This window comes from Pseudoalteromonas sp. DL-6 (assembly GCF_004328665.1).
GTDB lineage: Bacteria > Pseudomonadota > Gammaproteobacteria > Enterobacterales > Alteromonadaceae > Pseudoalteromonas.
On sequence record NZ_CP019770.1, the window covers coordinates 1,960,831 to 2,191,516 of the forward strand.

The window sequence follows — 230,686 nt, forward strand, 5'->3', positions numbered from 1 at the left end:
CCAAACTTAAAAATTGAAAAACTGATGATCCCTGGCACCAAGCTATCAGCCTTCGTTGTTGATGATTTTCTTTTAGATACCAGTAGTGTAATGAATTTTGCTCACAACATAGCCTACTTTAACCCTATGTTTTCAGACAACTCCTTCTACCCTGGTATTCGCGACAATATGCCGCAACCTTATTTAAGGGTTTTACATGCATTTTTTCAAAATGAAATACTGCCTAAAATAGACAATAAAGATTATCAGCAGTCTGTTCTTCATAAAAGTTTACTTTCATTAGTTTCATGCAAACCCGCGAATTTAATTGTTGATCAAAAAGTACCGCATATTGATTCTTGTGATGAGAGAGATTACGCATTTGTGCATTACTTATCGCCAGAGGAGCTTGGTGGAACAAGTATTTATAAGTATATACCTCAAAACATTATTGAATTTAAACAACAGCACAAGCCACTGCTCGCAGATATAGTTAATGATGTTAAAAAGAACCCTAATGAGCATCAAGGCTATTTAGCTGGCAGCACAAGTTTATTTGAACAGGTTTTTAAAGTTGATGCTAAATTTAACCGCCTTGTTATTTACCAAGGTAACTTATTACACAGTGCCAATATTTATTCTGAACAAAGCTGCTTAGCGGATGCTAAAAAAGGCCGTCTTTCGATAGCCTCTTTCGCAAGTGTACGATGATCTTTGTGAATATAGCGCTTAAACCTTTCACAAATCATTAGATTGACTGCAGTCCATATTGTTTAATTTTATCTAAAAGCGCTCTGTGATTGGGTAGCTTATTTATTAAGTATTGATCTATCTCAGCTCGTTGTTGTAAACGTACTAAACAGTGTTCATGTTCTGCACTGGTACAAGGCGGTGCCTTAGTGTTGAAATGCATTCCATAAAGTACAAATAAAAAGTTTTCTAAGTAAAACACTTCAAACTGGCTGAAAAAGTCATCTCTAACCGGAATGAACTCTTCCCACAAACTAAGCTTTTCTTTTAATGACTCAGAAATAGTGTCATCACTTTTATTAGCCACCCAAAAAGCTGAATCTGTTCTATCTGAAATACAGTAGTGCAATTTAATAAAATCAATAGTACGTTCCCACGCATACCCCATAGCGTGATTAAACCGCGTTTCTAACTGTTCAAGCTGCTCAGTTGATGATGGAAAACGTAGGGTTAAAAACTTCGCTGAAAAATCAGTTAATAAAATAGAGGTTGCCTCTAATGGTTCTAAAAAGCCTTGCGCTAAGCCAAGCGCGACACAGTTTTTATGCCAAAACTTTTCACGATAACCTACTCTCATGGGGATTTTTCTATAACTAAGACCTTGCTTACTTGCCCCTAGGTAACGATCCAATTTTTCATGTGCTTGTTCATCGGTCATGTGGTTATTTGAATAAACAAAGCCCACTCCCCGCCTATTAGTGAGCGCAATGTCCCAAATCCAGCCAGCTTGATGAGCGGTAGCAAGTGTATAAGGCGGAATATCATCGTCTTCTTTTGTAGGTACTTGCACAACTAAGGCGCTATTAATAAGTAAAGTGTCAGACACATCAACGAAAGGGACTTTTAAAGCTTTATCTATGAGTAAAGATTCAAAACCCGAACAATCAATATAAAAGTCAAATTCAAGTTCACCTTCGCTGTCAGTCACTAACGCTGCTATTGTGCCATCATTAGCAAGCTTTACTTGAGTTACATTGGTATGTACGTGAGACACCGAAAACTTATCTTTTGCATTACACGAGAGCAGTTGCGCAAATTTCCCTGCATTGAAATGGTACGCATAAGCTAACTCGCCCTCATATTGGGCATTAGTGATACTTTTGGGGGCTAAACCAGCCTCACAAATAGCGTGCTGAGAAGATAAATACTGCGCATGACTTTTTGATTTTTGCTTATCGTTTAACCAATGTTGAGTTAAATGTTTAGTATCGTAGGGGTTTGGCACATCAAACAAGTGATGAAAAAAGTTACCTTCCCCATGCTTTTTCTTGTCCATCCAGTTAACAAATTTTATCGACTGCTTAAACGTCGCATCACATTGGCGAATAAATTCATCTTCACGAATACCAAAAGTTTTTAGCGTGTTTCTTATGTCGGGTACTGTGCCTTCGCCTACTCCAATTGGCGGTATATCGGGTGACTCAATTAAAGTCACTGAAACACCTTTGCGCTTCAGCAGCTCTTTGCCAATGTGGTTTGCAGCTAACCAACCAGCTGTTCCACCACCTAAAATTGCCACTTTTTTTATATTCATAAATCACCAATGATGTTTAATCTCGTAAAAAAGCCCAGCAATGCTGGGCCTAGATTACTTTTATTAACTCAGCGTATTAGAAACGCATTGTTACACCAAGTTTATAACGTGCTTCACCTTCAAAGCTCCACACTGGGAAGTCATTGAGTAGATCAGGGTTTGGTAATGATGTTGATGCATCATTATTACCAAGCTGAATACTGTCTTCCTCTGTTAAGTTAATACCTTCGAAAGTAACATCTAAGTAGTCAGTGACAGAGTACGTTGCACTGAAATCTAGCTGTCCGTAGGCTTGATGCTCACGGTTACCATACCAACCTGGTGCTTCACGAATAATAAACTCTGAACGCCAGTTATATGCTAAACGTGCAGAAAAATCATCATTTTCATAAAAACCAACTACGTTGTAGCTATTTTTCGATGAATCAGAAAATACACCAACACGGTCCGGGTAGTTCTCTGCTGGAGCCTCAGCATCTGAATAGGTATAGTTAAATGAATAACCAAAGCCGTTATCAAACGAATCTTGAATTTGGAACTCAATACCTTCAATTGAACCACCTGTACCATTGGTAGAAGAGCTCACTGTCCAACAGTCATATTGCTGCGCGCCACATGGTGGTTCGCCTGCATCTGGGTTGGTTGTATAAACTGGGATATCAATACCAATTTGTTGATTCGTTTGTTGTTGTGTAGAGATAAACGAACTTACTTCTTTAGTAAAGTAAGTGACGCTTAACATTGCATCGTCATCAAAATACCATTCAACACCGATATCAGCTTGGAATGCTTTAAACGGGCTTAAACCAACGTTACCAGTATTTAAAACTTCATTTAAAGGGCGATTATCTGTATAGCCAGCTAGATTACGCGTTGCAAATAAGTCAGCGTAATTAGGACGAGAAATAACTTGTGCTGCCGAGGTACGTAAAATGACGTTATCAGCTAAGTCCATAACGACGTTTAAGCTTGGTAAGAACTCACTGTAATCTGCTTTATCTGTAGATAAGGTAGAATCGTAAACACCTTCATCGCTTAAGTCATAGTAATCTGACGAAATATCAGTTGAGATGTAACGCACACCTAAATTACCGCGAATACCACCTGCGTCAAAATCAGCCATCGCATAGATTGCTAAATTTTCTTCTTCAATGGTGCCATAAGCTTGTGGGCGTGCAGTATAACCTTCAGTCATTGCTAATGAATCAGCAATCATTAAATCCATATCAGGTTCAGGTATAACAAAGCCACCGCCCGCAGTCACTGTACCAGGGTAGTATGCAGATGCATTTCGCACAGGCACTAAATCTGGGTTTACAATAGCAGCATTACCATCTTGAACAACTTTATGATCGGCATATCTTAAACCAGTTTTAATAGCAGTAACCACACCAAGATCAAGTGGAATTTCGAAATCTAAGTTTAAGTAGCTTTCTTCATCTGAATCAGGGTTATATTCAGGCGCCCATGTTTGCGGACTGATGGTATCAGGTAAAATGCTCGCATCGTAAGATTGGTTTGCTAAATTAAATTTAGTCACATCACCAGTCATATCCATAGAACCATTTAGGTCACTATTATTATTAGCAAACATACCATAGTTTGCAGTTGTTACGTCACTATCAGCACTGGTTTTACCTACACGGCCTTTAAATGTGAATGACTCTGCATCATACTGCCAGTCTAAATCAACAGTATCAGACTTCATGCTTGCTTTACGCGCCCATGTTTGGAAAAAAGCAGTACCAGTGCCATCTATGTTGCGAGAGACACAGTTACCAGATGCGTTAACTTGCTCACATGAGCCCTCACCTGGGAAGATAATGATTTGCGAGTTAGCATTATTAGCATCTAACTCTAAGCTAGTGTAAGTCAAGCCTAATACAAGTGAATCTGACGGCTGATATTGCATGGCAACATTGTACGCCATACGTTCACGCGCTTGTTGGAATGTTGTTGGCGCCATACCGCCACTCCAGCCACCTGATGATTCAATACCGTTACGTTGGTAATCTACTTCAGATAATGAGCCTGCCGCTAGGATACCAAATGTTTCGTTATTGTTTTTCCAGCTGTATAAGCCAGAAAGTTCAGGATCTGTCTCTTCAGAAACTGTACCATAATCAGCTTTTACACTTGCAAACACAGTGTTTGCTTCTAAATCTAGTGGTTTTCGTGTTTTAACGATAACCGTACCACCAATACCACCTTCAACTAGATTAGCCTGTGACGACTTATAAACTTCTAAGCCACCGACTAATTCTGAAGGTAATAATGAGTAGTTGAAACTGCGGTCTACTGCTTGTTGGTCAAACCAACTTGTTGACGCAACAGTATGGCCATCAAGTAATGTACGTGTAAGTTGTGCTGAAGCACCACGTATTGATACTTGCTGACCTTGTCCAAACTGACGAGATACACTGACACCAGAAATACGACCAAGAGACTCACCTACATCGCCATCAGGAAACTTACCAACATCTTCCGCTGTTACTACGTCGACAACAGCATTAGAAAAACGTTTTCCGTTTAAGTTTTCTTTATTTGAAGCGCGAATACCGCGTACTTCAATAACTTCAACATCATCTTGAACTTTAACTTCATCGGCTGCGAATGCAGCACCAGTAAACCCAGCTCCCACAACTAAGCCGATATTTACTGCTAATAAGCTTTTTTTAAAATTTTTAGCTAACACAGGATTCCCCTCGAATCATTTTATTGGTTTTGTTTATCATTTTGCCTAACCGCCATGACAGCGCTGTCATAGTAGTAACAAACCATACATGCTAAATTACAATTTTGCTACATTTTTCCGCGCTTTTTGTATGAAATTTAACTCATTTACAATTAAGCCATTGGTTTAAAAGTGATTAATTATTTCATGAAAAAGTAGAGTTCGACTGGTAATTACTCTTCATACCAAGCATGTAAATAATGACGTTTTTTATACTTAATGTATTTAAAGTAGATGACTGCGCGGATAGCAGATGCGATTAAAACGCTATATTGCTCAATTTCAACCATGTGATAACTAATTGTTTTAATTGATAAATAAAGATTTATTCAGTGGTTTTAGGGAGTTGTAAGAGGATTTAAAAGGTACTTAGTTTTAGGGTAATATTTAAGCTTCAAAATTTTTTACAACACTTTGTTGTATAAATTAATCAAGAGTGAAAACAACTCACCAATAAAAAAGGCCAGTAGCAAAAGCGACTGACCTTTCATTAAACCATCAATTCAACATGGTTTTAAAGCAGCTAGTTTAGACTAAATTAAGGTGCCCAATACACTTCAATGTTGATCTCAGGATGGTTCAGTACTGCACGTAACGGCATATCATTCACATCACCACCCGCTAAAGCTTGTTTATACACAGCCAGCTTTTCATCGCCACTAATGAGTAATTTAACTACTTTAGATTGTGAAATTGCATTTAGGGTTAAGCTCATGCGCTCGGTAATACTCCCTGTTACATCACTCTCAATTGCATTAATGGCGCACACAAGTTGACTTGAATCTAAGCCGTTTTCTAGCCCTTGAGCATGTGGAAATAACGAAGCTGTATGTCCATCTGGGCCCATACCTAAAATAGTCACATCAAACGGACGCTTTAATGCTTGAAACTGCGCTTCACACGCATCAACACCTTGCTCTGCAGTGGCTGCTGCATTTTTCATGCTAATAAAATTAGCCGCTGCACCATGGTTTTGTAGCAAGGTACGCTTAATGAATGCTTCATTACTCTTTTCGTGACTTGCCTCTACCCAACGTTCATCAACCATAGCAACATCAACATGAGCCCAGTTTAAATCAAGGGTTGATAAATGCTTGTACGCAGGTTCAGGTGAAGAGCCACCTGAAACCATTAGCACTGCACGGCCATCAGCTTCAATACCATCACGTAAGGCCTGCTCTAATGACTGAGATAATTCATCAGTTAAAGCGGCTTTATCGTCAAAAAACTTTTCTACTATTGTTGCCATTACTTATGCCTTATCACCGGTGTTAAACCAAACATGGTTATTCTCTGCTAATAAATCATCAGCGTCTTCAGGACCCCAACTACCCGCTCGGTACAATGAAGGTTTACCCTTCTCTTGCCAACGCTCAATAATTGGATCAATCCATTTCCACGCTTGGCGTACTTCGTCGCGGTGAATAAATAATGAAGGATTATTAGCGGCCGCATCAAGCATTAAACGTTTATAAGCATCAGAATGGAAACCATTACTATACGCTTGTGACAACTCAATATTCATCGTTACAGGTTCAAGTTGCATATCTAAGTTATCAAGACGCTTTGACATCAGTGTTAACTGAATGCTTTCTTGAGGCTGTAAGCGAATAATCAAACGATTTGGTTCAATATTGCCTACGCTGTCTTCATACACGTTATGCGATACTTTTTTATATTGCACTACAATTTCAGCGCAGCGCTTCGCCATGCGTTTACCGGTGCGCAGATAAAAAGGCACGCCCGCCCAACGCCAGTTATCAATATGCGCACGAATAGCAACGAAAGTTTCGGTTTTACTCGCCCCTTCGTTTAGCTCTTCAAGGTAACCTGGGACTATTTTACCGTTTAAATCACCAGGTACGTACTGACCACGAATAATATTATTATCAACATCTGTGCCTTCAAGTGGACGTAATGCTTCTAATACTTTTAATTTTTCGTTACGGATGCTGTTAGCGTTTAACTTATGTGGTGACTCCATAGCCACTAAACAAAGTAGCTGTAACAAGTGGTTTTGCACCATGTCACGTAAGGCACCCGCTTTGTCATAAAAACCAGCACGGCTTTCAAGCCCTACCGTTTCTGACAAGCTAATTTGAATATTATCAATCGATTTAGCATCCCACATGTTCTCAAATAATGAATTTGAAAAACGCAAGGCCATTAAGTTTTGAACCGTTTCTTTACCTAAGTAGTGGTCAATACGGAAAATTTGTTCTTCGTTGAAGTACTGTGCAATTTTCGCATTAATCACTTCGGCTGACTCACCGCAGTAACCAATCGGTTTTTCTACTACAACGCGCGAGTTAGCAGTAATTAGTTTTTTAGTTGATAATATTTCACAACAGGTGCCATAAACAGCAGGTGGAAGAGATAAGTAAAATACTCGCGATTTATCGCTGTCGTCTTCATCTAGAATTTTTTTCAATACATCCCAGTTATCATCCGCTTCGGTAACATTGCTCACTACGGGTACTAAAAAGCCTGAGAACGATTTCCAATCTTTTGCGTTATATTCGCCTTCGCTTAAAAATTCTTGTAATGCTTTGTGTGCAGTATCGATGTATTCATCGCATTTACTTTGTTCGCGCACGGTAGGCAAAATACGTGAGCCTTGCGGTAAGTTACCTTCTTGATATGCTCGATACATTGCAGGAAGTAATTTGCGTAACGCAAGATCACCACCGCCCCCAAAAATTATAATATCAAAAGGATTAAGCATAGTTACTCTCTACGTTTATGCTACCTGCCACTACCGTATTGGTAATCAGTTATAGCGGTTTATTATCTGGATAATGCAGACCTCAGCGCAAGGCCTGCTAATGTTGTTAGTTATCTGCGCGATTAAAAAATGGGTCTAGGGACACTGTAATTCCTCTCACAAAAATACAGGCCCTAGGACTCCAGCGCTACCCGTTCAAAGGTATTTGGTTACTTATTGTGTAATAAGTGAAAATGTTACTGCGTACGGTGTTGTTTGTAGTACGCCATTAAGCCCTGTGTTGAGCTGTCATGCTCATTAACCACGTTATCATCAGTTAATTCAGCTTCAATTTTAGATGCTAAGCCTTTACCAAGCTCCACGCCCCACTGATCAAATGAACATATTTGTAAAATAATACCGTGACAAAAAATCTTATGTTCATAAAGTGCAATTAATCGACCGACCGCTTTTGCATCAACCGTGTCTAATAATATAGACGTTGTTGGGCGGTTCCCTTGGTGAATTTTATGCTTAAGTAGCATTTCAATTTGTGCAGGCGTTTTGCCTTTAGCTGTTAGATCAGCCGTTATCTGCTGTGCATCAACCCCGTTCATTAGTGCTTCGGTTTGTGCAAAAAAATTCGATAATAAAATATCGTGATGCTTATCTACGTTAACCTGCGGCTTTACAGAGCCAATAAAATCAGCAGGAACAATCACATTACCTTGGTGCAAACATTGATAAAACGCATGCTGACCGTTTATTCCTGTCATACCCCAAATAATAGGCACGGTAGTGTAAGGTACGGTTTGCCCATCAAAAGTGACGTGTTTACCGTTACTTTCCATTTCACCTTGTTGTAAATACGCTGGCAACATATGCAGTGCCTGGTCGTATGGTAAAATAGCTTGCGAATCAAATCCTAAAAAGCTGGTATTCCAGATGCTAAGTAGCGCCATAAGCAAAGGAATATTTTGTTCAAGCGGCGCCGATTTAAAGTGCTCATCAACTTCAAATGCTCCCTCTAGAATGTCCTCAAACGCTTCAAACCCAGCATAAAGTGCAATAGGTAAGCCAATGGCGCTCCAAAGAGAAAAACGACCACCAACCCAATCCCACATGGTAAATACGTTTTCGTCACTAATACCAAATGCAGCGGTTTTTTCTAAATTGGTGCTTACTGCAACAAAATGCTTTGCTATAGCGCTGTCATCTTTTGCACTATCTAAAAACCAATCAACCGCTGTTTTTGAGTTAGTCATGGTTTCTGAGGTAGTAAATGTCTTTGACGAAATTACAAACAACGTGGTTTCAGGGTTTACTTTATCTAGTACAGACGCAATTTGTACGCCATCTGCATTTGAAACATAGTGAACGTTTAATGGCTTATCAACCACTGCTTTAAGTGCTTCTGTTGCCGTTTGTGGCCCTAAGTTTGAACCACCAACACCAATGCTAACCACATCTTTTACCGCTTTTCCGGTATAACCTAGCCATTGGCCACTACGCACTTTTTCAACAAAGGTCTTAATTTTGGCAAGTTCACTATCGACCGCTTCTGTAATATTTTCGCCGTCAACAATAAGCGGTGTATGGGCGCGATTTCTAAGTGCGGTATGCAATACGGCACGGTCTTCGGTGATATTTATTTTCTCACCGGCAAACATTTTTTCACGCCACGCTTCAATATCACACTCTTTAGCTAATGAGATTAATTGGGCAAATACGCTTTCGTCTATACGTTGTTTTGAATAATCAAACAATACACCAGGAATTTGAGTAGAGAATTGAGAAAAACGAGAATCGTCTTGTGCAAATAAAGTTTTCAGATGTGTTTGTGCCATCTTTTGTGCACTATTTTCTAGTGCTTGCCAACTTACTAACTCAGAACGGCTCGCCATGTAAACATCCCCTAATTTATTAATCTATTGATTTAAAGCGCTTTATTTAATTTTTTACGACGCAAAATAACCGAATTTTGTAAAAAGCAAAGCCCAATATTATAGCTTAAAAAGTCTAATTTGCGTTATTTTTATAAGCTTTGATGCAGATAATAGCGCAATTTTTTGCTTTTGACACCGGTATCATAAAATTAAAAATTGAAATTAACAACAGTTCAACCCCTCTGAACAATGAAGATTTTATTAATTTCTAATTGAAGCAGACAAAAAAAAGACCGACACATGTCGGCCTTTTTCCTTTATTAGGGTATCAGCCTGTCAATGCTAAACCACCTGATAAGTTAAAAACACTGCTATAACCAAGTTCAATTAAATTTGCTGCCGCAATTTTTGAACGGTTCCCACTTCGACACACCAGTATATATTTATTTTTTTTATCTAGTTGGTCTTGGGTAAGTGCATAGGCCATTCGACTTAAGGGGATATTTAAAGTTTTAGCCTCGGGAACATTGAGCAATGCACTTATATTGTTTGCGCCATGCTCATAAGGTTCTCGGGTATCAATTAAATACACATTATCATGTAAGAGCATGTCCTTTGCTTGATTAAAGCTAAGCTGCGAAGTGTTTACCGCAGGCTTTGCATTAACATAGCCACAAAGCGAATTTACTCGGGCCTGTTGTGAATCGGCTTGTTGTTTTTGCACGGCAAATTCAGCATGACTGATATCACCTTTAATAAGCGCTTTTAATAAAGGTGTTTGCTGCTGTTGCACAGCCCAATTCATGGCAAAACACTGTTGATAATCATGTCCAGAACACACCACACTTTGCGGATTAAGCTCTGCCGCTAACTGAGTCAGAGAGTGTGCCATCTGCATCGCATCTCCCCCATCAAGTACTGTATTACCAAGCCCTGCAGGTAAAATTAAATCACCACAAAAGCAGTACTGCACATCGCCATTATTAGCGTTTAATAAATAACTCACGCTATCTTGGCTGTGCCCAGGCGTCGCTAACTTTTCAAGTACATGCTCGTTTAGTTGCAACTGTTCGCAGTTAATAGGCCAACCTAATTGATCAACTTCGCCAGCAACTAGGTTTGCATTCAGTGCACTGCGCATTAAATTAAGTGCACAGTGACGATCTTGGTGCTCATGCGTGTTTAAAATAGCAGTAATAGTTAAATTTTGCGTATTCACTATTTTTTCAAAGCGAGGGATCAGTTCAATAATCGGGTCAATAATAAATGCCTGTTGATCGTCAGCTACATACAACCAACTGCAAGCACCTTGATGTCTAAATTGGGTAAGACCCAAAGCACACACTTCTTGGGCCACAAGGCTGCTATCAGAAATAACCAAGCAATTTGCTTGTAATACCGTTTTGAGTGCGCGAATTTGCTCACATGCATAGTCTATTTGCGCCATAGTGGCGGCAGGTCCAAATGATAAACGAATCGCGTTTTCACTTTGCCATTTTGAGGCTCCCATCGCATCAAGTACAAAACTTTGGGTTGCCCCCGTGCTACAAGCTGAGCCACCGCTCACCCTGATACCGGCAGCATCAAATAAATCAATAACTTCTTTACTGGTTAAATCATTAACTGCAAAGTTTAACGTTGTAGGCACAGAACAAGCAAAATCATGGTTAAAGGTAATAGAGCCGAAGGTATCAACCAAGGCATTATGCAGTTTATCGCGATACAAATTAAGTATATCTGTTGATTTAAAAGTATCGTCTTGTTTATCAAGCAGCAAACTAAACAGCTTATTAAGCCCTGCAATACCGGGCAGGTTCTCTGTACCTGAGCGCATGCCACTTTCTTGGCCTCCACCAGCTATAAACGGCGTATATGGGCTACCTTGACGAATATACAATAAGCCGATGCCTTTAGGTGCATAGAGTTTATGCCCTGAAAATGGCGCATAATCGATACTTGTTTCACTTAGGTTAAGTTGTTGCTTGCCCAGTGCTTGTACGCAATCAACCATCCAAGTGACATCATTATTACGACTACGAATCACCCTCTCTATAGCACTTAAATCTTGATATACACCGGTTTCATTATTAACAGCCATAGTACAAATCATTAGGGCGTTATCAATATGCTGAGCAATAAAGTCTAAATCTAAAATACCATTACGGTTAACCGGTATAGCAATAATTTCAGCATTAATTTCAAGCACGGCATTCCAATGTTTTAATGTATTAGGCACCGCTTTATGCTCAGTTGCTCCATACAATAAAACCGGTTTAGATTTTGTGTGCTGTTTGGCATTAATTAGCGTTGATACGATAGCAGTTTGAATACCTTCAGTAGCACCCGAGGTGAATAAAATATCGCCTTGCTGCGCGCCAATAACGCTGCGCGCTTTTTGCCTAGTTTGTTCTAATAAGTGCTTCGCTTGAATGCCTGTTATATGGGGGCTTGAGGGATTACCAAAGCAAATTTGCATCGCATGGCACACCACCTCTGCAATACATGGCAATACAGGTGTGGTCGCATTCGCATCGAGATAAACTTGATCATTGGGTTTATCTGGCAATAAAAAATCTGACATTAAAAACGCACCTTATTACTAAAAAATATATCTTATTCCCAATAATACATAGTTTTAATAGGAATGAATAATAATCTTTAGTTTTAAGGATGCGTTTACTATGCTTTTTTAGTTATCGAGCTCTTGTGCGAGTTCTTCATGTGTGGATGACCACGCCTTGATCAGCGCTTTTACTAATGATGCTAACGGAATGGCAAAAAACACGCCCCAAAAGCCCCACAGCCCACCAAAAAATAACACGGCGACAATAATAAACACCGGATTTAAATCAACCGCTTCAGAGAACAACAAAGGAACCAACACATTACCATCAAGCGCTTGAATAATGCCGTAAATAATTAAAATGGTCCAAAACTGTGTTTCTAAACCAAATTGAAACAGCGCCACCGCCGCCACAGGGATAGTAACCAGCGCGGCGCCAACAAACGGAATAAGTACTGAAAAGCCAACTAATACACCTAACAGAGCCGCATAACGTAAGTCCAATACAGTAAAGGCAATAAAAGACACCGAGCCAATAATTAAAATTTCGAAAACTTTGCCACGAATATAATTCATTATTTGCTGATTCATTTCATGCCACACTTGCAAAATTAAGCGTCGTTGGCGCGGGATCAGTTTAGCAATGCTGGCACTGAGCTCTACTTTGTCTTTAAGCATAAAAAACACCAGTAGTGGTACTAAAATAAGATAAATCAACCACGCAACAGCATCTTTTAATGAATTGAGCGATGCCGACAGCACCACTTGGCCAAATTCCAACACTTTGGTTTCTACCGTTACCACAATAGACTGCACTTGCTCCGCACTAATAAGGCTGGGGTATTTAGCTGGTAGGTCGAGTAAAAACGATTTACCTTGCTCTACCATATGCGGGGTTTCTTGTACTAAGTTACTACTTTGCTGCCAAAGCACCGGGCCTATAACTAGTATTAAAGTAAGCATAATACCAATAAATATAAGCATCACTATGCTAGTAGCGGTAAAGCGCTTTAAGCCAAACCGCTCCAAGTGAACCACGGGCCAATCTAATAAATAAGCAATGATCAGTGCCACTAACACAGGCACAATTAATGGGCCAAAAAAGTACAACATGGCAACCAGTGCCAATAATAAAAAAAGTAAAGTAACTGAATTAGGATCAGAAAACTTTTTTTCATACCATGCTTTTACATATTCAAACACGCAACGGCTCCACTAATAACAACGATTGTTGTTTATTTAACTTGTAATAATACATTTTTTTTTGCAAATATCGTTCAATATCGTCTGTGTTTTGCTCGCTTGAGATATTAAAGGTAATTGCTTGTCTTAACGATATTGCCTCACGCAGCCCTAATTTAAACTGAATAAATTGCTGTGGGCATTTATAAGCGCGCAAATCTAGCTCTAGCATACTCGTTTCGCTACCTGTTCACATTAATAATAAGTCCTATACCTGGGCTAATTAAGATTAACCGCAGTTAAATTTAACTTTTTCTTAAAACAACCTCTGCAATGGTTTATCCTTATAGCATAGTTAGCTAAAAGGATACGTTAATGTCTAATTCGCATAATAAAGCGCAATTGCCTAGCAATCCAACTCTCAAAGAAATTAATTGGTTTAAAAAACAAATTAATTGGGGGGAGCTGCCGCATTTTTATCACTTAGTAGCTTCGTCAGTAAGCGAGTGTGAAAGCATTTTTGATCATGGATTTGATAATGCCATAAAGCGTATTACCGACAAGCGCAATTGGAACCTCAAGGCGTTAGGCATAGACCCTAATGAGCTTTTTGAGAAAGAGAGCAATAACAAGCCACGAATTTCATTGCATCAGGTATTTACAGAGCGCGGCTTTGAACTACAAGCGTTCCCTTTTTCTCATGATACTGCCATCGATAGATACGCACGACATGATGAGTCAATGGAGTTTATACTGTGGGATCCATTGACCATGAAAACCGTTATTCGCATTAATCAGTTACATAAATTTATTGGCTTTTACTTAGACCAAGGCGATGAAGCAGACAAAGCGCTTATATTACATTCCCATAAAGTGGTTCATAAGATTATTGCTTTTTTACAAACTCAATTGAACATTGTTAAGGTTGATGGGGTCTCAATTAAGGCGTTTTATCAACTATGTGAAAAGGACAGCCGTTTATACACAGATGATACAGCTAGTGCCCCTGATAAAAAATAAACAAGGAATATAATGCAGCTAAAATCAGCCTTTATCACTTTATGCAGTGCAGTGCTTACATTTAGCCTACTAATAAGTGAGCCGTTAAAGGCACAAACAAATCTTCAATTGCCCGACTTAGGCACGTCTGCACTGCAAGCTTTGCCGCTCGAAAAAGAAAAAGCAATTGGTGAAGTGATGATGATGCAGATCAGAGGCTCTTCGCCATTAATTAACGATCCGGTGCTTGATGAATACCTAACAACTTTAGGCCGAAAGTTAGTTGCGAATGCCAATGATGTGCGCTTTGGTTTTTCATTTTTTTGGTTAAATAACCCCGAAATTAATGCCTTTGCATTTTATGGCGGTCATGTAGGTGTGCACACGGGCTTAATTGCTCAAGCCGATAACGAGAGTCAATTTGCCTCAGTGCTTGGTCACGAAATTGCGCACGTTACACAGCGCCACCTTGCAAGGCGCATTCAGCAACAGCAAGACAATAGCGGTCTTACTATTGCCGGTATGATAGCCGGTATTTTAGCAGCCGTTGTAGCCCCAGATGCAGGCATGGCGATAATTTCAGCCAGCCAAACACAGTCGGCATTTAGCCAACTCACCCATAGCCGTTCGGCCGAACAAGAAGCCGATAGAATTGGTATGCAAACTCTTAATAATGCAGGATTTGATGCCCGAGCTTCCAGTGAATTTTTAACTAAACTTGCAGCGCAAATTCGCTATAAATATAAACCCCCGGCATTTCTACTGACTCACCCGCTGCCAGAAAGCCGCGTGTCGGATGTACGCTTGCGCGCCGAGCAATATCCAAAACGCCAGATAGGCTCAAGCCTTGATTTTAACTTAGCAAAAAGCCGTGTATTGGCACGTTACGATAACAAACCCGAAAACGCAGAGGCCTTATTTAGAAAGTTAATGCGCGAAAATACCTACAATAACGTAGCACTACAGTATGGTTTAGCGATTAGCTTAGTTGATCAAAAGAAAACGGATGAAGCACAGCCTATCCTGGATAAGTTATTGGCAAGCGATCCTAAAAACTTATTTTATATTGATACAAAAACAGACTTGCTAATTGCACAAAAAAAAGCAGCTGACGCAGTTAGTTACTTAAGCGAATTAAACAACTATCGGCCAAACAACCAAGTAATCACTTTAAATTATGCAAACGCCGCGTTAGAAGCTGAGCAATATGAGTTAGCTGAAAACATACTAAAGTCGTTTTTATTAGAAAAACCAGATCACAGTTTAGGTAAACAGCTTTTAACCGACGCCTATAAAAAGCAAGAAAAGTTGGCCGCGTATCATGAAGCTAACGCCGATGTGTTATCGCAATATGGCGCATATTTAAAAGCCGCTGACGAAATACAAAAAGCGCTTAATTTTGTAGAGCCTAGTGAAAATGTAAAACAACAGCGTTTAAAAGCGTTACTCACACAATATCGGTTATTGCAAAAAGAGCTTGCAAGGCTTTAAGTCTTTGCTGAGTTCACCTAAAATAGCCGCAATTTATACTTTGGATGCACCTTTTATGTCAGTTACTATTTACCACAATCCGCGTTGTTCAAAATCACGTGAAACACTTAACCTATTACAAAGTAAAAACATTGAACCAAGTGTTGTTGAATATTTAAAAACACCGCTTTCTCATGAGCAAATTAGTATCTTAGTTTCTCAACTGGGGTTTAATTCGGCACGCGATTTAATGCGCACCAAAGAAGAGCAATATAAAGCCCTTAATTTAAAAGACGAAAATGATGAGTCGGTTCTTATTACTGCCATGGTCGAAAACCCAAAATTAATTGAACGCCCCATTGTTGTTAACAACAATAAAGCGGCCTTGGGTCGTCCGCCAGAAAACGTATTAAGCGTTCTATAATGAGTACAACCATTGTGGTGCTGTACCACTCAAGCCATGGCTCTGTAGAAGCTATGGCGCATGAGATTGCAGAATCAATAGAGCAACAAGGCGCAACCGCCTTACTGCGTACGTTTGTGGCTAAAAACCCACATGACATTGTGATAAATAAAGACGATTTAGTCGCTTGTGATGGGCTTGCATTTGGTACACCTACCCGCTTTGGCATGATGGCCGCACAAGCAAAGACATTCTGGGAAACCACCAGCGATCTTTGGCTTAAAGGTCAACTTATCGATAAACCTGCTTGTGTGTTCTCATCATCGAGTAGTATGCATGGGGGCAATGAAGCAACCCTACTTAACTTATCACTGCCGTTATTGCATCACGGGATGATGTTAATGGGGGTACCTTACGATGTACCAGAGTTACTTGGCACCGAGACAGGAGGCACACCTTACGGCGCTTCCCACGTAGCAGGCAGCAGTAACAGCTCTACCCTAAGTAAAGATGAAATTAAAATATGTCAAAGCGTAGGCAAACGCTTGACTCAAGTAGCGAGTAAACTTAAATGACCCAAAATAGCGAGTCTGCTAAAAAGCCAGTGACCGTAAAATTTCAGCGCCTAGCCCTATTTGGTTATTTTGGCCTGCTTATTTTAATGCCACTATGGATGTTTGTATTAGCACCAAGAGAAGGCCACAGTGACGCCTTTCTCTTTTTAGTCTATGTGCTACCGCTATTATTACCTTTAAAAGGCATACTACAAGATAAAACCTACACCTATGCATGGGCTAACTTCATTGTTATGTTTTATTTTATCCATGGTTTTACATTGCTGTGGGTTGCTCAAGATGAGTTAGTATGGGTATTGCTAGAGTTACTATTTGCCTCATCTATGTTTATTGGCTGTACTTACTATGCACGCCATAGAGGACAAGAGCTTGGACTTAAGATTCGTAAGCTTAAAGATGAGCTTGCTGAAGAAAAAGCAGCGCATGAACACGATAAAAACAACTCATAGCTATCAGCTCAGAACATAAAAAACGCGCTTTATTAGCGCGTTTTTTTATAATTAAGTAAGTGGTTAAACTAACTCACTTAAAGCTGCTAGTCCCACTATACACGCTAAACCTAGCTGGGATACAAGGCTAAAAACCGACATCATTCTTAATAAAAACAACCCCCAAGGGTGCTTTACGTGCGGATACAACGAACAGCGCTTTAAATTTGTTGCAAAGAAAAAACACACCACCGCCGTCATGGTCATAAAAAGAGTGAGCTCACTTTTTATAGTGATATTTTCATCAAAAAAGAAAAACAACTGTAGCGGTAACAATAAAGCCACAACCGCATGTAATACATGCACTTTTTTAATTCTCTCCAACTGCCCTTCTGGCGATAATTCTTTAATACCAAAATCACGTTCAAGGCATTTAACTAAGTTACTGGCTTTGATGCTTACAGCTAAACGGTAACAACTTAATCCGTCGTTATTACGCGCTCTAAAATCATACCCTGCTTTAAGCAATAAAATCATTAACGATTCATTTTTACTCATCACCGCGTAATGCAGCGCTGTATTACCTTTAATGTCTACGGCTTTTTTATCTTGGTATTGCAGGAGCATTTCTATTACATTTACATAGCCTTTTTCTGCAGCCCACATAAATGCTGTTTTGTTATCTTCATCGGTCAAGGTACCCGTCGCACCTTGTTCAATAAAGCGCATGGCCATGGTTTGCTTAGCTTTTTTCTTGTTTAAATGGGCAAGTAAGGCATTTTCTAACAACACAATAGAATCAACATCAGGCGAAACCTGAGTTAATAAAGTAAAGTAATCTTTGCCTGCAGCTACCTTTTCGCTAGTAAGCTCTGCTAAATATTCAATGTCTGCAATCGACTGAGGAATATGCGCACTTAAACGCTCTCTAAAGTCGACCTCTTGCCAAATAGATAAGGTATCTGCAGCTGACAGCTTAGCACCCTGTTCAAGCGCATGTTCTATCAAAGTAAAAAAACGTTTACTAAAAAACAGACTGATTAATGAAAGCGGCGTTTCAATATTATTTTGTGCCGATACACTTGCGTATTTTTCAAGTCGCTGACACAACATTAAAACAATATTTTCTATACTGTAATCATTGGCAAAATAATGCTCTTTAAGTGCAGCAATATAGACTTGTGCATCTTCATCATATTCACAGATATGCTGAAAATAACATTCTTCAAACGGCTCTAGGGGGGTTAACCAGGTTAAATAATAAATTGGGGGCAAAACCGTAGTACAAACACCATCATCTTCTTCAGTAGAGCGACAGGCAGGCCAAGCTTCTAAAGCATCTAAAATGAAGGCACCGTTTTGTTCAACCAGCCCTTTGACCAATAACGGGTATTCCTTTGGCCAAATTAGTACATTTTCCATTAAAACAACACAACTCCAGTGTAGCTCGGGTGAGTGGTCAGTTATAACAGTTTTTAGCTGACACCACGCTTAATCAAAGAAGTCATATTCTAACACAGCTTGGTAGTCAAGCTAGCGTAAACTCATGCAATATAGACCAAAATACAAAAGCAGCTAACGACATGCGCCATCAGCTGCTTTTACGGTTGGAGCTTTTAATTGCAAAGGAACTAACTTTGCTGCAGTTCAGCTGTGACTTGGTCTAATCCCACATCAGAAATTCGTTGAATGATCTCTTTTTGCTTAGCACTGAGTAACGAAATTCCCTCAGCAACAATATCGTATACTTTCCATTGCTGATCATTCCCCAAACGCAGTTTAAAGTGCAGATCTATGGTGGGTTTATTAGTTTCAATAATTTGCGTTTTAACAGTGGCAAATTTAGAGTCGCTTGCAGCGGCGTCTTGCTCAAATATTACATCTTGCCCTGTATACTTCATTAGTGCACTCGCATAAGTACCCGTTAAGTAATGCTCCACCGCACCAATAAACGCAACGCCCTGCTCGCGGTTGATACCTTTAATATGTTTACCTAATAATTTAAACGACACAAACTTAATATCAATATGTGGCATCAAACGCTGCTCAACAATTAAAGACATCGCTTCTTTGCTGGCATTACCTTGCGCATTTACCTGCCCAATATCGTTAAATAATGATTCGGCTACAGTTTGCAATAATTGTTTAGGTGACGGCTGAGTTTGTGCATACAAAGCACTACTGAAAAAAACAGCAACAACCACTAAAAGCTTTATAAGTTTCATAATAAATGGATAGTTTAAATAATTAAGTTTAGCGTAATTTACGCAAATAACAGGCAACAAAAAAGGAATAAATAAGCACCTTATTAATGCCCAATTAGCACCAATATAATTAGTTAAATAAATTCAATCAGTTAAAGTGTTCAGTTAACAAGCCATCTACAAGCGGATTTTTGTCCTCATTGAAAACAGTAATTCACCGCCCTTATCATTTAATTACTAATTTAATTTCCCCCGTAGTTGGCGTTATGAAAACCTCATATAGTATGATTTCTATTATTGTTTTTTGTTTATTTTTACTGACAACTCATGCAGCCTATGCATCACCAAACCATGGCTACGCTGTAGACTTATTAAAAGGCGAAGGCAATGTAACTGGAGTAAAGCTTGCGTATCAGTATCATCCAGAGGGTGCGCAAAACTTTGTGGGTGATGCCCGCTTTTACCTTGAAAGCAGCATTAACCTGTGGCATTACCGCCATGATCAACAGTCACAATCAAACCTGGTGTTAGCTGTTTCGCCAGTAGTGCAGTTCCCAGCATTTAGCCTATACAATACGCCATTTTATGTAGAGGCTGGTATTGGCTTTTCCTTGCTTGATGAACGCTATTTTGCAGATAAAAACCTAAGTACTCACTACCAGTTTGAAGACAGAATAGGTCTAGTGGCGGATTTTGGTGAAACCAATGTAGCGCTGCGAATTATTCACTATTCAAACGCCGGATTTAAATCTCCCAACCCAGGGATTAACTTTTTAACCTTGTCGGTGGCACAACGTTTCTAATTGCTTATTTACAGCCCTAGAGAGCATTGCAGCTTTTATTTAATGTGGTCATAATAACCGCTTAATAAAATATAAGAGCATCGTAATGCAAATTTGGCAAATCGTACTCGTTATCTCGATTGTACTGGCTATTGTTATCGGCAATTTAGTACTGCTGCGCTTAAGTGCAAAAAGCGAGTTTAAACCCTCAGTATCAATTTCATCAACGCAAGACAAAGAAACAAAAAAGCCCTGAATATTCAGGGCTTTTTCAACTAATCAGTCACTCTAGCCAACTAACCAGTGCGCCATTAAGGCAATAACTGGCAAGGTTACTAAAGTTCTGAGAATAAAAATAATAAATAACTCAAAAATATTAACCGGTATTTTACTACCTAATAAAAGTGCGCCCACTTCAGACATATAAATAAGTTGCGTTACACTCATTGCCGCAATAATAAAACGTGTTACATCGCTTTCAATTGAGCCTGCGGCTAAAATAGACGGAATAAACATATCTGCAAATCCCACCATAATCGTTTGCGCCGCCATTTCAGCTTCAGGTATTTGTAGTAATTCTAAAAATGGAATAAACGGCATACCTAAATATTGAAATATCGGAGTGTACTCAGCAATAATTAAAGCAAATGTACCCACAGCCATTACCACAGGTAATACTGCAAACACCATATCAAATGCGTTGTGTAAGCCCTCTTCAATTGTGCCTTTTAAGCCTGGTGCTTTTTCTGCTTTAGTTAATGCAACATCAAGTGAATGCTTAAATAATGTTTTGCCTTCAGGAACTAGCTCGGCGTTGCCATCAGGTTGTTCACCATCAATAAGCACGTCCTTTTTAAAACGCAGTGGTGGTAAACGCGGAACAATTATCGCAGCCACTACACCGGCCAAACACACGGTTAAGTAAAACGGAGCAAACAAATATTCTAATTTAACTTGGCCAATAACCACCAAACAAAAGGTAATTGAAACAGCAGAAAAAGTGGTACCAATAATAGCAGCTTCACGTTGAGTGTAGTATTTATCTTCGTACTGACGTGCAGTCATTAAAATACCGACGCTACCATCGCCTAACCATGAAGCAACACAATTAACAGCACTGCGCCCTGGCACCCCAAACAATGGACGCATTACTTTAGTAAGTAAGGTACCCACTAGCTCAAGTAAACCAAAATTAAGTAATAACGGCAGTAACAAGCCCGCTAAAATGAACACCGAAAACAACACCGGCAATAAATCTTTTAATACTAGCAAGCCAGTATTTTCTGAGGTAATAGCATGCGGCCCAACTTGAAAATAAGTTAAAAGCACAAACGCCATACCAAACAACCGTGTTACTAACCAAATCCAACTCACATTAAACAAATGATTTAATAAGCGAAATTTGGTTAAGCTTTTCGGTTTAAAGACACTAAACACCAGCGACATAACGCCAGTAATACAAATAATGGTAGCTATTAGCCCTAGCGCTATTTCACTGAATGAGGCTTGAATTGCCTTGGCCATTACCGCGATAGGAATCGTCATTATTTCACCAGACGGTACTGGCGTCATAAACAAAAACACACCGATTAAAGAAGGAATTAAAAAAACCAACCAAACTTTCAAATCATAACTTTTTTGAACGGGTGCTGGGCGTGATGAATCTAACTGAGACATATTTTCAACCTGTAAAAACCACAAAAAGAGCTAAGTGCTCTTTTTGTGGTAAATATTTATAATTATTAAATTTTAATACCGCGCTTAATTAACGCCGCTTCTAATGCTTGTTGCAAACCATTCATGGTACCTGGTTCAAGCGTTTCGCCTTTGTCATCCATCCACGTTAGACTGGTGCCACCTTGCTTGGTTTTGCTAACCAAAATTTGGTATTGACCTTCATCAATTGGAAGCTCTGTTGGTTCATCGCCCCAAATTGAATCCCACACACTGCTTTCTACTTTCGCATAATCTGCTGTAATTAAACCTGTCTCTTGGTTTATTTCAACAATAGTAAAAGATAAGCGCTCTAAGAATCCAGAAAAGCGATCGAATACCGTATCGTAAGCCTGCTCAGTAACAAGTGCTGCATTGCCTTTGTTGTCAAATCCAAGTTCTAATGAAATTATTCCTTGGCGCTTACGCATATCAACTTCAAGTTGACGATAGCGATAATCAAATTCACTCACCACTTGATTAAGGGCGCGCACTTCTAGCTGTTGTTTTAATAAATCAGTCAGAGGTTTATCACCTTTGAAATCAATAAGCTCAGCCGTTAATGATGCTGTGCGTTGATGCTCTTTTTCTTCAATAGTAAATTTAAAACGCTCTAAATCAACACTTTCATCATCGCCCCATAACCAGCTTTCTTCTGGCTTAACAATGGCGTACCAATCTGTTTCCAGTGTTCCTTGCATTTTGTTTTGTTGTGTCGCGCTAATGTTGTTATCAGCAAGCACTGCTTGAATCGAGTCCCAAATGAATACATCTAAATCGTCAATGCCATCATTTTTATCAAAATAAATACGTGCTTGTTTATCTGCTTCCTCAACCCAACTGCCTTTAGCAATGGTTAACACTTGCGCCGGCGGGCGATAGTTTGTTGCCTCCGGATTATTATCATATTGACCCACATCCATCTTATAAACAGGATCTTGAGCGGGTTGTGATAACGAAGCAGGTGTTTTAACCGGCTCATGCGCGCGGTAATTACGCTCATTATGGGCATCACTCGTAAATACACTACACCCTGACAAACTTACCAATACACTTACTGCTAGTGCTTTTGGGATCCAATACTGCACAGATAATTCTCCTTAGCATACCCTTAATTGTTTTAACAAATATATGAGTGGGTAATACCGATTTGGTTCAGTGTAAAATCAATATTAACTTTACATTTATAATTTGCTTATCTAACTGCATTAAGCCAACAAGATGACCGACAGACTAGGCTACAAATAGACACATTTTTGCTATGGTACTTTCACAAGCTTGTAAAAACAAGAAACACTGCACTATTAACCGTCTAAAATTAACCGTCACTGTAGTTTAACGCGGGTTTTGTGTTAAACTTTGCCGCCGTGCAACGCTACGTGTTTATTTTTTGTTGCCAAGTCGGTTGTTATCATCCAAGTAACTTAGGTACTTTAAAACCCATGACTGCATTTTCAAATCATCAAATTGTTTTAACCGCAATTGGCGAAGATAGATCGGGCATCGTTAGTGAGCTTACGCAACTCGTCAGTGATTGCCACTGTAATATAATAGATAGTCGCATTGCTATTTTAGGCAACGAACTTACTTTTATTATGCTACTGAGCGGTGATATGTCGGCCATTAGCCGTATTGAGCATACACTCCCTACCAAAGGTATGGAGCTTGGCCTGCTTACTATGATGAAACGTACTTCAAGCCATAATCAAAGCGAGTTTTGTGCAGGCTACACCCTAGAATACACTGGCATAGACACCCCTGGCACCTTGAGTAAAGTAACACGCTTTTTTGCCGATAATAATATTAATATTTGCTCATTAAAATCAGATACCTACGAAGAAGAAACTGAACTTAAAATGCGCTGTGAACTTGAATTTAATATTCCCGTTGACGTTGACATTGACCAATTTAAAATTAGTTTTGAAAACCTTTCGCACGTTTTAAACGTAGATTACATCTTTCGACGTATTCGCTAAGGAGTTTAGCATGAACAAAATTACCCCATTACAAAGTGGCGACACAGCACCGGCTTTTAGCTTACAAAACCAAAATGACGAAACCGTTGTGCTCAGCGAGTTATTAAAAGAAAAACAAGTGCTGGTATACTTTTACCCTAAAGCGTCAACGCCTGGCTGTACCGTACAAGCCGAAAACCTGCGTGATCAACAAGCCGAGCTTGCTAAATTTAACACTCACGTGGTTGGCATAAGCCCAGATCCAATTAAGCGCCTTAAAAACTTTGAAACTAAAAAAGAGCTTAACTTTGACCTACTTTCTGACGAAGATCATGCTATTGCTGAAGCATTTGGGGTGTGGGGCTACAAAAAGTTTATGGGTAAAGAGTACGATGGTATTCACCGCCTCACTTTCTTAGTAGGCCAAGACGGTAAAATTAAACACTTATTTGATAAGTTTAAAACCAAAGATCACCACCAAGTGGTGTTGGACTATTTAGCTGCTGAATAAAGGCTAAACAAGATAAGAATAAAAGCGTTGCTCAAGGGCAACGCTTTTTTGTATTTGCTTATTTATAATTTAACTAATAACGGTGATTGTGGAATACCTACTCGAGGAAGTAGAGCCGGTGTTACCGCAAAGGCTGCTGGTAAACGTCCTTTTAACTCAGCCATTTTTGTTTGATTATTTTGCTGATCAAAAATGTAGTATTTTAAAACATCACCATAAGCACTTCCCTCTAAACTAGCTTGTTGCAGTGTGTCTAATGCTTTATCGTAATCTGCGCTATAAATATAAGCTAATGCTAAGTTTCCAGCAGATCCTGCGTGTAAGTTACCGTTAAGCTCTTTAGATAATTCCTCTAACTCAGCAATAGCCAGTTCATAACGACCAAGTTGTATGTAGGCATGAGCAAGTGAGTTTTTTGTAAAATATGGCGGATTACTACCTGCTGGGTACCATGTTTCGTAAGCACTTAAAATATCTTCATATTGTTCAAGTTTAGAAAAAATATGAACTAGTAAAGTATAACTTTCTAATTTAATTTCTCCCTCTTCAAAACCTGATAGCACATCTCTATTTGCATACCATTTTTGAATATTTTTTGCCGTTTGTATTAGTTGTGTTGGTTGATCACTTTTTGCATCACCAGCTACCTCTAAAAGTTGCGCTAACTGTTGGTTATACTGATTACTAGCTGCGGGCTGTTTTTGCGCACTATGTTGTTCATTCTTTGGATTTTCATCAACAATTTGTGCTGCTGCCAACGCGCTAAAAGACAGTGCAGCCAAAGCCATTACCATATGTTTACTTTTCATTGTTTTTTCCTTGTTTAACATTTTAATCCTTTGAATATTAAAACTCTTTGAGTGTTCAATATTCAAAAGAGGGGGAGTGAAAAAGTTATATTTAGATTTTTTTTCATGCTCAGAGAGTAACAAACTAGCTAAATCTAATTGGTACTTACCTTTGAGTTTACGCATACATTTTTCGTCACAACTAAGCTCTAACTGCTCTTTTGCCAAACGCGCTAATTTTAAGCATATTGGATTCCACCAAAAAACACTTTCTATAGCGCAAATTAACCATGTCCAATAAATATCACCTTGTTGTAAGTGCGTTAATTCGTGCTCAATAACAGAGTTTAATTCTTCACGATTTTTCATATCAGGTGTAAGCCAAATAACCGGGTTAACTATCCCTGTTGCAAAAGCAGGCCCGCCAATTGAGGTCAATCTAATTGGATAGATACCGTTTGAACGTTTTGAGGTTTTGTATAGACTTGAATTAACTTGTAACTTTTTCACTAGTTTTACGTACAGCATGATACGTAATATAAACAAGCCGATTCCGCTAAGCAGCAATACAGTCAAAATATGCTTTAATGATGGTAACCAACTCACTGGTGCAATAATGCTACTTTCTGATGTTATGACCTGCGCATCGGTAGGGGCTATTAACGTATTTAAAAAACTAAACTCAGCAACATTAACAGTATATTGCGATGTACTTTCAAATAATGGCAATTGAGAAAAGTATTGCCAAGGAACAAACCAGGCTATTAAAGCCAGCATTATTACGTAAAAATTTAATCTAGAAGGGGCACTTTTCATCCCTAATGATGCAAGCAAACAACACACACTAATAATTGTGCAAGTTACAAAATAATCCATCATAACCTTCTCCTTTAATCTTGCTTTTTATTTTTCAGTAGCGATTGTAGGTACTCAATATCCTCGTCATTCAGCTTTTCTTCTTTAATAAAATGGGCAATTAAGCTGCGAGAGTTACCTTTAAAAAAACGCTGCATAAAGCTAGGCATTGCTTGTGCTGAAAATGCGTTTTGAGTGATCACTGATTTAAATACAATCGCTCTCCCCTCGTTCCCACAGCGTACTATCGCCTCTTTTTGCTCTAACCTATCAACGATTGTTTTTACTGTAGTGTAAGCTACTTGCTTATCTTTTTTTGTATCAGCAAGTAGGGCTTTATGTAACTGGCTAGCAGTACAAGGCTCGTGCTGCCAAAGCAACTGCATTATGTCTAATTCAAATTCACTAAGTTTCATTTTAACCTCTATTACTACAATTGTAGTTTTCACTGTTACAAATGTAGTAATAAGCGTTCAGTGTGTCAATATAAATTTTAAAATAAGAAAATAAATTTAGAGGTGGGTAAATACATTAGCGTTACAAGGCATCATTATCAAAGTGAACATATATAATGAGGTGTCATTTTTTGTATTTATTGCTTTAGCCCTTTAGCATCGTGGCCGATAGCTAAATTAGTAACCTATAACATTATGGATAATACGCAATGATACAGCTAAATAAACAATCAGCCTTTGAGGTTAAAATTACAGCCGATAAAGCTAATATGGCGCAACAAACAAAAGAGCCTACAAAAAATCAGGACAACGCTGATTATCAGTTATCAGACAAAGAGCGCAATGAACTCTCCTCAAAAGGTGCTGATCAAAACGTTGAAAAAGCCACAAATTCAGAGATGCCAGAGTATATTGCAAAAATGATAGAGCAACTTAAAGAGCTCAAACAGCGACTTGAAGAACAAAAAGAGCAACTCACTCAATTACAAGCTCAATCGGACCAAGAAGACGAGGCTATACAGGCACAAATTGAAGCACAAGCTAATATCGTTTCAACAATACAGTCGCAAATAGTTACGCTGGTGCAAACAATTAGCCAAGCAATGAAAGACGCTGGTGTTACTGATGCTGGCGCACTTGTCAGCGCCATGGTTTAATTTTTACATCAAGTATTTAGCTTCATATAACCGGTTTTATTAAAGCACTTTTTTCCAAGCACTTATTGTTTTATAAGAATTAAGTATACGCTAACTGGTAAAAAGACACGTTATGCGAACGCTTTCAATATGCATCTAACAATGCTTGCTTATAGATTTTATTAAACTGTGCCAAAGGTAAATCAGCTGCATATTGATATATAAGCGATTTGTATTCATCACTTTGAATTAACGTTGCAACCGAGTGATTAAAATCAAGCATGAAGCGAATATTGTCTTCACTTCGTTGACACATTAAATGCCCAACAGTAAACGGTGTTTTTAATTTCAAGTCAAAGGAGTGAATGTCAGCATGTGTGATCTCATGCCAATACGTCGCAATATCACTTGGGTATTCAATAGAAGCGTCAAACTCTTTTAACCTAGCTAATTGCTCTAACCTAGAAAAAGTATTAATGGCTGCGCCTTTAATTTTAGATTCGTCAACATCGTCAATACGCGACATAATATCCTCAGGAAATACTCTAAGCTTTGACAAACCCAATGTTAAGCCACTGCGTGCTATAAGCTCGTTTAACATGTTTGTATTATTAAATTGACTCAAGTCTTTAGGAGAATATAACCGAGGCGCAAGATACAAAGAAAATGGCTTCGATATTAAATAACGCTGTGCTCGTTCTGGAGTGTTAATTTTATTGGCATAGCAATGATTGCTACCATACTGTACCTCGTTATCAGTATCTGGCGCTTTTACAAACTCAATTCTATAGTCACTCATTGCAGCCAAAATAAGCGTGTAAAGCTTTGCATCTAGTGACTTTGCGTTGTTTGCTGAATTGAACCTAAGTAAAGATTCATCATTAGTGCTCAGTACAACTTTTATTTTATTTGCGTCAAAATTTTCAAATCGCGTATTTTTATAATCTGATTTATATAATTGCTTTAACCGTCCTGAGGATTTTAATTTTGGCATTGCTTGGTCAAATTTTTTCGCCAATGCTTTACCTTTTTTACTATTTGAAAAAGCCAAATAAATAGGCCTTGCCGGCACCACTTCCACATAACTTAATTTTGATTTGTATTCTTGTGGGATGTTGTAGTCAAAATCAACGAAAGCGTCGATGCGTTTATTTAGTAGCAAATCCATGGCTTTATCAATAGCCGATATCGGGTAATAATCGTGTTTATACTCAATATATTTATCAAAGTTATAGCCATCAAACCAGCTTAATACTTTATTGTTTAAATCAGATAACTTATTAAAGTTATGAGTAGAATTTAAAAAATAGGCATTAATTGGATAATCATAATCTAAATACCAATGAGGATAATAAGCTAAGGGGACATCTTCTTTGGCAACACCCACTACAAAGTCATACTGTTTTTGTTCAAATAAATTGGTAATTCGTTTGTAAGTACTAAAATCAAACTCGAACTGTTCATCTGTATAAACTTCTTTGAGTAGTTCTATATAAACGCCTGTCTCATCCGGGTTGGTGAAATCAACCCAATGAGTTACGCCAACTTTTACACTTGCAAAAGCCGAGTTTATACAAACATAAGAAAAAATAATCAACAGTAGTAAGTATTTAGCCAAGCGCATTCCCCCAATCACTTAGCTTAATATATGCACCACCAGTGCACTTTGCAAACTTAGGTGTTAGTTTAGTAGTTTAATAAGATTTCTTTGTCTAAAATTAAGTGGCTAAATACCAGTCTGTTTGATACAAAAAGATAAAAAAATAGGAGAGCTTAATTTTGAGTAAGGCAATTAAGTTTAGAGTGTATTTAGTCACTTTGATTATATGTGTTGTTGGCTTTATATTTTCACCAGCGAGTAGCCAGTTTTATACAAACCCGTTTTATATTGGCAGTTTTGTTTTTGCAATCGCGCTGATTGTAATTGTTATTAATTACTTTTGCCCAAATTGTAGAAAAAACCAAGTAATACAATCAGCTACAAACTATCGCCTGCCCACAAATAAGTGCTATCACTGCGAAGAAGAAATTAATTAAGCTTGTCGGATTGCGCTTCGCTTATCCGACCTACATGTTTGAATAAGCAGGTGTGGTGCTTGATATAAAGAGTGCTTGGAAAGAGTGAGCAATAGAGTTGTGCTGTTAGGTTTCGCTGCACTCAGCCTAACTTAAGATAACTTAACGCCGAGCAGCTTATAGCTAACCACTTGCGGCTGCGCTTGCTCTTTAACTAATACCCAAATACTTATGTACTTGAATTGATAAGCGCCAGTTTTTGGCGATACAGGTATCAATGGCTAATTTAGTTGCCGATGCTTTTTGGCTAATTGGCTGTAGATATACCAGTTTTGGGTTTACACCGGTGGCGGTAAATAGCTCTTCCAGTTCTTCTACGTGCTTTTGCATAGCAATTGGGTGTTTAATTTCATCGGCGCGTTGCATAGCACTGCTCAATACTTTGTAACCACCACGCATATTAATTTTTGGCGATACCGTAACCCACGTTTGGGCAGGGGCGAGAATTTCAAAGGTGCCACTGGTTTCTATTTGCGTGCTAAAGCCATGATCATGCAATAAATTACACACTGGATTTAAATCGTACATGCAAGGTTCACCACCGGTGATCACAACATGCTTGGCGGTATAGCCACGGGATTTAAATAATTCCAGGACCTGCGCGGCACTTGCCTCAGCCCAATGATCTGAGTCGGCTTTTTTTTCTACCGTGTCATCTAGTGATACTTTATATACATTATCAACATCCCAGGTTTGTTTAGTGTCACACCACGAACATCCCACAGGGCAACCTTGCAGGCGTAAAAATATAGACGGCGTACCGGTAAAGCTCGCTTCACCTTGAATGGTTTCAAACACTTCATTAATTTTGTACAAAAGAAATCTCACTTACAACCTGACGGCAAAATTGTTACTATTAAAAATCGCAAAGCACGGTGCAAAAATTGTCATTTATGCCTTGGCCGTGTAGTATATCGCGCCCTGATATAAACCTCTATCAAAACTAAAGAGCAAACCACGTATGACGCAAAAAGTAGTTGTTATTTATTCCGGCGGTATGGACTCATTTACTGTATTAAATAAAGCCTTGCAGCAAGGCCATGATGTTTATGCCCTCTCGTTTGATTATGGTCAGCGTCATGTTAAAGAACTTAAAGTTGCCGCCAACGTATGTGAAAAGCTAAATGTCCCGCACAAAATTGTTGATATATCAGCAATTAATCAGCTTATTGGTGGTTCGTCGTTAACAGACGATATTGATGTGCCAGAAGGCCATTACGAAGAAGAAAGCATGAAAAGCACCATTGTGCCTAACCGCAATATGATTTTACTTTCCTTAGCGGTAGGTTATGCGGTGTCACTTAAAGCGAGCAAAGTATATTACGGCGCGCATTCAGGCGATCATGCAATTTATCCTGACTGTCGTCCTGAGTTTGTTAAAAAGATGGATGATGTATGTCGTATTGCGAATTACGATGCAGTAGAAATTTTTAGCCCGTATTTAAACAATACTAAAATCGATATTTTAACCGATGGTATTAAAATGGGTTTAGACTACAGCCAAACATGGACCTGTTATAATGGTCGTGACAAAGCGTGTGGTAAATGTGGTGCCTGCCAAGAACGTTTAGAGGCCTTTGAGCTTAACAACGTGACAGACCCGCTTGAATATGAGTAAAGTTCAACGTTAATACATTAAAAGGCTACCTAGGGTAGCCTTTTTTGTTGCGATAAAATGTTAAAGCCAGCGCTTTACTCGTGATTTATAATCGTCAAATTGCTCACCAAATAATTTGTGGAGCGCCCGTTCCTCTGGGATTATTTGAAATAAGGTAATGTAAGCAATAAACCCTGCTACACCTAAAAAAGCCCACATTGAACCCAGCCACACACCCCAGCCTGCTAATATAAACGCAAAACCTAAATACATCGGATTACGAGAGAATTTATAAACACCTGAGGTAACTAAACTAGACGCTTGTTCTGGTTTATTAGGTAGTACTGTTGTTTTAGCAAACCGGAAACTCACGACCCCAGCAATACAAAATATACACCCAGTAGCGACAAGTGCTAGCGAGAGATAAGTAATAAATGCGCTAAAATCAATCACGGTATAATGTGCAATCAGTGCCATTACAGCAGCAAAAAACACCACAACCACAACCGGTGGAATTTTATTATTTAACATACCTACTCCTTGTATCGATTAAAAAACTTCATAATTACTATATGGTGGCGTGACAAATAATAACAATGACTTATCGAATATTTATAAATACAAATAAAGTTACAATTAATTAGCTTTATGAGCGTTTAATTATGGTTATAATTTAAGCTTAAATAAAAGTTAAAGGAAGTAATTATGTCTGGCACAACAATGATAGTTCTCATTGTACTTATTTCTGTAGGTTCGGGAGTTATTTACGATATGTATAAAAAGCACCTTGAATTTAAACATAAAGTACAGGACAACAATCAAGACGCACACAAACAACTAGCTGAGGTAACCGCTCAAGTGAGTGAACTTAAACAACGAGTACAAACACTTGAAGCCATTGTTACCGACTCAAGCTACAACGTAAAACAAGAAATAAACAAACTTTAATGTATACGTTACAAGTAATTTGGGTATAAATGTGCGTTTTCAGGCTGCTCAATGCCATGGGCAGCTAAAAAACCACCAATTGCTTGACCACACCCTTGTGGCGCTCGGCCACTGTCTATCTCAAAATTTAACTGATTCGCCTCTTGTTTACCCATTGAGCACAAACTAACTGAACTTGGCGAACGCATAGAAACACTTAACTCGCCTATTTGCTCCGCCTGCACATGCTTACTAAAACGTGCAAAACCTTGGTATTTAAAATGCTCGCTCACATAATCATTGCTTATAGCAACCAATGCGGCAATAAAACTATGTAAAAAGCTATTTGTTGTTGTATCCGGTGCTAAAAATGACAAAGTTTTGTTATTAAACTCACTCAGCTGGCAACTATCGCAATGAAGTTTAACCGTATACACCTGCTCACCGGTAATTATAGCTTGGCAGTTAATTAGCTCTATTTGGTTATCCGCAAACACAAGGCGATCTATCAGCTCGTTCAATGAAATATTTTTAAACGATGAACTTTTAACAAGCTCGGGATTTTGTGCCATAACGGGTAAGTCATGATGATTATTAAATGGCGTACTGGTTGCGCCTTGGTGTTGCAGCTGAAAAAGCTCTCTTACCTCATGCTCACGCGCCACTTTTAACGCTAAAAATGCAGTTTGAATAAGCTCCGAGGTAGGCAGGTTCTGCTCTACTGGCCAACGGCGACCAAACAATAGTTTTTTTGCTTTATTATCAGCGCGATAATTGTCGGGACTCAGTACTGCTACTTGCAAATAAACATCACTATTTTTTTCAGCTGCTAACACGCTAAAGTGGTTGGAAAAACTAATGTCGTTAAGCACTTCATTAACACTGGCCAGTGTATGCTTGTAACGCAAAAAATGCTGCGGAACAATCCAATTTTTATTAGCCAGTTGTACTAGGGGCGCATACGAAATCGGTTGCTCGTAGCTGTATTGCCATTTTTGCCCATCGCCCAATAATGACTCAATTTTTATATTGTTATCTGACATATATAAACCAAATAAATCTGCCTATCGGCAAGATATTAACTATGAAGCACTTTACGTAGTTAATCATAAAAAGCGATCACACTTTTTGGCAGTATTTAGCGTTCAAATACGCGTTGATACTCTGTTATAACTTTTTGATAGTAAACTCTATCTTTATTGAGCATTCGAGTATAATGGTCAAGCAATTGTTGCTGATATTGATGATGTTGAGGGTTATGTTTATCCCACATATGAGCCCCCGTTTTAGTAATAGTGCCGGTGGCTTTAAAACTGACTTGTAGCACTTCGTAAAAACGCTTGTTTTCAACAATAATTTGCTCGCTATCGAGCTGCAAATTACAGGCTTTTAAACCCGCACGTACTTTATAGAGGTGCATAATAGGGCAAATAATAAAACTTAGTTGTTTAAGGCTGTGCGGATTATTAGCAATAATTTGCTCAATGAGCTTTAAGCATAAATCGCCCCCCACTCCCGCAATAACGATTACTTGCTTAGCACCTGTTGGCAGTTTAATTTGCGCAACATCTTCGCAGCGCACTTGCCATGAAGGCAAAGACTTTCCTTGCTCAAATTGTTGTAGCGACTGCTCAAGCGCTTCCATTAACTCTGGAATAATATCAACAAAGTTTATTTGTTTGGCTATGCCGCGCTCAAGTAATGCCATACCTAAAAAGCCATGATCGCAACAACAATCCCAAACAATATCGTAAGACTGTGTAATTAACGAATTGATGGCGTTTAAACGTTTACTCAGTTTCATTTAACTCACTATATTTTTGTTTTGTACACCAATGCTTTTAAGCTTTTATCGCTATCAATTTCAATAAAGCGATCGGTAGGTTCTAGGCGTTTAACAAACTCAATAGCACCTTGAGTATGCTCTTCAATAAGTGCTTTAAAATCGTTTTCTGTAAGCTCAGGGCTATTAGCGCATAACAATAGCTGTGTAGTATCGTTTAAAAGATCAGGAAGTCTGCGCAGCACTTTTTGATAGTCTTTGGTTAAAATAAAACTGCCTTTTTGAAAACTGGGCGGATCAACAATAATTAAATCAAACGGTGCGGCTTTTTTTAGCTTACCAAACGACTTTAAAATATCGTGCGGTAAAAAACTGACCCCACGATCGACATTATTGAGTTGGTGGTTTTGCTTACCCACTTTTAACACACCTTTGCTCATATCCATGTTCATCACATGATCTGCGCCGCCGTGCATAGCCGCAACCGAAAAACCACAGGTATAAGAAAACAAATTAAGTACTTTGGCGTGCTTACTATTTTGCATGACAAACTCACGGCCTTTTCGCATATCAGGAAAAATACCGGTGTTTTGCTTACTCATTAAATCAACCAAAAAACGCACCCCGTTTTCGGCTACGCTATGACGAACTGGCAGTTGGCCGTGAACAAGGGTGTTATGGCTTTGTAGCCCAGCTCGCTGTTGATACACCAATGCAGTAATTAACTCTGGATGATGTTTTTGTGCCCATTGCCATAACGTATCGGTGAGTGCAGCGAGTGTTTCCTCGTCAATTTCACTGTATGACACCAAAAACAAACTTGGTGGGTAAAAGTCTAAGTTAATATGACTAAGCGCTTCCACACTGTGGCCACGCCCATGAAATACGCGGCAAAGCTCATTATCGGAAAAAGGCGTGTCTGCCAAAGCATTTATAAGGGGAGTAAAATCGGTTGTCATTTAATTAATCAACTGTTGTTGTAGTTCATGTATTTCGTCGCGCACTGAGGCGGCTTTTTCAAATTCTAAATCACTGGCATACGCATGCATTTTGGTTTCTAACTGCTTAATTTGCGTTGCAATTTCTTTAGCGCTGAGGATTTTTTTAGAGTCTTTACGAATAAGCTGTAAGTTGTCTTGCGGTGAAGCATCTTGGCCTACATCCATTACATCAAGTATCTTTTTAACTAATGCACTAGGTTCAATACCATGCTTAACATTATAAGCATGCTGTATTTCTCGGCGTCGGTCGGTTTCTTCAATGGCTTTAGCCATCGATTTAGTCACTCTGTCACCGTATAAAATAGCGCGGCCATCAAGGTGGCGCGCAGCACGCCCTATTGTTTGAATAAGTGAGCGTGCTGAGCGTAAAAAGCCTTCTTTATCGGCATCTAAAATAGCCACTAGTGCCACTTCTGGCATGTCTAAGCCTTCACGTAGTAAGTTAATGCCTACTAACACATCAAATACACCGGCACGTAAATCACGAATAATTTCTACCCGCTCTACGGTATCAATGTCAGAGTGTAAATAACGTACTTTTACATTGTGCTCACTCAGGTAGTCGGTCAAATCCTCAGCCATACGTTTGGTAAGCGTGGTTACCAGCACTCGCTCTTTTAATTCAACACATTTGTAAATTTCTGAGAGTAAATCATCAACCTGATCGCCTACCGGGCGCACTTCAATAACAGGGTCAAGTAAACCAGTTGGACGAATAACTTGCTCTGCAACTTCGCCGTTGCTGCGCTCTAATTCAAAGTCACCCGGGGTGGCCGATACATAAATGGTCTGTGGTGCAATAGCCTCAAATTCTTCAAAACGCAGTGGCCTGTTATCCATAGCTGAGGGCATTCTAAAACCGTATTCAACGAGGTTTTCTTTACGGCTTCTATCGCCTTTGTACATGGCGCCAATTTGCGAGACGGTTACGTGCGATTCATCAATAATCATTAATGCGTCGTCAGGTAAATAGTCCAGTAATGTTGGCGGTGGGTCGCCAGGTGTACGCCCCGATAAATAACGGCTGTAGTTTTCAATACCAGAGCAATAACCAAGCTCGGTCATCATTTCTATATCATATTGGGTACGCTGAGCTATGCGTTGCTCTTCTACTAACTTGTTTGCGCTGAGCAATTGTGCTCTGCGCTCTTTGAGTTCGGCTTTAATTTTTTCGATAGCTTCGAGAATTTTTTCTCGTGGCGTTACATAGTGAGTTTTAGGATAAATAGTGGCACGCACTATGTGTTTTTCTACCGCACCGGTTAAGGGGTCAAAAATACTTAGGCGTTCAACTTCGTCATCAAACATTTCCACACGCACTGCATAGGTGTCTGATTCAGCGGGGAATATATCAACCACTTCACCACGTACGCGGTATGTACCACGACTAAAATCAATATCATTTCGCGTATATTGTAGCTCTGCAAGACGACGCAGCATATCTCGTTGGTCGACCTTTTCACCTACTTTTAAGAGCAGCATCATTTTCATGTATGAATCAGGATCGCCCAAACCATAAATTGCCGATACTGAGGCAACAATAATGGTATCGCGTCGCTCTAAAAGCGCTTTAGTGGCACTGAGTCGCATTTGCTCTATGTGCTCATTAATAGATGCGTCTTTTTCGATAAAGGTGTCGCTGGCTACCACATAGGCTTCAGGTTGGTAGTAATCGTAGTAAGATACAAAGTATTCAACCGCATTGTGTGGAAAGAACTCTTTCATCTCGCCGTACAATTGCGCCGCTAAGGTTTTATTGTGCGCCATAATAATAGTCGGCCGATTTAAATCACTAATAATGTTAGCCATAGTGAATGTTTTACCGGTACCCGTTGCGCCTAATAATGTTTGCTGAGCAAGTCCGGCTTCTAAGCCTTCACACAATTGAGCAATAGCGGTTGGCTGATCCCCTGCGGGTTTAAATTTTGATACTAGCTGAAAATGATCGCTCAATGACTACACTCCTGTAATGCTTGACTGCTTAACGCTTTAATTTCTTTCATAAACCACTTGTAGGCTACAAGGGCTGTGAATAAATTACCAATGGCCGCGCCAATAAACAAGCCGATTAAGCCTGCGAGTTCGTTTCCGATATACGCAAAGGGAATATAAAAAACAAACAATCGAATGACGCTCAAAACTAAGGCGTTCATGGGTTTGTGTAAAGCGTTAAACGAGGAGTTTGATAAAATGATCACTCCTTGTAAGCCATAACTTAGAGGAATGGTATAAATAAACAGTTTGATGACATCAACAACCGCTTGCTCTTTACCAAATATTTCACTAATAACGCCTGAAAAAATAATTAATACAATATAAATAATGAACTGCCACAACATTACAAACTTGAGCGTACCCAAGTAGGCGTCTTTTACGCGAGAAAAATGACTCGCTCCAAAGTTTTGGCTAATAAAAGGTGGCAATGTCATCGACAAAGCTAATACCACTAAACTCGCTATTGATTCTATTCGACTCCCTACTCCAAAAGCAGCAACGGCTTCGGGACCATGATGAGCAACTAATGCGGTCATAACGGCCATAGCAACTGGGGTGAGCATGTTAGCACCCGCTGCAGGTAAACCAATTTTTAAAATTTTACGGATTGCGCCAATAACGGTTTGCTTGCCCGCTTTTAAACTAAGCAACCGCTTTTTAACTATTAATATGTATAAAATAATTGCCACCGCAACTGCCCAGGCTATAACGCTGGCAATGGCAGCCCCTTTAATGCCTAATGCGGGAATGGGACCAAAACCAAAAATAAGCATCGGATCGAGCACAGCATTAATAAGCCCAGCCCCGCCCATAATAATGCTTGGTGTTTTAGTATCACCGCTAGCACGCAATACTGAGTTTCCAATCATGGGGGTAATTAAAAACACACTGCCCAAAAACCAAATACTAATATACTGATGAATTAGTGGAAGTACTTGCTCCCCTGCCCCAAGCAAGGTAAATATTGGGTCAATCAATAAATAGCCACAGGCAGATAAAACCAACACTAATACGATCGCCACCAACAACGAGACACTGGCATCAAAACGCGCTTCTTCAATATTGTTACTCCCTAAGGCCTTTGCAATTACTGCCGAGGTCCCTATACCTAAACCAATCGCTAAACTAATGACGGTAAAAGTAACAGGAAATGTAAAACTCACCGCGGCAAGCGGCTCAGTGCCAAGCAAACTAATAAAAAAAGTATCAACAATATTGAACATCATCAGGGTGAACATTCCAAAGATCATCGGAACGGTCATTTTTTTTAATGTAGGCAAAATTGGGGCGGTGAGTAAATCAGGGCGAGTATGTGATTGAGAATGTGCGCGCATAAAATAAATAAGCCTCTTTTACTGAACGGCATATTTTAAAGCATCTGGGCTGTTCAAGCCATGCTTTATTAAATCTAAACAATTAAACCAACCTTTAATCTAAAAACTGTTGGTTTTATGCTGTTGTAAACAAATTTCGCACAAACACAACAAAAACCAAATTAAATACATTTTTATAACTTTTGCAACATTTACCTTTTATGTTTTGTTGCTTTATTACACAGTAAGCGATGATGTTTTATCGTCACGAAAAATTTTATTTATCGTTTAGGTGGCTGTTCAAGCTGAATCATAAGTCTTTGTTTTTTAATATTTAAAAAAAAAGCTTTTTAATACTTGAAATCGTTGAAGCACCCTACACCGCTGGGGGTGCTGATGTTCTTAAAGTTTCATAAACAGAGTTATCCACAGAAACCGTGGATAACTCATTCAACCCCACGTTTATAAAGGGCTACAACGCGGTGTGAATTTAACAGTGCGGTTGATTTTTTTCGTTAGCAATATGGAAACAGCGTTAAATGGTTTTGTAACGACTTAAAACATCGTTATATGTTTATTTAGTGCTAAACCGCATTCATGCTGCATAAATAGTCAACCCATTGATTGCCTTGTTTTTATACAAACTCTCGAAAGTTCAGCAACCATTCTGCTTTGAACAAAATACAAAGCATCATTACGGTTCTCATCTAGATTTAGTTCAACAAACTTTAACGAGGTAAAATAAAAGTGAGGTAATTATTTTAAATACGTTTATTAAGACTTTATAAAAATACAGGAAATAGAACACTTTTTTATCACTAAAAGCTGCTTTATTAAATTTTACTGTAAGTTTTATTGGTTAAAGTTACTCACTTGATTCAAATATTGCGCTGTTTTTATAAAACAATATCACTGACCTTTACTCAAATAGAGTCACAAAACGCGCAGATTGCACATAAAAACAACGAATAGACCTCTTTTTTGAATTTATGATCTTTTATATGTTGACACTTTGCTATGCGGTCATTAATATTTCGCCCCGTTGAAAGGCAAGACGCTTCCCCCTTAGCTCAGTTGGTTAGAGCGACGGACTGTTAATCCGCAGGTCCCCCGTTCGAGTCGGGGAGGGGGAGCCAAGTTTTTCAGCCATAAACGATTCCCCCTTAGCTCAGTTGGTTAGAGCGACGGACTGTTAATCCGCAGGTCCCCCGTTCGAGTCGGGGAGGGGGAGCCAAGTTTATGTTTATGATGTAGTTCCCCCTTAGCTCAGTTGGTTAGAGCGACGGACTGTTAATCCGCAGGTCCCCCGTTCGAGTCGGGGAGGGGGAGCCAAGTCATAAAAAGTATATTTTAGTTCCCCCTTAGCTCAGTTGGTTAGAGCGACGGACTGTTAATCCGCAGGTCCCCCGTTCGAGTCGGGGAGGGGGAGCCAATTTACTACACTCCCATAGACATATCCTTAGAATTGCACTACCATTTCTCTTTTAAAACAAAAACTTTTTGCTTATAAAACTAACTATTTGATAACTTTACCTATCAAGCTATAATTGGTTTAATAATCATGAGGTTGTGTCCTCCCCTTTGACATATAAAGATTAAATAATGGCAGCTTTTAAAAAACTTATTTTTATACAACTGATGGCTTGGTTGATTCTTGTAACCGCTGGCTGTTACTTTATAAGCCAAAATTTTGATAGCGCTATCGGTAATGCGCAAAAAAATGCACAAGCTACTGTTGAGCAATACATTAAAAACTTATCCGCAACTGATATTTCTGCTGATAACTTAAAAAGCACACTCGCAACCAGTGAAACATTTTCACGTTTTACTCTACGTGATTATCAAGGCGCAGAAGTGTTTTCAATTAGCAACACACCCAAGCTGCCTTTTATTGCTGAGCTTATTCAATCTAACTACAACTCGGTACGCCCTCAGTACGCCACTAATAATAATGCCGATATAAAAGTTGAATTTAAATTAAACATTGCTTACTTGGCTGATCAGTTTCAAACCGCATTTTTTATTGTATTTGCTATAAGCACCCTACTCGCGTTGATCCCCGTTATATTAATGAAGTCTATTGTTGAACACATTAATACCAATGTGTGCATGGGCGTTGCAGATGTTATTGACATATATATTAATCAAAACCAACTCAGTGATGATTTCGCAACTAAATTTGATTCTAGCCAATTAGAAAAATTAGGAAAAAATTTAATTCCCAGTTTTAATCGTTTATCGTACTTTTTAAAAAATAAAAACGACGATATTAAAACCGCCGCTCATACTATTAAGCGCGAAGCATATAAAGATGGCATTACTGATTTAGGTAATCGCAACATGTTTGTTGATTACTATGAAAAGCATATTGAAAACACTGAAGTGAGTACCTTTGGCTCATTGGCATTGGTGCGCTGTAGCGAGCTACAGTCAATTAATCAAAGCCGTGGCTATCAAAAAGGCGATGAATATATTAAAGCTGTTGCTGATATTATAAAAAGTATTAGCGGTACCTATACCAGCAGCCAGGTATTTCGAGTAAACAGCTCTGACTTCATAATTATATTGCCAAACACCCCACTAAAAGAAGCCGAGAGATTTGGTGAAAACCTACAATCTCGGTTTACGCAATACATGCAAAACCAAGAACTTAGCTCGGTTGCAAACACGGGGATTGTCGGTTATGAAAAAGCCAAACCACTAGGCGAGCTGCTCTCTATTGTTGATAATGCAATGAGTATGGCGCAGTCAAAACAAGTTAATGCTTGGCACGTACAACGGGATACAGATTTAGTTAATAACGTCAGCGCAGGGTTTGGTAACCAAAACTGGCGTAAAGTGATTAACGAAGTTATTGAATCTCGAAGTGTGCATTTAGTAATGCAAAATATCATGCCTTTGGGCAAAAGCATTAAAGCCTATGCTGAAATTCAAGCCCGCTTTAAAACAGAAGAAAATCAAGCTTTGCCTACTGCCTCATTTCTAGCGATGGCTGAAAAGCTCGATATGGCGATAGAAATTGATAAATTAATTATTGAATCCTCTTTAGAGAAAATTAAATCGAGTAATTTATCTGAAAAGTATTTTGGCTTAAATATTACCCCTTCAAGTGCGCACAGCGACCAGTTTATGATTTGGTTAGAGCGCCGCTTACTAAAAGATACGCATATTGCTTCTAAATTAATTTTTGAGGTGAGTGAGTTTGGTCTTCAACAAAACATTAAAGCAAGTAAACGCTTTATTGACATGGTGCATCGCGTTGGTGCCAGAATTACTGTTGAACGCTTTGGTGTAGGACTCACCTCATTTAAGTTTTTCAGAGACTTAAAACCAGACTTTATTAAAATGGATGCAAGCTATACTCGAGGCTTAGAAGACGATAAAAATAACCAATACTTTATGCGGTTAATGGTCGACCTTGCACATAGAATAGGTGTCAGTGTTTTTGCTGAGGGTGTTGAAAGCCAAGAAGAAAAACACATTGTAGAGACGCTATGCCTTGATGGCGTTCAGGGTTATTACATTGAAAAGCCTAAAGACATCTAACCCATCCTAACTCAGATAAAAAAGAGCATTTATGCTCTTTTTTACGTTTTAAAGTGTGCTTTTGCTATTGTTCAGCCGTTAAAATGCAGACCGCTTTTTAATTGCAAAGCTCTTAGATTTTGGCCCTTTAGAATTAGCCCGTTATTTTACGTTGTTTATTTAACTGATAATCACTCAACGTGTTGTTAATCACAGTAGAAAAAAGGATAATACACGGGATTTTATTAGCGTGAGGCACACATGACAGAATACGTCTTGTTATTAATTGGAACAGTGTTAGTTAACAACTTTGTATTAGTACAATTTTTAGGCCTTTGCCCGTTTATGGGGGTATCAGGGAAGCTTGATACAGCCATAGGTATGTCTTTAGCAACCACCTTTGTGCTAACGCTTGCCTCTGTGACCAGTTATTTAGTAAACGAGTATATTTTATTACCGCTGGATATCACCTACTTAAAAACAATGAGCTTTATTTTAGTCATTGCTGTGGTTGTTCAATTTACTGAAATGGTTGTCAGAAAAACCAGCCCAACGCTTTATCGTTTACTGGGGATTTTTTTACCCTTAATAACGACTAACTGTGCAGTACTCGGGGTTGCTTTATTAAATATCAAAGAAGATCACACCTTTTTACAATCTGCCGTTTATGGCTTTGGTGCCGCAGTGGGTTTTTCATTAGTATTGGTTTTATTTGCAGCATTGCGCGAACGTTTGGCCGCAGCCGATGTACCCACTCCATTTAAAGGTGCCTCAATCGCAATGATAACGGCAGGTTTAATGTCAATGGCCTTTATGGGTTTTACTGGATTAGTGAAGTTTTAATATGACCTTGTTGTACGCTTTAATAGCGCTGGGTTTACTGGCGTTAATATTCGGATTAATTTTAGGATTTGCAGCCGTTCGCTTTCGAGTGGAAGGTAACCCTGTAGTGGAGCAAATCGACACCATTTTGCCACAAACACAATGTGGTCAATGTGGTTATCCTGGTTGTCGCCCATATGCAGAAGCCATTGCCAATGGTGATGAAATAAATAAGTGCCCACCTGGTGGTGATGCCACCGTTAAAAAGTTAGCTGATTTGATGGGCGTTGAAGCTAAACCCTTAGCCGGCGGCGAACAAGCAGAGCCGGTTAAAACGGTGGCTTACATTCGCGAAGACGAATGTATTGGTTGTACCAAATGTATTCAAGCCTGCCCTGTTGATGCCATTGTTGGTGCAACCCGACAAATGCACACCGTTCTAATTGACGAATGTACAGGCTGTGACTTGTGCGTTGAACCTTGTCCGGTCGATTGTATTGACATGCTACCCGTTGCACCAACAAAACAAACTTGGAAATGGCAACTAGACGCTATTCCTGTTACCCAAATAGATTAGAGGTTTGAGTGGAAAAGTTACTTGAACAAATAAAAAAAGGCACCGTTTGGGCATTTCCTGGCGGCGTACACCCTCCTCAGCAAAAGTCATTATCTAATAATGCGCCTATTGCGCGCCTTCCTTTGCCCGAAAAACTCGTTCTGCCTTTAAAACAGCATATTGGCGCTAGCGGTAAATTAATTGTAGAAAAAAGCCAGCACGTATTAAAAGGTCAACCATTAACTAAGCCCTCTGCTAACTGGTCGGTACCTGTGCATGCACCTACATCAGGCACTATTATTGATATTACGCCTATGCCATCAGCACACCCTTCTGCTTTGCCTGAATTAAGCATTATTATTGAACCCGATGGCAAAGATACCTGGTGTGAACTATCGCCTTTAGCAAACCCAGCCAATGCATCACACGATGAACTCGTTGATGTTATTCATAATGCGGGTATTTCTGGTATGGGAGGCGCAGGTTTTCCAACCTACGTTAAAGCAGATATTAAGCAGCCGATTGAATTTTTAATCGTGAACGCCGTTGAGTGTGAACCTTACATCACGGCTGACGATACTTTAATGCGCGAACATGCCGCTGAAATAATCAAAGGTATTGAGCTCATGCAACAGCTGCTCAATCCTACCCTGTGTATTATTGGCATTGAAGACAATAAGCCCGAGGCTATCACAGCCATGACAGAAGCGGCGAAGCATAACGAGCACATTTTAGTGCAAACCGTGCCTACTGTTTATCCCTCTGGCGGTGAAAAACAGCTGATTAAACTACTCACTAACCGTGAAGTCCCTAATGGTGGCATTCCTGCTGATATCGGCATTTTAGTACATAACACCGGCACTTTATTTGCGATTCAGCAAGCTGTATACGAAGGCAAACCGTTAATAGAGCGCGTAGTAACAGTAACGGGTAATACTATACATAAGCCCGGTAATGTATGGGCGCTGTTAGGTACTGAGATAAAACACTTACTTGATTGTCAGGGGTTTTCACCCGTACCACAACAGCGCGTCGTTATGGGCGGCCCTATGATGGGCTTTACCTTACCCACGGTTCGTATTGGCGTTGTTAAAACAACAAACTGTATACTTGCACCAGATCATAAAGAATTAGCAGAGCCTGGCCCAGAAAAAGCCTGTATTCGCTGTAGTGCCTGTGCAGATGCGTGCCCCGCGTCATTACTACCACAGCAGTTACAGTGGTTTGCTAAATCAAAAGAATACGACAAACTCCAAGAACATAACTTATTTGATTGTATTGAATGTGGCGCGTGTGCCTATGTTTGCCCAAGTGAAATACCACTCGTTCAGTACTACCGTGTTGCAAAAGTTGAGATTAAAGAGCAAATTGCCGAGAAGATAAAATCTGATCGCGCTAAAGAACGCTTTGATGCACGTAAAGCGCGTTTAGAGCAAGAACAAGCTGAGCGAAAAAATCGCCACAAACGTAAACCTGCAGCTAAATCTACCGAAGAACAGCAAAAAGTAGCCGATGCCCTTGCCCGCGTTAAAGACAAAACCAGCGATGGTGACAATAAATCAGCTGTAGCAGCGGCAATTGCGCGTGCTAAAGCTAAAAAGCAAGGTGGCGAACTTGAGCCAGATAACAGTGAAGTTGCAAAAGAACGCGCAGCCCGTAAAGAGCAAGCTCGCCTTTATAAAGAGCAAAAAGCACAAAGTAATGGTGATGACGAAGCTGTAGATGACAAAAAGTCAGCAGTTGCAGCCGCTATTGCCCGCGCTAAAGCCAAAAAGGCAGCACAAGCTAATGAGCAAACAGCAAGCGATGACGCTGCAAGTGAATCTCCAGCTGCTGCAGATGATAAAAAAGCCGCCGTCGCTGCAGCCATTGCCCGTGCTAAAGCCAAAAAAGCAGCACAAGCTAATGAGGAAACAGCAAGCGATGACACTGCAAGTGAATCTCCAGTTGCTGCAGATGATAAAAAAGCCGCCGTCGCGGCCGCTATTGCCCGTGCTAAAGCTAAAAAGGCAGCACAATCAAATGAGCAAACAGCAACTGATGACACAACAAATGAATCTCCAGTTGCTGCAGATGATAAAAAAGCCGCCGTCGCTGCCGCTATTGCCCGTGCTAAAGCAAAAAAAGCAGCGCAAGCTGATGAATTAGCAAAACAAAGTGAAAACACTGAGCCACAAAGCAACGATGAATCTTCACAAGGTTCACAGCAAACAGCTCAAGAAAAAAAGAAAGCCGCCGTAGCCGCCGCTATTGCTCGTGCTAAAGCTAAAAAGCAACAAAAAGAAGGAAATGATCAGTCATGAAACTAACCATGGCCAGCTCACCCCACAATCATAGTCACAAGTCTGTGACACGGTTAATGTTAACTGTGATTGCGGCTTGTATTCCTGGTGTTATTGCACAAGTTGTATTTTTTGGCACCGGTGTCCTTATCCAATTATTATTAGCGTTAGTGTGTGTAAGCGCGTTTGAAGCAGCCGTTATGTTAATGCGTAAGCGCCCTATTTGGCCTGCATTAAGCGATGGCAGTGCATGGCTTACCGGTGTGTTATTGGCAATAAGTATTCCGCCTTTAGCGCCTTGGTGGATTATTGTTATAGGGTGTTTGTTTGCTATTGTTATTGTTAAACAGTTATATGGTGGCTTAGGATTTAACTTATTTAACCCCGCAATGGCAGCCTACGTGCTTTTATTAGTGTCGTTCCCTGTGCAAATGACTGCTTGGTTACCCGTTACAGAATTACTTAATACGGGCATTACTTTTAGCCAACAACTAAGCCTAATATTTAGTGACTTTACTGCATTAGGATACAGTTTAGATCAGCTTCGAGTCACAATAGACGGCAGTACAATGGCTACCCCACTTGATACCTTAAAAACAGATATTGCTCATGGGCTAACGGTGACAGAGAGCATGCAAAAGCCTATTTTCAATGAATGGGCTGGCCTAGGTTGGGGATGGGTTAACTTAGCCTTTTTACTTGGCGGCCTTTACCTGTTAAAAACAAAAGTAATTAACTGGCATATACCAGTGAGCTTTATTGTAAGCTTAAGCCTATGCGCAGCAATTGGTTATATTGCCTCGCCTGGTACAGAGCCGGGTGTAGTGTTTCACTTATTTAGTGGTGCGACTATGCTGGGGGCCTTTTTTATCGCCACCGATCCTGTATCAGCTGCAACCACTAATCGAGGTCGCCTTATTTATGGTGCAGCAATTGGTTTTATTGTGTATTTAATTCGCACCTTCGGTGGTTTCCCTGATGCAGTTGCATTTGGGGTGTTGCTAATAAACATAGCGGTACCGCTTATCGATTACTATACACAACCAAGAACCTATGGCCATGGAGCAGTAAAATGATTATTTCTTCAATGGTAAAAAATGGCGCAATATTGTGTGGGTTTGCGTTACTAACAACTGGACTCGTTGTCACAATTAATACACTTACCGCTGATAAAATTGCAGAGCAAGAGCAGTTGCAATTAACTAATCAGCTTCAAGAAGTATTGCCGCATTCCAAATACAGCAATGAGCTATCGCAAGATTGTGTAATTATATCTGATCCATTACTAGGGCCATACGATAACCAAGTTATTTATCGTGCCCGAAAAGATAACGAACCTGTGGCATTAGTCATTCGTCATGTCACCCCTAGCGGCTACAGTGGTGATATAAACTTACTCAGTGCAGTATATCGTGATGGTACCATTGCGGGTGTAAGGGTAACCAAACATGAAGAAACGCCAGGTTTAGGTGATAAAGTTGAAGTAAAAAAATCAGACTGGATCACTACATTTAATGCAAAAACAGTAAAAAGCGAAAGCGACGATCGTTGGGCCGTTAAAAAAGACGGCGGCCAGTTTGATCAGTTTACTGGCGCTACAATTACACCTCGTGCCGTTGTAGGCTCAGTCAAAAACGCGGTACTTTATGCACAAGATAACTTTGATGCTCTGTTCACAGCAGCAAACGCATGCCCAGAGGTAACGCCATGAGCGAATTAAAAACCCTTTACAAAGAAGGCTTATGGGGAAATAACCCCGCCTTGGTGCAGTTATTAGGTTTATGCCCTTTACTCGCTGTTACCTCTACAATTACTAATGCGCTAGGTTTAGGCTTAGCAACCTTATTGGTATTAGTGGGCTCTAATATTACCGTATCAATAGTGCGTAACTGGGTACCTAAAGATATTAGAATACCTGTATTTGTGATGATCATTGCCGGTTTTGTAACAATAGTGCAGCTGTTAATGAACGCTTACACTTTTGGCCTCTACCAATCTTTAGGGATTTTCATCCCGTTAATTGTAACCAACTGCGCCATTATTGGCCGTGCAGAAGCGTTTGCCTCAAAAAACCCAGTACATTTATCTGCCTTTGATGGCTTAATGATGGGCTTAGGCTTTATGTTGGTTCTGGTTGTACTTGGCGCTATGCGAGAGCTGATTGGGCAAGGTACATTATTTGATGGTGCCGATTTATTACTCGGGCCTTGGGCTGCTATATTGCGCATTGAAGTATTTAGCTTTGATAGCCAGTTTTTATTGGCCATTTTACCACCGGGCGCATTCTTAGGGCTTGGTCTGCTGATCGCCGCTAAAAACGTAATTGATGCACAAATAAAATCAAAACAAGTCGCACCGCCAGAAGCTGAAAAAGGCCCTCGAGCGCGTGTTACTAGCTTAACTTAAGGGGAAAACGCATTAACTTAATAAAGCTAATGCGTTTTAAGTTACATGAATAAAGAAAAACGTCACCAAATACTTACTCGCTTACGCGACGACAATCCACATCCTGAAACGGAGCTTGAATATTCAAGCCCGTTTGAGTTATTAGTTGCCGTTACGCTTTCAGCACAAGCAACCGATGTTGGGGTAAATAAAGCCACTCGTAAATTATTTCCGGTTGCTAATACACCACAAGCCATTTTAGATATTGGCCACGACACACTGCGTGATTACATAAAAACCATCGGCTTATTTAATTCAAAAGCAGCCAATGTATATAAAATGTGCCAAATATTGGTAGATCAGCATAACGGTGAAGTGCCTGAAAATCGTGAAGCTCTAGAAGCACTCCCTGGCGTTGGCCGTAAAACTGCTAACGTAGTATTAAATACGGCCTTCGGCTGGCCGACAATCGCTGTAGATACGCACATATTCCGTGTATCAAACCGTACCAAGCTTGCTATGGGTAAAGACGTGGTAGCGGTTGAACAAAAACTCGAAAAAGTGATCCCCAAAGAATTTAAAGTCGATGTACATCACTGGCTCATTTTGCATGGTCGCTATACCTGTGTTGCCCGAAAACCTAAATGTGGCAGCTGTATTATTGAAGACTTGTGTGAGTTTAAAGATAAGACTGAAATTTAAGTCACACTAATTAGTATCTAATTTGAACTTACTTTACTGCTGAATTAAAGCTTATCAGGGAGAGTTATAAAACTCCCCCATCTAAAAAATACTATTGAAAAATTTAACTTGGAAGCGCTTTTAACTCAGTGTTGCCCTGATTGAATGGATTCAAGCTTGTACCATAAGTTTGTTTTATCCACTTAGCTTGCTTTTCAACTAATGACGAAATATCAGGGTTTCCAGGTAGTGGATAATCATCTGGTTTATAACGTCCTAAGTTGGGTTGTTTTAATAATAAAAATCTGTGTTGCCAATATCGATAATGATGCCTTTTAGTTAACCCCAACCCTTGCTCATAAATAGTTTCGAAATCTAAACCATCAGCTTTTTGTAAAAATCGAGCATAAAAATAAAGAGCTTGCACATAATAAAACTTAATATGGCTTAAGTCTGGTAATGCTGATTGGTAATACTGAATTATATTCTCATTCAGCTCATTATGTTCTAGCTCAGATGACTGCTCATGCTCGCATGAAAAAGCATACATCAGCTTTTTTAAACCTCGCGTATAAGGGTTAACGCTAACCAACTTATCTATAGCCTCATAGCTCACATAAGTTTCACGCGATTTAAGATAAGTTAACTGCACCCTTTCCATATGCTGATTTTCATATAGATCATCAATTGAATGATTTAGTTGATTTAGATTGATTGCACCATATAAGTAACCTTGTGCCTCGTAGTAACTCGAGTTAGTTGCAACAAGGCCCATTAAGGGTTCAACATTCGTTGCAACTTGCACATTCGATGAAACAGAAGTGACGTACTGATATATATTCAACTTTATGTTATGGGCAACCCTGTCAAGTGCATAACCTTCCATCTCATATAGATTCATTGCAATATTATAAACAATCCTTTCGAGTACTCGACCTCTCTCATACTTTCCTGAAAGAGCCGATAACGACTCAATTGTCATTAAAGATTTTAATTCCTCATAAGCAGCATCAAACTCTCCGTTATAATAGCGCGCTAGAAGCTTTATGAGTTTCCATACCTGCCTTACCTGAAATTCATTACTTTTTGTTATAAGTCCTTCAATATTAATTGCTTCGTAGGCAGCTAAAAATTCAGGACCTAGATTTAACTTAATAATTGAAAAAACACCAATGTGTTCAGCCATCTCAAAGTAATCTTCTACTTCATCTTCACTTCTGATTACATTGCTCTTAGTGCCATAAGTGAGCGCGGCTATCAGATTATTAAAAAGAGATGAGAAAATTAGATTCGACTTTTTATTAGTGTCCCGAAGGTTGTAAATAAACTCCATAACTTGCTGATTATAACCAAATGCTTGTTTAAATAATTCAAGCTTATCTTTTTCTGCCGTATGTTGTTCAAACTGAAAGCGAGCAAAACGTTGAATAACCGACTGCAATGAATAAAACCCACCATAAGCTTCGACTAATGATTTATTTGTAAGTACGGCAATATCTTTATCACTCATCGGCTTTTTCAATTTATTTGCCTCTTCGTTTCTACCCCCTTTTTTGCTTTCTATTATTATGCGTTTAAACGTATCGAGATCTATTCCGTCAGGAAATAACGAGAAGGATTCAAATGTGCGTTTCTGATGTTCCTCCAATGAACCGTAAGAATAAAGAATAGAAACATAAAGAGACTCTTGTCGATTAATATTCAAATCAACTTCATCGTCAAACATTAAAGTTAAGTCTTCTTCTTTAACCTTATCAAAAAAGTCGTCTTCTAACTCTTGCTTTAACTCTTTTAAGCTTTTACCAGCAGGCATACCATCACAAATTAACTTAATGGCTAACGGGTTATTATTTAGTAGTGGTTCTAGAATTTTTCTGCGCGCAAACTCTTGATCTTTATCACTGCAATAACCGTTTTTAGTTAGGCGATTAAATAATGCTAACGCTTCTTCAGACTCCATTTGCCGAAATGGCAACACATCTTCCCATTCTGCATTAATACTTTCTCTGGAAGTAACCAACACATTTGCGTACATTAGGGTTTGCGATAACAATAACCTAACTTGTTCTACTTCTTGCTTGTTTTGACTTTTATTCGCTTGTTTTAAATACAATAAACTTTCTAAGTTATCAAAAATCAGTAAACGCTCTCGCTGATCATAATGTTTTGCTAAGTGGCCAAATAAATCATCAGCGGCACGTAAGTTAAAGGCACTGCCGATGTGTATTTCAAGCTGATTGCTACTTGAGATATGTTCACAATCAATAAAATTCACACCTGCATCAAAATGCCCGCGATTCGCTAATTCCAATGCCACTTTTTTTGCTATTGTTGTTTTACCTAAGCCACCACTGCCTTTAATTGTTAATAACCTTTGTTTGTTGGCTGCTTTAGCAAGCTTTTGGCTGATATCCGCTAAATCAGATAAACGCCCTGTAAAGCCTTGCAATTCACTTGTATTAATACCTTTAGGTAGTAATGGTTGATCCTTATGCCAATGCTGACGGTTTTCTGGTTTCAGAGATTCTAATAACTCACCGCTAATATGCACCGATTGAATATCACTTTTATCAATGAAGTGTTTAACATCCGGCCTTTTAAATAATTGATGCGCTAATTTATCAAGAGGTTTAAGATCTTTGCCTTGTTGATTTAACAGAGGAAAAACCAGTAATGGAAACTTAACTTGTTCTAGTTCTTGCTTATTCAATAGTTTATCTGTGATCAACACTGTTATTTTAGCATTAATTGGTAAGCTACTTTCTAGTTCATCAATTGCTAAGTAATCACTACAAGCGTTGTCGTCTTCAATCAACAACCCACTACTCGTTGTTTTGGCTAATAAAAATAAAATGGAATAATCATCAGCCTCCATTAAGTTACTTTCAGTAAAAGCTTGTTGATGAATTGGATATTTAAATTTTTTGAGCTTTGCAACAATATCTGAATCATTTATTGGTTTATCTAAAGGTGATGCTGTGAATAAACTAATTTTATCGTATGGTAGCGGACAAGCTTCATAGTTCTCGGATGACTTTTCGACTATTTGCTCAACTAACTGCTGATCTTTTATAATTTTACATTCAGCTAATTGATGTACAGCATCAATTAATGGCTGACCAAACTCGCTAAAAGGTATAGTTTTGACATGGCAACCTGTTAACTTAGCGTCAATTACTTGCTTGTCACTTTCTCTCACCAACGCATAATGTGGTCCGGTATTCCCATCGAACAATTCATTTTGCTTTACTATCTCAGCGAGTAATTCCGCATCATCTAATGAACAGCCAATAAATAAAATAACTTTATTACTTATCAACTCTCTAAACTTCATAAGTGCTGATTCATAATGCTCCTCAGCATCATCTTGATATAAACGGTGGTAGGATTGAGGAGTAAGAATCATATGGTGCGGAGCTTCTATTTTACCGTGCAAGTGCCATAGCATTTCTTGTTTAGTCGGTCTTGCAAACGCTGCGAGCTGCTCAGAATTGGAGTTATCAAAAACACATAAGTTGGCAGACTCTTCATGAGCCCACTCAAGAACCTTATCGTAATTTAAAGTAACAACCCTATTACTTAATCGCCAAATTGCTTTTGGTAACTCTTTAGACTTATGGTCTAATTCACTGAAATTAATAGAAAATTGAGACTTAAGAAATTCAAACCACTGACGGCCCGGTAGATTTGATTGAACAACTCGGGCCGCCTCTTGATACATACCGGTATCTACTTGCAAATTTACCATCTGAGAATGTTTTACCAAATTCTCATCTTCTAATTTACTAGCGGCATTTTTGAGTAATTCGGGCCATGATGGAAAAGCCCTATTTCCTTTGTTAGTTTGGACTGACATGGAAACACCTGCACCAATTAAAGGAATCACCTCATTATTAGTTATGAGTGTTTTTAAAGAAGAAGGTAGTTTTATTTCAGTCATTAAGAAAATTCCATTTAACTATTATATAAGCACTATCTTACTTTAAAGACACTAAAATCAATAGATTAATTAAGACTCTTTTCAAAAGTGAATAAATAATGTCATTTAAAAATGAACATAGACACATATATATCTCATGCCTCCATCCATACTGAACTCGCTATGTAGAAATATAGCTGAGGAAGAAAAAAGCTTGAAAAAATAGTGCCTGTTGAATTTATAGTAGACGTGCATCATTGATTTATTCTTCACCGGCGCTTTACCTTTGTTGCCCGAAAACCTAAGTGTGGCAGCTGTATTATCGAAGGCTTGTGTGAGTTTAAAGATAAAACTGAGTAACTATATGGCGAGTGTTCTTCTATCAAAACGTGCTATTTCTTAATGTGGGTGACTAATTTTGGCACCTTGCACTTTCTTATACTGCAAATTAATTAAATAAACGCTTATATCTGCACCCGTACTAAAAGCAGTTATAGGCACATTTTCAAAGTATTAATTTCACAAGTCTTAATTCATTAGTTATGCTACTGAGCATAATAAAATTATAGTGCGACCCTCTATGTTACCCTTACTTCGTATATTACTGATTGAGCAAGACCCTAACACCTTAAACGAGCTTTCGACGAATCTGTCAAAAGTTATCCCTAATTTTGAGCGAAACGATATTCATATCGATATTATTGAACGTCTTGAACTTAAAGAAGCGCTTGAGTGTGTAGAAGAAGATGGCGATATTCAAGCTGTTGTACTTAGTTGGGATGTGCAAAATAAAGTAGGTGAGAAAATGTATAGCCGCTTTATCGAGCAACTAAAGAGGATCCGCCTTGAGTTACCTGTGTATGTTATTGGAGACGACACAGAGGGGCTAGAAATCGTTAATGAGTCGGAGGAGATTGAGTCATTCTTCTTTAAAGATGAAGTAATCTCAGACCCTGAAGCAATTTTAGGTTATATGATCAACGACTTTGATGATCGCTCAGAAACGCCTTTTTGGACAGCGTACCGCCGTTATGTTGGCGAGTCGAACGATTCATGGCACACACCTGGGCACAGCGGTGGTTCAAGCTTTAGAAATTCTCCCTATATTAAAGATTTTTATCAGTTTTATGGCCGTAATGTGTTTGTGGGTGACTTGTCGGTGTCAGTCGATTCGTTAGGATCATTATCAGATAGCACCAATACCATTGGACGTGCCCAAGAGTCAGCTGCTGCTACGTTTGAGGTGAAGCACACTTACTTCGTCACTAATGGGTCATCCACTTCAAATAAAATCATCTTGCAGACACTGCTTCGCAAAGGCGATAAAGTGATTATTGACCGTAATTGCCATAAATCTGTGCACTATGGCATTTTGCAATCAGCCAGTTTACCCATTTATTTGTCGAGTATTTTAAACCCTAAATATGGGATTTTTGCGCCACCGTCATTGGCTGATATCAAACAAACAATTGAGCAGAACAGCGATGCGAAATTGCTGGTACTAACAGGCTGTACTTACGATGGCCTACTGAGTGACCTTAAACAGGTAGTCGAGTTTGCTCATCAACATGGTATTAAGGTGTTTATCGACGAAGCGTGGTTTGCTTACTCGCTGTTTCATCCAAGCTTACGTTACTATTCCGCCATTCATGCTGGCGCTGATTATGTAACTCATTCAGCGCATAAAGTGGTATCGGCGTTTTCTCAGGCATCGTATATCCATGTAAACGATCCTGATTTTGATGCTGACTTCTTTCGCGAGATTTACAGTATTTATGCCAGTACATCGCCGAAATATCAGCTTATCGCTTCTCTTGATGTGTGCCAAAAACAATTGGAGATGGAAGGCTATAAGTTACTCAATGCCTTGTTAAATCATGTAGACGAATTTAAGCAACAGATGGCATCACTAAAGCAGATTAAAGTGCTTGGTAAACAAGAGTTTATGGAAATATTCCCGCACTTTAGTGGTGATAACATGGGCCACGACCCGCTAAAAATTCTTATCGACATTAGCGAATTACCCTATTCATTAAAAGATATTCATAAGTATCTGCTGGATGAAATTGGCTTAGAAATAGAAAAATACACCCACAGTACTATTTTGGTGTTACTGACTCTTGGCGGCACGCGCTCGAAGATCATTCGCTTATACAATGCGTTGAAAAAACTCGATAGTGGCAAGGTAAAACTAGCCACATCGACACGACGTTCTCGCTTACCGGAGAATTTACCAGCTATAGACTTAGCCTGTATTCCAAGCGAAGCTTTTTATGGCGAGCGCGAATCGGTACCTATTAGCAAAAGTAACAACCGCATTTGCGCCGGTTTAGTTACGCCCTACCCGCCAGGCATTCCGCTTTTGGTTCCGGGGCAACATATTACACAAGAGCATATAGACTATCTGAAGGAGCTTGCAGGACAAGGGTTAACGATTCAGGGCAGTTTTGATGGCGAAATATATGTTCTTAAAGGTAAAGTTGAGAAGTAAAAATATCGCGTAATACAGTTTTATGATTAGGAATTGCTTATAATCGTACTTTACAGATTTCAAAGAATAAATTGAGGTAAATTTAAATGCGTTTACTACATACTATGTTACGGGTTGCTGATCTAGATAAATCAATTGCCTTTTACACTAATGCGCTAGGTATGAAAGAGTTACGTCGTGCTGATAATGAAGAGTATCGCTATACCCTTGCCTTCGTCGGCTACGGTGATGAAACTGATACAACAGTACTTGAACTGACCTATAACTGGGATACTGACAGCTACGATTTAGGTAATGCCTATGGCCATATAGCGATTGAATTTGATGATATTTATAAGGCCTGTGAGGATATCAAAGCAGCTGGCGGTAACGTTAGTCGTGAACCAGGTCCAGTAAAAGGTGGCAAAACGGAAATTGCATTTGTTAAAGACCCTGATGGATATGCAATTGAACTTATTCAGAAAAAATCATAAATAATCACGGGTAGTATTTTACCCATAAAAAAAGGTGCCTTGAGCACCTTTATCGTAATTGACTATCTTTACTGCCACGGCGATTAAACGCGTTAGCATTACTTGGTAGCCCTTCTAATTCCGCTTGGCATGAAATACAGTAGCGCACGCCTGGTAATGCTAACCTTCTTGCTTGTGGTATTCTCTCGTCACACTCATCACAAAGCTCAGCGCTCGCTCCTGAAATTAGGTTACTTCTTGCGTATTGCACTGCATCATTAACACTTGCATCTATTTGATCTTGAATTGCGCCATCTCGCGCCCATCCACTTGCCATAAATCCTCCTCATTTTTTGGAAGTTTTATGTAGATTAACAAGTAGAATATTTATAAGCCCTGAATAAAAAACACAGATACTTTTAATTAAGTCTTTTGAGGTTGAACAATACTTGAGTGAATATCGTGACTCTAGGCTTTGATAAACCTAAATACTTAATTTAGAGAGGTATTTTATAGACGAACGTAAGAAGCGCTTGAACAGAAAGTTTTTTATCTTAATAACACATACCTACTTTAGAAAAAGTAAGTGGCGTCCCCAAGGGGATTCGAACCCCTGTTACCGCCGTGAAAGGGCGGTGTCCTAGGCCTCTAGACGATGGGGACGCAGAAATTGGTTTGCAAATCACTGATTTGCTATTTCTGCGTAAGATGAGCCGAGCCTGCGAGGCGAATGGCATTATCTTCTCAGAAACATTTTCTGTGTCACTAGGACAACTGAATGGTTTAACTCGTTTCAGGCGAGTTGCTTAATAACACTGCACTTCCCTATTAGAAATAAGTAAGTGGCGTCCCCAAGGGGATTCGAACCCCTGTTACCGCCGTGAAAGGGCGGTGTCCTAGGCCTCTAGACGATGGGGACACTAAAAAGTGTCACTAGGACAACTGAAAGTTTAGACTCGATTCAGACGAGCTTTAATAACACTACCCTACTGTATAATAGTAAGTGGCGTCCCCAAGGGGATTCGAACCCCTGTTACCGCCGTGAAAGGGCGGTGTCCTAGGCCTCTAGACGATGGGGACACTAAAAAGTGTCACTAGGACAACTGAAAGTTTAGACTCGATTCAGACGAGCTTTAATAACACTACCCTACTATATAATAGTAAGTGGCGTCCCCAAGGGGATTCGAACCCCTGTTACCGCCGTGAAAGGGCGGTGTCCTAGGCCTCTAGACGATGGGGACACTAAAAAGTGTCACTAGGACAACTGAATGGTTTAACTCGTTTCAGACGAGCTTTAATAACACTACCCTACTTTGGAAAAAGTAAGTGGCGTCCCCAAGGGGATTCGAACCCCTGTTACCGCCGTGAAAGGGCGGTGTCCTAGGCCTCTAGACGATGGGGACACTAAAAAGTGTCACTAGGACAACTGAAAGTTTAGACTCGATTCAGACGAGCTTTAATAACACTACCCTACTGTATAATAGTAAGTGGCGTCCCCAAGGGGATTCGAACCCCTGTTACCGCCGTGAAAGGGCGGTGTCCTAGGCCTCTAGACGATGGGGACACTAAAAAGTGTCACTAGGACAATTGATTAGTTAAACTCACATCCTGAGCTTTAAGGTAATGGCGTAATAGTACAAATAAAGACTCGAGCTTTATGTGTTACGCTATTTTCTCGGTAAAACCGCCTTTAACTAAAAGTTAAGTGGCGTCCCCAAGGGGATTCGAACCCCTGTTACCGCCGTGAAAGGGCGGTGTCCTAGGCCTCTAGACGATGGGGACACAGAAAACTGCTACCCTAGGACAAACACTAAAAATTGGTGGAGCTATGCGGGATCGAACCGCAGACCTCTTCGCTGCCAGCGAAGCGCTCTCCCAGCTGAGCTATAGCCCCAACTTATTCAATACGCTCGGTGATAACCACGTCGTGTATCGCTTAGTGCGGGGCGCATTCTATGCACCCCCCAAAATAAAGTCAACAGTTTTTTGTGCGACATTATTTAAATGGTTTAATTTTCAACAAACTGGCTATCATACATGCTAAAAAGTAGATTTTCATAGTATTTAGTAACCATGAGTTACGTTAAGTGTGCCACATTTGCGTTTGAGTTGAGAATAACGACTTTATAATACTAAAAGTACCTATTCACATCGGACTCAAAAGGTATACATTTATATGCAAATTGAGTTACCACCGCTTTTTGCCTAAAACTGGCCTACTTCCATCATAACCTAGCTGGATTTTATTAAATGCTAATTGTAAAGCTTAACTATGCTAAGCGATAAACAACTTGCTAATTTGAGTGGTTTAAACAATTGAATAATATAGGCAGGATGATCTGAACTAGAAAGCTTTACTTTGATTTCTTGGTTGCAACCCTGGCTCGGTAAATCAATTACCACTAAATTGAATTAATTTTCATCCTTAAAAAGCAACAGAGCCCTATCAAGTGAATATGAATGTAGTTACATTAGCGCCCAGCCATGCATGCTTATTGTTCGTTTTATGTTACCTTGTTGATAAAGTGAACACTATTTGCATTGCATTGATTATAAAAGCTTCATTCAGCACATTTTTATCATTCAAGTGTTGACACATTTACAAGTCTATCTATAATAGCGCCCCACAACAACGCAGCAATGTGGTGTTGTTTAGATGCGGGTGATTAGCTCAGTTGGGAGAGCATCGCCCTTACAAGGCGAGGGTCACTGGTTCAAGTCCAGTATCACCCACCACATTCTAATGTGTCGTATCTAAGTTCTATATGGGTAATTAGCTCAGTTAGAAATAATAGAGTGTCATCGTTATTTACAAATAACGGCGAGGTTCACTGGTTAAAGTCCAGTACTATTTTTATAATAGTTTAGTTTGATTTATATGTGGGTGATTAGCTCAGTTGGGAGAGCATCGCCCTTACAAGGCGAGGGTCACTGGTTCAAGTCCAGTATCACCCACCACATATAAAAACTGTTATTATATAAGTAGCTATTTGTTTTAAATTTGTAATATGGGTCGTTAGCTCAGTTACAAGAAATGAGAGCATCACCGCTATTTGCAAGTAACGGCGAAGTTCACTGGTTAAAATCCAGTACTATTTATTATAATAGTTTTGATTAATTTATATGTGGGTGATTAGCTCAGTTGGGAGAGCATCGCCCTTACAAGGCGAGGGTCACTGGTTCAAGTCCAGTATCACCCACCACATATAAAAATTATTATACAAATAGTTACATGTTTAAATTTGTAATATGGGTCGTTAGCTCAGTTACAAGAAATGAGAGCATCACCGCTATTTACAAGTAACGGCGAAGTTCACTGGTTAAAGTCCAGTACTGTTTATTTTAATAGTAGCGTTTTAATTTATATGTGGGTGATTAGCTCAGTTGGGAGAGCATCGCCCTTACAAGGCGAGGGTCACTGGTTCAAGTCCAGTATCACCCACCACATATAAATTCTATTATTATGTTAATAGTCATGTGTAAATTTGTAATATGGGTCGTTAGCTCAGTTGGGAGAGCATCGCCCTTACAAGGCGAGGGTCACTGGTTCAAGTCCAGTACGACCCACCATTCTTTGAATGGTGCATATTACAAGATATCTAAATGGGTGATTAGCTCAGTTAGAAAAAGAGAGCGTCACCGCTATTTACAAGTAACGGCGAGGTTCACTGGTTAAAGTCCAGTACTATTTATTTTAATAGTAGCGTTTTAATTTATATGTGGGTGATTAGCTCAGTTGGGAGAGCATCGCCCTTACAAGGCGAGGGTCACTGGTTCAAGTCCAGTATCACCCACCACATATAAATTCTATTATTATGTTAATAGTCATTTGTAAATTTGTAATATGGGTCGTTAGCTCAGTTGGGAGAGCATCGCCCTTACAAGGCGAGGGTCACTGGTTCAAGTCCAGTACGACCCACCATTCTTTGAATGGTGCATATTACAAAAATCTAAATCCTCCAGTACCACCTTCCATTTTAATATTCATTATCCTCCACTCTTTTAGTTCAAGTTCAGTATTAATTACCATTTAGAAATTCGTTACCAAGTAATTCTTCGGTTTCAAAAAATCAGTATTCCAATCACATACCAAAAATTTATCTTTCGAGTTTTATTATCTCCAAAATCATTTTGTTTAAACTTACTTTATTACGCGTGCTATTCATTTACTTTAAATGGGTTTTTAGCTCTTTTAAGGTAAAAATATAAACCTTTAGAATTAATTTGCTTAATAAGCTCTCATCTTCGAGGCGAATCTTTAAATTACCTTGTAAGCGTCTAAACTGTTGATTATAGTCTGTGTTAAATTCAATTACGCTTAAGCCAATGTCTAAAAATATTTTCAATGAAGCAAAAATACTGATTGTAGAAGAGCAGCCACTTGCTCAAAGCTACATGAAACAGTCGCTCGAAAAAATTGGCTTTGGACATATGCGTTTTGCAGATCATGCTCTAGCGGCAAAAGAACAATGCTTACATGAAGAATTTGACTTGGTAATTTGCTCTTTTAATCTAAGCAAACGCCAAGATGGCTACCAGCTTTATGAAGAATTACGCGCTAAAGCATTAATAAAACACTCTACTGGGTTTATTTTTACATCTGCGGAAACTAGCGGAGAGTTAGTTCACAGTGTATTAGAACTCCAACCCGATGACTTTTTAGTAAAACCCTTCTCTGTACAAGAGTTAAGAGTGCGCATAGAGCGTATTCTCAAACGTAAAAGCGACTTAAAAGCTATATACACTTTAATTGATGACGATAACCAGTCTAAAGCATTGAAACAAATTAATGCCCAGCTCGATAAAAGTAATAAATACAGCCCTATTCTGCTTAGATTAAAAGGCAACATTTTACTGGCGCTAAAACAAAACCAAGAGGCGAAAGACTTTTTTAAATCAGTTTTGAATATCCAAAAGTTTGCATGGGCAAAAGTAGGATTAGTAGAGGCTTTAATTGCTAACAATGAGCATATTTTGGCTCAGCGCATGCTTAAAACAATGCTTGAACGTAATGAGACTCGACTTATAGCCTTAGACTTATTAGGGCGTTTAGAAATAAAACTAAACCAATTTGATTTAGCCCAAGACTTTTTACGCCAAGCTGCACATATTGCCCCACGTAATATAGACCGTCAAAAATCACTTAACAGCGTATCGCTCATTAATAGAGATTACGAAACCAGCTACTTAACTCAAAAAGATATTGCCACTTACGCTAAGTACTCTATGCATGATAGCCCAGACATTTATTTAAATGCTGCTCGTGCTGGGATTGATTTTGCATTGACCACAGATCAAACTGACCAAATAAACAGGATCTCTCGTCAAACAAATAAATATATCAATGAGCTAAAAACACAATTCCCAACCAGTAATGCGCAAACCCAAATTGATGTGCTCAATGCTCGCCTTTATTATTTAAAAGATGAACATAAAAAAGCGAAACAGCTCATTGAGCAACTTGATGACAGCGATACTCAAATACGTTCAGTAGATGGTGCCCTAGACAAGGCAAAAGCACTGCATGAATTAGGTTTTCACCAAAAGGCGCAAGCGCTATTTAGCCAAATAATTGATCATTGCGAACGTCACCCAAGTAGAAGCGATGCTACTTACTTGCGTTATATACAGCAACAGCAAAGTGAAAGACGTGATATTAAAATGGGGCCGAAAGAGCTCAATAATCATGCTGTTAAGCAGTTTGAGCGCGGCCAATTAAATGTTGCCTTAGAGGCATTCAGCCAAGCATTTAGAGTCATGCCACACAATCCCAGTATTGCGCTTAATTTATTGCAATGTTTAGTGGATAAGTCAAAAAAACATGGTGACTCTTTCAATAGTCTGTTGGCCCAAAAGTGCTTTAAACTATTAAAAAAATCCCCCTTAGCAGAAGAGCAATCAGAGCGGTTCGATAAACTACTTCAGATTGCTAAAGAAATGAAACTAGAGATTAGTTAGAGCCTGTTTGGCATTAATGCTACGGTATCGCCTATTTATGGTGAGTAACCACACCATATAGGCGCTGCCTTGCCTAAATCCCAAACAGACCGCTGCAAATTTAACCTTGAAAGATCAACAGACCCTAGAGCTTTTTCATTGCCAGTGCGTTTACACAGTAGCGTAAACCAGTAGGAAGTGGCCCATCAGGGAAAATATGCCCTAAATGCGCATCACACACATTACAAACAACTTCAACTCGCTCCATGCCATGACTATTATCCATGACATAACCAATAGCTTCCTCAGTTGCCGGTTGGGTAAATGAAGGCCAGCCGGTGCCACTATCAAACTTTTCATCTGCATCAAATAGTAAGTTGTCACAACAAACACACACATACTTACCTGGATCTAACAAGGTACAAATACTCGAACTATTTGGTCGTTCAGTTCCCTTTTTACGGGTCACATAATATTGCTCTTCGTTTAACAGTTCGCGCCATTGCTGATCTGTTTTAACCACTTTTCGAACCGGTATTGGATTACCATGGTTGGCAAAATTAACAATATCGTTCCACTTCAACATAACAACCTCATTACGTTATTAATTTAACTAGCAATCATTTACTTGTAGTCTGGTACGCCTGTGGCTAATCCCACGATCAACGCTATCTAAAGACTATAGTGTGCTTTTCTGTTGCTGTAAGTATACGGCTTACATAGGCATGCAATTGGGCTTGACTGCCAGGAATGCTCACGCTTAATTGTCTGTCATTATTACTGTGCACTATTAGTTCATCGTTTCTTATTTCTATCGACTCAATATTACTGATGACTAACCAATGCGGACCATTTTTTTTATCAAACAGCCCTGTTAAACTAAAAACAAATAAGTGCTGCGCATCGCGTTGAATAAAATTACGCAGCGGATTGCGCATTTTAAACAACGGCGTTAATCGGTAACAACACGAACAAAACACCACAACCCACATTACTAACCCAGCTTTAAACCAAAGGAATTCGCCTAAAGAAAAAAAATAGCCACACGCTATAATTACGAGCCCTATTAAAGCAATTACTTGTGCTATTTTTTTATTGATACTGTGCATAAGCCCTCTTACTTTTTATCAGTTGCTTTTTCTGTCGGCTCGGGCCAATCACTAAAGAAAACACTTAAGTAACGACTTTTTGCCAAATACCACAACACCCATAATACAATCACCATTTGCACAGCTAAAAACAATGAGAAGCGATAATGGCTATGGGCTGCCTGAATACTCAACCACGACAAATCAATTAATGCACACGCAATCAGCGGCCAACGCATATACCGCCAAATACGCGCCAAGCGCTGCGTAGCTTGATGCGAGTCTCTTGGTCTGCGTAAACAAAATAAAATAGTAGGTACAATCGCTACTGCACCGATCGCTATAGCAATAAAAAAATCATTTTTTGATCTAAAAAACAATGACATTAAATCAAGCTCAGGTCGACGACTCAACGCGGCTATCACCCAAATAAAATAGGCACGCAATAGTACTAAAATACTCAAGTGGAATGCTAATGGCGTACGATAGCTACCATATTTATCCCAGTATTCAGGCCCATATCGACTCACAACTGATTTTTCCTATCGGCAATAGTGCCCAAAATAAAAAATGCCACTAATAAGGTAAGCGCTAACCACTTAGTGCCAAAAAACAGTAAAGCTTTAGTTAGCAGTGGGCTTAACCACACCACTAACAAGCCAAAGCCAAACGCAGTTATCAACACAAAACACGCCACCCTAATAATAAAGTGGCGCCTAGCTACGACGCCTTTGGTTAACTTTAAAATGTCATCCGCATACAGCGACACTAAGCACACCATTAAAAGCAGTGATAAATGCGGCAAATAGCCCTGTAACCATTGGCCTAGGTCAATTAACAAGGTATTAAGTATATTTGTAAAACTAGCCATTATGAGTCTCTAACAAAGTAATTAAATCATCCTCTGTCAGTATTTCTATACCAAGCTCTTGCGCTTTGGTGAGCTTAGAGCCAGCCTTTTCGCCCGCCACTAAGGCATCTGTTTTTGCTGAAACACTGCCAGAAACCTTGGCGCCTAATTGTTGTAGGCGCGCTTTTGCATCATTACGATTAAGCGTATTAAGCGTCCCAGTTAGCACATAAGTTAAACCCGCTAGCGGCTGTTCTTGCTCTGATGGCGCTGTTAACTGTGGCCAGTTTACTCCTTGCGCTATTAATTCGTTTACCACTGTCAGGTTATGCTCTTCAGTAAAAAAGCCGCGAACGTGTTTTGCTACTATTTCACCTACATCGCTCACTTCTATTAGTTGTTCAATGCTGGCATCAATCACGTTTTCAAGCGTTAAAAAGTGATTAGCCAAGTTCTGAGCTGTGGCCTCTCCGACTTCACGAATACCCAGTGAATATAAAAACTTTGCTAAGGTAGTGGTTTTAGCATCATCAAGCGCCGCAACTAAGTTTTTTGCTGATTTTGGCCCCATTCGTTCAAGTGATTCAAAATGTCCCTGCTTTAAAATAAATAAATCAGCAGGGGTTTTGATCAGCTCTCGGTCAACCAATTGATCAACAATTTTGTCGCCTAAGCCGTCAATATCTAATGCCTTACGTGAAGCAAAATGTTTAATCGCTTGTTTGCGCTGTGCTTGACATACCAAGCCGCCTGTACAACGTGCAACAGCTTCACCTTCAACCCGCTCAACGTGCGAGTCACAAATTGGGCACATAGTTGGAAACACAATCTCTTTTGCATCGCTTGGGCGTTGTTCAAGCACTACTTGGGTAATTTGTGGGATCACATCTCCAGCGCGGCGAATAATCACAGTATCGCCCACTTTAACGCCTAAACGGGCAATTTCATCAGCATTATGCAGCGTTGCATTCGATACCGTAACACCACCAACAAATACCGGCTCTAGTCGCGCAACAGGGGTAATAGCCCCAGTACGCCCTACTTGAAACTCTACATCTAATAAGTATGTTATTTCTTCTTGCGCCGGAAACTTATAAGCAATAGCCCAGCGCGGCGCACGCGCAACAAAGCCTAGGCGCTCTTGTAGGGCTTTTTTATTTACTTTTATTACCACGCCATCTATTTCATATTTTAGCTCGCTACGACGCGTTAAAATGTCATTATAATAGGCAAGCGCGGCCTTTGGGCCTTCAACTAGTTTTGTTTCTGGGCACAGTGGTAATCCCCAATCAGTAAGCTTGGCAAGTTGCTGGTAATGATCTTCAGGTAATGTGCCATCGGCGACCAATCCGGTGCTGTAGGCATAAAACATCAGTGGCCGTTTTGCGGTAATTTTTGAGTCGAGCTGGCGTAAACTGCCCGCTGCCGCATTACGTGGGTTTACAAAAACTTTGTCACCGCGCTTTTCTGCTTCGACATTTAATTTTTCAAAGCCCGCGCTATCCATAAACACTTCACCGCGCACTTCAAGCTCACGCGGGTAATCATCGCCGCGTAACTTTAATGGCACATTGCGAATTGTTTTTACATTTTGGGTAATATTTTCGCCAGTAAAGCCATCGCCACGAGTCGCTGCTTGCACTAATACCCCATCGCGATAAATAATCGATACCGCTAAACCATCCAGTTTAGGCTCACAGCAAAATGTAAGCTCGTCGGTGCTCATTAACCGCTCTTTAATACGACGATTAAAACCACTAAATTCGTCTTCACCAAAAGCGTTATCTAGCGATAGCATAGGCACTTGGTGTGCTACTTGCTCAAACTTGGCAAGCGCTGCCCCACCTACTTTTTGAGTAGGTGAATCTGCAGTTAAAAACTCAGGGTGCTGGGTTTCTAATTCGCTCAAAGTACGTAATAAGCGATCATATTCGGCATCGGGTATGCTGGGTGTATCAAGCACGTAATAACTATAATTGTGTTGCTCAAGCGTGGTACGAAGATGATTAATTTGCTCACTAATGCTGCTTGCCATGTAGACCTCAAAAACATAAAAAAAGCCACTTTGACGTGAACGCCCAGTGGCTTACAAAATTTAACTTATGCGTATATTACGCAGAAAATGCGCGAACCTGCTCAACATATTGACGAATACGCTCTACCGTCATTTCGTTTCGCTCAGCATCCAAGATTTCAGCTCCAAATTCATCTGCTAGCTTCTTAGCGGCGCTGTGCAGCATATTAAACGCAGCAAGGCCATCGCCATCACATGGTAGTGTCATAAATAAACTAACACCTGCGGTGCTAAACTGTTCCATATTATCAATATCGAACGTGCCAGGGTTATACATATTTACCAGTCTAAATAACACCGGTCCTTGGCCTGCTGGGTCCAAATGGCGATTAAAAAAACCTTCTTCTGAATACTTAAAGCCTAACGTGTTAACCGCCGGTAGTAATTTACTACCTTGCATAGTTAGCCCTTCTGGCATTTGAATATGTACAATTACAAAGTCAGCAATGTCTTTAGGGGCGTCTTGTTGTGTATCTGCAGCCTCTTCTGTTGCTACTTCAAGGTCATCCTCAATAGCTGTATCAGCTGGTCTAACGTCTATTTGTGGCTCATCAGCGCTGAAGTTTAACTCGCTCATTTGTGGCTCTTCGCGTTGCGCTAACATAGGCTCTTGCGGCTCAGTATGCAAAGATGAAGGCTGCTGTTCTTGAACAGGTTCAACTCGCTCGCTTGCAGGGAGTTCAGCATTCTCTTTTTTTCTTACTGACCACAAACCGTGTATTAATAAGCCACCAATGACAAACACACTGATCACAATTAAAACCCATCTTAATTCTTCGGCCATCCCCTCACCTTTTATTATTAATATGCCTAACAGCCATCATTTTACCTAAAATAACTAGCAAATGACTATAAAATTATGCATGTGCAAGTTGCACCGCTTGTTCAATATCCACAGCAACCATGCGCGACACGCCGGGCTCTGCCATGGTTACACCCGTTAATCTACCCGCCATTTCCATTGCAATTTTATTATGGCTTATATAAATAAACTGCACAGATTGTGACATTTCTTCAACCAATCGGCAAAAACGGACCACATTGGCATCATCTAATGGGGCATCTACCTCGTCCAGCATACAGAATGGAGCTGGATTGAGCCTGAATATAGAAAACACCAATGATAATGCGCTCAGCGCTTTTTCTCCACCACTTAACAAATGAATTGTCGAATTTTTTTTACCCGGAGGTCTTGCCATTATACTAACACCACTTTCGAGTAAATCGTCACTGGTTAATTCTAAGTAAGCACTGCCGCCGCCAAATACTTTTGGAAAAAGCTGGCCAAAATCGTGATTCACTTGATCAAAGGTAGACTTAAAGCGCGTTTTTGTTTCACGATCTATTTTATGAATAGCGCCTTCTAAAGCTGTTAATGCTTGGGTTAAATCATCCAGCTGATTATTTAAATAATCACTTCTTTGCTTAGCTTGTTCAAATTCATCAATGGCTGCAAGGTTAACGGCTCCTAGTTGCTCAAGCTGATTACTGACTCCAGCAAGTTGATTTTGCGCCGCATTTAATGACAACTCTGCAGGAAGCTCTGCTAAAACCTGTTTTAAATTTTGATTAAGCTCGCTAAGTGGCTCAAGTACCGCTTGCGCTTTTATTAATAGGCTTTGCTCTTCAATGCTCAGCTTCTGGTGTTGCTCTTGTAATGCCACCAGCTCAGTTTGTGACGTTTTTAAACTCGCTTGTTTGGTTTGTAATTCTTGTTTTGCTTGAGCTAACTGCTGTTGAATATCCACAAGGGTTTGTTCGCCTTGTTGGTGCTGTACTAATAATTGTTCAATACTTAGTGCAAGCTCTTGCTCAGGAATAAGTAACGCCTCAATTTGCTCTATTAGCTCTTGCGTTCCTTCTACAGCCATTGTTAATGCTTGTTCGGCATGGTTCAACTTGGTTTGACTGAGCTGCCACTCACTACGCACTTTTTGCTCATTAAGGTTTGCCTGATGTGCTTGCGTTTTATATTGTTCAGCATTATTCAAAGCTTGTTTGTAACGTTCATCACTATTTATTAGTGTGCTATCGGCTTGGTTAAGCTCTACAGCTAAGGCCTCTAACTGCTCTGCAAGCTGTTCATTTTTATCAAGCTCTTCGCCCAACAATTCGCTTAACTGCTGTTGTTGTTCTAGCAGAGGCTGACGCTGTTGTTGTAATTTGATCACCTGTTGCTGATGTTGATCAGCTTGCGCTTTGAGCATATCACCACGCGTTGTTGCTACAGCAAGTTGTTGTGCTAATTGGTGAATAGTGTCTTTGCGCTCGTTTTGCTGCTCGGTTATTAATGCAGCCTGCGCTTGATGTTCTTCAAGTGTGGAGTGTGCGTCCGTCAATGCCTGTTGTTGTTGCTCAAGTAAGGTTTCTTGCTGTTTGAGCTTTTTGTGCATTAATAATAAGGAGTTTTCTGCATTTTTTTCGCCACTAAGATGCCAATTTCGACCATGTAACGCTCCTTGCTTGTCCATCACTGCAATATAACTGGCATCGTTAAGATGGTGTGTTTGACCCTCGGCATCATAAGCAATATAGTTTAATAGCTCTGGGTAGATACCAGCGCTAATAAAGGCTGCAATACTATTGCTTGCCACAGACTGTGAGGGTATTTGCCACGTGCTATTTTCTGCTTTACCTGGTGAAACATGAATATGCTCAAGTGATGACAGCGCCTGCTCTACTAAAAACTCATAACCAGGCTGAACAGTTAACTGCTTGAATAAAGTTAAAGTTTTATCGCTGTTTTTTTCAAGTCCAAGGGTAGTTTTTAGCCCTGCTATACCGGCTTTTAGTTCATTAACTTGCTGAGATAAATGCTGCCATTGCTGCTGAGCTTCATCAAGCTGTTGCTGCTGTATTGCCTGAGCACTTTGACCTCTACTATGAGCAGTTTGCGCGTTAGCCAGCTGCTCTGTTAGCGTTTGTCTGTGCTGCTGTTGCTGAATTAATTGCTGCTCTATCTCACTGCGTTTTAACTCATCTATTTGCTCATCAAGCTGCGTTAGTTGTTGCTTAACATAACTGATTTTCTGCTCTGTATGTTTTACTGCATTTGCATGCGCTAACTGCTGATTATTTAATTTTTGATAGTCTTCTGTTAACGATTGCCACTGTGATGTGTCGGTATTTTTAATCTCCAGCAGCCGGTTAACCTCATCGGTAAGCTCCATAACCTGCTCGCTGCACATTAAGTTATACTCTACAGCCTGTTGCAAGCTGTCATCTAACTCTTGGCAGAGACTTTGTTGCTGCGTTTTAGCTTCTTCACTTTGGTTTTTTTGTTGCTCTAACTTGGCTAAATTTTGTTTCAGTGACAGCGTTTGTTGCTTAATGCTAATCTGCTGCTGTTCGCTGCGAGTCAATTCAGTATGCGTATGATGCTGCTGTTGCTGTGCATCATCGAGTTTATCTCGTTGAGCTTGCACTTGAGCATCAAGGCTTGCCAGAACATCATCATGGCCTGAATGCGCCGTTTTAAAGAAGCTGATTTGTTCATCCAGCTTTTTGATTTGCGCACTTTTATCAAGCTGTTGCTGATGCAGCTTTTGCCATTTTAATACCGCTATTTGCCCCTTTAAGGTGCGTTCTTGGGTTTTAAATTCACGGTATTTTTTAGCCTCAACCGATTGTACCGCCAGTTTATCAAGCTGGTTTTGTAACTCTTGACGAACATCAAGCAGTCGCTCTAGGTTTTCTCTGGTGCTTTTTATGCGTGTTTGTGTTTCACGGCGGCGCTCTTTGTATTTAGAGACCCCAGCGGCTTCTTCTAAGAAAACACGTAGCTCTTGCGGTTTGCTCTCTATTAAACGTGAGATCATCCCCTGTTCAATAATAGCGTAGCTTCGCGGCCCAAGACCCGTGCCTAAAAATATGTCGGTAATATCACGTTTTCGGCATTTACTGCCATTTAAAAAGTACAATGACTGACCATCGCGAGTCACCAAACGCTTAATAGCCACTTGGTTACGATCAGCAAAAGTATTAGGTAACTTACCTTGGGTATTATCAAATATTAGTTCAACGGAGGCTTGCGAAATGGGCTTGCGGTTAGTAGAGCCATTAAAAATGACATCAGTCATGGCATCGCCACGTAAATTTTTAGCTGAACTTTCACCAAGCACCCATCGCACCGCATCAATGACATTTGATTTGCCACAGCCATTAGGGCCGACAACACACGTCATTTGATCTGGAAATGGAATTTTAGTGGGCTCTACAAAAGATTTAAAGCCCGCTAATTTTATAGTGCTTAAGCGCATCTGGTTGTTTTACCGATTTTTATTATTTTTGTTAGTTGATACAATTTAACCTATTTTTAGGCAAAAGGTTAAGCTTGGCGTTTAAAGTTATCTAAAATAATGCCCGTTGCCATTGCCACGTTCAGCGATTCAGCACCGCCAAAAGCCGGAATGGTTATTTTGTTGCTCACTAATTTTGCACACTGCTCGCGTATTCCATGTGATTCACTGCCCATAAGCAATACACCTTGGCCACTAAATTTAGTGCTATGCACACTTTGGCCATCTAAAAATGCACCATAAATAGGCATGTTTAATGTATATAAGTATTCAGGCAATTCAACTTGGCTTACCGATACGCGAACGAACGACCCCATTGTGGCGCTAATTGTTTTTGGGTTATACGGATCGGCACTGTCAGTGCTGGCAACAATGTGTTTTATACCGTACCAATCAGCCACGCGAATGATGGTACCTAAATTACCCGGATCAGACACACCATCTAAGGCTAATATTAAGCTGTTTTCATCTGGTAATACGGTGCTTGGCATATCAACAATTGCAATAGCCGCATTATTACTTACCAAAGTACTGGCCTTTGTTAACTGCTCTTCATCTGCTGTAATAAAATGCGTTTGAGGATATGAGCTTTGGTTATTATCAATAAAGCTTTGCGTTGCAAATACATCGTTTACTTTTAATGGGCTATTTAATAACTCCAGTACATTTTTTTCGCCTTGTACTAAGTATTGGTTAAATTGCTTGCGATACTTTTTTTGGCCAAGCTGGCGAATAAGTTTAAGTTGGTTTTTTGAAATCATGACAGCCCCATTAAATTATCTGCACAGTATACCAGAGGTGACTTAAAGTGCAGCCCTATAAACAGTAAAAGCAATAAAAGTAGCCTACTTACAATCAGCTAGCTAATTATAAAGATTGTTTTTATTTTCTAAAAAAGGTAAATTCACAAAAAAACAACATGGATATCTTTTTAAATGGAATCAGTAAACCCAACTTCACCTGAGTCAAATCAAACACCCTCCGCTATTTTTAGCGGTAAAGTACAATTTAGCGGCAAAGGCGGCGAATTTTTTGGTATATGGATTGTTAATATACTACTAAGTATTATTACTCTCGGAATTTATTCTGCCTGGGCAAAAGTACGCACCTACCGTTATTTTTACGGTCATACGCGTATTGACGGCCATAGCTTTGACTATCTAGCGACCCCAATACAAATTTTAAAAGGACGCATTTTAGCGGTCATTGTATTTTTAATTTACACCCTACTTAGCAGCCTAGCACCGACGATAGGTCTTGTGTTTGCTATTGGCTTTTTATTTTTATTGCCATGGATCATTAACCAAGGCATGCGTTTTAATATGCGTATGACCCGCCATCGTAATGTACGCTTTGCTTTTTCAGGTAATTACGGCGATGCATTTATTAACTTTGTTTTATTGCCTATAGCAAGTGTTTTCACATTATACCTATTACTACCGTATGCATTAAAACGAATTGATCAATATATGCATGAAAACATCAGCTATGGAAATAAACCACTTACGGTAAATCTTCAGGGCGAACGCTATTATATTGCTGCACTTATTACCCTAGGAGTCGCAATTGGTGGCTTAGTTATTTTTGGCATCTTTGCTGGCGCAAGTGCCTTAACTATCGATAACTTAAACATACAAAACGTTAGCCTTTCAACAATTGTAGTGCCGCTATTAATTGCTGCGTTATATATTGCATTTTTAACACTGGTAGGCGCTGTTTATCATTCGATTATTCGAAATCATATTTTTAATAACAGCGAATTTACAGAGGTTGCTACCTTTGAGTCGAATTTAAAAGCCATTGACTACGCTATTTTACTATTTACCAATGTACTGGCAATTATGTTTACCTTAGGGCTTGCCTACCCTTGGGCTAAAGTACGTAGAGCAAAGCTGTTAGCATCGGTTACAGAAGTCTCTATTTATAGCGGCGCACTTTCGTTAATTGATGTTGCACAAAATGAGCAATCATCATTTGCTGAAGAAGCTGCCAATGTATTTGATATTGATATTTCACTTACCTAATGAGTAATTATCCTATTTTTGGCTGTTATTATTACCCTAATAGCAGCCAACATATCAAAAGCTATGCACACCTTTCCCATGAGCAAATAACACTTGTTGACTCTGAGAATACGACGTTACTTTCATCAACAATAGACGATTGCCAGCTTGATAGTCCGTTATCTGGCATGGCGTCTGAGTTGAATTTTGCTAACGGTGGGCGATTTATTCCTCAAGATGTGGAATTTAGATGGCCATTCGCGCTTAAAAAGCATGGACTGAGTGAACGACTCGAAAAAAATAAAATGCTTATTGTTGCATCTGTGCTGCTAATTCCCCTATTGCTTTGGTTAATTTTATCCCGCTTAATACCATCAGTAGCCGTTTATAGCGTTAACTTAGCACCTACCTCGACAATTGAAACGATGGGGGAGCACACGCTCAATGTGATAGAAAAAGTCGCATTAGAGCCATCTCAACTTGCTGCTAAAAAGCAAATAGAAATTCAGCAGCAATGGCGCTTAATGCTTAACTCGCTCAATTTAGACAGTGCAAAATTTAGACTTTCTTTTTATCAGTCAGACTATTTTTCAGCTAATGCGTTTGCTCTTCCAAATGGTCGGGTTGTTGTAACTGACGAACTTGTTGAACTATTAAAAAATGATCCTGATGCCCTGCGTGCTGTTTTACTTCATGAAATTGGTCATGTTCAGCACCATCACAGCATTCGCCTTGCAGCACAAGCTGCAGCTAGCACCGTTGTATTTGCAGTTATCTTTGGTGACTTAGAAGGTATATTAGAAGTCGTGCTTGGCTCTGGTTCATCTTTTTTACAACAAGCGTTTTCGCGAGATATGGAACAAGAAGCCGATATATATGCGATTAAAAACCTTTTAAAATTAGGCTATTCTAACCACGACTTTGCTGATGCAATTGAAGCACTGGAAAAGAATTTAAAAGCGCGAGAAGGGACCTATGATGAAACTTGGTTAAAGTATTTATCAACGCACCCAAGTTCCCAAGAGCGAATAGAATATGCGAGGCAATATAAACCACAATGACCCCTGAACTGAATTTATTGTTATTAGTTATCATTATGATAACGCTTGGCTACGGATTTATTTATCCGCGCTTTGCAGGCAGCAGCTTTAAAAAAGTATCGGTGCAAGATTTATTTGCAACAGGCATTACGCTATTAATTGCATCTACCCTTTATTACAACTCAGGCGTGCAATTTAGCTGGTTAATATTTGAAGTTAATTGGTTTTGGTTTACTTTTTTAACTTACGTCATAATCGAAATTCCGGTGTTTTTTATTTATGCTAAAAAGCACAATATGCAGTTTTAATCGTCTTTTATTTGCATACAAAAAAAGCGCCAAATCGGCGCTTTTTAATCTACATTAACACATATTAATATTTATGCTTAAGTGCCCACAAATGCAGTAATTCACTGGCAATCGTTGCAGCGGCAATGGCGGTAAGCTCACTTTGGTCGTACGACGGGGATACTTCAACCACATCCATTCCCACCATATTAATGCCTTTAAGTGCGCGTAAGATTTTAAGCACTTTATCAGAGGTTAAACCACCACACACGGGTGTGCCCGTACCTGGTGCAAAGGCGGGGTCTAAACAATCTATATCAAAGGTTAAGTAAACCGGTAAATCACCCACTCGCTCAATAATCTGAGCTGCAATATCGTTCGCATGCAGATCATTGGCTTGCATGGCATCAATCACTGCAAACTCATGCTTGCTTTGATCAAAGTCAGTACGAATACCTAGCTGAATACTGTGATTAACATCAATTAACCCTTCCATTGGCGCATGATAAAACATGGTGCCGTGATCAAAACGCGAACCGTTACTGTAAGTATCAGTATGCGCATCGAAATGCACTAACGCCATTTTGCCATGAATTTTTGCATGTGCGCGCAATAGCGGTAAGGTTACGAAATGATCGCCGCCCAAGCCTAGCAATGTTTTACCTTGGCGAAGTATTTGCTCTGCAGCCATTTCTAGTTGCGCGGTAAAATATTCAGGGTCGCCTACCGGATAGGTAAAATCGCCAGCATCCGCCACGGTTAAGCGCTCAAACAACGGAAATGTCCACGGGTACTTCGTATCTTCCCACGCTAAATGCACTGACGCTCTGCGAATAGCATCAGGTCCTAAGCGGGCACCAGGGCGCCCTGAAGTAGCCAAATCAAACGGTAAACCCAGTACCACTACATCGGCTTCAATCGAGTTAATGTTTTGTACCATAGGACGACGTAAAAACGTCATCCCATTTGAGTACAATGAGTGGTCAACACAACCAAACAAGCTAGACATTTCTTATAACTCTTCTAAATAAGTGTAGCCATCAAGGCCGCTTTGCAACTCGTCTAAAACGCTTTGCTGTTCATCAGGTGCAATTTTTGCGCTCACTAACTGCGCATATGACTGCTGAAAACCTTCAACATCTAAATGTACATAACGCATCATGTCAGCCACAGTATCACCATGATTAATTTCTGTAATACTAGCAACACCTTGTTCATCCATATTGATAATAGCACTGTGCGTATCACCAAATAAGTTATGCATATCACCTAAAATCTCTTGATAGGCACCTACTAAGAAAAACCCCATCAAATATGGTTTATCTGCTGTGAACTCAGGTACTGGCAATGTACTTTCAATACCTTGACCATCAACATAGTGCTCTAAAGCGCCATCAGAATCACAAGTAATATCCAATAACACAGCCCGTTTTTGTGGAGCTTGCGTTAAACCACTTAATGGCAATACCGGAAACACTTGGTCAATACCCCACGCGTCAGGCAATGACTGAAACAATGAGAAATTTACAAAAAACTTGTCCGCTAAACGCGCATTCAGTTCATCAATAATCGGTCGATGAAAGCGGTTTTTGTTATCCATTAATTTGTTTAGTTCATAACACACACGCAAATTAATTTGCTCGGCCCATGCACGTTGGGTTAAATCTAATAATCCCATCGCAAACTGACTATGCGCTTCAGCTAAATCACCTTGGCTGTCGTGAAAAATCTCAATTAACGCACGGTCATCAGTAAGCACATGCAATTGTTGCCATGAAATCCACATATTTTTAAGTAACTGCGGCGCATCATCAGCTGGCGCTTCTATTTCTTCCGGTGTATACGTTTCGGTGCCAATTACATTAGAAATCAGTACTGCGTGGTGCGCCGTTAATGCTCTTCCCGACTCTGAAATAATAGTAGGAAAAGGCTGTTCATATTGCTTACAAATATCGCCTATGGTGTACACAATATTATTTGCGTATTCAGCCAAGCTATAGTTCATTGAGTTGTGAGATTGACTGCGCGTGCCGTCATAATCAACCGCTAAACCGCCGCCTACATCAAGGCACTCTATGTGCGCGCCCAACTTGCGTAGTTCACAATAAAAACGTGCGGCTTCACTTACACCTAAACGTACATCACGAATGTTAGCCATTTGCGACCCTAAGTGAAAATGCACAAGCTGAACTAAATCAAGCTGATCTGTTTCTTTTAAGCGGTTTACTACATACAGCACTTGTGAAGCAGATAACCCAAACTTAGATTTTTCACCGCCACTGGCCTGCCATTTACCTTTGCCTTGCGAGGCTAAACGCACACGAATACCAATACGCGGTTTTACATTAAGTTCTTTGGCTTGGCTAAGCACCATGTCCAGCTCAGACAGTTTCTCAAGTACGATATACACTTTATGGCCCAGCTTTTCGCCAATCAGCGCTAAGCGCACATATTCTTTATCTTTGTAGCCATTACACACAATCACCGCACTGGTTTTTTCAGCCAGTGCTAATACGGTTAATAACTCTGGCTTGCTACCTGCCTCTAAACCTAGCTGTTTTTTTTCTACTTGTGCTTGGCTGGCAACAATTTCTTCAACAACTTCACGCTGTTGATTTACTTTAATCGGATAAACTAATAAATAGTCTTTTGGATAGCCATAGCTTTCTATTGCGGTATTAAATGCACCACATAGGCTATGCACACGATGGTGTAATATTTGTGGAAAACGAACGAGTGCTGGCAAGCTTAAACCTTTGTCTTCAAGTTGCTTAGCAATGTCTGTTAGTGCAATGGTTTGCTGTGGGGCATCAGCCTTGGGCGCAACATACACATCACCTTGATCATTAATACCAAAAAAACCTTGGCTCCAATGACGAACGTTGTAGCTCGTACGAGCTTGTTCTAGTGATGTTGTCTCTTTCATTTATCTTTCTCTTTTATTTATGAATGCCAAACCGGCTAGTTGCGCGCATTAAAAGAAAAATAGTGATTCATGTCCAACAAGTATTTCTACTCGTAACGAGTGATGATTGAAATTGATAATAAAAACACTCAATAGCGCAATATTAGCCAAGCGCAAGCTCCATAAATAAGCTGTTTGGGTTTGCTTTGTATTCACCAAAAGGTTCACATTGCACAAACCCTAAATTCTCATAAAGATGAATTGATTGTATTTGTTTTGGCCCTGTTTCTAGCTTTATAACTGGGATTTTTTCCTCGCCAGCATGGTATAACAAAATTTGCATAATACGGCGCGACAAGCCTTTTCCGCGATAGCTAGGTTTTACATATAAACGGCGTATCTCGCCATAGGGCTTTGTATCAAACTGCATAACAATCGCCCCGCAAGCAATAATCCCCTCTTCATTTTTCAAGCCTATTGCATACACATTGGGTTGGCCTAATTGACTAACTGACAATGACTGCGCTGTAGCTACTGGGTATAAAGAATTAATAAGTCTGTCGATATCAGAAAATACAGTAATCACATCCGGATCATCAGGGGTTAAATCTATTAACTGCATAGGCTATCTCTAATTTTTTTTCATATTTGTTAGCAAACTATAACGCATTGTAACGAATGAACAATAACTATGTTTTATGTGATTACCTTTAAAAATACCGACACAAAATTATTATTGCAAAATAAAAAACAATAGTTTTGACCTATAGGTACTATGATGGGCGTACAATGCAATCAATTAGAGTGTAAGTTAGGAAGAAATGATGTGGTTTAGCCCAAAAAAAAGAAAACAGGCGTTTGCAAAACAGCTAGTTAATGTACACGAAGCAGCTGCGATTATCGTTAACAACGACAACATTGTTATTGCAGTGAACGACGAGTTTAAATCGCTAAGTAGGACACTTAACCAAACTAATGATACCAATACATTAACCTATTTAAATAAACAGTATAATCCAACAAGCAAAACTATTGCTTGTGGAAATAACTTGTTTTTAACCCAACATATTAGCCCACTTACATTAAAAGAGCTTGATACATGCTCGCTTCATGTATTTAAGCCTGAGCCTATGAGAGTGTTAGATGAACAAGCTTGGCAAACACTACTGAGCTTAGGTGGAGATATCTACGCAGTCTTCGATGATAATGAAAAGCTTGTCGCGAATAATTTAGATACGTTGAACAATGCCGATGCTGGACTACTGCCCAAAGAAAACACTAAATTGCTAAACGTTTTACAAGGTGCCTTAAACAGCGAGCACGGTTCACTGTGTTTATCTGTAAAAGACAATATTTATTATAATGTAGCCCATACTACTTTTAACTTTAATAATTCGTTGTTGTCTGCATTTGTGTTGTCGAAACAATCGCAAGTGGAAGACTATAAGCAATTTGAACTGTTATCTAAAGTGGTCAGCAATACCAGCACGAGTGTACTTATTACCAATAAAGATGGCTTAGTAGAATATGTTAACCCTGGCTTTGAAGTACTTTCAGGTTATACACTTGCAGAAGTAAAAGGCAAAAAGCCAGGCAATTTCTTGCAGGGTGAACAAACAGACAAAGAAACAGTTAAGCGGATTTCAAGAAACCTCAAAAATAAACAACCATTTTATGAAGAAATATTAAATTTTGACAAAAATGGCGTGCCATATTGGATCGTTCTGTCGGTAAACCCAACATTTAATGATAATGGCCAGCACACTGGGTTTGTGGGCGTCAGTTCAGATATTCGCGAAATTAAACGCCAAGTACTTGAACAAATAAACCAAAAAGATGCAATAAGTAGCCACTCGGCCGTGATTGAGTTTAATGAAGATGGCCAGTTTTTATCCGCCAATGAATATACTAAAAGGCAATTAAACATATCTGATGGCTCAAACATAGCGAGTGTGTTTGGTAATTTAAGAGAGTATTTAGACGCTTCACGTATTCAAATGCTCAACCAAGGTAAACCGACTGAAGTAATGATGTCATTAACGCATCAAAATGAAGACGTAACGCTAGATTGCATTATTTCTTCTATTACCGATTTAAACGGTAAAATTTCTAAATATGTTGTATTTGGTAGTAATGTATCTTCTAGAAACAAATTAGTTACTGGAACGCATCAATCAATGTCAACGGTATTAGGGAAAATTCAAACTACGGTCACCACCATTAATGCCGTGGCAGATCAAACTAATTTACTTGCTCTTAATGCGGCCATTGAAGCTGCAAGAGCTGGTGAAGCTGGACGAGGTTTTGCCGTGGTTGCTGACGAAGTACGTAACCTTGCCAAAACGTCAAACGAAGCAGCGGCACAAATTGGGCTTTTAATAAATGAAACTCAAACGCACGTTGACGAGCTAGCTTCATTTTTAAAATAATCGAATTGTTTGAGTACGCTTAACGTCTTTAGTTTTAGTGGTTTTCATAAAATAAGTCCTAAATGTGTAAACACATTTCAGGACAAGACAATGCATAAAATAAAAAAAGGCGCTGACGAGTAATGCCGATCAGTTAAGAATATTTTTGATCGGTTGACTGATCTTTTTAACGCTTTCAAAATCCGATATCTGTCTCTGGTATCGGATTTTTTTATGCGCTTTGAAAATGAATTAGCGGTCGCTTTTAACTCTTGTGGTAGTTTTCATACATTCGAAAAATATGCTGAGCTACTTTCCCCTCAACTTATTCAGCAAGGCTTTGAACAAGCTGGTGTGGCTACCATTCGTAAAAGAAGATTGCCGCTTGAAACGGTTCTGTGGTCAATTATCGGCATGTCTTTATATCGTCAGAAATCGGTTTGGGATATTGCAACACAAATGGACATTATGTTGCCCGATAAGAAACCATTGGTCGCGCCCAGTGCGTTGGTTCAGGCAAGACAGAGGTTGGGGGAAGACGCTGTCCGAGAGGTGTTTCGCGTGATGGCAAAGCATAGCTATGAGTCTAATCAATTTGAAACCTGGGCTGGATTAAATTTGCTGGCTGTTGATGGTGTTGTCTGGCGAACGGCTGATACGCAGGAAAATCATGAAGTGTTTGAGACACAGAGTAATCAACATAGAGAGAATACTTATCCTCAGATCCGTATGGTTTGCCACATGGAAATCACCAGCCATCAACTTATCAATAGCGCCTTCTCGGGTTACCGCACCAATGAAATGAAGTTGGCCGAGGAGTTGGTAAGCACGACTCCAAATCATTCTTTAACGCTGTTTGATAAGGGGTATTACTCTCTTGGTCTGCTAAATCGTTGGCATCAAGCAGGTGAGCAAAGACACTGGATGATACCCGCGAAAAAAGACCTTCAGTATGAGGTGCTACGTAGCTTTAGCAAACAGGACCAGCATATACGTTTAACCAGCACACCACAGGCAAGGAAGAAATTCACTGACTTGCCTGAATACGTCGAAGCAAGATTAGTCACGAAAACGATAAAAGGGAAAACGTATCGAATGTTATCGTCAATGGTAGACCCAATGCGATTTCCAGGTGATGAGATGGTTGAATTATATCGATACCGATGGGAAATTGAGTTGGGCTACCGCGAGATGAAGCAATCACTTCTTAACAGCGAATATACGCTAAGAAGTAAACGCCCAGATATGATTAGGCAAGAACTATGGGGCGTACTGCTGTGCTATAACTTAATCAGGCAAGGAATGACGGCAGCAGCAGGGAAATTAGGAGGTGTGTTACCCAATCAACTCAGTTTTACCAGCTGTTCAATGGCTATTACACACTTCTTCGTTACTGTATCGTTGAGCAGTCCAGGCAATATTCCTAAAGCATACAATGCCTTACTCACGAAAATGAGCTTCTTCTTGTTACCAGAAAGGCGAGAAGACAGGAGCTACCCAAGATGGGTAAAACCAAAGCCAAAGAAGTATCCGACTAAAAAGAAAAATGCCAGTCAGCTTAACTGACTGGCATTAGGCGCTGACGAGCGCCTTTTTATGCAATTAAAGCCCTTGCTCATCTGCCATTTTTTTAACTATTTGTGGTGCCGTCCAAAGTGACGGTAGCAACACAAATGACACAGGCACAGCAGTGACCACAATAAACGACTGCAACGCTGAGATTCCGCCCTCGCCTATAGAAATAAGCAACGCCGCCATCACCCCCATCATGATCCCCCAAAACACCCGAATAGACGTTTGTGGGTGATCGGTACCCGTCATTACCATAGATACCGAATAAGTCATTGAATCACCGGTTGTTGCCACAAAAATGGTGGTCAGTACTAAAAATAACACCGACACAACAAACCCCATGGGTAACTGCTCAGTAATGGCTAACAATGCCGCTGGTAAATTAAGCCCTGCGAAAGGTTCTGATATAACACCGGGGTTATTTAACTCAAAAAAGATGCCTGAGCCACCCACAATAGTAAACCAAAAACACGTGATTACAGGGGCAACCACAGAAATAAGTAAAATCATTTCACGGATAGTTCGGCCACGCGATATACGCGCAACGAACATAGCCATTAATGGGCCATAACCTAAAAACCAGCCCCAAAAGAATACGGTCCACCAGTCTAACCATGGTTTATCAGCACGAAATGTAGCCATAGGAATAAAGTTATCTAAATACAAACCGAAGGAGTGAATGTAACTGTCGATAATAAACGCAGTTGGCCCCATCAGTAAAATAAACAACATCAGTACTACAGCTAATACAACATTAAAACGGCTTAGTAGCTGAATACCTTTGGTAACCCCACTTACCGCTGAAAGTGTATAAATGCCAATTAAACTAAATAAAATAACCACTTGTGTGGTGTAGGTGTCAGGAATACCAAACAATTTATCTAGGCCAAAACTCACCTGTAAGCCTAAAAAACCAATTGGGCCCACAGTGCCAGCAACCACAGCGAGTACACAACATGCATCAACAATAGTACCAAGCGCCCCTTTCATAGCACGATCGCCAAATACGGGATAAAGCAAAGTACGTGGTTTAAGTGGTAAGCCTTTTTCGTAATGAAGATGCATATAAACAATGCCGGTCAAACTGCCTAAAATAGCCCAGGCTAAAAACCCCCAGTGCATAAAGCTTTGTGCAAGGGCGTTATAGGCGGCATCATTAGTGCCAGTTTCACCGCCAAATAATGGAGGCGGAGAAATAAAGTGTGCCATTGGCTCTGCTGCGGCCCAGAATACACCGCCACCAGCAAGCAAAGTACACATAATAATACTTATCCATTTGAAGGTAGATATTTCAGGGGTTTTTAAACCACCCAGCACCACTGAACCGGTGCGACCTACGGCCAAAAATATACCAATTACAAAGGTTAATAACAGCAGGACTTGCCAAAAGGCGCCAAATATTTTGGTGGAGAAGGCAAAGGCAGAGTTTATCCAATCCGACATCAGTTTTATGTCGTACAGTGCCAGCGCGGCAAATAAAACTAATATACCGCCACTGATTAAAAAAACGGGTATATCAACCCCTTCCAGAAACTTTACCCGGGAAGAATGTGTTTCACCCGACTTTAAAGCTGCTTTCGTGGTATTCATTTATCGCTCCTAATGGTTCTTTAAAGTTACCGACATAGCGACATACCATGACACCACTCTAAACCCTAGTTTCAACAAACGACAAAGCAACTCAAAAGCGAGTTTCAAGTACTTGTCGTGTTCACGTTTAGATAATGTCACAACAAGTAGACTTATTGCCAATTGCTAACTAGTTTAACGCGTTAAAAACGCTAAACCAATGCCGCAGCAATGATTTGTGCAATAGTTACACAATAATAAACAATAAATTACATCTAAGTAGCAAATAAACAAAAAATATACATTTCTGCTTTAGCTAAAGCGCAGTAAGTGACTAAACGTTACTGCCTAATGAAAGCGTAAACAAAGCGACTTATCGATTAGGATAACTAAATTTGCCGCCTCAGTAAGTGAGTAACACGAGATTATTGATGCTGTTTATGCCATGTTAAATAGTTACTGTGTGTTAATGGCCTCGCAAATAAATAACCTTGCACCGCGTTTACACCCATAGACTTTAATATATGTAGTTGCTCAGTACTTTCGACCCCTTCGGCTACAATGTTAATATCTAAACTATGACCTAAACCAATAATAGACTGCACAATGCTTTGCCCAGATGCGTTATCTAGCACTTTATCGATAAAACTTTTATCTATTTTTAGTTCATCTATCGGAAAAACACTCAAGTGTTTTAAACACGAATAACCAGTACCAAAGTCATCAATCGAAAACACAAACCCCTGCGATTTTAGTTCTTCCATTTGCTTTACCGTACTCATTAAATCACCCGCTAACATTGACTCAGTGATCTCTAATTTAATTTGTGAGGGTGATACATCATATGTCTCAATCGCTTTGAACAACTCTCCTTTTAAAGTAGAAGAATTAAACTGACATTGGCTAATGTTAATAGACACATTAAATTGGTTTTTCAGTACTTTATGAACACGAAGCGTTTCCAGTAAAATACAAATATCGCGCAATACAATGTTTTGTAACTTTTGAATTAAGCCAAATTGCTCAGCAATCGGAATAAACGAATTAGGAGAGATTAGTCCTTTGGTTGGGTGATTCCATCGTATGAGTGCTTCTGCACCAATAATACTGCCGTCAATTGATAATTGAGGCTGAAAGTAAGCACAAAATTCATCACATGCAATCGCTCTTACTATATCTGTTTCAAGCTCAGTTTGATTTTCCAGTAAGGTTTGCAATGCAGGATCGTAAAAACTACTACTATTACCGCCCTTCATTTTAGAGCGATACATAGCGGTATCTGCAAATTTTAAAATATTTTCGCTAATGGCATTGGCGTTATTAATTAAACATATACCTATACTGCAGCTTACCTGAAACGCTAAATCCCCTACCTCAAACTTGTCGTAAAAAACGCTTTGTACCACTTTAGCCATTAATTCTGACTCAAGACTCGCTTGCTTATGGCTATCTCCTACATTCTCAATGAGTATAATAAATTCATCACCGCCAACGCGGGCAAGGGTATCTGTTGGGCCTAAAACACCAGTTAGTCGCTGTGAAAGCTCAACCAGTATTTCATCACCGGCATTGTGCCCTAATGAGTCGTTTATACGTTTAAAGTTATCTAAATCTAAGAATAAGAGTGCACCGGTATGGTCAGATTGCTTAATTCGCTCCACATACATGCTTAGTCTATCATTCAGCAACCTTCTATTTGGTAGGTTTGTAAGCGGGTCAAAAAATGCTAACCGTTGCACTTCTTCTTCTACAGCTTTACGAGTAGAGATATCTCTGGCCATCCATACCACATGTCGCTGCGAAGGATTATTAGGTTGATAACTTTCAAGCGGAGCTGTTCGCCCCTCAAATGTAAGCTGCTTACCTTTTATATTTAGCTGATACTCAAACACTTGGACTTCATTGGTCTGTAGAGTCTTGTCAATTACCGCCATAATAGGGCTGGCATCCTCGGGCGGCATAATGTCTCTAACATTTTGGTTAATAACGTACTCTTGGCTTAAATATAAGCTTTCATTAGCAGTGCCGTAGACGTTGGTATACTCGCCCTCTTCACTCAAAATAAGAGTTAGATCGGGAAGTACTTTTGTAAAGGCTTTAAACTTTTCATTACTTTGCTGTAACTCTGCAAGCAATGCTTCTGATTTCAGTGATTCGGTGTGCTTTTCTAAAGCAATACTGGTGAAATCAACAAAAAAGTCTATTAATTCTAAGTCTTGTGGTGTTGGTGACTTGGCACTGTCATGATAAATTGCAAAGGTGCCTAATATATCTGATTGTGTTGAAATAATAGGGGTTGACCAGCACGACCTTAAATCAAAATTCAATGCCAACGCTTTATAATTTTCCCATAAGGGTGATGTTGCAATATCTGAGGCAATAATTCGCTTTTTTTCATACGCTGCAGTACCGCATGAGCCAACGCTGGGGCCTATATGCACGCCATTAATGGCGTCACAGTAACCCTTTGCAATATTAGGGGCTGCACTATGGAATAGCTGCTCACCTTTGAGCGTTAATATAGAGCACTTTGCAGAAGCGTCTTCAATCAGCTCCTCAATAGACAAGCAAATATTTTCAAGCACCTCATCAAGTGGTGCGCCCAAGGCTATTTTAGATAATATACTTTGTTGCTGAGAAAGCAGCTTTCTGACTCTCATTATTTCAATCAAATTATATTCCTCAACAATCACTTACGCTAAATGCGCCGCTATATTCTTATAAAGTGCTGTTTATAATAAATTATTATATTAGCTCGACTATACATAATATTGAAATTAGCATCCATTGTAATTTAGTCTATTGCGCGAGCCTAGGCACTTATGAAGGATTTAAATACCTCCTAAATGAATAATTTATTATTGCGACGTATGCAAGTGCCCTTTATTAAATACTTTGTTACTTAAAAGTACTGTTTAAAATCATCAGGCTATTTATAATAGCTAAAATATAAATAATTGGTGAGGTTAGTGTGCAAATAACACAAGGTATGGAATATTTTTTTTCCGGGTTTAAGTTAATTAGTCAAAAAGGGCTAAAACGCTTTGTGCTTATACCCTTACTTATTAATATTTTATTATTTGGTAGCTCCTTATTCTTTTTATTTGGCTGGCTTAGTGATGGCTTTAACGCTGTAAATTCAATGCTTCCAGAATGGCTTAGTTGGCTCGAATGGCTAATGTGGCCGATTGCTGTGCTGGTGGTGCTGTTTAGTTACAGTATGTTATTTACCGTTATTACTAACTTTATTGCTGCCCCTTTCAATGGCTTACTTAGTGAAAAAGTTGAGCTGTATTTAACTGGTCAAAAAATTAACGACGATGGATTAGCTGATTTAGTCAAAGATGTGCCGCGAATGCTAGGCCGAGAATGGACTAAGCTTTGCTACTACCTCCCGCGCGCTATTGGCTTTTTTATTCTATTGTGGGTGTTACCGGTAATAGGCCAAGTGCTCTGGGTGCTTTTTACCTGCTGGATGTATGCGGTGCAATATAAAGATTATGCTTTTGATAACCACAAAGTTAGCTTCACTCAAATGAAAAATGACTTAAAAAGCAAACAAGGCTTATCTTACGGGTTTGGCTTTGCAGTGATGCTGCTAACCGCTATCCCATTTATAAATTTAATTGTGATGCCTGTGGCAGTGTGCGGCGCTACACGGTTATGGGTTGAGCATTACCGACCACAATATCGTAGTTAAAAAAAATGGGCCTGTTGGCCCATTTTTTATACTCGCTAATCAATTAACTATATAAGCTTTGTGGTACTTTAATTACGTTTAAGTGCACCGTTATCTCTTCACGATCATGGTACAAATGCTTAGCTTGTAATTCATAGCTGATACCGAACTTCGCCATTTCTTCTCTAATCATTTTTAGACATTCATACACACTATCAAAGCGTTTTTTCATCGGTAGTTTTAGATTAAAAATAAGCTCTTTTGCATAGGCGTTTACTGCCCAATCAATCATCAAGTTAGTTACTTTCGTTGGTTTTTCTACCATATCGCAAACTAACCAGGTTATGTTTCTTTTTTCTGGGCGGTATTTAAAACCATCTTCTCTAAAATGTTTTACTTGCCCTGTTTCCATTAAACTTTCATTCATTGGGCCATTATCTATCGCGCTAACAAACATACCACGGCGAACTAACTGATAAGTCCAGCCGCCTGGGCAAGCACCTAAATCAACGCTGCGCATCCCAGCCTGTACTCGCGACTCACGCTGCTGCTCAGGAATAAATACATTAAATGCTTCATCTAACTTAAGGGTTGAGCGGCTTGGGCCATCGTTTGGCATACGTAAACGCAGAATCCCCATAAAGAAAGGTGAGTTGTTATAGCTATAAGAGTGACCCACATACGCAGTATTATTAGCTAAAAACAGCACATGCATTACTGGACGATTTGCTTTTGGTTCACGTAATACGGTGTTTTGTTTCTCGAGTGCTTTTTTAAGTGGAGTTGATATTTTTTTACAAAAAGTCAGTAACTCTTTACCCTCGTTGGTATCGGGTGTTTCTACTCGCAGCTCAGAGCATAAAGTAAAGTCTTTTGCGGCATCAACAATAGCGCCCACTCTATCCTCTACAGGCATATTTTCTATCAAGTTACCGGCAAACCATTGGCGTGCGAACACCATATTCTTAAAATCAACTTTTTTGATTATTTCGTCGCTGTGCTGCGCTTCAAAACATTCATAAATAACATAACCGGTATTTGGTTTAGCTTTTACATACCCAGCAAACCCTTGCTCGGCGGCATGAAACGTTATTTCAGCAGCGGCATCGTTCTCAAAACCACTACGACAGTAAATCACAACACTAGACATATTAACCCTTAAACTCTTTAAAACTTAAATCGTGCAACTTGCACTAAAATAACTATCCAACCAATAATAAAGCACAGCCCACCCAAGGGGGTAATTGGGCCCAGCCACTTCAACCCTGTTAAGGCCAGTAAGTATAAGCTGCCACTAAATAACAGTGTACCTGCTATAAAAAAACCACCCGCTAGGCTTAAATTAATACCCCACTTTATTAAGATTGCCACTGCAATAAGTGCCAGCCCATGTACCATTTGATACTCAGCGGCGGTTTTAAAAATACCAATAGCATAATCTGATAAGCGGCTTTTTAAACCATGGGCAGCAAATGCGCCCAATATCACTGAAAATAGACAAAAGAAGCTGCCTGCGAGTAAAAATAGTTTAATCATGTTTTTTCTCTTTTATATTCTCAACAGTGTTTTTTATAAATTTAGCGGCCTGGATTGCTGCAACATTCAGGTTTTGCTGCTCTGTGATACCACTTTTTTTACGTGGTTTTAGTGAGTGGTCACCATCAGTTAACCATACATACTGCGGCTGTTTTGGCATCGCCATTGTGGCAAGCTCTTCGCGAGTACCAAAGGTGTCTCGTTCACCTTGCAGTACTAAAAAAGGACACGGTATATCTGCAAAGTGCTCTGTGCGAAGCTTTTCTGGCTTTCCCGGTGGATGAAACGGGTAACCAAACGCAAGTACGCCTAAAACAGCATGCGAGGTCGAACAAGCAAGCATAGACGCCATACGCCCGCCCATTGATTTACCCCCTATAAATAGCGGTAAATTTGCATCAGCTTGGCTAAGTATATGCTCAAAATAACTGAGTAGTTTGGGTGCTCGCTCTGGTGGGCGACGTTTATTGGTTTGTTTAGCAATGTGCATGTATTCAAAATCAAACAGCCCAACGTCAATACCACACTCACTTAGCTGTTTGGCCATGATTTGCATAAAGTCAGAGTCACTGCCAGCCCCTGCACCATGCGCAAATATAAACTGTGCAATGGCCGGTTGCTGACTGCTTTTAATCCATTCAATGCTCATTAATATTCTTGCTCCTGCTCAACGAGGCTTAACATCCAATCTTTAAATGACACAATTTTACCTAATTCATTTTGCGACTCACGGATCACCAAATAATAGGCGTTTTTACTTTCTAAACTGTGATTAAACGGGATCACTAATCGACCTGCATCAATATCTGGTTTTGCTAAAACACTATTACCTATTGCAACACCTTGGCCATGTACCGCAGCTTGCAGCACCATAGATGAATGACTAAAAATAGGCCCTTGGTTAACTTGTACGTTGCGAACACCCGCGGTTTTCATCCACGTTTTCCAGTTTTTACGAGTGGTGTCATGCAACAAGGTATGGTTTGCTAAATCACTTGGTTGATTAAGCGCTCTAGGGCCACTTAACAATAATGGGCTACACAGTGGCACTAAGTATTCAGTGTGCAATTTATAAGCTTGTACGCCACTCCAATGACCGCGACCATAATAAATTGAAATATCAACATCGTCTGTTAACGAGTTTTCGTCCTGATCTTGGGCTTTAATTCGCACATCAATTTCAGGGTGTAACTCGTTAAATAAGCTCAATCGAGGAATAAGCCATTGAATCGCAAAGCTCGGGGTTAAACTCACTGTTAGCGAGCCTTTTGCACCACGGGCTAGTAGCTTTTCGGTTGCGTCAATTAGCTGAGTAAAAATCTCTTTAATATCTAAAAAGTAGCCTTGACCTTCTTCGGTTAGAAGTAACGAGCGATTTTTACGTAAAAACAGCTTTAACCCTAAGTGCTCTTCGAGGGTTTTAATTTGATGACTTACCGCAGCCTGCGTCACATACAACTCTTCTGCGGCTTTAGTAAAGCTTAAATGACGGGCTGCAGCTTCAAAAGCTTTTAGCGCGTTTAATGGAGGAACTCGTCTTGACATGGCAACCAAGCTTAGAATTAGTTTTTCTTATGCGGTGAATTATATACCTATGCTGGGAAAGAGTATATTCAAGCCACAAAAAAAGCGACCTAAGTCGCTTTTTAATAAGTTAATAAGCCTTATAAATCGCTAGCACTGGTATCAAGCGGAGCAAAGCTTTTGATTAGATCATCAACCGCTTTCATTTGCGATAAGTACCCTTCTAATTTACTCAGTGCTAATGCACAAGGCCCATCACATTTTGCTTCATTTGGATTTGGGTGTGCCTCAATAAATAAGCCTGCAATACCCAGTGCCATGCCACTACGAGCCAGTTCTGCTGCTTGAGCACGACGACCATCGGCTGAATCAGCTCGACCGCCAGGACGTTGTAGCGCATGAGTGGCGTCAAATATAACGGGCGCCATGGTTTTCATGTCATCCATGCCCAGCATATCAACCACTAGGTTGTTATAACCAAAGCTTGAACCACGTTCACACAAGGCCACATTATTGTTGCCAGCTTCATTAAATTTAGTAATGATATGACGCATTTCATGCGGGGCTAAAAACTGAGGCTTTTTAACATTAATAATGGCGCCGGTTTTAGCCATTGCGACCACTAAGTCTGTTTGACGTGCCAAAAACGCAGGTAACTGAATAACATCAACAACTTCTGCAACTGGTGCTGCTTGGTGAGGTTCATGCACGTCAGTGATCAAAGGAATATTAAAGGTGTTTTTAATCTCTTCAAATATTTTTAAACCTTCTTCCATGCCCGGACCGCGGTAAGAATTAATGGACGAGCGATTTGCTTTATCAAATGACGCCTTAAATACATAAGGAATATTGAGCTTAGTGGTTACTTCAACATAATGCTCAGCTATGCGCATCGCTAAATCACGAGATTCCAGCACGTTCATGCCACCAAATAAAACAAAGGGTTTATTATTTGCCAGTTCTATTTGATTAATATTTATAACTTGGTTGTTCATTTTAATTCCTTATGGTGCAACTGCTTGCATCATTAATCCACAAATATACGCCATATATGTACCTACACCATAGCCAAGTACTGCTAATAATACACCTACCGGTGCCAGTGATGGGTGAAACGCAGCGGCAACAACAGGTGCTGAAGCAGCGCCCCCTACATTGGCCTGAGAGCCAACAGCCATATAAAATAACGGCGCTTTAATTAGTTTAGCAACAATCAGCATTAAGCCAGCGTGAGTTAGCATCCAAATCGCACCAATCACAAAATACATTGGTGAATCAAAAATCGCCATCACATTCATATGCAGGCCAATCGATGCCACTAAAATATATAAAAAGGCAGATGCCACTTTAGACGAGCCAAAGGCTTCGATATGACGCACTCTAGTGAACGATAAACTAATACCGATAGTGGTAGATATAACAATAAGCCAGAAGAACTTACTATTTAGGCTGTATTCTTTTGCCCATGCATAATTGTTGGCAAAGAACGGTCCTAAAATATCAGCACAAAAATGTGCTAGACCTGTAATACCAAAGGCAATAGCAATAATCATCATGTAATCATTCAGCGTTGGCATACGGGCATGCTCTGCATGGTATTTTTCAACACGTTGCTTTAAATCTTCAATCGCAGTGGTATCGGCTCCCGCTTTGGCATCAATCGCTTTATGGTTAGCCGCCATTAATAATAATACTGCCATCCATAAATTAGCCACAATCACATCAACAGTGACCATCGCAGAAAAAATATCACCGCCAACTTCAAACATTTCTTTCATAGACGCTTGGTTTGCGCCACCACCAATCCAGCTGCCCGCAATGGTTGTCATACCGCGCCAGACCGCATCAGGTCCATGTCCGCCCACTGCTTCAGGGTATACGGCACTCATGATTAAAATAGCTAATGGACCACCAATCACAATGCCTGCGGTTCCTGTTAAGAACATAATTAATGCTTTAGGGCCCAGATTAATAATCGCTCTTAAATCAATGCTAATGGTTAATAAGATTAAACACGCAGGTAATAAATACCGCGAAGCAACGTAATAAACACTCGACTGCGAGCCATCAACAATACCAAAGGTATTTAATAACGATGGTAAAAAATAGCATAGCAATAGTGCAGGCACATATTTGTAAAATGCTACAAGCCCTGGACGCTGACTAGACGAGGTTTTAAAAATAAAGCCTAAAATAATCGCCAGTAAACCAAGCACTACAGCATCATTGGTAATCAACGCAGTTTGGGGATCAGCCATAACGTTTCCTATTTTTATTTTTAATGGTGGGTTTTATGATTATCTTCAAGTTCTTCGATTTGGTGTTGGATGACTTCTATCGCAGGGTCGTCGGGACACTCATCAACAAAAAATTGTAAATCATCTCGTGCCATTTTAGGGCAGCCGAGCTGATTTAGTAAATAGCCTCTGTCGCGTCGCTCATAGGGATCATCCCCTAGCATTTCCATTAACAAATCAACGCAAGTTAACGCATGACCAAATTTGTTCTCACTGATGAAAGACCATTTTTGTTGCGCTAAAAATAATTTATATACTTCGTCTTCAAAAATAAGCTCGAGAGGCTCTTGCTCTTGTGCATTATCTTCGTTGCTGTTTTCAGGAATGATATACCAGCTTTGTTGACCACTGCTAGGCTCAACAATATACCCTTCATCATCGCTCATTGCGACGTGAATGCCCACTTCGCCTTGAGTTATACTTACACTGGCATCAAGTTTTGCGTGCTGTAAAAAATGGCATAACAAAATAGCTAAGGTCGTGGGGGTACCACTGCGCATAGACAAGGTGTAACTAATGCTATTTAGCTTGTACTCAGGTACTTTCAAGCTTGACGCACTAAATAACCACTGACTGTAAAAACAATCAAGTAATTGTTCTAAACGATCATGCGGATCGCGTGTTTGCGAACAAATAGCCTCTATTTGTTGCTCAAACGCAGTCAGTATTTTAAGACTTGGTGTTAAGTCTATTTGAGGGTCCCATTTAGCTTCTGCTTTAATACAACGATATATAGCCGGTGGCAAAAAATCATCGTAGGCATCTTCTATATAAGATTCATCGTGTTCATCAAACCCGAGGGTGGTCATTCATACTACAACATTCTAGAAAACGAACACGTAGTTTACCTAATTTTAAGGCTAGATACCAATAATCAGAAATGAATTAAAGAGGTAAGCTTTGCACCTTGGGTGCAAAGCTTAAACAAATATTGTTAATTATAACAATAGCGGGGCTTTAGCAGTTGCTAAAAAGCCAATAGCTAAGATAACCGCAGTGTTAAACACTAAAAAGATGACCTTAGGTAATGTCGTGGTTTGCTTAGCACTAATAATCCCAACAGCGATATAAACAACCACCAGCACAATTTTTTCTAATAACCAAAGTTGCTCTAATGGATTTATTTTAGCCATGGCCATTAAAGTAATAGCCGAGATGATTAGTAAAGTGTCTATACTGTGGCTACCAATAAAAACCACTTTATTTTTAGCAAGGCTACCACTGCCCATGCGAGAAAAAGAACGTACGTAAAATAAAATAATACTCACTAGCGCAATTGCCATGTGCGTATGTTTTAATGCTAAATAATCCATGTGTATTGTTACTTCTGTTTAGTTATGTGTTTTATCAGGGAAGCGTAAAAGTACCGCCTCAAGCTCTTCAAGTCTATCATTGAATACATCAACAAGTTTAGGATCAAAATGCGTGCCTTTATTTGCATTGATCTCCGCAACCGCTTCTTCAAGCGTCCACGCACTTTTATAACAACGTTTATGGCGCAGTGCATCATACACATCTGCCAATGCCACTATGCGAGCAAAAATATCGATACGCTCGCCTTTTAAGCCGCAAGGGTAACCAGAACCATCCCACTTTTCGTGATGTTGCTGTGCAATTAACGCCCCTGCACTGACTATTTTACGCGGTGAATCTTTTAAAATGGCGTAGCCTTTGCCTGCGTGGGTTTTCATAATTTCCCATTCATCGCTATTTAACTTACCAGGCTTATTTAAAATAGCATCTGGAATACCTATTTTTCCCACATCATGTAAAGGCGATGCAAAACGAATTAAATTCGCTTGCTCTTCAGATAATCCATACCCTAATGCCAACTCATAACAAATATAAGCAACCCGCTTTACGTGATTACCCGTTTCACATGAGCGCTGTTCAACCGCTTCACTTAAACGATAAACAAGTTCTTGTTGGGTGGCTTCAACTTCAGTATGTAATTGTACATTTTCAAATGCCAACTGCACATTTTGAGAAAAAATTTCAATTAAATTTCGTTGCGTATCTGTCAGTTTCGATGGCACACCGGATACAAATAACATCGAATTATGATTAAACTTACTACTGCAGTAGGCAAACAAATAGTCATCTCTGTAAACAATTGCTTTGTTGGCTAGGGCTTCTTGGCACGCTTGCAATTGATCTTCTGCCAGTACTGTTTCGAGCTCTTCCCCTTCGCGCTTCGCAAAATCACCAGTGCCAGAGCAAACAATCAGTTTTTTATTTAATTCCTCTGACGGATTTTGCGCAACTAAGGTGGTGGCGTACATAGCTTCGTCGGCCACGTTAAGTAAGGACGTTAGCTGCTGCATCACCCCCTCAATAAAGTTATCCATTGAATGAGTGGCAAAAATATTGCGAGAGGCGGTAATTATTTTTTCTAGCCCCTCACGTGACTGCTCAATAGAAATAATATCTCGATACGAGCGAAGACTAGCCATCATCACGGTGAATAGTTTTTGTGCGGTGAGTTCTGTTTTTGATTTGTAGTCATTTATGTCGTAATTCACAATAACTTGGCGTTCAGGCGCTTGCCCCGGTTGCCCAGTACGTAAAATGATACGAATGTAATTATTTTTAACGGTATCGCGTATGTACTTCGCGACTTGCAAACCGGCGTCGTCTGTTTCCATTACAACATCAAGTAGGATGATGGCTGCATCAGGATGATCATCAATTAACTTTTTTGCCTCTGCACCTGAGTAAGCGCTAATAAATTCCAAGCGTTTATCTTGAAATTTAAAGTCACTTAACGCTAAACGGGTTACAGCATGAACCTCTGGCTCATCATCAACTATTAAAACTTTCCATGTCCCTTGCTCTTCACTTGCTACTTCAGGTGGTTGTTCATTTGAAAATAAAAAATCTTCCATCACATAGAATTCCTTAAACCATATGCAAACAAACAACGGAGCTATTTTAAATTATTTAGGGCCATTGTCCGAACGTTACGCGGTCGTTATTACCAAGATCTTTCACTGTGCTTACATTTATAAACGCCATTTGATTGAAAATATGACGAACAGCTGCACTTTGCTCAAATCCGTGTTCAATTAAAAGATAGCCACTTGCGTGTAAATAGTCACGTGATTGTGTAATTATTTGTTTAATATCAGCCATTCCTGCATCATCAGCAACTAATGCAGACAAAGGTTCAAAGCGCACGTCGCCTTGATATAAGTGTACATCGTCATGTTCTATATAGGGTGGATTGGTTACAATTAGATCAAATTTTTTGTTTTTTAACGCACTAAACCAGTTACTTTGCTCAACAGTGACATTATTTATCGCTAAACGTTGTTGGTTGCGCTTGGCCAACGCCACCGCGTCATCAATACGATCAACAGCTGTAATATCCCAAGTAGGCATTTCACTCCCTAGCGCCAGTGCTATTGCCCCGGTGCCCGTGCCTAAATCAAGTACTTTCGCGTTTTTAGGCACTTCGCATTCAAGCGCAAGCTCAACTAAGGTTTCCGTATCAGGTCGAGGGATGAGTGTTGTTGGGTTCACTTCAAGTTGCAAACTCCAAAATTCACGGCACCCAGTAATGTGCGAAACGGGTTCGCCTTGTAAGCGACGTTCACAAGCATGTTGAAATGCCTGATACTGCTGACCTGTGAGCTGTTTTTCAGGCCAAGTAAATAAATAACTTCGTGGTTTTTGTAAAATATTGAGCAGTAATACCTGCGCATCTAACTTTGCGCTATCACTACTTGATGCTAATAAATTAGCACCTGTAGCAATAGCGTTTTCAACAGTGGGGTTCACGATTAATCGTCGCCCATTGCTGCAAGTAAGTCGGCTTGATGCTCTTGCATTAGTGGCTCAACAACGGCACCTAAGTCACCCGCTACCACTTCATTAAGACGATAAAGTGTTAGGTTAATACGGTGATCGGTAATACGACCTTGTGGATAATTGTAGGTACGAATACGCTCAGAACGATCGCCGCTGCCCACTAAGTTACGACGCTCTGATGCTTCAGCAGCATGACGCTTTTCATCTTCAGCTTGCTGAAGGCGTGCAGCCAATACCGACATCGCTTTAGCACGGTTTTTATGCTGAGAGCGCTCATCTTGACACTCAACCACTACACCCGTAGGTAAATGGGTAATACGAATGGCAGAGTCGGTTTTATTAACGTGCTGACCACCCGCGCCCGATGCTCTAAAGGTATCAACTTTAATATCAGCAGTATTGATTTCGATGGCTTCTGCTTCTGGTACTTCAGCCATAACGGCTACAGTACATGCAGAGGTATGTACACGGCCCTGAGACTCAGTTTCAGGGACACGTTGCACACGGTGCACGCCTGATTCAAACTTTAATTGCCCGTAAACACCTTCACCGCTGATGTTAGCAATTACTTCTTTATACCCACCGTGTTCACCTTCGTTGGTGGTGACAACTTCTACTTTCCACTTTTTTGTTTCTGCGTAACGGCTGTACATTCTGAATAAGTCACCAGCAAAAATAGCCGCTTCATCGCCACCCGTTCCAGCACGAACCTCTAAAAACACATTGTTATTGTCTTTCGGATCTTTAGGCAGCATCAGAACTTGAATATCGTCTTCTAAAGTCGAAATCTGTGCTTTTGCTTCTTTATATTCTTCTTGTGCCATTTCACGCATTTCAGGGTCTGAATCTTTAAGCATTTCTTCAGCACTGCTCAAATCTTCTTGCGCTTGCTGGTACGCTAAAAATGTTTTTACCACTTCTTCAAGCTCAGAGTATTCTTTTGAAAGAGTACGAAAGCGGTTTTGATCACTAATGACCGATGGGTCACTTAGCAGCGCTTGTACTTCTTCATAGCGCTCAACTAAGGTTTCTAATTTACGATAAACGGACTCTTTCATTTAACTGTTATTCCTGATCTATACCTAACATTTTTTTCAATTGATTTAACTGAGCCACTTCACCTTTTTTCGCTGCATCTTGGATGGCACGGGTAGGCGCGTGCATTAAGCGATTGGTTAATTTATTGGCTAGCTCTAATATTACTTTTTCAGCATTTTTACCTGTATTTAGCTGGCTAATCGCCCTATCTACAAGCTCTGCTTTTGTTGTTTGTACATCATTACGGTAGTGGCGAATTAAATCCACTGAATCTAGTGAACGCAGCCACATAAAAAACTCTTTGGTGCGCTCACTAATAATAATTTGTGCTTGCTCTGCCGCTTGCTCACGCGCTGCCATGTTTTCGCTAACAATCGTTTGTAAGTCATCAACCGAATATAAGTAAGCGTCGTCAAGCTCACCTACTTGACTCTCAATGTCGCGCGGCACAGCAATATCTATAAATAACATTGGCTTATAACGGCGTTGTTTTAGTGCTTGTTCTACTACCCCTTTACCAATAATAGGCAAAGTACTGGCAGTGGAGCTAATAACAATATCGGCTTGGTGTAATCGTTCAGGTAATTGTGCCAAAGCAATAACATCTGCTGATACTTCATCAGCTAAGCCGCGAGCGCGTTCAATTGTTCTATTAGCTACGGTTATTTTTTGCGGTTCATTTTGGTATAGATGTTTTGCTACCAGCTCAATGGTTTCACCGGCACCAATTAATAGCACCTTGGTTTTGTCTAACTTGCCGTAAATGTGCTTTGCAAGATTAACCGCAGCAAATGCGACCGATACCGCACTCGCGCCAATATTGGTTTCGGTGCGTACTTCTTTTGCCACTGAAAAGGTTTTTTGAAACAAACGATCAAAAGTAACGCCCACCGCATCGTGGGTTTTTGCACTATTATACGCTTGCTTTATTTGCCCTAAAATCTGTGGCTCGCCTAATACTAATGAGTCAAGCCCACAAGCTACACGCATTAAATGATTTATTGCTGCGCCGTCTTCATAACAATAAATGTTTTTACTCAGTTCATGTTCATCTAAACCATGGAAACTGGCTAACCATTGCAACAATGTTTGGGAATTTTGCTGCGCAAGGCTACAATACACCTCAGTGCGATTACAGGTAGAGACAATAACCGCCTCATTAAAGTCGGCATGGCCACTTAATTGTTGTAGCGCCTCTGAAATTTGCTCAGGCGAAAAGGCCACTTTTTCTCGTAAATCTACGGATGCGGTTTTGTGATTAATACCAAGTGCTATTATGGTCATATCTGCCAAATATTGCTGAGCCCTACTACATAGGCGGCAATTTTATCAAAAATCTCAGGAATATGGAAAGTAAGGAACAACATTTGACTCGACAATATTTTATTTTAACCCTGTTATTTGTTTTTTTAACGGGCTGCGCTAATAAAAACAACTATAATACAAAAGCTTACGAAGGCTGGAAGTTACGCCTTAGCGAACAAAAAACTTGGCAGGTGGAAGGTAAATTAGCGTTTATTAGCCCTGATGAACGTCAATCTGCCAACTTAAATTGGCAACAAACACAAAATAGCAATCATTTAGTGTTAACCACATTTATTGGCACCCGGATTTTATCGCTCAAACAAACCGCAGTGGGCGCTGAATTAATATTTGATGAACAACAGTTTTTTGATACGAATGCGAGTAAACTTTTACAGCGCTTAACAGGGTTTACTTTGCCGGTTAATAACGCCGGTCAGTGGTTAAAAGCGACTATTGACGATCAAACCTTAGACGTTGACCAGTTAGGCCGTGCTAGAAGCGTGTTATGGTTTGATGGCGATGGTAAAAAATGGCAAATAAACTACACCAGTTATGTGCAAAAACACGGTTTTTGGTTGCCAAACGCCTTAACCTTAACCCATCAAAAGATTAAAATTAAAATCAAACTCTACGATTGGCAGTTTAACTAATTATGAATACTCTCTGTGAATTTTCGCTGATTGCCCCAGCTAAGCTAAATTTATTTTTACATATTAATGGTCGCCGTGATGATGGCTATCATGAATTAGAAACCCTGTTTACATTTTTAAACTATGGCGACGAGCTCCATTTTACGCTTACTAATGATAAAAATATTAGTATTAGCGGTGACACTCATGGCATTGCACTAACTGACAACTTAATTTATAAAGCAGCTTTATTATTGCAAACTCAGTGTAAAGTGAATGTAGGTGCAAAAATAAATTTAACTAAACGTTTGCCTATGGGCGGAGGTGTTGGTGGTGGTTCATCCGATGCCGCGTCAACACTTTTAGCGCTTAATACACTGTGGAATACCGCTCTTACACTAGATGAACTTGCAGATTTAGGCTTGAAGCTCGGTGCAGACGTACCTGTATTCATTAAAGGTAAAAGTGCCATAGCACATGGCATTGGCGAGCAATTAGAGTATGTTAAATTGCCACAAAAATGGTACTGCGTTGTTTTTCCAAACCAGCATGTCAGCACTGCAAAAATATTTACTCACCCGGATTTAAAACGTGACACGCCGAAACTTTTAGGTGACTGGCAACAACAGGTTTTAACTAACGATTGTGAGCCTTTAGTGAAAAAGCTGTGTCCCGAGGTTGAAAAAACCCTGCAGTGGTTGCTAAAATACGCCCCATCAAAGATGACCGGAACAGGTTCATGTTGTTTTGTTGAATTTGCTAGTCAAGTTCAAGCACAAGATGTACTTGCTAACCTCCCCCATACTTGGCAGGGGTTTATCGCTTCAAGCGTTAATACTTCTCCTGCTCACACGGAGTTAGCCGCCATCATTGATAAATGAAGTAACGTACAAGTAATCACAAGTTAACCTACTTTGTTCATTCAATGTAAGTTAGTCCAAAAATTCAGTGCCTGAGGAACCCTACCGTGCCTGACATGAAGCTCTTCGCTGGTAACGCAACACCTGACCTAGCTCAAAAAGTTGCAAAACGTTTATATATTGAATTAGGCGATGCTGTTGTTGGCCGTTTTAGTGACGGTGAGATCAGTGTTCAAATTAATGAAAATGTTCGTGGCTCGGATGTTTTTATCTTACAATCAACCTGTGCTCCTACTAACGATAACCTGATGGAACTTATCGTTATGGTTGATGCGCTACGCCGTGCATCTGCCGGTCGTATCACTGCTGTTATTCCTTACTTTGGTTATGCTCGTCAAGATCGTCGTGTTCGTTCTGCGCGTGTACCAATTACAGCTAAAGTGGTTGCGGATTTCTTATCTAGTGTAGGTGTTGACCGCGTTCTTACGGTTGATTTACACGCTGAGCAAATCCAAGGCTTCTTCGATGTACCAGTGGATAACGTATTTGGTAGCCCAGTATTATTAGAAGATATGAAAAACCGCGACTTTGATGACGTGGTAGTTGTATCTCCTGATATTGGTGGTGTTGTACGTGCCCGTGCAATTGCAAAACTATTAAACGATACCGACTTAGCTATTATTGATAAACGTCGCCCTCAAGCTAACGTTTCTCAAGTAATGCATATTATTGGTGACGTTGAAGGCCGCGATTGTATTATTGTTGATGACATGATTGATACCGGTGGTACATTGTGTAAAGCGGCTGAAGCCCTTAAAGAACATGGCGCTAAACGTGTATTTGCTTACGCTACTCACCCAATTCTTTCTGGTACAGCTGCAGAAAATTTACGTAACTCTGTGATTGATGAAGTAATTGTAACTGACTCAATTCCACTGTCTGACGAACTAAAAGCACTTGATATTGTTAAAGTATTAACGCTTGCAGATATGTTAGCAGAGACTATTCGTCGCATTAGCAACGAAGAATCTATCTCGGCAATGTTTGAACACTAAAGTTAAACATTAATGAGTATAAAAGCGCCTTTTGGCGCTTTTTTTGTAAGCGATGTTTATTTTATAAACCCGCGGTGGTATGATAGCGCGCCTTTTGGCTAGGGACCTTGGTCGCAAAGGCCCTAACACTTTTAATTATTGGAGACATCATGTCTAACACAACTTATACTTATGACGCTGAACTTCGCGTAGAAACTGGTACTGGTGCGAGCCGCCGCCTACGTCGCGAAGACAAAGTGCCGGCAATCCTTTATGGAGCTGATAAAGAAGCTTTATCGCTTACTTTTGAACATAAAGATATGATCAAAGCACAAGAAGACGAAGGCTTTTACACTCACATCCTTACATTAAATGTAGGTGGCGAGAAAGTTGAAGCTATCTTAAAAGATATCCAACGTCACCCTTTCAAGCCTAAGCTTACTCACCTTGATTTCCAACGTGTAGACGCAACTCACAAACTAGTAACTAAGGTTCCTTTACACTTCATCGGTGAAGATAAAGTAACTAAGTTAGGTGCAACTGTTGTTCACCAGTTAACTGAAGTTGAAATTTCTTGTCTTCCTAAGTCACTTCCAGAATTCATCGAAGTTAACGTTTCTGATCTTGTTGCTGGTGATTCAATCCACCTTACAGATCTTGCGTTCCCTAAAGGTGTTCAATCTGTTGAGCTTGGTAAAGGCGAAGGCCACGATCAGTCTATCGTTACTATCAAAGCTAACAAAGCAGCTCCAACTGAAGACGACGCTTCAGACGCTGCAGAATAATATTTAAGGTCTCGCACCTTGAATTCTATTCAAATGCTTGTGGGCCTGGCTAATCCAGGCCCCGAATACGCAAATACACGCCACAACGCAGGTGCTTGGTTCATTCAAGAACTCGCTGCACGCTACAACTGCACGCTAAAACACGACCCTAAATATCACGGCCTTACTGGCAAAGTGATTATTCAAGGCAAAGAATTCAAATTACTGATCCCCACCACTTACATGAACTTAAGTGGCAAAGCGGTGAGTAGTTTAGCCAATTTTTTTAAAATCCCAGTGGAAGACATACTTGTTGCCCATGATGAATTGGATTTAGACCCGGGCGTTGCTAAATTAAAAAAAGGCGGCGGACATGGCGGTCATAATGGCTTAAAAGACATTATTGCAAAAATGGCAAATCAAAAAGACTTTATGCGCTTACGCATAGGTGTTGGTCATCCTGGACATCGTGAAATGGTCACCGGTTGGGTGCTTGGAAAAGCAGCCAAGGAAGATCAAGAAAAAATGGATGCCGCAGTTGATGAAGCAGTTCGTTGTATGGAAATACTTGCTAAAGACGGTGTGTTAAAAGCACAAAACAGACTACATTCGTTTAAGCCCTAACTTTTTAGGGTATACGTACACACGTTTTAAACGAATCTAAACAAGGTATCTTACTATGGGTTTTAAATGTGGCATCGTTGGCTTGCCTAATGTTGGTAAATCAACACTTTTCAATGCATTGACTAAAGCGGGTATTGAAGCCGCTAACTTTCCTTTTTGTACCATTGAACCTAATACAGGTGTGGTACCGGTGCCAGATCCTCGCCTAGACGAACTTGCTAAAATTGTTAACCCACAACGTATTCTTACAACCAGTATGGAATTTGTGGATATTGCAGGTTTAGTTAAAGGTGCATCGAAAGGTGAAGGCCTAGGCAATCAGTTTTTAGCAAATATTCGTGAAACAGATGCGATTGGCCATGTAGTTCGTTGTTTTGAAGATGAAAACGTTATTCACGTAGCGGGTACTATCGACCCTGCGGACGATATTGACGTGATCAACACCGAGCTAGTACTTGCTGATATGGACAGTGCTGATAAAGCAATATTCCGTAATGCGAAAAAAGCAAAAGGTGGCGATAAAGACGCTAAAGAGCAAAATGCGGTACTTGAAAAAGTAAAAGTGTATCTTGATGAAGGCTTAACTTTACGTTCTTTAGCGCTAACAAAAGAAGAAAAAGCAGCCATTGCGCCTATTAACTTCTTAACTATCAAGCCAACTATGTATATTGCTAACGTGGCTGAAGACGGATTTGAAAATAATCCACTACTTGATCGTGTCCGTGAAATAGCGGCTGCTGAAGATGCGGTTGTTGTGCCTGTGTGTGCAGCTATCGAATCTGAGCTATCTGAGCTTGACGAAGAGGACAAATTAGAGTTTATGGCTGACCTTGGTCTTGAAGAGCCAGGACTTAACCTTGTTATTCGTGGTGGCTATGAGCTACTACATTTGCAAACTTACTTTACTGCGGGTGTAAAAGAAGTACGTGCATGGACTATCCCAGTGGGTGCAACAGCGCCACAAGCTGCAGGTAAAATCCATACCGACTTTGAACGTGGCTTTATCCGTGCACAAACAATTGCTTTTGATGACTTTATTGCATGTAAAGGCGAAAGCGGTGCAAAAGAAGCAGGTAAAATGCGTCAAGAAGGTAAAGAATACATTGTTAAAGATGGCGATGTAATGAACTTCTTGTTCAACGTATAATTAATCACTGCGCCACCTTGAGTGGCTAATTGTTTTAAAAGGCTCGTTTTTACGGGCCTTTTTTATTTTCAGCCGAATATTAGTCTACCCTAGTAATAAGCTTTCAAACGTAAAGCAAAGCTAAAATTATAATACTCAGCTCATAAAGAGTGTTAAAAAAGCAACGTTTTAATTAAAAAGTAGCCGGTTAGCCTATTTTTCCTGCAAACAAACCAACTTAAGTGTTTTTTTGCAAAAAAGGTGTTGACGAATTTGGGGCATATCAGCATAATACGCCCCGCACTCAGCGATGAAGTGCTAACAAAAAAGATGGCTAAGTAGCTCAGCTGGTTAGAGCACATCACTCATAATGATGGGGTCACAGGTTCAAATCCCGTCTTAGCCACCATTTATTTTTTGTTGCTCAATGAAGAGTTTAAAATAACTACCATTTCTTTGATTAATTCAAAGCAATAATGCGGGAGTGGCGGAATTGGTAGACGCGCTGGATTTAGGTTCCAGTATCTTAGGATGTGAGAGTTCAAGTCTCTCCTTCCGCACCATGTTCTTGATAAGAATTAAAACTATCAATTGTTTATTGTTGGGATATCGCCAAGCGGTAAGGCACCAGGTTTTGATCCTGGCATTCCCAGGTTCAAATCCTGGTATCCCAGCCAACAATGGCTAAGTAGCTCAGCTGGTTAGAGCACATCACTCATAATGATGGGGTCACAGGTTCAAATCCCGTCTTAGCCACCATTTCTTTTCTAGAAGTGGCTCTGCAAGAGTTAAATTGCAACTCAATGAAGAGTTTAAAATAACTACCATTTCTTTGATTAATTCAAAGTGATAATGCGGGAGTGGAGGAATTGGCAGTTGTCTTGAATAAGACGCTGGATTTAGGTTCCAAAACATGAATACCTGTATACTCGATGCGGGAGTGGCGGAATTGGTAGACGCGCTGGATTTAGGTTCCAGTATCTTAGGATGTGAGAGTTCAAGTCTCTCCTTCCGCACCATATTCTTTGATAAGAATTAAAATTATCAGCAATTTCTTAGTTGGGATATCGCCAAGCGGTAAGGCACCAGGTTTTGATCCTGGCATTCCCAGGTTCAAATCCTGGTATCCCAGCCAACTTCTTCTACCAAAGAAAGTTGTATAAGAAAACTCTGTTAGGAGTCTAAATATAAATTTGTATGCGGGAGTGGCGGAATTGGTAGACGCGCTGGATTTAGGTTCCAGTATCTTAGGATGTGAGAGTTCAAGTCTCTCCTTCCGCACCACATTCTTGATAAGAATTAAAACTATCAGCAATTTCTTAGTTGGGATATCGCCAAGCGGTAAGGCACCAGGTTTTGATCCTGGCATTCCCAGGTTCAAATCCTGGTATCCCAGCCAACTTCTTCTACCAAAGAATGTTGTATAAGAATAAGAACTGCGGGAGTGGCGGAATTGGTAGACGCGCTGGATTTAGGTTCCAGTATCTTAGGATGTGAGAGTTCAAGTCTCTCCTTCCGCACCATGTTCTTAACTAGAACTAAAACTCATCCAAATTTAGAGTTGGGATATCGCCAAGCGGTAAGGCACCAGGTTTTGATCCTGGCATTCCCAGGTTCAAATCCTGGTATCCCAGCCAATTTGCACACTTCCTTGATTACTCTGTTCTACGACTTGATAAATCCCCTAATTTATATCTTTTCCTCTATCTTAATAAATCAACATAATTTTTTTACAGGCATAAAAAAAGACCCAAATTTGAGCCTTTTATACCAATTCGCTTAATTAAGTGAGCTATTTTGAGGGTGGAAAAACGTGTTGATAGCTAGGCAAAAAATTCGCTATTTAGTTGTTCTAAATGAGTATTTTTTAACACCGGTAGCGACACGTTTAGCCCCTCAAAATGATTAAGTATTATTGCGGATTGGTATTATTAACTGTTATTTAACTAAGCTCACCGCTTATTGCGTATTTTAATACCCAATTTTTTACCGGCCCTGCATTATTGGCTAACTTTAAAAACGTGCTACGCGCCCATTTTAACGGGGCTATTTGGTTTGAGAAACCAAAGTAGCAAGCATCCATCATACTCATCATTAATAAATTGGCGTTACGACGACTACGCTCGTACTCTTGAAGCATTAGCGGGCAACCTACATCATCTGCTGTACGCAACACTTCAGCTAATGCAGCCACATCTTGAAAGCCTAAATTAACACCCTGCCCAGCCAAGGGGTTAATGGTGTGCGCCGCATCGCCTACTAAAACAAGTCTGCCTTGTGAATAATTATTGGCATGCTGCCTTGCTAAAGGAAATATAGCATGGTTTTGTACTTCAAAATCACCAGCAAGCTTTGGAAACTTTTCAACAATCCGGGCCTTTAACGCACTAGGCGATAGATCTTTAAATGCTTTGAGGGTATTTGCATCGTCATACCAAATTAAATTTCCGTAAGGTGCTTGCATAGGTAAAAACGCAACAGGCCCCGAAGGTGTAAACTGCTGCCATGTTTTTACTTGTTGTGGGGCGTCTAGTTTTATTAATACGCCCATACAATGCTGCTGATATTGCCAGCCTGTTATGCCAATATTGGCTTTACTGCGTAATTGTGATTGTCCACCATCTGCTGCAATGACTAAATCGGCCGTATAGTTTTGCTCGTTATAGTGCAAGGTAATGCTATCAAGGTTTTGCTCTATTGCCGTTAAAGCCGATGAAGGGTTAATCATTTCAATATTATGTTGCTCAAATTGCTGCCATAAACTGGCTTGGATTAGCTTATTTTCAATTAAATGACCTAAATGGGTGGTATTAATAGCATGACAATCAAATAATAAATGATCGTTACCATGCTCAAAAGTCTCTAATTGTTCATAGGGAGCCAACCTATTTGCTCGTAGTAATGGCATTGCACCGAGCTGATCAAGCAGTTTTTCAGAAAAGCGGTTAATAGCCGAAACACGTATATCAACATCACCACTACTAAGTACCTGTGATGCGTCTATTGGGTGTTTTTCAATAACACGTACGGCTTTGCCTTGTTGCGCTAATTTAATAGCCATGGCGGCACCAACCATGCCACCCCCTACTATAATTACATTATTTTTAGCCATGTTTTTCATCATTTTAATTCTGACTTAACTCTGCTTCGATTGTATCGTAATTAGTTTACTCAGTGTGAGCGCTTCGCTTAATTCTCTTATTAAACCCATACTATATTGATTTCAGATCACAAACATGAAATCTATACTTGGTTTTGAGCGTGTATCCAGCTAAAATACGCGTCCTTTAAGTCGAGCGAAATTTTAATAGTTACGCCACTTATACCTGTTTCTAGCACATGTTTGTGCCACTATCGAATTGAACACGAGGCTATATTTCAATGAGCAAAAAGCTGCATATTAAAACCTGGGGTTGTCAGATGAACGAATACGACTCTCAGAAAATGGCTGATCTTCTAGATGCTACCAACGGCTATCAGCTAACTGAAGAAGCTGCTGATGCTGATGTTATCTTACTTAACACCTGTTCAATTCGTGAAAAAGCGCAAGAAAAAGTATTTCACCAACTAGGCCGTTGGAAGTTATTAAAAGATGACAAACCAGACCTTATTATTGGTGTAGGCGGCTGTGTAGCATCACAAGAAGGTGATTCAATTCGCCAACGTGCGCCGTTTGTAGATGTTATTTTTGGTCCACAAACTTTGCACCGTTTACCTGAAATGATTAAACAAGTGCAAGGTAACAAAGGGTCATCAGTTGTTGATATTTCATTCCCTGAGATTGAAAAATTTGACCGCTTACCAGAGCCAAAAGCGGAAGGTCCTTCTGCGTTTGTATCAATTATGGAAGGTTGTTCTAAATACTGTACTTTCTGTGTTGTACCTTACACTCGTGGTGAAGAAGTGAGCCGTCCTGTTGATGACGTGCTATTAGAAGTTGCACAGTTAGCCGAGCAAGGCGTACGTGAAGTAAACCTATTAGGTCAAAACGTAAATGCGTACCGTGGTGATACACACGATGGTGAAATTTGCTATTTCTCAGACCTCATTCGTTTAGTAGCCGCAATTGACGGAATTGACCGTATTCGTTACACCACCTCACACCCTGTAGAGTTTACTCCTGACATTATTGATGCGTATGCCGATGTACCTGAGCTAGTTGATCACTTACATTTACCAGTACAAAGTGGCTCAGACCGTGTTTTAAATTTAATGAAACGCGGCCATACTGCACTTGAGTACAAATCAACTATTCGTAAGCTACGTAAAATTCGCCCTAACCTAAGCATGTCGTCAGATTTCATCATAGGTTTCCCAGGTGAGAGCAAGGCCGATTTTGAAGCCACCATGAACCTTATCAACGATATTGGTTTTGATATGAGCTTTAGCTTTATTTACAGTGCACGCCCAGGTACGCCAGCGGCCGATTTACCAGATGACGTGACCGAGCAAGAGAAAAAAGAGCGCCTGTACTTATTACAAAACCGTATTACACAAATGGCGCAGCAAATTAGCCGCCAAATGTTTGATACCGAGCAACGTATTTTAGTTGAAGGTCCTTCTAAGAAGAACCCAATGGAACTACGTGGACGTACTGAAAACAACCGTGTAGTTAACTTTGTTGGCCCACACACAGTGATCGGTCAGTTTGTTGATGTACGTATTACCGAAGCGTTACCTAACTCTTTACGTGGCGATTTAATTCGTACAGAATCAGAAATGAACTTACGCCGCGAAATTGCGCCTTCTGCTATTTTAACCAAAGCAGCGAGTGAGCAAAAAACCGAGACAGCTAACGAAATTGGCGTTGCTACTTTCGTACCTTAGTTGCAAAAATTCATTGCGCCAGTTAACGCTGGCGCACTGTAATAGGAAGTAATTTTGAGTAATCAGTTAAAAACATTAGAGATTTATTTAGAACCTGCCGACAACAAACGCCTTTCTTCATTATGTGGCCCGTTTGACGAAAACATCAAACAAATTGAACGCCGTCTAGGTGTTGAAATTATTCATCGTGACAACTTTTTCAAAGTAACCGGTAAACTACACAGTAGCGCCGGCGCGGTAGAGATCTTAAAAAACCTTTATATTGATACTCAACCTGTGCGTGGGGAAATTGGCGAAATAGAGCCTGATAACGTGCATTTAGCCATCACAGAGTCTAAAACACTGGAGCAAGATGTTGCACACAGTGCTTATGGCAAAGAAATGATGATTAAAACTCGTCGTGGCGTTATTAAACCGCGCAACGATAACCAAGGCTTATATGTTGCTAATATTTTACACCACGACATTACCTTTGGTATTGGCCCTGCGGGTACAGGTAAAACCTACCTTGCCGTTGCAGCGGCAGTTGATGCACTAGAACGCCAAGAAATTCGCCGTATATTACTCACTCGCCCTGCAGTTGAAGCGGGTGAAAAACTCGGCTTTTTACCCGGTGATTTAAGCCAAAAAATAGACCCTTATTTACGCCCACTTTACGATGCCTTATTTGAAATGCTTGGTTTTGAGCGTGTTGAAAAGCTGATTGAAAAAAACATCATTGAAATTGCGCCACTGGCTTATATGCGCGGCCGTACTCTTAATGATGCGTTTATTATTTTAGATGAAAGCCAAAATACCACCACAGAACAAATGAAAATGTTCTTAACCCGTATTGGTTTTAATTCTAAAGCGGTGATCACCGGCGACATAACCCAAGTTGATTTACCTCGGGGTGCGCGCTCTGGTCTTCGCCATGCTATTGAAGTGTTAGATGGCGTTGATGAAATTAGCTTTAACTTTTTCAAATCGCACGATGTAGTACGCCACCCTGTAGTCGCACGCATTGTAGAAGCCTATGAGCGCAACGATGAACGTGAGCGTCTTAAGCGATTAGAGAAACAACAAGCCAAAGAAGCGCTCGCCGCTCAAGAGCAACCTGCGACTAAAGAGTAACACCGTGAAAACAGAACTTGATTTACAAATAGCGTGTGAGTTTGACAACTTACCTAGCCTCGAGCAGTTTGCCATGTGGGCCGATAAAGTCCTTAGCCAATATCGTGATGAGTCTGAGCTGACCATTGTTATTAGCGATGAAGCACAGTCGCAACAGCTCAATAATGACTACCGCGGTAAAAATAAGCCTACCAACGTATTATCATTTGAATTTGAAGCGCCACCGGGTATTGATATCCCACTTGTGGGCGACTTAATTATTTGTCCTGCCATTGTTTTGGCTGAGGCACAAGAGCAAGAAAAGTCATTTCATGACCACTTTGCTCATATGGTTATTCATGGATGCTTGCATTTACTTGGATTTGACCATATAAAGAGTGAAGACGCGTTAGAGATGGAAAGCATAGAAAAGCAATTACTTGCTGAACTAAACATAGCAGACCCATATCGGGACGATATTTACATAAACGGAGCAATTAGACGTAATGAGCGACGATAACTCGCAATCTAGCCAGGGTTCTTCTGGCAGGACTTGGCTGGGCCGTATAACCCACATGTTGCAAGGGGAACCCCAGAATAGAGAAGAGCTGGTTGAGGTAATTGCCGATGCCCAAGAGCGGGATGTAATCGATCCTGAAACCAAAGAAATGATTGAAGGTGTGCTTGGCGTGTCTGAGCTCAAAGTGCGAGATATTATGATCCCGCGCTCACAAATGGTCACTTTGGAAATCGATAGCCCGCTTGAAGAGCACATACCTATGATGGTTGACTCTACCCACTCTCGTTTTCCGGTAGTGTGTGAAGATAAAGACCATGTAGAAGGGATTTTACTCGCAAAAGACTTATTACCTCTCATTTTAAATAAAGATGAGCATTTACCATCGCTACGTGACTATTTGCGCCCTGCCATGGTAGTGCCTGAAAGTAAACGGGTGGATACCCTGCTTAATGAATTTCGTCAGCAACGCTACCATATGGCGATTGTAATTGATGAATACGGCGGTGTATCGGGTTTAGTAACCATTGAAGATATTCTTGAGATCATTGTAGGCGAAATCGAAGATGAGCACGATGAAGAAGAAGAACAACAAGATATTCGACAACTGGCTAAACATGTTTACGTTGTGCAGGCACTGACCCCTGTAGATGACTTTAACGAGCATTTTAAATCAGGTTACAGCTCGCAAGATGCCGACACTATTGGTGGTACCGTGTTACACGCCTTTGGCCATATGCCGAGCCGTGGCGAAACCATCGATATAGAGGGATTTCAGTTTAAAGTAACCAATTCTGATAATCGTCGTATATTGCAACTGCAAGTCACCATTCCTAAGGCTGATGATAACGACAGTGAAGAAACTGCTAACTAGTCTCACCCTACTAGCAAAAGATAAAAAAGCATGGCTCGCACTGGTTGCGGGCCTTGTTTTAACTTTTAGCTACGCCCCTTTTGGTATTTGGCCGATTGTATTTTTTAGCATAGGCTCGCTATTTTTTTGTATTCCTGCAAACCTCAATGGAAAAGTACATGCTAAAACAGCGGCTAAATATGGCTTTATATTTGGCCTAGGCTGGTTTGGTGCAGGTATAAGTTGGGTACATGTTTCTATCGCCACCTTTGGCGGTATGCCACTGGTCGCCTCAATTGCATTAATGGCACTGCTTTGTAGCTACCTTGCGTTATTTCCTGCGCTGGCGCTGTGGGCAACCACTCGCCTTTCAAACGGCTCTATAAGTTTTGCAGCGCTATTACTCCCTTGTTTTGCTATTAGTGAATATTTGCGTGCCAACCTGTTAACTGGTTTTCCTTGGTTAAGCTTTGGTTATACACAAACTGATAGCCCACTTAATGCACTCGCTCCTTTAATTGGTGAATTTGGGCTCACACTATTATGTATTGCCATAGGCTTTGCATTGTACAGCTTAACGCAAAAACAATTTAAAATGCCTGTTGCTATCGCTGCTGTGGTTTTGCTTGCCTTCACAAGCGCACATTTTACAAAGGCAACCCATTACTCCGATAAAGACCTGTCTGTGCTGCTTGTACAAGGTAATATAAAACAACACTTGCGCTTTGACCCCAGTGAGTTTTGGACCACCATGAGTAAGTATCAGGATATGACGCGCCGTCACTGGGATGCCGATTTAATTGTGTGGCCTGAAGCTGCAGTGCCGGAAATAGAAGCCCTTGCTGATTCATACTTAGTAGGCTTAGACAGTGCCGCCTCATTCAATAAAACTGCATTAGTGACCGGTATTGTCGATTACCAACGCGACACTAAAACCATTTTCAATACCCTGATTGTGGTCGGTAACAAAGAGCAAAGTGATGAACACGGCCACTATCGTTACTTAGATAGTAACCGCTATCAAAAGCATCAATTACTGCCGATTGGAGAGTTTGTTCCCTTTGAAGACATACTCCGCCCCATAGCTCCGTTATTTGATTTGCCTATGTCATCGTTCTCGCGCGGTGATAAAGTGCAAAATAACTTACGTGCGAATGGCTTTAATTTACTGCCCGCTATTTGCTACGAAATAGTATTTGCCGATTTAGTGCGTGGCAATTATAAAAGCGACTCAGACATATTATTCACGGTGAGTAATGATGCTTGGTTTGGTGATTCAATCGGCCCTCACCAGCATATGCAAATTGCCCGCATGCGCGCCCTTGAACTACAACGTCCACTAATACGTGTTACCAACAACGGTATAAGTGGCGTATACGACCCCATAAGCCAAACACGCCAAACTATGCCACAGTTTGAAGCTACTACACTCAAAGCCAATATAAAGCTCATACAAGGGGATAGCGTGTATAGCCAATACGGCAATGGGTTTGTATGGGGATTTGTGTTGCTGCTGGGTGTTGCTGGGTTTGGGATTAGGTTTAGAAAGTGAATGGAGTTGTCAGCTATCAGTATATAAATACAACCCCAATAATTTAGTAAGGTTTAAACATCAGGGTAATTTTTTATCCATTGATCAGTACACCCTCTTTCAAGATAAATTGAGATTGTTTTCTTTAAAAGACGACTTGTCATGTCCATTAATGCAGTTGTTCCCCCAGTAATTGCATTTTTCTCATAAATATAGCGACTTTCAATAAAGGTATGTCGATATTTTTCAATCAGTATCAATGAAAGGTCGCTTGAAAATTTATGCTTAATTGAAGTTGGTAACGCATTAAATAGATACACCAAATCATGTGCATTTTCTTTTTTATTAAGAGCCTTAGCGTTAAATTGATATTTTTCGTTTATTAATCCATCATTGCTTACTACTTTGCAGTTAAAGCTTTTAAGTAATATCTCCAAAGCTAATGCTGCATTAGCTATCGAAATACTAATTGAATGACTCCACATAAGCTCTGATGCCTTCAAATATAGATATGATGTTTCAATCATATGAGGAGCTAAAACCCAATCATAGCTGTCATCGTTCATAGCCTTTCCTTAAAAATAATCTAAATATTTTTATTCTTATAAAACTAGGTTTTTAGTTACTTAATAATTCTTTAATCCCATAATACCAACTAAGTGCGGCGACTGTGCCATGGGTTTCATCTTCAAAATAACGTTGATTTATAACTAAATTATCGCTCGGGTGCGCTTTTAACTTTTTAGCAAACGCTAAACCCCATTGGTAATTTGTTTTACCAATTTCGCCAAACGCTTCGACATTATTTGCAAAGGTAAAATACACATTGCCGTTAAGCTGCTTATTTATAAATTGGTTATCATTAAAATAACGATTGAGGTAGTTATTATCCCACAGATAGGTTGCATCAATAATTAAGTAATCTGTAAATAGCGCATGGTTGGTAAGCAATACATAGCTGGCAAATAAACCACCGAAAGACTCGCCAATTAATACGCGTTTAGTTGATGTCCGGTAATTTTTATTAATGAGTGGAATAAGTTCTTTTTCAAAAAAGGCGCTGTAGTTTAAGGCGTTGCCGATATTTTCAAATCTTTCTAGGAGTTTACCGTTAAATGTCCAATCAACATTGGTTGGGGTAAAGTCACGCTCTCTTATCGCATTTTTACTATTAGGAATGGCTACTATAATTGCTTGCTGTATTTGCTGCTCTAGCCGGTCCGTACTAAGTGCCTCTACTAGCCCAGCTACGGCTTTTAGATGTGTTTGGTCACCATCGAGCAAGTAAATAACTGGATATACTTTATTAGGGTTTTCATTATAGCTTGGCGGTAAATAAACGCTAAAGCTGCGTTGCTCATCTAAAATAACAGACGTAAGCTGATGCGTTTTTGCGAACACAATATTTTCTGACGCATACGAAACCGTAATAAAATACAGATTAATAAATACAATTAATAAAGCTTTCATAACCATCCTTGTAATAAGAGCAAAATTAACTTTTAACAGTCTCTTCTACCGTTTGCACATTTACAACTTGGTTAATACTCCCTTTAATAACCACCGTGGCTGATATTTTATCTTGAATAGCTTGTCTGTTTGGGTCCCAGTACACTTGTAAAAAGCCTAATAAGCCGGTGGCAAAACCTGCACCATAACCACCGTAGCGGCCAAAACAATCAAGTAAACCCAGCGGCTCACCATTTAATGCAACTACTCGAGTGTTACAGAGCTTTTTACCAGGGGTTTGACCGCGCCATAGTAATGAAAATAGTGTGAAGTACACAGCAGCCCAGCCAAAACCCAAACCTAAATCTTGAATAATACCTTTGCCCCACTGCAAAATACTGTGTGTGGTTGTTTGTGCGGGTTTATCTTCTGTTAACTGCGCAAGCTTTAATCCGTTATTTTCACTAAGCACTAATAATTGTAAAAATGCTTTTGCAAGTTGTGGGTTTTGTAGGTCGTCCATTTCGGCTAATTTGGGTACTTGCCCAATCAAATTATCAAGTGCATTTTGTTGACAAGATTGCTCACAGCTTTCGTCGTCTGTTTGCACTAAGTAGGCATTTACCTGCTTTTTTTCTGTGGAAGTAAGCTGAATGTCATCCTGTATTTTTAAGCCTTGAACAGTTAAGCCTTGAGCAGAGTCATCGCCTTCTAAGTAATCTATGCCAATTGAAAGCACAGCAAGAGCGCTTACAAATAAAATACTTGCTGCTACTATTTTTAATATTCTTCGCCACACACTCGACATTTTAGGAAGGTATTGCTGCGCCGTTCCTTTATAAAAAGCCATCGCAGCAACGAATGCAATAATAGTTGCACTGAGCTTTGCAGCTAAGAATATTAATGCAACATCTATAATCATTGCTAATGCGCGCCGAGTCGGCGAAGCCAAAGGCAAGCCAAGTAAAGCATTATCAACCTTAAAGGCATACGGCGTGATCACTTCTCGGGTTTCGGCTTTAGATAACGCTAATTGTTCTAATTCTTGTACTTTCATTATTATACTTGTTATTAAAATAGGTAACGCGGTTAAATTACGCGCTTTTTAATTTTTGCTCAAGCGAACTCATCTCTATTTAAAATAAAAACACCTCAAAGCCAAAAATTATTAGATACAAAAGTTACAACCATTTACAAATATAAAGTTAACATTATTTACAATGCAACTACAAAACATATATTATCGATGAAACTACTTTTTCTTTAAAAATTAAATATATGGAGTATATTTTGAAGTTATTAACTAACATGTTTTTCTTGTTTTCGGTACTTGTTTTAAGTGGCTGTGCCCACCAGATAAGTTTAAATCCAGACACTGAAAAACTTCAGCTTTCAGAAAATAAATCAATATCTGTTGTAGGTTATTATATTTCTGAAGATGATATTAAAAAACAAGTAAAAACACCTGGCGGTGGTGGCGATAATGTTAGTTACAAACCTTATAAAGACACAGAAGCTGCATTATATACTGTACTTTCTAATAAATTTGAAAACGTTTATAAGCTTGAATCATTAACTGATAATACATTTTTACAAGACAATAAAATTGAATATGTATTTATACCTACAATAACAACTGAATCTAGTTCAGATAGTTTATTTACATGGCCACCTACAGAGTTTACTTTCACGTTAAACTGTAAAACTTTAAATAACAATGGCGATATAGCATGGAATACTGAAGTTAAAGGTTTTGGCAAAGCTGAATTTGATGAGTTTAAAAACGACTTTTCTTTATCAGCAAAGCGTGCAACAGAAGAAGCATTTAACAAACTAGTTGTAGAGTTAGAGCAGTCAAAACTATGAGTAAGGAAAGAATTAAAATGAAGTATAGAAGTTCAATAGGATTAATCGGGGTTTTATTCTTAAGTGCATGTACAATTCAAGTGCCTCCTTATAGTGCAGACATTGGTAACGTTTCAAAATTAAAGCAAGAAACGGTTTCCCCTCTATCTGTTGGCACAATTAAATCTGAAAAGAAACTAAATAAAATTTCACTTAGAGGCTCACCTCTTATTTCATCTGTAGGCAACAGTTATGGTAAATATATTGAAAATGCTTTGTTGCAAGAGCTTAAGTTAGCCAAGCTTTGGTCTGGTGTTGCTAAAAAGCAAGTAACTGGCAAAGTAATTGACCAAGATATTGATATTACGGGTTTCTCCGAGGGAAGTTCATTTATAAAAGTAAACTTTATCGTTTCAGAAGAGAATATTATCTTATTCGAAAAAGAAATCATGGCCGAACACACTTTTGACTCTTCATTTATGGGAGCGATCGCTATCCCTAATGGTCAAAAAAGCTACGTAGAGTTAGTTCAAAAATTACTAACAAACCTATATGCAGATGAAGAGTTTATTGCCTCAATAAAATAACTCTATTACATCTATTTCAAATAAAAAAGAGTCATACTTCGTATGACTCTTTTTATTTAAACTTACCCTAAAACCACTTAATTTTAAGCTTTGTCGAGTGAACTTTACTTGCTTGTGATCTAAATAAATTGCATTTAATGTCAACATAGCTAACTTCGCTAGGTTCTAGAAAGCTGTCTGTGCTTTTGCCTACACAGTTACCAATAAACTTACCACTTTCGTCAAATGTAGAAGCAATAACGGTTCCCGTATAAATGCTCTCGTTAGTAATATTTTTTAATTCAGCCGCGATTCTTACTTGACCATTTTCTTTATATATTTCAGAAAGAGTTAGTTTATAATCATTATTAATTTCATCACTTGTTTCTAATGCTTTATTAGAAACCATTGTTTTAAATCCACTGTCAACATCAGCGGCGATTGTAAGGGCGAACGCACTAATGCCGCCAAGCATTGCTATTACAAACCCAACTCCCCAAAAAAAGCCTTTTATACTCTCGTTAAAATTATTAGTGTCCATTTAATTCCCTTTCGTTTTTACCATTGTATTTCGTTAACAAGATAGCCAAAGTAACTTTTTTCGCCGACTAAGTTCACTTTTGTATTTTTAAGTTTTAAAAGCTTATGCTTATCTAAATACCACCTGATGGTGTGCTGTTTGTTTGTAGATGTATCTTCAAAGAGTAAACGAACGCAATTCGGCTCATAATCGCTATAACAAGCTTCAGACTCAACTAAGATATATTCTTCAGACCAATAATCGCCTAAATGATAATGCGCCCATAGCTGAATCGGCGCACAAATGACAGCCCAAAGATATGCATACAGCAAAATAGGTATCATAATGATACTTAAATACTTAAGGATAACCCCTTCTTGATCAAAGTGAGTATTAAACTCTTCTTTTGCATTTGGGGTTTTTATTAAATGAAATAAAAAGGCACACACTAAAGAAATAGTAATAAAGCCTAAAATCCAAAAACTTAAAAAGTCATAAAAACGGTTAGGGATAAAGGAGGGGTCGATTGAAGTGTACCACTCATAAAGACCAACAGGGCCGAGCATCATAACAATAAATGCTATGATAACGAGAATCACAGGCTTTTTTGTCATATAAATTTATATCCTTATGCTCTATGACATCTTTAATTTAGCTGATATTTTAATTAAGGATTGCCTTATCCCAGTATTAAAATAATTATGTGAACAATTATTACATCAAAACGTATTATTGTTAATAATGGTTTTAAGGAATTACTCATGACCGCCAAACAACTCTCATCACTTTTTGTTTTTAACTTACTGTTTGCCACTACCGAGGCAAACGCCAATGCTCGCTGGTATGTGGTTAATGATTCGGTGATGGGTGGCATTTCTAATAGTCAGGTTTTACAAAATGACGGCAATTTAGTGTTTACAGGCAACGTATCGCTTGCAAACAATGGAGGATTTGCTTCTATTCGAACGCTATTGGATGTACAAAGCCAAGACATCACTAAAATTATGCTACGTGTTAAGGGCGATGGTCAAACCTATCAATTACGTTTAAGAACCAATGAGTACATGGATGGTGCGGCTTATACCCGCTCGTTTAGTACCACAAAGAGCGAGTGGCTTAATATTGAGTTTTTACCTGAGGATTTTCAGCTTACTTATCGCGGCCGCTTACTTGAACAACAGCCTACAATTAGCTTTAAAGAGATAAAGCAGCTTGGCTTTATGATTGCAGGTAAACAGGCGGGAAAATTTAGGCTTGAGGTAGAAAAAATTGAGTTTAAAAACTAACTTCTCTACGTACATTACAAGGTTAAACAGTGAAGTCGTCGCCTCGCCTTTTCATTTCGTTGATTACTAGCTCAATAATTTGTTGTTTTATTGCTGCCTGCTGAGACTTCACCTCACTAAGTTGCAGCTGCAATCTATTCATCTCTTCTTGTTGTTGCTCGGTTTTATATTTTTTAGCCCCCATATGCTCAGCATCCATAGTCAACTGATAGCCCTCTTCAGCTGGCCCATATTGGCTATTATCAATGGTTAAACTACGTTGTACCGTGCTCTGCTTAAGCTTATTTACTTGCTCTTGTAATGCAACCACTTGCTGGGTGAAATATTTATATGCCTTTTCTAAATTTTGATATTGCTCAGCAAATGTTGCGTTATCTTCGCTGTATTTTTGAACCTTTGCATCTAAAAACTCTGATAAAACATAGTCAGGTTCTTCTTGTGATTCGTCATCTTTAGGTTGCGGCTCGGTTTCTATTAAAGACTGATTGTTATAATTAGATGCTTGATATTGAATTGAGGCGGTTGAAATCTTCATTATTTTATCCCTAAAATAAATTTGTCACTATTTTAGGTATCGACTGATATTTTAAATTCTTGAGTAGGATTGGCTAAAGAGAGCAAATAAAAAGCCCTACTTGATTAAAGTAAGGCTTAAAGTGTTTTTTCTTTAAAATTACGACTCAATAGCCAGTAATTCCACTTCAAAAATAAGCAATGATGCAGGAGGAATACTCCCTACTCGCTTTTCACCATAGGCGAGCTGATGCGGTATATAAAACTGAAATTTATCGCCCGGGCTCATCAATTGTAGGCCTTCTGTCCAGCCTTTTATAACTTGGTGCAAGCCAAAGCTAATCGGAGTTTTACGCTCCATTGAGCTGTCAAATACAGTGCCGTCGATTAAAGTGCCATGATAATGCACTTTCACCATACTCGTTGGGCTAGGTGTATTTTCGCTTTGTCCTTTATGAATTATTTTATATTGCAAGCCAGATGCGGTTTCTTGAACGCCTTCTACCTTTGCATTGGCAATTAAATAATCACTTTCAATCTGTGCGTTTGCGATTGCTTGCTGCTTGGCTTTTTTACTGTTTTTAAAAATTAAAACACAAAAAATCGCAATAACAATCAGTAAAATTATATTGATCATAACTCCCCTTTTTCATCTTCTGAGTCGTGGTCTTTTTCGTCACTGTTATCGCCATTAACAATATCAGCAATGTCTTTTAATCGCGCTAATGCGATGCCATTAACCGAATCTTCTGGGTAGTGTTCATCAACCATATCACCCGCTTCAATATCCATTAATAAGTTTAATGCTTGGTCAACGGTTTCCACAGCATAAATATTAAACTTACCTAACTCAACGGCATTGAGTATTTCGTCATCAAGCACCAAATTAACTTGGTTCGATTTAGGAATAATAACCCCTTGCTCACCCGTTAAGCCGCGCATTTTACATAGCTTAAAGAAACCTTCTATTTTCTCATTTACACCACCAATGGCCTGTACATCACCATGTTGGTTAATTGAACCGGTTAGAGCAATAGACTGACTGATGGGTAGGCTCGTAATTGCTGAAATTAGCGCACAAAGTTCAGCTAATGAGGCGCTATCACCATCTATGTAGCCATAACTTTGTTCAATAGCAATATTCGCACTGAGTGTTAAGCTAAAGTGCTGCGCGTATTTGTTACCTAAATAACCGGTAAGCAGCATTACCCCTTTTGAGTGAATTGCTTTACCCAGCTCGGCTTCGCGTTCCACATCAATAACGCCATCAGCGCCGGCATAAACGGTTGCAGTAATGCGTGCAGGTGTGCCAAATGAGGTGTCACCAATGTGCAGTACCGTTAAACCATTAACTTTACCAACGGCTTGCCCGTCGGTTGCTATTAAAGTGTGCCCTTCTTTTATATCGCTGAGCATGTTTTCGCTAATTTGCCCTGTACGGTACTGTTTGCCTTCTATGGCTTCGTCAATATGGCGAGCATCAATTACCGTCAACTTATCTTGCTTAGCGTAAAAACTGGCCTCAGCGACAAGCTCTAGCACATCAGCAAAACGGGCAGAAAGTTTATTATGGTGCTCAGCTTGGCGATAACTAAATTTAAGTAATCGGACCATTGCAGCTTCATTTAACGTACACTTTAATGTTTGCTCGCAGTAATCACTGACTTTAGTAATAAACTGGTATTGAAGTTTATCGCTACTTGGTAAGTAATAATCAAAATCGGCAAGTACTCTAAATAACTCAGCAAACTCTTCATCGTATTCACCGATGGTGTAATAAAGTTCACGTGAGCCAAGTAGAATAATTTTTACATCAAGCGGAATTAACTGCGGGCGAAGCGTAAAGCTGCTGCCAACTACACTGTCTTGGTAAGGTAAATCATTTTTAATTTGATGGGTTTTTAGTGATAGTTTTAACCCATCCCACACTTGAGGCTGAGCCATTACTTTTTCAGCATCCATAATTAAATAGCCACCATTCGCACGGTGCAGCGCACCAGGCTGAATTGAGCGATAGCTAGTAATTAACGACCCTTGCGATGTGGCATATTCAATTTTGCCAAAAATATTACCAAAGGTTGGGTTTGGCTCGTAAACAACCGGTGCCGCATCGCCTTCTTTGTATTCAACTAAAATATTTGGCGCAAAAAAGTCGGTAAGCATGCCTTTACGGTCAAAGTCTTCTTTGTTTTCTTCGCTTTCACCTTCATCATCAAGCCATTCGAGCACGGCATCAATAATTTCTACACGTATATCTTTTAAATAACGCAGCACACCAATATGGCTGGCGTATTTATGTTCTAAATCTTTTAATAACGGTTTAGTGGCTTGCTCAGCAGTAGACTTTTTAAGATTACGGAGCTTTTCTTTGGATTCACGTTTCCAGCGCGGTAACTCAATAAGCGCTTCAATGAGGGCATCTTCTAATTTTTCTATGCGCTCAAAAAACATTTCGCGTAAATCATCTTCCAAATCAGAAAATTCATTATCGGTAAGTTGCTTACCATCAATTAACGGTGCAAACCCGACCACGCCTTTTTCTTCAATTAATGCCACGCTTTGCTCAAGCGCAGCTATTTCTACCGCGGTAATTGCGCCGTCGTAAGCATCGTTAAATTCACGGTCTATCGATTTTTTCTTACGCTGATAAGCAGGGTTATCAAATGCAGCAGGAAAAGTGTCGAGCACTTCATCAATAAATGAATCAATATCATCGGCTAATTGTTTGCTTTGCCCTGCATGCATAAATAACGCAATAGGCTCACGGTGATCGTCGTAGTTATTAACATATAACCATTCATGCGGTGTTGTGCGCTCTTTAGCGTGTTGTTTTAATTTGTCTTTTACTAAAGTAAAACGCCCGTGTGCCGCCTCTCCCATTACATAAACATTATAACCGGGTAGGTCCATTCCTAAAGAGAAGTCCAAGGCACTTTGCGCACGTTGTTGGCCTATAAAGGTAAGTTGCTCTGGGTATGGATTGCTCATGCAGGTGTTTACATGGCTCGATGAAATACTCGGTGCAAGATTTGATACGGGTAGTGGCAGCAATTTTTTCGTCATTCTAACTTCTTTTTTTACCAGCATATTCGCTAGGTTTTGGACATATTGAGTGGCTATATAAGCCACTCAATATTCATATTTAAGGTTGTAAAGCCTGGCGGCTAAAGTAGATGCCATCACACTGCGTGCAAGGAATAATTTGCGTTGCATGATAAACATCGTAGCTATGGTTGCAATTCTTACATACTAATGTGCCCATGGCTATCCATTCGCCTGCGTGATAAACACCATTATGCTTAAAATCTTCACTTAACGACTGCCATTCTAGCTGTGTTTTATCTTCAATATGAGAAAGCTCAAACCACAATGACTCTTTAAGCTCCTGCCATGCAAGCGAATTATAGTAGTTGTTATTTTCTTGTAGATGAGAAATGTCACGCATTAAGTAATTACGATAAAGCTGATATTTTTCTTCACCTAAATCTTTAAGTGCCTGCTCAGATTCAATAAATCGCTTTACTGCTGCTTTAACTTCATGCTCTTTTACATCTTTTAACCAATCGGATAAATCACTAAGCCATGTTCTGTAATCTGCCATTTTATACTCCTTCAAAACGTCTACTGATTTACTCTATATCATAGATAAGTATAGGTTAACCTGTACTGAAAACTAATTTACTCGCAATTTTACAAAAAGCGCCGCTTTGACGCTGTGAATAGCGCTTTATTTGGGGTATCCTATCGACAATTTTTTATTAGTATGCAAGAAGTTTGGAAACGTAAATGCAAGAGCAATATAACCCACAAGACATAGAGTCAAAAGTCCAACGCTACTGGGAAGAAAACCAAGTATTTAAAGCCACAGAAGATGAGAGCAAAGAAAAATACTATTGCCTCTCAATGTTTCCCTACCCAAGTGGTCGACTGCATATGGGTCATGTGCGTAACTATACCATTGGTGACGTGGTTTCTCGCTTCCAGCGCTTGCAAGGCAAAAACGTAATGCAGCCTATGGGTTGGGATGCGTTTGGTTTACCAGCAGAAAACGCGGCTATTAAAAATAAAACAGCCCCTGCAAAGTGGACTTACGAAAATATTGATTACATGCGTAACCAACTTAAGCAATTAGGTTTTGGTTACGATTGGGATCGCGAAATTGCGACTTGCCACCCAGAATATTACAAATGGGAACAATGGTTTTTCACTAAGCTTTACGAAAAAGGCCTAGTGTACAAAAAAATGTCGACGGTTAACTGGGATCCGGTGGATCAAACTGTATTAGCTAACGAGCAAGTAATTGACGGCCGCGGTTGGCGTTCAGGTGCGGTAGTAGAACAAAAAGAAATTCCTCAGTGGTTTATTAAAATTACCGACTACGCACAAGAGCTATTAGACGATTTAGACAAATTAGAAGACTGGCCTGAACAAGTTAAAACCATGCAGCGCAACTGGATTGGTCGCTCTGAAGGCTTAGACATAGAATTTACACGTACCGATAACAACAAAAAATTTAGCGTATATACTACGCGCCCAGATACATTTATGGGCGTAACATACCTAGCCGTTGCCGGTGGCCACCCTATTGCACAAGAAGCGGCGAAAAATAGCGACGCGATAGCAATGTTTGTTGAAGAATGCAAAAACACTAAAGTTGCCGAAGCAGACATGGCAACCATGGAGAAAAAAGGCATTGCAACGGGCTTTTACGCTACTCATCCATTAACGGGCGAGCAAGTACCAATTTGGGTTGCTAACTTTGTATTAATGCATTACGGCTCAGGTGCGGTAATGGCAGTACCTGCTCATGACCAACGTGACTTTGAATTTGCAACAGCCTACGGCCTCGACATTAAACAAGTTATTGCCCCTGCTGAAGGCTCTGAGCTTGAAGTAAACCTAGCCCAAGAAGCATTTACCGAAAAAGGGGTATTAGTAAACTCAGGTGAATTTGATGGCCTTGATTTTGAAAACGCCTTTAACGCTGTTGCCGACAAACTAGAAGCACTAGGTGTGGGTGAGCGTAAAGTAAACTTCCGTCTACGCGATTGGGGCGTAAGCCGTCAGCGTTACTGGGGTTCGCCAATTCCAATGCTGAGTGATGAGAACGGTAATGAGCTTGCTGCCACTGAAGATATGCTACCAGTGCGCTTACCAGAAGATGTGGTAATGAATGGCGTTACCTCACCAATTAAAGCCGACCCAGAATGGGCTAAAACGACTGTAAATGGTGTACCCGCCACTCATGAAACAGATACTTTTGACACCTTTATGGAATCATCATGGTATTACGCTCGCTACTGTAGCCCGCGCCATGACGAAGGCATGTTAGATCCAGCAGCCGCTAACTACTGGTTACCAGTAAACCAATACATTGGTGGTATTGAGCACGCAATTTTACATTTATTGTATTCGCGCTTTTTCCACAAATTATTACGTGACTTTGGTTTAGTTAATTCAGACGAGCCATTCGACCGCTTACTTTGTCAAGGTATGGTATTAGCTGAAACGTTTTATCGTAAAGATGAAAAAGGCGGCGATATATGGATTTCGCCAAGCGATGTTAATACCGAAACCGACGAAAAAGGCCGCGTAACCAAGGCATGGCATAAAAAAGACGGTGATCCTGTGTTCTCATCTGGCATGAGCAAAATGTCTAAGTCGAAAAACAACGGCATAGACCCGCAAGAAGTCATTGCCCAATACGGCGCAGATACCGTGCGTTTGTTTATGATGTTTACTGCACCACCAGAGCAAACGCTTGAATGGTCAGATTCAGGGGTTGAAGGCGCGCACCGTTTCTTAAAACGTGTATGGAAATACGCGGTAGATGTTAAAACGGTTGGCTTCCAAGCACTTGATAAATCAGCGCTTACAAATCCGCAAAAAGTACTTCGTCGTGAGCTACATAAAGCGATTGCAAAAGTGAGCGATGATGTTGAACGTCGTCAAACATTCAATACGGCAATTGCCGCAATTATGGAGCTATCTAATAAGTTATTAAAAGCGCCATTAAACGATACTCAAGATGTTGCCATTGCAAACGAGGCATTAGAAGCATTGCTTATTATGCTAGCACCAATAACACCGCATTTATCGCATCAGTTATGGCAAGATCTAGGTAAAGAAGGTGATATTTTAGATGCAGCATGGCCAAAAGTTGACGAATCTGCCCTAGTTGAAGATGAAAAACTAATCATAGTACAAGTAAACGGTAAATTACGTGCAAAACTAACGGTTGCAGCTGATGCAACGCAAGAGCAAGTAGAAGCACTTGCGTTTGCAGAATCTAACGTCACTAAATTTACTGATGGTGCAACAATCCGCAAAGTTATTTATGTACCCGGTAAATTACTTAACGTGGTAGCTAACTAATATGGCTGCTTTAAATGCCATTAAAAACGGACTAGCCTTAGTGCTAGTCTGTTTTTTGTTATCGAGCTGTGGCTTTCACCTTAAAAAAGCATCAAGCCTACCCGATGATTTAAAACAGCTAACTCTGGTGGGTGATGATCAAAAATCAGCATTGTTTAGCTATTTGCAAACAGAGCTGACTATGAGCGATGTTACTTTAGTGCCTGCGAGTAAACAATCAGCGCAACTTTACTTATTTAAAGAGCAGCTAGAGCGTCAAACCTTATCGTTATTTCAAAACGGACAAGTGGCTGAATATGAATTGGCATACAGTGTAAGTTATGTTGTAAAACGCCCAAAACAAGCAGCCATTGAAAAACGTTTTGAGCTTTACCGTAATTACCAAGATGACCCTGACAACGCACTAGCCAAAGCAAAAGAGCTTGAACTGCTGATCAGCGAAATTCGTCAACAAGCAAGTCGTCGAATTGTTAGAGAGTTGTCGCAACTATAATGCGTTGTTATGCAAATCAGCTGCCTAGCGAATTAAAAAAGGGGTTAAAACCTTTTTATTTGGTTTTTGGTGAAGAGCCTTTTCAAGAAGCGCAATGTGTACAGCTCATACGCGATAGCGCAAAAGCGCAAGGTTTTGATGAAGTAATTAAATTCACTTTAGCCCAAGGCTTTGATTGGGAAGAAATCATAGCGCAATACCAAAGTATGTCGTTATTTAGTTCGCGTACGATTATTGAGCTTGATTTAAACCAGCAAAAACCCGGTACCCCCGGCGCAAACACCTTTAAAAAGGTCGTTGAGCTTGAAAACCCTGACACCATTTTAATTGTTAAAGGCGCCAAGGCCAGCCAAGATGTGCAACGCGGAGCATGGTTTAAAGCACTCGATAAGCAAGGGCTATTTGTACCCTGCTATCCGCTTAGTGGTAATCACTTAAAACGTTGGCTAGATGAACAATGCCAACGCTTGTCACTCAATTTACAAAACGAAGCGAAGCTTAGTTTAATTAATGCCACTGAAGGCAATTTACTAGCTTGTTTTCAAGAGTTAGAAAAACTGTCGCTAATACATGGTAACGCTCTCATTACCCAACAACTGGTGATGCAAGGGCTGCTAAACCAATCTAAATTCGATATTTTTGATTTAAGTGATGCCCTGTTAAACGGCCATACTACACAAGCAATAAAAGTATTAAATAAGCTTGCAAGTGATAATACTGAAGTAATGAGTATTTTGTGGGCCATCAATAAAGATCTAAATACCTTACTCAGTGTACAGCAAGGGTTACTGCAAGGTGAGTCGTTAGCCACCCTGTTTAAACAAAAAGCGATATGGAAAAATCAGCAAGCGCCGGTACAAACAGCGATAAACAGACTTAACATTGACACCCTTGAAAGCATTAGCAGTGAACTGGCATTATTTGATGCAAGCTACAAACAAGGCGCATTAATTGCCCCCTATCAAGCATTGGCACATATTTGTATTAAGTTTTGCCAACCGCTCGATATTCCACTGCCGTGTCATACTAACCGTCAGTAAAGGGAAAATATCATGATTGCAATTTTTGGTGGCACTTTTGACCCCGTTCATTTGGGGCACCTTAATATGGCGCAGCAATGTGTGGCTACTTTTGAATTACACTCACTTTATTTTATGCCCTGTGCAATACCCACACACAAAGCGGCACCGGGGATCAGCACCGAGCATCGTATAGCAATGCTTAAAGCGGCAATTACAGCTTACCCAGAGTTTAAGCTTGATTTACGGGAGCTACAACGCAGCGGGCCTTCTTATTCTTTATTAAGCTTGCAAGAGTTAAGAGCTGAAAATCCCGATACCCCTATTTTATTTTTGATTGGTATGGACTCATTCAACAACCTTGATAAATGGTATCAGTGGCAAACAATAACTCGTCTTTGCCATATAGTGGTGTATCAACGCCCAGGTCAAAACTGTGACGTACAAGGTGAACTTAAAAACTACAAACAGCAGGCTGTGACCAAAGATATTTCCCTACTGAACGAAAAAAATGCCGGACACCTTTACTTTTTAGAAGGAGAACAGCTAGATGCCGCATCCAGCACTATCCGTCAAGCGCTTAAAAAAAGCATTAAAAAGAGTGAACTATTACCCGACACCGTGAGTCACTATATTGAGCAGCACCAGCTTTATCAAGAGTGATTGGTATAAACCCCTCAGCGTGTTAAAATGACCGCTATTAAATTTTAAATTGAGACAAAACCTTGGATTCGAAACAACTACTCGCTTTTGCACTAGACAAAATTGACGATATGAAAGCACGTGATGTGATTCAACTTGACGTAACTGGCACCTCAGACGTAACCGATTACATGATTGTATGTTCAGGCACATCAAGACGTCATGTATTGTCAATTGCTGATAACTTAGCAAAAGAAGCTCGTCACGCTGGTGAAGAGCCTATTGGCTATGAAGGCCAAAGCGATGGCGAATGGGCACTCGTTGATTTAGGTGATGTGATTGTTCACGTTATGCAAGATCAAGCACGTAGCTATTACGATCTAGAAAAGCTTTGGGGCTAATAGCTCCCTATTTTAGACAACGCTTGGAAGTAACGTCGTGAAAATACAAATGATTGCTGTTGGTACAAAAATGCCAGCATGGGTAGAAACAGGTTTTGCAGAATATCAGCGCCGCTTTCCCAAAGATATGGCACTGGAACTAATCGAAATACCTGCTGGTAAACGTGGCAAAAACGCAGATATAAAGCGTATTTTACACACCGAAGGTGAAAAAACCTTAGCCGCCATACCTAAAGGCAATCGTATTGTCACACTAGAAGTAACCGGTAAAGCACTGGATACTCATCAGCTAGCGAAAAACATGGAAAAGTGGCAACTAGATGGTCGCGATGTCAGTTTACTGATTGGCGGACCTGAAGGATTAGCCCCAGAGTGTATTGCAGCCTCTGAGCAGAAGTGGTCGTTATCAAATTTAACACTTCCGCATCCCTTAGTACGTATTATTGTAGCTGAAAGTCTTTACAGAGGCTGGAGCTTAAATAACAACCACCCTTATCATCGCGAGTAGTTTCTTGCCATGCTAAAACGAAGACCCACTATTCGCGACCACTCAGCAGAAGCTAATTTATTTGCTCGGCGTGCATTTGTGGGTTTTATTTTTATATTAGCCTTAGTAGCCATATTATTGTCTAACTTGTACACCATTCAAGTTGACGACCACCAAGATTATCAAACTCGCTCTAACGATAACCGCATAAAAGTAATTCCGATTGCACCTAATCGCGGACTTATTTACGACCGCAACGGTGTTTTACTGGCTGAAAACAAGCCCGTTTATAACCTTGAAGTGATCCCCGAAGAAGTTGACGATTTAACTGCCTCCTTAAAATCTGTTAGTAAAATTATTGATATTACCGAGCAGCAGCAAGCTGATTTCCTTGATGATATAAAGCACACTCGCCGCTTTAAAAGCCAAGTTCTTAAAGCTCGCTTAAATGAAAACGAAGTAGCGATGTTTTCAGTAAACCAACATAAATTCCCAGGGTTTAGTATTGAAGCGCGTTTAGCCCGTTATTACCCGTTTGGAGACACCTTAACCCATGCCTTAGGCTATGTTGCTAAGCTCAATAAAAAAGAATTAAACAAGCTTGAGCAACAAGATGAAGCCACCAATTATAGAGCGACCCATGATATTGGCAAACTGGGTATCGAAAAATACTACGAGCCATTACTTCATGGCCAGGTCGGCTCACAGCGAGTTGAAGTAAATAACCGTGGTCGTATTATTCGCACCTTGAGTATGGATCCACCGCAGCCGGGGGACGATTTAGTACTTACTCTCGATATTGGTTTACAACAAATAGCCCAACATTCACTTAAAGATATGCGCGGCGCTATTGTGGTTATGGATGCAAAAGATGGCGGCGTTTTAGCGCTGTATTCAAACCCAAGCTATGATCCTAATTTATTTGTGCACGGTATTAGCAGTAAAGACTATAAAGCCCTGCTTAACCCTGATCGCCCGCTTATAAACCGTACCACCCAGGGGCGCTACGCACCAGCATCGACTATTAAACCGCACATGGCTATTTTGGCATTAGAAGAAAACATAGTACAAGAGACCACCACCATGTGGGATCCCGGTTTTTTTCAAATACCCAATGTAGAGCATAGATGGCGAGACTGGCGACGTTGGGGCCATGGCCATGTTGATGTTTACAAAGCAATAGAAGAGTCATGCGATACTTATTTTTACGATGCAGCCTATCGCATGGGGATCACCAAAATAAGTAACTTTATGGCACGTTTTGGTTTTGGTGAGCTCTCAGGCATTGATATTCATGAAGAAACAACCGCTATTTTGCCCTCAAAAGAATGGAAAGAAGATCGTTTCAAAGAGTCATGGTGGCGTGGTGATACTATTTCTGTAGGGATTGGCCAAGGTTATTGGACTGCCACCCCAATTCAAATAGCCAACGCGACTAATATTTTAGTTAACCGGGGAATAAATCATCCTCCTCACTTAGTGCAAGTGGCTAAAAAAGAAGACCAGATCACCCAGCTCAATAATGAAGAGAAGCCACCTGTTGTTCTCAATAATGAGGATAACTGGCGCATCGCTATTGATGCTATGCATAACACGGTTAAAAAGACCACCGGTACAGCACACCCTGCGTTTAAAGGAGCTACCTACGACCCTGCAGGCAAAACAGGTACAGCTCAAGTGGTCAGTATTGCTCAAGGTGAGCGTTACGATGCCGATGCACTCAAAGAGCGCCAACGCGATAACGCCATTTACGTCGGTTTTGCCCCTTACAACAATCCACAAATTATAGTCTCTATTGTGGTAGAGAATACCGGTGGGGGTAGCTCTGTAGGTGCCCCCATTGCGCGCCAATTAATGGATTATTATTTTGCAGCTAACCCAATTCAATCCTCAGGGAGTAAAGTACCATGACGGCTTTACATAATAAGCGTTCTATTTGGCTGCGCCTGCATATCGACTTGCCACTGTTAATTGCTTTATTACTGATGATGGCTGGCAGTATCACCATAGTTTATAGTGCCTCTGGCCAAGATTCGGCCATGATGATCCGCCATATAACCCGTATGGCTGGTGCAATTATTGGCATGTTTGTTTTAGCGCAAATCCCACCTACGACCTTAAAACGCTTAGTCATTCCCATGTATTGCTTGGGACTACTTATGTTAGTTGGGGTACTTCTATTTGGTGTAAGTTCTAAAGGGGCTCAACGCTGGTTAGATTTAGGTATTACCCGCTTTCAACCCTCTGAATTAATGAAACTAGCGGTTCCAATGATGGTTGCTTGGTATATTGGCCGTCACCATTTACCCCCTCGTCCGCTGCATTTAGTGATTGGCTTTGCCATTGTTATGCTGCCTACCCTACTTATTAAGGAACAACCTGATTTGGGCACCTCAATTTTGATTGCCAGCTCGGGTGTGTTTGTATTGTTTTTATCTGGTTTGAGTTGGCGTTTAATTGGCTTTTTAAGCTCTATTGTGGCCTTAGCTGCATGGCCTTTTTGGCACTATGGTATGCACGATTATCAAAAACAACGCGTTTTAACTTTTTTAGATCCTGAGAGCGATCCGCTTGGTTCTGGCTATCATATTATTCAATCAAAAATAGCGATTGGCTCAGGCGGTATTGAAGGCAAAGGCTGGTTGCAAGGCACACAATCGCAGCTAGAATTTTTACCTGAGCGACATACCGACTTTATTTTTTCTGTACTGAGTGAAGAGTTTGGCTTATTTGGTGTATGTGTTTTACTTAGTTTGTACTTATTCATCATTGGCCGTGGATTATTTATTGCAGTTAATGCACAAGAGGCCTTTGGCAAGTTACTCGCAGGTTCACTTACACTGACATTTTTCGTTTATATTTTTGTAAACATAGGCATGGTCTCGGGTCTATTACCAGTTGTAGGCGTCCCCTTACCATTAATTAGTTATGGCGGCACCTCAATGGTGACCTTGATGGCTGCGTTTGGCATTATTATGTCGATTGCCACAGAAAAAAGGATGCTCTTAAAATAATGCGCCTTTATAAACAGTTTATAATTATTACTCTGATCAGTTTCTTTTTAAGCGCCTGTAGTAGTTCAAATAGCCGTTACAGTATGCGCCATGATGCCGCACCACTGCGGGCACCGACCGAATTAGAAATGCAAGATGCTATTGTTACTCAAGTAATAAAAAGCGCTAGCACCACACGCCCTTACGAAGTGTTGGGCAAACGTTATACCCCTATGCTCGATGAAACCGGTTATTCAGAAACTGGCATTGCTTCATGGTATGGCCGAAAGTTTCATGGGTATCACACCTCTAATGGCGAAATTTACGATATGTTCGCCATGACGGCAGCCCATAAAACCTTACCATTACCGAGTTTTGTACGCGTAACAAATACAGCCAATGGCCAATCTGTTATAGTACGGGTTAATGATCGTGGACCCTTTCATGATGATAGAATCATTGATCTTTCCTATGCTGCGGCCTACAAACTTGGCTACCACAAATACGGTACAGCACAGGTTAAGCTAGAAGCGATTACTCTTGCAGATACCCATGCGCGAAAAACCTACGTTCAAGTAGCAGCGGGCAGTACCTTAGCCAATATAGAGGCATTGGCACAGACACTACGAGAGCAGTATAAATTACCAACAAATATCGTCGAAAAAGATGCTATTTATAGATTGCACTTAGGGCCAATAAAAGATGCCCATCACGCGCAACAAGTATTAGAAACACTAAAACAAAATCAATTTCAAAACGCGTTCTTGCTTTACACTCAGTAAGCCCTTTAGAATAGGGAGAATGCATATTTTTAACTTTAACCATTAATGAGTATGATGAAATCTATTAAACATAAAATTCTTACTGGTGTTTGCGGCTTAGTTTGTTCTGCCGCCGTTTTTTCAGCCACCGCACAAATTATTCCAGCCCCTCCTCAAGTTAATGCTAAAGGTTACTTTTTGGTGGATTTCACCACAGGTAAAGTGATTGCAGAAGGTGAAGCCGATACAAAACTTGCCCCTGCTAGCTTAACTAAAATGATGACTAGTTACGTAATTGGTACAGAAATTAATGCAGGTAATATAGCACCTACCGATATGGTGACTATCAGCGAAAAAGCATGGGCAAAAAACTTTCCTGAATCATCAAAAATGTTTATTGAAGTAGGTAAGCAAGTTAGCGTAGATGATCTTAATCACGGCATTATTGTGCAATCGGGTAATGATGCCTGTGTTGCTATGGCTGAACATATTGCTGGCAGCGAAAGTGCGTTTGCAGACTTAATGAACGCTCATGCCGAAAAAATAGGCATGACGAATACTCATTTTGTTAATAGCCACGGCCTTGATACGGATGCGCATTACACCACCCCACGCGACATGGCCACATTAGGCGCTGCCCTTATTAAAGATGTGCCAGATGAATACGCTCTTTATAAAGAAAAATCTTTTACCTTTAATGGCATAAAACAATATAACCGTAACTCGTTGTTATGGGATGAAAGCTTAGATGTTGATGGTATCAAAACAGGCCACACGTCTGATGCCGGTTACAGCTTAGTCACCTCGGCGACAAAAAACGACATGCGTTTAATTGCGGTAGTTATGGGTACTTCGAGTGAGCGCGCACGTAAAGTTGAGAGTAAAAAACTACTTAACTACGGCTTCCGCTTTTTTGAAACAATTACGCCTTACAAAGCGGGCGATAGTTTTGCAGAGCAACGCATTTGGATGGGTAATAAAGAGAATGTCTCTTTAGGTATTTTAGAAGACACCCCTATTACGATTCCTCGTGGCCAACATAAAAACCTTAAAGCAAACTTTGAGCTTGACGATACGCTTGAAGCACCTTTAGCTAAAGGCACTAAAGTGGGCACACTGTTTTTACAACTTGAAGGCGAAGATATTGCACAATATCCGCTAGTTACACTTGAAGAAATACAAGAAGGTAGCTTCTTTAGTAAAATATATGACTACTTACGCTTACAAATAATGTAAGCATCAGTAAAGTAATATGAACGCCTCCTTTGTGAGGCGTTTTTTTTTGCTTGAAAAGTGCTAGAATGCGCCCCATATATACCAATCGTATTGAATGACTATCGTTGGCTTAGGTCAAAAATAACATCATTTCAAGATTGTCATTAGCCTGTCAGTTTAAAGCTTAACGTATAAGTTAAGCCAACACTTTTGTTTGAGGAGTTCCCGTCGTGGTTGAACCTGTTAAAAACACTAAATTTGATGAGTACTTAGAGTACCCTTGCCCGTTTACATTTAAAATAATGGGTCTTGCAAACGTAAACTTAACTGATCAAATTTTAGAAAAGTTACAACCTATCGCTCCGGGTGATTATGCGCCAAAAGTAAAACCGAGCAGTAAAGGTAACTATGAGTCAGTCACTTTAGTGGCCACAGTAACCAGTGGAACTCATATCGAAGAAATTTATAACGTGATCAGCAACATCGATGACGTACGCCATATGCTTTAAGCCATAGCTGAGATTGATTGTGAACGAAAACACCCTAATCGTACGCCAATTGGGTCGTCAGCGTTACATGCCGATTTGGCAAAAAATGCAAGACTTTACCGACACCCGTGATGAAAATACCCCAGATGAAATTTGGCTAGTAGAGCACGAAAGTGTATTTACTCAAGGCCAAGCCGGTAAAGATGAGCACTTGCTCGCCCCAGGTGACATTGAAGTGATTAAAGTGGACCGTGGCGGACAAGTAACTTACCACGGCCCTGGTCAGCAAATGATGTATGTATTATTTAACTTACGTCGTTTAAAAATTGGCGTACGAGAGCTGGTAACTTGGCTTGAGGAATGTATTATTGAATCCCTTGCTGAGCACGGTATTGATGCATACGCAAAAGCCGATGCACCCGGTGTTTACGTTAACGACAGCAAAATTGCCTCTTTAGGTTTACGAGTTCGTCGTGGCTGCTCATTTCATGGCTTAGCATTAAATGTTAACATGGACTTAAGTCCATTTTTACGCATCAACCCATGCGGTTATGCGGGCATGAATATGGTGCAAACTAAAGAATTAAATGGCCCTCAAAACCTTGAAGCAGCAGGTCAGGGGCTGGTAAAACACATGATCAAAAAGCTTAATGCAACACAGGTTAAGCATACTGAAGGGTTTGAAAACGAATGAATAAACCAGTCAAAATGGAACCAGGTGTAAAACTACGCGACGCAGAAAAAATGGCGTTGATCCCCGTTAAGGTTCTACCTACAGAAAAAACTGAAATGCTACGTAAGCCTGAATGGCTTAAGATTCGCTTACCTAAATCGACTGAGCGTATAGACGGTATTAAACAAGCAATGCGTAAGCATGGCTTACATTCAGTGTGTGAAGAGGCCTCGTGCCCTAATCTATCTGAGTGTTTTAACCACGGTACAGCCACCTTTATGATTTTAGGAGCTATTTGTACACGTCGCTGCCCATTTTGTGACGTTGCTCATGGTCGCCCATTAAAACCAGATGCGGCAGAGCCTGAAAAGCTGGCACTGACCATTAAAGACATGAAGTTAAGCTATGTGGTTATTACTTCAGTAGACCGTGATGATTTACGTGATGGCGGTGCTCAGCACTTTGCTGATTGTATTCGCGAAATTCGTAAGCACAATCCAGAAATCACCATTGAGATATTAGTCCCTGATTTTCGTGGTCGTATGGACAGAGCACTCGAAATTTTAATTGAAACGCCGCCAGACGTATTTAACCACAACCTAGAAACAGCGCCACGTTTATACAAACTTGCGCGCCCAGGTGCCGATTATAAATGGTCTCTTGAGTTATTACGTCGTTTTAAAGAAGCGCATCCTGAGGTTAAAACCAAATCTGGCTTAATGGTTGGCCTTGGTGAAGAAATTAGCGAAATCGAGGAAGTACTTCGCGATTTACGTGCTCATAACGTTGATATGCTAACTGTAGGCCAATACCTGCAACCGTCTAAGCATCATTTACCCGTTAAGCGTTACGTGCCACCTGCTGAATTTGACGCACTAAAAGAATATGCTGATGAAATTGGCTTTACTCATGCGGCTTCAGGCCCATTTGTACGTTCAAGCTATCACGCTGATCAACAAGCGGCAGGTAAAGAAGTAAAGTAACCTCTCGCAATATAAAAAACCGCCATTAGGCGGTTTTTTGTTTTTTTAGCGGTTATTTTTACTGTTTATAAAATAACGTTAGGTTAAAGCAAGGTTACTTGAGATAATTATGCTTGAACCCATTATTTAGGTTATATATGAAATTATTAGTTCGTAACTTATCACGTGCCACTACTGAGCATGAACTTCGTACATTATTTACAGCTCACGGTAAAGTGACCACCTGTAACTTAGTACTCGATAAAGAAACAGGCCAGTCTAAAGGCTTTGCCTTTGTAGAAATGCCTAACGACATTGAAGTTAAAGGCGCGATTAAAGCCCTTAATCAAACCACAGTAGACAAAAGCAAAATTCGCGTAAAACTAGCGGATGCTTAATGCTACTGAGCTAAAGCCTGCATACCGGCTTAATTAAGCACACCACAAAGTGTAAGCTGTTTAAAAACTGGTTACACTTTGGCCACTCCCCTTTTTTACTACTAATACCTAGGCGTTATTTAATAAAGCCTGCAATACTTGCTTTTTACTGACAATATCGCGATACAAAGCAAACTGATTTCTTGCTCTGTCTAAATTATGCGTGTCATATTTAGTGGTAAAATAATTATCGCCATCAAGGTAGTCAGTTAAAAATCGTAAACCAATCATAAACGGCATTACTTTAGCACCTAACCAAAAGCTTTGTTTTTCTGCTGCGGTTAAAATATGTTTAAGTGGCTCAACATAGCCTTTGACAATTGCTGCAAAAATATCTTCTCGTACACGTACCTTATCAAGTGCGGTAGAGTCTTCTTGCTCCGCACAGCAAAACGTTCTTACCATGTCGCCAAAATCATTGAGCCAATATCCTGGCATACAGGTGTCTAAATCAATCACCGCTTTAGCTGCGCTTGAGTGTGAGCAAAATAACATGTTATTAATTTTAGTATCGTTATGGCATGCACGAACAGGAATTTCACCGGTTAATGCGCTTAGCTCATCAACCAATGAAAGTTGTGTTAAACAAAAATCAACCTCTGCTTGGCAATTTGCTAATCGTTGCTGTGGATTGTGGCTAACAAGCTGTTTAAATGACGCAAACCGCATAGCTAAATTATGAAAGTCAGGGATCACTGCATGCAACTTACTCGCATCAAAATCAGCTAAAGCCGCAGCAAATTGGCCAAATGCATTTGCAGCTGTATATGCTTGCGCAGAGGTGTTTACTACATCTTCACTGTAGCTATCGTCAATTAGTTCAAGTGCTCGCCATGTGCCCTCTTCTGCTTGAACTAAATATTCCTGCTTAACTGTTGGCACATGATGCAAAATAACTAAATTAAATTCACCTAATTGCTGCTTATTGCTTAAGTGTTTTTCAATCAGCCTGGCATTATCGACCAACTGTTGTGGCTTTGGAAAAACCACTGTATTAAGCTTTTGTAACACCAGCACTTGCTGCGTCGACTTTAACAACATGGTGGTATTAATATGCCCACTGCCTATTGGTTTAAAACTAAGTATTGGATCTTCCATACCAAAACGCGCTGATAAAAAGGCTGCTAATGGGGTTGAACTCATGGTTACTTCACTCTTTGGACTCAAACGAGGATAATTAGGGACGTTTATACTTGGCGTAATGCACGTAAGTGTGCAGCAATATTCACAAGCTCTGCTTTATAGGTCACACCATACCAAGACTCGCGGGCGGTATAAATAAAAACAGTTTGTGCATTGGTTTTTATTACCTGTTCAATTTGGTTAGGCAAAAAATATTCTTGTTGTGTAGCGGTATTGTATTGTGCTAAAAACGCTGTAAAGCCTTGCTCTAAATAATCAAACAAGCAAGGGGTTATCCCCCAAAAGCTCATAGAGCCAAGCGCATTTGGGCTAACTTTTTCACGTAAACCCTGTGGGTTATCACCAAAAATATGCTCAGACTCTTGTTGAATATTCAAATACTCGGTTACGGCAACAAGCTTTCCATTCGCAATATTACATACCCCACGATTAACACCACCATGCTCAGAAAGAGTATCAATAATCGGATACCCTACCATTGCCCATTCAGCGCTTTTTTTGAAATGCTCACTAAGCAATAAAAATGAAGACGCGCCATAATAATCGTCTGCAGTGATCACAATAGCGGGGTTATTAATGTGGGCTTTGGCACACAACAGAGCATGACCTGTGCCCCAAGGCTTTACTCGCTGGCAAAGTGTTGCTTTAAATTGTTCGGGCACCTGTTCAATGTGTTGCTCCACCAGCACCACATCAAGATCACTAGGTAATCGGGGCAAAATAGTACGCTCTATTTCACTACGTACCGCTTGGTTTATGATCAGCACCACCTGCGTCACGCCTGCAGCATGCGCATCAATAATACTCAGCTCCATAATAGTGCAATTTAGCCCTGGAATCTCTGCAATTTGTTTATTGCCACCAAAGCGACTACCTAAGCCACCCGCAAGTACAATCAAACTCAGTTGATGTTTTTTCATTTAGAGACTGCGCATTTAAGAGGGTAATTTACCAAGCCAAGTTTGTAACCAAGGCTCGGTGACAGGCCAAGGCTCAAAATCTTCACAGGCATCAATTTCTAATCGATTACCTACAGGTTTGGCTTGTAAGTCACGTAATAGTTCATCAAAGCTACGCCCTGCTGCGCAAAACGTATCACCATAACTTCTATCACCCATAGCCACAATGCCAAATGGCTTATTCGTTAACATTGGAAAGGTGTTGTTAAGCTGATTATAAAGCTCTGCCAAATTAGCGGGTATATCGCCTTGTCCTGTTGTTGAGGTGACAATTAAAATATGCGATGCATTTTTTAGATCTTCTAAACTTGGCGCTGAAAATACGCTTACCTGATGGCCGGCTTGCTCAATGGTATCACTTATTTGCTCACTTAAGCGTTCAGCACCACCATACACGCTGCCTACAAAAATACTAATATGTGCCATTAATAATCCTTTTCTTCGCTTGGCCACCCTAACTGGTTGCAAATACTCAACATTGCATCACCTAGTGGCGCTTTAATTATTATCGATTCATTACTATAAGGATGAACAAAACGCAGTTCTGTAGCAAATAACATTAATCTTCTAAGAGAAAAGTGTTCTCTAAAAAACTGATTGTGCTGGTTATCACCATGATTAACGTCGCCAATTATCGGTAACGACAAATGCTTTAAATGGCGGCGAATTTGATGTTTACGCCCTGTTTTAGGGAAACACTCTACCAAAGAATACCTAACTGTTGGGTATTTTCCTATAGGGATAGGCAACGCAGCTTGATACAAACAATTAAACTGTGTTTGTGCTTCTTGAGCAGCCTTATCCTGATCGGCAAATTTATCAGCGATTTTGTCTAGCTCTTCTTTTAACGGTTTATCTAAAAAAACAGATTCCGGCGCAAATCCGCGTACTAAAGCTAAATAACGCTTTGCAATCGTACCCTCAATAAACAACTGATTCATATCACGCGCGGCTTCTGAGCTTAAAGCAAACAGCAACACACCCGATGTCGGCCTATCAAGGCGATGCACAGGAAACACATGCTGACCGAGTTGGTCGCGCAGCATTTGCATTGCAAATTGAGTTTCATGTTTATCTAAAAAGGAGCGATGAACGAGCAAGCCCGATGGTTTATCAATCGCTACATAATGCTCATCTTGATAGAGAATGTTCAATTCACCGTATTCAACTGGCGCTGGACGTTCTGTCATCAGACTCTCCTAGCAATGAATCTATTTGCGTCAACAAAGAAATAATCTCTTCGCTTCCGGATTTATTAGTGAGTGTCATTTGCGCCATAGGAGCAATTGCAAAATTACGTGGCAACGCTTGTTTCATTGTAATAATCTGCTGAATTTTTTCTATAAATACAAACTGTAACCACTGTTCAAATGTAAGCGTATCATGGCAAAAAGGGATACTTGAATGCAACAATGCAGGGTCAATCGGTTCATTTTGCCAAAGCTGATGCTTTTTAAGTAGCGCCGTTAATTGTGTTAAATAGAGTTGGGTTTGCTCAGTCATAATCACCCTTTACTTTGTATATTGCACAATTATACCCTGTTCCCTCAACAGTCGCTATGGCGTATAATTAGCATAATTTTGTAGTAAAAACAGTTGGAAATTCATGAGTGAACATATAGCCACATTAGGCCAGCTTTTAGACGGTGCAGGCACTCAATGGCGTGCTTTTGACATTGGCAGGCACATTACCAAGCTTGATAAACAACAATTTTTAGCTGTTGAACAAGCGCAAGTTCCTTACCCTTACCCATTAGCAGGCCATGCATGGCTAGCAATTCAGTTTTGGGATAGTAAAGCCAGTAAAGAACCTTATGTTTGGTTTTTAAAATTTCCACTTGATGAACAAAGTAAACTTGTTAGTGCCAGCCGCGACCATTTTGCAGATATGGTAATTCAAGCACTAGGAACAGAAATAACCGGCGAGCAAGCCGATGGCAAACTCGATAATAACCCGTACGTATTTACTCCTAACACAAATAAATTAGCAGCGTTTAATGCGCAAGTTAAAGTGTTATTAAAACAACCAGCTTCACAGTATTACGAACATGCCCAGCTTTATTTTAGTGGCCAGATTGGTTTTGATAATTGGCAAAGTGTGGCGCTACAAGGCATTGCTGATTTTGCTTATCGCCTTAACAGTACTGATAACTTAAAGCACTTACACGCTGCATGGCCTAAGTTACCTATTGAAGTATTACAGCCATTAAGCGCAATGCTTGAACACATCGAAATACCACCCATGTTTAGTGAGTTATTGTTAAGTTATGGGCAAACCGCGCTTAGCAATAATGATGTTGTTGCGGCTAGTGCAGCTCTTCGCGCTATATCATCCGGACAAGCAACGGGGCTTAGTGCACAACTTGTTGACTGCGCTTTAGAGTCAGCACTTGGGCACGATTCAGATATTTTATTAACTATTGCCGGTCGCTGCTTTAAACAGTTAGAAGAGCCACAGCGTTTGCATGTATTTATGGATAACTGTGCACATCATGAAAAAATAGCTGAGTTATTTCCCAGCATTTTTGCAGATTTAGTTGCAATTCCAACTATTCGCCCACATTTATTAGCTTTACTACGTAAAGAAAACAGAAGCGAGACGTTAGCTCGCGCAATTGGAAGGTTATTCTCTTAAATGGCTAGTTTATGGACGTTCATACTTATTGGGGCTGTAATTTATTTTTTTTGGCTAAATCGTAAAATAGCCGAAGCAGCGAACGTTCATGCCAAACGCCAAAGCGAGCAATTGCAGGTGCAACTAATGAGCGTGGCCTGCAGCAAACGCCGGTTTGGCATTTTAAAAAGTGGTAAACCGGGCATGAAAAGCGAATTTATTTTTGAATTTTCAAGCGATGGTGAAAATGCTTATCAGGGAGTGCTGTTTATGGAAGATGAAAAACTGAAAAGCGTGGTCGTGCCACCACATAAAATATAATTGCTGTGACACAAAAACCAAGGCGTAACCTCAGTTACGCCCCAATTGCCTACATCCTGTAAGGTATCCTTTACCTAATCCCTGTTTATCATCCACTGAACGAGCAAACTACCGTGTTAGCTCTCCATTGCATCCTGCAATATCCTCTTGCCGCCTTGGCCGTCCTGCGTAAACTAACGCTCCTGCAATATCCTATCGCATCGTCCTTGGTATCCTTTAAATAGCTCCTAGCTATTTTAGTACTTCATGTACTTCCTGTTTCATCCTTGCATCCGTGTTAACTTGTCCTTTACGCTTCCTGCTAGTCACTACTATGCTGCCTGATTCCATATCCATGGCATTAGCTCAGTCATTGAGCTATGTCGTCTTGACAAAGTAAAGTTTAAACCAAACGGCTGGGTATAATAGTGAGGAAAACTAAAAAATTTAATGTCACAAAATTGAAAAAACTAAAATAGCTATAAATAACAGAAGCTTGATGCTTATAAACGGATAAATAATGGATTTAAACTGACAAAGAGCACACTAATGTAGGATATATCTCACACTAGTGTGCCCGATTTGGAACATAGGCTTACAGATGCGCTATTATGAACAACTACCTTTATTGAGCATTAGCAACTTTAAATAGTAATTCACCCTTAACTTGGTTAAATGAAAGTTGTTTAAAGTGCTCAAAACCCTGAGATTTAAAAAATTGCGTATGCTCGTCGCGAGTCACAAATACCGCCATACCAGAGGACTGGGGATTATCATGTAATAAGCCATCTAAACCCTTTAGTAAGGTGCGACCAAACCCTTGCCCGTGAAAGTGTGGATCAACTGCAATAAATGCTAAAAAGTAATAATTCCCTTGCGGCTTTAGTGCGTCACGAATGGTTTTTTCTTTTTCAATTAATTGATTCGTTTGTAAATAACCCGCACTTAGCATCAGCTTTAATCGCCAATGCCAATAACGCTCAGCTTGTAATTGGCTATTTGACTCAAATACACAGGCAACCGCTTTTAATTTATCATTACGGTAAAGGCCGATTAAAGGCTGCTTCTCTTGCCAAAAGCTACTGAGTTCTTCACGAATAAGTGCACGTAATTTTTTTTCATAATCGAGCGGGTTATCTTCGTTATACCCAAGCAGAGTTTGTAAAATAGGATCGTTTTGATATGCCTGATATATCAGGCTGGCTGCTGTGCTTATATCCTCTGGTGCAATATGCTGAACACTAAAGGCGTCTGTCGATTCTGCTGTGGCTGTCATTTTATTTCCTTTATTATTTTACACCCCCATCGTTACGCCAAGTAACGCATAAGAGATTAATTTTGAACTACAACGATGACCAAATACTTATATAACTATATACCCAAGAGCAATAAATAAGCGAATTTACATTTTAGTTAGTACGTTCATCCACTGCATTGAGTCAGATCATGCTTTAGCGACTTACTATTGAGTAAATAAAGCGTAAATTCAGTAAGGGTTAAACTGGCTAGATATACCATTCCCCCCTAGAGTTAATAAGTACTAAATATTAATTCATTTAGGAGCATTATTATGGATACAACAAAACATACTATTAATACCTTGTTCGCCCAACTAGGACTGCCGGATTCGGATGCGCAAATAGATGCATTTATTGCCTCGCACTCCATTACCGATACAACCTTGTTGCAAGATGCTCCCTTTTGGGATGAAGCCCAACAACATTTCATTGCCGAATCGCTAGCGGTTGATGGCGATTGGAGTGAAGTAATAGATGAATTAGACGTACGTCTTCGTCAAAAATAATTAATTTTATGGCGCATTTTAATGTGCCTTAGCCACTTTATTGATACCATACCCGCTCGCAACGTCTATGTTGCGAGCTTACTTTATAAAAGAGTTATAATTGAATGAACGCTGCTGTATTTGAAGCTATAAAAGTCCTTCTTGATGAAGGCAAAGTTCCCACTGTTGCACTAACTAAAAGTCGTTTAACAACACCGACCCCAATGCCGGTTATTATTGCTGCGGTGAGTCAATATAAGAATAATCCTGATTCAATTTATAATTTAATGAAAACCCCAAAGCAAAGTGCCAGTAATGAAGATCAAAACAGCTCTCAATTAGATAGAATTGAGCAAAAGTTAGATCAATTACTTACACTGCTCGCGCCAAAATAATTTGAGACTATAAATGTTTGTTGTTGATTTAACATTTGATTGCTACCAAGACACCACCTTAGAGCAAGCCGAGCAAGCAATAAACCGCTTGGTAAATGCATTACGTTTTAATGGCCAAATCATTGGAGAAGAATTTCCTACGGTGTTAAAAGATGGCTATTTTATAACACGCGTTATGTGTCCGACCGAAGACGCTATGCACCCTCTTAACAACAGTGCATTTGTAAAGCACAGTGTTGAAAAGCTTCATGATGCAGGCTTGTTAGCACCAAAGGTGAAAATAATAGGTCAAGACATTCACTCAAACGGTGCCGATGGTTGTAAAGATCCCTCAAGCTATATTTTATATACTACGTATGTGCATACCTGCAGCCCACTGTATTGTGGCGATGACTTTTTGCCCGTTCCGCTATTTAATATTCCAGCAATTGCTAATGGCGATTATAAAACCCTGATTAAATGGCAAGAAGATTGGCAAGCATGCGATCAAATTCAAATTAATGGCGCAACTCGCTGTGAATTTCCTGCACTAGAGGAAATAGCCAGCACACAAAGTGATTTGTATCGCCGAGGTAAAGATATTAGCAAACGCATCAGCTTTTTAACTAAAAAGCCTGTTTACTATTACTTATATCGTGTAGGTGGTGTCGATAAAGCCTCAGAGCTTGAGCGAAAATGCCCAAGTTGCCAAGGTGAATGGAAATTACCTGAGCCGTGGTTTGGATTATTTGATTTTAGGTGCGAACCGTGTGGTTTAGTGTCTAATATTTCATGGGATTTTCAATAAATCCCATGAATAAACAAGCTAGGTGTGCATTAAATCAGCAACACCGAGCTAGTTTAAACTGTTAATGTAGCAATAAACTCACTGAGGTTATTAGCCAACACATGATGCGGCTTTTTACCTACATATTCTAAGCACACTTCCCCTGTTTCCACTAATACCGTAACAAGTAAATCATCTTGATCAGTTAAACCAATAAAAACGCTCGGCGCTTGCTTTAGCTTTCGCTTCATTAAAACATGACCCGTGATATTTTGTTGCAGTAAGTCAAAATCATCCTCATTCCACGCTTGTAATAATTCCACTTGATGACCATCAACGCTGGCTAAAATACTGCCAGCAAACATATGGCCATAAAACTGGCTAAGTTCATCAGGAAATTCAAGCTCTAATGCGTTAGCGAGGTTAGTGAGTGAACCTACAGGCTCCCTCACTACCGCTTGCCATTGGATCATACCGTTCTCATCGGCTGTGCCTATTTCACAAGGGCTTGGCCATTGCTCATCGTGGGCAATGAGTGGCTGCTTTTGTGTATTTTTGATGGTTTTTTCACTAAAGCGTTGGTGAAGTTGGGCTAATTGCATTGCAACAGACATACTGTGAAACTCATTTAATTTAGATATAATGTTCCCATTGTAACTATTTAAGAGCAAACATGACAGATTACAGCAATTCTCCCGATCTTAAAGGCAGCGTACTTGGTCAATCTACTGAGTATGTAGATCAATACACGCCCAGCTTGCTTTTTCCTATTGCTCGCAAGCTTAATCGCGACGCATTGAGTATTGATGAGGCCGCATTACCATTCAAAGGGCAAGATATTTGGACAGGTTATGAACTGTCTTGGTTAAATACCAAAGGCAAACCGCAAGTGGCAGTGGCGCTATTTACTTTCGAATGCCAAAGTAGTCATATAATAGAGTCAAAGTCGTTTAAGCTTTATTTAAACAGTTTTAACCAAAGCCGCTTTGGCAGTATTGACATTGTTAAACAACATTTAATTGATGACTTATCCAATGCGGTAAATAGCCCGGTAAAAGTGACCTTATACAGCGCTGATGATTATAATTGTATTCCTTGCACACCGCTTCCTGGTGAGTGTATTGATGAGTTGGATATTGAAATAGATAACTACCATATTGATGCACATTCTCTAAAATCACAAAGCGATAAAGTGGTTAGCGAAACCTTGCATAGTCACTTGCTTAAATCGAACTGTTTAATTACTTCACAGCCGGATTGGGCCAGCATTATTATTCGTTATACTGGTGAGCAAGTGTGTCGTGAGTCATTATTACGCTATTTAATTTCGTTCAGGACCCATAATGAGTTCCATGAGCAATGTGTGGAGCGTATTTACAGCGACTTAACCACTCAGTTGAATATTAAAGAGCTTGAAGTGTATGCGCGCTATACGCGTCGTGGCGGCCTTGATATTAATCCATATCGCTCAACTCATCATAACGATACCCCTTTTGCGGTAAAGATAAACCGTCAATAAGCTAAACAAAAAAGGAGCCTGAGGCTCCTTTTTTTAATCGTTAAGTTGCTTAGTTGGCACAGGCATTCCACACACATCAATGTAATTATGGCTATACGCAAACCATCCCTCGCTACGACTACCTCGTGCTGAAATTAACTGTTTAAATGCATCTGAGTCTGTTTTCATTACTTTAAATCGGCTGCTATCGCTGCTAACGTCGGCTAATACTTGTAAGTCTGTAATAGGGTTAAACTCGCTACCACCTTTAGGTGTGCGCGCTAGCTGATGAAAATGCGCCATACCTGTCAGTACTCGCCCAAATACGGTGATATTTTTATCTAAATAACGCGGACCTTGCCCTATGGTGACAAAAAACTCGGTGCTAGCACTATTTATATCGTTGTCCCGTGCCATTGCAAATACACCATGACAATGAATTTGCCATGTTTGATCACGTGTTTCATTTTGCGCTACCGCAAAACCATTTAAAAACCCGGTTATTGGTGCATAACCATCCTCACCCATCTCGGTGATCAAAAGTGGCTCTGTGGTGGTTAAATAAAACTCTGCAGGTACCGTACTCTTTTCGGTTTTAGCTAGCTTTTTACCCGTGCTGTCACCACCTTGAGCAACAAACCCCTCAACAAAACGATAAATATGAGTACCCTGATAAAAGCCCTGTCGTGCCAATTTTTTAATATTAGCACTGTGTTTTGGCGCAAGCGCGGGATTGAGCTCAATATAAGCGGCACCGGTAGGTAGCGTTAGTTTTAAAATATTCTCAGGGTTAACCCATCGCCATTGCTCATCCGTTGCAGATGCAATAATCTCACTACTGGTTAGGCTTTTAACCGGCGCTGATGGCAAAATGCTTTGCTGAGCACATCCGCCGAGCAAAGCCGATGCTAAAACAGTGATTACAAATTTTTTCATACCTTTTCCTTTTTATTATTGGTATTAGTATTGGTAGATAAAAATTAATCCCAATTAAATTTATACAGTATGTCGACGTTTTGATACAAGCCACTGGTTATTTCTATATATAACTTCGACATAAGCTGATAACGCACCGCCACTTCACTAAGCGACTCAAATACCCCTACGCTATATTTAACCTGCAAACTCGGTGCAAGATAACCTGATATTTCTACTTTTGTTTGCTCGCCACTGCCTTTAGAGCTTAAGCTCACATCTGACAAACCAAACGATTCACCCACTTTAGACACTAAACTTTCGCTTCTGCTCACTCCTTGAGAAAGTAATAATTGAGCTAACATCGCATCGGTTGAACTGTCGCCCTCTCCTAATGGTTGACCATTGAGTAAATACGCTAAGGCTTGCGCTTGGTCCATACCCGGCTCAGAAAACACTTTTAAATTTGGCTGCTCAACACTACCAGTTAAAGTCACACCGGCAATCACACCGTCAGCGGTATTGTTTGGGTTACGAATAGCTTTAATATTTAAATGAGGTTTATCTATTGCGCCACTAAAACCAATTTGCCCGGTTCTAATTATCAAGTCTTGGCCAAATGCCAAGTAAGTTCCTTCAATTAAATTAAGTTCACCAATGGCAATAATGGGTGAATCTTGGCTCATTTTTATATCCATATCACCCACTACTTTAGACTCAAGTCCGAATGAGGCTACTCTTACATCATTTTTAACTGTTACTTTTAAATCAATATCGTAGTCAAATGGCGCTTTTTTTGTACTTTGCGTAGTTTGATCTAGAATAATTTCATCATCACTAACCTGTACAGCCCCCTCTGGCAGCTCTTCAATTTCTATTCGCCCATAAGGCACCACAACATCACCTGCCAGCTTAAGTGCGTTGTCGGCTAAACTTATTTTTAACTCAGGCGATACTTTAAAAACAACGCCTTGTTGTGCCCTCACAAAAAACTCACTACCGACTAAATTCATGTTTACAGCTGGTTGCTCACCTTGCCAATCAACATTACCGGTTAATTTTACCTGTCCGCCTTCTGGATCATTTAAATCCCCTTTTATAGTGGCGGTAGATTTATTAAACACCACATTAATATTGGAGTTTTTAAGGGCAACAGGCAGTTGCTCACCCACTAAGTTAATATTCTCAATATTTAAATTCCCCTCTAGCAAGGGATCTTTGAGTGTGCCAGCTAAGGCAACTTGCCCACGAATGGCGCCATTAAGCTGCTCGAGAGTGTTTAAAAAAGGCTGTATATCCGACAATAATATTTTATCAATTTGAATATTACCGTTAAGCGTTTGCTTATTTTGAATATCATCGATATCAACTTTGGTTGTTACTTTACCCAAAACACTCGATTCTAAATTAGCTTCTATTTTGCCAATCTTAGCATCAGAAAAAGCGCTTATATTTAGCGTTTCAATAGGTAGCTTAAATCGGTCTTCTTCGTTAATAAGAACCGCGTTAAGCCCTGATGAATTTAAATTAGCGCGTAGAGTTTTAAGTGAGCCAGCTTGCCAATTAGCAGCAAAATCGCCAGCTATATCACCACGAGTTATTACATTATCTGGTAACCAATGTTTTAGCTCTTGCAATGAAAGCTTGGTCAGTTTTACGTTAAGCTGACCTAATTCGCGGGTTTGATTTAACCTATCAATACATAACTTACTATTACTTGATTGCCAACAATGCGCACTCACATCAAAGTCGCCCGTTTTCGAATCTATTGTTACGGCTATATCTTTAGTGTTTTCAAAGCTAAGCGTTTTATCGCTTATGCTAATATTATTGAGCTCACCTTGCCATATCGCGTTAGCAAATTTACCATTAAGCTCAAACGCAGCTGCCCCAGCATCAGCATCAATAGATGCACTTAGTTGATGATCGGTTTTATCACCACTGCCGGCTATTTCCACTTTATTAATTAAGTGATGCATGACACGCGCTGAATCAAGAGTAACGCTAATATCTGTTTGCCAATCATTAGCGGTGTCTAACTGTGCTTTTAACGCCAACTTATTAATATTAATTTCGTCATAAATAAACTGTTCTAGCTTTAACGCTAAATCAACTGCAGGCGTCAACCGCTCGCCTCTTATACTTAAATCAGCTTTACCATTAGCAATAAATGGAAGCTTTGCATCATCATTACTTTGCAGCGCAATTGCCCCATTAATCTGCCATTGCTGATCAACTTCACCTGTTAAAGTTAATCTGTTTGTACCGCTACTAAGGCTAAATTTATTTACAGTGGCTTTAAGTTCATCATTTAAGTTAAATTGAGCAACAAAATTAAGCGGTACATCATTTAGTAACCCGCTTAATTGGGTATCATCCATACTTAACTGCCAGCTATTTGAACTGGAAACAAATGCTCCTTTAAACTGCCCTGAAATATCACTTGTAAGTGTGTCAGTAAGGTATTGTGCTTTTAAACTCGATAGCGCACCGCTAAAGTTAGCACTAACCCCATTTTGCCAATCGACATTCGCTTGGATAGTAGCCTGACTATCATTCGCTTTAAGGGCTAATTTTTTTAAGTTTGCTTCGCTCAGTGAGCCATTAATTTGACTATTAAAATTCACACTTGGATACGCACCTAACTGACTATTACCAAATAACGATAATTGGTAATCGTTGGCATTGCCTTGCGCGGTTAATTTTACGTCGGTTACCTTTAACTCTTTACTCGCTGTTTCAATAATCCACTGCTCTACACCGCCATTAATACTGAACGGATAATTTGGTTGTTTAAGATTAGCCGTGGCTGCAAGTTGAAAAGGAAAAGATTCATTGCTTTTTATATCAACATTGAGCTTTTCTAAGTCTCCGCCTATTTGCATATTGGCATCATAACCATGCCCTTTTAGACTGATATCACCATTAATAGGTAAGCTGTCTTTAAGCTTTGCGCTAAGCGCTGTATTAAGCTGCCACTGCTGATAATTTGCAGACAATGAAGCAACGTTAATCTCAGAACCTATTAGCTTCATTTGTAGCGCAATATTATTTATTATATTTTCCTGTTCGCCCTGCTTTACCATGAACTGCACAATATTAAACTGTTCTAGATAAATATTGAGTGGCGACATAAATGCGATATTAGGTAATGCTGGCAGCTCAGTAATTGGGGTAGAACTGGCTGTATTTGCCCCAGGTTGCTCTTTTAAGGCGATTAAAACACTCGGAATATTCACGCTTTTAATTTGAATATCAGCACCTTGTGCTTTTGCAGCAAGCTCCAGATTATTAACAACTACGTTTGCACTTGGATGATTTAACACAAACTCAGTGACCGCTAAACGCTTAAGTGCAATATTAAATGGCAAACTGATTTGTTCCAGCTGTTCGCTAGGTGTATCAGGGGAATTAGATGACGATGCTGGTAAATTTAGTGTTATAGACCGAGCACTTAAGTTATCGATACACATACCATCGCAGTGCCACCAAAATAAATCTAGTTTAAGCTGCTGGGCATTAAGTAATAAACCGTCACGCTCAAAGCGCAAATTAAACGCATCATTATATAAAAAACGCCCATTTTTTATTTCAATTTTTAAGCCGTCAACTAACTTATTGGCGCTATAAGCAATTAGCTGATTACCTGGAGCTGTAAAAACAACACAAAACAATGTCACTAATACAGCAACAATTAAGGTGCTAAGTGCTGCCGTGACTTTTTTAAATACAGACATTAAATTTCAGGCCCTATGGTAATACTTAAACGAGTGCTTTTACTTTCTTTAGTGAGCCCCCATGCATGATCGACTCTTATTGGCCCTATAGGCGTTAAATAACGAAAACCAAACCCTGCACCAACTTCAAATTGCTCAGAAAAATCATTCGTTGCGGTCCCTCCATCCACGAACAACGCTGCTCGCCAGTTTTTGGCAAATTGGTAATTATATTCAGCCGTCGTCGCAATTAAATATTTACCACCGATGCGATCGCCATTGTCATTTTCTGGTGAGATCGATTGATAAGCAAAGCCACGCACACTTTGATCGCCACCAGCATAAAATCTTAATGAATATGGAACATTGTTAATGTCGTCAACTAACATGGCCCCTACGTTTGCTTTTAAAAACACAAGGTGCTTATTAAGATAAGTGTGCAACCATGCATGCTGTAATTGAACCCTAACAATATTGGTACTAGATAGCACACTATCAAGCCCAAACTCTGCCGATATAGACCATTGCTCGCCCGAATAAGGGGTGGTGCCACCCTTCGATTGTTTTCGGGCATAACTGATACCTGGTAATAACATTTCTGTGGTGCGCTCTACCCCGTCGCCAATCCGATAGGTTTCTTGCTCACGTCTGATAAACGCAGTTCTAATCCATTTTTGTTCGGTTAGCCATTGCCTTTGCAGTTGTGCAGTTAAAATTTCACTGTAAATATCGTCGGCTAATTCATCCTCAAGTTTATAACCTGCTGATAAGCGCCATAAATCATCATTAGGATCATTAACCGGAATGGTATACGCCATAGAAATATCTTGTTGTTTTTTTGCAACATTAAGATTACTTTCTAAGTAGTGGCCCTGCTCCGTGATCCATGGTTTACTCCACTTAAACCGTACCTTTGGACCGAGCTCGGTATTAAACCCGCCACCAATTTCATAGCTATTAGCAGGCTTATGTAATACGTCCACTTTAATTGGTACTTGGCTGTTTTTTCTAGCTGAAATATCAGCGTAAACACGCACGCTAGTAAAATAAGGAGTACTCGATAAATCTAGGTTATAGTCAGCAATCTTAGATGCTTTATAGTGCTCACTTATTTTAAATGGGGCTAAAGAGCGAATGTATTTTTCTGCGGGGCTTTGATTGGTAATTAACACATCGCCAAAGCGATAACGTACACCACTTTCAATGGTAAAGGTAATAACGGCGCTATGCTTTTTTAATGACACTTCAAACTTTCGTGCTGGCCATTTAGCATCAAAGTAGCCATGTTCTAACAGAACTGATTCAATTCTTTTATAGGCTGCGCTATATACTCCATGATTTAAAATATCGCCTTGCTTTAACCCTATGCTTTCAATTACTTGCAGAATTGACGGGTCGTGTTTAGCTTCCCCGTTAACGCTAATATTAAGCGCCTCTATACGAGTTGCAGAGCCGCGCTCAATAGTGGCAACAAGCTCTCGCTCATCTTTATTAAATTCAATAGTCACACTTGGGCTGTAATAACCTAATGCCTTTAAGCTATCTTCAACTTGCGTTTTAGCGTAACGACGCAGTGAGCGGGTTGATTTTTCACCCACTAAGGGCTTTAAATAGAGTGCAACGTTGTTTTCTAACTCTCCACTAATTCCTTTTATTTCATAATCTTCAATTGTATTGTCAGCTGCAATCGCGCAAAAGCTCACAAATAAGCAAAAACAAATAACGGATTTTAAAAACTGATTGAACAAGTAATCATCCTTACTATGTACCCATAAAAAACAACGAACTAACAAGGCAATAATAGCATAGCGATAATGAGCCTAACATTAACTTAATCATTATCCGCGCTTAAACTAAGCGAATCTATTAAACCGTTGTGAGCTTAACTAAAAATTCTTGCGCTTTAATAATTTATTTTGGTTACAATAGCGCTAATGAGTAAACACTAATTTTATGAGTTTTAAATGCAATTTCCTGATGATGATAATGGCCAGCTTCTTGCTGAAATTTCCGCCGCTGGTGTAGATTTAAGTAAAATGCAACAAATTGATTTTTACATTTTATTTGAACAACAGACTGATGCCGAAAAATTTGCAACTGAGATTGTAAACGATGCATTAGTTCAAACTGCTGATGTTGAAAAATGTAAAGATACTGGCGTTTGGGAAGTAATTACCCATGTACAAATGGTTCCAGAGCATGCTTTGTTAGGCCAAGCAGAACAATACATTGAAAGTATAGCGAACAGTTTTAATGGCTATGGCGATGGTTGGGGATTAGACGCAGAAGAAGCATAACCCTAATTTCATGATGAATGAGATAACCAGCTTAGTCTATCGACTTAGCTGGTTTGCTTTTCTAAAGCTGCCTTTATAATCAAAAAGTTTATCTGCTACTTTCCAGCCATATTTTTTACTTTTTCGAGCAATCACAAAATCCGGTGGTATTAAGTCAAACTGGGCTTTTATAACCTGATCTGCGCTGATAAATTTAGTTGGCGATTGGCCCTGAGCAATACGTTTACCAAACTGTTGATTAAAATAATACAGTGCTCCGTTGTTTGCTAAATCAAATACCTCATCACAACTGGCCCCGTCTTCATCAAAATAAGTAACTTTTAACAATTGCTCTTTAAGTTTAGTCACGCTCAAGCCGCTACAACGTAGCACTAATGCATCTTTGAGATTTAACGCATTACGTAGTTTATCATCAGGATCGGCCATCACAGCACCACAATCATGGCATTTTCGAGCAGCAATATCATTTTGTGCGCCGCACTGCTCACACTCTTTAAAACGAAAACGATAATCGCACTGTTCGCTTGCCCCGTCATCATCTTCTAGCAAACCTTGGCAACGCCTGCCAAAGTGCTCGATTACTTTGCCATCAGCATCTGTTTTGCCCCAAAATATATTGGCAAAGCCACACCCAGGACACAGCACTTGCACGGGTTCATTATCGCTATCGCCTTTTTTATCTCCAACTTCTGGGTAGAATAAATCAAAGCCATTGCCCGCATAGTCAATCACTAAACAATCATCTTTACCCTCAGCCAACCTCAAGCCTCTACCGACAATTTGCTGGTATAAACTTACCGACTCTGTGGGGCGTAAAATAGCAATAAAATCAACATGGGGGGCATCAAAGCCGGTAGTAAGAACGGATATATTCACTAAATACTTTAATTGTTTAGCTTTAAATTGTTTAATTATTTTATCGCGTTCGCTATTAGGAGTATCTCCGGTGATCAGCGCACTGTGATCCTCTGGTAAATAAGTCATTATCTCTTGTGCATGCATAACCGTAGCTGCAAATACCATCACCCCATGACGGTTCTCACTATATTGAATAATCTGCTGTAAAATTGTTTGAGTTGCTCGGGTCGATTTTTTTAACAGCGCATTCATATCCTCATTGCTATATTGCCCAAATGTATTGCTACTTAAAGATGAAAAGTCATAATGGCTAACCGCAGCATCAACCTCTTTAGGGGGAGTTAAGTAGTTATGCTTGATCATATAGCGCAAAGGTAATTCAAAAATGCAGTGTTTGAATGGGCTCTCTTTATTGCCTCTTACAAAGCCATGGTAATGATAATGATAAATCCAGCCTAACCCTAGGCGGTAAGGCGTCGCGGTTAAACCTAATACTTTTAATTCAGCGTTGTGAGATTTAAGTGCATTAATAACTTTTCCGTACTGGCTTTTCTTTTCGCCATTCACTCTGTGACACTCATCAATAATAAGTAGTGAGTAGTGCTCATTAAGTTTATCTAGATTGCGCGATAACGACTGCACACTAGCAAAGGTAACTTGGTGGGTTAACGACTTCTCTTTGAGACCTGCGGAAAATATACTCGCTTGCAAGCCAAAACTTTTATACTTTTGAGCATTTTGCTCAACTAATTCTTTTACATGCGCTAGTACCAATATTTTTTGTTTAGCGATACGTGCAAGCTCAGCTATCACTAAACTTTTACCCGCCCCCGTAGGCAACACAATAACGGCAGGTTCGTTAGTTTTTCTAAAGTGCAAAACGGTGCGTTCAACCGCCTCGCTCTGGTAGGGTCTGAGGGTGTAGGTCATCAAAGGTACAAAAAATTTAATAAGTGTAATTCTAACAAAAAGTTTATTACTTTACGAAGACGCATTAATGATGTTTGAGAACATAAAAAATTATAGATTGCCTGATTATTTTTTAGAAAATAAAAAAGGGCTGATAAGTATCAGCCCTTTTCATTATCTAAATATATTAGAAACGGATGTTTAATCCAATGTTGATACGACGACCATACACATCAAAGAACTCACCATCATCATAAGTTCCAGGATTTCTTGGTGGTGTAACGTCGAATAAGTTAGCAACACCAGCACGTAACTCAACCATATCATTAACGTTATAACGTGCATTTAGATCCCACTCAGTGTAAGAAGGTACATCGTTATAGTCATTATTTTCTACTGTCCACTCTCTATCAAGAACAGTAGCATGGCGGTATTTACCAACCATACCAACATATAAGTCTTCATAGCTGTAGCCAATTGTTAAATTACCTTGCCAACGTGGGTATCTAACTTCACCAACAGTCGGTGTCATTTCATAGCTTTCGCTTGAAACATCAGTATTGAACTCTCTGTGTTCTAAGTAACTTGCAAGTAAGCGAACATCAAATAAACCAAAATCTGTTTCGTACTTATAGTTACCTTCTAAATCAACACCTTTTAACGCATAAGATGCTAAGTTGTATGGACCGTTACGAACAAGAGTAATATCTAGTGTTGCAGGATCACGGTCAACTAGAGCACATGCACTGTTATCAAGGCTTGAAGCTTCATAACAGTCATTTACTACACGCTGCGCACCTAGCGAGTTTATTGCGTCTTCAACATCAAAACTCCAATAATCAGCAATCAAAGTGATATTTTCTGTTGGCGTATAAATCACACCAAATAAAGTATCATCTGATGTCTCTTCTTGTAATTCAGGGTTACCCGAGTTAACACTTGGCGGTGTAACTTGACGCCAATCCTGTGAAGGTCTCCAATCACCGTCAAGAATCCCTGGGTTAGGAATACCAGCAGCTTTACAGTTAGCAATTAAATTAGCTTTTTTAGAGTCATTAGCCGTTGCTATGCGTGTTTGATCACAAGGGTCGCCATAAGAAGCGAATGATTGAGTACCTGCAGCGTATAACTGAGATAATGATGGAGCACGAACTGATTTTGATTTTGTACCACGGAAACGAAGCTGATCGTTCATTGCATAGTTGAAACCAACTTTCCAAGCAACATTATCACCAACTGAAGAATAATCCATGTAACGTGCAGCAAGCTCTAAGCTTAGAGAGTCAACAAACGGCGCATCTACTAATAAAGGAATAGAAGTTTCAATACCGATTTCATCAACTGTAAATTCACCATCCCAAGCTTTTACAAAGTTACCAAACACTAGGTTATTTTGCATAGCAGCACCAGGCTCATTAGAACCTGTTTCTTTACGGTGCTCAGCACTAAGTGCAAAAGAAACTCCACCCGCAGGCATGTCAAAAGCATAACCAGAGATAACACCACCAATTACTTGTTGCTGTTTAACTTTTGAAATTGAAGCTGATGTTGTTACATAATCTAGTGCTTCTTGCGACGCACCGTTTAAGCCAAATAGGCTTAATGGTTGACAGCCATCTAGTGCACCAAGAAGAGTTCCATCAGCGTCTCTGTTAGCACAACGAATTTCACCATCTACCATTACAGCATCAATAGCTTTATTGAAGTTTTCTTCTAAAAACTCACCATTCCAAGTTGTGTCATTTTTATTACGACCATAGCTAAAATATACTTCATAGTCATATTCTTCTAATAATAAACCTTGGAATGAAAGAGTTGTATTAAATGAAGTACGATCATCTTCGTAGGTACGGTTACCGAAGCCTGAAGCTAGCTTATATACAGTGATATTTCTATCATCAGCATAGCCTGCATCAGCGAACTGTGCTTTAGCATCTGGGTGCCAATATGCGTTATCTGCACGAAGGCCTTCAGCAAGAAATATTGGGCTACTCTCAGCATATGCACTTGCCTTAGAGAATGAAACCTCAAAATTCATTGAATGGTCGTCATGGTATTGATTTACTACGTTTGTAAAAACATTGAAACGGTTAAGAGGCGTTGCCAAATCTTGGTGTTCAATGAATTTGTAGCCATTTGAAAACTCATCACCAAAATAGCGAAGTTGTGAGTTTGGAGCTGGCTGTGTCTTGCCCCCAACCGCAAATGGGATTAGCTCACCATTGTCGCCAAAAACGAATTGGCCACCTGGTAAAAATGCATCACCAGCACGATCATATATACCTAATGTCTGAAGACCTGGGTTTTCAGCGTAAGTTCTTGCTGGGATACCATCCTTATCGTCAACATTGTCAGGATTTAACATTGTGTTGATAGGATTTCTGAGGAAGTCTCGATCTTGCGCTTCTAATTGCTCTGTTTCAGAGTAAGATAAGCTTGTAATGAAGCTAGTTTTTTCGCCTTCACCACCAAAAGTGAATGAGAAAAACTCAGAACCACCGCCATTTTGCTCAGGCATAGATTTTTTGTAATTAAAATCGATAGTATCTTGAGACTTCTTCAAAATAATATTTACAACACCAGCTACGGCATCAGAACCATAAACCGCTGATGCACCACCGTGAACGATATCCATTCGCTCAATCATTTCAGTCGGAATACCATTTAAGTCGACTGCTGGGTTATCAACCGATGCACCTACATAACGACGACCATTCACAAGAACAAGAGTACGACCTTCACCTAATTGACGTAAGTCAGTTGTATTAATACCTGCGCCAAAAATTGTATTTGTTGTAGTTGTTGGGGCAGAGCCAACGCCTGAAGATGGAAGCTTCTGTAATAAATCTGCTACGTTGGTAATACCAGCGTTAGTCAATTCAACACCTGTGATAGTCGTAACTGGTGTTGGAGAAACTTCTGAGAAGCGCTTAATACGTGAACCCGTAACCTCAATTCTTTCTACTTTGTCTGCATTTTCTTCTTCTGCAGCAAATGTACTTGCAGAGAAGGCAGCTGTAGATGCTGCACCAAAAGCGATCGCTAAGCGAACTGCTTTTGAAACTTTATTGTTTAACATGTGATTCTCCCTAGAACACTATTATGTTTTTATTATTTAACAAGAAGTTTATAAACTTGCTAAGTTCCTATAATAATCCTAGATGAAGTTAAAGGTCAACACAGCATTAACAATAAAAACAAAAGTAACTACTTTTCAGTCTTTACTTTACATTCAGACAAGTAAAATCAACCATTTATAATTAGACCGCATTTTTAAACTAGTTAAATACAACTACAACAACGAAATATCACTACTAATAAATATCTTTTCTCTAAAAGTTAATTAACAAGAAATCAAAATCATCATGCTCTTTAGCCAATTTTTAAAATTTTTTCAAAAAAAAAGCCCATACTCAGTATGGGCTTTCATTCATTTTGTAACTATTTTGTTAGAACTTTAAATTAAAGCTAACGTGTACAAATCGACCTAAAGTATCGTAAAAACCAGCAACAGTATTACCATTACTTGCTAGCGTGTTACCCACCATTGGAGGCTCTTTATCGAAGATATTATTAATACCACCTGTAAATGTAACATGCTCATTATATGAGTAAGTACCAGATAAATCGATGAAACTATAAGAACCAATCCCGCCATTTTCAACTAAAGATACATCTGCATCACCATCATAATCGATAGCGCCGTAGTAACGCCATTTAGCGCCTACACGCCAATCATCACGGATGTAGCTAACATTAGAAGTATGACGCCATTTAGGCGAGGCAAAACAGTCAGTATTAATATTACCAGCACAGTCATAAGCAAGAGTTGCATCGCCTAAGATAGGTTCAACCTCTTTCTTCATGCTGTAGTAACCGTTTATGTCAAACTTCAAACTTGCATTTTCGAGATCAATTGAGTAAGCAGCGGTAGCATCAATACCTTCCCATGTTCTACCACCAATGTTATCACTAAGGTTGGTTACAAAACCGGCTTGACCTAACCAAAGGCTCCCTGATGGACTACGAGAAACGTTGTTACAGAAGAACTCATCACCTGTTTCAGCACAGTTATTTAATATACGCTCTGCGCCTACTGTACCAATAACTTTTTCAATTTCAATTTTGAAGTAATCAACAGAGAAATTAAAGTTTTCAAAAGGAGAAGCTACTACACCAATTGTAAGTGTTTCACCTTCTTCTGGTTGAAGTGCTGGGTTACCACCAGATAACTGGTTATATTGCCCTGCTGGTGATTCACCAATGCTTCCGTACTGTGAAGCACTCACATCAGCATTAGCACACTGACTTGCTGAGTAAGTTGGTCTGTCAGCTGCATCTGCTGCTGCAGGATCACCAGCACAACCGTCTGCACCACTCCATAGGCCGATGCTTTGAGCAGCAAATAACTCACCTACGTTAGGAGCACGAACAACTTTCGCAAAACTGGTTCTAAACTTATATGTATCAGCAAGAGTGTAATCAACACCAATTGAATAAGTTGTATCTGAACCGGTTGTTGAATAATCAGACCAACGTGCTGCTGTTGATACATTTAGATTATCTAGTACTGGAATCTGTAACTCACCGTAAACTTCATTTACGTCAATTGCACCGTAAAGGCTTGGTGAAGGACCACCTTGACCTAATAATTGACCTTCTTCATAAACAGTATCTGATACACGCTCATAGTCTTGTTCACGTCGTTCAACACCAAATACCGCACCTACAGGCAGTGAAGCCGTTGGTAATGTCCAATCGAACTCACCACTAACATAACCACTGTAAATAATTTGAGTAACTAAACCTGTTTGTGTACCAACACCAGCAAGTTGAGCTGCTTGTTCAGGTGTTACTCCACCAAGTTCAAATACGTTGTAATATAAACAACCATCAGCTTGATCACATTCAGTACCTACAGCACCAACGCGAGGAGCTATTTTTGGTGAAAGTAAATCATTTTTATACACTGAGCTAGAGGTCGTTGCAGAGTAATTATAACTTACATCATATGACCAGTTATCACTAAGCTCACCTTCCATACCTGTAAGTATTCTATACGAAGAGTGCTCTAAATTATCTTCACGTGGACCACCTTCAACATTACGCTTACCGATGTATGCAACAAACTGATCAGTTCCATCTTGGTTAAACAAACCTTGAAGTTGCTGCTTTTGAGCATCAGACAATAAAGGGTTATTGTAATCGAATAAGATCTCTTCATTATAGAACGTGCCAGATTCTGCAATCTGACCTGCAGTTCTATTATGCATAAATGAGAACTCTAAATATGGACGGAAAGTTTCATTAATTTCATAATCAATGAAAGTGCCTAGAGTAAAACGCTCATTTGGTCTTAAAAAGTGATTAACTGGAGCGTAGTTATAACGGTAACCATCATCTTCTCTAAAACCAGGACCATTCGGATTTAAGTACCCATAAAAGTTTTGCTTGTAATCAACTTCACCATCAACCACCGGGTAAATATCGAAAAATGGGTTTGGAGTTGTACCAGAGCCACCACAAACTTGCCCAGCGCCGTTTAGAGCACACGATGAATAATCACGAGAACCTTGTAGCAGTTCTGTCTGGCGATTATAAGTAACATAACCAACAGCATGACCTTTACTACCATCAAATGCACCACCAACAGTAAGGTCTAAGCTGTAAGACTTACCATCAATACCAGTACTACCAGTATCGTATTCAAAGCCCTTATCATCCATCAAACCTTGGATGTATTTATTATCGTTATTATGTTGATAACCTGAAGTACCTACGTTCAGTGAAATACCTTCAAACTGGTCGTCCATAACAAAGTTAACAACACCAGCAACAGCATCAGCACCATATATAGCCGCAGCACCACCAGTAAGAACATCTACTCGCTTAATCAACGATGAAGGGATTTGGTTTATATCTGCAACCTGAGAGGTAATACTACCCGCTTGCATTCTTCGGCCGTTAATTAGCACTAATGTTCTGTTTGAACCTAAACCACGTAGATCTACAGTCGCAGTACCTGTAGCGCCATTAGCTAGAAATGAACTTTCAGCAGCTTCAATTTGTGGCAACTGATTCAAGATATCTTCAACACGAGTGAAACCGCTTAATTTAATCTCTTCAGCAGTCATTACAGTAACTGGGCTAGAAGTTTCTAGGTCTGTACGCTTAATACGAGAACCTGTAACTTGAATACGCTCAACTTTTTCAAGACCTTCCTCTGCAGCAATTGTGCTTGCAGAAAATGCAGCTGTTGATACTGCACCAAAAGCAATCGCTAAGCGAACTGCTTTTGAAACTTTATTATTTAACATTTGATTCTCCCTAGAATACCATTATGTTTTTTATATTTAACAAATCACCAACACGAGTTGTGTTAATTTGATGATCATAGTCTTATGATAATGCTTACAACGAGGGGTGGTCAACATATAATTAACAATAAATAAACCATGAAGAATAAAGAAGACACAATTGACAGCAAAAAATTAACACTCATGTACTTTTAAATATAAAAACACTAATTAAATTCACATTTAAACCCCGCAAAAACAACTATTTCATAAATGGCAACAAATTTATCGTTGATTATTATTCGATTAACGCTTTCCTATTTTTATACTAAAATAATGTAGCTTGGGAAGATTCAGTTGGTGTGTTTAATGCGCTTAATATCATTTGCGCAACAGGGTCGAGTTGTCTTTGAATGTACAGCGGGTAGTTCAGAGTGTTTTTACCGGTATAAAGCTCAGCGCCGGTTACTGCATAAACATATTCGATTACTTGTCCGCGTTTTATTTCAAACTCAGGATGGCTCGCTTTGTGTTTTTTAACTGCTTGAACGTGAGGTGGGATATTTTTAATATAATCGCTCAGGTGCTGCCCTAAACGCTTCCTATAAACGAGCTTGTGGTCAAAGTCACCGCTGTATAATTTTTGCGTGTAGCTATTTATTATATTGTGCAGTTGCTGTATTTCGAAGTGACTAGAGAAAAGCGTTTCAAACAACTGTGTTTGAAACTCCTGTGCAAACTCAGTCCAATCACTGCGAACGGTTTCCATACCTTTAAAAACCAACTTTTTTTCATTCTTTTTGGTTACTTGACCAACATAACGTTTTTTAGAACCTGTTTTTTTACCTCGTATAGTTGGCATAAAAAACGGACTGTAATGGGTTTCAAATTCAATTTCTAAATAGCTTTGTAAGTCATAACGCTGCTTTAAGTCTACCTGCCACTTTTCGTTGATATGTCGAACAAGTTGGCAACCAATTTCGTTGCATTGCTCAGGACTGGTATCTTCACTAAGTTTTACAAACGTAGAGTCGGTATCACCATATATCACCTCAAAGCCTTGCGCTTCTATCCATTTACGAGTTGTTTGCATTATTTCATGGCCACGTAAAGTAATAGAGCTCGATAAGCGCGGGTCGTAAAACCGACAGCCTTTAGAGCCCAGTACGCCATATAAGCTATTCATAATAATTTTAATCGCTTGCGAGAGCATGGGTTGATTAGTGTCTTTTGCTTCTTGGCGAGTTTGTGTCAGGTGCTCAATTAATTTTGGCAGGTGGTGCTGCGTTCTTGAAAATAACGCCTGATTAAATCCTTCAACCGCATGCTCTGGTGCCTTTAACCCTGCGATTAAACCTAGCGGGTCAATGCAAAACGTACGCATAATTGACGGATATAAGCTTTTAAAATCAAGTACCAAAACGTTTTTGAAAAGCCCCGGAGTCGACTCCATCACATAGCCACCAGGGCTTTCAAAAGATAGCCCATGATCGCCTAGGTTGGGAGCAACATAACCACTGCGATGTAACAGCGGTAAATATAAATTAGTAAATGCAGCAACTGAGCCGCCCATGCGCTCAAGTTCGAGCCCGGTGATTTGAGTTCTGACTATGGCAAATTCAAACAGCTTTAGTTTTTCGAAAATTTGATTAACTAAAATACAATCTTGGCGGTTGTAGGCAGCAAGAGCGAGCTTGTCTTCATTAAATTGGCGTACAATTTCAGTTAATCGGTTATCAGTTTTTATTAATTTTGACTCGTTAAGCACCCGCTCTGCAACATTAGCTAACGAAAAGCTATCAAATCGATAAGTGGCATTCTTTAATGTATCAATACCATCTATTACGCATCGCCCTGGAAGCGTTAATCGAGTGTAATGGCCTTTATTAATATATAAAGGTTGATTATCTCGGCCAATACTCAGGGTAACTCCTAACGCCTCAGCGCGCTCTTGCAATAAACTAAAATCAAAATCAATAACATTCCAACCAACAATAACATCGGGGTCGTTATTAATGATGTACTGCTGCAGCTTGGTGAGCAGATTAATTTCGTCATAGCACCAATCTATTTCAAATGTCGGGTCGCTCTGCTGCTGTGGCTCACCTATCATTAATACACAATCTAGGCCATTTCCCACCAGTGCAACACTAAATAGCACGCCATCGGCATTGCATTCTATATCCAAAGAAACAGACTTAAGCGTTGGCGTATACTCGTTATTTGCTTTTAGCTTTGCCTCACTAATTTCAATAAAGCCGTTTTGAGCTTTGGCATTACCGGTTACCCATACGCCCCCTTTAATAAAGCGCTCCATTAAAAAGCGGTCACTGTGGCGCACATCGGCTTCATAAATTGGCATTACTTGCTCTAAAAGAGCTCGAGCAGTGTATACACTTTTTATATCGTTAAAGTAATAGGCCACACATTCACTACCACTAAAGTGACAAAGTTCAACGTTATTAAACTGCGCTTTTATGTTTGCCTGAGCCAGTAAAGCACTTGCAGTATCTTGCTCAGCCAATGGGATGAAAAACAACGCTTGCTGATTTTCAATCGTCACTTTTATCGGGCCTTGCTCAGAGCTTAGCCAATAGCACAAAGTAATACCTTGTGCATTTTTAGCAGTGTATTGTTGCCTTGATAAAATAAAGCCCTGATAGATTGCTTGTGTCAATGTTCGATCCCACTTAATATATACACTGTAATTATATACATATTTTAGGTTAATCATCACATGCTATCGAGCTCACTTAAAAAAACAATTAGACAAGTACACCAGCATGTTGCAAATAACCTAACCGATTACCGCCCTCGCAGTAGTCAAAACTATCTAGTTGCTGAAATCGCCAAAACATTAGCCGGTGAATACCATAAAAAACAACGTATTTGTGTTATTGAAGCAGGCACGGGTACCGGTAAGTCATTAGCTTACTGTCTAGGCGCCCTGCCACTGGCATTAGCACAAAAAAAGAAACTGGTTATTTCTACGGCTACGGTGGCTTTACAAGAGCAGTTAATCGCTAAAGAGCTACCATTTTTTAAAAAGCACTCAGGGCTCGATTTTAAATTTGATTTAGTAAAAGGCCGCCAACGTTATATTTGTGCACACAAACTTCATAATGCGCTGAACAGCGATAGTCAAACTCAAATGGAGTTTATGCCTACCCTTACATCGCCACTTAGTGATATGGAAACTAAATGCTTAAAGCAACTTTACGATGCCTATGTAAACAAAAAATGGCAAGGCGATAGAGACAGCTGGGCTGATACCATTCCTGATAGGGTATGGGGACTAATCGCCTGCGATAAGCATGCTTGCCAACGCCAGATGAAAGCACACCAAACATGTCCTTTTCAACTCGCCCGCCAGCAGTTAATGCAAATGGATGTATTAGTTATAAACCATTCGTTACTATTAGCCGATTTAGATTTAGGGGGCGGAAAAATTTTACCCGAACCCGACAATACCATTTATGTAATCGATGAAGCGCATCACCTTGCGCATATTACCCGCGATTTTTCATCTGCTGCAGCTACAATAAAAGGCACGATAGATTGGCTCGACAAACTCACTAAATTTAGTGGCAAAATGGCCAAAGTGTTAGTGGGGCAAAAAGGTATTGGGCAAAACTTTAAATTATGCGATAGCATTAACGATGCAAACAAAGATTTAAAAGTAGTCCGCGATATTCTCGACAACGCCGATTTTGAATATTCAAAAGACGATACCTATCGCTTTGAACATGGTGAAATTCCTAAATCGCTACACGCTAAGGCAAAAGACATTAGCGAAGCCACGCTTGATGCATTACGGTGTTTGAATAAAATGCACGACACCCTCACACAAGATGTAAGCGACGGTGATATTAAACCTTATGTTGCCGACCCCATTCTGGCTGAAAGTGGGCAATACATAAACCGGTTAGAACAACTTAATAAATTATGGTTTAGTTACGCTACTAAAGGCGAAGGCACACCGCATGCGCGTTGGATAAAGCGACTTGAATATAAAAGCCATCATGATCACTTGCTTAGCGACTGCCCTATTGAGGTCGGTTACTATTTAAAAGATAAGCTGTGGAGCGAATGTGCTGGAGCCGTGTTATGCTCAGCTACCTTGAGCGCACTAGGTTCATTTGATCACTTTGCCTATGAAAGCGGTCTTGCTAAAGAAGAAGGGGTAAAGTTCATTAAAGTCCCCTCTCCGTTTGACTACCCAAAACAGGCCACTCTGCGAATTCCTGCATCGAGCATAGAGCCAACAGATAAAGAATTTAGCGATCATATTGCGAAAACATTACCCGAGTATCTGAACACTAAAAAAGCCAATTTAGTGTTGTTTGCCTCTTACTGGCAAATGGACCATGTAAGTAAGTTTCTTAGAACAAAAGGATTTAACTTATTAGTACAAGGTGAAATGTCACGAGAAGCTTTACTCAAATTACATACTAAAAATATTGATGAAGGCAAAGGTAGTATTTTATTTGGCACCCAAAGCCTCTCTGAAGGGCTTGATTTACCAGGTAAATATTTAGAAAATCTAATTATTACAAAAATTCCATTTGCGGTGCCTACCTCGCCTATCGAAGAAGCACAAGCGGAGTTTGTGCAAAGTAAAGGCGGTAATCCATTTTTATCTATAACCGTGCCAGACGCAGCAAAGAAATTGGTACAAAGCTGTGGTAGACTGCTGCGCAAAGAAAGTGATATTGGCACAATAACTATTTTAGATAGACGCTTAATCACCAAACGATATGGCAAAGCCATGCTCGACACCTTACCACCTTTTAAAAGACAAATAGATTACTGATGTTTGAACTTGCACTCGACCCAACAACTTGGGCTATTTTATGTGGCGTTGCACTTTTAGCTGGCTTTATTGATGCTATTGCTGGCGGTGGTGGTTTACTCACTGTACCGGCACTGTTAACGGCGGGGTTACCTCCTCATTTAACGCTTGGCACTAATAAATTGGCCGCCAGTTTTGGCTCGTTAACCGCCAGTATTACCTATTATAAAAAACAATTATTTAACCCGAAGTTCTGGCTCGCCTCTATTTTGGCCACCGCTATAGGCGCTTTACTGGGCACTCTACTTGTTGATCATTTAAGCATCGACTTTTTAAACAAGTTGCTGCCTATAATCATTATCCTAGTGGCTTGTTATAGTTTGTTTGGTAACTTAAGCACCACACAAAGTGATGCGCTCCCTAAGCTCACTCCCGCTTTAAAAGTAAAACAATGGTTACAGGGGCTCAGTTTAGGTTTTTTTGATGGTTTAGCCGGCCCTGGTGCGGGTACCTTTTGGACTGCCTCAAACGGTATGCTTTATAAAATGAGTTTGTTACTTAATTGTGGTTTGGCGCGTTCAATGAACTTTGTTTCTAACTTTATCTCGCTGATCACCTTTGTTGCACTTGGCCATGTTAACTTTTTACTGGGAATTACAATGGGCTTCTTTATCATGCTTGGTGCATGGTTTGGCGCACATTCAGCGATTCGTTTTGGTAGTAAATTTATTCGCCCAGTATTTAATACGATGGTTATACTTTTAGCATTAAAACTAATTTACGAGGCATACTTTTAACATGCAACCTGCCGCTTTAGATAAACTACGCCAACAAGTTGCCACGCTTAAGCAACAGGCAGAGCAATTTGACAAAGCAAAGCTCTTTTCTAAAAACCGGTATATGCAGGCACAGCCGAGCTTATTTGACAGAGCCGTATTTAGTACCAAAAGCATGAACTTAGCCGACTATGTAGTAGAAATAGAAGATGAAATAGCCAGCCTACCACCGAGCGAACACCGTCATGCTTACACCTATGCACTTGAGCGCATTGCCAGTCAGGTACAAGCGGTATTTAATGTTATTAAGTCGACTCCTATTTGGGTGAAAGAAAATAAAAGTCATTATAAGCCTCGTGCTAAACAGCCTGTTTATAAACAAGCGGTGCAAAAAATCATGCAATCATCCCACGAATTATATGATGAACTTAAACAAAACCATGAATTTGAGCGCCGCCTGGTATTAATGATTGAAGAGCGTAAATTACAGATGGAAAAAGCATCACCAGCGCAAGCACAAAAGCTTAATCAAGAAATTTTAACTACTCATGCACGACTCGGGCGTTGTAGAAAAGCGATTTCTGCCACCGAAGACAAAATTCAACAAGTAGAAAAACAACAGCTACGCTAATGCAGCTTTTTTATCACGACCTGTACTCGCAATTAGAGTTACCTGAACGCCATCGATTTCCAATTAAAAAGTATCAACAGCTCAAGCATGAAGTTGAACGTTTAGGCTATACGCGGTTTATATCGCCTTCGCCAGCAACTACAGCGCAGTTAAGCTTATGCCATAGCTCAGATTATATTGCTGACTTTTTAAACGGGTCGTTAACTGACAAAGCGGTTAAAAAAATGGGATTTCCGCACTCACCTGAACTAGTCGAGCGAACCCTTTATTCTGTTGGTGCCAGTATTCAAGCAGCTGAGAATGCACTGCAAACCGGCTTAGCGGCTAATTTAAGTGGCGGTTATCATCATGCTTACAGCAATTACGGCAGTGGCTTTTGTATTTTTAATGATTTAGCTATTGCGGCAGCCCACCTTATTGCAACGGAGCAAGCCGACACCGTATTAATATTTGATTGCGACGTACATCAAGGTGACGGCACAGCACAAATAACCCAGCACCATGAGCAGATAATTAGCTGCTCAATTCACTGTGAACAAAACTTTCCTCGGCAAAAGCAACACTCAACCTATGACTTTGGCTTGCCAGCAAACACCACAGATGCAGAGTATTTAACAACACTAGAGCAAGCTCTTGAGTTATGTGTTCGTCTCCACCAGCCCGATATTATTTTATATAATGCGGGCGCCGATATTTATACCAAAGACGAACTCGGCTTATTTGATGTTTCTCTAGCTGGTGTGTATAAACGCGACTTTGCTGTTCTTAACTTTTGTAAGCAGCGAAACATACCACTGACGTGCGCTTTAGGTGGCGGTTATCAACGTAACATCAACAATTTAGTTAGTGTCCATAAGCAACTATTTAAAGCGGCTCTCGATTTATAACAATCCTTGGTATAGACTCATTACAGACAATAAAAAAGAGTGACAGGAATATGCGATTAGATGACGACATACACAATTTTTACGAAAAACTCGTTTTAGAAGAAATAGAAAAACGTAAACTTAATGAACGTTACAACGACGATGTAATGGCTGACTTTTGCTGCACCGTACTCAATCAATTACCCCCACGTTATATTAGATACGATGTAGATATGGCGTTTTATTTAACTCAAACAGATCGTTTAGATATGGAACAACGCGTAGAAGTTGCCATTAATTTTGCGATTGATCAAATAGCTAAAAAGAAAGAGCTCCATGAGTAACCCGCTAGAACAAGCTCCTACACACGTAAAACTGGCTGTTGATTTAATTATGATATTAGAGCAACACGATGTAGAGCCAGAAGAAGTATTAAAAGCGCTCGATATCGTAAAAAGTGACTTTGAAAAGAAGCTAGTTAACAACTAGCTTCATTCAATTGTGTCTACTTCATACACAGTGACAGCACCGTCATGTTTACTACAGTCAATTTTAATCTCACCGAATGTTCGCCTAGGTGATGTTGACCTACGGCATGTCATGTTTTGAGCTTTAACACCAAATTGTTCAATATAAACTGCAACAATTGCATCTATTTCTTGTTTGTCTTCTGTTGTCGCTGCGGCATAAAAAGTATCATATTGTTGTGACCAATTTTCAACACCAGCTTCTGCAGCAACCCCCAACCACCCCATACCCAGCTTAGTTGATTGCTCTAAATATTGTCCTTTTAAAAACATAAACGCTAGGGTGTATTGTGCACTTTTATAACCCAATGCAGCTGGCTCTTCTAAATAGTTAAAAGCTTCTTCAAACTCCCCTTTTTTGTATGCCTTAACACCATTATATTCTTTTTTCTTCATGGTATTATCGCTGTAAAGACTTACTGGTGACGAATTGCAGCCAGTTATTAAAGCCACCAATACCAGCAAAGTGGCACTCAATTGTTGATGATTCATTATTATCCTTAATTTATTATTTTTTTTGCTCAGAAACATACACCACTTTTAAAGCATCTGCCCTAAAACCTGTTAACATAAATTTAATATTATCATGGGATTGCAAAGCTTACAGCGATTATTTTTATAAGCGCAGTTTTAACCGCCCATTTAAAAATAGATAAACCTAATTTTTTAATACCCTGTGTTTATACCCAAGTTACTTTAAGTACAATACATTTAACTGGCTCAAATTTATCACTGACTGTCCGTTTGTTGAACTAGTAGTAATAACTGCGCGGCCGCTTTGGCATCGTCTAATGCACGGTGATGGTTGGTTAAGTCTAAATTAAAGTGTGCAGATAAATTTCCCAGCGAATACGACTTTAATCCCTTAAATGCTTTACGTGATTCAACAACGGTACATAGTTTTGGCATTTTAAAGTTGATTCCCAGCTCCTCAAGCTCTTTTTTAATAAAGCCATAATCAAAATTAACATTGTGAGCGACAAAAATACTACCCGAAAGCTTATCTAATAAAGTCGAAGCAATGTCGCTAAATATAGGCGCATCACTTACCATGGCGTCGTTAATACCAGTTAGTTTGGTAATAAAACGAGGGATCGGTCGCTCTGGGTTTATCAATGTGGTCCATGTATCAACTATTTCGCCCTGCTTTACTTTAACAATACCAATTTCGGTAATGCGGTTACCGCCTTTGAGGCCTCCTGTAGTTTCAATATCAACTACACTATAAATACGGTTAGGGTCTACATACCACTTCACCGCTGCAATATTTACGATAAAGCCACAGCTTTTTAAATTATCGATACTCACTAGCTGGTTTCTTTTAAGCTTATCGCCAGGTGCTTTAACCTCTTCAAAATGAACGGCATTGTTATCAACAATCATTAAATCGGGGTAACCATCTTTTAGCTGTCGGTAGTTCTTTGCCATGTTTTTTAAATGCTGAAGTAAAACGGTTATTGGACTATTTAATATAAGCATCTCTACTGGCTTTAATACATCTGGGTGCCACCTAAATAAGCCATTTGGTTGCTCATAATACTTTGCGGCATGGTGACACACTAAACGCAGCAATTTCTGGGCACTATTACACGCAGCTAGCCGCGCTTCTATTTGTGAGGATTGATTTAAGTAAAAGGAGTCTGTTTTTAACGCTTGTGGGAAAATATCAAATTCATTACAAGGCGGCGTCGGGGTTTCAATAAATAGCTCTTGCCAAAAAACCAGCGCAAATAGGCTTTGCCACAAAGTATTTTCAGTATAAAAAACTTGTTTGCCTTGACGAGTGTAGTGATCGCTTACACCTAACTCAACATCGCTTCGGTAAAGTTCATCAACTTCTATAATGCAGCGTGTACTGGCTAACATTTCACTGAGCCGCGAACGGGTTTGCTTGTTAAATTTACGCATTAAAAAGTCATCTGCAAAATACAGTAACTCATCACTAAGCGGGTTTTCTATAATTTGCTCAAGCTGCGCTTTTACCCATTGCTTATTGCCCTGTCGGTATTGCTCCCTTATTTGAATTTCTAAGGCTTGTGCATCGTCTTCGCAGGCATTAAGTACATCAAACGCAAGTGTTGGGTTAGTTGTTTTTAGTTGCTTATAAAGTATAACCAGTAACTTGTTTTTTAACTCTTGTGCAATAACCCCTACTACTACTTCATTTATTAGCTGCCTTGCTAGTTCTTCTCTTTCATTGTCATCTTTTGTATTTTTAAGCGTTAGTCGCAAACGGTTTAATTTATAGTTAGACTGCGCTTCCTTTATTGAATCAAAGCGCGATAAGCTTTCATTATGCTCTTGCCTAACAGGTGTTACGCCTAAATCTCGCAGTACAAATCGATTTTGATGATTAATATCGCCTGCACTGAGCCTGCCAATATATAAAAATTCAAAATACTCGAAATACTCTTCTCTATTATTTATCACGTACTGATTATATAAGTGTGCAAGACACTCTGGCTTAGATTCAAAGAATGAAATAGCTATTTCAAATAAGTTACTTTTAGCAGCGCTTTTTTTAAATAATGGCGTTTGTTCTTGCTTTTCTAGCAGCTCTATTAAGGCCGGTTTTGTTAGGTGACTTAGTAGTTGCCTATGATCTTTATCAGAGGGTTCTACAATTAACTTTGCCGCTTTTAATTTAAAAAGTGCTTGGTATGGCGAGCTAATTTCTTCGTAGTTTAATGATTGGGTTTGAACTAAATAAGGCTTACGAGAATAAATACGCGCCAACATACACTGGCTTTGCTCGTCGAGCGTATTTATTTTATTAATAAATTTAATATGCCTTTGCTCGAGTAAATGCACGCATTTCTCACTAACAAACGTTAATAGCTCTCTAAAATGTGCCAAATAATATTTCGCTGGTAACTCTTTTCTCATAAAACTGCCTGCACTGTATATAAAAACAGTATCTAGCATCTCGTTATTTTTATCAACCCAATAAAATTTTTTATGCATACGTATTACTATTGAAATATCTTTTTTAGCGTGATCACTCTGTGCTAAGGTTGCCAGCAAATTTAGTGCTACTTTAATTACACATAATAAAAATTAGGATTGAACAACATGACAACACAGCATGCAACTAAAGGTGAGCATAGCGCAGAGACAACGTGCTCGCTTTTTTATGTTATTTTTATATCGGCCGTTGCCGCTATTGGTGGCTTTTTATTTGGTTTTGATTCAGGCGTTATAAATGGCACCGTATCGGCATTGGGTAATACATTTAATTCAAGCAGTGTTGCAACTGGTTTTAATGTTGCATCTGTATTATTAGGCTGTGCATTAGGGGCATTAGCGGCTGGCCCATTAGCTGATAAGTTTGGTCGTCGCGTTATTATGATTGTTACTGCCATTATATTTGCAGTCAGCGCTTTTGGCTCTGGCATTGCAGATAGTTCCGCTGAGTTTATTTTTTACCGCTTATTTGGCGGATTAGGCATAGGTGCAGCCTCTGTTTTAGCGCCTGCTTATATTGCAGAAGTAGCACCAGCAAGTTTGCGTGGTCGCTTAGCGACATTGCAACAACTCGCTATTGTTCTTGGCTTATTTGCAGCCTTTTTAAGTAACTACCTAATTGCTAACGCTGCTGGCGGTGCCGAAGGTATTTTAATGTTAGATTTAGCCGCGTGGCGCTGGATGTTTTGGGCTGAACTTGTTCCTGCAGGGTTATTTTTGATTGGCGTACTTTTTATTCCTGAGTCACCGCGTTACCTAGTCGCACAAGGTAAACTTAAACACGCTAAAACTGTATTTAATAAAATCTCAAATGACGATGCTGATGCACAAATCAGTGACGTGAAGCAGTCTCTGCAAAGTGATAAAAAACCAAGTATTCGCGACTTATTTATTGATGGCAGTAAAAAAGTACACCCTATTGTTTGGGTGGGTGTGGCTTTATCGGTTTTCCAACAATTTGTTGGTATTAACGTGGTATTTTATTACGGCTCAGAGCTTTGGCAAGCCGCTGGTTTTGATGAATCACAATCACTGTTTATTAATGTACTTGCCGGTACTACTAATATTTTATCTACCTTTATAGCTATTGCTTTAGTCGATAAAGTAGGCCGTAAGCCACTATTATTGGTAGGTAGCATAGGTATGTTTATTAGTTTAAGTGCACTTACCTATACCTTTGGAAGTGCAGGCCTTGATGAAGCAGGCAAGTTAGCACTTAGCGAAAACATGGGTACCTTTGCATTAATAATGGCTAATTTGTTTGTGGTATTTTTTGGCTTAAGCTGGGGCCCTATTGTATGGGTACTACTTGGTGAAATGTTTAATAACCGTATTCGCGGAGCAGCCCTTGCGGTTGCTGCTAGTGCACAGTGGATAGCTAACTTTGCTATTACTATGACCTTCCCGATTATGCTCGGCAGTATTGGTTTAGCAGGTGCTTATGGCTTTTACACCCTTTCGGCATTTATTAGCGTATTTTTTGTGGTCAAATACATAAAAGAAACACGCGGCATGAAATTAGAATCTATGTAGTTATATAGCAGCAAAGTAACGAGCTAATCGCTACTTTGCTGCTTTTTTAATAAACCTCAATGAAAGCCCTTTCATTTAACTATCCCTTAAATATCAACAATATTCTTTTTTGCTATATATAATCCTTTAAAATTCCTTTTTGGAATAAAGAAAATTAGCTATTGTCCGCCAATTATTTCTACACAATGCTGATCAAAATGAAACAACTGTTATTATCAAGCCTTACTGTTGCCTGTGCTTTAAGCTCTTTTAATGTATTTGCTACCAATGGCTATTTTACTCATGGCTATGGGATGACTCACAAAGGTATGGCGGGTGCCGGTATAGCCCTATCAGAAGAGCTAATGTCCGGTGCAAATAACCCTGCCACCCTTTTAGTAAATGGCACTGAAATGTCTTTCGGGGTTGAACTATTTTCTCCGAAGAGAAAGTACACCGCTTCATCCGTTGATACATTTTATCCTAACGCCTTTTATCTTGATGCGGACACGAAAAAAAGTGATAACAGTTTATTTGCAATCCCAGAGTTTGCTATTGGTCATCAACTTAATCAGGATATTAATCTAGGGTTACTGGTTTACGCTAACGGTGGGATGAACACAGAGTACACTGCCGAATCAGCTCCTCAAGGTACGTTTTATGGCGGCAACACGGGTGTTGATTTAAAACAATTATTTATTAGCCCAACCATAAGCTATAAATTAAATGAGCAAACGCGTATAGGCGTATCACCTATCTATGTTGTTCAACAGTTTGAAGCACAAGGGTTGGCAAATTTTGCTCCATTTTCGCAAGCACCAAGTGCATTATCAAATAATGGTACTGACACCAGCACCGGTTTTGGTTTGCAGCTAGGCATAAACCAAATTATTGATACAACATTTAGCTGGGGCGCAAGTTACCGCTTTGCTGTTTCTATGAGTGAGTTTGATCGTTACAGTGGTTTATTTGCAGAGCAAGGTGGCTTTGATTTACCCAGCTCTATTCAACTTGGTACAGCGTGGCAGTTTTTACCATCTCACCAAGTCGTATTTGATTGGCAAAAAATAAATTACAGTGAAGTTGAAAGTATCGCTAATCCAATCACTAATTTAATGTCAGCACCTCTAGGCTCTAAAGCCGGTGCAGGTTTTGGCTGGCATGATATGAGTATTTATAAGCTTGGCTATCAATGGCAACGCACATTGGAACAAAAGATTCGATTTGGAGTCTCTTATACCGAGCAACCCATTCCATCGTCTGAAATTTTATTTAATATTTTAGCCCCGGGTGTGCAAGAATGGCACTTCACGGCAGGGATCAGTCACGCAATTAGTGACACCATGCAATTTAATGCGATGGCATTTTATTCACCCTCTAAAAATGTAACCGGTGCAAACTATTTAGCGCCTAATCAACAGTTATCAATTTCAATGGAGCAATCGGGTTTAGGTATATCCCTTGCTTGGAGAATTTAAACTATGACAACCGAATTCACGCCGCTATCCGCCGCCATTGGCGGTGGCCTAATTGGCTTAGCCTGCGCCCTATTGCTAATATTTTTTGGTAAAATTGCGGGTATTTCAGGCTTGATCAAGTCGCTATTCAACCCTTTTACTAAATCATCTCGTTGGAAGTTATGTTTTATAGCGGGATTGGTATTAGCGGGTGTGTGTGTGCAAATATTTAAGCCTGAGTTATTAGTGGGCGAATTAAACTTATCCCCCTTGATGATTATAATTGCAGGGCTTTTGGTTGGTATTGGCACCTCACTAGCGAATGGCTGCACCAGTGGTCACGGTGTCTGTGGTATGTCGCGTTTTTCTGCTCGTTCATGGGTATCAACCTGTACATTTATGGCAATCGCCATTATCACAGCTAATTTAGTAGGATAAACCATGCAGTTAATTATTACGCTTATTCTAGGATTTATATTTGGTTTAGGGCTTATTATTAGTGGCATGACTAACCCAGACAAAGTACTTAACTTTCTTACCTTTAATAAACACTGGGATGGAAGCTTAATTATTGTCATGGCCGTGGCGATGACTATTATGATGGGGGCTTGGTTTTGGCTCACTAAAAAAGGCACTCCTTTATTTAGTGAAAAGCTCAGTTTAAGCGACTTTAAACAGGTTGATATGCGCTTAATTACTGGCTCGGTTTTATTTGGTTTAGGTTGGGGTTTAAGTGGTATATGCCCAGGTCCAGGGCTGGTACAGCTTGTGTCACTTAAAACAGAATTTTGGTTATTTTTTGCAGCCGTACTAGGCGGTATGTGGATCACTAAAAAAGTATGATGTGGACTGCTGAGCTTAGCTCGGCAGCTTTAAAAACGACGGTAATTTGTTAGCTTCCCTGCCAATAATCCCCAATAAAATAGCAAGCGCCCACTTATTCCGCTGAGACGTCATGTTGACCCTTAATAGCTTATTTAATACTTTTAGCGCAATATAATAATCAACTTTAATTATTGCTCACGTATTAGCTATTGACTATAAAGGTAAAAGTTTAGCTAAGTGGGTATGATCTAGAATTAGTGTACGAATAATATAAATAAGAAATATTGCAAAATGAATAAATGGAATTTTAATACACCCAAATGTTGTTTGAAGTATAAGTTGACATAACCACATTCGATTTCATTGAACTACAACGGCACAAGTGAAGTGTAAGTTGGCATAATGTTGAAGCTTATAATGGCATAAAGTTACCAAATACGAGCTCTTTAAAACCAACACCACAAGAGTACTGACTAGTTTCATTGGCTGCAATGTGCCAATTGCAGGCAGTGGTAACGCCGCAAGCAGCTGTAGCTTTGTATTGGGTTGTTTTGGGTAGCGTAGCGTAAACCGCAAGACAAGTAACGAAAAAGCCGTCAGACTGGTTGCCTTGTTATGCCTTAGCTCGCTTATTACAACGTTCTATGCGTTTATCCCAGTCACCAGCCCAGCCTTGTAATTTAGCTTTTTTACATAAAGAAATAGCTTCACTGTATCGTTTTTGCTTTTCTAGAACTATGGCTAACTGGTAGTAACCTTTGTGCGCAGGTAAGTCGTCACCATATTGTTCTTTAAAAGCCTCAATCGCCATTGGTGCATTTTCAATTTGCTGTTCACAGGCTTGGATTGCGAGTTCTAAACCGTTTGGTCGTAGGTCTCTATCTTTATAACAAACTTCTAATTTTGCACCATATAAAAAATGTACGTCTAATGGCGCTGAGTTTTGATCAATCAAAGATTCTGCTTTAGCTATTAACTTATAAGCAATGTTTCTCAACTCTGGCTTATTAAACCAACCAATAAGTCCCCAAAAAAAGTGAAGGTGAGTTTGACTGCTGCTGTATATTTCACCTTCAATTATTGATTTTTCAGTCCCCATTGGAGCGTAAGTAATTAGAATGATTTCACGTTCTTTATCATTCAACTCATTAAGCCACCAATTTTCTAAATTTAGATATTTGATAATTCCATTTACTTTTGGCTTTTTCTTGAAAAGATCGAAAATGCCCATCGTCTACTCCTTAGAGGCATAACGCCAAAATAACGGGCAAATAGTGTTTGGCAATAATTTTGTAACGCAGTGACAAAAGCCAAACAGTATTTGTCCTTGTTGATTTTTCTTGTTAGGTATACATTTACGCAGACACATATATTTCTGACTTACCTTGTGAACCATCAGGATTTGTCCATAAAACTGTAGCATTAAATCCCAAAGGAGTGTCATCACAAATTGCGGCTATAAAAGAAACATCGCTTCCAGAACCGAGAACAGATATAGGAAGCTTTTCTTCCACTTCACTACTTATGAGTGGGCTAGAATAATTTGAAGGAATATTTAACTCAAAGGAAACATTTTTAGCATTTTGTTGGCTATTATTTGATAAGAAAAACTTATAGTTGTTACTCGAAACCTTTCTTAAGTCTAAACGAACAGATGCTTGTAACTTTTGAGCCTCTTCTTTTTCAAATGACTCTAATTGCTTTTGGGATAATGTAGCTTGTGCTTTTTGCAACTCGACTGTACTTTGTGAGATTTTCTTTTCACTTTCAATTAGTTGAAACTGTTTTTCTGCTAGTTTAGATTGTGATTTTTGCAGCTCAATAGATTCCCTTTGTAGCTTTCTCTGATCTACCTTAGTGAGCACACTAACAAAAACGGCTAATAGCGCAACAACAATTGCCCAGTCTATTGAAGCGAAAAAGTCATTTAATTCCACCAAACTCTCCTTGTATGCATAACAGCTTATTGAACACCATTTTGGTGGTTTATAACACACCAAAACGGCGTGTATTACATACCCTGATAATTTCACCAATAATTACCTTTGTAAACAAGTAATTAAAATAGCTAGGAATTAAGCTTGTTATCTTGCACCAAAGCGGCGGTTAATAATGTTATCGGACAAAGTTTATTCATACTCAAAAAGGTAGGAATAAATTTAACTTTTTTAGTGTCCGGCGATCGCTCATTAAGGACTGTTAGATAAAATCAAAACACTCTTTTCAAACTGAGATGTGGGCTACTACAAATTTGTTATTAAATTTTTATGCAAGAGAAGTTGGTAAAAAACAACCAACAGATAAGCTGTTAAAGTTTATTGGCATATAGCATCCGATTTATTTCAGGCATTAAAATACCCACATCCATGTGAGTATTGAAATTACTAAAATATAATAGGTGGTTTTTAAAAGGTAGTTTTGATTTTCGTTTTATATAACGCTGCCTAAATAATGTTTTCTTTATCTAAATTAACTTAATTAGAAAAAATATTGTCGAGATCTTCGTCAATATAAACACCCGTCAATCCATTATCTTCTACAGCAGATTTAAACTTATCGGTACAATACAAACGAGAACCACCTGTAAATTTACTCTTAAAAACAGGCTTATCTTTTACATCATCATTTATGAAAGCAATCTTGATATAATCTAAAGGATAACCATCTAAATATTCGCGTTCACATTTTGCTTCATCTTCTAGTCCAAATGTACGCAAGTTAAAGATTACAATAGGTTCACCATCAGCTTTTGTTTCAATAAACTCACCTAAAGGCGCTAATAAATCTTTTAAAGCTTCATAAGCATTCATCCGAAGAGCGATAAACCCATCCATGATACATATATCGTAGTTATCTTTTAGATAACCAGGTAAAAAAGACAACTCATAACCTTCCGGCCAATACTCTAATAAAGAGTCATTATTCATATGGATATCAAGTAGAAACATGCAAGCATCTTGATTAGATGGCAACATTGGTTGTATTTTTTCAGCGAATGAAAGTATGTCCCACTCAACCATGTCGTAAGAATTAGTAACAGGCTTTAACGAGAACAACTTCATGATTTACCATCCCAATTAGCATTTTTACGCATCATTACGCTGGCAGGCATCATATGGTTTGTAATTTTTATTTTCACGCCAGGTAATGCATTTATGAAATCGAGCTTATTTACTTTGGTTCTTAAACTAGTAGACACCCAAACTTCATAATTATGGCGATGCAGCCTTCTGTGAGAAACAGTGTCAGGCGTAGCCCAATCATCTGACTTATTTTTTTCAAAGTTTCTTAGCCATACCCCATTCGTTGGATCATTAATACCAATACCAAACGAATGTATTCTTAAACGCGCAGCATATGTAAGGCGTTGTCTATAACGTCCCTTACCACAAACAATATGATGTGCTTCATGATATGAAGTCGGTTTTGGCTCGCCTGCCGCTCGTAAAAACTTAGCAAGTTTTTCCGTAGGATGATGTTCTTCTTCTGCTAGCTCCTTAACAGAACTCCCTTCACTTTCTGCGCGGTAAGACTCTAAGCTTTGCTGCGCGATAAGCAAGTGCTCTAAACGCTTGCGTTCTTTTTGTAAGTGGTTGTAATCTCTTTGTAGCTTTTCCTTAGATGCAGCAGATTTACGGCGCTTATCGTCGTAGTGTTTTTTGGCTAATAATTCATAATTATAAATAGCCATTTCTAAAGGGCTGGGGTTACTTGGTCGATCTGGCATTGAGTAGCGCTGTAGTTGAATCATCCTTAAATCCTTAAAATTTCCTTTTATTAGCGCGTAAAATAGCAAACAGACTATTGAGGTGCAATTATAAACGTTACACACCTAATAATTGCGATCATTTTATTGCTTACAATGAATTACATAGCGGTCAAATTTCCTCTTCATACAACACAATTTTTGACTGACTGGTTATCTGTGTGTTGCATCGAGTGGTTGAACTCACAGGCCATAGCCGAACTTCGCAAATTTTTAGAATTAAGTTATGGTTAGATAACATCAGCTTTTATATTTTGGGAGTTTAATATGGCTGAAACAATAAAAACCAGCAACACCACTGATAAATCGGTGAATTTCGATTGCGACAATGTAAAAGCTGCATTAGATGGTCGGCTGTCCGTAGATGACCTTAGCGCCGCTGAACAAGCTGTATTTATGGATAATTTCGATGAATCTATAAACTCTAATTTAGAACTGGGTTTTTCTAAGCATTTTGAAAAACTGAGCAGTAACGAAAAACTTTATGGCTTAGATGATAAGGATAAAATTATCTGTGATAACAAAAAATAGCTCAAGCCTAAATAAACACAAATAGCTCATACCTTAATCGAATTCAAATAAAAAGAGCTCAGCGTTTGCTGGGCTCTTTTTATTTAGCCTCTGCCTTTTCGGCAGTTAAAAGTCACAATTTTTGGTTGTTTACTTCCTAGCCTAATTTCAGCTACCTACTCGGAAGTTCACTATAAAAAATAGTTTAAATTTCTATAAATACCAAACTGTTAAACGAATTCAAATCATTTACTCTTATTTTCAATTAATCTGCTAACTCATTGAGAATCAAAAGAGTGTTTTAAAATTATTAAAAAAGGATATTTAAAGAAGGAACCGTACCTAGAAATGTTTGATTTGTAGCAAAGCCATAATTATTGAATTGATTTTCTATGGCAGTCGGTTAGTTTTGCTTAATAAGCAAATTGAATGAAAAAGATTTATTCTGATACAAGATTTGAGTAAAAATCACTTAAAATATATAGATTGAAATTAAAGGATTATGAACACCCAAATGAGGAATTTGGGTGGCAGTCTTACCAGCCACATCTCGGCACACACGTCACAAACTGTGGCTGCTCCCTTCCGGGCCTGACCAGGTTCGCCTGCTAGTGTTGCGAGAGGACCAATAAGACTACCATTGAGGGCCTTGGTTGGCGCGATTGAGATTATCTCTACTTTTGCTCTGTTATTCAAGGGATAATCAAAAAAGAAAGTGCGATTGCATACTTCATATACAATCGCAGTCTATTTAGGTGTTAAAGCGATTATTAATTGCTCTCTAACTCAGCTTTAATGTTACGTAGTGCCGCTTTTACTTTTTTCATGTTCTCTGGGCCCATGCGTAAAAGTTGCTTTTGCGCCGCGGGTAATTGTTCCCATTCAGAAAACGCATACTGATAAGTCACTGAGTCACGTAATAGAGGTAAACTGCCTTTTGGCTCAGGAGTATCAAGTAACAGGTCAATGGCATCTTCAAGTGTTTGAGTAAACTCATCATCACTATAGCCAATTTCAGTGTATGCGCTGTTGATCAGCGGTTTATATTCTTCATATAAACGCACAGCTTGTGCTGCACTCATACTTGTTAATATTTTTACATACGGGGTATAGCGTTCATAACTATTAGGGTCAATTGTTAAAATATCGCCTTCGTTTACGCTAAAACCCTCTTCTAATTTTGCAACTGGAGTATGCTTAGTAGCCACTTTGCCTTTTGCTAAATTATCGACAAACACTACGCCACGACGAATAACATCATCATTTAACACTAAGCTCATCGCTACATCACCCAAGTATTCATCTAATTTTGCAATGACTACAGGGTCGCTGTCGTTTAACGTTGGTAAAGGCACAATCTCGGCTTCGGGCTCAACCTCTGGACGCTGAGCTGGAACGGCTAATTCGGCAGGTTTTTCAGGTTTAACAGAAGGCGCACCTACCACAGGGTCGTTTTCAGGCTTTAGCTCCATAATAGGTTGCTCTTTTACCGGTTCTTCAACCTGCATTACTGTTTTTGGAGATTCACTTGGTTTTAATAAAACAAACGCAACGGCAATAATGATGATTAGTAAAATAACCCCTGCAAAAATAAGGTTGTTATTCGGCGGACGTTTTTGAACATCTGATTCTGATGGTTTATCTGACATACGAACTCCATAAATATAAAAATGCGATGCTGTTTAGAGTACTCTAAACAGATTAAATTCATTAACTCCACTAATTATTTATTAATGTAGCTAATGTATCCTTTGATTCTTCTAGCTTAAAGACTTACAGTGCATAAATAAAGTAAAGACAGTGAACAGTTTAAATACGTAACATGAAAATTAAGCAAGTCGATCCTAGTAAACCTAAAATTGCCTTATTACTTACAGGTGGTGGTGCCCGAGCGGCTTATCAAGTCGGCGTATTAAAAGCATTAGCGCAAAGTATGCCAAGAACCGCTCCGCTGCCCTTTAGAGTGATAAATGGAACCTCTGCCGGCGCAATTAATTCTACGGCGTTAGCATGTTACGCTTCATGTATGCATTTAGCAGTTAGAAAACTAGAAACAGTATGGAAAAACTTTTCCACCTCTATGGTATACAAAAGTGACTTCTTTAGTGTGTTTGGTCATATTACTCGTAATATTTTAACTAGTTTTCAGTCTGAGCATATAAACCATCCACCGGCGAGCTTATTAAATAATCGGCCACTTAGAAAGCTATTAAACGATATTCTTGATTTACATCGAATTGAACGTAACTTACATCGTGACTACTTAGAGGCGCTGTCGATTACAGCATCTAGTTATACTACTGGTGATTCGGTTGCTTTTTTTCAGTCAAATACGCAGCATTCTTGGCAACGAGCCAAACGCGAAGGTCGTGCTACGCGTATCAATGTTGAACACCTAATGGCCTCAAGTGCTATTCCTATGGTGTTTCCTAGTGTGAATATTTATAACCATTACTTTGGCGATGGCTCAATACATCAGCTGTCACCTTTAAGCCCCTCTATTCACTTAGGGGCCAATAAAATATTTATTATTGGTGTTGAACAACCTAAAGAACCTCATCCTCCGGGTTACTCTGCGCATTTCCCAGGTCTTTCGGCAGTAGCAGGTCACTTACTCGACAGTGTATTTACCGATACCATGCAGTCTGATTTAGAACGCTTAGACAGAATAAATCGTACGCTAGGACTATTACCCAATAGGGACAAACATCAAGAGTTAAAACAAATAGACAGCTTTATCATTAACCCTTCGCAAAACTTTAATGCTATTGCAGCGCAGTACTATGATGATATGCCTTGGGCAATTAAAGTGTTACTGCGTATGATCGGGGTAAAAAAGCGTTCTCAGTCAAGTTTAACCAGTTACTTATTGTTTGAAAAACGCTACACCCAACACTTAATTCAGATTGGTTATGACGACGCAATGGCTCAACTGCCTGAGATAAGAAAGTTTTTAGAGCTAGACTAGGGGCTGTTAATCTTTAAAGGTTAACAGGCTCTAACTCACTCAATGCCATCGAGTAAGTAGTGTTCAACATGCTCTACTCGCCTAGGTTTGCCTTGTAGCACTAAAATATCGTTTGCGTATAATATGGTATGATCTTGTGGCATATCCATTTCCTCCCCCTCACGACGCAATGCCTTAATTAGCACTTTTCTTTTACCTAAATTAAGCTCGCTAATAGCCTTATTTACCGCAAATGCTTTATCCGGCAAAGCAATAACATGTAAATACTCTAAGCGTTCGGGCAAGTTGGTATCGCTTTCGATATTTTCGCCTGCAAAAAAGCTTTGCAATAACTTATAGCGGTTGCGCCTCTCGCTACTAACTCGGCGAATTATTCGACTCATTGGCACACCTGACATAGATAATACATGTGAGACCAGCATTAAACTTGCTTCGAGCGCTTCAGGCACAACCTCAGTGACGCCTAAATCTTTTAAGCGCTCTAACTGGCTGTCGTCGCGGGTTCTTATGAGTATTTTTACCTTAGGAGCAACCTGCTTTATGGCATCAATCACTATTTGAGTTTGTTGAAATTCCGTAAAAGTAATAATCACTAAGCGTGCCCGCTCTACCCCAGCACACTTTAAAATATCTTTTTGTTCGACGTGACCAAACAATAAAGGCTCACCCGCCGCTTTTCCTTCCTGTACTAAAATGGGATCGCTTTCAATGGCCACATAATCAATAGCCTCTGGCGATAAAAAGCGAGCAATGGTTTGCCCTACCCGAGAAAACCCACATATGACTACATGGTTATGATAAAGCGGACTGCTTTGCGGCTCGTCTTCATAGGTAAACTTAGCGCGCTCTAACATTCCCAGTCGCTTTAAAATAAAGGGAGTCTTATCGATTAAATACGGGGTGAGTGCCATAGAAATTACGCCCATGGCAATTAAAAATGAGACTTGCTCCACATTTAGTAAGTCATGCTGTGCTGCGAGTGCTATTAACACAAAACCAAACTCACCCATTTGCCACAACATAATAGCGCACGCTAACGCGTCTTGTTTTCGCTCACCCATAAACAAAGAGGAGGCGGTGACTACGGCAATTTTTAAAATTAAAATACCGACTAAGGCTGCAATAATGATTCCTGTATTATCAAATACAAAGCTTATATCTAGCTGCATACCTACGGTGACAAAAAATAGCCCCATTAAAATATCACGAAACGGGCGAATATCCGCTTCTAACTGATGGCGATAATGGCTCTCCCCAAGCATCATACCCGCTAAAAAAGCCCCTAATGCCATTGATAAGCCAAATGAATAAGTCAGTAAACCCGCAAACAAAGCAACTAATAAGGTAGTTAAAACAAATAGCTCATCACTTTTTGCTAATGCCACTTCATTAAAGACTTTAGGTAAAACCCATTTGCCAATTGCCCATAGCAACACGCAGACAAACGCACCTTTAGTTAGTGCAAATAACAGAGCCCAGCCAATACCATTTGAGTTATTGCTGGCAAATAACGGTAAAATAATCAGTAATGGTACAACAGCAATGTCTTGAAATAATAAAACGCCAATTGCCAATTGCCCTCGGCGTTTATTTAAATCACCGCTCTCTTTTAATAATTTAGCAACCACCGCAGTAGAGGAGAGCATAATAATAATGCCAATGGTAAAACTGGTTAATAAATTAAAATTTAATAAATGCAGAATCACAATCAGCAAAATACTACTAACAAATACTTGTAGCGACCCCAAACCAAATACAATGTTACGCATTGCCATTAAGCGCGATACAGAAAACTCCAAACCTAAACTAAACAGCAAAAATACAATACCTAGCTCTGCAATAAAGTCCATTTCATGGCTTTGTGTCATCCAGCCAACACCATGACTACCCGCGAATAAACCCACAGCCAAGTAAGCCAGCACAGGGGGAAGCCCTATGCGCTTAAATAGCCATACAAATAAAACCGCAGCGACTAAAAGTCCAAAAATCTGAGCATTAATACTTTGCAACGCAAACCTTATAACAATCTATGGGGTGTGACTTAACTATAGCAACCGCATAAGTTTCAGCCAGAATTAAAATGTGGCACGCGATCTGCTTAATTTATAAAAGTAATACTATAGGGGGAAGAAATAGTGGAAAACGTTCATATTTTGACACAACGTATCTCTGGGCGCGGTGAATTTTTGCCGTTCTCAGCAGAGCAATACAATAGCAATACACCAACAGCTCTGCATGAGCTGTCAGCTAAACTACAAACTAGCTTAGTACTGGAAGATATTTTAGGCACATTTGCAAACTTTGCAAAACAACTGCTTAATTTTTCTGGAGTACACTTTCAAACTGCGCATATTGATGTGAAAACACCCAATAGTAATGTTGAAAACCCAGCCTACTCATTTGATCTAAAGGTAGAAAATGAACATTTAGGCACTCTCACTTATTACACCAAATACCCGCTTAGTGCGGCTATTGAAAAAAAACTACAACAGTTTCACAGTGTATTAATTTATCCACTGCGTAATGCAATAATGTACAACCGTGTATTAAAGCTGGCAACTAAAGACTCATTAACCGGCTTAAACAACCGTAGTCAATTTAATGACATGTTGCTACAAAAGCTTGAAAATCATAGACGTAACGGCCATCAATTTAGTTTAATGCTACTTGATTTAGACAACTTCAAACAAGTTAATGACAACTATGGTCATAAAATTGGCGATGACGTTTTAAAAGAGTTTGCAGCTGTACTATCTAGCAGTATAAGAGGCACTGATTCTGTGTTTCGTTTTGGTGGCGATGAGTTTTCAATACTAATTGAAGACCCTGCTTTTACTACCAATAAAGTGGTGGCTGAGCGTATTATGCGTTTGGTAAGAAACTCTCCGATTATGTCTAAATACGATGTCACTGCCAGTATTGGCTTTACACTGACTAACAACGGCGACTGCCATAACGAGATATTTTCTCGTGCAGACAAAGGCTTATATAAAGCAAAAGCTTCTGGGCGAAATTGCGCAAAAGCTTATTAAGCAATAAAAACATAACGTTTCAAAAGCCTAGCCTCCCCCGCTGGGCTTTTTTACGCTACTTTTTTAATATAAAGTATTTGTAAATTAGCAACATGGCGCAAAAGCCAAAAAAGAAACCACTGAGTAAATTAAGTAATGCGGCAATTGTCGCAAGCGGTGTAAAAAGCACTAATAGTAAGGGCATACTCACCCCTAGAATGAAAAATACGCCCCCCTTACCTAACCAATAGGCAAGTAAAATAGCGGCACATACCATACCACCCAATACAGCGTAGCCGAGGGTAACAATATTAAGGGTTAAAAATACATTTGCTAATGCTGCAATTAAAAAGGTAATTAGCATGCCAATAGGCGCTTTATTAACAAGTGACAGCCCAACATGAGGTTGTTGACTCATGATTTATACTCCCAAATAACTCCATTCTCATCTTTATGGTTATCACTAACAAAATAACCCACCACTTGAACTAGCTCATCATTGTAAAAAATTAATGGAATATGAGCACGCAGCCAAGGGGCTACTTTTGCATCTTTAAACCAATGTTTAAGGCTATTACTGCCTGGTTTTTTGAGTGGTTTAATACGCGCACTATTACAGTTAAAACGAACACTGACTTGTTCATCAGGTTTAGGGGCGCGTATACCTATTCCCTGCAGGCATTGTAGTATTTGTCCGTCATTCAGCACTAGTTCGCGACTTGTTACGCGTTCAATATTTACGGCTAAAGGCGTCGGCTGCACAAAATAAAGTAAACCTTGATGACGACGTATTTGCCCATCGCTTAGCTCAATTTTTATTTGTGCATCAGCTTGTGCATGAATGGCTTGGCTCATTATTTGTGTTAATTGCTTTTGTGAGGGCATAGTGTGGCTAAATAATGCCAGCCACGCACGTAATACATTAGCAATCCGGCCAGCGCTATAATCAGACAGCTTATGTAATTCAAGCGCTTGATGTTGATTAATACACTGAGCGAGATCTTGCTGAGTATACTCATCCAGTAGTGCTTGCTGCTGCTGTAAAAGCTCAATACTTCGTGCTGTACACTGTTCAAACCCAGTAAAACGTTCTGCCAACTTTGGCACTATCTGTTGACGCAAAAAATTACGCTCAAAGCGTTCATCCGAGTTTGATTCATCGGTAATATGACTAATATTAAATTGTTGGGCAAATGCTTCTATTTCACTGCGCTTTATTGCCAGTAATGGCCTAAAACACTCACGACCACTCTCAAGCACTCTGATTGGCTGCATAGCACCCAGCCCTTTTAAGCCTGAACCACGTTTTAATCGCAGTAAAAAAGTCTCTATTTGATCGTTTAGATGCTGACCTAGCAAAATGACACTACCACTGGGGCTGTATTCATCAAGCGCTTGATAACGCACTTTGCGGGCTTGTGCTTCAATACTGGTTCGCGATTGTTGCTTTACCGTGACTTGCGCCGCTTTAAAGTTAATTGCTAGCTGCTGACAACGTGCATGACAAAATTGCTGCCAATGAAATGCGTTTTCACTTAAACCATGATTTACATAAATTGCGCTTAAATTTAATTGCGGGTACTGCTGTTTTAACCCATGCATTATGTGTAACAACACCACCGAATCTACGCCACCAGATAAGGCCACAGTAAATGTGAATTGCCCGTTTTCTATATACTGATTAAGGGCTTGTTGTACCTGCAAATAAATTTGTGATGTGTGCATTAATATAACCAATGAGTAAATTACTAATAGCCCTGATAATAAAGGCTCTACGTTAAGGCATTTTAAAACAAAAAAAGCCGCATAGGCGGCTTTTTCTCTATTTAACCTGAACTTTGGTTAAGAGATTTACTAACATATTGAATCATAGTAATAATTAGATTTATTCTCTCTAGCCAGAGATTTACAGTGAAAACAAGGCGAATTTTCGCGTCAATAGCTGGCCTATTGCAAGTAAATTCAACGCAGTTAGCGCTGAAAATAGCTGCTTGAGATAGATTTATTATCCAGAGTTCAGGTTATTTAGCTATGTTTAACTATGTTTAGCAATAACCAAACGACATTAAACGCTTGTAACGTTGGTCCAGCATCTCTTCAAGCGATAACGCTTGTAAGTCTGCTAAATCGCGCTTAAGGCGAACTTTTAAATTACGTGCCATGGCATCGTAATTACGGTGTGCACCGCCTAACGGCTCATCAACTAGGTTATTAATTAAATCTAGCTCTTTAACACGCTCGGCTGTTACACCCATTGCTTCTGCTGCAAGTGGCGCTTTATCAGCACTTTTCCATAAAATAGAGGCACAGCCTTCTGGTGAAATAACCGAGTAAGTGCTGTATTGCAGCATGTTTACTCTGTCGCCGACACCAATCGCTAATGCACCACCTGAACCACCTTCACCAATAACAGTACAAATTGTTGGTACTTTAAGTGCAGCCATTACTTTTAGGTTACGTGCAATTGCTTCAGACTGACCACGCTCTTCAGCGCCAACACCTGGGTATGCACCTGGGGTGTCGATAAAGGTCATGATTGGCATTTTAAAACGCTCAGCCATTTCCATTAAGCGCAATGCTTTACGGTAACCTTCTGGTTTTGGCATGCCAAAATTACGCTTAATTTTTTCAGCAGTACCACGGCCTTTTTGCTGACCGATCACCATAACTGGCTCACCATCTAAACGGGCCACGCCGCCTAAAATTGCAGGGTCATTAGCAAACGTACGATCACCCGCAAACTCGTCAAATTCCGTGAAAATACGCTCGATGTAATCTCGAGTATAAGGACGCAACGGATGACGTGCTAGCTGTGATACTTGCCAAGCGCCAAGTTCAGAGAAGATTTTCTCCTTCATTTGTGCGCTCTTTTCTTTAAGTTTGCTGACTTCCTCTTCTAATCCAAGGTCTAATTCGCCAGCGCGGCTTACATTTTGTAATTCTTCAATTTTTGCTTCTAATTCTGCAATTGGAAGCTCAAAATCAAGATAATTGAGGCTCATGCTCTAAACTACCTAATTAGTTAAATTCTAGTTCTACATTTTGCGCTGCCATCAGCGATAACTTATGAATTAAGTCGTCACTTGGCGTAACACACCATTCGATCCCTAGGGTTAATTGCACCAACGCATCGGGGCGTTGATAATATACCTTGATCGGACACGTTCCCATTTTGTATGGTTCGAGTACTTTTTGTAATTTATCGAAGAAACCAGCCTCGATCTGCACCATATTCAGCGTCATCTTAATCGCTTTTATACGCTTTTCACGCGCCTGAGCAATGGTGTTTATTTCTCTGGCGGTCATTGTAATACCACCAGAGAAGTTATCAAAGCTGACCTGTCCGGATATCACCAAAATATTATTGATTTGCAACATATCTTGGTACATTTCAAACTGTTCTGGAAACAAGCGTACATCAATTCGGGCGCTTTTGTCATCTAAAGTTATCAAGCCCCAGCGATTTCCCTTTTTATTAATTAAGGTTCTCGCTGCAATCACCAAACCCGCACCCGTTGAGACCACATCGCGATTAGTCGGTTGTAAATCAATGAGTCGACCTGAGGTGTAATGCCCAAGCTCTCGGCGATACTGGTTTATAGGATGACCTGTTAAATAAAGGCCTAAGGTATCTTTTTCGCCATCAAGCCACTGATTATCTGTAAGCGGTGTGGCTTTAATAAATGCTTGTTCTACTTCGTCAGGCTCTGTGGCCAGCAACCCAAACAAATCACTTTGCCCTAATAGCTCAGCTTTGTTGTGCTGATCGGCTGCGCGCATTGCATCTTTTAAACTTGCCAGCAGCGTTGCTCGCCCTGGTTGGTTTTTTTCTGGTCCTAGCTGATCTAATGCACCTGCATAAATTAATTTTTCGGTGACACGTTTATTCAAGCGCTTTAAATCAACACGCGCACAAAAATCAAATAAATCCTTAAATGGGCCGCCTTTCGCTCGCGCCTCTAATATGGCATCAACCGGCGCTTCACCCACGCCTTTAATTGCTCCTATACCGTAAACAACTTCACCTTGAAGATTAACAGTAAACTTGTATTCACCCGCGTTTACATCGGGCGGTAACAAAGTGAGTTTCATGTTTTCACACTCATCCACCAGCGTTACTATTTTGTCGGTGTTATCCATATCGGCCGACATTACCGCAGCCATAAACTCGGCCGGATAATGGGTTTTCATCCACAGCGTTTGATACGATACCAATGCATAAGCTGCTGAGTGAGATTTGTTAAAACCATAACCCGCAAACTTTTCAACTAAGTCGAATATTTTTATCGCAAGCTCGCCATCAATGCCATTATTACGCGCACCCTCTTCAAAGGTTGAGCGCTGTTTTGCCATTTCTTCGGGCTTTTTCTTACCCATGGCACGACGTAACATATCGGCGCCGCCCAGTGTATAACCGGCCAGCACCTGCGCTATTTGCATAACTTGTTCTTGATACAAAATAATGCCGTAAGTCGGCTCAAGAATAGGCTTTAAACTTTCGTGTTGATACTGCGCATCGGGATATGAGATTTCTTCTCTGCCGAGCTTTCGGTCGATGAAGTTATCTACCATGCCTGATTGCAGTGGACCCGGACGGAATAAAGCAACTAGGGCTATCATATCTTCGAAGCAATCGGGCTTTAATCGGCGAACTAGGTCTTTCATGCCGCGTGATTCTAGCTGGAATACGGCGGTGGTTTCAGCGCGCAGCAGTAGTTCTATACTTTTTTTATCATCCAGTGGAATAGTGTTGATATCAACCGGCTGTTTGCCTTCACGCTTTAAGCGTTCATTGGTCATATCCACTGCCCACTGCAAGATGGTCAGCGTACGTAAGCCTAAAAAGTCAAACTTAACCAAACCGGCGGTTTCTACATCGTTTTTATCAAACTGAGTAACCGGAAACTTGCCTTCATCATCACAATAAAGCGCAGCAAAGTCGGTAATCGTGGTCGGCGATATTACAACGCCCCCAGCGTGTTTACCGGCATTACGGGTACAACCCTCAAGAATACGACACATGTCGATTAAGTCTTTAACTTCTTCATCGCCGTCGTAGGCTTCTTGCAAACGGGGTTCAACTTCAAACGCTTTAGCCAAGGTCATTCCCGGATCGCCCGGAATAAGCTTAGAAATACGATCAACAAATCCATACGGATGACCAAGTACACGGCCTACATCGCGTATAACCGCTTTAGCCGCCATAGTACCAAAGGTAATAATTTGCGATACCGCATCACGGCCATATAAAGCCGATACATGATCAATTACTTCATCACGTCTATCCATACAAAAATCGACGTCAAAGTCGGGCATAGAAACACGTTCTGGATTCAAGAAGCGCTCGAATAGTAAATCGAACTCTAGTGGATCAAGGTCGGTAATCTTAAGCGCATAAGCTACTAAAGAGCCCGCACCTGAACCACGCCCTGGACCTACAGGAATATTGTTATCTTTACTCCATTGAATAAATTCCATTACGATCAAGAAGTAACCTGGGAATCCCATTTGGTTAATTACATCGAGCTCAATTTTTAAACGCTCATCGTATTCGCCTCGTTTTTCTTGGCGTTCTTGTTCATCAGGGAATAAAAACTGCAGTCGTTCTTCAAGGCCATCTTGTGAGACTTTAACCAAAAACTCATCAATTTTTAGTGAGCCTGTGGGGTAATCTGGTAGGAAATACTCACCTAATTGCACGGTTACATTACAGCGTTTTGCAATTTCTACGGTGTTTTGTAACGCCTCTGGAATATCACTAAATAGCTCTGCCATTTGTTCTGGCGTTTTTAGGTATTGCTCTTGTGAAAAACGTTTAGGACGGCGTTTATCATCCAATGTGTAACCATCGAATATAGCCACCCGAATTTCATGGGCTTCAAAGTTTTCTGGCTTTAAAAAGACCACTTCATTGGTAGCCACCACCGGTAATTGTTCATTAGTTGCAAGCTCCACCGCCATGTGCAAATAATTTTCTTCTTGAGCCCGGTTGGTGCGCATAAGCTCAATATAATAATGATCGCTAAAGTGCTGTTTATAAAAGCTAACCACCGACTCAACAATAGCGGGGTTGCCTTTTATTAATGCTTTTCCTAAATCGCCATCTTTAGCACCCGAGAGTATGATAAGCCCCTCTTTTAAATCAACTAACCATTCACGGTCAATCACTGGGCGATGAAACACATGACCACGTTGGTAAGCTTTAGAAATCAATAAAGTAATATTTTTATAGCCAGTGTTATCTTTAGCTAATAACGTTATTCGGCTTGGCTCATCAGGAAACTCAGGACTACGTACCCAAAAATCAGCACCAACAAGTGGCTTGATACCTGCATTATGCGCTGCGCCATAAAAACGCACTAAACCACAAAAGTTCATTTGATCGGTAATTGCCAGCGCTGGCATTTCAAGCTCTTGTGCTTTAGCGACTATTGGTTTGGTTTTTGCCAAACCATCAACCATCGAAAAGTCTGAGTGCACTCGTAAGTGAACAAATTCAGGAGCTGCCATGATTACCCCTTACCCGAAAGCGCAAGTACACGCTGCACCGGTTTAAAGCTCTTACGATGCTCATCTATAGCGCCGTATTGCTCAAGCGCTGCAAAGTGTGCTTTGGTCGGATACCCCTTATGCCCTGCAAACCCATATTGTGGGTAGCGCGCATCAAGTTCAATCATTTCATCATCGCGAGCCACTTTTGCTAAAATAGACGCGGCTGATATTTCAGCTACCAAGCTATCGCCTTTCACCACCGCTTGGGCGGGCATAGCTAATTTAGGCAGGCGGTTTCCATCTACAAACACAAATTCAGGCACTGTGCTAAGTGCTTCAACCGCGCGGCTCATAGCAAGCATAGTGGCTTGTAATATATTTAGCTCATCTATTTCACTGGGGCTACAACGGCCAATGGCGTAACACAGTGCTTTTTCTTTTATTTCGATAGCTAATAATTGGCGTTTTTTATCCGTTAATTTTTTAGAGTCGGCCAAGCCTGCGATTGGCTTAGCAGGGTTTAAAATAACAGCGGCAGTAACCACATCACCCACCAGCGGCCCACGACCCACTTCATCCACACCGGCAATTAGGGTTACATTAGGTCGTTCAATTTGCATTTATTAACTCCGCAACTGCATTTGCAGCTTGTTTGCTTGCATCTAATCTAATTTTTTCATGTATGGCTAAAAAGCGGGCTTTTAATTCTTTATTGTCACTATTTAGCATAGGGGTAAGTGCTGTTGTTAAATTAGCGACATTACATTCGCTTTGCAAAAACTCTGGCACTAATTCTTCGTCTGCTAATAAATTAGGTAACGAAAAATATTTAATGTTAAAGGTAAATAAGGTTTTAAAAATCCAATAACTCATGGGTTTAATTTTATAACCAACCACCATTGGTTTTTTATATAACATGCCCTCAAGCGTTGCCGTACCTGATGCCAGTAATATGGCATCGGCGGCTTGCATGGCTAAATTTGATTGCCCATCCAGTAAGTTAACATTAAGTGAGGGCGCTGTGGCATTTAAAATAGCAATAAACTGCGCTTTACGTTTTTCGTTCACCAGTGGCACAACGACTTTAAGCGCTGGGTTCTGTGCTTGCAACTGAGCCGCTGTTTTTATGTAGGTTTCACTTAACAAGCCCACTTCTGAGCCCCGGCTCCCGGGTAATAACGCTAACACCTTGTCATCAGCACTTAAGCCTAATTGGCTGCGGGCTTGGCTATCGTCGTGCTCAAGTGCAATATCGTCGGCTAATGTGTGGCCTACAAAGGTACACGGTACTTGGTGTTTGTCGTAAAATTCTTTTTCAAAAGGCAATAAAGCCAATACTAAGTTAGTGGCTGCACTTATAGTGTGAATGCGTTTTTCACGCCACGCCCACACTGAAGGGCTAACGTATTGCACTGTTTTGATGCCTGCGTCTTTTAATGGTTTTTCTACACGTAAATTAAAATCGGGCGCATCAATGCCTATAAACACATCAGGAGGATTATCAATAAAATGCTGTACTAACTGTTTGCGAATTTTTAGCAAGCGCGGTAAACGGCCTAGGACTTCAACCAAGCCCATAACCGACAACTCATCCATATCAAACAGCGTTTTACAGCCTTGAGCTTGCATTTTAGGGCCTGCAATACCTTCAAAGATTGCATCAGGAAAATGCGCTTTAAGCGCTTTAATAAGCCCTTCACCTAAAATATCGCCCGACAGTTCACCTGCCACAATACCAATTCGTAGTTGTTTTTTATCTTTTTTCATTTGCTATTTTTTCACAAGTAAACCCGGCGTTCATACCGATTAGTTTACCGTGTTTTAAGGCTAGGTTAAACGCTTAAAACACACCACTTTTTTATCGCTTACTCTTAATTGATGATTGCGTATTTTATAAGCTGATGTAATGTCATAGTATATTAAAGTTTTCTAATATACATATTGACAAAAATTGTACAAACACTAATAATGACGCAAACTTTCAGAAATTACTGAAAGTTTATTAAATTATTGACAATTGCTTTGTGCTGTCACTGCATCACAACCAAAGGAGCCAAAAATGATAGATGAAACCTTTGTGGATCTATCGCGATTACAGTTTGCTGTCACCGCTCTATTTCATTTTTTATTTGTGCCGTTAACAATCGGTATGACCTGGATTTTAGTTATTATGGAATCGGTTTATGTTATGACCGGTCGCGAGATTTATCGTGATATGACTAAGTTTTGGGGCAAGTTATTTGGTATTAACTTTGCTATTGGTGTGGCTACCGGCCTCACTATGGAATTTGAGTTTGGTACTAACTGGTCGTATTACTCTCATTATGTGGGTGATGTATTTGGTGCACCACTGGCTATTGAAGGCTTAATGGCCTTCTTTTTAGAGTCAACCTTTGTGGGTATGTTCTTTTTAGGCTGGGATAGGCTCTCTAAACGCCAGCATTTAGGGGTAACATTTTTAATGGCGCTGGGCACTAATATGTCTGCGCTGTGGATTTTAGTTGCTAATGCGTGGATGCAAAACCCAGTCGGGGCAGAGTTTAACTATCAAACCATGCGTATGGAAATGACCAGTTTTGCAGAGCTGGTATTTAACCCAGTAGCACAAGTTAAGTTTATTCATACCGTGTCTGCAGGTTATGTTGCCGCCTCTATGTTTGTACTTGGAATTAGCAGCTGGTACATATTAAAAGGACGTGATTTGGCATTTGCTAAACGTTCGTTCTCGGTGGCATCGGGCTTTGGTTTAGCCTCTATTTTATGTGTTATTTTACTCGGTGATGAATCTGGCTACGAAGTCGGTGAAGTTCAAAAAGTAAAACTCGCCACCATTGAAGCGGAATGGCATACCGAAGAAGCGCCTGCCGCCTTTACCATGCTCGGTATTCCTGACTCCGAAGAGCAAGTAACTCATGCTGCGGTAAAAATTCCTTACGCATTAGGTATTATTGCAACACGCTCACTCGATGAGCAAGTAATTGGTATTTCAGATCTTGAGAAAAAACACGAAAAGCGTATTCGCAATGGCATGATTGCTTATGAATACCTAGAAAAACTTCGTGCAGGTGACGATACCCCTGCAAATATCGAAAAGTTTGATAACGTGAAAGATGATTTAGGCTATGGCCTATTACTGAAACGTTACACTCCTAACGTGGTAGATGCCAGCGAGGCACAAATACAACAAGCCGTTAAAGACTCCTTCCCTAAAGTGGGCCCTATGTTTTGGTCATTTAGGATTATGGTTGGCTGTGGCGTAATTATGCTTGGCGTGTTTATTCTCTCTTTTTATTACAACGCCCATCGTATTATTGAACAAAAACGTTGGTTGTTATGGGCGGCGGTATTGAGCATTCCTCTGCCTTGGATTGCTATTGAATTTGGTTGGATTGTGGCTGAATATGGCCGTCAACCATGGGCTATTTCTGAAGTATTACCGACCTTTTTAGCAACGTCATCGCTGACGGTTAATGATATTTTAATTAGCTTAACTGGTTTTATTATTTTCTATACTGGACTGGCGATTGTTGAAGCATGGTTAATGATTAAATTTATTAAGCAAGGCCCAAGCTCCCTTCATACCGGTAAGTACCATTTTGAATTACCTGATCACAGCACGGCTGCTAAAGGAGAACTATCATGATTTTTGATTATGAAACATTAAAAATGCTCTGGTGGTTAATTATTGGTGTGCTGTTAATTGGTTTTGCCATTACCGATGGTATGGATATGGGCGTTGCTATGTTGCTACGCTTAGTCGGAAAAACAGATTCTGAACGCCGTACCGTTATTAACACTATTGGCGCCCATTGGGATGGTAACCAAGTATGGTTTATAACCGCAGGTGGCGCTTTATTTGCAGCATGGCCTATGGTGTATGCGGCAGCATTTTCTGGTTTTTACTTTGCCATGATGCTGGTGTTATTTGCATTATTTTTTAGACCTCTAGGCTTTGATTATCGCTCTAAAGTTGACTCTAAACGCTGGCGTAATAACTGGGACTGGGGCTTATTTGCCGGCAGTGCCATACCTGCCCTAGTATTTGGTGTAGCGTTTGGTAACTTATTTTTAGGCGTGCCGTTTCATATCGATAATTTATTAAGAGTCAGTTACCAAGGTTCGTTTTTTGCCTTGCTTAATCCGTTTGCGCTTATTGCCGGCTTGGTAAGTATTACCATGTTAGTGGCACATGCGGGCATGTGGTTACAACTGCGCACAGCTGATCAAGTTGCTGAGCGCTCAGGGCAATACGGTCGCTACTCATTACTTGCCTTTATAGTGTTATTTGCGGCAGCTGGTGTGTGGGTTGCCAATCTAACGGGTTATCAAATTGCCTCTATGGGTGACACCCAAGGTCATGCAGATCCACTGGCTAAAGTAGTTACCACTGCTCAAGGCGCATGGCTTAATAACTACAGTGAGCGTCCATGGACAATGACCTTCCCTATTTTGGCATTTGCAATGGCGCTGTGCGCTCTACTGTTTTCTAAGTTAAATAAGCCCGCTTTGGGATTATTAGCAACCAGTGTGATGTTAATTGGGGTGATTATGACTGCGGGCGTTTCGTTATTTCCGTTTATTATGCCTTCAAGCAATAACCCTGATATTAGCTTAACAATTTGGGATGCGGTATCGAGCCACAGAACACTCAATGTTATGTTTATTGCTGTGGTTATATTTGTGCCACTTATTCTAGCCTACACCACCTGGTGTTATGTGAAAATGTGGCGCAGAGTGACCGTTGATGAAATTGAAAATAACCCTCACGGCAGTTATTAAGGAGACTAAATTATGTGGTATTTCGCGTGGATTTTAGGTGTACTGCTTGCTTGTACCTTAGGCGTTATAAACGTGATGTGGTATGAATTTCATCAAAATAAAAACAGCATTGCTGATGATGAACAAGCCACCCATGATTTATTAAACGAGCATAATACAAATCACAATGACGACTAATCCCCGACCAAATCGCGCGCAGCAACAACCCCTGCGCGCTTTTTTAAAACAGCAGAGTAAACCGGCGGCAATGTGGTTAAAGCTAAGCATTGCACTTGGAACCGTTAATGCGATTTTAATGATTGCAGGTGCTTATTTGCTCGCGCAAACCATTCATGAGGTAATGTTTGAAGGGCGTAATTTAGCCCAAGTTACCCAGTATTTATGGCCTTTAGCGGGTATTATTTTGTTACGCGCACTTTTTTTAGCGCTCAGCGAGCGATTAAGCGCATTTGCTACGCTTAAAATTAAATCGGCTATTCGCCAAACCTTACTCGATAAACTCACACAACTCGGCCCAAGTTATATAGAGAAAAATGGCCAAGGCGCTACGCTCAACACGCTGCACAATGGTGTAGAGGCACTCCATGACTACTATGCTAAATACCTACCCGGTGTTGCCTATAGTGCGCTTATTCCATTGGCTATATTAGTGGTTATATTTCCTACCGATTACAAAGCAGGATTAATATTTTTATTAACCGCGCCACTTATTCCTTTTTTTATGATTCTAGTTGGTCACAAAGCCGAGGCGCTTAATCAAAAACGTTGGCAACAACTGGCAGTATTAGGAAACTATTTTTTTGACCGTGTACAAGGGCTTACTCAACTAAAATTATTTAATGCCACGCGCAAAGAACTCAAACAAATTGCGCGTATTTCAGATGATTTTAGGCACGCAACGCTAAACGTGTTAAAAATTGCTTTTTTATCCTCTTTTGCTCTGGAGTTTTTAGCCACAATTAGTGTGGCACTGGTAGCGGTAATTATTGGCTTTAGATTATTTTTTGGCACCCTAGATTTTGCTACTGGCTTTGTAGTGCTGTTACTAGCACCTGAATTTTATTTACCCCTTCGCCAATTAGGCAGCCATTATCATGCGCGCCTGCAGGGGATCAGTGCTGCCGCAGATATGTTGATTATTTTAAATGCACCACTGCCCGAAAATGATGATAGCCACACAGCGAATATCAATATTGATGCTAACAATACTATCAGCATCCATGATCTCAACTTTAGTTACCCTAATAGCAATGAGGGAATAAATAATATTAATTTAACACTGCCAAGCACAGGACTAGTAGCCATTGTGGGAGCTAGTGGCTCAGGTAAGAGCACCCTACTTGATTGCATGCTTGGTTTTCACCCAGAAGTAATACAACACATATCCATTGACCAACAACCATTGACGACTGCGAATATAAGTCAATTACAACAAAGCATTGCATGGATCCCACAAAAGCCAACCTTATTTTACGATACCCTAGCCGCCAATATAAAACTAGGTAACCCTAGCGCTTCACATGAAGCACTTGAACATGCTGCAAAGCAAGCAGGCGCACTGGAATTTATTAACGAGCTGCCCGATGGCTTTAATACTTTAATAGGTGAGCAAGGTGAAGGGCTATCTGGCGGGCAAAAACAGCGTATAGCATTAGCTCGTGCATTTTTAAAACACGCCCCTATTCTAGTGCTCGATGAGCCAACCGCTCATTTAGATAGTCAAACCGAGCAACTCATTCAAAACGCTATTGCTGAGTATGCAAAAAACCACTTGGTGATCACCATCGCACATCGCTTAAATACAGTAAAAAATGCTAAGCAACTTATCGTTATGGAAAACGGCTGCATCGTTCAACAAGGCGATTTTAAAGCGCTCAGCCAGCAATCTGGCGAATTTGCAAAGCTACTGCAAACAGCAGAACAAGGGGTAACTAATGGCTAATTTTATTCGTTTACTCAAATTGTGCCGCCCTCATTATAAAGCGATGCTTTTAGGGACGTTTCTAGCGTCACTCACGGTGCTAGCTAATGTAGGCTTACTCGCTATTTCAGGCTGGTTTTTAGCTTCTATGGCAGCCGCAGGAATTGCCGGCGTCCATATGAACTACTTTACCCCAGCTGGCACCATTCGTTTTTTGGCGATTGTGCGCACCGCTTCACGTTACGCTGAACGCTTAGTTACTCACAACGCCACATTTTTATTGTTAAGTGAAATACGAGTAAATATGTTCGCCACACTCAGTAAACTTAATAATCTTGATTTGGCTATGAGCCGCAGTGCAGATTTAGTTAACCGCTTACAAAATGATGTAGACGCACTAGATAAATTTTATTTAAATGTGTTGCTGCCGATGTTAGTAGCTTTACTGACTGTGCCTATTATTATGCTGTTTATGTCTGCTTACAGCCCAAGTGTAGCCTTAATTTGCTTTACGGGCATCGTTGTTATTGGGGTGGTTATACCCGCTATATTGAGCAGACAATTAGATAAAAATAGCCACCAAGAAACCTTACTTAGTGCGCAACTAAGAGCAGAGCTATCTGATACCTTAACGGGCCTTAGAGAACTAAATATTTATCAAGCTCGACACCAGCAACTCACTAAGTGTGATCAGTTAAGTGAGCAGTATAATCAGCAATTATTTATTCGTCATAAGGCTTTTGGCAACGCTGATGGGTTGAGCTTACTCATAGTACAATTGGCTATGCTTGCCAGCATTGTAACTATTGTGCCGCTAGTATTTAGCGGTGCTATGGTAAATGTAGAGCTGGCGATGTTGAGCCTGTTTGTGCTTGCCAGTTTTGAAAGCGTATTGTTACTGCCTAACGCCTTTATTGAGCTTCCTAATGTACTAAAAGCAGCTGAGCGACTCTTTATTCTTGAAGACAAAACGCTTAGCACAAATAATGTATCAACCACAGATATTGAGCTATTAAATAAGCACTGGGCTTTATCGTTAAATAATGTCAGCTATCACTATGGCCAAAAGCAGGCATTAAATAATGTGAGTTTTGCGCTCCCCGCGAAGCATAAAGTAGCCATTGTTGGGCGAAGTGGAAGTGGTAAAACCACCTTAGTGAATTTGCTTAGTAGTTTATGGCCGCTACAGCAAGGAACAATAAGCTTACAAAGCGGCAAAGAAATCATAAACCTACATGAGTTAAATAATGAGAGTCGTGCAAAAACATTAAATATTTTAGCCCAGCAGCATCATATTTTTGATGGTACATTAGGCGAAAACCTTGCTTACGCAGCTCCCAATGTAACCTCGCAAAAAATGATAGCAGCATTAAGACAGGCAGAGTTAGGTGATTGGTTTTCTGAGCTAAAACAAGGGTTAAAAACCCGTTTGGGTACCGGCGGTCGAAACGTATCTCAGGGCCAATCAAGACGTATAGCGCTAGCACAAGCGCTGCTGCAACAGCCTGCCATTTTAGTGCTTGATGAACCGACTGAAGGACTCGACAATATTTCTAAACAAGCCGTTATGAACAGTATTTTACAGCTAAAAGAGCATGCTAGTGTATTAACAATTACTCATGATCCAGCGTTGTTATCGCAAATGGATAGTGTCATCTGGTTAGACAGCGGACAGATCATCGCTCAAGGTTCACATCAACAATTGCTCAATGAACACCCTGACTATATGGCGTTAACGACCCGCTTTTAGTCCTTAGCAGTATTATTTTTTATCAATAACGGTGACCGCTACATCAATAACGCCGACTTTAGGGTCGGCTATTTTTTCAAACATCGCCTTAGATAAATCAATAATTCGCCCCCGGATATAAGGGCCTCTGTCGTTAATTTTCACCACCACTGACTTATTATTAGCAATATTAGTAACGTTTACTCGTGTACCAAACGGGAGTTTTAAATGAGCAGCTGTTGCCGCTTGTTGGCTAAAGCGCTCGCCACTGGCAGTAGTTCGGCCGTGGTATTTATCAGCATAAAATGATGCTTTACCTCGTTCTGAGATATCACTTTGTTGACTATTTATCTTGTTTGGCGCAGTACTGCAGGCGGTCAAAATAACCGATAGTACTGAAATAAATACTAATTTTGTCTGTTTCATTTTTTATACTTTATAGGAAAATGTGCAGATAGTGTAATGGGACAAGGCTGAGTAGAGACTGAATTATTAATCAACTAATAAAAAACCACCTTGATTGCTCAAAGGTGGTTTGTTATATCTATTAAAATGCTCTGTATTAACGCACGATACCGCGTTCAGAACTTTTAACGAAATCAATCATCAATTGCACTGCTGGATATTTTTCAGCGTCTTCAGCAAGTGACTCAATCGCTTCATCAACACCTAAGCTCTTGCGGTAAAACGCTTTGTACGCGCGGCGTACTGCCATAATTTCATCACTTTCAAAACCACGGCGTTTCATGCCTTCAGTATTGATTGCTGCAGGGCCTGCTGGCATACCAATGGTGGTAACGAATGGAGGCACGTCTTTGTTTACCCCCGAATACATACCAACAAATGCATGCGCACCAATTTTACAAAATTGATGCACACCGGAGTTACCCGCTAAAATCACCCAGTCGCCAACATGAACATGGCCGGCTACACTGGCATTATTTGCAAAAATAACGTTATCGCCAACAACAGCATCATGCGCAACATGAGTGTAAGCCATAAATAGGTTATTGCTGCCTATTTTAGTAACGCCTTCATCTTGAATTGTGCCGCGGTGGATAGTTGCACATTCACGAATAACATTATTGTCGCCAATAATTAAGCTGGTTGGCTCGTTGTTGTATTTTTTGTCTTGGCAGGCTTCGCCAACAGAAGCAAACTGAAAAATATGGTTACCAGAGCCAATAGTAGAAGGCCCTTTAACAACAACGTGAGACTCAATAATACAGTCATCACCAATAACAACATCATTACCGATGTAACTGTATGGTCCAACTGACACATTGTTACCAAGTTTTGCACCCGGTTCGATTATTGCCGTAGCATGGATCACAATTAAAACTCTCTTCTAGCACACATGATTTCGGCGCTACACACTGTTTTGCCGTCAACTTTAGCTTCAGCCGCAAATTTCCATATGTTACGACGCTCTTTTAAAAACTTAACATGAAGATGCATAGTATCACCTGGCACAACCGGCTGCTTAAAACGAGCATTGTCTACAGCTGCAAATAGGTAAAGTTCGTTTTCGCTACGATTTTCAACCGTTTTAAACCCTAATAGACCCGTTGCTTGCGCCATTGACTCTAATATTAGCACACCAGGAAAAATCGGCTGATTTGGGAAATGGCCAGTGAAAATAGGTTCATTAATCGATACATTTTTAATTGCATGCAACGATTCACCTGGAGTGAAATCGATTACACGATCAATTAGTAGCATCGGGTAACGGTGCGGTAATAAACTTAAAATTTCTTGAATATCAAGGCTATTTAATTCGTTTGCCAAAATAGCATCCTTTTTAGTGTTCAACGATCATGACTTATTCAATGCTTCAAGCGCTTTTAGACGTGATTTCATGTCTGAAAGGTTGCGCAAATGAGCAATTGATTTTCGCCATTCTTTGTTAGTCGTATGAGGCATACCAGATGAGTAAATACCTGGTTCGGTGATTGATTTGGTCACCATACTCATGCCGGTAATTATAACACCATCACACACAGACATGTGACCGTTAATTGCGCTCATGCCGCCAATCTGGCAATTTTTACCTATGGTGACACTGCCTGCAAGTACAGTACAACCGGCAATAGCCGTGCCTGATTGAACTTCAACGTTGTGTGCTATCTGACATTGGTTATCAATAATAACGTTACTATGAATAATAGTATCATCGAGTGCACCACGATCTATGGTGGTACTTGCACCGATTTCTACTTTATCGCCAATGATCACAGAGCCTAGTTGTGGAATTTTAAGCCACTCACCACGTTCATTTGCATAACCAAAACCATCACTACCAATAACAGTGTTTGCTTGCAATAAACAGTCTGCGCCAATCTCAACATCATGATAAATGCTCACACTTGGCCAAAGTTTGGTGCCTGAACCTATTTTAGCACGTTCACCAATAAAACTGTTCGGACCAATTTGTGCGTTATCACCAATTACAGCATCAGCTTCAACTACAACATTAGCACCAATGGCTGCACTTTTGCTCACTTGTGCAGTAGCATGTATAACCGCACTTGGATGCACACCGTGAGATGCGCTACGCGGGGTAGTATCCATTAATTGAGCTAACTTGGCGTAACTAACATAGGGATTAGTAACAATGATTTTATTGCCTGAAAAATAAGGTGCATCGTCAGGGCTCAGTATCACCGCACTGGCTTGTGTTGTCTCAAGTTGAGAGCGATATTTCTTGTTCGCTAAAAATGCAATATGCCCAGTATGGGCATTTGCAAGTGTCGCTATTTTTTTAATTTCTAAAGCGCCATCACCTTGAAGCTCGGCGCTTAGAAGTTCCGCAATTTGCGAAAGCGTATAATTTTGCATAGATTAATTATTTCTTACTTACAGCTGTTACAACTTTTTCAGAAAGATCAGTTACTTCTTTAGGGTTAAAGTAAATAGTTGTGTCTTTTACCTTAACTTCGTCGAAGTCGCCATCTTTGGCAATTTCTTCAATAGTTTTAATAATTAAAGTCTGAACTTTAGCTAGCTCTTGATTTTGACGTGCTTTAATTTCCTGCTCTAATGGACGACCCTTTTCAGCAAGATTTTTTTGCATACCCTGAATTTTATCACGTAATGCGTCTTTTTGGTCTTGACTCATTGTGGTGCTTTCACGCTTAAACTTTTCTGCTTCAAAACGAATATCGCCTTGTAACTTTTCAAGCTCTTGACGACGCTCTGCAAATTCAGTTTGTAAAGACTGCTCAATTTTGGCCATTTGTGGAAGCTGCTTGTAAATTTCTTGCATATCTACAATACCCACTTTATGAGCAAAAGCATTAACTGATGTTCCCATCATAAGTGTAGCTAAAATCGCAACTGCTGTTGATTTGAATAATTTTTTCATAAAAAACTCCTTTAGAAAGTGTTACTAATATTAAAACTGATGGTCTTGGTATCGTCATCTTCTTCTTTTTGCAACGGATACGCAAAGCTGATCAGCATAGGACCCATAGGTGAGATCCATTGTAATGATAAACCGGTTGCAACCCTAAAGCGCATTGGGTCTGAGTAGTCATCTAATTTTGCACGCTCATCAATACCTAAGTTTTGATAACGATCAACGTTAAACTCGGTATCCCAGACGTTAGCTGCATCAACAAAGAAACTAGTACGTACTGAACTGGTATTTTCTTCATCTAAGAACGGTGTAGGAACAATAAGCTCCATACCTGCAACCGCTTTCGCGTTACCACCTATACGGCCTTGAGGAACAAGCACGTCAAACTCTGAAGCACCACCTATATTACCAGTGGTTGTACCATCGCCCGATGGCGTGCCTGGTATAGATTGTGGTACTCGTGATACCGCACGCGGTAAGATGGTATTTCTATCAAAGCCGCGTAATTCCATTTCTGTAATACGGAAGTACTCTTGGAATGGTAAAGTTTGCTCATACCCGTTGGTAGAACCATAACCATTACCATAACCTAATGCCGCACGCGTTGAGAAAACCCAACGGTGATCGTTAGAAATCGGCCAGTAAAAACGTGAATCGTAATTTAATTTAAAGTATTTTAAATCTGAATTAGGCGTTGTGGCTGTCAGGTTTAATGTTTGTCTTGAGCCTGCCGTTGGGAATAAACCACGGTTAACCGTTACACGCGACCAACCCACACTTAACTCATATTTTGTAAACTCAAAGCCCGCATCAGGATTCTCTGGATCTAAGAAGGTTTCACGTAGTACACGTGTTTGCTCATATTCTGCAATATCAGATAGCTCTTCTTCTATCCAACGAGCCCCAAAGTTAACACGGTTTATAGCATCAATTGGAAAACCAATATTAGTGCCTAAACCGTAACTTTTTGACTTATAGTCAATCAAGCTAAACTGGCTAGCATCGTAGTTACTATAAAAGATGCTGCTGCCTTGCGATACACCATCTGGCGTAAAGTAAGGGTCTGTGTACGACACACTAACACGCTCAGAACCACGCGAGGTATTAATGTTAAAACCAATTTGATTACCTGTACCTAAAAAGTTAGATTCGGTCACACCGATATTAAATTGCAGACCTAAGTACGAACCATAAGCAAGGCCGGCATTAAAGCTACCTGCTGATTGCTCTTTAACAGTAAAGTCAACATCAACTTGATCATCCACACCAGGGACAGGCACTACATTAAAGTCAACCGTTTCCATATAAGGTAAGCGTTGAATTTGTAACTTAGAACGCTCTAAATTTTGATTAGATAGCCATGCACCTTCAAGCTGTGTCATTTCACGACGTAGAACTTCGTCGGCTGTATTTTGGTTACCACCAACAATAATTCGACGCACATAAACACGTTTACCCGGGTCAACCGATAAGGTCAGTTGTACTTCTTGATTTTCGTCATCAATTTCTGGAATGGTGCGTACTTCCGCATTGGCATAACCAAAACGCGCTAAGTAGCTTTTTATGAACTCTTCTGAAGAGGTAACAACTGAACCGTTGTAAAGCTCGCCAGTGCGTAGCGGGATAACACTTTTGATTAGCTCTTCTCGACCGAGTAAATCACCGATGAAATCAAAGCCTTTTACTTTGTATTTAACGCCTTCGGTTATATTGGCCGTTACATAAACCGATTCACGTTCAGGACTAACTGATACTTGCGTTGAGTCAATATTAAAACGTAAATAACCACGGTCTAAATAAAAGCTACGAATTTTTTCTAAATCGCCTTCAATGGTTTGTTTTTGATAGCGATCGCTACCCATAAACTGCCACCAAGGTAAATCTTGTTGCGACTCTGCAAGCTGTAATAGCTCTTCGTTTGAGAAAAGTTCATTACCAACTAAGTTGATTTGACGAATAGAGGCTGCATCGCCCTCATCAAACTCGAGTTTTAATTTAACCCGGTTACGAGGGAGCTTTGTGATGCTAATATCCACTTTTGCATTGTATTTACCAATGCTGTGGAAAAACTCAACTAAGCCTTTTTCAATGTTATCGATAACCGTTTTATCCAGCGGCTCGCCTTGGCGAATATCTTGTTGATCAAGCGACTGGTTTAACTGCTCATCTTTTATGTCTTTATTGCCTTCAAATTCAATAAAGCTAATTGTTGGGCGTTCTGTTACTTTAAAAATAACGTTATTGCCATCACGCAACGCTTTTATATTGTCAAAGTGACCTGAGCGATAAAGTGACTTAATTGTTTTTGAAATTGTGTATTCATCAACATTGTCGCCCACGTTAATAGGAATATGCGTTAATGCAGCACCAAGTGCGACACGTTGCAGTCCTTCAACTTTTAAATCTTCAACAATAAAGGAGTTTTGGCCTAGGGCTGCAAAACTTGCACCCAATAAACTTGAAACTACCAAATGTTTTTTTATAGCCATTTTATTATCTTTATCCTTTACAACTGTATTACCGCTTAGCATCGTAAACTAAATAGTTACGAGCTTTACAATCGTGTTCTAATTTGTCGTTACCACGCTTAAACAACTACAAGCGCGATACATCATTGAACAAAGCGAAACATGTTAGAAAAATGAGTAGCAAGGCTCCCACTTTAAAACCAAACTCTTGTGTCTTTTCAGAGACCGGCTTTTTACGAAAAAGTTCAATTATGTAATACATTAAGTGCCCACCATCAAGCACTGGCAGAGGAAGTAAATTAAATACTCCCAAATTAACGCTGATCAAAGCTAAAAAGCTTAAAAATGCGACTAATCCGTAACTAACACTTGTGCCTGCGCCGACTGCAATGCCGACGGGCCCACTTAAATTTTTCACTGACACTTGACCAGTAATTAAGTTACCTATCATGTCGAAACTCAGCGTAATTAAACGCCATGTTTCTTTTGTGCCCAGCACAATACTATCTAGTGGCCCATAATGTCTAGTCTCAACAAAATCATCAGGCCACTGCTCTACAACCGGAGCAACCCCTAAAAAGCCTTGTTCAACACCATTACTGACAACGCGACTCTTCGGAGTGACTGTTATTGTTTTTATACTATCTTGTCTTTTTACACTAAATTGTAAGGATTTGTTAGCCGATTGCGTAATAAGATTAACTAATTGCTGCCAACTGCTCATTGTTTCACCGTTTACAGCTAAAATAACGTCGCTAACCTGTAAATTTGCCTGTTCGGCAGCAGAGTTTTTAGTAATCGCCGCGATTGTAAGTGTCGCTTGAGGGCGAAACGGCACAATCCCCAACGAACTTAATGGCGGTACATCCTGCTGATCAAGTTTCCAACCATCCAAATTGAGAGTTTGCGTCGTTTGTTGATAATTTTCGTTGCGTAAAGTAACAGCAACACTTTTATCACCTAAGTGCGACATCAAAGAAAAAGTCGCATCTTGCCAATTAGCAATGTCGTCATCACCAATTTTAATTATTTGCTGAGTAGGCATAATGCCCGCTTGCTCTGCTCGGCTGCCTTCAACCACATTGCCTACAACCGGTTTTATAGTTTGTACACCCACCATATACATGACAGCTAGAGCAAAAATAGCGAATAAAAAGTTCGCCATGGGCCCTGCTGCCACAATGGCTATTCGCGCTTGAACAGATTTAGCATTAAACGATAAATGACGCTGATTGGCTGGTACTTCATCAACACGCTCATCTAACATTTTTACGTAACCACCGAGTGGGATGGCTGCAATTACATACTCAGTATTGTACTTGTCGTGCCATTTTAATAAGGGTTTACCAAAACCAATTGAAAAGCGCAGTACTTTAACGCCCGCCTTACGTGCCACCCAAAAATGACCATATTCGTGAACGGTCACTAAAATACCGAGCGCGAGTATAAACGAACCTAAATTCCAAAAAAAATCGAACATTTTAATGCACCACTTTTGTTATAAACTGCGTCGCGCTCATGCGTGCCAAACGATCACACTCTAAAATTTCATCAAGCGTTTGCACATTGGTAAACTTTGCAGCCTCTAACGTTTGCGCATTCACTTTATAAATATCAGTAAAACTAATTTGACCTTGTAAAAATGCATTTACAGCCATTTCATTGGCCGCATTTACCGTCGTGGTTGCACCCTGCCCTGCATCACAGGCGGCAATGGCCAGTTTTAAATTAGGGTAACGAGAGAAATCAGGTTTGGTGAACGAAAAATCACAAATATCAGAAAAGTTTAGCGGTTTAACTCCCGCATCAATTCGCTGTGGAAAAGCAAGTGCATGCGCTATTGGGGTGCGCATATCGGGGTTTCCCATTTGCGCTAAAATAGAGCCATCTTGGTATTGCACCATAGAATGGATAATACTTTGTGGATGAATCACCACATCAATATCGCTGGCATCACAGTTAAATAACCATTTAGCCTCAATAAACTCTAAACCTTTGTTCATCATCGTGGCTGAATCTACCGATATTTTTTGTCCCATTGACCAATTAGGGTGAGCAACCGCTTCACTGACGCTAACACTAGCAAGCGTATTAATGTCACGGTTTAAAAACGGCCCTCCAGAGCCAGTTAATAAAATTTTACTAACACCATGCTGCTCAAGCCGTGCTTGTCCTTGGGTGTTTTGTAACGCACTAGGTAAACACTGAAAAATAGCATTATGTTCGCTGTCGATGGGTAATAAAGTTGCTTGGTGTTGTTTCACTTTATCAATAAACAACTGACCCGACATCACCAATGACTCTTTGTTTGCCAGCAGCACTTTTTTACCCGCTTCGACTGCGCTCAAAGTGGGTAGTAATCCAGCCGCACCAACAATTGCTGACATCACAGTATCAACATCAACATGCGCACAAAGCTCACTCATAGCTTTCTCGCCATGCATTACTTGTGTTTTACTCATGCCTTTTAAAAGTTCACAAAGCTGCTTAGCGGCTTGCTCTGAAGCCATAACAGCATAACGAGGTTGATGAGCAAGACACAACTCAGCCATTTTTTTTGCATTTTGCCCAGCGGCTAATGCGAACACCTTGAACTGCTGTTGATTTCTTGCAACAACATCTAACGTGCTAAGACCTATCGACCCCGTCGCACCCAAAATAACCAGTTGTTGCACTGCACTCATAAACTCAGTGTCCAGGCAAAGCAAATAACAAACATCGGCGCTGCTGCAGTTAAGCTATCAATACGGTCTAAAATACCGCCGTGCCCAGGTAGGCAACTGCCGCTATCTTTAAGACCCGCTTCGCGCTTAAACATACTCTCTAGTAAATCACCTACCGCAGAGAATAAAGCAATAAATGCCGTCATTACTGCATAAATAGGCCATACAGAAGTATCAACGTTGGTGTAATAACAAAAAGCCAATACAAATAACACCGCAGCAACCACGCCACCAGCGAGGCCTTCTATGGTTTTATTTGGACTAACTTTAGGCATTAACTTATGTTTACCGAAACTTTTACCGGTAAAGTAAGCGCCAATATCGGCACTCCATACAATACCTAGCACCACTAAAATCAGCATAGAACCATAGTGTGTTGATTCTGTATATTGCGCACTACGCAGTGTATTAAGCGCAAGCCATAATGGAACCAATGTCAGTAAACCTGCAATACCGCGCATCACCAGTCCTTCATTCCAGCCTTTAGCCATCGCGGGATAACGCCACACTAAATAACTTGCAACTAGCCACCATGAAAACGATAAGGTAAATAGGTAATTAGCATCGCCAACAAGCTGACCATCTTGCCATAGGGTTTCTATAGGCCAATGTAAATTAAGTAAACCAAGTAATACAGCCACTAATAATACAAACGCACCGCGTTTTAGTTTATCGCATAGTCCCATAAAAGCAGACCATTCCCACGCGCCCATTAATACAATAGCACCCGCAAAATAACTAAATAACGTTAGTGGGGTGTAAAAAACCAAAGCCAGTGCTAATGGCGCTAGCACTAGTGAGGTTAAAATACGTTGTTTTAACAAAATGATGACCCTTAATCTATTTTAGGTTTGAGCGAGTAATTGTTTTATTTGTTCGCCCGTGCAACCAAAACGTCGCTCTCTGGCAACGTAACATGCAATGGCCTCTGCAAAAGCAGCTTCGTTAAAGTCAGGCCAAAGTGTATTGGTAAAATAAAGTTCAGCGTAGGCTGCCTGCCAAAGTAAAAAATTACTAATTCTGACATCGCCACCAGTACGGATCAGTAAATCTGGCTGAGCCTGATCTGCCATACTCATGTGCTGTGCAATATGTTCTTCTGTAATGTCTGCGGGATCAATTTCCCCATTTGCTACTTGTAAAGCAACCTGCTTAGCAGCATGGGTCATATCCCAACGACCACCGTAATTTGCCGCTACATTTAAATGCAGGCCGGTGTTATTCGCTGTTAGTTCTTGCGCAGTATGTACTTTAGCGCGCAAGCTTTCAGAGAATCGAGATAAATCTCCAATGATGGTTAGTTTTACGTTATTTTTATGCAGCTTTTTAACTTCTTTACTTAGTACAAATAAAAAAAGCTCCATTAATGTATTTACTTCGTCTTCAGGGCGGCGCCAGTTTTCACTACTAAAAGCAAATAAGGTTAACGATTGTATCCCTAATTTAGTACAAAACTGCACAGATTGACGAACTGCATCCACGCCTTTTTTATGCCCATATACACGAGGCCTATTTCTAGCTTGTGCCCAACGCCCGTTCCCATCCATGATGATAGCAACATGTTTAGGCAAACATTGCTGTGAAATTGTATCAGCGTCTAGAACCATAAATTTTGTGTATTCCATAAAAAAACGCCGCCTAGTATACCCCAGACGGCGTTTCAAAACTAATAAATTTAACCTGTACCCGTGATAATAAATCTACTTTAAGCAGATAAATATACAGCCAACAACCTTGTATTTACTGACAATCGAGCCACTAGCAAAGAGTAAACATATTCTGTTACCCTTTAAAATCACACAATTATAGTAAACTGCGAAGACTGATAAACAGCAACTTAATTATTTAATTAAAGCTGTTTACTTGGGTCTAGAACAGTTATTAGATTTCCATCAACTCAGCTTCTTTTGCCGTTAGTTGCGTATCCATTTCTTTAATAAACTTATCAGTGATTTTTTGAATTGCATCTTCAGCTTGACGAGCTTCGTCTTCAGAGATGTCTTTATCTTTTAATAAGTTTTTAATATCGCCATTTGCATCACGACGAATATTACGAATAGCAACACGGCCGCCTTCTACTTCACCACGTACGATTTTAATTAAATCTTTACGACGTTCTTCAGTCAATGGAGGAAGTGGTACACGAATTACCGTACCTGCAGACATTGGGTTTAAACCAAGGTCAGAAGCCATAATCGCTTTTTCAACCGCTTGCGCTAAAGATTTATCAAATACACCAATAGCCAGTGTACGTGAATCTTCAATTGTTACATTTGCAACTTGATTTAAAGGCGTTGGTGCGCCGTAGTACGACACCATGATGCCGTCTAAAATTGCAGGATGAGCACGGCCAGTACGAATTTTAGATAATTGACTACCAAGTGCTGCTACACTTTTTTGCATGCGCGCTTGCGCATCTTTTTGAATATCGTTAATCACGGTTTAATCCTAATCTATTTACTTACTTCATCTGAGGCTTGTGAAGAAATAAGAGTTCCTTCTTCTTCACCCATTATTACGCGTTTTAATGCGCCTGATTTATTCATATTAAATACGCTCAATGGCATATTATGGTCGCGAGCAAGAGTAAATGCCGCTAAATCCATTACTTTTAATTCTTTTTCAATAATTTCATTGTAGCTTAAGTGACGGTAAAGTGTCGCTTCAGGGTTTTTAACCGGATCATCACTAAATACACCGTCCACTTTAGTCGCTTTGATTACCGTATCAGCTTCAATCTCAATGCCACGTAAACACGCTGCAGAGTCAGTAGTGAAGAACGGGTTACCCGTACCAGCGGCAAAAATAACAACGCGACCTGTTTTCAACAAGCTAATTGCTTCAGCCCAGTTATACGCATCACACACACCATTTAATGGGATAGCTGACATTAAGCGACAATTTACAAACGCACGGTGTAGCGCATCACGCATAGCTAGGCCGTTCATTACGGTTGCAAGCATCCCCATATGGTCACCGACAACACGATTCATGCCCGCTTCGGCTAATGAGCCACCGCGTAAAAAGTTGCCACCACCAATAACTAAACCCACTTCTACGTCGAGTTCTACGAGCTCTTTAATTTCCTGTGCCATACGGTCTAAAACTTTAGGGTCGATGCCGAAGCCTTCGTCTCCCATTAAAGCTTCACCACTTAATTTGAGAAGAACACGTCTAAAAATAGGTTTGCGATTGATAGTCATAGTTTTGGGGCCAACTTTTATTGAATTATGGATAAAAAATAACCGCGCTTATGTTAAACATAAAAGCGCGGTTATTTTAAAGAATTTCTAAGCGTGACGCAAAAGCAAATAGTACTTTAATTGCATGTATTTTCCTTTTGCATCACAAATAGTATGTCTTACTGACCTTTAGCAGCTGCAATTTGAGCAGCAACTTCAGCAGCAAAATCTTCTTCTTTCTTCTCGATACCTGCACCAACTTCCATACGTACAAAGCCAGTAACTGTTGCGTTTTTCTCTTTAAGAATTTCGCCAACAGATTTTTTCGGTTCCATGATGAAAGCTTGACCAGTAAGAGAAACCTCACCAGTAAATTTCTTCATACGACCAACAACCATCTTCTCAGCGATTTCAGCAGGCTTGCCTTCATTCATCGCAATATCGATTTGTACTTGCTTTTCTTTTTCAACAACATCAGCAGGTACGTCATCTGGCGTTAGATAATCTGGGTTTGAAGCAGCAACGTGCATTGCAACGTGCTTAAGTGTTTCTTCATCAGCAACACCAGCAACAACAACACCAATACGCTCGCCGTGACGGTACTCAACTAGTTGTTCACCAGTGATGTACTGAAGACGACGTACATTGATGTTTTCACCAATTTTAGTTACTAGCTCAACACGGTCTTCTTCGAACTTAGCTTGTAAGTCTTCGATAGATGAAGTGTCAGCGATAGCAGCATCTGCAACTTTGTTAGCAAATGCTAGGAAGCTTGCATCTTTAGCAACGAAGTCAGTTTGACAGTTAACTTCTACAAGTACTGCAACACCCGCGTTTTGCTTGATGATGATAGTACCTTCAGCAGCGATGTTACCTGCTTTCTTAGCAGCCTTTGCAGCACCACTCTTACGCATGTTTTCAATCGCTAACTCGATGTCACCATCAGTTTCAGTTAACGCTTTTTTACAATCCATCATGCCAGCGCCAGTACGCTCGCGTAATTCTTTAACTAGGGCAGTAGTTACAGCCATTAGTAAATCCTCAAATCTGAAATCAGGTTTAGATAAGCGGGTTACCCGCTCCACAAGAATAGCAAGTCTTCACCTTTAAAAGATGAAGACTTGATGACAGCTAATTACTCAGCTTCTACGAAGTCATCTTTTTCAGCTTGAGCAACGATGTTACTCTCACGGCCTTCAGTGATCGCAGCTGCAACAGCACTAGTGTAAAGGTTGATTGCACGGATAGCATCATCGTTACCAGGTACGATGTAATCAACACCGTCTGGGTTAGAGTTAGTATCAACGATTGCAACAACTGGGATACCTAGGTTGTTAGCTTCACGGATAGCAATGTGCTCGTGGTCAGCATCGATTACAAAGATAGCGTCTGGAAGGCCACCCATGTTTTTAATACCACCAAGGCTCTTTTCAAGCTTTTCCATTTCACGAGTAAGCATTAACGCTTCTTTCTTAGTTAACTTCTCGAAAGTTCCGTCTTGGCTTTGAGCTTCAAGGTCTTTAAGACGCTTGATTGATTGACGAACTGTTTTCCAGTTAGTCAACATGCCGCCTAACCAACGGTGGTTAACGAAGAATTGATCGCTTTGTAAAGCAGCTTCTTTCACTGCTTCGCTTGCTGCGCGCTTAGTACCAACGAAAAGAACTTTACCTTTGTTTGCAGCAGCACCAGATAAAAACTTAAGTGCAGTGTTGAACATTGGTACAGTTTGCTCAAGGTTGATGATATGTACACGGTTACGTGCGCCGAAGATGAAAGGCTTCATCTTTGGGTTCCAGTAACGTGCTTGGTGACCAAAGTGAACACCAGCTTGAAGCATATCGCGCATTGAAACGTTTGCCATTTTGTAAATCCTCTAAGTTGTTTAGGGTTAGGCCTCCACATATCCCATAGCACCAACACCGCAGTTAAATGAAACTGAAATGCACCCAAGTGTATGTGACGATACGTGTGTGTGTTAAAATAAAATTGTGTTTGCCTTAAATACAAAAAATCATTTAAGAATTTATTTGTAAAAAGACGGCGCGCTTTATACCATATTAAAAATAAATACTCAACGTCTCGTGCAAAAATTGTGCGACGATAATCATCTAAAAACGCAACTTTGGAGCCTCAATGAGCGCTGTGATTAAGACCCCTGAAGAAATCGAGAAAATGCGTGTAGCCGGCCGTTTGGCTGCTGATGTGCTAGAAATGATCGAACCACATGTGGTACCAGGTATCACCACCGATGAGCTAAATACAATTTGTCATGATTATATTGTTAATGTGCAAGATGCCGTTCCTGCTCCTCTTAATTATCATGGTTTTCCAAAATCAATTTGTACCTCAGTAAATCATGTAATTTGTCACGGTATTCCGAACGACAAAGCATTAAAAGAGGGTGACAGTGTAAATATTGACATCACCGTTATCAAAGATGGTTACCACGGTGACACATCAAAGATGTTTCATGTAGGCACGCCTAATATTCAGGGTAAACGCCTTGCAGAAGTTACTCAAGAAAGTCTATACCTTGCCATTAAAATGGTAAAACCGGGTGTTCGCCTTGGTGATATTGGTGCAGCTATTCAAAAATATGCAGAGAGCTTTAACTACTCTATCGTCCGTGAATACTGCGGCCACGGCATCGGTAGCGAGTTCCATGAAGAACCACAGGTAATGCATTACGGTAAAGCAGGTACTGGCGAAACATTAAAAGCAGGTATGTGTTTAACCATCGAACCTATGGTAAATGCGGGCAAACGCCAATGTAAATTACTTAAAGACGACTGGACTGTGGTAACAAAAGACCGTAGTTTATCAGCTCAATGGGAACACACCTTACTTGTAACTGAAAATGGTGTTGAAATTTTAACACTACGATCAGATGATACAATCGATAGAATTATCGAACATTAATTTAGTGTGCGCTTAATCGCGGTATTAGCAGGTTTTTACTGTATATCGCTAAAGCGATTTGCTGTAAGGGAATAATATAACTTATTACCCTTACAGCAAAAATATTATAAAAATAAATATCAAACTTACAATGCAATCCATATATAGGAGCCAGCCTAAGTGGCATTACCTAACAAAGTAAAAAAGTTGCTTAATGATGCTGAGCAATTAAGCGATTACCGTGATTGCTCCGCCTATTTCTATAAATGGTTGCATAATGAATTCTCAAAACAACCTGTTGGTAAATTAATTAATGCCCGTGCAGAATTTATTGACCGGCTGCTAATCAAACTTTTTCAGGTTTATGATTTAGCTCACGAACCAGACTTGGCCTTAATTGCAGTAGGTGGTTATGGTCGTGGCGAGCTACATCCCTACTCCGACATTGACTTTTTATTACTTGTTACGAAACAGCCTAATGATGATATTTGCGAAAAAATTGGCCAATTCGTTACTATGTTGTGGGATCTTAATCTCGAGATAGGCCATAGTGTTCGTACTATTGAACAAGCCATAGATCAAAAACGTGAAGACGTTACCTTTGCCACCAGCTTATTAGAAAGCCGTCTTATTTTTGGCAATCATATTGAGTTTGAAAAACTCAAAAACCATATTATTGAAACACCAGTATGGGGCTCAGGTGAATTTTTTGTCGCAAAAGTACAAGAACAGAACCTGCGCCACAGAAAATGTCACGGTACAGCCTACAATCTAGAGCCGAATATAAAAGAAAACCCAGGGGGTCTACGCGACCTGCAAACTATTATTTGGGTCGCTAAAAAGCACTTCAGAGCCGAAACGTTGCAAGAGCTAATTAGCCACGGCTACCTGACCCATGAGGAATATCAAGAGCTGTTAGAATGTCTTGAAAATTTATGGAACATCCGCTTTGCACTGCATTTAGCCGCAGGACGTTCAGAAAATCGCTTATTGTTTGATCACCAACCCCAAGCTGCCGAAATATTGGGCTTTGGTAGTGATGGTAAAGCCTCGGTTGAACGCATGATGAAGCGTTTATTCAGAATCATGAGCCGAGTACGTGAGCTTAACCAAATGTTGCTTTCATACTTTGAGCAAAGTATTTCGCCAGACAGCAGCCAAGCGACCGTTGAAGAACTCGATCGCAACTTTGAGCGCGTTGGCCATCAAATTCGGGTTAAAAGTCCGTCAGTATTCTTTAGGCGCGACCAACTTTTTGTGTTGTTTGAGCATATTGCTGACCACCCAGAAATTACCCATATATACCCAAGCACTATTCGCACTATTCGCCAGGTTCGCCGTCGTTTATTAGGCGATCTACAAGACTACGCGGCCTGCCGAGAAGCTTTTTTACGCATTATAAAGCACCCTAATGGTATGGGACGTGCTTTTACGCTGATGCACAAACATGGCATGATTGCCGCCTATTTGCCGCAGTGGCGAAATATCTTTGGGCAAATGCAATTTGATTTATTTCACGCCTACACAGTTGATGAACATACCCACAAGCTAATCAATAATATTTATCAGTATTTTGATAAAACCGGGATTAGCGAATTCCCAATTTGCAGCGAAATTGTCACGCGCATGGATAAACCTGAGCTGCTGTATTTAGCCGGTATTTTCCACGATATTGCTAAGGGCCGTGGGGGCGATCACTCTGAACTGGGCGCTGTTGATGCCATTGCCTTTTCTAAATTGCATGGCTTTGCATCATCCGATGGTAAGTTAATTTCTTGGCTTGTTGGCAACCACTTACTTATGTCGGTAACGGCGCAGCGTAAAGACATAAACGACCCAGATGTAATAAAAGATTTTGCATCGCGCGTAAAAACAGAGCGTCAGCTCGACTACCTCTATTGTTTAACGGTCGCCGATATACGTGCCACCAATGACAACTTGTGGAATGACTGGAAAAACACGCTATTACGTGAGCTTTACTTGCATACACAACGTGCTTTGCGCCTTGGGCTTGAAAACCCTATGGATCAACGCGACCAAATTCGAGATAAAAAGCATCAAGCTAAGCAGCGCTTACTTAATTTACATTATCATGAAGATCAAATTGACTTAATTTGGAGCCGTTTTAAGGCTAATTACTTTACCGCTTTTAGTGAACAACAAATTTCGTGGCATACAGAGCACTTGCTCAAATGTACCGACTTGAGTCTACCCAGTGTTATTGTCTCTAATAAGGCAATGCATGGCGGTACTCAAGTATTTGCATACAGTCCTTACTCAGGAGCGTTATTCGCTCGATTAGTCAGTGTTATTGGCTCTAAAAAAGCACAAATTCAACATGCCCAAGTACTCACCACCAAAGATGGCTACGTACTATTTAACTTCGTTATTTTAGAAGTTAATGGCGACCCAATTGCCAGTAGCCGTGCGCAATCGATTAAACGCGGATTAGAGCAAGCATTGAATGATCCGCGAAAAAAAATACGCTTCAAAAAGAGCCGTTCACAACGTTTTAAAGATTTTAATATTAAGCCTAAGATTGTACTACGCCCGCACCCTCGTAAGGATCGTAGTTTAATAGAAATTCAAGCGGTTGATATACCTGGACTATTAACTAAAATAGCTGAGGTTTTTCAAGCTTACTTACTCCACATACATGCCGCACGCATTACTACGGTAGGCGAGCGCGCAGAAGATTTCTTTGTGGTATCTAATAACGAATATCAAGCGCTGACTGATGAAGAGCAAGCAAAAATTCATCAGGCATTACGTAAAAAACTCAACGCCGAAATTGAATAAGAGGACACTATGTCAGATTTAAAAACCATGATTGAAAATGCGTGGGATAACCGCGACAGTATTAGCCCAGCAACCGTATCAAGCGATGTTAAACAAGCAATTATTGATGCACTTGAGCTACTAGATAGTGGCGCAGCGCGTGTTGCAGAAAAAATTTCTGGCGAATGGGTTGTTCATCAATGGCTTAAAAAAGCCGTGCTACTTTCATTTAGAATTCGTGAAAACCAGCCAATGAATGATGGCGTAAATCAATTTTACGACAAAGTACCGCTTAAATTTAGCGACTACACACCAGAACAGTTTCAACAAGGCGGCATGCGCGTAGTACCAAACGCCGTTGCCCGTAAAGGCAGTTTTGTAGGGAAAAACGTGGTACTAATGCCATCGTATGTAAACATTGGCGCCTACGTTGATGAAGGCACTATGGTTGATACATGGGCCACTGTGGGCTCATGTGCTCAAATTGGTAAGAATGTACACCTATCAGGCGGTGTGGGCATAGGCGGCGTTTTAGAGCCGCTACAAGCAAATCCTACCATCATTGAAGACAACTGCTTTATTGGCGCTCGTTCAGAAATTGTTGAAGGGGTTATTGTTGAAGAAGGTGCGGTTATTTCAATGGGTGTTTACATTAGCCAAAGCACCCGTATTTACGACCGTGAAACCGGTGAAATTCATTATGGTCGCGTACCAGCCGGTGCAGTTGTGGTTCCGGGTGCACTGCCTTCAAAAGATGGCACGCATAGTTTGTACGCTGCGATTATTGTGAAAAAAGTTGATCAACAAACCCGTGAAAAAGTAGGTATTAACGCCCTGCTTCGCTCAATTGATGATTAAAAAGCAGTTGTAATTTTTTAGCTGTAAGCACTGAATAAGTTGATGTTAAACGTAGGTTAGGTTGAGTAAAACGAAACCCAACGATACATTAAAGTTAAGTGTATTCGCTAGAATTAATTATGTGTAGAAAAAGCCCTGAGCTTATATAGGTTTAGGGCTTTTTTAGTGATTTTATAATACCTTCCCTCAACACTTGTACCTTTTAATGACGTTGCTTTGTTAGATACCTCCATCTATAGTGAATAGCTGAATGATTCGATTGTTGGGGATAAGTTGTTGCGCCTTTTCGTTATAGGTTGGTTGGTGTTAGTAGGTTCAACGCAGGCTATGGCTCATGATTTTACAACGTTTGAAGCTAAACTTAACGAAGCCGAAGATTATCTTATTGTTAATCCTGCACAATCAATAATTATTCTTGAGAACCTTAAAGAGCTAGATACGGCTCCTGCTGCGTTATTTATCCGTTGGCATCTGCTTTATGCCCGCACAGCCGTCCCCACCAGCCATTACGATCGGCTTTATAAATCGATTGACGCTATATTTCAGCATCATCAAGCTGACTATTTCAAGCAAAAATTGACCCCCATTATGAGTGCCTTAGGAATATGGCTGCGCCATGCTGAATATTTAGACGATGCCCAGCTCTCATTTAAATGTGCTTATAAATATGCGCACAGCGATCGCCAACGACTCACCCTTACTAACAGTATGGCGCTGGTTGCTCGCTCGCAAAACGACTTTGCAAAAGCTCGCGCCTTATATACCGATAGCCTTGAGCTCACCACACAATTAAAGCTTCCTAATGTAACAGCACTTATAAAAAGTAATTTAGGCTACTTAGCGCTTGATGAAGGGAATGTTACTGACGCTGAACGCTACTTTAGAAGTGCATTAAGCCTTAATCAAAATCTTGATAAACGTGCAGGACAAATTTCGACTGGGCTGAATTTATTAATGATCTTTTTAATTCAAGAACATCAGCTTAACTTTGAACGTCTCTATACTCCAACGGCAACTTTAACCCATGCATTTCCCAACGAAGCTAAACAAGCACAGCTACTTTGGCTTGAACTAGGCTACAAAAACTTAACTGGTGAGTTTATAAGTCAAAAAGATAAACATCAGCTGCAAGCAGCATATGAGCAATTAGAAAGCGATAAAATGAAACAGCTAGTAGCACATTATCTGGCTAAAAAGCTTGATGTTACTTTAACCCTTCCCGACCCCATTACAGCTAAAGAGTTTACCAGCCCTTGGTTTAATCTAGTAAAGCAATGTAATTGGGAGAAAAGTTTATAGCTTGAATTCATAAGCGTTCAGCAGAACTAACTTAAACACAGATGAAATCAATACAAAGCTGCTTGTCACGAACTCTAAATTAAAAAGGTATGGTTATCAATTTGCTAACTCTTATCGTTAACTTATATTTACTCTGTTATCAATAATATAAGTATATAAAACAAGCAACTGAATTAGCCAATAAACGAAATATATAATAAGGTGGTCAGGCATACTTGAAAGTTAGCAATTAATATTAAGGACTAATATGACAAAAACTGCTTTACGCTCAACTATTTTGCTACCTGTATTTTTACCTGCAGTATTTATTATTCTACTTTTGGTGATTGGTACAAGTAGTAACCCTGAACTCGCCGGTCAGGCATTCAGTGTCGCCCTCAAGTGGATAACAGAAACTTTTGGCTGGTTTTATATGTTATCAGTCGCTATTTTCTTGGTTTTTATCGTGTGTGTTGCCGCCTCAAGTTGGGGAAACATCAAGCTAGGCCCTGATCACGCTCAGCCGCAATATAGCTTTGGTGAGTGGTTTGCCATGCTGTTTTCTGCCGGTTACGGCGTGGCGTTACTTTATTTTGGTGTAGCCGAACCGGTACTGCATTATGCATCCCCGCCATCAGGCGCCGCTGAAACCGTGGATGCGGCCAAGCAAGCAATGCAAATTGCCTTTTTTCATTGGGGATTCCATATTTGGGCTATCTATGGAATTGTTGGTTTAGTGCTGGCTTATTTTGCCTTTCGTCATGGTCTGCCATTGTCTATTCGCTCTGCCTTGTATCCACTTATTGGTGATAAAATATATGGCCCTATAGGCCATACCGTTGATGTATTTGCCATACTAGGCACCTTGTTTGGTATTGCGACCACGCTCGGACTTTCGGTGACTCAAATTAATGCGGGGCTACACTACTTATGGCCCGATATTCCTATTAATACCACAGTACAAATCACAGCAATCGCTATTATTACCGCCGCAGCAACGCTCTCTGTAGTTGCCGGAATGGATAAAGGGGTAAAACGTTTATCTATAGTGAATATGACCTTAGCCGTTTCATTAATGGCCTTTGTATTTTTTATTGGCCCAACGATTCATATTTTAGAGTCGTTTTTACAAAATACTGGTAGTTATCTTAGTGGCATAGTTGAGCGCACCTTTAACTTACAAGCTTATAGCCGCAGTGACTGGATTGGTAACTGGACTTTATTTATATTTGGCTGGACGATTGCGTGGGCGCCGTTTGTCGGCATGTTTATCGCAAAAATTAGCCGCGGCAGAACCATCAGACAATTTGTTGTTGGCGTAATGTTAGTTCCTACTATTTTTACTTTTTTATGGTTCTCAGTGTTTGGCGATACAGCACTGAATTTAATAATGAATGAAGGCTTTGACACGCTCATTGGTGATGTACAAGCAAATCATGCCGTGGCGTTATTTCAATTATTTGAAGTGTTACCACTCTCATTTTTTATTTCGCTACTCACGGTTATTTTAATTGTTACCTTTTTTGTTACTTCGTCTGATTCCGGCTCTTTGGTAATCGACTCACTCGCTTCAGGTGGAAATATTAATACGCCAGCATGGCAGCGGGTGTTCTGGGCGGTGCTTGAAGGCGCTGTGGCCGCTGTTTTATTAGTGGCAGGTGGCTTAAGTGCACTGCAAACCATGACCATAGTCAGTGCGCTACCTTTTGCTATTATTATGCTAATTGCCACCGCTGGGCTTTGGCGGGCTTTAAGAATTGAAGGCCATCGCGATACCAGTCTACAAGCACATTCACTCAATGGTCGTAATATTGATCTATCCCATTGGAAACGCCGTTTAGCTGCTATGGTTAATTACCCTAATAAAGAAAAAGTACATACTTTTATTGGCAGTGTAGTTGTTGAGGCAATGAAAGCCGTACAAGCAGAATTGAAATCTCGACAATGGCATGCCGTGGTCGAATTTGATACTGATTTAGGACGCGCTCATTTAACTGTACTACGTCATGAGCATGTGGATTTTGTTTATGATATTCGCCTTACCGAGCACCCTATGCCGAGCTTTGCTTACTCAGAACTACGACCAGATAATGATAATACTGAAATGTATTATAAGGCTGATGTATTTTTACGTCGTGGTGGTCTGTCGTACGATGTTTATGGCTACAATGAAGATGATATTGTGAAGGATATTCTTGATCAGTTTGAGAACTACTTACACTTTTTAGGTAACAGCCCAGGCGAACTACCTTGGGATATGGCTGAGCATGATGACATGTTAAATACCGATAAAACCTAATTAACTAACCACCCATAAAAAAAGGCACTTTGCAGTGCCTTTTTGTTTATTCAAATCTAATTAATTACAGCGCGTTAAATACGTCATCTGTTTTAGCCGCGCAAATAAAGTCGTTTTTATGCAAGCCTTTAATTGAATGGCTCCACCAAGTCACGGTTACTTTGCCCCACTCAGTTAGTAAACCAGGGTGGTGACCTTCGTCTTCGGCCATATCACCTACCTTATTAGTAAACGCAATGGCTTGTTTAAAGTTTTTAAACTTATAAACGCGCTCTAACTGCATAATACCATCACGTACTTCTGGCACCCAATCAGGGATTTTTTTAATTAAATCAGCCAATTCAGCATCAGATACTTTTGGTGCATCTGCATGACAGGCTTCACATTTTTGTGCACTTAATGAAGACATTTTAAATCCTTAGTTTAGCGTTACTTTTTTAAAAATTAACTAGCTAATTTTTCTTTTGGGGGAAACTTAGGGTCGTGCAAACCAAGTGATTTAGCTTGCTCAACTAAAGTCATTATATCCATTTGAGATATTTCAAACAGATCATGAATCGAATTAATCGTATAATACAATGGTTGCATAATATCTATACGGTACGGTGTACGCAGTACATCTAGCACATTCATTGGATTAATCTCTGGTGTATCTGAATACACGTATTGGGTTTCCCCTGGGCTTGATAAAATACCACCGCCGTAAATACGTAATCCTTTTTCGGTTTGCATCAAACCAAACTCAACGGTAAACCAGTACATGCGTGCTAAATAAACGCGATCTTTCTTCTCTGCCGCGTATCCTAGTTGCCCGTACTTATGGGTAAATTCAGCAAAGTCAGGATTGGTTAGCATGGCACAGTGACCAAATATCTCATGAAAAATATCGGGTTCTTGTAAATAGTCAAATTCTTCACGGCTACGAATGAAGGTCGCTACAGGAAATTGCTTGTTAGCGAGTAACCTAAAAAACTCATCAAAATCGATAAGTGCAGGTACAGGTGCAACTTGCCAACCTGTGGTTGCTAATAGCACTTCGTTTAGCTCACTAAGCTGTGGGATGCGATCATGAGGCAGATTGATTTTTTTCAACCCTTCCATGTACTCATCACAGGCTTTGCCTTCAATGCACGCAAGTTGGCGTGCTACAAGCTCAGACCAAATTTTATTTTCTTCATCGCTCCAATGTATAACCCCATTTTCATCAGGTGTTTTGGAGGTGTAATTACTTGCTTTAGCCATAAATACCTTCTTTGGGTTTAAACCCTAAATCGGTGTCAAAATAACAGCCAAATGCTTGGCTATTCGATGTAGCCATACTATGCAAAAGTGAACAAAAGTTTAATAGCTTGACGCAGATCAATACTATTGCAGATTACGCAAATCGTAAATTTAAAATTACACCAAAGCAAAGATAAAATCACACCCTATACTTAACAGTACATACAGATAGAAATTACTGTAAACAATAAATTACACCTCAAGATGTTTTAGTAAATGCTTGGTTGAGATCGTTAATAATATCGTTAACATCTTCCAACCCAACTGATAAACGAATTAAGCCATCACTAATTCCAGCCGCTAGTCTTTCTTCGGGAGTGTATGGCGAATGCGTCATCGATGCAGGGTGTTGAATGAGGGTTTCAGCATCGCCTAAACTAACCGCTAAAGTGCACAGTTGCATGCTATCAATAAACTGCTCACCGTCGGTTAAGCTCCCTTTAATTTCAAAGGCAATAACACCACCAGCCGCTTTCATTTGCTTACCAATATACTTGTAACCTGGGTGAGACTTAAGCCCAGGGTAATACACTTTATTTACTTGCGGATGACCTTCTAAATACTCAGCAATCGTTTGCGCACTTTGGCAATGGCGTTCAACGCGAATAGCTAAAGTTTTTAAGCCGCGGTTTATTAACCACGCATCGTGTGGACTAATAGTGGCACCAATATCTTTAAGCACGGTCATTTTAATCTGTGTAATATGCTCAAGTGAACCACACACAATACCCGCAACAACATCACCATGACCATTTAAATACTTGGTCGCGCTATGCATTATAATATCGATACCGTACTTTTTTGGTGACTGCAGTAGCGGGGTCAAAAAAGTATTATCAACCACACTCAGTAAATTATGCTGTTTAGCCACATTGCCAATAAGTGCTAAATCAATCACTGCCATGGTTGGGTTGATTGGTGTTTCTACAAATATCATTTTTGAATTAGGCTTAATGGCTGCGCGCAGTTCACTCTCATTAGTCATATCAACAAAAGTGACTTCAATTCCCCATCGCGGCAACATATGCGCAAAAAAAGCAAAAGTGCAGCCATACAGAGCGCTTGATGCAATTAAGTGATCGCCTTGCGATAGGAAGCTTAGTACCGAAGCGGATACCGCCCCCATGCCTGTAGCCGTGGCGGCGGCGGCCTCACAGCCTTCTAATTGCGCTACTTTTTGCTCAAGTTCAGTCGTGGTTGGGTTACCTAAACGCGTGTAAATATAACCGGGCTCTTCACCTGCAAAGCGGGCAGCACCTTGGGCGGCATTTTCAAAATGAAACGTAGACGTTTGATACAAAGGTGAGGTTAATGCGCCATGCGGATCGTTTGCTTTTTGTGGGCCATGGATACATTGGGTGTTTTGATGATGCTTGCTCATTGTGTGTTCTCGTTTTTATTATGTGTGTCAATAGCATAAATAAAACGCACCGCACTTAAAATCACAAGCATGCCGGATGCTCAGATGGCTATTTGTGCAAACTTTACCCAAAAAGCTGTACACAAATATTGCCAATGAAGTCTCACTACTTAGTTTCAGCTCCCTTACGGCTCATAATTTTACTCGCAATCCCTTGGACTGTGCCTTTTAACAAGCTGCGCTTATTTTCAAGACGCGGTAAGGGTCGGCTTAATTCCATAGCTTTATAACCAATACGTGCTGTAAATATACCGGCACTGACACCTTGCGCAGCTCGCCCTGAAAGCTTACCTAAAAGCTCAGCACTCAGTGCCGTGGCGGCTAAATCAGACACAAGCTCTGCACTACCTACAAACATTACTTGCTTAATAAGCATACGGTAAAGTTTAATACGGCTGGCATAACCAAAGCCTATGCCATATATGCGGCCTATTTGCTCTATTAATTTAGTGCCACGCCACAGCACAGCCATCATATCCACCAGCGCAATAGGGCTTAGAGCAACTAATAAAGCTGACTCTGTTGCAAAACGGTTTATTAACTTTTTAGCTTGATTGTCTTGCGTTATCAGTAAGCTATTCGCATACAGGGTCATTATTTCTTTGTCACTGTGGTGCGTAGCGACCTGATTTTTAAAGTTTTCGAAATTATCTAATTGCTGATGTTTATTAAGCTTTTCAAGCCAAGGTATCGCCCCGCCTACCTGCTCACTATTGAGCAAACGGTTAGCTTCATGGCGGTGCAGCTGATTACGCTTTAAACTGCGTAACATTCTATATTCACGCCACAACAAGCGCGATATCAGTAGTACACCGGTTATTACAGCGGTTAAGTACACTCCACCTAAAATAACCGACTGCTGAAACGCCAATACAATTGAAAATGCGAATTCAAGTAATACTAAAACAATAAAGCTCAGTGCAAACAGGCCTTTAAGGGTCTGCCATTTAGACTTTTTATATACAGGCTCAATATCGATTTCAGGTTCAATTAGCTCGTCGCTATCTTTGCTAGGCTGCTCACTTTGTCCTTGCTCTACGACTTTAGCCGCTAATAAATCCGGTTCATTTTGCTCAATATTTTGGGCATTAATACGACGCCCAGCTTGAAATTGGTGTGTTGACTCACTCATGTTAACTTATCTCCTAACAAGTACTGCATCACATGGTCTAAGCGGATGTGCTTAAGCTGTTGATCTGGGCTTGGCATAGGTGCAAATGATAAGAACTCAAACCCATGTGCTGGCCACTCACTTTTATTAAGCATTCTACTCGGCGGCTGAGGAGGCAGGTAAGTTAGCCACTGTTGTTCATTCAATGGCTTGCCATAGATGCAGTCGAGTGTTTGCCCCTTGTCGACCACTTGGCGAGACAAAGTGGCAGCGATTGACGACATCGCCAGTGTTTCTATTTTCACCCCATCAAATTTTAAGTGGTTGCTTTGCTCTTTAACTAACGAATCGAGTAACAGTGCAAGATCTTTGTGATGTTTTGCACTAATGTGATCGGACTTATTAGCAGCAAATAATATTTTATCAATATTAGGTTTAAATAAGCGTTTAAAAAAACCAGAATCACCATAGCTAAAGTGTGACAATAGCTGGTTGATAACTCGACTTTGCTCAGCTAACGTTTCATAGCCTTCATTTAACGCACTCAGTACATCTACAAGTACAATTTGACGGTCAAAATGACGAAAATGCTCATTATAAAATGGCTTAACAACTTTTTTTACGTAAGCATCAAAACGTTTAATTAAATGCGCTAAGTTAGAACCCGCTACTACATCGTCACTGATTTTTTCAGGACTAATTGGAAAAAATAGTAATAATGGTGCGCCTTGCAAGTCACCCGGCATTAACATTCGCCCTGGCTGTAACATGGCAAGCTTAGTGTCTTTTTTTAGCCCTACCAACATGGTTTGATAACATTTTGCAATATCAGCCAGTGCGTTTTCATCTACCGGTGCATCTAAATCAAGCAGCTCTATGGATTGTAAAAATTCAGCTGAGCTTTGGTTACGTGGCGTTTGGCTAAGTAATGGATATTGTTGCTCGCACCACTGTTCAAAGCTTTGTGCGAGCATAGGTAGGTCAAGCAACCACTCACCAGGATAGTCAATAATATCTAAATACAGCGTCGATTGTGGTGAGAAATGACCGCGCAGACCCGCGTTGCTTTGATATTTAATCGCCAAACGTAAAGTATTTATTCGCTCGGTAGAAGCGGGCCATGCAGGGTCACCTTCACTTGGTAGTAAAGCACTTATTGCACGGTTGTAATCAAAAGTGGGGACGTTTAATGCCTCTTGCGGCACAATTTTGGTAGCAATGTGGCGGTGTTCACGCATTACATCAAAAAAAGGTAAGTTGTTGTCATTCGCCTGAGAGGTTAAATGTTTAACTAGTGCACTAATAAACGCAGTTTTACCACTGCCGCTCAGCCCTGTTACGGCAAGTTTAACATGTTGGTCTAAACTGCGGTGCAGGGCTTTTTGTGCTTTGCCTTTAACGCTTTTAAAGGTCTTTTTTGCAAATGATTGGCTCATAAAGTGTTTTGCACCTCAGTTGCCGTCATTGATCACGTTGCAAACAAGGTGCTTATCAATCCCTTAAAGTTTATTAATTTCACGGCTGATCGTAAACTCGCTTGAAGTAACGTAGCGTTCCATGTTTTGAAGGCGGCTATCTACACGGGTTAATCGCTCTTTTAAGTCTTGCAGCGCGCGACGTGGTGGCTCGCCTTTTTGCCATACTTTAAATTTTACTTCTAGCGGATCACCGCCATACGATGATTGTGTTTTATTTACAGCACTGGGTTGTTTTTTATCTAAAATAAACCACGCTGCAATATACGCTACCACAAATAATGGGCCACCGGTTAGTAGTACAGCACTAACAAAAATAATGCGAACTAACCATAACTCCATATTAAAGTAGTCACTTAATCCCGCACAAACACCGGCAATTTTACCACGTTGTGGGTCTCTTAATAATTCGCGTTTAGTGTTCATATCTTTTGTCTCCACTGTGGTGACTCTTGATCAAGTAACGCTTCTAATGTCTCGATTCTATCAGTCATTTTTTCAGCTTTTTGAGCAAGTTCCAATAACTGGTGATGCTCATGTTCACTTAACCCTTGGCTTACCTGCTTTTTGCTTCGGTAGTGTAAAATTAACCACAGTGGCGCAACAAAAATCATAAACAAGATAAAGGGTGCAACTAGTATCTCTGGATCAAACATAATCCTCTCCTGACAATCCGTATTCAATGTTGATGTCAGGGGCACAAGGCCCCTGTTTTATATTTATTTATTTGCGAGTTTCTTTTTAAGTTCAGCTAACTCGTCGTCAATCTTTTCGTTCTTTTGTAAATCAGCAATCTCATCCGCTAACGTTTGTTTACCCAAATCATAAGACTCTATTTGAGATTCTAGCCCATCAATTTTGGTTTCGTAACGTTCAAAACGATTAAGTGCATCATCTACTTTAGAACTATCAAGTGCTTTTTTAACCTCAAGGCGCGACTCAGCCGAGCGTTGACGTAAAATAATCGCTTTTTGACGTGCTTTAGCATCCGCTAGTTTCTCTTGTAGCGTAGTCACTTCTTGCTGTAGTTTCTCGATATGAGATTCTACATGATCAAGTTCACTTTCTACTGCGGCGACTGCATCAGCTGATTTTTGCTTTTCAAGTAAAGCTGAGCGTGCTAAATCATCACGATCTTTGCTCAGTGCCAATTCGGCTTTGTCTTGCCAATCGTTTACTTGGGCTTTTAGTGTATCTACGCGACGTACTAATTCTTTTTTCTCAGCAAGTGTTTTTGCTGAAGTAGAGCGAACCTCTACAAGTGTATCTTCCATCTCTTGGATAATAAGACGAACCATTTTTTCAGGATCTTCTGCTTTATCTAAAATGGCATTGATATTAGAATTAACAATGTCTGCAAAACGTGAAAAAATTCCCATAACATATACCTCTATTATTTAATCTAAATGTGTCTGCTTTTATTAGTATCAATATGCTTGCCAACTTTTATAATTTTAAAATACCATTTAGTTTCAATAAGTTAAATGTAAATTACAAATTACTTTTGTTATCCCTCATAATGAAATACACTAACTGTTAGTAAAAATGACTAAGAGTTAGGAAATATGAGTCAATATCGCCAACAGGACAATTTACTTGGCCAATCAGACAGCTTTTTATCGGTGCTTGATCAGGTTTCGCAACTGGCTAACCTAGATAAACCCGTACTCATTATTGGTGAGCGCGGTACAGGTAAAGAGCTTATAGCAGCACGTTTACACTTTTTATCCAAGCGCTGGGACCAAAGTTACGTCAAGCTCAATTGTGCGGCATTGAACGAAAACCTACTCGAGAGTGAATTATTTGGTCATGAAAGTGGTGCTTTTACAGGCGCAAGTAAACGCCATGAAGGTCGCTTTGAACGTGCCAATAGCGGCACCTTATTTTTAGATGAGTTAGCAAATACCTCTGCCATGGTGCAAGAAAAGCTATTAAGAGTGATTGAGTATGGTGAATTTGAGCGTGTTGGCGGCAAGCAAACCGTTAAAGTAGATACTCGCTTAGTCTGTGCAACCAATGAAGATTTACCTCATTTAGCGCAGCAAGGTGAATTTAGAAGTGATTTACTCGACAGACTCGCGTTTGATGTGATCACCCTTCCGCCACTGCGCGAGCGCCAAGATGACATTATGTTACTTGCTGAACAATTTGCGATGAATATGGCACGTGATCTTGAGTGGGAGCTATTTAGTGGTTTTACCCGCAGCGCTCAAGAAAGTTTACTAAGTTATGAGTGGCCGGGTAATGTCCGTGAACTTAAAAATGTGGTGGAGCGAAGTCTCTATCGCCACGGTAATGAACATATTCCTGTACATAAAATTATTTTAGACCCATTCGAAAGTCGTTTCAGGCCTAAAGCCCGCATAAAACATGCACAAGCGCCTACTATAATACAATCTGAACCGGCTCATACTCAGCCCACAGAAACGCCTGTTGCATTGAACGCGAGCAGCAAAGAACCTGAGTTTCCATGTGACTTAAAAACGCTCTCTAATGAATTTGAAATTACATTAATAAAAAAAGCATTAGAACATAGCCAATTTAATCAAAAGAAGACTGCAGAAGTACTTGGTTTAACGTATCATCAACTACGTGGTTATTTGAAAAAATACAATTTGCTAGAATAGTAGAGGTTGTGCGGGTGCATAAATTATTACTTGCTTTAATATCATTGAGCTTAGTAGGTTGCATTGATAGTAAAGAAGAAATCTTAGAAGAAAAAAACCAAGGTCTTGTTTATTGCGCCGAGGCTAACCCTGTGTCGTTCAATCCACAAGTCACAACCACAGGATCAACTATCGATATTATTGCTAACCAGTTATATGACCGGTTGATTAGTATTGACCCAGTGACCGCCGAATTTAAGAGTGAACTTGCCACTGATTGGAAAATCAGTAAAGACGGTAAATCGGTTACCTTTACTTTGCGCAAAGGAGTGAAGTTCCATACCACCTCGTATTTTACTCCCAGCCGTGAATTTAATGCCGATGACGTCATTTTTACTTTTAGCCGATTATTTGACGTTTATAATCCTTATCACTTTGTTGGCGATGCTAATTACCCTTACTTTCAAAGTGTGGGGATTGACCAACTAATTCGTAAAATTGTTAGAGTATCTGATCACCAAGTCCGGTTTGAGTTATTTAATGCCGAAAGCAGCTTTTTAGCTAATATGGCGACCGATTTTGCTGTGGTGCTCTCTAAAGAATATGCCATGGCGCTTAAAGCTAATAATCAAGAAAACTTATTTGATCAATACCCAGTTGGTACGGGTCCCTATATTTATAAAGAGTACCGACGCGATCATTTAGTACGCTTTTATAAAAACGCTGATTATTGGAAACATGAGGTTACCCTTGAGCAATTGGTGTACGACATTACCCCGAATGGCACCACTCGTATCGCTAAAATATTGACCAAAGAATGTGATGTAACCGCACACCCTAGCAGTGCCCAATTGAGTATTTTAGCGCAACGTGATGATATTAATGTTGAAAGAGAAACTAACTTAAATATTGGCTATTGGGCGTTTAATACCGAGCGTCCACCATTTGATAACCTAAAAGTACGCCAAGCTTTAGTTTATGCCATTGATATAGATAAGATAATGCAGGCGGTGTATTACGGTAATGGCTTGCGTGCACAGTCTATTCTTCCGCCAACTTCTTGGGCGTTTGAGCCGCAGAAAAATATGCCAAGCTTTGACCCACAGTTAGCAAAAAAACTATTGACGGAAGCAGGCTTTCCAAAAGGCTTTGATATGAGTATTTGGGCAATGCCGGTAAGCCGAATTTATAACCCCAATGCCCGAAAAATGGCTGAGCTAATGCAAAGTGATTTACGCAAAATTGGCGTTAACGTTAATATAGTGGAATACGAGTGGAACACCTTCATTCAACGTATTGGTGAGCATCGCCACGACAGCGTATTATTAGGCTGGGCAGCTGATACACCTGATCCCGATAACTTTTTTAGCCCATTGTTAAGTTGTACTGCAACATTCAGTGGCAAAAACCCAGCAAACTGGTGTAATCCTGAATTTGATTTATTGCTAACCAAAGCGTTAGACACCACAGATTTAAATTTACGTAAACAATACTATGACGCTGCACAAAGCATGATCATCAAACAATTGCCTTTACTGCCAATTGCCCATGGTATGCGTTTTCAAGCAAGTAGCGCAGATGTTGAAGGCATCACCTTAGGGCCATTCGGTGCTATTTCGTTGGCTAACGCGAGGAAAAGATAATGATCTTAGATTATATTTTACGCCGCCTCGGTCTGTTGTTTTTTATGGTGTTGCTACTCAGCATTTTTACCTTTTCGTTGAGTTATTTATTTCCTGGCGATCCGCTCAGTAACTTAAGCGGCATACCAGACACTAATTTTACCCAAAATGCCCAACTAGAAGAAAAGTATTTGTTTAACAGTAATTACTTTATGCAGTACATCGCCTTTGTAGGACGAATTTTACAAGGGGATTGGGGAATGTCATTCGCCTCGGGCAGCAGTGTGTTTGCCCATGTGGTTGATTTAATTCCTGCGACGTTAGAGCTAAGTATCTATGCGTTAGTTATTTCAGTAGTGGTGGGTGTGCCTGTCGGGATTTTAGCATCGGCTTATCACAAGCAATGGCCTGATAAATTTATTAGCTCTACAGCAATGATTGGCTATTCTATGCCGATTTTTTGGCTGGCATTGTTACTAATAATGGTATTTTCGCTCAAACTTGGCTGGTTTCCTATGTCGGGGCGAGTGAGCTTATTGTATGAGATACCCGCGAGCACAGGATTTATTTTGCTGGATATTTTACTGGCTGATTTTCCTTACAATGGTATGGCCATGTTAGATGCGCTGCATCACCTTACCTTGCCCACTATTGTACTTGCTATGTACCCAACCACTGTATTGGTGCGCTTTACCCGCGAATCAATGTTAAAAGTAATGGATCAAAACTTTATTAAAACAGCTCGCGCCAAAGGGCTTACTCGTGGGCAGCTTATTATTCATCACGCCCTAAGAAACGCCTTACTACCGGTTATAAAACAAATAGGTTTGCAGTTTAGTACCTTGATCACCCTAGCGATGATCACCGAGGTTATTTTTTCATGGCCTGGGATTGGTCGTTGGTTAATCGACAGTATTTATCAACGTGATTATCCTGCCATACAAGGTGGATTAATGGCCGTCTCTTTGTTTATCATTATTGCAACGATTATAGCCGAACTGACCTACACCCTACTCGATCCTCTGTCTCGGAACCAAGCGCATGGCAAAGTTTAACTTATTTTCAGAAGATTCTAATAAATCGCCATTAGCGAGACTCTGGCGAAAGTTTAAAAATAACCACCCTGCATTGGTTGGTTTATGGGTGTTTATTGCCTTTAGCCTGCTAGCGGCTACCGCGCCTTTTCTTGCGCCTTATGGGGTAAATCAACAGCACAGTAATGCACTGCTACTTCCTCCTTCGTGGAATGAAATGGGCGATGTGCGGTTTATACTTGGCACCGATGATTTAGGCCGAGATGTGCTGTCTCGTTTAATGAATGGCGCCACATACACATTTGGGTTATCGGTTGTGGCTGCACTGATCACCACTGTCATTGGTGTGTTAGTCGGTACCTTTGCTGGCATTAGTAAAGGCATACGTTCTAGTTTTTTGAACCACTTACTGGATGTAACGCTGTCAATCCCCTCTTTATTGTTAGCCATTATTATTATTGCCATACTCGGTCCTGGATTAATGAATACCGTATGGGCAATTATTTTGGCCTTGTTGCCTCAATTTATTCATTCAATTAGAAACCTGATAGTTGATGAACTTGGCAAAGATTATGTTACCGCTTACCGCCTAGATGGTGCCTCTAAATGGCATATTTTATCGCGCGGTATTTTCCCTAATGTATATGAGTATATTGTGGTTATTTTTACCATGGCGCTTTCTACTGCTATTTTAGATATTGCGGCGTTAGGGTTTTTAAAACTTGGTGCACAGCCGCCCACTACTGAATGGGGTGCAATTTTGGCCGAGAACTTAGGGCTTATATATTTAGCTCCCTGGACAGTAGCACTGCCGGGTGTACTGCTATTTTTAGCGGTTCTTTCAACAAACTTAGTGGGCGATGGACTTCGCAAAGTTTTACAAGCACGTAAGGCCGATTAAATGCAGTTACTAGATATTCGAAACTTAACCATTGAACTGCAAACGTCTGAAACCGCTATTCGCGCTGTTGACCGTGTTAGCTTTAGTTTAAAAGAAGGTGAAGTACACGCTTTAGTGGGCGAATCTGGCTCTGGCAAAAGCTTAATTGCAAAAGCCATTGTCGGCGTGCTTAATGAGCGTTGGGTGATAACCGCAGATAGAATGCATTGGCGTGGCGTTGACTTGATGCGTTTAACACCAGAGCAACGCCGTAAAACGGTTAGCCAAGACATTGCGATGATTTATCAAGATCCCAGTCGCTGTC

Annotated in this window: 202 protein-coding genes, 29 tRNA genes, 1 other RNA gene and 1 pseudogene (2 of these 233 running past the window's edge); 115 read left to right on the plus strand and 118 right to left on the minus strand. The window is 40.1% G+C overall.

Features of this window, described 5'->3' with window-relative positions; all coding sequences use genetic code 11:
- Positions 1 to 690: the 3' portion of a DUF6445 family protein gene (locus tag B1F84_RS09025; protein ID WP_131691230.1), read on the plus strand. It extends 21 nt beyond the left edge of the window; 690 of the gene's 711 nt are visible here — the last part of the coding sequence; its start codon lies off the left edge, out of view; the stop codon is at positions 688 to 690.
- A gap of 37 nt (positions 691 to 727) precedes the next feature.
- On the opposite strand, the gene B1F84_RS09030 is transcribed toward B1F84_RS09025, so the two are convergent.
- The 8 genes from B1F84_RS09030 to B1F84_RS09065 all read right to left on the minus strand — a co-directional run bounded on the left by B1F84_RS09030 (position 728) and on the right by B1F84_RS09065 (position 13,564).
- On the minus strand, positions 728 to 2,263 hold the full coding sequence (locus B1F84_RS09030) for a tryptophan halogenase family protein (RefSeq protein ID WP_076918502.1): 1,536 nt from the start codon (positions 2,261 to 2,263) through the stop codon (positions 728 to 730).
- A 76-nt stretch (positions 2,264 to 2,339) separates the two neighbouring features.
- Entirely contained in the window at positions 2,340 to 4,958 is a 2,619-nt protein-coding gene (locus B1F84_RS09035) for a TonB-dependent receptor (RefSeq protein WP_131691231.1), read from the minus strand.
- 577 nt (positions 4,959 to 5,535) lie between these two features.
- Positions 5,536 to 6,246: a 6-phosphogluconolactonase gene (gene pgl, locus B1F84_RS09040; protein ID WP_076918500.1), complete on the minus strand. Its 711-nt coding sequence runs from the start codon at positions 6,244 to 6,246 to the stop codon at positions 5,536 to 5,538.
- Positions 6,247 to 6,249: 3 nt separating this feature from the next.
- The gene (gene zwf, locus B1F84_RS09045) at positions 6,250 to 7,722 is read right to left on the minus strand and encodes a glucose-6-phosphate dehydrogenase (RefSeq protein ID WP_131691232.1); all 1,473 of its coding nucleotides are present in this window, start codon (positions 7,720 to 7,722) and stop codon (positions 6,250 to 6,252) included.
- Positions 7,723 to 7,958: 236 nt separating this feature from the next.
- Positions 7,959 to 9,605 carry a glucose-6-phosphate isomerase gene (pgi, locus tag B1F84_RS09050; protein ID WP_131691233.1) on the minus strand — a complete coding sequence of 549 codons (1,647 nt, stop codon included), beginning with the start codon at positions 9,603 to 9,605 and terminating at the stop codon, positions 7,959 to 7,961.
- Positions 9,606 to 9,915: 310 nt separating this feature from the next.
- The gene (locus B1F84_RS09055) at positions 9,916 to 12,168 is read right to left on the minus strand and encodes an aminotransferase class V-fold PLP-dependent enzyme (protein ID WP_131691234.1); all 2,253 of its coding nucleotides are present in this window, start codon (positions 12,166 to 12,168) and stop codon (positions 9,916 to 9,918) included.
- Positions 12,169 to 12,276: 108 nt separating this feature from the next.
- Positions 12,277 to 13,353 carry an AI-2E family transporter gene (locus tag B1F84_RS09060; RefSeq protein WP_131691235.1) on the minus strand — a complete coding sequence of 359 codons (1,077 nt, stop codon included), beginning with the start codon at positions 13,351 to 13,353 and terminating at the stop codon, positions 12,277 to 12,279.
- Entirely contained in the window at positions 13,346 to 13,564 is a 219-nt protein-coding gene (locus tag B1F84_RS09065) for a hypothetical protein (protein WP_008464573.1), read from the minus strand. The genes B1F84_RS09060 and B1F84_RS09065 overlap by 8 nt, the downstream gene beginning before the upstream one ends.
- Positions 13,565 to 13,707: 143 nt before the next feature.
- Between B1F84_RS09065 and B1F84_RS09070 the strand changes: the two genes are divergently transcribed.
- Genes B1F84_RS09070 through B1F84_RS09090 form a run of 5 tightly spaced genes read left to right on the plus strand, consistent with a single transcriptional unit; the run spans position 13,708 to position 17,228 of the window.
- Positions 13,708 to 14,352 carry a hypothetical protein gene (locus B1F84_RS09070; RefSeq protein ID WP_008464571.1) on the plus strand — a complete coding sequence of 215 codons (645 nt, stop codon included), beginning with the start codon at positions 13,708 to 13,710 and terminating at the stop codon, positions 14,350 to 14,352.
- A 12-nt stretch (positions 14,353 to 14,364) separates the two neighbouring features.
- Positions 14,365 to 15,822, plus strand: coding sequence for a M48 family metalloprotease (locus B1F84_RS09075; RefSeq protein WP_131691236.1), 1,458 nt, complete (start codon positions 14,365 to 14,367; stop codon positions 15,820 to 15,822).
- A gap of 55 nt (positions 15,823 to 15,877) precedes the next feature.
- Positions 15,878 to 16,225, plus strand: a complete 348-nt coding sequence (gene arsC, locus B1F84_RS09080; RefSeq protein WP_131691237.1) for an arsenate reductase (glutaredoxin) — start codon at positions 15,878 to 15,880, stop codon at positions 16,223 to 16,225.
- Entirely contained in the window at positions 16,225 to 16,779 is a 555-nt protein-coding gene (gene wrbA / locus B1F84_RS09085) for an NAD(P)H:quinone oxidoreductase (RefSeq protein ID WP_131691238.1), read from the plus strand. Before arsC ends, wrbA begins: the two co-directional genes overlap by 1 nt.
- Positions 16,776 to 17,228, plus strand: a complete 453-nt coding sequence (locus B1F84_RS09090) for a DUF2069 domain-containing protein (protein ID WP_008464564.1) — start codon at positions 16,776 to 16,778, stop codon at positions 17,226 to 17,228. The genes wrbA and B1F84_RS09090 overlap by 4 nt, the downstream gene beginning before the upstream one ends.
- A gap of 63 nt (positions 17,229 to 17,291) precedes the next feature.
- Here B1F84_RS09090 and B1F84_RS09095 read toward each other — a convergent pair whose 3' ends face one another.
- On the minus strand, positions 17,292 to 18,629 hold the full coding sequence (locus tag B1F84_RS09095; RefSeq protein WP_131691239.1) for an ankyrin repeat domain-containing protein: 1,338 nt from the start codon (positions 18,627 to 18,629) through the stop codon (positions 17,292 to 17,294).
- 209 nt (positions 18,630 to 18,838) lie between these two features.
- Positions 18,839 to 19,432 carry an ABC transporter substrate-binding protein gene (locus B1F84_RS09100; RefSeq protein ID WP_036932808.1) on the minus strand — a complete coding sequence of 198 codons (594 nt, stop codon included), beginning with the start codon at positions 19,430 to 19,432 and terminating at the stop codon, positions 18,839 to 18,841.
- Positions 19,433 to 19,677: 245 nt separating this feature from the next.
- Between B1F84_RS09100 and B1F84_RS09105 the strand changes: the two genes are divergently transcribed.
- Both B1F84_RS09105 and B1F84_RS09110 read left to right on the plus strand, forming a co-directional pair.
- Entirely contained in the window at positions 19,678 to 20,214 is a 537-nt protein-coding gene (locus tag B1F84_RS09105; protein ID WP_131691240.1) for an acyloxyacyl hydrolase, read from the plus strand.
- 85 nt (positions 20,215 to 20,299) lie between these two features.
- Positions 20,300 to 20,449, plus strand: coding sequence for a DUF2897 family protein (locus B1F84_RS09110; RefSeq protein ID WP_109874463.1), 150 nt, complete (start codon positions 20,300 to 20,302; stop codon positions 20,447 to 20,449).
- A gap of 32 nt (positions 20,450 to 20,481) precedes the next feature.
- On the opposite strand, the gene B1F84_RS09115 is transcribed toward B1F84_RS09110, so the two are convergent.
- Both B1F84_RS09115 and bamC read right to left on the minus strand, forming a co-directional pair.
- A complete protein-coding gene (locus B1F84_RS09115; RefSeq protein ID WP_055013242.1) occupies positions 20,482 to 21,870 on the minus strand; it encodes a YjiH family protein in 1,389 nt (462 codons plus the stop codon).
- A 65-nt stretch (positions 21,871 to 21,935) separates the two neighbouring features.
- On the minus strand, positions 21,936 to 22,994 hold the full coding sequence (gene bamC, locus B1F84_RS09120) for an outer membrane protein assembly factor BamC (protein ID WP_008112982.1): 1,059 nt from the start codon (positions 22,992 to 22,994) through the stop codon (positions 21,936 to 21,938).
- 354 nt (positions 22,995 to 23,348) lie between these two features.
- Here bamC and B1F84_RS09130 point away from each other — a divergent pair, with 354 nt between their 5' ends.
- On the plus strand, positions 23,349 to 23,882 hold the full coding sequence (locus B1F84_RS09130) for an ACT domain-containing protein (protein WP_008464556.1): 534 nt from the start codon (positions 23,349 to 23,351) through the stop codon (positions 23,880 to 23,882).
- 10 nt (positions 23,883 to 23,892) lie between these two features.
- Positions 23,893 to 24,372 (plus strand): thioredoxin-dependent thiol peroxidase, encoded by a 480-nt coding sequence (gene bcp / locus B1F84_RS09135; RefSeq protein ID WP_024601114.1) that lies wholly within the window; start codon positions 23,893 to 23,895, stop codon positions 24,370 to 24,372.
- Positions 24,373 to 24,434: 62 nt separating this feature from the next.
- On the opposite strand, the gene B1F84_RS09140 is transcribed toward bcp, so the two are convergent.
- Positions 24,435 to 26,039, minus strand: a complete 1,605-nt coding sequence (locus tag B1F84_RS09140) for a M56 family metallopeptidase (RefSeq protein ID WP_131691241.1) — start codon at positions 26,037 to 26,039, stop codon at positions 24,435 to 24,437.
- A gap of 11 nt (positions 26,040 to 26,050) precedes the next feature.
- Entirely contained in the window at positions 26,051 to 26,431 is a 381-nt protein-coding gene (locus B1F84_RS09145) for a BlaI/MecI/CopY family transcriptional regulator (RefSeq protein ID WP_008109979.1), read from the minus strand.
- Between the two features lie 248 nt (positions 26,432 to 26,679).
- Here B1F84_RS09145 and B1F84_RS09150 point away from each other — a divergent pair, with 248 nt between their 5' ends.
- Entirely contained in the window at positions 26,680 to 27,126 is a 447-nt protein-coding gene (locus tag B1F84_RS09150; RefSeq protein ID WP_131691242.1) for a hypothetical protein, read from the plus strand.
- Between the two features lie 124 nt (positions 27,127 to 27,250).
- Here the strand turns inward: B1F84_RS09150 and B1F84_RS09155 are convergent, their stop codons facing one another.
- On the minus strand, positions 27,251 to 28,729 hold the full coding sequence (locus B1F84_RS09155) for a transporter substrate-binding domain-containing protein (protein WP_131691243.1): 1,479 nt from the start codon (positions 28,727 to 28,729) through the stop codon (positions 27,251 to 27,253).
- Positions 28,730 to 29,331: 602 nt separating this feature from the next.
- Positions 29,332 to 29,997, minus strand: a complete 666-nt coding sequence (gene queE, locus B1F84_RS09165) for a 7-carboxy-7-deazaguanine synthase QueE (protein ID WP_131691919.1) — start codon at positions 29,995 to 29,997, stop codon at positions 29,332 to 29,334.
- 145 nt (positions 29,998 to 30,142) lie between these two features.
- Between queE and queC the strand changes: the two genes are divergently transcribed.
- Complete coding sequence (gene queC / locus B1F84_RS09170) at positions 30,143 to 30,799, plus strand: 7-cyano-7-deazaguanine synthase QueC (RefSeq protein WP_008110177.1); 657 nt, start codon at positions 30,143 to 30,145, stop codon at positions 30,797 to 30,799.
- A 60-nt stretch (positions 30,800 to 30,859) separates the two neighbouring features.
- Here queC and B1F84_RS09175 read toward each other — a convergent pair whose 3' ends face one another.
- A complete protein-coding gene (locus B1F84_RS09175; protein ID WP_010388452.1) occupies positions 30,860 to 31,309 on the minus strand; it encodes an isoprenylcysteine carboxylmethyltransferase family protein in 450 nt (149 codons plus the stop codon).
- 174 nt (positions 31,310 to 31,483) lie between these two features.
- Here B1F84_RS09175 and B1F84_RS09180 point away from each other — a divergent pair, with 174 nt between their 5' ends.
- Positions 31,484 to 31,726 carry a hypothetical protein gene (locus B1F84_RS09180; protein WP_010388451.1) on the plus strand — a complete coding sequence of 81 codons (243 nt, stop codon included), beginning with the start codon at positions 31,484 to 31,486 and terminating at the stop codon, positions 31,724 to 31,726.
- Between the two features lie 8 nt (positions 31,727 to 31,734).
- On the opposite strand, the gene B1F84_RS09185 is transcribed toward B1F84_RS09180, so the two are convergent.
- From B1F84_RS09185 to B1F84_RS09205, 5 genes are all read right to left on the minus strand, one after another.
- On the minus strand, positions 31,735 to 32,748 hold the full coding sequence (locus tag B1F84_RS09185) for a hypothetical protein (protein ID WP_131691245.1): 1,014 nt from the start codon (positions 32,746 to 32,748) through the stop codon (positions 31,735 to 31,737).
- A gap of 95 nt (positions 32,749 to 32,843) precedes the next feature.
- Positions 32,844 to 33,509 (minus strand): tRNA (adenine(22)-N(1))-methyltransferase TrmK, encoded by a 666-nt coding sequence (locus B1F84_RS09190; protein ID WP_131691246.1) that lies wholly within the window; start codon positions 33,507 to 33,509, stop codon positions 32,844 to 32,846.
- Positions 33,510 to 33,517: 8 nt separating this feature from the next.
- Entirely contained in the window at positions 33,518 to 34,447 is a 930-nt protein-coding gene (locus B1F84_RS09195) for a class I SAM-dependent methyltransferase (RefSeq protein WP_131691247.1), read from the minus strand.
- The gene (gene uvrB / locus B1F84_RS09200; protein ID WP_054201173.1) at positions 34,448 to 36,442 is read right to left on the minus strand and encodes an excinuclease ABC subunit UvrB; all 1,995 of its coding nucleotides are present in this window, start codon (positions 36,440 to 36,442) and stop codon (positions 34,448 to 34,450) included.
- A complete protein-coding gene (locus tag B1F84_RS09205) occupies positions 36,439 to 37,818 on the minus strand; it encodes an MATE family efflux transporter (RefSeq protein WP_131691248.1) in 1,380 nt (459 codons plus the stop codon). Before B1F84_RS09205 ends, uvrB begins: the two co-directional genes overlap by 4 nt.
- Before the next feature lie 1,038 nt (positions 37,819 to 38,856).
- Between B1F84_RS09205 and B1F84_RS09210 the strand changes: the two genes are divergently transcribed.
- The 12 genes from B1F84_RS09210 to nth all read left to right on the plus strand — a co-directional run bounded on the left by B1F84_RS09210 (position 38,857) and on the right by nth (position 48,069).
- A tRNA-Asn gene (locus B1F84_RS09210) sits at positions 38,857 to 38,933 on the plus strand.
- A 21-nt stretch (positions 38,934 to 38,954) separates the two neighbouring features.
- A tRNA-Asn gene (locus tag B1F84_RS09215) sits at positions 38,955 to 39,031 on the plus strand.
- 21 nt (positions 39,032 to 39,052) lie between these two features.
- Positions 39,053 to 39,129: transfer RNA gene (locus tag B1F84_RS09220), tRNA-Asn, on the plus strand.
- Positions 39,130 to 39,152: 23 nt separating this feature from the next.
- Positions 39,153 to 39,229 (plus strand) — tRNA-Asn (locus B1F84_RS09225).
- A 170-nt stretch (positions 39,230 to 39,399) separates the two neighbouring features.
- A complete protein-coding gene (locus tag B1F84_RS09230; RefSeq protein WP_131691249.1) occupies positions 39,400 to 41,343 on the plus strand; it encodes an EAL domain-containing protein in 1,944 nt (647 codons plus the stop codon).
- A 240-nt stretch (positions 41,344 to 41,583) separates the two neighbouring features.
- Positions 41,584 to 42,165 carry an electron transport complex subunit RsxA gene (rsxA, locus tag B1F84_RS09235; protein ID WP_008115244.1) on the plus strand — a complete coding sequence of 194 codons (582 nt, stop codon included), beginning with the start codon at positions 41,584 to 41,586 and terminating at the stop codon, positions 42,163 to 42,165.
- 1 nt (position 42,166) lies between these two features.
- The gene (rsxB, locus tag B1F84_RS09240; RefSeq protein ID WP_008115242.1) at positions 42,167 to 42,721 is read left to right on the plus strand and encodes an electron transport complex subunit RsxB; all 555 of its coding nucleotides are present in this window, start codon (positions 42,167 to 42,169) and stop codon (positions 42,719 to 42,721) included.
- 8 nt (positions 42,722 to 42,729) lie between these two features.
- Positions 42,730 to 45,003 carry an electron transport complex subunit RsxC gene (rsxC, locus tag B1F84_RS09245; RefSeq protein ID WP_131691250.1) on the plus strand — a complete coding sequence of 758 codons (2,274 nt, stop codon included), beginning with the start codon at positions 42,730 to 42,732 and terminating at the stop codon, positions 45,001 to 45,003.
- Positions 45,000 to 46,058 carry an electron transport complex subunit RsxD gene (gene rsxD, locus B1F84_RS09250; protein ID WP_131691251.1) on the plus strand — a complete coding sequence of 353 codons (1,059 nt, stop codon included), beginning with the start codon at positions 45,000 to 45,002 and terminating at the stop codon, positions 46,056 to 46,058. Before rsxC ends, rsxD begins: the two co-directional genes overlap by 4 nt.
- Positions 46,055 to 46,693: an electron transport complex subunit RsxG gene (rsxG, locus tag B1F84_RS09255; protein WP_131691252.1), complete on the plus strand. Its 639-nt coding sequence runs from the start codon at positions 46,055 to 46,057 to the stop codon at positions 46,691 to 46,693. Before rsxD ends, rsxG begins: the two co-directional genes overlap by 4 nt.
- Positions 46,690 to 47,388, plus strand: coding sequence for an electron transport complex subunit E (locus tag B1F84_RS09260; protein WP_008115234.1), 699 nt, complete (start codon positions 46,690 to 46,692; stop codon positions 47,386 to 47,388). Before rsxG ends, B1F84_RS09260 begins: the two co-directional genes overlap by 4 nt.
- Before the next feature lie 45 nt (positions 47,389 to 47,433).
- Positions 47,434 to 48,069 carry an endonuclease III gene (gene nth / locus B1F84_RS09265; RefSeq protein WP_131691253.1) on the plus strand — a complete coding sequence of 212 codons (636 nt, stop codon included), beginning with the start codon at positions 47,434 to 47,436 and terminating at the stop codon, positions 48,067 to 48,069.
- Positions 48,070 to 48,172: 103 nt separating this feature from the next.
- Here the strand turns inward: nth and B1F84_RS09270 are convergent, their stop codons facing one another.
- Entirely contained in the window at positions 48,173 to 51,988 is a 3,816-nt protein-coding gene (locus B1F84_RS09270) for an SIR2 family protein (protein ID WP_131691254.1), read from the minus strand.
- A gap of 117 nt (positions 51,989 to 52,105) precedes the next feature.
- Here B1F84_RS09270 and B1F84_RS18015 point away from each other — a divergent pair.
- From B1F84_RS18015 to gloA, 3 genes and pseudogenes are all read left to right on the plus strand, one after another.
- Positions 52,106 to 52,327: pseudogene (locus tag B1F84_RS18015) on the plus strand (endonuclease III); the annotation flags it as partial.
- A gap of 220 nt (positions 52,328 to 52,547) precedes the next feature.
- The gene (locus B1F84_RS09280) at positions 52,548 to 54,458 is read left to right on the plus strand and encodes an aminotransferase class V-fold PLP-dependent enzyme (RefSeq protein WP_131691255.1); all 1,911 of its coding nucleotides are present in this window, start codon (positions 52,548 to 52,550) and stop codon (positions 54,456 to 54,458) included.
- Positions 54,459 to 54,544: 86 nt separating this feature from the next.
- Complete coding sequence (gloA, locus tag B1F84_RS09285; protein ID WP_131691256.1) at positions 54,545 to 54,931, plus strand: lactoylglutathione lyase; 387 nt, start codon at positions 54,545 to 54,547, stop codon at positions 54,929 to 54,931.
- 49 nt (positions 54,932 to 54,980) lie between these two features.
- Here gloA and B1F84_RS09290 read toward each other — a convergent pair whose 3' ends face one another.
- From B1F84_RS09290 to B1F84_RS09330, 9 genes are all read right to left on the minus strand, one after another.
- A complete protein-coding gene (locus tag B1F84_RS09290) occupies positions 54,981 to 55,247 on the minus strand; it encodes a DksA/TraR family C4-type zinc finger protein (protein WP_055013360.1) in 267 nt (88 codons plus the stop codon).
- Positions 55,248 to 55,497: 250 nt separating this feature from the next.
- Positions 55,498 to 55,573, minus strand: a tRNA-Glu gene (locus B1F84_RS09295).
- Positions 55,574 to 55,753: 180 nt separating this feature from the next.
- Positions 55,754 to 55,829, minus strand: a tRNA-Glu gene (locus B1F84_RS09300).
- Positions 55,830 to 55,914: 85 nt separating this feature from the next.
- A tRNA-Glu gene (locus tag B1F84_RS09305) sits at positions 55,915 to 55,990 on the minus strand.
- Between the two features lie 85 nt (positions 55,991 to 56,075).
- Positions 56,076 to 56,151, minus strand: a tRNA-Glu gene (locus B1F84_RS09310).
- An 86-nt stretch (positions 56,152 to 56,237) separates the two neighbouring features.
- Positions 56,238 to 56,313: transfer RNA gene (locus B1F84_RS09315), tRNA-Glu, on the minus strand.
- A gap of 85 nt (positions 56,314 to 56,398) precedes the next feature.
- Positions 56,399 to 56,474 (minus strand) — tRNA-Glu (locus B1F84_RS09320).
- A 142-nt stretch (positions 56,475 to 56,616) separates the two neighbouring features.
- Positions 56,617 to 56,692 (minus strand) — tRNA-Glu (locus B1F84_RS09325).
- A 36-nt stretch (positions 56,693 to 56,728) separates the two neighbouring features.
- Positions 56,729 to 56,804 (minus strand) — tRNA-Ala (locus B1F84_RS09330).
- A gap of 766 nt (positions 56,805 to 57,570) precedes the next feature.
- Here B1F84_RS09330 and B1F84_RS09335 point away from each other — a divergent pair.
- From B1F84_RS09335 to B1F84_RS09375, 8 genes are all read left to right on the plus strand, one after another.
- Positions 57,571 to 57,646: transfer RNA gene (locus B1F84_RS09335), tRNA-Val, on the plus strand.
- A 146-nt stretch (positions 57,647 to 57,792) separates the two neighbouring features.
- A tRNA-Val gene (locus B1F84_RS09340) sits at positions 57,793 to 57,868 on the plus strand.
- A gap of 169 nt (positions 57,869 to 58,037) precedes the next feature.
- Positions 58,038 to 58,113 (plus strand) — tRNA-Val (locus B1F84_RS09345).
- A 166-nt stretch (positions 58,114 to 58,279) separates the two neighbouring features.
- A tRNA-Val gene (locus tag B1F84_RS09350) sits at positions 58,280 to 58,355 on the plus strand.
- 49 nt (positions 58,356 to 58,404) lie between these two features.
- Positions 58,405 to 58,480, plus strand: a tRNA-Val gene (locus B1F84_RS09355).
- A gap of 151 nt (positions 58,481 to 58,631) precedes the next feature.
- A tRNA-Val gene (locus B1F84_RS09360) sits at positions 58,632 to 58,707 on the plus strand.
- Between the two features lie 49 nt (positions 58,708 to 58,756).
- Positions 58,757 to 58,832: transfer RNA gene (locus tag B1F84_RS09365), tRNA-Val, on the plus strand.
- A 404-nt stretch (positions 58,833 to 59,236) separates the two neighbouring features.
- Positions 59,237 to 60,868: a response regulator gene (locus tag B1F84_RS09375; protein WP_131691257.1), complete on the plus strand. Its 1,632-nt coding sequence runs from the start codon at positions 59,237 to 59,239 to the stop codon at positions 60,866 to 60,868.
- A 124-nt stretch (positions 60,869 to 60,992) separates the two neighbouring features.
- On the opposite strand, the gene msrB is transcribed toward B1F84_RS09375, so the two are convergent.
- From msrB to B1F84_RS09415, 8 genes are all read right to left on the minus strand, one after another.
- Positions 60,993 to 61,433, minus strand: a complete 441-nt coding sequence (gene msrB / locus B1F84_RS09380; RefSeq protein ID WP_131691258.1) for a peptide-methionine (R)-S-oxide reductase MsrB — start codon at positions 61,431 to 61,433, stop codon at positions 60,993 to 60,995.
- An 82-nt stretch (positions 61,434 to 61,515) separates the two neighbouring features.
- Positions 61,516 to 61,956: a hypothetical protein gene (locus B1F84_RS09385; RefSeq protein WP_131691259.1), complete on the minus strand. Its 441-nt coding sequence runs from the start codon at positions 61,954 to 61,956 to the stop codon at positions 61,516 to 61,518.
- A gap of 8 nt (positions 61,957 to 61,964) precedes the next feature.
- Positions 61,965 to 62,465, minus strand: coding sequence for a DUF2919 domain-containing protein (locus tag B1F84_RS09390; RefSeq protein ID WP_131691260.1), 501 nt, complete (start codon positions 62,463 to 62,465; stop codon positions 61,965 to 61,967).
- Entirely contained in the window at positions 62,462 to 62,806 is a 345-nt protein-coding gene (locus B1F84_RS09395) for a DUF3392 family protein (RefSeq protein ID WP_008115215.1), read from the minus strand. The genes B1F84_RS09390 and B1F84_RS09395 overlap by 4 nt, the downstream gene beginning before the upstream one ends.
- On the minus strand, positions 62,799 to 64,820 hold the full coding sequence (gene ligA / locus B1F84_RS09400) for an NAD-dependent DNA ligase LigA (protein ID WP_131691261.1): 2,022 nt from the start codon (positions 64,818 to 64,820) through the stop codon (positions 62,799 to 62,801). The genes B1F84_RS09395 and ligA overlap by 8 nt, the downstream gene beginning before the upstream one ends.
- A 76-nt stretch (positions 64,821 to 64,896) precedes the next feature.
- Positions 64,897 to 65,643 carry a cell division protein ZipA gene (zipA, locus tag B1F84_RS09405; RefSeq protein WP_131691262.1) on the minus strand — a complete coding sequence of 249 codons (747 nt, stop codon included), beginning with the start codon at positions 65,641 to 65,643 and terminating at the stop codon, positions 64,897 to 64,899.
- Positions 65,644 to 65,716: 73 nt separating this feature from the next.
- Positions 65,717 to 69,118, minus strand: a complete 3,402-nt coding sequence (locus B1F84_RS09410) for an AAA family ATPase (protein WP_131691263.1) — start codon at positions 69,116 to 69,118, stop codon at positions 65,717 to 65,719.
- Between the two features lie 68 nt (positions 69,119 to 69,186).
- Positions 69,187 to 69,918 carry an RNA methyltransferase gene (locus tag B1F84_RS09415; protein ID WP_131691264.1) on the minus strand — a complete coding sequence of 244 codons (732 nt, stop codon included), beginning with the start codon at positions 69,916 to 69,918 and terminating at the stop codon, positions 69,187 to 69,189.
- Between the two features lie 174 nt (positions 69,919 to 70,092).
- On the opposite strand from B1F84_RS09415, the gene B1F84_RS09420 reads away from it, so the two are divergent.
- The 3 genes from B1F84_RS09420 to B1F84_RS09430 are packed head-to-tail and all read left to right on the plus strand — an operon-like array spanning position 70,093 to position 72,508.
- Entirely contained in the window at positions 70,093 to 71,181 is a 1,089-nt protein-coding gene (locus tag B1F84_RS09420) for a YjgN family protein (RefSeq protein ID WP_131691265.1), read from the plus strand.
- A complete protein-coding gene (locus B1F84_RS09425; RefSeq protein WP_131691266.1) occupies positions 71,181 to 72,221 on the plus strand; it encodes a M48 family metallopeptidase in 1,041 nt (346 codons plus the stop codon). Before B1F84_RS09420 ends, B1F84_RS09425 begins: the two co-directional genes overlap by 1 nt.
- Positions 72,218 to 72,508 carry a hypothetical protein gene (locus B1F84_RS09430; protein WP_008115202.1) on the plus strand — a complete coding sequence of 97 codons (291 nt, stop codon included), beginning with the start codon at positions 72,218 to 72,220 and terminating at the stop codon, positions 72,506 to 72,508. Before B1F84_RS09425 ends, B1F84_RS09430 begins: the two co-directional genes overlap by 4 nt.
- 64 nt (positions 72,509 to 72,572) lie before the next feature.
- Here the strand turns inward: B1F84_RS09430 and speB are convergent, their stop codons facing one another.
- The 3 genes from speB to B1F84_RS09445 all read right to left on the minus strand — a co-directional run bounded on the left by speB (position 72,573) and on the right by B1F84_RS09445 (position 76,014).
- Entirely contained in the window at positions 72,573 to 73,496 is a 924-nt protein-coding gene (speB, locus tag B1F84_RS09435; RefSeq protein ID WP_008115201.1) for an agmatinase, read from the minus strand.
- Positions 73,497 to 73,499: 3 nt separating this feature from the next.
- Positions 73,500 to 75,413, minus strand: coding sequence for a biosynthetic arginine decarboxylase (speA, locus tag B1F84_RS09440; protein ID WP_131691267.1), 1,914 nt, complete (start codon positions 75,411 to 75,413; stop codon positions 73,500 to 73,502).
- 142 nt (positions 75,414 to 75,555) lie between these two features.
- The gene (locus tag B1F84_RS09445; RefSeq protein ID WP_131691268.1) at positions 75,556 to 76,014 is read right to left on the minus strand and encodes a GNAT family N-acetyltransferase; all 459 of its coding nucleotides are present in this window, start codon (positions 76,012 to 76,014) and stop codon (positions 75,556 to 75,558) included.
- Between the two features lie 199 nt (positions 76,015 to 76,213).
- Here B1F84_RS09445 and B1F84_RS09450 point away from each other — a divergent pair, with 199 nt between their 5' ends.
- Complete coding sequence (locus B1F84_RS09450) at positions 76,214 to 77,821, plus strand: methyl-accepting chemotaxis protein (protein WP_276319953.1); 1,608 nt, start codon at positions 76,214 to 76,216, stop codon at positions 77,819 to 77,821.
- A 213-nt stretch (positions 77,822 to 78,034) separates the two neighbouring features.
- Positions 78,035 to 79,366 (plus strand): IS4 family transposase, encoded by a 1,332-nt coding sequence (locus B1F84_RS09455; protein WP_131690935.1) that lies wholly within the window; start codon positions 78,035 to 78,037, stop codon positions 79,364 to 79,366.
- A 36-nt stretch (positions 79,367 to 79,402) separates the two neighbouring features.
- On the opposite strand, the gene B1F84_RS09460 is transcribed toward B1F84_RS09455, so the two are convergent.
- Complete coding sequence (locus tag B1F84_RS09460) at positions 79,403 to 80,962, minus strand: BCCT family transporter (RefSeq protein ID WP_008115194.1); 1,560 nt, start codon at positions 80,960 to 80,962, stop codon at positions 79,403 to 79,405.
- 404 nt (positions 80,963 to 81,366) lie between these two features.
- Complete coding sequence (locus B1F84_RS09465) at positions 81,367 to 83,613, minus strand: EAL domain-containing protein (RefSeq protein ID WP_131691269.1); 2,247 nt, start codon at positions 83,611 to 83,613, stop codon at positions 81,367 to 81,369.
- 299 nt (positions 83,614 to 83,912) lie between these two features.
- On the opposite strand from B1F84_RS09465, the gene cysZ reads away from it, so the two are divergent.
- The gene (cysZ, locus tag B1F84_RS09470) at positions 83,913 to 84,641 is read left to right on the plus strand and encodes a sulfate transporter CysZ (protein WP_010388371.1); all 729 of its coding nucleotides are present in this window, start codon (positions 83,913 to 83,915) and stop codon (positions 84,639 to 84,641) included.
- A gap of 43 nt (positions 84,642 to 84,684) precedes the next feature.
- On the opposite strand, the gene rlmM is transcribed toward cysZ, so the two are convergent.
- The 12 genes from rlmM to hemA form a co-directional block, all read right to left on the minus strand.
- Positions 84,685 to 85,770 carry a 23S rRNA (cytidine(2498)-2'-O)-methyltransferase RlmM gene (rlmM, locus tag B1F84_RS09475; protein WP_131691270.1) on the minus strand — a complete coding sequence of 362 codons (1,086 nt, stop codon included), beginning with the start codon at positions 85,768 to 85,770 and terminating at the stop codon, positions 84,685 to 84,687.
- Between the two features lie 17 nt (positions 85,771 to 85,787).
- Complete coding sequence (locus tag B1F84_RS09480) at positions 85,788 to 86,156, minus strand: DUF423 domain-containing protein (RefSeq protein ID WP_008115187.1); 369 nt, start codon at positions 86,154 to 86,156, stop codon at positions 85,788 to 85,790.
- Positions 86,149 to 86,805, minus strand: a complete 657-nt coding sequence (locus tag B1F84_RS09485; protein ID WP_131691271.1) for an alpha/beta family hydrolase — start codon at positions 86,803 to 86,805, stop codon at positions 86,149 to 86,151. Before B1F84_RS09485 ends, B1F84_RS09480 begins: the two co-directional genes overlap by 8 nt.
- The gene (locus B1F84_RS09490; protein WP_008115185.1) at positions 86,805 to 87,701 is read right to left on the minus strand and encodes a transcriptional regulator GcvA; all 897 of its coding nucleotides are present in this window, start codon (positions 87,699 to 87,701) and stop codon (positions 86,805 to 86,807) included. Before B1F84_RS09490 ends, B1F84_RS09485 begins: the two co-directional genes overlap by 1 nt.
- A gap of 119 nt (positions 87,702 to 87,820) precedes the next feature.
- A complete protein-coding gene (gene kdsA, locus B1F84_RS17970) occupies positions 87,821 to 88,675 on the minus strand; it encodes a 3-deoxy-8-phosphooctulonate synthase (protein WP_008115184.1) in 855 nt (284 codons plus the stop codon).
- A 9-nt stretch (positions 88,676 to 88,684) separates the two neighbouring features.
- A complete protein-coding gene (locus B1F84_RS17975) occupies positions 88,685 to 89,938 on the minus strand; it encodes a DUF819 family protein (protein ID WP_205988818.1) in 1,254 nt (417 codons plus the stop codon).
- 20 nt (positions 89,939 to 89,958) lie between these two features.
- The gene (locus tag B1F84_RS09500; RefSeq protein ID WP_008115182.1) at positions 89,959 to 90,786 is read right to left on the minus strand and encodes a tetratricopeptide repeat protein; all 828 of its coding nucleotides are present in this window, start codon (positions 90,784 to 90,786) and stop codon (positions 89,959 to 89,961) included.
- 129 nt (positions 90,787 to 90,915) lie between these two features.
- Positions 90,916 to 91,290 (minus strand): SirB2 family protein, encoded by a 375-nt coding sequence (locus B1F84_RS09505; protein WP_131691272.1) that lies wholly within the window; start codon positions 91,288 to 91,290, stop codon positions 90,916 to 90,918.
- 18 nt (positions 91,291 to 91,308) lie between these two features.
- Positions 91,309 to 92,862, minus strand: a complete 1,554-nt coding sequence (locus tag B1F84_RS09510) for a DUF3369 domain-containing protein (RefSeq protein ID WP_131691921.1) — start codon at positions 92,860 to 92,862, stop codon at positions 91,309 to 91,311.
- A gap of 55 nt (positions 92,863 to 92,917) precedes the next feature.
- Positions 92,918 to 93,757 (minus strand): peptide chain release factor N(5)-glutamine methyltransferase, encoded by an 840-nt coding sequence (gene prmC / locus B1F84_RS09515; protein ID WP_131691273.1) that lies wholly within the window; start codon positions 93,755 to 93,757, stop codon positions 92,918 to 92,920.
- Positions 93,758 to 93,759: 2 nt separating this feature from the next.
- On the minus strand, positions 93,760 to 94,845 hold the full coding sequence (gene prfA / locus B1F84_RS09520; protein WP_008115176.1) for a peptide chain release factor 1: 1,086 nt from the start codon (positions 94,843 to 94,845) through the stop codon (positions 93,760 to 93,762).
- A 7-nt stretch (positions 94,846 to 94,852) separates the two neighbouring features.
- A complete protein-coding gene (gene hemA, locus B1F84_RS09525) occupies positions 94,853 to 96,109 on the minus strand; it encodes a glutamyl-tRNA reductase (protein WP_175611419.1) in 1,257 nt (418 codons plus the stop codon).
- Positions 96,110 to 96,192: 83 nt separating this feature from the next.
- Between hemA and lolB the strand changes: the two genes are divergently transcribed.
- From lolB to B1F84_RS09605, 16 genes are all read left to right on the plus strand, one after another.
- Positions 96,193 to 96,780 (plus strand): lipoprotein insertase outer membrane protein LolB, encoded by a 588-nt coding sequence (lolB, locus tag B1F84_RS09530; protein WP_131691274.1) that lies wholly within the window; start codon positions 96,193 to 96,195, stop codon positions 96,778 to 96,780.
- Between the two features lie 2 nt (positions 96,781 to 96,782).
- Positions 96,783 to 97,640, plus strand: a complete 858-nt coding sequence (gene ispE, locus B1F84_RS09535) for a 4-(cytidine 5'-diphospho)-2-C-methyl-D-erythritol kinase (RefSeq protein ID WP_131691275.1) — start codon at positions 96,783 to 96,785, stop codon at positions 97,638 to 97,640.
- Positions 97,641 to 97,726: 86 nt separating this feature from the next.
- Positions 97,727 to 98,674, plus strand: a complete 948-nt coding sequence (locus B1F84_RS09540) for a ribose-phosphate pyrophosphokinase (RefSeq protein ID WP_008115168.1) — start codon at positions 97,727 to 97,729, stop codon at positions 98,672 to 98,674.
- Between the two features lie 149 nt (positions 98,675 to 98,823).
- Positions 98,824 to 99,438 carry a 50S ribosomal protein L25/general stress protein Ctc gene (locus B1F84_RS09545; protein WP_008115167.1) on the plus strand — a complete coding sequence of 205 codons (615 nt, stop codon included), beginning with the start codon at positions 98,824 to 98,826 and terminating at the stop codon, positions 99,436 to 99,438.
- Between the two features lie 18 nt (positions 99,439 to 99,456).
- Complete coding sequence (gene pth / locus B1F84_RS09550) at positions 99,457 to 100,041, plus strand: aminoacyl-tRNA hydrolase (protein ID WP_008115166.1); 585 nt, start codon at positions 99,457 to 99,459, stop codon at positions 100,039 to 100,041.
- A gap of 55 nt (positions 100,042 to 100,096) precedes the next feature.
- Positions 100,097 to 101,188: a redox-regulated ATPase YchF gene (gene ychF / locus B1F84_RS09555; RefSeq protein WP_131691276.1), complete on the plus strand. Its 1,092-nt coding sequence runs from the start codon at positions 100,097 to 100,099 to the stop codon at positions 101,186 to 101,188.
- Positions 101,189 to 101,499: 311 nt separating this feature from the next.
- Positions 101,500 to 101,576, plus strand: a tRNA-Met gene (locus B1F84_RS09560).
- A 69-nt stretch (positions 101,577 to 101,645) separates the two neighbouring features.
- Positions 101,646 to 101,730: transfer RNA gene (locus B1F84_RS09565), tRNA-Leu, on the plus strand.
- A gap of 39 nt (positions 101,731 to 101,769) precedes the next feature.
- Positions 101,770 to 101,844: transfer RNA gene (locus B1F84_RS09570), tRNA-Gln, on the plus strand.
- A 5-nt stretch (positions 101,845 to 101,849) separates the two neighbouring features.
- A tRNA-Met gene (locus B1F84_RS09575) sits at positions 101,850 to 101,926 on the plus strand.
- A gap of 175 nt (positions 101,927 to 102,101) precedes the next feature.
- A tRNA-Leu gene (locus B1F84_RS09580) sits at positions 102,102 to 102,186 on the plus strand.
- A 41-nt stretch (positions 102,187 to 102,227) separates the two neighbouring features.
- A tRNA-Gln gene (locus tag B1F84_RS09585) sits at positions 102,228 to 102,302 on the plus strand.
- A gap of 64 nt (positions 102,303 to 102,366) precedes the next feature.
- A tRNA-Leu gene (locus B1F84_RS09590) sits at positions 102,367 to 102,451 on the plus strand.
- Between the two features lie 40 nt (positions 102,452 to 102,491).
- A tRNA-Gln gene (locus B1F84_RS09595) sits at positions 102,492 to 102,566 on the plus strand.
- Positions 102,567 to 102,605: 39 nt separating this feature from the next.
- Positions 102,606 to 102,690 (plus strand) — tRNA-Leu (locus B1F84_RS09600).
- A 39-nt stretch (positions 102,691 to 102,729) separates the two neighbouring features.
- Positions 102,730 to 102,804: transfer RNA gene (locus tag B1F84_RS09605), tRNA-Gln, on the plus strand.
- 305 nt (positions 102,805 to 103,109) lie between these two features.
- Here B1F84_RS09605 and B1F84_RS09610 read toward each other — a convergent pair.
- Positions 103,110 to 104,291, minus strand: a complete 1,182-nt coding sequence (locus B1F84_RS09610) for an FAD-dependent oxidoreductase (protein WP_131691277.1) — start codon at positions 104,289 to 104,291, stop codon at positions 103,110 to 103,112.
- 257 nt (positions 104,292 to 104,548) lie between these two features.
- Between B1F84_RS09610 and miaB the strand changes: the two genes are divergently transcribed.
- Genes miaB through lnt form a run of 5 tightly spaced genes read left to right on the plus strand, consistent with a single transcriptional unit; the run spans position 104,549 to position 110,008 of the window.
- Entirely contained in the window at positions 104,549 to 105,994 is a 1,446-nt protein-coding gene (gene miaB / locus B1F84_RS09615; RefSeq protein WP_008467975.1) for a tRNA (N6-isopentenyl adenosine(37)-C2)-methylthiotransferase MiaB, read from the plus strand.
- 54 nt (positions 105,995 to 106,048) lie between these two features.
- Complete coding sequence (locus tag B1F84_RS09620; RefSeq protein WP_008467977.1) at positions 106,049 to 107,107, plus strand: PhoH family protein; 1,059 nt, start codon at positions 106,049 to 106,051, stop codon at positions 107,105 to 107,107.
- A gap of 4 nt (positions 107,108 to 107,111) precedes the next feature.
- The gene (ybeY, locus tag B1F84_RS09625; RefSeq protein ID WP_131691278.1) at positions 107,112 to 107,606 is read left to right on the plus strand and encodes an rRNA maturation RNase YbeY; all 495 of its coding nucleotides are present in this window, start codon (positions 107,112 to 107,114) and stop codon (positions 107,604 to 107,606) included.
- Positions 107,593 to 108,477, plus strand: a complete 885-nt coding sequence (corC, locus tag B1F84_RS09630) for a CNNM family magnesium/cobalt transport protein CorC (protein WP_036934272.1) — start codon at positions 107,593 to 107,595, stop codon at positions 108,475 to 108,477. Before ybeY ends, corC begins: the two co-directional genes overlap by 14 nt.
- A complete protein-coding gene (gene lnt, locus B1F84_RS09635) occupies positions 108,458 to 110,008 on the plus strand; it encodes an apolipoprotein N-acyltransferase (RefSeq protein ID WP_205988820.1) in 1,551 nt (516 codons plus the stop codon). Before corC ends, lnt begins: the two co-directional genes overlap by 20 nt.
- Before the next feature lie 53 nt (positions 110,009 to 110,061).
- On the opposite strand, the gene B1F84_RS09640 is transcribed toward lnt, so the two are convergent.
- From B1F84_RS09640 to B1F84_RS09650, 3 genes are read right to left on the minus strand one after another with little or no spacing between them, the layout of a single operon-like run.
- Positions 110,062 to 110,553, minus strand: a complete 492-nt coding sequence (locus tag B1F84_RS09640) for a hypothetical protein (RefSeq protein ID WP_131691280.1) — start codon at positions 110,551 to 110,553, stop codon at positions 110,062 to 110,064.
- Between the two features lie 52 nt (positions 110,554 to 110,605).
- Positions 110,606 to 111,457 (minus strand): alpha/beta hydrolase-fold protein, encoded by an 852-nt coding sequence (locus B1F84_RS09645; RefSeq protein ID WP_131691281.1) that lies wholly within the window; start codon positions 111,455 to 111,457, stop codon positions 110,606 to 110,608.
- A gap of 25 nt (positions 111,458 to 111,482) precedes the next feature.
- Entirely contained in the window at positions 111,483 to 112,493 is a 1,011-nt protein-coding gene (locus B1F84_RS09650) for an RDD family protein (protein WP_131691282.1), read from the minus strand.
- A 233-nt stretch (positions 112,494 to 112,726) separates the two neighbouring features.
- On the opposite strand from B1F84_RS09650, the gene B1F84_RS09655 reads away from it, so the two are divergent.
- Positions 112,727 to 113,302 carry a hypothetical protein gene (locus B1F84_RS09655; RefSeq protein ID WP_054202464.1) on the plus strand — a complete coding sequence of 192 codons (576 nt, stop codon included), beginning with the start codon at positions 112,727 to 112,729 and terminating at the stop codon, positions 113,300 to 113,302.
- Between the two features lie 17 nt (positions 113,303 to 113,319).
- On the plus strand, positions 113,320 to 113,868 hold the full coding sequence (locus B1F84_RS09660; protein ID WP_131691283.1) for a hypothetical protein: 549 nt from the start codon (positions 113,320 to 113,322) through the stop codon (positions 113,866 to 113,868).
- Between the two features lie 67 nt (positions 113,869 to 113,935).
- Here B1F84_RS09660 and B1F84_RS09665 read toward each other — a convergent pair whose 3' ends face one another.
- Positions 113,936 to 114,388, minus strand: coding sequence for an ATPase (locus B1F84_RS09665; protein ID WP_131691284.1), 453 nt, complete (start codon positions 114,386 to 114,388; stop codon positions 113,936 to 113,938).
- 17 nt (positions 114,389 to 114,405) lie between these two features.
- Positions 114,406 to 114,981, minus strand: a complete 576-nt coding sequence (locus B1F84_RS09670; protein WP_131691285.1) for a hypothetical protein — start codon at positions 114,979 to 114,981, stop codon at positions 114,406 to 114,408.
- 147 nt (positions 114,982 to 115,128) lie between these two features.
- Here B1F84_RS09670 and B1F84_RS09675 point away from each other — a divergent pair, with 147 nt between their 5' ends.
- Entirely contained in the window at positions 115,129 to 115,653 is a 525-nt protein-coding gene (locus B1F84_RS09675; protein WP_131691286.1) for a CIA30 family protein, read from the plus strand.
- A gap of 22 nt (positions 115,654 to 115,675) precedes the next feature.
- Here B1F84_RS09675 and B1F84_RS09680 read toward each other — a convergent pair whose 3' ends face one another.
- The 4 genes from B1F84_RS09680 to B1F84_RS09695 all read right to left on the minus strand — a co-directional run bounded on the left by B1F84_RS09680 (position 115,676) and on the right by B1F84_RS09695 (position 119,767).
- Positions 115,676 to 116,188: a hypothetical protein gene (locus tag B1F84_RS09680; RefSeq protein WP_131691287.1), complete on the minus strand. Its 513-nt coding sequence runs from the start codon at positions 116,186 to 116,188 to the stop codon at positions 115,676 to 115,678.
- 138 nt (positions 116,189 to 116,326) lie between these two features.
- Complete coding sequence (locus B1F84_RS09685; RefSeq protein ID WP_131691288.1) at positions 116,327 to 116,803, minus strand: FKBP-type peptidyl-prolyl cis-trans isomerase; 477 nt, start codon at positions 116,801 to 116,803, stop codon at positions 116,327 to 116,329.
- Positions 116,800 to 119,229: an AAA family ATPase gene (locus B1F84_RS09690; protein ID WP_240701994.1), complete on the minus strand. Its 2,430-nt coding sequence runs from the start codon at positions 119,227 to 119,229 to the stop codon at positions 116,800 to 116,802. Before B1F84_RS09690 ends, B1F84_RS09685 begins: the two co-directional genes overlap by 4 nt.
- Before the next feature lie 79 nt (positions 119,230 to 119,308).
- Positions 119,309 to 119,767 carry a hypothetical protein gene (locus tag B1F84_RS09695; RefSeq protein WP_008467999.1) on the minus strand — a complete coding sequence of 153 codons (459 nt, stop codon included), beginning with the start codon at positions 119,765 to 119,767 and terminating at the stop codon, positions 119,309 to 119,311.
- Between the two features lie 185 nt (positions 119,768 to 119,952).
- Between B1F84_RS09695 and leuS the strand changes: the two genes are divergently transcribed.
- The 14 genes from leuS to B1F84_RS09765 all read left to right on the plus strand — a co-directional run bounded on the left by leuS (position 119,953) and on the right by B1F84_RS09765 (position 133,073).
- A complete protein-coding gene (gene leuS, locus B1F84_RS09700) occupies positions 119,953 to 122,541 on the plus strand; it encodes a leucine--tRNA ligase (protein ID WP_131691289.1) in 2,589 nt (862 codons plus the stop codon).
- Position 122,542: 1 nt separating this feature from the next.
- The gene (gene lptE / locus B1F84_RS09705) at positions 122,543 to 123,034 is read left to right on the plus strand and encodes an LPS assembly lipoprotein LptE (RefSeq protein WP_008109462.1); all 492 of its coding nucleotides are present in this window, start codon (positions 122,543 to 122,545) and stop codon (positions 123,032 to 123,034) included.
- Positions 123,034 to 124,074 carry a DNA polymerase III subunit delta gene (gene holA, locus B1F84_RS09710; protein WP_131691290.1) on the plus strand — a complete coding sequence of 347 codons (1,041 nt, stop codon included), beginning with the start codon at positions 123,034 to 123,036 and terminating at the stop codon, positions 124,072 to 124,074. Before lptE ends, holA begins: the two co-directional genes overlap by 1 nt.
- Positions 124,075 to 124,086: 12 nt before the next feature.
- Entirely contained in the window at positions 124,087 to 124,716 is a 630-nt protein-coding gene (nadD, locus tag B1F84_RS09715) for a nicotinate-nucleotide adenylyltransferase (protein WP_131691291.1), read from the plus strand.
- Positions 124,717 to 124,778: 62 nt separating this feature from the next.
- Positions 124,779 to 125,096, plus strand: coding sequence for a ribosome silencing factor (rsfS, locus tag B1F84_RS09720; RefSeq protein WP_008109457.1), 318 nt, complete (start codon positions 124,779 to 124,781; stop codon positions 125,094 to 125,096).
- Positions 125,097 to 125,133: 37 nt separating this feature from the next.
- Positions 125,134 to 125,604 carry a 23S rRNA (pseudouridine(1915)-N(3))-methyltransferase RlmH gene (rlmH, locus tag B1F84_RS09725; protein WP_008109455.1) on the plus strand — a complete coding sequence of 157 codons (471 nt, stop codon included), beginning with the start codon at positions 125,134 to 125,136 and terminating at the stop codon, positions 125,602 to 125,604.
- A 9-nt stretch (positions 125,605 to 125,613) separates the two neighbouring features.
- The gene (gene mrdA / locus B1F84_RS09730) at positions 125,614 to 127,494 is read left to right on the plus strand and encodes a penicillin-binding protein 2 (protein WP_131691292.1); all 1,881 of its coding nucleotides are present in this window, start codon (positions 125,614 to 125,616) and stop codon (positions 127,492 to 127,494) included.
- Positions 127,491 to 128,597, plus strand: a complete 1,107-nt coding sequence (rodA, locus tag B1F84_RS09735) for a rod shape-determining protein RodA (protein WP_076919261.1) — start codon at positions 127,491 to 127,493, stop codon at positions 128,595 to 128,597. The genes mrdA and rodA overlap by 4 nt, the downstream gene beginning before the upstream one ends.
- Positions 128,597 to 129,358, plus strand: coding sequence for a septal ring lytic transglycosylase RlpA family protein (locus B1F84_RS09740; RefSeq protein ID WP_076919260.1), 762 nt, complete (start codon positions 128,597 to 128,599; stop codon positions 129,356 to 129,358). Before rodA ends, B1F84_RS09740 begins: the two co-directional genes overlap by 1 nt.
- Positions 129,359 to 129,412: 54 nt before the next feature.
- Positions 129,413 to 130,573, plus strand: a complete 1,161-nt coding sequence (locus B1F84_RS09745) for a serine hydrolase (RefSeq protein ID WP_076919273.1) — start codon at positions 129,413 to 129,415, stop codon at positions 130,571 to 130,573.
- A 209-nt stretch (positions 130,574 to 130,782) separates the two neighbouring features.
- Positions 130,783 to 131,061, plus strand: a complete 279-nt coding sequence (gene ybeD, locus B1F84_RS09750) for a DUF493 family protein YbeD (protein ID WP_076919259.1) — start codon at positions 130,783 to 130,785, stop codon at positions 131,059 to 131,061.
- 19 nt (positions 131,062 to 131,080) lie between these two features.
- Positions 131,081 to 131,734, plus strand: coding sequence for a lipoyl(octanoyl) transferase LipB (lipB, locus tag B1F84_RS09755; protein WP_131691293.1), 654 nt, complete (start codon positions 131,081 to 131,083; stop codon positions 131,732 to 131,734).
- A complete protein-coding gene (gene lipA, locus B1F84_RS09760) occupies positions 131,731 to 132,696 on the plus strand; it encodes a lipoyl synthase (RefSeq protein WP_008109434.1) in 966 nt (321 codons plus the stop codon). Before lipB ends, lipA begins: the two co-directional genes overlap by 4 nt.
- Before the next feature lie 137 nt (positions 132,697 to 132,833).
- Positions 132,834 to 133,073 carry a hypothetical protein gene (locus B1F84_RS09765; protein ID WP_008109433.1) on the plus strand — a complete coding sequence of 80 codons (240 nt, stop codon included), beginning with the start codon at positions 132,834 to 132,836 and terminating at the stop codon, positions 133,071 to 133,073.
- A gap of 108 nt (positions 133,074 to 133,181) precedes the next feature.
- Here the strand turns inward: B1F84_RS09765 and B1F84_RS09770 are convergent, their stop codons facing one another.
- Genes B1F84_RS09770 through B1F84_RS09790 form a run of 5 tightly spaced genes read right to left on the minus strand, consistent with a single transcriptional unit; the run spans position 133,182 to position 136,717 of the window.
- Positions 133,182 to 134,255 carry an aminoglycoside phosphotransferase family protein gene (locus B1F84_RS09770; RefSeq protein ID WP_131691294.1) on the minus strand — a complete coding sequence of 358 codons (1,074 nt, stop codon included), beginning with the start codon at positions 134,253 to 134,255 and terminating at the stop codon, positions 133,182 to 133,184.
- Positions 134,256 to 134,299: 44 nt separating this feature from the next.
- Entirely contained in the window at positions 134,300 to 135,175 is an 876-nt protein-coding gene (locus B1F84_RS09775) for an NTP transferase domain-containing protein (protein WP_131691295.1), read from the minus strand.
- Between the two features lie 15 nt (positions 135,176 to 135,190).
- A complete protein-coding gene (locus B1F84_RS09780) occupies positions 135,191 to 135,640 on the minus strand; it encodes a flavodoxin (protein ID WP_131691296.1) in 450 nt (149 codons plus the stop codon).
- Positions 135,640 to 136,404: a tRNA pseudouridine(65) synthase TruC gene (gene truC, locus B1F84_RS09785; RefSeq protein ID WP_131691297.1), complete on the minus strand. Its 765-nt coding sequence runs from the start codon at positions 136,402 to 136,404 to the stop codon at positions 135,640 to 135,642. The genes B1F84_RS09780 and truC overlap by 1 nt, the downstream gene beginning before the upstream one ends.
- Entirely contained in the window at positions 136,379 to 136,717 is a 339-nt protein-coding gene (locus B1F84_RS09790; protein WP_131691298.1) for a YqcC family protein, read from the minus strand. Before B1F84_RS09790 ends, truC begins: the two co-directional genes overlap by 26 nt.
- Before the next feature lie 103 nt (positions 136,718 to 136,820).
- Between B1F84_RS09790 and B1F84_RS09795 the strand changes: the two genes are divergently transcribed.
- Positions 136,821 to 137,849 carry a DUF3549 family protein gene (locus B1F84_RS09795; RefSeq protein WP_131691299.1) on the plus strand — a complete coding sequence of 343 codons (1,029 nt, stop codon included), beginning with the start codon at positions 136,821 to 136,823 and terminating at the stop codon, positions 137,847 to 137,849.
- Entirely contained in the window at positions 137,850 to 138,149 is a 300-nt protein-coding gene (locus tag B1F84_RS09800; protein WP_131691300.1) for a DUF3301 domain-containing protein, read from the plus strand.
- Between the two features lie 604 nt (positions 138,150 to 138,753).
- Here B1F84_RS09800 and B1F84_RS09805 read toward each other — a convergent pair.
- Positions 138,754 to 139,404, minus strand: a complete 651-nt coding sequence (locus tag B1F84_RS09805) for a GNAT family N-acetyltransferase (RefSeq protein WP_055012792.1) — start codon at positions 139,402 to 139,404, stop codon at positions 138,754 to 138,756.
- Positions 139,405 to 139,698: 294 nt separating this feature from the next.
- On the opposite strand from B1F84_RS09805, the gene B1F84_RS09810 reads away from it, so the two are divergent.
- The 3 genes from B1F84_RS09810 (at position 139,699) to B1F84_RS09820 (ending at position 141,093) form a co-directional block, all read left to right on the plus strand.
- The gene (locus tag B1F84_RS09810) at positions 139,699 to 139,932 is read left to right on the plus strand and encodes a DUF2789 domain-containing protein (protein WP_131691301.1); all 234 of its coding nucleotides are present in this window, start codon (positions 139,699 to 139,701) and stop codon (positions 139,930 to 139,932) included.
- A 104-nt stretch (positions 139,933 to 140,036) separates the two neighbouring features.
- A complete protein-coding gene (locus B1F84_RS09815) occupies positions 140,037 to 140,306 on the plus strand; it encodes a hypothetical protein (RefSeq protein WP_131691302.1) in 270 nt (89 codons plus the stop codon).
- A 13-nt stretch (positions 140,307 to 140,319) separates the two neighbouring features.
- Complete coding sequence (locus B1F84_RS09820; RefSeq protein WP_131691303.1) at positions 140,320 to 141,093, plus strand: Zn-ribbon-containing protein; 774 nt, start codon at positions 140,320 to 140,322, stop codon at positions 141,091 to 141,093.
- A 53-nt stretch (positions 141,094 to 141,146) separates the two neighbouring features.
- Here the strand turns inward: B1F84_RS09820 and syd are convergent, their stop codons facing one another.
- The gene (syd, locus tag B1F84_RS09825; RefSeq protein ID WP_131691304.1) at positions 141,147 to 141,686 is read right to left on the minus strand and encodes a SecY-interacting protein; all 540 of its coding nucleotides are present in this window, start codon (positions 141,684 to 141,686) and stop codon (positions 141,147 to 141,149) included.
- Positions 141,687 to 141,745: 59 nt separating this feature from the next.
- Between syd and queF the strand changes: the two genes are divergently transcribed.
- Positions 141,746 to 142,591 (plus strand): NADPH-dependent 7-cyano-7-deazaguanine reductase QueF, encoded by an 846-nt coding sequence (gene queF / locus B1F84_RS09830; RefSeq protein WP_008109406.1) that lies wholly within the window; start codon positions 141,746 to 141,748, stop codon positions 142,589 to 142,591.
- 33 nt (positions 142,592 to 142,624) lie between these two features.
- Here the strand turns inward: queF and B1F84_RS09835 are convergent, their stop codons facing one another.
- Genes B1F84_RS09835 through B1F84_RS09845 form a run of 3 tightly spaced genes read right to left on the minus strand, consistent with a single transcriptional unit; the run spans position 142,625 to position 148,949 of the window.
- Positions 142,625 to 143,506, minus strand: a complete 882-nt coding sequence (locus tag B1F84_RS09835; protein ID WP_131691305.1) for a peptidylprolyl isomerase — start codon at positions 143,504 to 143,506, stop codon at positions 142,625 to 142,627.
- Positions 143,507 to 143,550: 44 nt separating this feature from the next.
- Entirely contained in the window at positions 143,551 to 147,222 is a 3,672-nt protein-coding gene (locus B1F84_RS09840) for a translocation/assembly module TamB domain-containing protein (RefSeq protein ID WP_131691306.1), read from the minus strand.
- Positions 147,222 to 148,949, minus strand: coding sequence for an autotransporter assembly complex family protein (locus tag B1F84_RS09845; RefSeq protein WP_131691307.1), 1,728 nt, complete (start codon positions 148,947 to 148,949; stop codon positions 147,222 to 147,224). Before B1F84_RS09845 ends, B1F84_RS09840 begins: the two co-directional genes overlap by 1 nt.
- 216 nt (positions 148,950 to 149,165) lie before the next feature.
- Here B1F84_RS09845 and B1F84_RS09850 point away from each other — a divergent pair, with 216 nt between their 5' ends.
- Complete coding sequence (locus B1F84_RS09850; protein ID WP_008468018.1) at positions 149,166 to 149,498, plus strand: ribonuclease E inhibitor RraB; 333 nt, start codon at positions 149,166 to 149,168, stop codon at positions 149,496 to 149,498.
- Positions 149,499 to 149,534: 36 nt separating this feature from the next.
- Here the strand turns inward: B1F84_RS09850 and B1F84_RS09855 are convergent, their stop codons facing one another.
- The 4 genes from B1F84_RS09855 to B1F84_RS09870 form a co-directional block, all read right to left on the minus strand.
- A complete protein-coding gene (locus tag B1F84_RS09855; protein ID WP_131691308.1) occupies positions 149,535 to 151,286 on the minus strand; it encodes a DEAD/DEAH box helicase in 1,752 nt (583 codons plus the stop codon).
- Positions 151,287 to 151,452: 166 nt separating this feature from the next.
- A complete protein-coding gene (locus B1F84_RS09860; RefSeq protein ID WP_131691309.1) occupies positions 151,453 to 154,344 on the minus strand; it encodes a TonB-dependent receptor in 2,892 nt (963 codons plus the stop codon).
- A 370-nt stretch (positions 154,345 to 154,714) separates the two neighbouring features.
- Positions 154,715 to 157,582: a TonB-dependent receptor gene (locus tag B1F84_RS09865; protein WP_131691310.1), complete on the minus strand. Its 2,868-nt coding sequence runs from the start codon at positions 157,580 to 157,582 to the stop codon at positions 154,715 to 154,717.
- Between the two features lie 307 nt (positions 157,583 to 157,889).
- A complete protein-coding gene (locus B1F84_RS09870; RefSeq protein WP_131691311.1) occupies positions 157,890 to 160,238 on the minus strand; it encodes a DNA polymerase II in 2,349 nt (782 codons plus the stop codon).
- Positions 160,239 to 160,298: 60 nt separating this feature from the next.
- Between B1F84_RS09870 and dinG the strand changes: the two genes are divergently transcribed.
- Genes dinG through B1F84_RS09900 form a run of 6 tightly spaced genes read left to right on the plus strand, consistent with a single transcriptional unit; the run spans position 160,299 to position 165,115 of the window.
- Positions 160,299 to 162,374 carry an ATP-dependent DNA helicase DinG gene (dinG, locus tag B1F84_RS09875; RefSeq protein ID WP_131691312.1) on the plus strand — a complete coding sequence of 692 codons (2,076 nt, stop codon included), beginning with the start codon at positions 160,299 to 160,301 and terminating at the stop codon, positions 162,372 to 162,374.
- Positions 162,374 to 163,150, plus strand: coding sequence for a TSUP family transporter (locus B1F84_RS09880; RefSeq protein WP_131691313.1), 777 nt, complete (start codon positions 162,374 to 162,376; stop codon positions 163,148 to 163,150). The genes dinG and B1F84_RS09880 overlap by 1 nt, the downstream gene beginning before the upstream one ends.
- 1 nt (position 163,151) lies before the next feature.
- Positions 163,152 to 163,760 carry a primosomal replication protein gene (locus B1F84_RS09885; protein ID WP_008109383.1) on the plus strand — a complete coding sequence of 203 codons (609 nt, stop codon included), beginning with the start codon at positions 163,152 to 163,154 and terminating at the stop codon, positions 163,758 to 163,760.
- Positions 163,760 to 164,647 carry a histone deacetylase gene (locus B1F84_RS09890; protein ID WP_131691314.1) on the plus strand — a complete coding sequence of 296 codons (888 nt, stop codon included), beginning with the start codon at positions 163,760 to 163,762 and terminating at the stop codon, positions 164,645 to 164,647. The genes B1F84_RS09885 and B1F84_RS09890 overlap by 1 nt, the downstream gene beginning before the upstream one ends.
- Before the next feature lie 50 nt (positions 164,648 to 164,697).
- Positions 164,698 to 164,970 carry a late competence development ComFB family protein gene (locus tag B1F84_RS09895; protein ID WP_131691315.1) on the plus strand — a complete coding sequence of 91 codons (273 nt, stop codon included), beginning with the start codon at positions 164,698 to 164,700 and terminating at the stop codon, positions 164,968 to 164,970.
- Positions 164,963 to 165,115, plus strand: a complete 153-nt coding sequence (locus B1F84_RS09900) for a DUF2496 domain-containing protein (RefSeq protein ID WP_131691316.1) — start codon at positions 164,963 to 164,965, stop codon at positions 165,113 to 165,115. The genes B1F84_RS09895 and B1F84_RS09900 overlap by 8 nt, the downstream gene beginning before the upstream one ends.
- Before the next feature lie 2 nt (positions 165,116 to 165,117).
- Here B1F84_RS09900 and B1F84_RS09905 read toward each other — a convergent pair whose 3' ends face one another.
- Positions 165,118 to 165,645, minus strand: coding sequence for a sel1 repeat family protein (locus tag B1F84_RS09905; protein ID WP_131691317.1), 528 nt, complete (start codon positions 165,643 to 165,645; stop codon positions 165,118 to 165,120).
- Positions 165,646 to 165,882: 237 nt separating this feature from the next.
- Complete coding sequence (locus tag B1F84_RS09910; protein ID WP_131691923.1) at positions 165,883 to 168,039, minus strand: exonuclease domain-containing protein; 2,157 nt, start codon at positions 168,037 to 168,039, stop codon at positions 165,883 to 165,885.
- A 186-nt stretch (positions 168,040 to 168,225) separates the two neighbouring features.
- Here B1F84_RS09910 and B1F84_RS09915 point away from each other — a divergent pair, with 186 nt between their 5' ends.
- The 4 genes from B1F84_RS09915 to B1F84_RS09930 all read left to right on the plus strand — a co-directional run bounded on the left by B1F84_RS09915 (position 168,226) and on the right by B1F84_RS09930 (position 171,929).
- Complete coding sequence (locus tag B1F84_RS09915; protein WP_131691318.1) at positions 168,226 to 169,650, plus strand: sugar porter family MFS transporter; 1,425 nt, start codon at positions 168,226 to 168,228, stop codon at positions 169,648 to 169,650.
- 197 nt (positions 169,651 to 169,847) lie between these two features.
- Complete coding sequence (locus B1F84_RS09920; RefSeq protein ID WP_131691319.1) at positions 169,848 to 171,107, plus strand: outer membrane protein transport protein; 1,260 nt, start codon at positions 169,848 to 169,850, stop codon at positions 171,105 to 171,107.
- A gap of 3 nt (positions 171,108 to 171,110) precedes the next feature.
- Complete coding sequence (locus B1F84_RS09925) at positions 171,111 to 171,524, plus strand: YeeE/YedE thiosulfate transporter family protein (RefSeq protein WP_131691320.1); 414 nt, start codon at positions 171,111 to 171,113, stop codon at positions 171,522 to 171,524.
- A 3-nt stretch (positions 171,525 to 171,527) separates the two neighbouring features.
- Positions 171,528 to 171,929: a DUF6691 family protein gene (locus B1F84_RS09930; RefSeq protein ID WP_131691321.1), complete on the plus strand. Its 402-nt coding sequence runs from the start codon at positions 171,528 to 171,530 to the stop codon at positions 171,927 to 171,929.
- Between the two features lie 595 nt (positions 171,930 to 172,524).
- Here B1F84_RS09930 and B1F84_RS09935 read toward each other — a convergent pair.
- The 4 genes from B1F84_RS09935 to B1F84_RS09950 form a co-directional block, all read right to left on the minus strand.
- A complete protein-coding gene (locus B1F84_RS09935) occupies positions 172,525 to 173,142 on the minus strand; it encodes a hypothetical protein (protein ID WP_131691322.1) in 618 nt (205 codons plus the stop codon).
- A gap of 124 nt (positions 173,143 to 173,266) precedes the next feature.
- Positions 173,267 to 173,848 (minus strand): hypothetical protein, encoded by a 582-nt coding sequence (locus B1F84_RS09940; RefSeq protein WP_131691323.1) that lies wholly within the window; start codon positions 173,846 to 173,848, stop codon positions 173,267 to 173,269.
- Positions 173,849 to 174,385: 537 nt separating this feature from the next.
- Positions 174,386 to 174,973: a hypothetical protein gene (locus B1F84_RS09945; RefSeq protein ID WP_131691324.1), complete on the minus strand. Its 588-nt coding sequence runs from the start codon at positions 174,971 to 174,973 to the stop codon at positions 174,386 to 174,388.
- Positions 174,970 to 175,662, minus strand: coding sequence for an AHH domain-containing protein (locus tag B1F84_RS09950; protein WP_131691325.1), 693 nt, complete (start codon positions 175,660 to 175,662; stop codon positions 174,970 to 174,972). Before B1F84_RS09950 ends, B1F84_RS09945 begins: the two co-directional genes overlap by 4 nt.
- A 282-nt stretch (positions 175,663 to 175,944) precedes the next feature.
- On the opposite strand from B1F84_RS09950, the gene B1F84_RS09955 reads away from it, so the two are divergent.
- On the plus strand, positions 175,945 to 176,208 hold the full coding sequence (locus tag B1F84_RS09955; protein ID WP_131691326.1) for a hypothetical protein: 264 nt from the start codon (positions 175,945 to 175,947) through the stop codon (positions 176,206 to 176,208).
- 513 nt (positions 176,209 to 176,721) lie between these two features.
- Here B1F84_RS09955 and ffs read toward each other — a convergent pair.
- Together ffs and B1F84_RS09970 are read right to left on the minus strand one after the other, a co-directional pair.
- Positions 176,722 to 176,818: signal recognition particle sRNA small type (gene ffs, locus B1F84_RS09965), an RNA gene on the minus strand.
- 139 nt (positions 176,819 to 176,957) lie between these two features.
- On the minus strand, positions 176,958 to 177,836 hold the full coding sequence (locus B1F84_RS09970; protein WP_131691327.1) for a DUF3014 domain-containing protein: 879 nt from the start codon (positions 177,834 to 177,836) through the stop codon (positions 176,958 to 176,960).
- Between the two features lie 173 nt (positions 177,837 to 178,009).
- Between B1F84_RS09970 and B1F84_RS09975 the strand changes: the two genes are divergently transcribed.
- Complete coding sequence (locus B1F84_RS09975) at positions 178,010 to 179,155, plus strand: patatin-like phospholipase family protein (RefSeq protein ID WP_131691328.1); 1,146 nt, start codon at positions 178,010 to 178,012, stop codon at positions 179,153 to 179,155.
- Between the two features lie 35 nt (positions 179,156 to 179,190).
- Here B1F84_RS09975 and B1F84_RS09980 read toward each other — a convergent pair whose 3' ends face one another.
- A complete protein-coding gene (locus tag B1F84_RS09980; protein ID WP_131691329.1) occupies positions 179,191 to 181,164 on the minus strand; it encodes a monovalent cation:proton antiporter-2 (CPA2) family protein in 1,974 nt (657 codons plus the stop codon).
- A gap of 126 nt (positions 181,165 to 181,290) precedes the next feature.
- Here B1F84_RS09980 and B1F84_RS09985 point away from each other — a divergent pair, with 126 nt between their 5' ends.
- Positions 181,291 to 182,187, plus strand: a complete 897-nt coding sequence (locus tag B1F84_RS09985) for a GGDEF domain-containing protein (RefSeq protein WP_131691330.1) — start codon at positions 181,291 to 181,293, stop codon at positions 182,185 to 182,187.
- A gap of 55 nt (positions 182,188 to 182,242) precedes the next feature.
- On the opposite strand, the gene B1F84_RS09990 is transcribed toward B1F84_RS09985, so the two are convergent.
- From B1F84_RS09990 to lpxB, 6 genes are all read right to left on the minus strand, one after another.
- On the minus strand, positions 182,243 to 182,584 hold the full coding sequence (locus B1F84_RS09990) for a hypothetical protein (RefSeq protein WP_076919229.1): 342 nt from the start codon (positions 182,582 to 182,584) through the stop codon (positions 182,243 to 182,245).
- Positions 182,581 to 183,891 carry a tRNA lysidine(34) synthetase TilS gene (gene tilS / locus B1F84_RS09995; RefSeq protein ID WP_131691331.1) on the minus strand — a complete coding sequence of 437 codons (1,311 nt, stop codon included), beginning with the start codon at positions 183,889 to 183,891 and terminating at the stop codon, positions 182,581 to 182,583. The genes B1F84_RS09990 and tilS overlap by 4 nt, the downstream gene beginning before the upstream one ends.
- A 320-nt stretch (positions 183,892 to 184,211) precedes the next feature.
- The gene (accA, locus tag B1F84_RS10000) at positions 184,212 to 185,168 is read right to left on the minus strand and encodes an acetyl-CoA carboxylase carboxyl transferase subunit alpha (RefSeq protein ID WP_008110950.1); all 957 of its coding nucleotides are present in this window, start codon (positions 185,166 to 185,168) and stop codon (positions 184,212 to 184,214) included.
- A 16-nt stretch (positions 185,169 to 185,184) separates the two neighbouring features.
- A complete protein-coding gene (gene dnaE / locus B1F84_RS10005) occupies positions 185,185 to 188,676 on the minus strand; it encodes a DNA polymerase III subunit alpha (RefSeq protein WP_131691332.1) in 3,492 nt (1,163 codons plus the stop codon).
- 2 nt (positions 188,677 to 188,678) lie between these two features.
- On the minus strand, positions 188,679 to 189,278 hold the full coding sequence (gene rnhB / locus B1F84_RS10010) for a ribonuclease HII (protein WP_131691333.1): 600 nt from the start codon (positions 189,276 to 189,278) through the stop codon (positions 188,679 to 188,681).
- The gene (lpxB, locus tag B1F84_RS10015) at positions 189,268 to 190,425 is read right to left on the minus strand and encodes a lipid-A-disaccharide synthase (protein WP_131691334.1); all 1,158 of its coding nucleotides are present in this window, start codon (positions 190,423 to 190,425) and stop codon (positions 189,268 to 189,270) included. The genes rnhB and lpxB overlap by 11 nt, the downstream gene beginning before the upstream one ends.
- 292 nt (positions 190,426 to 190,717) lie before the next feature.
- Here lpxB and B1F84_RS10020 point away from each other — a divergent pair, with 292 nt between their 5' ends.
- Genes B1F84_RS10020 through cydC form a run of 5 tightly spaced genes read left to right on the plus strand, consistent with a single transcriptional unit; the run spans position 190,718 to position 197,108 of the window.
- Complete coding sequence (locus B1F84_RS10020; protein ID WP_131691335.1) at positions 190,718 to 192,301, plus strand: cytochrome ubiquinol oxidase subunit I; 1,584 nt, start codon at positions 190,718 to 190,720, stop codon at positions 192,299 to 192,301.
- Positions 192,298 to 193,437, plus strand: coding sequence for a cytochrome d ubiquinol oxidase subunit II (gene cydB / locus B1F84_RS10025; RefSeq protein WP_131691336.1), 1,140 nt, complete (start codon positions 192,298 to 192,300; stop codon positions 193,435 to 193,437). The genes B1F84_RS10020 and cydB overlap by 4 nt, the downstream gene beginning before the upstream one ends.
- A gap of 12 nt (positions 193,438 to 193,449) precedes the next feature.
- On the plus strand, positions 193,450 to 193,614 hold the full coding sequence (gene cydX / locus B1F84_RS10030; protein ID WP_008110965.1) for a cytochrome bd-I oxidase subunit CydX: 165 nt from the start codon (positions 193,450 to 193,452) through the stop codon (positions 193,612 to 193,614).
- Positions 193,604 to 195,379: a thiol reductant ABC exporter subunit CydD gene (gene cydD / locus B1F84_RS10035; RefSeq protein WP_131691337.1), complete on the plus strand. Its 1,776-nt coding sequence runs from the start codon at positions 193,604 to 193,606 to the stop codon at positions 195,377 to 195,379. Before cydX ends, cydD begins: the two co-directional genes overlap by 11 nt.
- Entirely contained in the window at positions 195,372 to 197,108 is a 1,737-nt protein-coding gene (gene cydC / locus B1F84_RS10040) for a thiol reductant ABC exporter subunit CydC (protein ID WP_131691338.1), read from the plus strand. Before cydD ends, cydC begins: the two co-directional genes overlap by 8 nt.
- 12 nt (positions 197,109 to 197,120) lie before the next feature.
- Here cydC and B1F84_RS10045 read toward each other — a convergent pair whose 3' ends face one another.
- The 14 genes from B1F84_RS10045 to rpsB form a co-directional block, all read right to left on the minus strand.
- Positions 197,121 to 197,513 carry a septal ring lytic transglycosylase RlpA family protein gene (locus tag B1F84_RS10045; RefSeq protein ID WP_131691339.1) on the minus strand — a complete coding sequence of 131 codons (393 nt, stop codon included), beginning with the start codon at positions 197,511 to 197,513 and terminating at the stop codon, positions 197,121 to 197,123.
- A 136-nt stretch (positions 197,514 to 197,649) separates the two neighbouring features.
- Positions 197,650 to 198,420: an acyl-ACP--UDP-N-acetylglucosamine O-acyltransferase gene (gene lpxA, locus B1F84_RS10050; protein WP_076919222.1), complete on the minus strand. Its 771-nt coding sequence runs from the start codon at positions 198,418 to 198,420 to the stop codon at positions 197,650 to 197,652.
- Between the two features lie 2 nt (positions 198,421 to 198,422).
- Entirely contained in the window at positions 198,423 to 198,875 is a 453-nt protein-coding gene (gene fabZ / locus B1F84_RS10055; RefSeq protein WP_008110974.1) for a 3-hydroxyacyl-ACP dehydratase FabZ, read from the minus strand.
- Between the two features lie 27 nt (positions 198,876 to 198,902).
- A complete protein-coding gene (gene lpxD / locus B1F84_RS10060; RefSeq protein ID WP_008110976.1) occupies positions 198,903 to 199,925 on the minus strand; it encodes a UDP-3-O-(3-hydroxymyristoyl)glucosamine N-acyltransferase in 1,023 nt (340 codons plus the stop codon).
- 7 nt (positions 199,926 to 199,932) lie between these two features.
- The gene (locus B1F84_RS10065; protein WP_076919221.1) at positions 199,933 to 200,451 is read right to left on the minus strand and encodes an OmpH family outer membrane protein; all 519 of its coding nucleotides are present in this window, start codon (positions 200,449 to 200,451) and stop codon (positions 199,933 to 199,935) included.
- 11 nt (positions 200,452 to 200,462) lie between these two features.
- On the minus strand, positions 200,463 to 202,934 hold the full coding sequence (gene bamA, locus B1F84_RS10070) for an outer membrane protein assembly factor BamA (RefSeq protein ID WP_131691340.1): 2,472 nt from the start codon (positions 202,932 to 202,934) through the stop codon (positions 200,463 to 200,465).
- 106 nt (positions 202,935 to 203,040) lie between these two features.
- Positions 203,041 to 204,393 carry a sigma E protease regulator RseP gene (rseP, locus tag B1F84_RS10075; protein ID WP_131691341.1) on the minus strand — a complete coding sequence of 451 codons (1,353 nt, stop codon included), beginning with the start codon at positions 204,391 to 204,393 and terminating at the stop codon, positions 203,041 to 203,043.
- 1 nt (position 204,394) lies between these two features.
- Entirely contained in the window at positions 204,395 to 205,597 is a 1,203-nt protein-coding gene (gene ispC, locus B1F84_RS10080) for a 1-deoxy-D-xylulose-5-phosphate reductoisomerase (protein ID WP_008110984.1), read from the minus strand.
- Positions 205,594 to 206,460 carry a phosphatidate cytidylyltransferase gene (locus B1F84_RS10085; protein ID WP_008110985.1) on the minus strand — a complete coding sequence of 289 codons (867 nt, stop codon included), beginning with the start codon at positions 206,458 to 206,460 and terminating at the stop codon, positions 205,594 to 205,596. Before B1F84_RS10085 ends, ispC begins: the two co-directional genes overlap by 4 nt.
- A 21-nt stretch (positions 206,461 to 206,481) precedes the next feature.
- The gene (locus B1F84_RS10090) at positions 206,482 to 207,261 is read right to left on the minus strand and encodes an isoprenyl transferase (protein WP_008110986.1); all 780 of its coding nucleotides are present in this window, start codon (positions 207,259 to 207,261) and stop codon (positions 206,482 to 206,484) included.
- A 256-nt stretch (positions 207,262 to 207,517) separates the two neighbouring features.
- On the minus strand, positions 207,518 to 208,075 hold the full coding sequence (gene frr, locus B1F84_RS10095; protein ID WP_008467521.1) for a ribosome recycling factor: 558 nt from the start codon (positions 208,073 to 208,075) through the stop codon (positions 207,518 to 207,520).
- A gap of 14 nt (positions 208,076 to 208,089) precedes the next feature.
- Entirely contained in the window at positions 208,090 to 208,839 is a 750-nt protein-coding gene (gene pyrH, locus B1F84_RS10100; RefSeq protein ID WP_131691342.1) for a UMP kinase, read from the minus strand.
- Positions 208,840 to 208,997: 158 nt separating this feature from the next.
- Positions 208,998 to 209,849: a translation elongation factor Ts gene (tsf, locus tag B1F84_RS10105; RefSeq protein WP_008110989.1), complete on the minus strand. Its 852-nt coding sequence runs from the start codon at positions 209,847 to 209,849 to the stop codon at positions 208,998 to 209,000.
- A gap of 104 nt (positions 209,850 to 209,953) precedes the next feature.
- Positions 209,954 to 210,682 (minus strand): 30S ribosomal protein S2, encoded by a 729-nt coding sequence (gene rpsB, locus B1F84_RS10110; protein ID WP_008110990.1) that lies wholly within the window; start codon positions 210,680 to 210,682, stop codon positions 209,954 to 209,956.
- A 272-nt stretch (positions 210,683 to 210,954) separates the two neighbouring features.
- On the opposite strand from rpsB, the gene map reads away from it, so the two are divergent.
- From map to B1F84_RS10135, 5 genes are all read left to right on the plus strand, one after another.
- On the plus strand, positions 210,955 to 211,740 hold the full coding sequence (gene map / locus B1F84_RS10115) for a type I methionyl aminopeptidase (protein ID WP_010388111.1): 786 nt from the start codon (positions 210,955 to 210,957) through the stop codon (positions 211,738 to 211,740).
- Positions 211,741 to 211,899: 159 nt separating this feature from the next.
- Positions 211,900 to 214,518: a [protein-PII] uridylyltransferase gene (gene glnD / locus B1F84_RS10120; RefSeq protein WP_131691343.1), complete on the plus strand. Its 2,619-nt coding sequence runs from the start codon at positions 211,900 to 211,902 to the stop codon at positions 214,516 to 214,518.
- Between the two features lie 9 nt (positions 214,519 to 214,527).
- Positions 214,528 to 215,355, plus strand: a complete 828-nt coding sequence (gene dapD, locus B1F84_RS10125) for a 2,3,4,5-tetrahydropyridine-2,6-dicarboxylate N-succinyltransferase (RefSeq protein WP_008110994.1) — start codon at positions 214,528 to 214,530, stop codon at positions 215,353 to 215,355.
- A 327-nt stretch (positions 215,356 to 215,682) separates the two neighbouring features.
- Complete coding sequence (locus B1F84_RS10130) at positions 215,683 to 216,654, plus strand: tetratricopeptide repeat protein (protein WP_240701995.1); 972 nt, start codon at positions 215,683 to 215,685, stop codon at positions 216,652 to 216,654.
- Between the two features lie 247 nt (positions 216,655 to 216,901).
- Positions 216,902 to 218,932: a BCCT family transporter gene (locus tag B1F84_RS10135; RefSeq protein ID WP_131691345.1), complete on the plus strand. Its 2,031-nt coding sequence runs from the start codon at positions 216,902 to 216,904 to the stop codon at positions 218,930 to 218,932.
- A gap of 64 nt (positions 218,933 to 218,996) precedes the next feature.
- On the opposite strand, the gene B1F84_RS10140 is transcribed toward B1F84_RS10135, so the two are convergent.
- The 8 genes from B1F84_RS10140 to pspA form a co-directional block, all read right to left on the minus strand.
- The gene (locus tag B1F84_RS10140; RefSeq protein ID WP_131691346.1) at positions 218,997 to 219,341 is read right to left on the minus strand and encodes a 4a-hydroxytetrahydrobiopterin dehydratase; all 345 of its coding nucleotides are present in this window, start codon (positions 219,339 to 219,341) and stop codon (positions 218,997 to 218,999) included.
- 35 nt (positions 219,342 to 219,376) lie between these two features.
- Positions 219,377 to 220,174, minus strand: a complete 798-nt coding sequence (gene phhA, locus B1F84_RS10145) for a phenylalanine 4-monooxygenase (protein ID WP_008111003.1) — start codon at positions 220,172 to 220,174, stop codon at positions 219,377 to 219,379.
- A 238-nt stretch (positions 220,175 to 220,412) separates the two neighbouring features.
- Positions 220,413 to 221,594, minus strand: coding sequence for a methionine gamma-lyase (gene megL, locus B1F84_RS10150; protein WP_131691347.1), 1,182 nt, complete (start codon positions 221,592 to 221,594; stop codon positions 220,413 to 220,415).
- A gap of 145 nt (positions 221,595 to 221,739) precedes the next feature.
- Positions 221,740 to 222,765 (minus strand): TIGR01620 family protein, encoded by a 1,026-nt coding sequence (locus B1F84_RS10155; RefSeq protein ID WP_131691348.1) that lies wholly within the window; start codon positions 222,763 to 222,765, stop codon positions 221,740 to 221,742.
- Positions 222,762 to 224,180: a YcjX family protein gene (locus B1F84_RS10160; RefSeq protein ID WP_131691349.1), complete on the minus strand. Its 1,419-nt coding sequence runs from the start codon at positions 224,178 to 224,180 to the stop codon at positions 222,762 to 222,764. The genes B1F84_RS10155 and B1F84_RS10160 overlap by 4 nt, the downstream gene beginning before the upstream one ends.
- Before the next feature lie 63 nt (positions 224,181 to 224,243).
- Positions 224,244 to 224,645 carry an envelope stress response membrane protein PspC gene (gene pspC, locus B1F84_RS10165; protein WP_131691350.1) on the minus strand — a complete coding sequence of 134 codons (402 nt, stop codon included), beginning with the start codon at positions 224,643 to 224,645 and terminating at the stop codon, positions 224,244 to 224,246.
- Positions 224,642 to 224,875 carry an envelope stress response membrane protein PspB gene (pspB, locus tag B1F84_RS10170; protein WP_076919213.1) on the minus strand — a complete coding sequence of 78 codons (234 nt, stop codon included), beginning with the start codon at positions 224,873 to 224,875 and terminating at the stop codon, positions 224,642 to 224,644. Before pspB ends, pspC begins: the two co-directional genes overlap by 4 nt.
- Before the next feature lie 63 nt (positions 224,876 to 224,938).
- A complete protein-coding gene (gene pspA, locus B1F84_RS10175; RefSeq protein ID WP_076919212.1) occupies positions 224,939 to 225,598 on the minus strand; it encodes a phage shock protein PspA in 660 nt (219 codons plus the stop codon).
- A 186-nt stretch (positions 225,599 to 225,784) separates the two neighbouring features.
- Here pspA and pspF point away from each other — a divergent pair, with 186 nt between their 5' ends.
- The 5 genes in view from pspF to B1F84_RS10200 are tightly spaced (at most 14 nt apart) and all read left to right on the plus strand, a layout consistent with a single transcriptional unit that may run on beyond the window.
- On the plus strand, positions 225,785 to 226,846 hold the full coding sequence (gene pspF, locus B1F84_RS10180) for a phage shock protein operon transcriptional activator (protein WP_131691351.1): 1,062 nt from the start codon (positions 225,785 to 225,787) through the stop codon (positions 226,844 to 226,846).
- A gap of 14 nt (positions 226,847 to 226,860) precedes the next feature.
- The gene (locus B1F84_RS10185; protein ID WP_131691352.1) at positions 226,861 to 228,468 is read left to right on the plus strand and encodes an ABC transporter substrate-binding protein; all 1,608 of its coding nucleotides are present in this window, start codon (positions 226,861 to 226,863) and stop codon (positions 228,466 to 228,468) included.
- Positions 228,468 to 229,502, plus strand: coding sequence for an ABC transporter permease subunit (locus B1F84_RS10190; RefSeq protein ID WP_131691353.1), 1,035 nt, complete (start codon positions 228,468 to 228,470; stop codon positions 229,500 to 229,502). The genes B1F84_RS10185 and B1F84_RS10190 overlap by 1 nt, the downstream gene beginning before the upstream one ends.
- On the plus strand, positions 229,489 to 230,382 hold the full coding sequence (locus B1F84_RS10195; RefSeq protein ID WP_131691354.1) for an ABC transporter permease subunit: 894 nt from the start codon (positions 229,489 to 229,491) through the stop codon (positions 230,380 to 230,382). Before B1F84_RS10190 ends, B1F84_RS10195 begins: the two co-directional genes overlap by 14 nt.
- Positions 230,383 to 230,686, plus strand: the start of a protein-coding gene (locus B1F84_RS10200; protein ID WP_131691355.1) for an oligopeptide/dipeptide ABC transporter ATP-binding protein. The gene runs 689 nt beyond the window's last position; 304 of the gene's 993 nt are visible here — the first part of the coding sequence; it begins with the start codon at positions 230,383 to 230,385; its stop codon lies off the right edge, out of view.

What these genes read in the sequence shown, in the direction of transcription:
- B1F84_RS09030 (WP_076918502.1), bottom strand. Translation starts at nt 2,263, where the DNA reads ATGAATATAAAAAAAGTGGCAATTTTAGGTGGTGGAACAGCTGGTTGG.
- pgl (WP_076918500.1), bottom strand. Translation starts at nt 6,246, where the DNA reads ATGGCAACAATAGTAGAAAAGTTTTTTGACGATAAAGCCGCTTTAACT.
- zwf (WP_131691232.1), bottom strand. Translation starts at nt 7,722, where the DNA reads ATGCTTAATCCTTTTGATATTATAATTTTTGGGGGCGGTGGTGATCTT.
- pgi (WP_131691233.1), bottom strand. Translation starts at nt 9,605, where the DNA reads ATGGCGAGCCGTTCTGAGTTAGTAAGTTGGCAAGCACTAGAAAATAGT.
- B1F84_RS09055 (WP_131691234.1), bottom strand. Translation starts at nt 12,168, where the DNA reads ATGTCAGATTTTTTATTGCCAGATAAACCCAATGATCAAGTTTATCTC.
- B1F84_RS09065 (WP_008464573.1), bottom strand. Translation starts at nt 13,564, where the DNA reads ATGCTAGAGCTAGATTTGCGCGCTTATAAATGCCCACAGCAATTTATT.
- B1F84_RS09070 (WP_008464571.1), top strand. Translation starts at nt 13,708, where the DNA reads ATGTCTAATTCGCATAATAAAGCGCAATTGCCTAGCAATCCAACTCTC.
- B1F84_RS09075 (WP_131691236.1), top strand. Translation starts at nt 14,365, where the DNA reads ATGCAGCTAAAATCAGCCTTTATCACTTTATGCAGTGCAGTGCTTACA.
- arsC (WP_131691237.1), top strand. Translation starts at nt 15,878, where the DNA reads ATGTCAGTTACTATTTACCACAATCCGCGTTGTTCAAAATCACGTGAA.
- wrbA (WP_131691238.1), top strand. Translation starts at nt 16,225, where the DNA reads ATGAGTACAACCATTGTGGTGCTGTACCACTCAAGCCATGGCTCTGTA.
- B1F84_RS09090 (WP_008464564.1), top strand. Translation starts at nt 16,776, where the DNA reads ATGACCCAAAATAGCGAGTCTGCTAAAAAGCCAGTGACCGTAAAATTT.
- B1F84_RS09095 (WP_131691239.1), bottom strand. Translation starts at nt 18,629, where the DNA reads ATGGAAAATGTACTAATTTGGCCAAAGGAATACCCGTTATTGGTCAAA.
- B1F84_RS09100 (WP_036932808.1), bottom strand. Translation starts at nt 19,432, where the DNA reads ATGAAACTTATAAAGCTTTTAGTGGTTGTTGCTGTTTTTTTCAGTAGT.
- B1F84_RS09105 (WP_131691240.1), top strand. Translation starts at nt 19,678, where the DNA reads ATGAAAACCTCATATAGTATGATTTCTATTATTGTTTTTTGTTTATTT.
- B1F84_RS09110 (WP_109874463.1), top strand. Translation starts at nt 20,300, where the DNA reads ATGCAAATTTGGCAAATCGTACTCGTTATCTCGATTGTACTGGCTATT.
- B1F84_RS09115 (WP_055013242.1), bottom strand. Translation starts at nt 21,870, where the DNA reads ATGTCTCAGTTAGATTCATCACGCCCAGCACCCGTTCAAAAAAGTTAT.
- B1F84_RS09130 (WP_008464556.1), top strand. Translation starts at nt 23,349, where the DNA reads ATGACTGCATTTTCAAATCATCAAATTGTTTTAACCGCAATTGGCGAA.
- bcp (WP_024601114.1), top strand. Translation starts at nt 23,893, where the DNA reads ATGAACAAAATTACCCCATTACAAAGTGGCGACACAGCACCGGCTTTT.
- B1F84_RS09140 (WP_131691241.1), bottom strand. Translation starts at nt 26,039, where the DNA reads ATGATGGATTATTTTGTAACTTGCACAATTATTAGTGTGTGTTGTTTG.
- B1F84_RS09145 (WP_008109979.1), bottom strand. Translation starts at nt 26,431, where the DNA reads ATGAAACTTAGTGAATTTGAATTAGACATAATGCAGTTGCTTTGGCAG.
- B1F84_RS09150 (WP_131691242.1), top strand. Translation starts at nt 26,680, where the DNA reads ATGATACAGCTAAATAAACAATCAGCCTTTGAGGTTAAAATTACAGCC.
- B1F84_RS09155 (WP_131691243.1), bottom strand. Translation starts at nt 28,729, where the DNA reads ATGCGCTTGGCTAAATACTTACTACTGTTGATTATTTTTTCTTATGTT.
- queC (WP_008110177.1), top strand. Translation starts at nt 30,143, where the DNA reads ATGACGCAAAAAGTAGTTGTTATTTATTCCGGCGGTATGGACTCATTT.
- B1F84_RS09175 (WP_010388452.1), bottom strand. Translation starts at nt 31,309, where the DNA reads ATGTTAAATAATAAAATTCCACCGGTTGTGGTTGTGGTGTTTTTTGCT.
- B1F84_RS09180 (WP_010388451.1), top strand. Translation starts at nt 31,484, where the DNA reads ATGTCTGGCACAACAATGATAGTTCTCATTGTACTTATTTCTGTAGGT.
- B1F84_RS09185 (WP_131691245.1), bottom strand. Translation starts at nt 32,748, where the DNA reads ATGTCAGATAACAATATAAAAATTGAGTCATTATTGGGCGATGGGCAA.
- B1F84_RS09190 (WP_131691246.1), bottom strand. Translation starts at nt 33,509, where the DNA reads ATGAAACTGAGTAAACGTTTAAACGCCATCAATTCGTTAATTACACAG.
- B1F84_RS09195 (WP_131691247.1), bottom strand. Translation starts at nt 34,447, where the DNA reads ATGACAACCGATTTTACTCCCCTTATAAATGCTTTGGCAGACACGCCT.
- B1F84_RS09205 (WP_131691248.1), bottom strand. Translation starts at nt 37,818, where the DNA reads ATGCGCGCACATTCTCAATCACATACTCGCCCTGATTTACTCACCGCC.
- B1F84_RS09230 (WP_131691249.1), top strand. Translation starts at nt 39,400, where the DNA reads ATGGCAGCTTTTAAAAAACTTATTTTTATACAACTGATGGCTTGGTTG.
- rsxA (WP_008115244.1), top strand. Translation starts at nt 41,584, where the DNA reads ATGACAGAATACGTCTTGTTATTAATTGGAACAGTGTTAGTTAACAAC.
- rsxB (WP_008115242.1), top strand. Translation starts at nt 42,167, where the DNA reads ATGACCTTGTTGTACGCTTTAATAGCGCTGGGTTTACTGGCGTTAATA.
- rsxD (WP_131691251.1), top strand. Translation starts at nt 45,000, where the DNA reads ATGAAACTAACCATGGCCAGCTCACCCCACAATCATAGTCACAAGTCT.
- rsxG (WP_131691252.1), top strand. Translation starts at nt 46,055, where the DNA reads ATGATTATTTCTTCAATGGTAAAAAATGGCGCAATATTGTGTGGGTTT.
- B1F84_RS09260 (WP_008115234.1), top strand. Translation starts at nt 46,690, where the DNA reads ATGAGCGAATTAAAAACCCTTTACAAAGAAGGCTTATGGGGAAATAAC.
- nth (WP_131691253.1), top strand. Translation starts at nt 47,434, where the DNA reads ATGAATAAAGAAAAACGTCACCAAATACTTACTCGCTTACGCGACGAC.
- B1F84_RS09270 (WP_131691254.1), bottom strand. Translation starts at nt 51,988, where the DNA reads ATGACTGAAATAAAACTACCTTCTTCTTTAAAAACACTCATAACTAAT.
- B1F84_RS09280 (WP_131691255.1), top strand. Translation starts at nt 52,548, where the DNA reads ATGTTACCCTTACTTCGTATATTACTGATTGAGCAAGACCCTAACACC.
- gloA (WP_131691256.1), top strand. Translation starts at nt 54,545, where the DNA reads ATGCGTTTACTACATACTATGTTACGGGTTGCTGATCTAGATAAATCA.
- B1F84_RS09290 (WP_055013360.1), bottom strand. Translation starts at nt 55,247, where the DNA reads ATGGCAAGTGGATGGGCGCGAGATGGCGCAATTCAAGATCAAATAGAT.
- B1F84_RS09375 (WP_131691257.1), top strand. Translation starts at nt 59,237, where the DNA reads ATGTCTAAAAATATTTTCAATGAAGCAAAAATACTGATTGTAGAAGAG.
- msrB (WP_131691258.1), bottom strand. Translation starts at nt 61,433, where the DNA reads ATGTTGAAGTGGAACGATATTGTTAATTTTGCCAACCATGGTAATCCA.
- B1F84_RS09385 (WP_131691259.1), bottom strand. Translation starts at nt 61,956, where the DNA reads ATGCACAGTATCAATAAAAAAATAGCACAAGTAATTGCTTTAATAGGG.
- B1F84_RS09395 (WP_008115215.1), bottom strand. Translation starts at nt 62,806, where the DNA reads ATGGCTAGTTTTACAAATATACTTAATACCTTGTTAATTGACCTAGGC.
- ligA (WP_131691261.1), bottom strand. Translation starts at nt 64,820, where the DNA reads ATGGCAAGCAGCATTAGTGAGCAAATTAATCATCTTCGTACCACGCTT.
- zipA (WP_131691262.1), bottom strand. Translation starts at nt 65,643, where the DNA reads ATGGCCGAAGAATTAAGATGGGTTTTAATTGTGATCAGTGTGTTTGTC.
- B1F84_RS09410 (WP_131691263.1), bottom strand. Translation starts at nt 69,118, where the DNA reads ATGCGCTTAAGCACTATAAAATTAGCGGGCTTTAAATCTTTTGTAGAG.
- B1F84_RS09415 (WP_131691264.1), bottom strand. Translation starts at nt 69,918, where the DNA reads ATGATTTCAAAAAACCAACTTAAACTTATTCGCCAGCTTGGCCAAAAA.
- B1F84_RS09420 (WP_131691265.1), top strand. Translation starts at nt 70,093, where the DNA reads ATGGAATCAGTAAACCCAACTTCACCTGAGTCAAATCAAACACCCTCC.
- B1F84_RS09425 (WP_131691266.1), top strand. Translation starts at nt 71,181, where the DNA reads ATGAGTAATTATCCTATTTTTGGCTGTTATTATTACCCTAATAGCAGC.
- B1F84_RS09430 (WP_008115202.1), top strand. Translation starts at nt 72,218, where the DNA reads ATGACCCCTGAACTGAATTTATTGTTATTAGTTATCATTATGATAACG.
- speB (WP_008115201.1), bottom strand. Translation starts at nt 73,496, where the DNA reads ATGTCTAGCTTGTTTGGTTGTGTTGACCACTCATTGTACTCAAATGGG.
- speA (WP_131691267.1), bottom strand. Translation starts at nt 75,413, where the DNA reads ATGAAAGAGACAACATCACTAGAACAAGCTCGTACGAGCTACAACGTT.
- B1F84_RS09445 (WP_131691268.1), bottom strand. Translation starts at nt 76,014, where the DNA reads ATGCAGTTAATAGATTTAACCCCTGATGATCCGGATGTGATTACTGTA.
- B1F84_RS09450 (WP_276319953.1), top strand. Translation starts at nt 76,214, where the DNA reads ATGATGTGGTTTAGCCCAAAAAAAAGAAAACAGGCGTTTGCAAAACAG.
- B1F84_RS09455 (WP_131690935.1), top strand. Translation starts at nt 78,035, where the DNA reads ATGCGCTTTGAAAATGAATTAGCGGTCGCTTTTAACTCTTGTGGTAGT.
- B1F84_RS09460 (WP_008115194.1), bottom strand. Translation starts at nt 80,962, where the DNA reads ATGAATACCACGAAAGCAGCTTTAAAGTCGGGTGAAACACATTCTTCC.
- rlmM (WP_131691270.1), bottom strand. Translation starts at nt 85,770, where the DNA reads ATGTCTAGTGTTGTGATTTACTGTCGTAGTGGTTTTGAGAACGATGCC.
- B1F84_RS09480 (WP_008115187.1), bottom strand. Translation starts at nt 86,156, where the DNA reads ATGATTAAACTATTTTTACTCGCAGGCAGCTTCTTTTGTCTATTTTCA.
- B1F84_RS09485 (WP_131691271.1), bottom strand. Translation starts at nt 86,805, where the DNA reads ATGAGCATTGAATGGATTAAAAGCAGTCAGCAACCGGCCATTGCACAG.
- B1F84_RS09490 (WP_008115185.1), bottom strand. Translation starts at nt 87,701, where the DNA reads ATGTCAAGACGAGTTCCTCCATTAAACGCGCTAAAAGCTTTTGAAGCT.
- kdsA (WP_008115184.1), bottom strand. Translation starts at nt 88,675, where the DNA reads ATGAACAACCAAGTTATAAATATTAATCAAATAGAACTGGCAAATAAT.
- B1F84_RS17975 (WP_205988818.1), bottom strand. Translation starts at nt 89,938, where the DNA reads ATGGCTGATCCCCAAACTGCGTTGATTACCAATGATGCTGTAGTGCTT.
- B1F84_RS09500 (WP_008115182.1), bottom strand. Translation starts at nt 90,786, where the DNA reads ATGACCACCCTCGGGTTTGATGAACACGATGAATCTTATATAGAAGAT.
- B1F84_RS09505 (WP_131691272.1), bottom strand. Translation starts at nt 91,290, where the DNA reads ATGGATTATTTAGCATTAAAACATACGCACATGGCAATTGCGCTAGTG.
- B1F84_RS09510 (WP_131691921.1), bottom strand. Translation starts at nt 92,862, where the DNA reads ATGGAAGATTTTTTATTTTCAAATGAACAACCACCTGAAGTAGCAAGT.
- prfA (WP_008115176.1), bottom strand. Translation starts at nt 94,845, where the DNA reads ATGAAAGAGTCCGTTTATCGTAAATTAGAAACCTTAGTTGAGCGCTAT.
- hemA (WP_175611419.1), bottom strand. Translation starts at nt 96,109, where the DNA reads ATGACCATAATAGCACTTGGTATTAATCACAAAACCGCATCCGTAGAT.
- ispE (WP_131691275.1), top strand. Translation starts at nt 96,783, where the DNA reads ATGAATACTCTCTGTGAATTTTCGCTGATTGCCCCAGCTAAGCTAAAT.
- B1F84_RS09545 (WP_008115167.1), top strand. Translation starts at nt 98,824, where the DNA reads ATGTCTAACACAACTTATACTTATGACGCTGAACTTCGCGTAGAAACT.
- ychF (WP_131691276.1), top strand. Translation starts at nt 100,097, where the DNA reads ATGGGTTTTAAATGTGGCATCGTTGGCTTGCCTAATGTTGGTAAATCA.
- B1F84_RS09610 (WP_131691277.1), bottom strand. Translation starts at nt 104,291, where the DNA reads ATGATGAAAAACATGGCTAAAAATAATGTAATTATAGTAGGGGGTGGC.
- miaB (WP_008467975.1), top strand. Translation starts at nt 104,549, where the DNA reads ATGAGCAAAAAGCTGCATATTAAAACCTGGGGTTGTCAGATGAACGAA.
- corC (WP_036934272.1), top strand. Translation starts at nt 107,593, where the DNA reads ATGAGCGACGATAACTCGCAATCTAGCCAGGGTTCTTCTGGCAGGACT.
- B1F84_RS09640 (WP_131691280.1), bottom strand. Translation starts at nt 110,553, where the DNA reads ATGAACGATGACAGCTATGATTGGGTTTTAGCTCCTCATATGATTGAA.
- B1F84_RS09645 (WP_131691281.1), bottom strand. Translation starts at nt 111,457, where the DNA reads ATGAAAGCTTTATTAATTGTATTTATTAATCTGTATTTTATTACGGTT.
- B1F84_RS09650 (WP_131691282.1), bottom strand. Translation starts at nt 112,493, where the DNA reads ATGAAAGTACAAGAATTAGAACAATTAGCGTTATCTAAAGCCGAAACC.
- B1F84_RS09660 (WP_131691283.1), top strand. Translation starts at nt 113,320, where the DNA reads ATGAAGTATAGAAGTTCAATAGGATTAATCGGGGTTTTATTCTTAAGT.
- B1F84_RS09665 (WP_131691284.1), bottom strand. Translation starts at nt 114,388, where the DNA reads ATGGACACTAATAATTTTAACGAGAGTATAAAAGGCTTTTTTTGGGGA.
- B1F84_RS09670 (WP_131691285.1), bottom strand. Translation starts at nt 114,981, where the DNA reads ATGACAAAAAAGCCTGTGATTCTCGTTATCATAGCATTTATTGTTATG.
- B1F84_RS09675 (WP_131691286.1), top strand. Translation starts at nt 115,129, where the DNA reads ATGACCGCCAAACAACTCTCATCACTTTTTGTTTTTAACTTACTGTTT.
- B1F84_RS09680 (WP_131691287.1), bottom strand. Translation starts at nt 116,188, where the DNA reads ATGAAGATTTCAACCGCCTCAATTCAATATCAAGCATCTAATTATAAC.
- B1F84_RS09685 (WP_131691288.1), bottom strand. Translation starts at nt 116,803, where the DNA reads ATGATCAATATAATTTTACTGATTGTTATTGCGATTTTTTGTGTTTTA.
- B1F84_RS09690 (WP_240701994.1), bottom strand. Translation starts at nt 119,229, where the DNA reads ATGACGAAAAAATTGCTGCCACTACCCGTATCAAATCTTGCACCGAGT.
- B1F84_RS09695 (WP_008467999.1), bottom strand. Translation starts at nt 119,767, where the DNA reads ATGGCAGATTACAGAACATGGCTTAGTGATTTATCCGATTGGTTAAAA.
- leuS (WP_131691289.1), top strand. Translation starts at nt 119,953, where the DNA reads ATGCAAGAGCAATATAACCCACAAGACATAGAGTCAAAAGTCCAACGC.
- lptE (WP_008109462.1), top strand. Translation starts at nt 122,543, where the DNA reads ATGGCTGCTTTAAATGCCATTAAAAACGGACTAGCCTTAGTGCTAGTC.
- holA (WP_131691290.1), top strand. Translation starts at nt 123,034, where the DNA reads ATGCGTTGTTATGCAAATCAGCTGCCTAGCGAATTAAAAAAGGGGTTA.
- nadD (WP_131691291.1), top strand. Translation starts at nt 124,087, where the DNA reads ATGATTGCAATTTTTGGTGGCACTTTTGACCCCGTTCATTTGGGGCAC.
- mrdA (WP_131691292.1), top strand. Translation starts at nt 125,614, where the DNA reads ATGCTAAAACGAAGACCCACTATTCGCGACCACTCAGCAGAAGCTAAT.
- rodA (WP_076919261.1), top strand. Translation starts at nt 127,491, where the DNA reads ATGACGGCTTTACATAATAAGCGTTCTATTTGGCTGCGCCTGCATATC.
- B1F84_RS09740 (WP_076919260.1), top strand. Translation starts at nt 128,597, where the DNA reads ATGCGCCTTTATAAACAGTTTATAATTATTACTCTGATCAGTTTCTTT.
- B1F84_RS09745 (WP_076919273.1), top strand. Translation starts at nt 129,413, where the DNA reads ATGAAATCTATTAAACATAAAATTCTTACTGGTGTTTGCGGCTTAGTT.
- lipA (WP_008109434.1), top strand. Translation starts at nt 131,731, where the DNA reads ATGAATAAACCAGTCAAAATGGAACCAGGTGTAAAACTACGCGACGCA.
- B1F84_RS09765 (WP_008109433.1), top strand. Translation starts at nt 132,834, where the DNA reads ATGAAATTATTAGTTCGTAACTTATCACGTGCCACTACTGAGCATGAA.
- B1F84_RS09770 (WP_131691294.1), bottom strand. Translation starts at nt 134,255, where the DNA reads ATGAGTTCAACCCCATTAGCAGCCTTTTTATCAGCGCGTTTTGGTATG.
- B1F84_RS09775 (WP_131691295.1), bottom strand. Translation starts at nt 135,175, where the DNA reads ATGAAAAAACATCAACTGAGTTTGATTGTACTTGCGGGTGGCTTAGGT.
- B1F84_RS09780 (WP_131691296.1), bottom strand. Translation starts at nt 135,640, where the DNA reads ATGGCACATATTAGTATTTTTGTAGGCAGCGTGTATGGTGGTGCTGAA.
- truC (WP_131691297.1), bottom strand. Translation starts at nt 136,404, where the DNA reads ATGACAGAACGTCCAGCGCCAGTTGAATACGGTGAATTGAACATTCTC.
- B1F84_RS09790 (WP_131691298.1), bottom strand. Translation starts at nt 136,717, where the DNA reads ATGACTGAGCAAACCCAACTCTATTTAACACAATTAACGGCGCTACTT.
- B1F84_RS09795 (WP_131691299.1), top strand. Translation starts at nt 136,821, where the DNA reads ATGAGTGAACATATAGCCACATTAGGCCAGCTTTTAGACGGTGCAGGC.
- B1F84_RS09800 (WP_131691300.1), top strand. Translation starts at nt 137,850, where the DNA reads ATGGCTAGTTTATGGACGTTCATACTTATTGGGGCTGTAATTTATTTT.
- B1F84_RS09805 (WP_055012792.1), bottom strand. Translation starts at nt 139,404, where the DNA reads ATGACAGCCACAGCAGAATCGACAGACGCCTTTAGTGTTCAGCATATT.
- B1F84_RS09810 (WP_131691301.1), top strand. Translation starts at nt 139,699, where the DNA reads ATGGATACAACAAAACATACTATTAATACCTTGTTCGCCCAACTAGGA.
- B1F84_RS09815 (WP_131691302.1), top strand. Translation starts at nt 140,037, where the DNA reads ATGAACGCTGCTGTATTTGAAGCTATAAAAGTCCTTCTTGATGAAGGC.
- B1F84_RS09820 (WP_131691303.1), top strand. Translation starts at nt 140,320, where the DNA reads ATGTTTGTTGTTGATTTAACATTTGATTGCTACCAAGACACCACCTTA.
- syd (WP_131691304.1), bottom strand. Translation starts at nt 141,686, where the DNA reads ATGTCTGTTGCAATGCAATTAGCCCAACTTCACCAACGCTTTAGTGAA.
- queF (WP_008109406.1), top strand. Translation starts at nt 141,746, where the DNA reads ATGACAGATTACAGCAATTCTCCCGATCTTAAAGGCAGCGTACTTGGT.
- B1F84_RS09835 (WP_131691305.1), bottom strand. Translation starts at nt 143,506, where the DNA reads ATGAAAAAATTTGTAATCACTGTTTTAGCATCGGCTTTGCTCGGCGGA.
- B1F84_RS09840 (WP_131691306.1), bottom strand. Translation starts at nt 147,222, where the DNA reads ATGTCTGTATTTAAAAAAGTCACGGCAGCACTTAGCACCTTAATTGTT.
- B1F84_RS09850 (WP_008468018.1), top strand. Translation starts at nt 149,166, where the DNA reads ATGCAATTTCCTGATGATGATAATGGCCAGCTTCTTGCTGAAATTTCC.
- B1F84_RS09855 (WP_131691308.1), bottom strand. Translation starts at nt 151,286, where the DNA reads ATGACCTACACCCTCAGACCCTACCAGAGCGAGGCGGTTGAACGCACC.
- B1F84_RS09860 (WP_131691309.1), bottom strand. Translation starts at nt 154,344, where the DNA reads ATGTTAAACAATAAAGTTTCAAAAGCAGTTCGCTTAGCGATCGCTTTT.
- B1F84_RS09865 (WP_131691310.1), bottom strand. Translation starts at nt 157,582, where the DNA reads ATGTTAAATAATAAAGTTTCAAAAGCAGTTCGCTTAGCGATTGCTTTT.
- dinG (WP_131691312.1), top strand. Translation starts at nt 160,299, where the DNA reads ATGCTATCGAGCTCACTTAAAAAAACAATTAGACAAGTACACCAGCAT.
- B1F84_RS09880 (WP_131691313.1), top strand. Translation starts at nt 162,374, where the DNA reads ATGTTTGAACTTGCACTCGACCCAACAACTTGGGCTATTTTATGTGGC.
- B1F84_RS09885 (WP_008109383.1), top strand. Translation starts at nt 163,152, where the DNA reads ATGCAACCTGCCGCTTTAGATAAACTACGCCAACAAGTTGCCACGCTT.
- B1F84_RS09890 (WP_131691314.1), top strand. Translation starts at nt 163,760, where the DNA reads ATGCAGCTTTTTTATCACGACCTGTACTCGCAATTAGAGTTACCTGAA.
- B1F84_RS09895 (WP_131691315.1), top strand. Translation starts at nt 164,698, where the DNA reads ATGCGATTAGATGACGACATACACAATTTTTACGAAAAACTCGTTTTA.
- B1F84_RS09900 (WP_131691316.1), top strand. Translation starts at nt 164,963, where the DNA reads ATGAGTAACCCGCTAGAACAAGCTCCTACACACGTAAAACTGGCTGTT.
- B1F84_RS09905 (WP_131691317.1), bottom strand. Translation starts at nt 165,645, where the DNA reads ATGAATCATCAACAATTGAGTGCCACTTTGCTGGTATTGGTGGCTTTA.
- B1F84_RS09910 (WP_131691923.1), bottom strand. Translation starts at nt 168,039, where the DNA reads ATGAGAAAAGAGTTACCAGCGAAATATTATTTGGCACATTTTAGAGAG.
- B1F84_RS09915 (WP_131691318.1), top strand. Translation starts at nt 168,226, where the DNA reads ATGACAACACAGCATGCAACTAAAGGTGAGCATAGCGCAGAGACAACG.
- B1F84_RS09920 (WP_131691319.1), top strand. Translation starts at nt 169,848, where the DNA reads ATGAAACAACTGTTATTATCAAGCCTTACTGTTGCCTGTGCTTTAAGC.
- B1F84_RS09925 (WP_131691320.1), top strand. Translation starts at nt 171,111, where the DNA reads ATGACAACCGAATTCACGCCGCTATCCGCCGCCATTGGCGGTGGCCTA.
- B1F84_RS09930 (WP_131691321.1), top strand. Translation starts at nt 171,528, where the DNA reads ATGCAGTTAATTATTACGCTTATTCTAGGATTTATATTTGGTTTAGGG.
- B1F84_RS09935 (WP_131691322.1), bottom strand. Translation starts at nt 173,142, where the DNA reads ATGGGCATTTTCGATCTTTTCAAGAAAAAGCCAAAAGTAAATGGAATT.
- B1F84_RS09945 (WP_131691324.1), bottom strand. Translation starts at nt 174,973, where the DNA reads ATGAAGTTGTTCTCGTTAAAGCCTGTTACTAATTCTTACGACATGGTT.
- B1F84_RS09950 (WP_131691325.1), bottom strand. Translation starts at nt 175,662, where the DNA reads ATGATTCAACTACAGCGCTACTCAATGCCAGATCGACCAAGTAACCCC.
- B1F84_RS09955 (WP_131691326.1), top strand. Translation starts at nt 175,945, where the DNA reads ATGGCTGAAACAATAAAAACCAGCAACACCACTGATAAATCGGTGAAT.
- B1F84_RS09970 (WP_131691327.1), bottom strand. Translation starts at nt 177,836, where the DNA reads ATGTCAGATAAACCATCAGAATCAGATGTTCAAAAACGTCCGCCGAAT.
- B1F84_RS09975 (WP_131691328.1), top strand. Translation starts at nt 178,010, where the DNA reads ATGAAAATTAAGCAAGTCGATCCTAGTAAACCTAAAATTGCCTTATTA.
- B1F84_RS09990 (WP_076919229.1), bottom strand. Translation starts at nt 182,584, where the DNA reads ATGAGTCAACAACCTCATGTTGGGCTGTCACTTGTTAATAAAGCGCCT.
- tilS (WP_131691331.1), bottom strand. Translation starts at nt 183,891, where the DNA reads ATGCACACATCACAAATTTATTTGCAGGTACAACAAGCCCTTAATCAG.
- accA (WP_008110950.1), bottom strand. Translation starts at nt 185,168, where the DNA reads ATGAGCCTCAATTATCTTGATTTTGAGCTTCCAATTGCAGAATTAGAA.
- dnaE (WP_131691332.1), bottom strand. Translation starts at nt 188,676, where the DNA reads ATGGCAGCTCCTGAATTTGTTCACTTACGAGTGCACTCAGACTTTTCG.
- rnhB (WP_131691333.1), bottom strand. Translation starts at nt 189,278, where the DNA reads ATGCAAATTGAACGACCTAATGTAACCCTAATTGCCGGTGTGGATGAA.
- lpxB (WP_131691334.1), bottom strand. Translation starts at nt 190,425, where the DNA reads ATGAAAAAAGATAAAAAACAACTACGAATTGGTATTGTGGCAGGTGAA.
- B1F84_RS10020 (WP_131691335.1), top strand. Translation starts at nt 190,718, where the DNA reads ATGATAGATGAAACCTTTGTGGATCTATCGCGATTACAGTTTGCTGTC.
- cydB (WP_131691336.1), top strand. Translation starts at nt 192,298, where the DNA reads ATGATTTTTGATTATGAAACATTAAAAATGCTCTGGTGGTTAATTATT.
- cydX (WP_008110965.1), top strand. Translation starts at nt 193,450, where the DNA reads ATGTGGTATTTCGCGTGGATTTTAGGTGTACTGCTTGCTTGTACCTTA.
- cydD (WP_131691337.1), top strand. Translation starts at nt 193,604, where the DNA reads ATGACGACTAATCCCCGACCAAATCGCGCGCAGCAACAACCCCTGCGC.
- cydC (WP_131691338.1), top strand. Translation starts at nt 195,372, where the DNA reads ATGGCTAATTTTATTCGTTTACTCAAATTGTGCCGCCCTCATTATAAA.
- B1F84_RS10045 (WP_131691339.1), bottom strand. Translation starts at nt 197,513, where the DNA reads ATGAAACAGACAAAATTAGTATTTATTTCAGTACTATCGGTTATTTTG.
- lpxD (WP_008110976.1), bottom strand. Translation starts at nt 199,925, where the DNA reads ATGCAAAATTATACGCTTTCGCAAATTGCGGAACTTCTAAGCGCCGAG.
- B1F84_RS10065 (WP_076919221.1), bottom strand. Translation starts at nt 200,451, where the DNA reads ATGAAAAAATTATTCAAATCAACAGCAGTTGCGATTTTAGCTACACTT.
- bamA (WP_131691340.1), bottom strand. Translation starts at nt 202,934, where the DNA reads ATGGCTATAAAAAAACATTTGGTAGTTTCAAGTTTATTGGGTGCAAGT.
- rseP (WP_131691341.1), bottom strand. Translation starts at nt 204,393, where the DNA reads ATGTTCGATTTTTTTTGGAATTTAGGTTCGTTTATACTCGCGCTCGGT.
- ispC (WP_008110984.1), bottom strand. Translation starts at nt 205,597, where the DNA reads ATGAGTGCAGTGCAACAACTGGTTATTTTGGGTGCGACGGGGTCGATA.
- B1F84_RS10090 (WP_008110986.1), bottom strand. Translation starts at nt 207,261, where the DNA reads ATGGAATACACAAAATTTATGGTTCTAGACGCTGATACAATTTCACAG.
- pyrH (WP_131691342.1), bottom strand. Translation starts at nt 208,839, where the DNA reads ATGACTATCAATCGCAAACCTATTTTTAGACGTGTTCTTCTCAAATTA.
- tsf (WP_008110989.1), bottom strand. Translation starts at nt 209,849, where the DNA reads ATGGCTGTAACTACTGCCCTAGTTAAAGAATTACGCGAGCGTACTGGC.
- rpsB (WP_008110990.1), bottom strand. Translation starts at nt 210,682, where the DNA reads ATGGCAAACGTTTCAATGCGCGATATGCTTCAAGCTGGTGTTCACTTT.
- map (WP_010388111.1), top strand. Translation starts at nt 210,955, where the DNA reads ATGAGCGCTGTGATTAAGACCCCTGAAGAAATCGAGAAAATGCGTGTA.
- dapD (WP_008110994.1), top strand. Translation starts at nt 214,528, where the DNA reads ATGTCAGATTTAAAAACCATGATTGAAAATGCGTGGGATAACCGCGAC.
- B1F84_RS10130 (WP_240701995.1), top strand. Translation starts at nt 215,683, where the DNA reads ATGGCTCATGATTTTACAACGTTTGAAGCTAAACTTAACGAAGCCGAA.
- B1F84_RS10135 (WP_131691345.1), top strand. Translation starts at nt 216,902, where the DNA reads ATGACAAAAACTGCTTTACGCTCAACTATTTTGCTACCTGTATTTTTA.
- B1F84_RS10140 (WP_131691346.1), bottom strand. Translation starts at nt 219,341, where the DNA reads ATGTCTTCATTAAGTGCACAAAAATGTGAAGCCTGTCATGCAGATGCA.
- phhA (WP_008111003.1), bottom strand. Translation starts at nt 220,174, where the DNA reads ATGGCTAAAGCAAGTAATTACACCTCCAAAACACCTGATGAAAATGGG.
- megL (WP_131691347.1), bottom strand. Translation starts at nt 221,594, where the DNA reads ATGAGCAAGCATCATCAAAACACCCAATGTATCCATGGCCCACAAAAA.
- B1F84_RS10155 (WP_131691348.1), bottom strand. Translation starts at nt 222,765, where the DNA reads ATGAGTGAGTCAACACACCAATTTCAAGCTGGGCGTCGTATTAATGCC.
- B1F84_RS10160 (WP_131691349.1), bottom strand. Translation starts at nt 224,180, where the DNA reads ATGAGCCAATCATTTGCAAAAAAGACCTTTAAAAGCGTTAAAGGCAAA.
- pspC (WP_131691350.1), bottom strand. Translation starts at nt 224,645, where the DNA reads ATGAACACTAAACGCGAATTATTAAGAGACCCACAACGTGGTAAAATT.
- pspB (WP_076919213.1), bottom strand. Translation starts at nt 224,875, where the DNA reads ATGTTTGATCCAGAGATACTAGTTGCACCCTTTATCTTGTTTATGATT.
- pspA (WP_076919212.1), bottom strand. Translation starts at nt 225,598, where the DNA reads ATGGGAATTTTTTCACGTTTTGCAGACATTGTTAATTCTAATATCAAT.
- pspF (WP_131691351.1), top strand. Translation starts at nt 225,785, where the DNA reads ATGAGTCAATATCGCCAACAGGACAATTTACTTGGCCAATCAGACAGC.
- B1F84_RS10190 (WP_131691353.1), top strand. Translation starts at nt 228,468, where the DNA reads ATGATCTTAGATTATATTTTACGCCGCCTCGGTCTGTTGTTTTTTATG.
- B1F84_RS10195 (WP_131691354.1), top strand. Translation starts at nt 229,489, where the DNA reads ATGGCAAAGTTTAACTTATTTTCAGAAGATTCTAATAAATCGCCATTA.